Source organism: Devosia sp. Root635 (genome assembly GCF_001427605.1).
In the GTDB taxonomy this organism is placed as follows: Bacteria; Pseudomonadota; Alphaproteobacteria; order Rhizobiales; family Devosiaceae; genus Devosia.
Genome location: NZ_LMGZ01000022.1, coordinates 1 through 225,669, shown reverse-complemented (window position 1 = coordinate 225,669; position 225,669 = coordinate 1). Strand labels below are relative to the sequence as shown.

Annotated in this window: 222 protein-coding genes, 5 tRNA genes, 3 pseudogenes and 1 riboswitch (1 of these 231 only partly in view); of the genes and pseudogenes, 136 read left to right on the top strand and 94 right to left on the bottom strand. The window is 62.8% G+C overall.

Going from position 1 to position 225,669, the window contains the following annotated elements:
* Nucleotides 1-182: the beginning of an ABC transporter substrate-binding protein gene (locus ASD80_RS16215; protein WP_056235086.1), read on the bottom strand. Its footprint begins 1,117 nt before the window's first position; the window shows 182 of its 1,299 coding nt (coding positions 1-182); its start codon is at nt 180-182; its stop codon lies off the left edge, out of view.
* A gap of 58 nt (nt 183-240) precedes the next feature.
* Entirely contained in the window at nt 241-2,559 is a 2,319-nt protein-coding gene (locus ASD80_RS16210; RefSeq protein WP_056235083.1) for an alpha-L-rhamnosidase, read from the bottom strand.
* Between the two features lie 229 nt (nt 2,560-2,788).
* Between ASD80_RS16210 and ASD80_RS16205 the strand changes: the two genes are divergently transcribed.
* From ASD80_RS16205 to ASD80_RS16175, 7 genes are all read left to right on the top strand, one after another.
* The gene (locus ASD80_RS16205) at nt 2,789-3,832 is read left to right on the top strand and encodes a LacI family DNA-binding transcriptional regulator (RefSeq protein WP_082555365.1); all 1,044 of its coding nucleotides are present in this window, start codon (nt 2,789-2,791) and stop codon (nt 3,830-3,832) included.
* Nucleotides 3,833-3,903: 71 nt separating this feature from the next.
* Nucleotides 3,904-4,521 (top strand): class I SAM-dependent methyltransferase, encoded by a 618-nt coding sequence (locus ASD80_RS16200; protein ID WP_056235076.1) that lies wholly within the window; start codon nt 3,904-3,906, stop codon nt 4,519-4,521.
* A 166-nt stretch (nt 4,522-4,687) separates the two neighbouring features.
* Nucleotides 4,688-5,662: a galactofuranose ABC transporter, galactofuranose-binding protein YtfQ gene (gene ytfQ / locus ASD80_RS16195; RefSeq protein WP_082555364.1), complete on the top strand. Its 975-nt coding sequence runs from the start codon at nt 4,688-4,690 to the stop codon at nt 5,660-5,662.
* Between the two features lie 147 nt (nt 5,663-5,809).
* The gene (locus tag ASD80_RS16190; RefSeq protein ID WP_056235072.1) at nt 5,810-7,327 is read left to right on the top strand and encodes a sugar ABC transporter ATP-binding protein; all 1,518 of its coding nucleotides are present in this window, start codon (nt 5,810-5,812) and stop codon (nt 7,325-7,327) included.
* Nucleotides 7,324-8,328, top strand: coding sequence for an ABC transporter permease (locus ASD80_RS16185; RefSeq protein WP_056235069.1), 1,005 nt, complete (start codon nt 7,324-7,326; stop codon nt 8,326-8,328). Before ASD80_RS16190 ends, ASD80_RS16185 begins: the two co-directional genes overlap by 4 nt.
* Entirely contained in the window at nt 8,325-9,302 is a 978-nt protein-coding gene (gene yjfF / locus ASD80_RS16180) for a galactofuranose ABC transporter, permease protein YjfF (RefSeq protein WP_056235066.1), read from the top strand. Before ASD80_RS16185 ends, yjfF begins: the two co-directional genes overlap by 4 nt.
* A 1-nt stretch (nt 9,303) precedes the next feature.
* A complete protein-coding gene (locus tag ASD80_RS16175; protein ID WP_056235063.1) occupies nt 9,304-10,041 on the top strand; it encodes a FadR/GntR family transcriptional regulator in 738 nt (245 codons plus the stop codon).
* A gap of 95 nt (nt 10,042-10,136) precedes the next feature.
* On the opposite strand, the gene ASD80_RS16170 is transcribed toward ASD80_RS16175, so the two are convergent.
* Nucleotides 10,137-10,210, bottom strand: a tRNA-Gly gene (locus ASD80_RS16170).
* A gap of 104 nt (nt 10,211-10,314) precedes the next feature.
* Here ASD80_RS16170 and ASD80_RS16165 point away from each other — a divergent pair.
* The 12 genes and pseudogenes from ASD80_RS16165 (at nt 10,315) to ASD80_RS16115 (ending at nt 23,770) form a co-directional block, all read left to right on the top strand.
* Complete coding sequence (locus ASD80_RS16165; protein WP_056235059.1) at nt 10,315-11,361, top strand: HD domain-containing phosphohydrolase; 1,047 nt, start codon at nt 10,315-10,317, stop codon at nt 11,359-11,361.
* Nucleotides 11,362-12,010: 649 nt separating this feature from the next.
* On the top strand, nt 12,011-12,358 hold the full coding sequence (locus ASD80_RS16160) for a lipid asymmetry maintenance protein MlaB (protein ID WP_156460506.1): 348 nt from the start codon (nt 12,011-12,013) through the stop codon (nt 12,356-12,358).
* Entirely contained in the window at nt 12,355-12,723 is a 369-nt protein-coding gene (locus ASD80_RS16155; protein ID WP_056235049.1) for a response regulator, read from the top strand. The genes ASD80_RS16160 and ASD80_RS16155 overlap by 4 nt, the downstream gene beginning before the upstream one ends.
* The gene (locus ASD80_RS16150) at nt 12,720-14,747 is read left to right on the top strand and encodes a chemotaxis protein CheA (RefSeq protein WP_056235042.1); all 2,028 of its coding nucleotides are present in this window, start codon (nt 12,720-12,722) and stop codon (nt 14,745-14,747) included. Before ASD80_RS16155 ends, ASD80_RS16150 begins: the two co-directional genes overlap by 4 nt.
* On the top strand, nt 14,744-15,244 hold the full coding sequence (locus ASD80_RS16145; protein WP_056235039.1) for a chemotaxis protein CheW: 501 nt from the start codon (nt 14,744-14,746) through the stop codon (nt 15,242-15,244). Before ASD80_RS16150 ends, ASD80_RS16145 begins: the two co-directional genes overlap by 4 nt.
* Nucleotides 15,241-15,723 (top strand): annotated as a pseudogene (locus ASD80_RS19310) (MCP four helix bundle domain-containing protein); the annotation flags it as partial. The gene ASD80_RS16145 and the pseudogene ASD80_RS19310, both read left to right, overlap by 4 nt.
* 468 nt (nt 15,724-16,191) lie before the next feature.
* A pseudogene (locus ASD80_RS19305) lies at nt 16,192-17,103 on the top strand (methyl-accepting chemotaxis protein); the annotation flags it as partial.
* 458 nt (nt 17,104-17,561) lie between these two features.
* Nucleotides 17,562-19,139: pseudogene (locus ASD80_RS16135) on the top strand (methyl-accepting chemotaxis protein); the annotation flags it as partial.
* Between the two features lie 340 nt (nt 19,140-19,479).
* Nucleotides 19,480-19,941: a chemotaxis protein CheW gene (locus ASD80_RS16130; RefSeq protein ID WP_056235030.1), complete on the top strand. Its 462-nt coding sequence runs from the start codon at nt 19,480-19,482 to the stop codon at nt 19,939-19,941.
* Nucleotides 19,942-19,999: 58 nt separating this feature from the next.
* The gene (locus tag ASD80_RS16125; protein ID WP_244489027.1) at nt 20,000-20,884 is read left to right on the top strand and encodes a CheR family methyltransferase; all 885 of its coding nucleotides are present in this window, start codon (nt 20,000-20,002) and stop codon (nt 20,882-20,884) included.
* Between the two features lie 10 nt (nt 20,885-20,894).
* Nucleotides 20,895-22,019, top strand: a complete 1,125-nt coding sequence (locus ASD80_RS16120; RefSeq protein WP_056235024.1) for a protein-glutamate methylesterase/protein-glutamine glutaminase — start codon at nt 20,895-20,897, stop codon at nt 22,017-22,019.
* A complete protein-coding gene (locus ASD80_RS16115; protein WP_056235021.1) occupies nt 22,016-23,770 on the top strand; it encodes a hypothetical protein in 1,755 nt (584 codons plus the stop codon). Before ASD80_RS16120 ends, ASD80_RS16115 begins: the two co-directional genes overlap by 4 nt.
* Here the strand turns inward: ASD80_RS16115 and ASD80_RS16110 are convergent.
* A complete protein-coding gene (locus ASD80_RS16110; RefSeq protein ID WP_056235018.1) occupies nt 23,767-24,879 on the bottom strand; it encodes a 2'-deoxycytidine 5'-triphosphate deaminase in 1,113 nt (370 codons plus the stop codon). The two genes, ASD80_RS16115 and ASD80_RS16110, sit on opposite strands and share 4 nt — an antisense overlap.
* A 76-nt stretch (nt 24,880-24,955) precedes the next feature.
* Nucleotides 24,956-25,031: riboswitch (SAM riboswitch) on the top strand.
* A gap of 40 nt (nt 25,032-25,071) precedes the next feature.
* Between ASD80_RS16110 and metZ the strand changes: the two genes are divergently transcribed.
* Nucleotides 25,072-26,280, top strand: a complete 1,209-nt coding sequence (gene metZ, locus ASD80_RS16105) for an O-succinylhomoserine sulfhydrylase (protein WP_056235015.1) — start codon at nt 25,072-25,074, stop codon at nt 26,278-26,280.
* Between the two features lie 140 nt (nt 26,281-26,420).
* Nucleotides 26,421-27,209: a transporter substrate-binding domain-containing protein gene (locus tag ASD80_RS16100; RefSeq protein ID WP_056235012.1), complete on the top strand. Its 789-nt coding sequence runs from the start codon at nt 26,421-26,423 to the stop codon at nt 27,207-27,209.
* Here the strand turns inward: ASD80_RS16100 and ASD80_RS16095 are convergent.
* The gene (locus ASD80_RS16095) at nt 27,206-27,619 is read right to left on the bottom strand and encodes a tellurite resistance TerB family protein (protein ID WP_056235010.1); all 414 of its coding nucleotides are present in this window, start codon (nt 27,617-27,619) and stop codon (nt 27,206-27,208) included. The two genes, ASD80_RS16100 and ASD80_RS16095, sit on opposite strands and share 4 nt — an antisense overlap.
* Nucleotides 27,620-27,756: 137 nt before the next feature.
* On the opposite strand from ASD80_RS16095, the gene ASD80_RS16090 reads away from it, so the two are divergent.
* Both ASD80_RS16090 and ASD80_RS16085 read left to right on the top strand, forming a co-directional pair.
* On the top strand, nt 27,757-29,406 hold the full coding sequence (locus ASD80_RS16090) for a lysine--tRNA ligase (RefSeq protein ID WP_056235007.1): 1,650 nt from the start codon (nt 27,757-27,759) through the stop codon (nt 29,404-29,406).
* 16 nt (nt 29,407-29,422) lie between these two features.
* Nucleotides 29,423-30,088 carry a DUF4087 domain-containing protein gene (locus tag ASD80_RS16085; RefSeq protein WP_162247383.1) on the top strand — a complete coding sequence of 222 codons (666 nt, stop codon included), beginning with the start codon at nt 29,423-29,425 and terminating at the stop codon, nt 30,086-30,088.
* On the opposite strand, the gene ASD80_RS16080 is transcribed toward ASD80_RS16085, so the two are convergent.
* Complete coding sequence (locus tag ASD80_RS16080; RefSeq protein WP_056235003.1) at nt 30,089-30,730, bottom strand: helix-turn-helix transcriptional regulator; 642 nt, start codon at nt 30,728-30,730, stop codon at nt 30,089-30,091. It lies immediately after the preceding gene.
* A 129-nt stretch (nt 30,731-30,859) separates the two neighbouring features.
* Here ASD80_RS16080 and ASD80_RS16075 point away from each other — a divergent pair, with 129 nt between their 5' ends.
* Complete coding sequence (locus tag ASD80_RS16075; RefSeq protein ID WP_056235000.1) at nt 30,860-31,216, top strand: DUF952 domain-containing protein; 357 nt, start codon at nt 30,860-30,862, stop codon at nt 31,214-31,216.
* Nucleotides 31,213-32,328: a quinone-dependent dihydroorotate dehydrogenase gene (locus tag ASD80_RS16070; RefSeq protein WP_082555361.1), complete on the top strand. Its 1,116-nt coding sequence runs from the start codon at nt 31,213-31,215 to the stop codon at nt 32,326-32,328. Before ASD80_RS16075 ends, ASD80_RS16070 begins: the two co-directional genes overlap by 4 nt.
* A 136-nt stretch (nt 32,329-32,464) precedes the next feature.
* On the opposite strand, the gene ASD80_RS16065 is transcribed toward ASD80_RS16070, so the two are convergent.
* Nucleotides 32,465-33,136, bottom strand: coding sequence for a response regulator (locus tag ASD80_RS16065; RefSeq protein ID WP_056234999.1), 672 nt, complete (start codon nt 33,134-33,136; stop codon nt 32,465-32,467).
* A 198-nt stretch (nt 33,137-33,334) separates the two neighbouring features.
* Between ASD80_RS16065 and ASD80_RS16060 the strand changes: the two genes are divergently transcribed.
* The 3 genes from ASD80_RS16060 (at nt 33,335) to ASD80_RS16050 (ending at nt 38,713) form a co-directional block, all read left to right on the top strand.
* Nucleotides 33,335-36,880 (top strand): SEL1-like repeat protein, encoded by a 3,546-nt coding sequence (locus ASD80_RS16060; RefSeq protein ID WP_056234996.1) that lies wholly within the window; start codon nt 33,335-33,337, stop codon nt 36,878-36,880.
* A 148-nt stretch (nt 36,881-37,028) separates the two neighbouring features.
* Nucleotides 37,029-37,955, top strand: a complete 927-nt coding sequence (locus tag ASD80_RS16055; protein WP_056235417.1) for a sulfite exporter TauE/SafE family protein — start codon at nt 37,029-37,031, stop codon at nt 37,953-37,955.
* On the top strand, nt 37,952-38,713 hold the full coding sequence (locus tag ASD80_RS16050; RefSeq protein WP_056234993.1) for a TIGR02186 family protein: 762 nt from the start codon (nt 37,952-37,954) through the stop codon (nt 38,711-38,713). The genes ASD80_RS16055 and ASD80_RS16050 overlap by 4 nt, the downstream gene beginning before the upstream one ends.
* Here ASD80_RS16050 and pdeM read toward each other — a convergent pair whose 3' ends face one another.
* Together pdeM and ASD80_RS16040 are read right to left on the bottom strand one after the other, a co-directional pair.
* Nucleotides 38,714-39,421, bottom strand: coding sequence for a ligase-associated DNA damage response endonuclease PdeM (gene pdeM / locus ASD80_RS16045; protein ID WP_056234992.1), 708 nt, complete (start codon nt 39,419-39,421; stop codon nt 38,714-38,716). It abuts the gene before it with no gap.
* Nucleotides 39,422-39,608: 187 nt separating this feature from the next.
* Nucleotides 39,609-42,089 (bottom strand): ligase-associated DNA damage response DEXH box helicase, encoded by a 2,481-nt coding sequence (locus tag ASD80_RS16040; protein ID WP_056234989.1) that lies wholly within the window; start codon nt 42,087-42,089, stop codon nt 39,609-39,611.
* Nucleotides 42,090-42,339: 250 nt separating this feature from the next.
* Here ASD80_RS16040 and ASD80_RS16035 point away from each other — a divergent pair, with 250 nt between their 5' ends.
* Both ASD80_RS16035 and ASD80_RS16030 read left to right on the top strand, forming a co-directional pair.
* Complete coding sequence (locus ASD80_RS16035) at nt 42,340-42,630, top strand: DUF6460 domain-containing protein (RefSeq protein WP_056234986.1); 291 nt, start codon at nt 42,340-42,342, stop codon at nt 42,628-42,630.
* Nucleotides 42,630-43,301 carry a hypothetical protein gene (locus tag ASD80_RS16030; protein WP_056234982.1) on the top strand — a complete coding sequence of 224 codons (672 nt, stop codon included), beginning with the start codon at nt 42,630-42,632 and terminating at the stop codon, nt 43,299-43,301. Before ASD80_RS16035 ends, ASD80_RS16030 begins: the two co-directional genes overlap by 1 nt.
* Before the next feature lie 345 nt (nt 43,302-43,646).
* Here ASD80_RS16030 and ASD80_RS16025 read toward each other — a convergent pair whose 3' ends face one another.
* Nucleotides 43,647-45,269, bottom strand: a complete 1,623-nt coding sequence (locus ASD80_RS16025) for a hybrid sensor histidine kinase/response regulator (protein WP_056234981.1) — start codon at nt 45,267-45,269, stop codon at nt 43,647-43,649.
* A 170-nt stretch (nt 45,270-45,439) separates the two neighbouring features.
* Here ASD80_RS16025 and mscL point away from each other — a divergent pair, with 170 nt between their 5' ends.
* The 3 genes from mscL to ASD80_RS16010 all read left to right on the top strand — a co-directional run bounded on the left by mscL (nt 45,440) and on the right by ASD80_RS16010 (nt 47,789).
* Nucleotides 45,440-45,874 (top strand): large conductance mechanosensitive channel protein MscL, encoded by a 435-nt coding sequence (gene mscL, locus ASD80_RS16020; RefSeq protein ID WP_056234979.1) that lies wholly within the window; start codon nt 45,440-45,442, stop codon nt 45,872-45,874.
* Between the two features lie 276 nt (nt 45,875-46,150).
* Nucleotides 46,151-46,786, top strand: coding sequence for a response regulator transcription factor (locus ASD80_RS16015; protein ID WP_056234976.1), 636 nt, complete (start codon nt 46,151-46,153; stop codon nt 46,784-46,786).
* Nucleotides 46,787-47,093: 307 nt separating this feature from the next.
* Nucleotides 47,094-47,789 (top strand): glyoxalase superfamily protein, encoded by a 696-nt coding sequence (locus ASD80_RS16010; protein WP_082555358.1) that lies wholly within the window; start codon nt 47,094-47,096, stop codon nt 47,787-47,789.
* 41 nt (nt 47,790-47,830) lie between these two features.
* Here ASD80_RS16010 and ASD80_RS16005 read toward each other — a convergent pair whose 3' ends face one another.
* From ASD80_RS16005 to hemA, 3 genes are all read right to left on the bottom strand, one after another.
* Nucleotides 47,831-48,292 carry a hypothetical protein gene (locus ASD80_RS16005; protein WP_056234973.1) on the bottom strand — a complete coding sequence of 154 codons (462 nt, stop codon included), beginning with the start codon at nt 48,290-48,292 and terminating at the stop codon, nt 47,831-47,833.
* Nucleotides 48,293-48,300: 8 nt separating this feature from the next.
* The gene (locus tag ASD80_RS16000; RefSeq protein ID WP_056234971.1) at nt 48,301-48,675 is read right to left on the bottom strand and encodes a VOC family protein; all 375 of its coding nucleotides are present in this window, start codon (nt 48,673-48,675) and stop codon (nt 48,301-48,303) included.
* A gap of 69 nt (nt 48,676-48,744) precedes the next feature.
* Nucleotides 48,745-50,025 carry a 5-aminolevulinate synthase gene (hemA, locus tag ASD80_RS15995; protein WP_056234967.1) on the bottom strand — a complete coding sequence of 427 codons (1,281 nt, stop codon included), beginning with the start codon at nt 50,023-50,025 and terminating at the stop codon, nt 48,745-48,747.
* A gap of 352 nt (nt 50,026-50,377) precedes the next feature.
* On the opposite strand from hemA, the gene ASD80_RS15990 reads away from it, so the two are divergent.
* From ASD80_RS15990 to ASD80_RS15980, 3 genes are all read left to right on the top strand, one after another.
* A complete protein-coding gene (locus ASD80_RS15990; protein WP_056234965.1) occupies nt 50,378-51,718 on the top strand; it encodes a hypothetical protein in 1,341 nt (446 codons plus the stop codon).
* Between the two features lie 207 nt (nt 51,719-51,925).
* Nucleotides 51,926-52,696, top strand: coding sequence for an SDR family NAD(P)-dependent oxidoreductase (locus tag ASD80_RS15985; protein ID WP_056234963.1), 771 nt, complete (start codon nt 51,926-51,928; stop codon nt 52,694-52,696).
* A 109-nt stretch (nt 52,697-52,805) separates the two neighbouring features.
* Nucleotides 52,806-53,468: an OmpA family protein gene (locus ASD80_RS15980; protein ID WP_056234960.1), complete on the top strand. Its 663-nt coding sequence runs from the start codon at nt 52,806-52,808 to the stop codon at nt 53,466-53,468.
* A 231-nt stretch (nt 53,469-53,699) separates the two neighbouring features.
* Here the strand turns inward: ASD80_RS15980 and ASD80_RS15975 are convergent, their stop codons facing one another.
* Nucleotides 53,700-54,029 carry a hypothetical protein gene (locus ASD80_RS15975; RefSeq protein ID WP_056234957.1) on the bottom strand — a complete coding sequence of 110 codons (330 nt, stop codon included), beginning with the start codon at nt 54,027-54,029 and terminating at the stop codon, nt 53,700-53,702.
* Nucleotides 54,029-54,286 carry a hypothetical protein gene (locus ASD80_RS15970; RefSeq protein WP_056234954.1) on the bottom strand — a complete coding sequence of 86 codons (258 nt, stop codon included), beginning with the start codon at nt 54,284-54,286 and terminating at the stop codon, nt 54,029-54,031. Before ASD80_RS15970 ends, ASD80_RS15975 begins: the two co-directional genes overlap by 1 nt.
* A gap of 193 nt (nt 54,287-54,479) precedes the next feature.
* On the opposite strand from ASD80_RS15970, the gene ASD80_RS15965 reads away from it, so the two are divergent.
* The 7 genes from ASD80_RS15965 (at nt 54,480) to ASD80_RS15935 (ending at nt 62,137) form a co-directional block, all read left to right on the top strand.
* Nucleotides 54,480-56,048: an EAL domain-containing protein gene (locus ASD80_RS15965; RefSeq protein ID WP_162247382.1), complete on the top strand. Its 1,569-nt coding sequence runs from the start codon at nt 54,480-54,482 to the stop codon at nt 56,046-56,048.
* Nucleotides 56,049-56,152: 104 nt separating this feature from the next.
* Entirely contained in the window at nt 56,153-56,539 is a 387-nt protein-coding gene (locus ASD80_RS15960) for a PRC-barrel domain-containing protein (protein WP_056234948.1), read from the top strand.
* A 174-nt stretch (nt 56,540-56,713) separates the two neighbouring features.
* Nucleotides 56,714-57,583 (top strand): LysR family transcriptional regulator, encoded by an 870-nt coding sequence (locus ASD80_RS15955; RefSeq protein WP_056234945.1) that lies wholly within the window; start codon nt 56,714-56,716, stop codon nt 57,581-57,583.
* Between the two features lie 96 nt (nt 57,584-57,679).
* Nucleotides 57,680-58,648, top strand: coding sequence for a Bug family tripartite tricarboxylate transporter substrate binding protein (locus ASD80_RS15950; RefSeq protein WP_056234941.1), 969 nt, complete (start codon nt 57,680-57,682; stop codon nt 58,646-58,648).
* Between the two features lie 100 nt (nt 58,649-58,748).
* Nucleotides 58,749-59,264, top strand: a complete 516-nt coding sequence (locus tag ASD80_RS15945) for a tripartite tricarboxylate transporter TctB family protein (protein ID WP_056234938.1) — start codon at nt 58,749-58,751, stop codon at nt 59,262-59,264.
* Nucleotides 59,265-59,267: 3 nt separating this feature from the next.
* The gene (locus ASD80_RS15940; RefSeq protein WP_056234935.1) at nt 59,268-60,767 is read left to right on the top strand and encodes a tripartite tricarboxylate transporter permease; all 1,500 of its coding nucleotides are present in this window, start codon (nt 59,268-59,270) and stop codon (nt 60,765-60,767) included.
* Nucleotides 60,768-60,772: 5 nt separating this feature from the next.
* Entirely contained in the window at nt 60,773-62,137 is a 1,365-nt protein-coding gene (locus ASD80_RS15935; protein WP_056234933.1) for an adenylosuccinate lyase family protein, read from the top strand.
* 149 nt (nt 62,138-62,286) lie between these two features.
* Here ASD80_RS15935 and ASD80_RS15930 read toward each other — a convergent pair.
* A tRNA-Thr gene (locus ASD80_RS15930) sits at nt 62,287-62,361 on the bottom strand.
* Nucleotides 62,362-62,549: 188 nt separating this feature from the next.
* Between ASD80_RS15930 and ASD80_RS19220 the strand changes: the two genes are divergently transcribed.
* Both ASD80_RS19220 and murA read left to right on the top strand, forming a co-directional pair.
* Nucleotides 62,550-62,675, top strand: a complete 126-nt coding sequence (locus ASD80_RS19220) for a hypothetical protein (protein WP_274532323.1) — start codon at nt 62,550-62,552, stop codon at nt 62,673-62,675.
* A gap of 130 nt (nt 62,676-62,805) precedes the next feature.
* Complete coding sequence (murA, locus tag ASD80_RS15925; RefSeq protein ID WP_056234930.1) at nt 62,806-64,095, top strand: UDP-N-acetylglucosamine 1-carboxyvinyltransferase; 1,290 nt, start codon at nt 62,806-62,808, stop codon at nt 64,093-64,095.
* 45 nt (nt 64,096-64,140) lie between these two features.
* Here murA and ASD80_RS15920 read toward each other — a convergent pair whose 3' ends face one another.
* From ASD80_RS15920 to ASD80_RS15905, 4 genes are read right to left on the bottom strand one after another with little or no spacing between them, the layout of a single operon-like run.
* Nucleotides 64,141-65,271, bottom strand: coding sequence for an ABC transporter permease (locus ASD80_RS15920; protein WP_056234927.1), 1,131 nt, complete (start codon nt 65,269-65,271; stop codon nt 64,141-64,143).
* Nucleotides 65,268-66,206, bottom strand: a complete 939-nt coding sequence (locus tag ASD80_RS15915) for an ABC transporter ATP-binding protein (protein ID WP_056234924.1) — start codon at nt 66,204-66,206, stop codon at nt 65,268-65,270. The genes ASD80_RS15920 and ASD80_RS15915 overlap by 4 nt, the downstream gene beginning before the upstream one ends.
* Nucleotides 66,203-67,141 (bottom strand): HlyD family secretion protein, encoded by a 939-nt coding sequence (locus tag ASD80_RS15910; RefSeq protein ID WP_056234921.1) that lies wholly within the window; start codon nt 67,139-67,141, stop codon nt 66,203-66,205. Before ASD80_RS15910 ends, ASD80_RS15915 begins: the two co-directional genes overlap by 4 nt.
* Nucleotides 67,138-67,782 (bottom strand): TetR/AcrR family transcriptional regulator, encoded by a 645-nt coding sequence (locus tag ASD80_RS15905; RefSeq protein ID WP_056234918.1) that lies wholly within the window; start codon nt 67,780-67,782, stop codon nt 67,138-67,140. The genes ASD80_RS15910 and ASD80_RS15905 overlap by 4 nt, the downstream gene beginning before the upstream one ends.
* A gap of 340 nt (nt 67,783-68,122) precedes the next feature.
* Between ASD80_RS15905 and ASD80_RS15900 the strand changes: the two genes are divergently transcribed.
* The 8 genes from ASD80_RS15900 (at nt 68,123) to ASD80_RS15860 (ending at nt 73,207) form a co-directional block, all read left to right on the top strand.
* Complete coding sequence (locus ASD80_RS15900) at nt 68,123-68,557, top strand: DUF2948 family protein (RefSeq protein WP_056234915.1); 435 nt, start codon at nt 68,123-68,125, stop codon at nt 68,555-68,557.
* A 9-nt stretch (nt 68,558-68,566) separates the two neighbouring features.
* Nucleotides 68,567-69,859 carry a histidinol dehydrogenase gene (gene hisD / locus ASD80_RS15895; protein ID WP_056234911.1) on the top strand — a complete coding sequence of 431 codons (1,293 nt, stop codon included), beginning with the start codon at nt 68,567-68,569 and terminating at the stop codon, nt 69,857-69,859.
* A gap of 8 nt (nt 69,860-69,867) precedes the next feature.
* Nucleotides 69,868-70,827: a UPF0262 family protein gene (locus tag ASD80_RS19250; RefSeq protein ID WP_082555355.1), complete on the top strand. Its 960-nt coding sequence runs from the start codon at nt 69,868-69,870 to the stop codon at nt 70,825-70,827.
* Between the two features lie 74 nt (nt 70,828-70,901).
* Nucleotides 70,902-71,120 (top strand): translation initiation factor IF-1, encoded by a 219-nt coding sequence (gene infA, locus ASD80_RS15885; RefSeq protein ID WP_035082742.1) that lies wholly within the window; start codon nt 70,902-70,904, stop codon nt 71,118-71,120.
* Nucleotides 71,121-71,130: 10 nt separating this feature from the next.
* Nucleotides 71,131-71,769 carry a Maf-like protein gene (locus tag ASD80_RS15880; RefSeq protein WP_056234908.1) on the top strand — a complete coding sequence of 213 codons (639 nt, stop codon included), beginning with the start codon at nt 71,131-71,133 and terminating at the stop codon, nt 71,767-71,769.
* Nucleotides 71,769-71,966, top strand: a complete 198-nt coding sequence (gene yacG, locus ASD80_RS15875) for a DNA gyrase inhibitor YacG (RefSeq protein ID WP_056234906.1) — start codon at nt 71,769-71,771, stop codon at nt 71,964-71,966. Before ASD80_RS15880 ends, yacG begins: the two co-directional genes overlap by 1 nt.
* A gap of 286 nt (nt 71,967-72,252) precedes the next feature.
* Nucleotides 72,253-72,328, top strand: a tRNA-Phe gene (locus ASD80_RS15870).
* A 576-nt stretch (nt 72,329-72,904) separates the two neighbouring features.
* Complete coding sequence (locus tag ASD80_RS15860) at nt 72,905-73,207, top strand: hypothetical protein (RefSeq protein ID WP_156460505.1); 303 nt, start codon at nt 72,905-72,907, stop codon at nt 73,205-73,207.
* A 5-nt stretch (nt 73,208-73,212) separates the two neighbouring features.
* Here ASD80_RS15860 and ASD80_RS15855 read toward each other — a convergent pair whose 3' ends face one another.
* The 3 genes from ASD80_RS15855 to ASD80_RS15845 all read right to left on the bottom strand — a co-directional run bounded on the left by ASD80_RS15855 (nt 73,213) and on the right by ASD80_RS15845 (nt 76,253).
* Entirely contained in the window at nt 73,213-74,445 is a 1,233-nt protein-coding gene (locus ASD80_RS15855; RefSeq protein ID WP_056234898.1) for a tyrosine-type recombinase/integrase, read from the bottom strand.
* A 365-nt stretch (nt 74,446-74,810) separates the two neighbouring features.
* Nucleotides 74,811-75,335 carry a hypothetical protein gene (locus ASD80_RS15850; RefSeq protein ID WP_156460504.1) on the bottom strand — a complete coding sequence of 175 codons (525 nt, stop codon included), beginning with the start codon at nt 75,333-75,335 and terminating at the stop codon, nt 74,811-74,813.
* 225 nt (nt 75,336-75,560) lie between these two features.
* A complete protein-coding gene (locus ASD80_RS15845; RefSeq protein ID WP_082555386.1) occupies nt 75,561-76,253 on the bottom strand; it encodes an Arc family DNA-binding protein in 693 nt (230 codons plus the stop codon).
* A 122-nt stretch (nt 76,254-76,375) separates the two neighbouring features.
* Between ASD80_RS15845 and ASD80_RS15840 the strand changes: the two genes are divergently transcribed.
* The 10 genes from ASD80_RS15840 (at nt 76,376) to ASD80_RS15795 (ending at nt 81,758) form a co-directional block, all read left to right on the top strand.
* The gene (locus ASD80_RS15840) at nt 76,376-76,555 is read left to right on the top strand and encodes a hypothetical protein (protein WP_056234889.1); all 180 of its coding nucleotides are present in this window, start codon (nt 76,376-76,378) and stop codon (nt 76,553-76,555) included.
* A gap of 55 nt (nt 76,556-76,610) precedes the next feature.
* Complete coding sequence (locus ASD80_RS15835) at nt 76,611-77,408, top strand: hypothetical protein (RefSeq protein ID WP_156460503.1); 798 nt, start codon at nt 76,611-76,613, stop codon at nt 77,406-77,408.
* Nucleotides 77,405-77,668, top strand: coding sequence for a hypothetical protein (locus ASD80_RS15830; RefSeq protein WP_056234879.1), 264 nt, complete (start codon nt 77,405-77,407; stop codon nt 77,666-77,668). Before ASD80_RS15835 ends, ASD80_RS15830 begins: the two co-directional genes overlap by 4 nt.
* The gene (locus ASD80_RS18985) at nt 77,661-77,996 is read left to right on the top strand and encodes a hypothetical protein (RefSeq protein ID WP_056234877.1); all 336 of its coding nucleotides are present in this window, start codon (nt 77,661-77,663) and stop codon (nt 77,994-77,996) included. Before ASD80_RS15830 ends, ASD80_RS18985 begins: the two co-directional genes overlap by 8 nt.
* An 88-nt stretch (nt 77,997-78,084) precedes the next feature.
* Nucleotides 78,085-78,327, top strand: coding sequence for a helix-turn-helix domain-containing protein (locus ASD80_RS15820; RefSeq protein ID WP_056234874.1), 243 nt, complete (start codon nt 78,085-78,087; stop codon nt 78,325-78,327).
* Nucleotides 78,328-78,330: 3 nt separating this feature from the next.
* Nucleotides 78,331-78,918: a hypothetical protein gene (locus ASD80_RS15815; RefSeq protein ID WP_056234872.1), complete on the top strand. Its 588-nt coding sequence runs from the start codon at nt 78,331-78,333 to the stop codon at nt 78,916-78,918.
* Nucleotides 78,915-80,357 (top strand): DEAD/DEAH box helicase, encoded by a 1,443-nt coding sequence (locus ASD80_RS15810; protein WP_056234870.1) that lies wholly within the window; start codon nt 78,915-78,917, stop codon nt 80,355-80,357. Before ASD80_RS15815 ends, ASD80_RS15810 begins: the two co-directional genes overlap by 4 nt.
* Nucleotides 80,354-80,677: a hypothetical protein gene (locus ASD80_RS15805; protein ID WP_056234868.1), complete on the top strand. Its 324-nt coding sequence runs from the start codon at nt 80,354-80,356 to the stop codon at nt 80,675-80,677. Before ASD80_RS15810 ends, ASD80_RS15805 begins: the two co-directional genes overlap by 4 nt.
* Nucleotides 80,674-81,171, top strand: a complete 498-nt coding sequence (locus tag ASD80_RS15800; protein ID WP_056234866.1) for a hypothetical protein — start codon at nt 80,674-80,676, stop codon at nt 81,169-81,171. The genes ASD80_RS15805 and ASD80_RS15800 overlap by 4 nt, the downstream gene beginning before the upstream one ends.
* Before the next feature lie 314 nt (nt 81,172-81,485).
* Nucleotides 81,486-81,758 carry a hypothetical protein gene (locus ASD80_RS15795; protein WP_056234863.1) on the top strand — a complete coding sequence of 91 codons (273 nt, stop codon included), beginning with the start codon at nt 81,486-81,488 and terminating at the stop codon, nt 81,756-81,758.
* Between the two features lie 92 nt (nt 81,759-81,850).
* On the opposite strand, the gene ASD80_RS15790 is transcribed toward ASD80_RS15795, so the two are convergent.
* Together ASD80_RS15790 and ASD80_RS15785 are read right to left on the bottom strand one after the other, a co-directional pair.
* The gene (locus ASD80_RS15790; RefSeq protein ID WP_056234860.1) at nt 81,851-82,204 is read right to left on the bottom strand and encodes a hypothetical protein; all 354 of its coding nucleotides are present in this window, start codon (nt 82,202-82,204) and stop codon (nt 81,851-81,853) included.
* Entirely contained in the window at nt 82,201-82,491 is a 291-nt protein-coding gene (locus ASD80_RS15785) for a hypothetical protein (RefSeq protein ID WP_056234858.1), read from the bottom strand. Before ASD80_RS15785 ends, ASD80_RS15790 begins: the two co-directional genes overlap by 4 nt.
* Nucleotides 82,492-82,608: 117 nt before the next feature.
* Between ASD80_RS15785 and ASD80_RS15780 the strand changes: the two genes are divergently transcribed.
* The 26 genes from ASD80_RS15780 to ASD80_RS15655 all read left to right on the top strand — a co-directional run bounded on the left by ASD80_RS15780 (nt 82,609) and on the right by ASD80_RS15655 (nt 107,169).
* On the top strand, nt 82,609-82,902 hold the full coding sequence (locus ASD80_RS15780; protein WP_244489025.1) for an HNH endonuclease signature motif containing protein: 294 nt from the start codon (nt 82,609-82,611) through the stop codon (nt 82,900-82,902).
* Nucleotides 82,903-82,994: 92 nt separating this feature from the next.
* Complete coding sequence (locus tag ASD80_RS15775; protein ID WP_056234852.1) at nt 82,995-83,408, top strand: hypothetical protein; 414 nt, start codon at nt 82,995-82,997, stop codon at nt 83,406-83,408.
* Nucleotides 83,408-85,183 carry a terminase large subunit gene (locus ASD80_RS15770; protein ID WP_082555354.1) on the top strand — a complete coding sequence of 592 codons (1,776 nt, stop codon included), beginning with the start codon at nt 83,408-83,410 and terminating at the stop codon, nt 85,181-85,183. The genes ASD80_RS15775 and ASD80_RS15770 overlap by 1 nt, the downstream gene beginning before the upstream one ends.
* 14 nt (nt 85,184-85,197) lie before the next feature.
* On the top strand, nt 85,198-87,093 hold the full coding sequence (locus ASD80_RS15765) for a phage major capsid protein (protein WP_056234849.1): 1,896 nt from the start codon (nt 85,198-85,200) through the stop codon (nt 87,091-87,093).
* Nucleotides 87,094-87,183: 90 nt separating this feature from the next.
* On the top strand, nt 87,184-87,555 hold the full coding sequence (locus tag ASD80_RS15760; RefSeq protein ID WP_244489024.1) for a hypothetical protein: 372 nt from the start codon (nt 87,184-87,186) through the stop codon (nt 87,553-87,555).
* Nucleotides 87,556-87,561: 6 nt separating this feature from the next.
* Nucleotides 87,562-87,939, top strand: a complete 378-nt coding sequence (locus tag ASD80_RS15755) for a hypothetical protein (RefSeq protein ID WP_056234846.1) — start codon at nt 87,562-87,564, stop codon at nt 87,937-87,939.
* Between the two features lie 26 nt (nt 87,940-87,965).
* Nucleotides 87,966-88,241 carry a hypothetical protein gene (locus tag ASD80_RS15750; RefSeq protein ID WP_056234843.1) on the top strand — a complete coding sequence of 92 codons (276 nt, stop codon included), beginning with the start codon at nt 87,966-87,968 and terminating at the stop codon, nt 88,239-88,241.
* A 3-nt stretch (nt 88,242-88,244) separates the two neighbouring features.
* Nucleotides 88,245-89,645, top strand: a complete 1,401-nt coding sequence (locus ASD80_RS15745) for a phage portal protein (RefSeq protein WP_056234840.1) — start codon at nt 88,245-88,247, stop codon at nt 89,643-89,645.
* A gap of 2 nt (nt 89,646-89,647) precedes the next feature.
* On the top strand, nt 89,648-89,923 hold the full coding sequence (locus tag ASD80_RS15740) for a hypothetical protein (protein WP_056234837.1): 276 nt from the start codon (nt 89,648-89,650) through the stop codon (nt 89,921-89,923).
* An 82-nt stretch (nt 89,924-90,005) separates the two neighbouring features.
* Entirely contained in the window at nt 90,006-91,259 is a 1,254-nt protein-coding gene (locus ASD80_RS15735; protein ID WP_156460502.1) for an SGNH/GDSL hydrolase family protein, read from the top strand.
* A 111-nt stretch (nt 91,260-91,370) separates the two neighbouring features.
* The gene (locus ASD80_RS15730) at nt 91,371-92,555 is read left to right on the top strand and encodes a hypothetical protein (protein WP_056234832.1); all 1,185 of its coding nucleotides are present in this window, start codon (nt 91,371-91,373) and stop codon (nt 92,553-92,555) included.
* A gap of 2 nt (nt 92,556-92,557) precedes the next feature.
* On the top strand, nt 92,558-93,160 hold the full coding sequence (locus ASD80_RS15725) for a hypothetical protein (protein WP_056234829.1): 603 nt from the start codon (nt 92,558-92,560) through the stop codon (nt 93,158-93,160).
* Nucleotides 93,157-93,471 (top strand): hypothetical protein, encoded by a 315-nt coding sequence (locus tag ASD80_RS15720; RefSeq protein WP_056234826.1) that lies wholly within the window; start codon nt 93,157-93,159, stop codon nt 93,469-93,471. Before ASD80_RS15725 ends, ASD80_RS15720 begins: the two co-directional genes overlap by 4 nt.
* Nucleotides 93,471-94,070, top strand: a complete 600-nt coding sequence (locus ASD80_RS15715; protein WP_056234824.1) for a hypothetical protein — start codon at nt 93,471-93,473, stop codon at nt 94,068-94,070. The genes ASD80_RS15720 and ASD80_RS15715 overlap by 1 nt, the downstream gene beginning before the upstream one ends.
* A gap of 2 nt (nt 94,071-94,072) precedes the next feature.
* Nucleotides 94,073-94,564 carry a phage tail terminator-like protein gene (locus ASD80_RS15710; RefSeq protein WP_056234821.1) on the top strand — a complete coding sequence of 164 codons (492 nt, stop codon included), beginning with the start codon at nt 94,073-94,075 and terminating at the stop codon, nt 94,562-94,564.
* 43 nt (nt 94,565-94,607) lie between these two features.
* Nucleotides 94,608-95,795, top strand: coding sequence for a phage tail tube protein (locus tag ASD80_RS15705; RefSeq protein ID WP_056234819.1), 1,188 nt, complete (start codon nt 94,608-94,610; stop codon nt 95,793-95,795).
* A 95-nt stretch (nt 95,796-95,890) separates the two neighbouring features.
* Complete coding sequence (locus ASD80_RS15700) at nt 95,891-96,343, top strand: hypothetical protein (protein WP_056234816.1); 453 nt, start codon at nt 95,891-95,893, stop codon at nt 96,341-96,343.
* A gap of 86 nt (nt 96,344-96,429) precedes the next feature.
* Nucleotides 96,430-96,708 carry a hypothetical protein gene (locus ASD80_RS15695; RefSeq protein WP_056234813.1) on the top strand — a complete coding sequence of 93 codons (279 nt, stop codon included), beginning with the start codon at nt 96,430-96,432 and terminating at the stop codon, nt 96,706-96,708.
* Nucleotides 96,705-99,101, top strand: coding sequence for a phage tail length tape measure family protein (locus ASD80_RS15690; RefSeq protein WP_056234810.1), 2,397 nt, complete (start codon nt 96,705-96,707; stop codon nt 99,099-99,101). Before ASD80_RS15695 ends, ASD80_RS15690 begins: the two co-directional genes overlap by 4 nt.
* Complete coding sequence (locus tag ASD80_RS15685; RefSeq protein ID WP_056234806.1) at nt 99,102-100,637, top strand: phage head spike fiber domain-containing protein; 1,536 nt, start codon at nt 99,102-99,104, stop codon at nt 100,635-100,637.
* Between the two features lie 6 nt (nt 100,638-100,643).
* A complete protein-coding gene (locus ASD80_RS15680; RefSeq protein WP_056234803.1) occupies nt 100,644-101,270 on the top strand; it encodes a hypothetical protein in 627 nt (208 codons plus the stop codon).
* Entirely contained in the window at nt 101,270-103,807 is a 2,538-nt protein-coding gene (locus tag ASD80_RS15675; RefSeq protein ID WP_056234801.1) for a phage tail protein, read from the top strand. Before ASD80_RS15680 ends, ASD80_RS15675 begins: the two co-directional genes overlap by 1 nt.
* Nucleotides 103,807-104,583, top strand: coding sequence for a hypothetical protein (locus tag ASD80_RS15670; RefSeq protein ID WP_056234798.1), 777 nt, complete (start codon nt 103,807-103,809; stop codon nt 104,581-104,583). The genes ASD80_RS15675 and ASD80_RS15670 overlap by 1 nt, the downstream gene beginning before the upstream one ends.
* A gap of 4 nt (nt 104,584-104,587) precedes the next feature.
* On the top strand, nt 104,588-105,415 hold the full coding sequence (locus ASD80_RS15665; RefSeq protein ID WP_056234795.1) for a hypothetical protein: 828 nt from the start codon (nt 104,588-104,590) through the stop codon (nt 105,413-105,415).
* Between the two features lie 18 nt (nt 105,416-105,433).
* Nucleotides 105,434-106,582 carry a hypothetical protein gene (locus ASD80_RS15660; protein WP_056234791.1) on the top strand — a complete coding sequence of 383 codons (1,149 nt, stop codon included), beginning with the start codon at nt 105,434-105,436 and terminating at the stop codon, nt 106,580-106,582.
* A complete protein-coding gene (locus ASD80_RS15655; RefSeq protein ID WP_056234788.1) occupies nt 106,579-107,169 on the top strand; it encodes an SGNH/GDSL hydrolase family protein in 591 nt (196 codons plus the stop codon). Before ASD80_RS15660 ends, ASD80_RS15655 begins: the two co-directional genes overlap by 4 nt.
* On the opposite strand, the gene ASD80_RS18845 is transcribed toward ASD80_RS15655, so the two are convergent.
* Nucleotides 107,162-107,299, bottom strand: coding sequence for a hypothetical protein (locus ASD80_RS18845; protein WP_156460501.1), 138 nt, complete (start codon nt 107,297-107,299; stop codon nt 107,162-107,164). The genes ASD80_RS15655 and ASD80_RS18845 overlap by 8 nt on opposite strands.
* Before the next feature lie 67 nt (nt 107,300-107,366).
* Between ASD80_RS18845 and ASD80_RS15650 the strand changes: the two genes are divergently transcribed.
* From ASD80_RS15650 to ASD80_RS15640, 3 genes are all read left to right on the top strand, one after another.
* The gene (locus ASD80_RS15650; protein WP_056234784.1) at nt 107,367-108,050 is read left to right on the top strand and encodes a lysozyme; all 684 of its coding nucleotides are present in this window, start codon (nt 107,367-107,369) and stop codon (nt 108,048-108,050) included.
* Nucleotides 108,050-108,298, top strand: a complete 249-nt coding sequence (locus ASD80_RS15645; RefSeq protein ID WP_056234780.1) for a hypothetical protein — start codon at nt 108,050-108,052, stop codon at nt 108,296-108,298. Before ASD80_RS15650 ends, ASD80_RS15645 begins: the two co-directional genes overlap by 1 nt.
* A gap of 162 nt (nt 108,299-108,460) precedes the next feature.
* Complete coding sequence (locus tag ASD80_RS15640) at nt 108,461-108,826, top strand: hypothetical protein (protein WP_056234777.1); 366 nt, start codon at nt 108,461-108,463, stop codon at nt 108,824-108,826.
* A 47-nt stretch (nt 108,827-108,873) separates the two neighbouring features.
* Here ASD80_RS15640 and ASD80_RS15635 read toward each other — a convergent pair whose 3' ends face one another.
* The 16 genes from ASD80_RS15635 to ASD80_RS15565 form a co-directional block, all read right to left on the bottom strand.
* Entirely contained in the window at nt 108,874-110,259 is a 1,386-nt protein-coding gene (locus tag ASD80_RS15635; RefSeq protein WP_056234775.1) for a hypothetical protein, read from the bottom strand.
* Complete coding sequence (locus ASD80_RS15630) at nt 110,256-111,356, bottom strand: hypothetical protein (protein ID WP_156460499.1); 1,101 nt, start codon at nt 111,354-111,356, stop codon at nt 110,256-110,258. The genes ASD80_RS15635 and ASD80_RS15630 overlap by 4 nt, the downstream gene beginning before the upstream one ends.
* Nucleotides 111,357-111,649: 293 nt before the next feature.
* Nucleotides 111,650-112,534 (bottom strand): glycosyltransferase family 2 protein, encoded by an 885-nt coding sequence (locus ASD80_RS15625; RefSeq protein ID WP_082555353.1) that lies wholly within the window; start codon nt 112,532-112,534, stop codon nt 111,650-111,652.
* Nucleotides 112,531-113,130, bottom strand: coding sequence for an acyltransferase (locus ASD80_RS18600; protein WP_082555352.1), 600 nt, complete (start codon nt 113,128-113,130; stop codon nt 112,531-112,533). The genes ASD80_RS15625 and ASD80_RS18600 overlap by 4 nt, the downstream gene beginning before the upstream one ends.
* Nucleotides 113,131-113,841, bottom strand: a complete 711-nt coding sequence (locus ASD80_RS15620; protein ID WP_056234766.1) for a WecB/TagA/CpsF family glycosyltransferase — start codon at nt 113,839-113,841, stop codon at nt 113,131-113,133.
* An 84-nt stretch (nt 113,842-113,925) separates the two neighbouring features.
* Entirely contained in the window at nt 113,926-115,278 is a 1,353-nt protein-coding gene (locus ASD80_RS15615) for a nucleotide sugar dehydrogenase (RefSeq protein WP_413813382.1), read from the bottom strand.
* The gene (locus tag ASD80_RS15610) at nt 115,271-116,413 is read right to left on the bottom strand and encodes a glycosyltransferase family 4 protein (RefSeq protein WP_082555349.1); all 1,143 of its coding nucleotides are present in this window, start codon (nt 116,411-116,413) and stop codon (nt 115,271-115,273) included. Before ASD80_RS15610 ends, ASD80_RS15615 begins: the two co-directional genes overlap by 8 nt.
* Nucleotides 116,414-116,416: 3 nt before the next feature.
* A complete protein-coding gene (locus ASD80_RS19215) occupies nt 116,417-117,034 on the bottom strand; it encodes a DapH/DapD/GlmU-related protein (RefSeq protein ID WP_056234758.1) in 618 nt (205 codons plus the stop codon).
* Nucleotides 117,022-117,345, bottom strand: a complete 324-nt coding sequence (locus ASD80_RS15600; protein WP_056234756.1) for a hypothetical protein — start codon at nt 117,343-117,345, stop codon at nt 117,022-117,024. Before ASD80_RS15600 ends, ASD80_RS19215 begins: the two co-directional genes overlap by 13 nt.
* Before the next feature lie 416 nt (nt 117,346-117,761).
* Complete coding sequence (locus ASD80_RS18840; protein WP_156460497.1) at nt 117,762-117,917, bottom strand: hypothetical protein; 156 nt, start codon at nt 117,915-117,917, stop codon at nt 117,762-117,764.
* A gap of 90 nt (nt 117,918-118,007) precedes the next feature.
* Entirely contained in the window at nt 118,008-118,208 is a 201-nt protein-coding gene (locus ASD80_RS15590) for a hypothetical protein (RefSeq protein WP_056234750.1), read from the bottom strand.
* On the bottom strand, nt 118,208-118,489 hold the full coding sequence (locus ASD80_RS15585) for a hypothetical protein (RefSeq protein ID WP_056234748.1): 282 nt from the start codon (nt 118,487-118,489) through the stop codon (nt 118,208-118,210). The genes ASD80_RS15590 and ASD80_RS15585 overlap by 1 nt, the downstream gene beginning before the upstream one ends.
* A gap of 380 nt (nt 118,490-118,869) precedes the next feature.
* Nucleotides 118,870-119,430 carry a hypothetical protein gene (locus ASD80_RS15580; RefSeq protein ID WP_056234745.1) on the bottom strand — a complete coding sequence of 187 codons (561 nt, stop codon included), beginning with the start codon at nt 119,428-119,430 and terminating at the stop codon, nt 118,870-118,872.
* Complete coding sequence (locus ASD80_RS15575) at nt 119,423-119,749, bottom strand: hypothetical protein (protein WP_056234742.1); 327 nt, start codon at nt 119,747-119,749, stop codon at nt 119,423-119,425. The genes ASD80_RS15580 and ASD80_RS15575 overlap by 8 nt, the downstream gene beginning before the upstream one ends.
* Nucleotides 119,750-119,846: 97 nt before the next feature.
* Nucleotides 119,847-120,086, bottom strand: coding sequence for a hypothetical protein (locus tag ASD80_RS15570; protein ID WP_056234741.1), 240 nt, complete (start codon nt 120,084-120,086; stop codon nt 119,847-119,849).
* 73 nt (nt 120,087-120,159) lie between these two features.
* Nucleotides 120,160-120,528: a hypothetical protein gene (locus tag ASD80_RS15565; RefSeq protein ID WP_056234738.1), complete on the bottom strand. Its 369-nt coding sequence runs from the start codon at nt 120,526-120,528 to the stop codon at nt 120,160-120,162.
* 747 nt (nt 120,529-121,275) lie between these two features.
* Between ASD80_RS15565 and ASD80_RS15555 the strand changes: the two genes are divergently transcribed.
* The 3 genes from ASD80_RS15555 (at nt 121,276) to ASD80_RS18835 (ending at nt 122,738) form a co-directional block, all read left to right on the top strand.
* Nucleotides 121,276-121,914 carry a hypothetical protein gene (locus ASD80_RS15555; protein ID WP_056234734.1) on the top strand — a complete coding sequence of 213 codons (639 nt, stop codon included), beginning with the start codon at nt 121,276-121,278 and terminating at the stop codon, nt 121,912-121,914.
* Nucleotides 121,915-122,215: 301 nt separating this feature from the next.
* Entirely contained in the window at nt 122,216-122,503 is a 288-nt protein-coding gene (locus ASD80_RS15550; protein ID WP_056234731.1) for a hypothetical protein, read from the top strand.
* A 61-nt stretch (nt 122,504-122,564) separates the two neighbouring features.
* Nucleotides 122,565-122,738: a hypothetical protein gene (locus ASD80_RS18835; RefSeq protein ID WP_156460496.1), complete on the top strand. Its 174-nt coding sequence runs from the start codon at nt 122,565-122,567 to the stop codon at nt 122,736-122,738.
* Nucleotides 122,739-123,009: 271 nt separating this feature from the next.
* Here ASD80_RS18835 and ASD80_RS15545 read toward each other — a convergent pair whose 3' ends face one another.
* From ASD80_RS15545 to ASD80_RS19300, 13 genes are all read right to left on the bottom strand, one after another.
* Entirely contained in the window at nt 123,010-123,678 is a 669-nt protein-coding gene (locus ASD80_RS15545; RefSeq protein WP_056234728.1) for a hypothetical protein, read from the bottom strand.
* Nucleotides 123,675-123,914, bottom strand: a complete 240-nt coding sequence (locus ASD80_RS18830; RefSeq protein ID WP_156460495.1) for a hypothetical protein — start codon at nt 123,912-123,914, stop codon at nt 123,675-123,677. The genes ASD80_RS15545 and ASD80_RS18830 overlap by 4 nt, the downstream gene beginning before the upstream one ends.
* Complete coding sequence (locus tag ASD80_RS15540; RefSeq protein ID WP_056234724.1) at nt 123,914-124,348, bottom strand: P27 family phage terminase small subunit; 435 nt, start codon at nt 124,346-124,348, stop codon at nt 123,914-123,916. The genes ASD80_RS18830 and ASD80_RS15540 overlap by 1 nt, the downstream gene beginning before the upstream one ends.
* A 103-nt stretch (nt 124,349-124,451) precedes the next feature.
* The gene (locus tag ASD80_RS15535; RefSeq protein ID WP_056234721.1) at nt 124,452-124,664 is read right to left on the bottom strand and encodes a hypothetical protein; all 213 of its coding nucleotides are present in this window, start codon (nt 124,662-124,664) and stop codon (nt 124,452-124,454) included.
* Entirely contained in the window at nt 124,661-124,924 is a 264-nt protein-coding gene (locus tag ASD80_RS15530) for a hypothetical protein (RefSeq protein ID WP_056234718.1), read from the bottom strand. Before ASD80_RS15530 ends, ASD80_RS15535 begins: the two co-directional genes overlap by 4 nt.
* A gap of 129 nt (nt 124,925-125,053) precedes the next feature.
* Nucleotides 125,054-126,097: a phage major capsid protein gene (locus ASD80_RS15525; RefSeq protein WP_156460493.1), complete on the bottom strand. Its 1,044-nt coding sequence runs from the start codon at nt 126,095-126,097 to the stop codon at nt 125,054-125,056.
* Nucleotides 126,098-126,155: 58 nt separating this feature from the next.
* The gene (locus ASD80_RS15520; protein WP_056234712.1) at nt 126,156-126,365 is read right to left on the bottom strand and encodes a hypothetical protein; all 210 of its coding nucleotides are present in this window, start codon (nt 126,363-126,365) and stop codon (nt 126,156-126,158) included.
* A gap of 118 nt (nt 126,366-126,483) precedes the next feature.
* Nucleotides 126,484-127,290 (bottom strand): DUF1376 domain-containing protein, encoded by an 807-nt coding sequence (locus ASD80_RS15515; RefSeq protein WP_056234710.1) that lies wholly within the window; start codon nt 127,288-127,290, stop codon nt 126,484-126,486.
* Nucleotides 127,291-127,543: 253 nt separating this feature from the next.
* Nucleotides 127,544-127,852: a hypothetical protein gene (locus ASD80_RS15510; protein WP_056234706.1), complete on the bottom strand. Its 309-nt coding sequence runs from the start codon at nt 127,850-127,852 to the stop codon at nt 127,544-127,546.
* Nucleotides 127,849-128,049, bottom strand: coding sequence for a hypothetical protein (locus tag ASD80_RS15505; RefSeq protein ID WP_056234704.1), 201 nt, complete (start codon nt 128,047-128,049; stop codon nt 127,849-127,851). The genes ASD80_RS15510 and ASD80_RS15505 overlap by 4 nt, the downstream gene beginning before the upstream one ends.
* Nucleotides 128,039-128,215, bottom strand: coding sequence for a hypothetical protein (locus tag ASD80_RS18825; RefSeq protein ID WP_156460492.1), 177 nt, complete (start codon nt 128,213-128,215; stop codon nt 128,039-128,041). The genes ASD80_RS15505 and ASD80_RS18825 overlap by 11 nt, the downstream gene beginning before the upstream one ends.
* On the bottom strand, nt 128,212-128,589 hold the full coding sequence (locus tag ASD80_RS15500; protein ID WP_156460491.1) for a hypothetical protein: 378 nt from the start codon (nt 128,587-128,589) through the stop codon (nt 128,212-128,214). The genes ASD80_RS18825 and ASD80_RS15500 overlap by 4 nt, the downstream gene beginning before the upstream one ends.
* A 12-nt stretch (nt 128,590-128,601) precedes the next feature.
* Nucleotides 128,602-128,799 (bottom strand): Arc family DNA-binding protein, encoded by a 198-nt coding sequence (locus ASD80_RS19300; protein ID WP_082555348.1) that lies wholly within the window; start codon nt 128,797-128,799, stop codon nt 128,602-128,604.
* Between the two features lie 49 nt (nt 128,800-128,848).
* On the opposite strand from ASD80_RS19300, the gene ASD80_RS15495 reads away from it, so the two are divergent.
* The 5 genes from ASD80_RS15495 (at nt 128,849) to ASD80_RS18820 (ending at nt 132,444) form a co-directional block, all read left to right on the top strand.
* Nucleotides 128,849-129,370, top strand: coding sequence for an Arc family DNA-binding protein (locus ASD80_RS15495; protein ID WP_082555347.1), 522 nt, complete (start codon nt 128,849-128,851; stop codon nt 129,368-129,370).
* A gap of 79 nt (nt 129,371-129,449) precedes the next feature.
* Nucleotides 129,450-130,412 carry a DUF2971 domain-containing protein gene (locus ASD80_RS15490; RefSeq protein WP_056234695.1) on the top strand — a complete coding sequence of 321 codons (963 nt, stop codon included), beginning with the start codon at nt 129,450-129,452 and terminating at the stop codon, nt 130,410-130,412.
* A 4-nt stretch (nt 130,413-130,416) separates the two neighbouring features.
* Nucleotides 130,417-131,649 (top strand): tyrosine-type recombinase/integrase, encoded by a 1,233-nt coding sequence (locus tag ASD80_RS15485; RefSeq protein WP_056234693.1) that lies wholly within the window; start codon nt 130,417-130,419, stop codon nt 131,647-131,649.
* 116 nt (nt 131,650-131,765) lie between these two features.
* Entirely contained in the window at nt 131,766-132,350 is a 585-nt protein-coding gene (locus ASD80_RS19295) for a DUF2971 domain-containing protein (RefSeq protein ID WP_413813384.1), read from the top strand.
* Between the two features lie 20 nt (nt 132,351-132,370).
* A tRNA-Ser gene (locus ASD80_RS18820) sits at nt 132,371-132,444 on the top strand.
* A gap of 239 nt (nt 132,445-132,683) precedes the next feature.
* Here the strand turns inward: ASD80_RS18820 and xerC are convergent.
* The 5 genes from xerC to ASD80_RS15450 form a co-directional block, all read right to left on the bottom strand.
* Nucleotides 132,684-133,766 (bottom strand): tyrosine recombinase XerC, encoded by a 1,083-nt coding sequence (gene xerC / locus ASD80_RS15475; RefSeq protein ID WP_056234687.1) that lies wholly within the window; start codon nt 133,764-133,766, stop codon nt 132,684-132,686.
* Nucleotides 133,766-133,993 carry a helix-turn-helix transcriptional regulator gene (locus ASD80_RS19125; protein WP_162247387.1) on the bottom strand — a complete coding sequence of 76 codons (228 nt, stop codon included), beginning with the start codon at nt 133,991-133,993 and terminating at the stop codon, nt 133,766-133,768. The genes xerC and ASD80_RS19125 overlap by 1 nt, the downstream gene beginning before the upstream one ends.
* Before the next feature lie 891 nt (nt 133,994-134,884).
* Nucleotides 134,885-136,333 carry a hypothetical protein gene (locus ASD80_RS15465; protein ID WP_156460489.1) on the bottom strand — a complete coding sequence of 483 codons (1,449 nt, stop codon included), beginning with the start codon at nt 136,331-136,333 and terminating at the stop codon, nt 134,885-134,887.
* A 44-nt stretch (nt 136,334-136,377) separates the two neighbouring features.
* Nucleotides 136,378-137,418 (bottom strand): AAA family ATPase, encoded by a 1,041-nt coding sequence (locus tag ASD80_RS15460; protein WP_082555344.1) that lies wholly within the window; start codon nt 137,416-137,418, stop codon nt 136,378-136,380.
* Nucleotides 137,419-138,069: 651 nt separating this feature from the next.
* Entirely contained in the window at nt 138,070-140,214 is a 2,145-nt protein-coding gene (locus tag ASD80_RS15450) for a DUF262 domain-containing protein (RefSeq protein WP_056234671.1), read from the bottom strand.
* 212 nt (nt 140,215-140,426) lie between these two features.
* On the opposite strand from ASD80_RS15450, the gene ASD80_RS19290 reads away from it, so the two are divergent.
* Nucleotides 140,427-141,359 carry a DUF4238 domain-containing protein gene (locus ASD80_RS19290; RefSeq protein WP_082555343.1) on the top strand — a complete coding sequence of 311 codons (933 nt, stop codon included), beginning with the start codon at nt 140,427-140,429 and terminating at the stop codon, nt 141,357-141,359.
* A gap of 74 nt (nt 141,360-141,433) precedes the next feature.
* On the opposite strand, the gene ASD80_RS15435 is transcribed toward ASD80_RS19290, so the two are convergent.
* Nucleotides 141,434-142,738 (bottom strand): plasmid recombination protein, encoded by a 1,305-nt coding sequence (locus tag ASD80_RS15435; protein ID WP_056234663.1) that lies wholly within the window; start codon nt 142,736-142,738, stop codon nt 141,434-141,436.
* A gap of 332 nt (nt 142,739-143,070) precedes the next feature.
* Here ASD80_RS15435 and ASD80_RS15430 point away from each other — a divergent pair, with 332 nt between their 5' ends.
* The 8 genes from ASD80_RS15430 (at nt 143,071) to ASD80_RS15395 (ending at nt 156,000) form a co-directional block, all read left to right on the top strand.
* On the top strand, nt 143,071-145,065 hold the full coding sequence (locus ASD80_RS15430) for an N-6 DNA methylase (protein WP_056234661.1): 1,995 nt from the start codon (nt 143,071-143,073) through the stop codon (nt 145,063-145,065).
* The gene (locus ASD80_RS15425; protein WP_056234659.1) at nt 145,062-146,261 is read left to right on the top strand and encodes a restriction endonuclease subunit S; all 1,200 of its coding nucleotides are present in this window, start codon (nt 145,062-145,064) and stop codon (nt 146,259-146,261) included. Before ASD80_RS15430 ends, ASD80_RS15425 begins: the two co-directional genes overlap by 4 nt.
* Complete coding sequence (locus tag ASD80_RS15420) at nt 146,258-149,458, top strand: type I restriction endonuclease subunit R (protein ID WP_056234656.1); 3,201 nt, start codon at nt 146,258-146,260, stop codon at nt 149,456-149,458. The genes ASD80_RS15425 and ASD80_RS15420 overlap by 4 nt, the downstream gene beginning before the upstream one ends.
* Nucleotides 149,459-150,062: 604 nt before the next feature.
* A complete protein-coding gene (locus ASD80_RS15415) occupies nt 150,063-151,958 on the top strand; it encodes a ribonuclease H-like domain-containing protein (protein WP_082555342.1) in 1,896 nt (631 codons plus the stop codon).
* A complete protein-coding gene (locus ASD80_RS15410) occupies nt 151,940-153,001 on the top strand; it encodes an adenylosuccinate synthetase (protein WP_082555341.1) in 1,062 nt (353 codons plus the stop codon). The genes ASD80_RS15415 and ASD80_RS15410 overlap by 19 nt, the downstream gene beginning before the upstream one ends.
* On the top strand, nt 152,994-154,142 hold the full coding sequence (locus tag ASD80_RS15405; RefSeq protein WP_156460488.1) for a hypothetical protein: 1,149 nt from the start codon (nt 152,994-152,996) through the stop codon (nt 154,140-154,142). Before ASD80_RS15410 ends, ASD80_RS15405 begins: the two co-directional genes overlap by 8 nt.
* Nucleotides 154,132-154,842 (top strand): hypothetical protein, encoded by a 711-nt coding sequence (locus ASD80_RS15400; RefSeq protein ID WP_156460487.1) that lies wholly within the window; start codon nt 154,132-154,134, stop codon nt 154,840-154,842. The genes ASD80_RS15405 and ASD80_RS15400 overlap by 11 nt, the downstream gene beginning before the upstream one ends.
* Nucleotides 154,843-155,121: 279 nt before the next feature.
* Complete coding sequence (locus ASD80_RS15395; protein ID WP_056234642.1) at nt 155,122-156,000, top strand: hypothetical protein; 879 nt, start codon at nt 155,122-155,124, stop codon at nt 155,998-156,000.
* A gap of 755 nt (nt 156,001-156,755) precedes the next feature.
* Here ASD80_RS15395 and ASD80_RS15390 read toward each other — a convergent pair.
* The gene (locus ASD80_RS15390) at nt 156,756-157,085 is read right to left on the bottom strand and encodes a hypothetical protein (protein ID WP_156460486.1); all 330 of its coding nucleotides are present in this window, start codon (nt 157,083-157,085) and stop codon (nt 156,756-156,758) included.
* Between the two features lie 421 nt (nt 157,086-157,506).
* On the opposite strand from ASD80_RS15390, the gene ASD80_RS15385 reads away from it, so the two are divergent.
* From ASD80_RS15385 to ASD80_RS15365, 5 genes are all read left to right on the top strand, one after another.
* Nucleotides 157,507-162,984 carry a fibronectin type III domain-containing protein gene (locus ASD80_RS15385; RefSeq protein ID WP_162247378.1) on the top strand — a complete coding sequence of 1,826 codons (5,478 nt, stop codon included), beginning with the start codon at nt 157,507-157,509 and terminating at the stop codon, nt 162,982-162,984.
* A gap of 157 nt (nt 162,985-163,141) precedes the next feature.
* A complete protein-coding gene (locus ASD80_RS15380; protein WP_056234636.1) occupies nt 163,142-164,986 on the top strand; it encodes a putative bifunctional diguanylate cyclase/phosphodiesterase in 1,845 nt (614 codons plus the stop codon).
* A gap of 167 nt (nt 164,987-165,153) precedes the next feature.
* Nucleotides 165,154-166,092 (top strand): Bug family tripartite tricarboxylate transporter substrate binding protein, encoded by a 939-nt coding sequence (locus ASD80_RS15375; RefSeq protein WP_056234633.1) that lies wholly within the window; start codon nt 165,154-165,156, stop codon nt 166,090-166,092.
* Entirely contained in the window at nt 166,089-166,571 is a 483-nt protein-coding gene (locus tag ASD80_RS15370; RefSeq protein ID WP_056234629.1) for a tripartite tricarboxylate transporter TctB family protein, read from the top strand. The genes ASD80_RS15375 and ASD80_RS15370 overlap by 4 nt, the downstream gene beginning before the upstream one ends.
* Nucleotides 166,572-166,586: 15 nt before the next feature.
* Nucleotides 166,587-168,134 (top strand): tripartite tricarboxylate transporter permease, encoded by a 1,548-nt coding sequence (locus ASD80_RS15365; RefSeq protein WP_056234628.1) that lies wholly within the window; start codon nt 166,587-166,589, stop codon nt 168,132-168,134.
* Between the two features lie 128 nt (nt 168,135-168,262).
* On the opposite strand, the gene ASD80_RS18975 is transcribed toward ASD80_RS15365, so the two are convergent.
* The 4 genes from ASD80_RS18975 to ASD80_RS18815 all read right to left on the bottom strand — a co-directional run bounded on the left by ASD80_RS18975 (nt 168,263) and on the right by ASD80_RS18815 (nt 172,380).
* Complete coding sequence (locus ASD80_RS18975) at nt 168,263-168,433, bottom strand: hypothetical protein (protein WP_200950347.1); 171 nt, start codon at nt 168,431-168,433, stop codon at nt 168,263-168,265.
* Nucleotides 168,434-168,863: 430 nt separating this feature from the next.
* Nucleotides 168,864-171,335: an extracellular solute-binding protein gene (locus ASD80_RS19210; RefSeq protein WP_056234622.1), complete on the bottom strand. Its 2,472-nt coding sequence runs from the start codon at nt 171,333-171,335 to the stop codon at nt 168,864-168,866.
* 155 nt (nt 171,336-171,490) lie between these two features.
* On the bottom strand, nt 171,491-172,162 hold the full coding sequence (locus ASD80_RS15350; protein WP_056234619.1) for a response regulator transcription factor: 672 nt from the start codon (nt 172,160-172,162) through the stop codon (nt 171,491-171,493).
* Between the two features lie 50 nt (nt 172,163-172,212).
* Entirely contained in the window at nt 172,213-172,380 is a 168-nt protein-coding gene (locus tag ASD80_RS18815; protein ID WP_156460485.1) for a hypothetical protein, read from the bottom strand.
* A 216-nt stretch (nt 172,381-172,596) separates the two neighbouring features.
* Between ASD80_RS18815 and uxaC the strand changes: the two genes are divergently transcribed.
* Entirely contained in the window at nt 172,597-174,003 is a 1,407-nt protein-coding gene (gene uxaC, locus ASD80_RS15345) for a glucuronate isomerase (RefSeq protein ID WP_056234617.1), read from the top strand.
* Nucleotides 174,004-174,232: 229 nt separating this feature from the next.
* On the opposite strand, the gene ASD80_RS18810 is transcribed toward uxaC, so the two are convergent.
* The gene (locus ASD80_RS18810; RefSeq protein ID WP_156460484.1) at nt 174,233-174,409 is read right to left on the bottom strand and encodes a hypothetical protein; all 177 of its coding nucleotides are present in this window, start codon (nt 174,407-174,409) and stop codon (nt 174,233-174,235) included.
* 218 nt (nt 174,410-174,627) lie between these two features.
* Here ASD80_RS18810 and ASD80_RS15340 point away from each other — a divergent pair, with 218 nt between their 5' ends.
* Both ASD80_RS15340 and ASD80_RS15335 read left to right on the top strand, forming a co-directional pair.
* The gene (locus ASD80_RS15340) at nt 174,628-175,476 is read left to right on the top strand and encodes an aminoglycoside phosphotransferase family protein (protein WP_056234615.1); all 849 of its coding nucleotides are present in this window, start codon (nt 174,628-174,630) and stop codon (nt 175,474-175,476) included.
* A gap of 18 nt (nt 175,477-175,494) precedes the next feature.
* Complete coding sequence (locus ASD80_RS15335; protein WP_056234612.1) at nt 175,495-175,998, top strand: CAP domain-containing protein; 504 nt, start codon at nt 175,495-175,497, stop codon at nt 175,996-175,998.
* A gap of 202 nt (nt 175,999-176,200) precedes the next feature.
* Here the strand turns inward: ASD80_RS15335 and glpK are convergent, their stop codons facing one another.
* Nucleotides 176,201-177,688 (bottom strand): glycerol kinase GlpK, encoded by a 1,488-nt coding sequence (gene glpK / locus ASD80_RS15330; RefSeq protein ID WP_056234610.1) that lies wholly within the window; start codon nt 177,686-177,688, stop codon nt 176,201-176,203.
* Between the two features lie 224 nt (nt 177,689-177,912).
* Entirely contained in the window at nt 177,913-179,403 is a 1,491-nt protein-coding gene (glpD, locus tag ASD80_RS15325; protein WP_056234607.1) for a glycerol-3-phosphate dehydrogenase, read from the bottom strand.
* Nucleotides 179,404-179,580: 177 nt separating this feature from the next.
* Here glpD and ASD80_RS15320 point away from each other — a divergent pair, with 177 nt between their 5' ends.
* Nucleotides 179,581-180,516 (top strand): AEC family transporter, encoded by a 936-nt coding sequence (locus tag ASD80_RS15320; RefSeq protein ID WP_056234604.1) that lies wholly within the window; start codon nt 179,581-179,583, stop codon nt 180,514-180,516.
* A 35-nt stretch (nt 180,517-180,551) separates the two neighbouring features.
* On the opposite strand, the gene ASD80_RS15315 is transcribed toward ASD80_RS15320, so the two are convergent.
* From ASD80_RS15315 to ASD80_RS15295, 5 genes are all read right to left on the bottom strand, one after another.
* On the bottom strand, nt 180,552-181,175 hold the full coding sequence (locus ASD80_RS15315) for a dihydrofolate reductase family protein (protein WP_082555338.1): 624 nt from the start codon (nt 181,173-181,175) through the stop codon (nt 180,552-180,554).
* A 181-nt stretch (nt 181,176-181,356) separates the two neighbouring features.
* On the bottom strand, nt 181,357-181,821 hold the full coding sequence (locus ASD80_RS15310) for an SRPBCC family protein (RefSeq protein WP_056234599.1): 465 nt from the start codon (nt 181,819-181,821) through the stop codon (nt 181,357-181,359).
* A complete protein-coding gene (locus ASD80_RS15305) occupies nt 181,818-182,156 on the bottom strand; it encodes an ArsR/SmtB family transcription factor (RefSeq protein WP_056234596.1) in 339 nt (112 codons plus the stop codon). The genes ASD80_RS15310 and ASD80_RS15305 overlap by 4 nt, the downstream gene beginning before the upstream one ends.
* Before the next feature lie 47 nt (nt 182,157-182,203).
* Nucleotides 182,204-183,154 (bottom strand): alpha-E domain-containing protein, encoded by a 951-nt coding sequence (locus tag ASD80_RS15300; protein ID WP_244489023.1) that lies wholly within the window; start codon nt 183,152-183,154, stop codon nt 182,204-182,206.
* Between the two features lie 217 nt (nt 183,155-183,371).
* Nucleotides 183,372-184,793, bottom strand: a complete 1,422-nt coding sequence (locus tag ASD80_RS15295) for a circularly permuted type 2 ATP-grasp protein (protein WP_056235405.1) — start codon at nt 184,791-184,793, stop codon at nt 183,372-183,374.
* A 139-nt stretch (nt 184,794-184,932) separates the two neighbouring features.
* On the opposite strand from ASD80_RS15295, the gene ASD80_RS15290 reads away from it, so the two are divergent.
* Nucleotides 184,933-185,862 (top strand): 2-hydroxyacid dehydrogenase, encoded by a 930-nt coding sequence (locus ASD80_RS15290; protein ID WP_056234591.1) that lies wholly within the window; start codon nt 184,933-184,935, stop codon nt 185,860-185,862.
* Between the two features lie 4 nt (nt 185,863-185,866).
* On the opposite strand, the gene ASD80_RS18580 is transcribed toward ASD80_RS15290, so the two are convergent.
* Together ASD80_RS18580 and ASD80_RS15285 are read right to left on the bottom strand one after the other, a co-directional pair.
* A complete protein-coding gene (locus tag ASD80_RS18580) occupies nt 185,867-186,499 on the bottom strand; it encodes a DUF4136 domain-containing protein (protein WP_162247377.1) in 633 nt (210 codons plus the stop codon).
* 76 nt (nt 186,500-186,575) lie between these two features.
* The gene (locus ASD80_RS15285; RefSeq protein ID WP_056234588.1) at nt 186,576-186,914 is read right to left on the bottom strand and encodes a cupin domain-containing protein; all 339 of its coding nucleotides are present in this window, start codon (nt 186,912-186,914) and stop codon (nt 186,576-186,578) included.
* A gap of 141 nt (nt 186,915-187,055) precedes the next feature.
* Between ASD80_RS15285 and ASD80_RS15280 the strand changes: the two genes are divergently transcribed.
* The gene (locus ASD80_RS15280) at nt 187,056-188,687 is read left to right on the top strand and encodes an alpha-glucosidase family protein (RefSeq protein WP_056234585.1); all 1,632 of its coding nucleotides are present in this window, start codon (nt 187,056-187,058) and stop codon (nt 188,685-188,687) included.
* Between the two features lie 141 nt (nt 188,688-188,828).
* Here ASD80_RS15280 and ASD80_RS15275 read toward each other — a convergent pair whose 3' ends face one another.
* The 4 genes from ASD80_RS15275 to ASD80_RS15260 form a co-directional block, all read right to left on the bottom strand.
* Nucleotides 188,829-189,104 (bottom strand): PepSY domain-containing protein, encoded by a 276-nt coding sequence (locus ASD80_RS15275; protein ID WP_056234582.1) that lies wholly within the window; start codon nt 189,102-189,104, stop codon nt 188,829-188,831.
* A 155-nt stretch (nt 189,105-189,259) separates the two neighbouring features.
* Nucleotides 189,260-189,535, bottom strand: coding sequence for a hypothetical protein (locus ASD80_RS15270; RefSeq protein ID WP_156460483.1), 276 nt, complete (start codon nt 189,533-189,535; stop codon nt 189,260-189,262).
* 19 nt (nt 189,536-189,554) lie between these two features.
* Nucleotides 189,555-190,637, bottom strand: a complete 1,083-nt coding sequence (locus ASD80_RS15265; RefSeq protein ID WP_244489022.1) for an AbrB family transcriptional regulator — start codon at nt 190,635-190,637, stop codon at nt 189,555-189,557.
* Between the two features lie 109 nt (nt 190,638-190,746).
* The gene (locus tag ASD80_RS15260; RefSeq protein ID WP_056235403.1) at nt 190,747-191,922 is read right to left on the bottom strand and encodes a M20 aminoacylase family protein; all 1,176 of its coding nucleotides are present in this window, start codon (nt 191,920-191,922) and stop codon (nt 190,747-190,749) included.
* Nucleotides 191,923-192,256: 334 nt separating this feature from the next.
* Between ASD80_RS15260 and ASD80_RS15255 the strand changes: the two genes are divergently transcribed.
* From ASD80_RS15255 to ASD80_RS15225, 7 genes are all read left to right on the top strand, one after another.
* Complete coding sequence (locus ASD80_RS15255) at nt 192,257-193,015, top strand: electron transfer flavoprotein subunit beta/FixA family protein (protein WP_056234574.1); 759 nt, start codon at nt 192,257-192,259, stop codon at nt 193,013-193,015.
* On the top strand, nt 193,015-193,944 hold the full coding sequence (locus tag ASD80_RS15250) for an electron transfer flavoprotein subunit alpha/FixB family protein (protein WP_056234570.1): 930 nt from the start codon (nt 193,015-193,017) through the stop codon (nt 193,942-193,944). The genes ASD80_RS15255 and ASD80_RS15250 overlap by 1 nt, the downstream gene beginning before the upstream one ends.
* A 108-nt stretch (nt 193,945-194,052) precedes the next feature.
* Nucleotides 194,053-195,237: an aromatic amino acid transaminase gene (locus tag ASD80_RS15245; protein ID WP_056234567.1), complete on the top strand. Its 1,185-nt coding sequence runs from the start codon at nt 194,053-194,055 to the stop codon at nt 195,235-195,237.
* A gap of 71 nt (nt 195,238-195,308) precedes the next feature.
* On the top strand, nt 195,309-195,962 hold the full coding sequence (fsa, locus tag ASD80_RS15240; RefSeq protein WP_056234565.1) for a fructose-6-phosphate aldolase: 654 nt from the start codon (nt 195,309-195,311) through the stop codon (nt 195,960-195,962).
* 147 nt (nt 195,963-196,109) lie between these two features.
* Nucleotides 196,110-197,189: an Mrp/NBP35 family ATP-binding protein gene (locus tag ASD80_RS15235; RefSeq protein WP_056234562.1), complete on the top strand. Its 1,080-nt coding sequence runs from the start codon at nt 196,110-196,112 to the stop codon at nt 197,187-197,189.
* 89 nt (nt 197,190-197,278) lie between these two features.
* Entirely contained in the window at nt 197,279-198,592 is a 1,314-nt protein-coding gene (locus tag ASD80_RS15230) for a GH1 family beta-glucosidase (protein WP_056234560.1), read from the top strand.
* Nucleotides 198,593-198,864: 272 nt separating this feature from the next.
* Nucleotides 198,865-200,535 (top strand): alpha-glucosidase family protein, encoded by a 1,671-nt coding sequence (locus ASD80_RS15225; RefSeq protein WP_244489021.1) that lies wholly within the window; start codon nt 198,865-198,867, stop codon nt 200,533-200,535.
* A 131-nt stretch (nt 200,536-200,666) separates the two neighbouring features.
* Here the strand turns inward: ASD80_RS15225 and ASD80_RS15220 are convergent, their stop codons facing one another.
* The 7 genes from ASD80_RS15220 to ASD80_RS15190 all read right to left on the bottom strand — a co-directional run bounded on the left by ASD80_RS15220 (nt 200,667) and on the right by ASD80_RS15190 (nt 211,182).
* The gene (locus ASD80_RS15220; RefSeq protein WP_056234557.1) at nt 200,667-202,226 is read right to left on the bottom strand and encodes a dipeptide ABC transporter ATP-binding protein; all 1,560 of its coding nucleotides are present in this window, start codon (nt 202,224-202,226) and stop codon (nt 200,667-200,669) included.
* A complete protein-coding gene (locus tag ASD80_RS15215; protein ID WP_056234554.1) occupies nt 202,213-203,052 on the bottom strand; it encodes an ABC transporter permease in 840 nt (279 codons plus the stop codon). Before ASD80_RS15215 ends, ASD80_RS15220 begins: the two co-directional genes overlap by 14 nt.
* Nucleotides 203,049-204,002: an ABC transporter permease gene (locus tag ASD80_RS15210; RefSeq protein ID WP_056234552.1), complete on the bottom strand. Its 954-nt coding sequence runs from the start codon at nt 204,000-204,002 to the stop codon at nt 203,049-203,051. Before ASD80_RS15210 ends, ASD80_RS15215 begins: the two co-directional genes overlap by 4 nt.
* A 210-nt stretch (nt 204,003-204,212) precedes the next feature.
* Nucleotides 204,213-205,694, bottom strand: coding sequence for an ABC transporter substrate-binding protein (locus tag ASD80_RS15205; RefSeq protein ID WP_056234549.1), 1,482 nt, complete (start codon nt 205,692-205,694; stop codon nt 204,213-204,215).
* Nucleotides 205,695-205,841: 147 nt separating this feature from the next.
* Complete coding sequence (locus tag ASD80_RS15200; protein WP_056234547.1) at nt 205,842-207,497, bottom strand: ABC transporter permease; 1,656 nt, start codon at nt 207,495-207,497, stop codon at nt 205,842-205,844.
* A gap of 10 nt (nt 207,498-207,507) precedes the next feature.
* A complete protein-coding gene (locus ASD80_RS15195) occupies nt 207,508-208,545 on the bottom strand; it encodes an extracellular solute-binding protein (protein WP_056234544.1) in 1,038 nt (345 codons plus the stop codon).
* Between the two features lie 78 nt (nt 208,546-208,623).
* Nucleotides 208,624-211,182: a sensor histidine kinase gene (locus ASD80_RS15190; protein ID WP_056234540.1), complete on the bottom strand. Its 2,559-nt coding sequence runs from the start codon at nt 211,180-211,182 to the stop codon at nt 208,624-208,626.
* Nucleotides 211,183-211,462: 280 nt separating this feature from the next.
* On the opposite strand from ASD80_RS15190, the gene ASD80_RS15185 reads away from it, so the two are divergent.
* A tRNA-His gene (locus tag ASD80_RS15185) sits at nt 211,463-211,539 on the top strand.
* A 22-nt stretch (nt 211,540-211,561) separates the two neighbouring features.
* Here the strand turns inward: ASD80_RS15185 and ASD80_RS15180 are convergent.
* The 3 genes from ASD80_RS15180 to ASD80_RS15170 form a co-directional block, all read right to left on the bottom strand.
* Nucleotides 211,562-213,391 carry a vWA domain-containing protein gene (locus ASD80_RS15180; protein WP_082555336.1) on the bottom strand — a complete coding sequence of 610 codons (1,830 nt, stop codon included), beginning with the start codon at nt 213,389-213,391 and terminating at the stop codon, nt 211,562-211,564.
* Nucleotides 213,392-213,456: 65 nt separating this feature from the next.
* On the bottom strand, nt 213,457-214,080 hold the full coding sequence (locus tag ASD80_RS15175) for a L,D-transpeptidase (RefSeq protein ID WP_320410361.1): 624 nt from the start codon (nt 214,078-214,080) through the stop codon (nt 213,457-213,459).
* A gap of 141 nt (nt 214,081-214,221) precedes the next feature.
* Nucleotides 214,222-214,647: a response regulator gene (locus ASD80_RS15170; RefSeq protein ID WP_056234532.1), complete on the bottom strand. Its 426-nt coding sequence runs from the start codon at nt 214,645-214,647 to the stop codon at nt 214,222-214,224.
* A gap of 147 nt (nt 214,648-214,794) precedes the next feature.
* Here ASD80_RS15170 and ASD80_RS15165 point away from each other — a divergent pair, with 147 nt between their 5' ends.
* The 7 genes from ASD80_RS15165 to ASD80_RS15135 all read left to right on the top strand — a co-directional run bounded on the left by ASD80_RS15165 (nt 214,795) and on the right by ASD80_RS15135 (nt 221,657).
* Nucleotides 214,795-215,418, top strand: coding sequence for a DNA-3-methyladenine glycosylase I (locus ASD80_RS15165; RefSeq protein WP_056235396.1), 624 nt, complete (start codon nt 214,795-214,797; stop codon nt 215,416-215,418).
* 338 nt (nt 215,419-215,756) lie between these two features.
* The gene (locus tag ASD80_RS15160) at nt 215,757-216,017 is read left to right on the top strand and encodes a hypothetical protein (protein ID WP_056234528.1); all 261 of its coding nucleotides are present in this window, start codon (nt 215,757-215,759) and stop codon (nt 216,015-216,017) included.
* Between the two features lie 109 nt (nt 216,018-216,126).
* Nucleotides 216,127-217,623, top strand: a complete 1,497-nt coding sequence (hisS, locus tag ASD80_RS15155) for a histidine--tRNA ligase (RefSeq protein ID WP_056234526.1) — start codon at nt 216,127-216,129, stop codon at nt 217,621-217,623.
* Nucleotides 217,624-217,801: 178 nt separating this feature from the next.
* Entirely contained in the window at nt 217,802-218,866 is a 1,065-nt protein-coding gene (locus ASD80_RS15150; protein WP_162247376.1) for an ATP phosphoribosyltransferase regulatory subunit, read from the top strand.
* Nucleotides 218,867-218,918: 52 nt separating this feature from the next.
* The gene (hisG, locus tag ASD80_RS15145; protein WP_056234523.1) at nt 218,919-219,626 is read left to right on the top strand and encodes an ATP phosphoribosyltransferase; all 708 of its coding nucleotides are present in this window, start codon (nt 218,919-218,921) and stop codon (nt 219,624-219,626) included.
* A 63-nt stretch (nt 219,627-219,689) separates the two neighbouring features.
* The gene (locus tag ASD80_RS15140; protein WP_200950345.1) at nt 219,690-220,889 is read left to right on the top strand and encodes a glycosyltransferase family 2 protein; all 1,200 of its coding nucleotides are present in this window, start codon (nt 219,690-219,692) and stop codon (nt 220,887-220,889) included.
* A gap of 15 nt (nt 220,890-220,904) precedes the next feature.
* Nucleotides 220,905-221,657 (top strand): TSUP family transporter, encoded by a 753-nt coding sequence (locus ASD80_RS15135; RefSeq protein WP_056234521.1) that lies wholly within the window; start codon nt 220,905-220,907, stop codon nt 221,655-221,657.
* On the opposite strand, the gene ASD80_RS15130 is transcribed toward ASD80_RS15135, so the two are convergent.
* From ASD80_RS15130 to ASD80_RS15115, 4 genes are all read right to left on the bottom strand, one after another.
* Nucleotides 221,654-222,526 carry an SEL1-like repeat protein gene (locus ASD80_RS15130; protein WP_056234520.1) on the bottom strand — a complete coding sequence of 291 codons (873 nt, stop codon included), beginning with the start codon at nt 222,524-222,526 and terminating at the stop codon, nt 221,654-221,656. The two genes, ASD80_RS15135 and ASD80_RS15130, sit on opposite strands and share 4 nt — an antisense overlap.
* An 87-nt stretch (nt 222,527-222,613) precedes the next feature.
* Nucleotides 222,614-222,850, bottom strand: coding sequence for a BrnA antitoxin family protein (locus ASD80_RS15125; RefSeq protein ID WP_056234517.1), 237 nt, complete (start codon nt 222,848-222,850; stop codon nt 222,614-222,616).
* 136 nt (nt 222,851-222,986) lie between these two features.
* Nucleotides 222,987-224,627 (bottom strand): chaperonin GroEL, encoded by a 1,641-nt coding sequence (gene groL, locus ASD80_RS15120; RefSeq protein ID WP_056234514.1) that lies wholly within the window; start codon nt 224,625-224,627, stop codon nt 222,987-222,989.
* A 52-nt stretch (nt 224,628-224,679) separates the two neighbouring features.
* Nucleotides 224,680-224,970, bottom strand: a complete 291-nt coding sequence (locus ASD80_RS15115; RefSeq protein WP_056234513.1) for a co-chaperone GroES — start codon at nt 224,968-224,970, stop codon at nt 224,680-224,682.
* Between the two features lie 180 nt (nt 224,971-225,150).
* Between ASD80_RS15115 and ASD80_RS15110 the strand changes: the two genes are divergently transcribed.
* Nucleotides 225,151-225,513 carry a DUF427 domain-containing protein gene (locus ASD80_RS15110; RefSeq protein ID WP_082555382.1) on the top strand — a complete coding sequence of 121 codons (363 nt, stop codon included), beginning with the start codon at nt 225,151-225,153 and terminating at the stop codon, nt 225,511-225,513.
* Nucleotides 225,514-225,669 lie beyond the last annotated feature (156 nt).

Below are 225,669 nucleotides of genomic sequence, written 5' to 3'. Positions count from 1 at the left end.
TCCGGGTTGGCTGCCTCGAACGACTTCACCAACTCTTCGGCCACCGCCACGCCATCGGCGCCGCTGGGGATGAGATAGGTGAGGTTGATGCTCTGCGCATAGGCTGCGCCCGTCAGCGCCGTCATTGCCATGAGGCCTGCGGACAGGCCGGCCAGGGCAATCCTGCGGGAAGTCTTGGTCATTGGTCTCTCTCCCATTGCGCCCGCACCATGCGGGCAGTCCAAGCCGCCGCCTGTTCGATCAGGGCGTGCGGGCATTGATGCTGTGTTCGGCGCGCGCTTTCCGCGCGACCGGTGTGTAGGTGAAGCTGATCGTGTGCGTGCCAGACGCGAGGGTGTAGTCGCCCTTGCCGTCCCAGGCGGCACCATCGACCTGTCCATTGCGATAGTCGGGATTGAGACGCAGCAGGCCGCGCGAGCCGGCGGGCACCTCGACCTCGTAGCGCACCTTGTCGCCCTCGGTGGTCCACTCGGCGCGGATTTCACCCCGCGGACTGGCATGGCTCGCCTTGACCGGCGACAGGTCGCCGATGATGGTCGGCTCGAAGATGATGGTGGTGAAACCGGGCTCGGTCTCGTCCGGCCGGAAGCCGGCGACGCCTTCGAGCAGCCACTGGCACACGGCGCCATAGGCGTAGTGATTGTAGGAATTCATCTGCGGATTATAGATGGAGCCATCGGCCTGGATGGCGTCCCAGCGCTCCCAGATCGTGGTAGCGCCCATCTTGACCTGATAGAGCCAGCCGGGGACTTCCTCCTGCAGGAACACATCGGCGGCAAGGCCGATTTCCCCGATCTTGACCAGGGCCGGCAGCAGAGCCGGGGTGCCGATAAAGCCGGTGCCGATGCGGCCGTCGGCGCGGGCGATAGTCGCCTTGAAATAGCGCTTGGCCGCCTCGCGCCTGTCCTCGGGAATGAGGTCATGCAGGAACGCCAGCGCATAGGAGGTCTGGTCGTCATAGGCCAGCCGTCCGGAAGGCGTGATGAATTCGCGGGCGAAGGCCGCCTTGACCTCGGCGGCCATCTTTTCGAGGCGGGTGGCGATCTCGGTATTGCCGGTGACGCGGGCGATGCGGGCGACCAGGGTGGACGTGATGAAGAGATAGATGGTGGCGGCGGCATCGTCGCCGATGGTGGGCAGCGGCTTGGCCGAAGGGCCTCCCGGCTGCAACCAGTCACCGAAGGAAAAGCCGCGCCCGCCCCATTCGCGCGGTGGCGACACCACCGGGCCATCGCTGATCGACCAGACGAAGTCGACCCATTTGACCATGGCCGGCAGCGCTTCGCCGAGGACCGCCGTGTCGCCATAGTGCAGGTAGAGCTGCCACGGGATGACGGCCACCGCGTCGCCCCAGCCGGTGCTGCCGTAGAAGCCCGGATAATCCCTGGGGTTGAGCTTGGTCGGGTCGGGCACGACGTGGGGCACGGCGCCATCCGGACGCTGGTCGGCCATCAGGTCGCGCATCCATTTGTGGAAGAAGCCCTGCACCTCGCCGAAATAGGCGGCGGTGCCGGCAAAGACCTGCGCATCGCCGGTCCAGCCCAGCCGCTCATCGCGCTGCGGGCAATCGGTGGGCACTTCGATGAAATTGGCGCGCTGCGACCAGACGGTGTTGAGCACCAGCCGGTTGACCAGGTCATTGCCCGAGGTGAAGGCGGCCTTGACCGCGGTAACCGAGCTGATCGGCACCGAAACGATGCTGTCGAGCTTTGCCGCGCCGGTGATGGTCACGCGGGCATAGCGGAAACCCTGGAAGGTGAAATAGGGCCGGTAGTGTTCGGTGCCATTGCCGGCCAGCGTATATTCCAGCCGCGCCGCGGCGGTGCGGAAATTGACGTTGTAGAATTCGCCATGCTCGTTGAGCACTTCGGCATGTTCCACGATGACCGTGGCGCCAGCCTCGCCGATCACATCGAAGGCGACATAGCCGCCGCTGTTCTGGCCGAAATCATAGACCGTGCGGCCCTCGGCATCGGCCCGGCTCTTGACCACGGGGAGGGGGGTAAGCTCGCGGACCGGCGTCGTCTCATGAGCAACGAGCTTGCTTGTGTCGAAGGGCAGGATGGCGCTGCCGGCCGAGACTTTCGGCGTCACACGGGCATCGTAGATTTCGCCGAAATAGATGCCCGACTTGCGTACCGGCAGTTCGCCGCTTTCCCAGCTTGCATCGGTCACCAGCAAGGGCGCGCCATCGTCCTTACCAGAGCGCAATTCGGCAATGGCGGCGATTTCGCTGCCCCAGGTGTTGAAGATCGGGGCCTTGCCCCACATCATCTGCGAGCGCAGCCAGCCATCGGCCAGCCAGATTTCGATCCGGTTCTCGCCCGGCACCAAGAGGTCGCCCACGGCATAGGTCTGGTAGCTCAGCCGGACATCATAGCTGGTCCAGCCCGGCGTCAGCAGATCGTTGCCCACGCGCTTGCCATTGATAAAGCAGCGATAGAGCCCGAGCGCGGAGATGTAGAGCACTTCGCTGCCGCCGACGCTGTCGAGCGTGAACGACTTGGCGAGAAAACTGGCCGGCGTTTCGACGCCGTTGTCGGCCAGCGGCCGCACCATCTGGGCGGACCAGTTGCGCCCGGAAATAGTGCCCTGCGCCGATGCAGACGGTGCCAATGCGTCGTTCACGCCGATCCTCCCTATCAAAAAGCCGCGAGCTGCACGCTCGTCTGTAGAATGTTCTACGTGTATCGTTCTACAAATTAATCGGCTTGGCAATGGTCTTTTTGAAACGCCGTGTGATAAGGCTGGCGACAGGCCGAATCCCGGCATCTGGGGACAGCAGCGCATGGACAGGACGGCGTCAGGCCGCGCGAGTGGACGCGTCACCATCAGGGAGGTGGCCGAGGATGCCGGCGTGTCCGTGGCCGCCGTGTCCAAGGTGCTGCGCGACGCCTATGGCGTCAGCGACATCATGCAGGCCAAGGTGCGCGCATCGATGGCCAAACTGGGCTATCGCCCGCATACGGCGGCCCGCGGCATGCGCGGCCAGACCTATACGATCGGCGTGCTGCTGGCCGATGTGCGGAACCCGTTCTTCCCCCAGCTCATCGACGGCATCGACGATGGCCTGGCGGGCACGCAATATGTGCCCCTGTTCGGCATCGGCCATGGCTCCACCACCACCGAGGAAGCCATCGTGCATGCCATGGTCGATCGCCGCATGGACGGGCTGATCATGATCGGCCAGCGCCTGACCAATGCCGAGGTGGAAGCGACGGCCCGCGAGGCGGCCATCGCCGTGATCGGCCATCATGCGCCGCAGGCGACGCTGTTCGATTCGGCCAATAATGATGACGAGCGCGGCGGCGCCCTTGTGGTCGAGCACCTGCTGGCCCAGGGCTACAAGCGGCCGGCCATGATCACCCTGCGCCGGGCCGATCTGGGCCAGGCCGACGTGTCCCAGCGCCGCGAAGCCGGCTTCATCGCGGCCATGCGCGCGGCCGGTTTCGATGACGATGCCATTCGCATCGCGCCCGCGGCGGACGATATCGACAATGTCACGGCCACGGTGCGCCGGTTGCTCGAAGGGCCCAATCCGCCCGACGCCATTTTCGGCTGGGCCGATTATTATGCGCTCGAAGTGCTGAGCGCGGTGCGCCTGCTCGGCCTGCGCGTGCCCGAGGATGTCGGCGTCATCGGCTACGACAATTCCCCGCCCTGCGGCTATACGCAGAATGATCTCACCAGCATCGACCAGTCGGGCAGGGAGATCGGCCGCAATGCGGCGCGCCTGCTGCTGGAGCGCATCGCCGGCCGCAAGACCGCCGAGCATTTCGTGGTGCAGCCGCGTGTGGTTGCCCGCAGGAGCACCGCCCGCCGACCGATTTAGCCAGGCGGATTTCTGCGATTTCGTTGTGAGTGGCGACTTGCTAATTTGCCGCGAAACCATGAGGCAGCGCGATGGGCGAAGACAGATTCTGGGACAGGCTGGCCGACAGCTATGCGCGGCAGCCGATTGCCGACGAGGCTGCCTACCAGACCAAGCTGGAGGTAACGCGGGGCTACCTGCGGCCGGATATGGACCTGCTGGAATTCGGCTGCGGCACCGGCGGCACGGCCATTCTCCATGCGCCCTATGTGCGGCATATTAGGGCCATCGATTTTTCCGAGTCCATGCTGGCTATTGCGCGTGCCAAGGCCGCGGCGGCGGGCGTCGAGAACGTGAGTTTCGAGCGCGCTGATATCACCAGCTTCAATGCGCCCGACGGCAGTTTCGATGTGATCCTGGGGATGAGCATATTGCATCTGCTGGCCGACAAGGATGCGGTCATCGCCAAAGTGTTTCGGATGCTCAAGCCCGGCGGACTTTTCGTCAGCAGCACGACCTGTCTTGGCGACACGATGGGCGCATTCAAGCTCATCGCGCCCATCGGCAAGGCACTGGGCCTGCTGCCGCAGCTCGATGTGATGACCACAACCGACCTGGTCCGGAGCCTGACCAGCGCCGGATTCTCCATCGAGCACCAATGGCAGCCGGGCAAGGGCAAGGCAGTGTTCATCGTCGCGCGGGCCGGTTAGCACACGGCCAATTGGCGGGTAATCAACTGAAAGATCAGCGATTTTTGTCCGCAACGGACCGCTGGCTCAGTCATACATTTTGCTATTTACATATAATAGTACTTTATATAGCGTCCTCTCATCGTCGCAGGTGAACACGCCGCGACGGCCACATTGGGAGGACATCGTGAACATCATTTCCAAGCTCGCCATCGCGGCGAGCCTCGCTACCGCTTTGACGTCTGTCACCATTGCCCAGGACAACCTGCAGGGTCTGGTCGTCGGCTTCAGCCAGATCGGCTCGGAATCCGGCTGGCGCGCCGCCGAGACCTCGGTGACCAAGCAGCAGGCCGAAGCCCTCGGCGTCGATCTCAAATTTGCCGATGCGCAGCAGAAGCAGGAAAATCAGATCAAGGCGATCCGCGGCTTCATCGCCCAGGGCGTCGATGCCATTCTGGTCGCGCCCGTCGTCGCCACCGGCTGGGACGACGTGCTGGCCGAAGCCAAGGAAGCCGAAATCCCCGTGCTCCTGCTCGACCGCGGCGTCGATGCGCCCGAAGATCTCTACCTGACCATGGTAGCCTCGGACCAGGTTCTGGAGGGCCGCGTTGCCGGCGACTGGCTGGTGGCCGATGTCGGCGATGCCGACTGCAAGGTGGTCGAACTCCAGGGCACCGTCGGCTCCACTCCGGCCATCAACCGCAAGCAGGGCTTTGAAGAGGCCATTGCCGGCCATGACAACATCAGCATCATTCGCAGCCAGACGGGCGATTTCACCCGCGCCAAGGGCAAGGAAGTGATGGAAGGCTTCATCAAGGCCGAAAATGGCGGCGCCGATATCTGTGCGGTCTATGCCCACAATGACGACATGGCCGTGGGCGCCATCCAGGCCATCAAGGATGCCGGCCTCAAGCCCGGCACCGACATCAAGGTGGTTTCGATCGATGGCGTGCCGGACATCTTCTCGGCCATGGTTGCCGGCGAAGCCAATGCCACCGTGGAACTGACCCCGAACATGGCCGGCCCGGCCTTCGAAGCCCTGGCCGCCTATCTCAAGGACGGCACCGTGCCCCCGAAGACCATCATCACGGAATCCAAGCTCTACACCCCGGCGGATGATCCGCAGGGCGAGTATGACACGCGCAAGAGCCTGGGTTACTAATCGGGCTTGCCCAAACCGCTTGTTCAAACCACGGTGTCATCCCGGCGAAAGCCGGGATCCATCCTGAGATTATCAAGATGGATCCCGGGTCGAGCCCGGGATGACACCGTGCGTGTGGCTGGAACGGTGAACATGGGGGAACGGCACATGGCAGACGGCGAATACGTGCTCGAAGCGCGCGGCGTCCTCAAGATTTTCGGCAACCATGTTGCCCTCGACAATGTCGATTTCGGACTGCGGTCCGGCGAGGTCCATGCCCTGCTGGGGGAAAACGGCGCCGGCAAGTCCACCCTCATCAAGATATTGACCGGCGCCTATCAGCCCGATGGCGGCGGCATCTATGTCGATGGTGCCGAGGTGTCGCTCGACAATCCGCTCCACGCCCAGACCTTCGGCATCGGCACGGTCTACCAGGAGGTCAATCTCCTGCCCAACCGTTCCGTCGCCGAAAACCTGTTCCTGGGGCACCAGCCGCGCCGCTTCGGCTTCGTCGATTTCCGCAGGATGGAAGCCGACGCCCGCGCGCTCCTGGCCAATTATGACCTGCATATCGATCCGTCGAGCGAGTTGGGCACGCACTCGGTCGCGGTGCAGCAGATCGTGGCCATCGCCCGCGCCGTACAACTATCCGGCAAGGTGCTGATCCTCGATGAACCCACGGCCAGCCTCGATCGCAACGAGGTGGAACGCCTGTTCGAAGTGGTGCGGGGGCTCAAGGCCAGGGGCCTGGCCATCATTTTCATCACCCATTTCCTCGATCAGGTCTTTGCCATCGCCGACCGGGTTACCGTGCTGCGCAACGGCACGCTGATCGACACGCGGCAGCTTGATGCTCTCAGCCGCACCGACGTTGTCCGCCTCATGCTGGGCAAGGATATCGCCTTTTCCGGCGCTACCGACGTCGAGCCCAGCGAGACGCCCGACGAGGTGCTGCTCGAATTCAAGGCCTATGGCCGCAGGCGTAGCGTGCTGCCTTTCGATCTCACCATCCACAAGGGCGAGGTGATCGGTGTCGCCGGCCTGCTCGGCTCGGGCCGCACGGAAGTCGCGCGCATCATGTTCGGCGCCGATCCCGCCGACCAGGGCGAGGCCATGGTCAATGGCAAACCGACCAGCCTGCGCCGTACCACCGACGCGATCAGGCATGGCTTCGGCTTCTGCCCCGAGGATCGCAAGGCCGAAGGCATTCTCGGCGATCTCAGCGTACGCGAAAATATCGTCATCGCCTTGCAGGGCAAGCTCGGCTGGTTCAAGGCGCTCAATCGCGACGAGCAGCTCGAAATCGCCGGCCGCTTCGGCGAGGCCATGGATATCCGTGCCGCCTCGCTCGACATGCCGGTCAAGCTCCTGTCGGGCGGCAACCAGCAGAAGGTGATCCTGTCGCGCTGGCTGGCCACCGATCCAGCCTTCCTCATTCTCGACGAACCGACCCGCGGTATCGACGTGGGCGCCCATGCCGAAATCGTCCGCACCATCAACCGCCTGCGCGAGGACGGCATGGCCATGCTGGTCATCTCCTCCGAACTCGACGAGGTCGTGGCCTACAGCTCCCGCATCGTGGTGATGCGCGACCGCGAAATGGTCGCCGAACTGCGCGGCAAGAACATCAATCCCGGAGTCATCGTGCAGGCCATCGCCAACCATACCGACGAGGCCGTCGCATGAAGCGCCTTCAGCTCGAACGCCTCGCCAATCCGCAATTGCTCGCGCTTGTGGCGGTGCTGCTGATCAACTGGCTGCTGTTTCCCAATTTCTTCCGCATCACCTGGCAGGACGGGCGGCTGTTCGGCAGCGTCATCGACGTGCTCAATCGCGGCGCGCCGGTGGCGATCCTGGCCGTCGGCATGACGGCGGTGATCGCCACCAAGGGCGTCGACCTGTCGGTCGGCGCCATCATGGCGGTTTGCGGCGCCGTTGCGGCGACCATGGTGGTGGCGGGCTACCCCACGCCGGTCGCCGTGCTTGCCGCACTCTGCGTCGGCCTTGTCTGCGGCCTGTGGAACGGGTTCCTCGTGGCGGTGCTGGATATCCAGCCCATCGTGGCCACGCTGGTCCTCATGGTGGCCGGCCGCGGCATCGCCCAGCTCATCACCGAAGGCTCCATCGTCACCTTCAACGAACCCAGCCTGATCTTCATCGGCACCGGCTCCTTCCTGGGCTTCCCGATGGCCGCCGTGATCGCCGTGGTACTGATGATCCTGGTGACCCTTTTGGTGCGGCGCACGGCAATCGGACTCTTCATCCAGGCCATCGGCGTCAACCGGGCGGCAGCCTCGCTGGCCGGCATCCACAGCCGCATGCTGCTGGTGCTGGTCTATGCCCTCAGCGGCTTCTGCGCCGCCATTGCCGGCGTCATCGTCGCCGCCGATATCCGTGGCGCCGATGCCAACAATTCCGGCCTCTGGCTCGAACTTGACGCCATCCTCGCCGTGGTCATCGGCGGCACCTCTCTGCTGGGCGGCAAGTTCTCCATCCCGCTGGCGGTGGTCGGCGCGCTTATCATCCAGGCCATGAATACCGGCATCCTGGTCTCCGGCTTCCGGCCGGAATTCAACCTCATCGTCAAGGCCGGGATGATCATCCTCATCCTGATGCTGCAATCGCCGCTGGTCGGCACGGCGCTGGGCTTTTTCAAACGCGACAGCAGGCAGGCGACACCGAAATGAAACGCAGTCTCCGCCCGCTCGCCGCCACCGCCGCCATCTTCCTCATCGCCTATGCCGTGAGTGTATTGCAGTTTCCCGGCATGCTTTCGACACGAGTGCTGGGCAATTTCCTCACCGACAATGCCTTTCTGGGCATTACAGCGGTGGGGATGACCTTCGTCATCATCTCCGGCGGCATCGACCTGTCGGTGGGCGCCGTCATCGGCTTCACCGGCGTCCTCATCGCCGTGCTGATCTCCTGGCTGGGCTTCCATCCCCTCGTGGCCTTCGCCATCGCGCTGGGGGTCGCGGCCCTGTTCGGCGCCGCCATGGGCGTCACCATCCACTATCTGCAGGTGCCCAGCTTCATCGTCACCCTGGCCGGCATGTTCCTGGCGCGCGGCGGCGCCTCGGTCATCACCCAGGATTCGGTGCCGGTTAACCACGACTTCTACAGCGCCATTTCCGACCTCATCATCCGCCTGCCGGGCGGTGGCCGCCTGAGCTTTATCGGCCTGCTGATGGTTGCGGTGTTCCTGCTCGGCGCGCTGCTGGCCCACCGCACGCGGTTCGGCTCCTATGTCTATGCCCTGGGCGGCAACCCGGTCTCGGCCTCGCTGATGGGCGTGCCGGTCGCCCGCACCACCATCCAGATCTACATGCTGTCCAGCGTCCTGGCGGCCTTGGCGGGAATCGTCTTTTCGCTCTACACCTCGGCCGGCTATCCGCTGGCGGCAGTGGGCGTCGAACTCGACGCCATCAGCGCGGTGGTCATCGGCGGCACCCTGCTGACCGGCGGCTATGGCTTCGTGCTGGGCACCTTCGTCGGCGTCATGCTGCTGGGTCTGGTCCAGACCTACATCATCTTCGACGGAACGCTGTCGAGCTGGTGGACCAAGATCGTGATCGGCGTGCTGCTGTTCTTGTTCATTGTGCTGCAGCGCATCATATTTGCGGCCTCCGCTCCCGGAGAAGAGTCGCCCGAGAAAGTGTAGCATGATCGAAGCAGGCAGCCTTATTCGCTCGCTGTCCGGGCGACCCGCTGCACGAAATTTCCATACCTTCGTCATCAACGAAATCGGCCACGGTATCGTCACGGGCAAGTTTCCGGTCGGTTCCATCCTCGCCAGCGACGCGGTGATGATGGAGACCTATGGCGTGTCGCGCACCGTGCTGCGCGAAGCGCTCAAGACCCTCGAAGCCAAGGGGCTGGTCGAAGCGCGCCCCAAGGTTGGCACGCGTGTCTCGCCAACCAGCCGCTGGAGCTTCTTCGATCCGCAGGTGCTGTCCTGGCACTTCTATGCCAAGCCCGATCGGCAGTTTTACCAGAGCCTGTTCGATGTGCGCCGCGCGCTCGAAAGCCGCGCCGCAGCGCTTGCCGCCGAGCGGCGCACCGCGGAAAATATCCGCGTCATGAAATACTGGCTGCACCAGATGGAATCGGCGGGGAATGATCTGGAAAACCACGGCATTGCGGCCCTTGAAATCCATCGCACGGTGGCTGAAACGTCCGGTAACGCCCTGTTGCGTTCGGTGACAGGCATCGTTGAGCTGACCCTGGCGCTGGCGCTCAGGCAATGCCAGCAGGGCGGCGCCGAGGACTACCTTGCGGCGACACACGAGGCGCTGACCCGGCTGGTCACCGCCATTGGCAATGCGGACGTGGCCGAAGCCACCGCCGCCGTGGCAGCCGTCATCGACCTCGACGAGGCACGGGTCATGGCATTGCTGTAAGGAGAATCTGGAGCGGGTGAAGGGAATCGAACCCTGGAGGAACCGCTTGCCGGTTTCGACCACAGGGACTCGAGGGTTCCTGCCCCCGGAATTGCTGGAGCGGGTGAAGGGAATCGAACCCTCGTCGTAAGCTTGGGAAGCTTCTGCTCTACCATTGAGCTACACCCGCGGCGCGCCGATAGATGCGGGAATTGGCGTCTCGCGTCAAGGGATGGCGATTAACAGTCGCATAACGGCTGTTGCCCTATGCTTGCGCCAAATCCGGGGGCGGATATGCGCGTATTGATTGTTGACGACAGCCGGTCGAGCCTTGCGATGATCGCTACGATCGTCAAGGCGGCGACCAATGCCGACATTGACGCGTGCCTCCACCCCTTCGAGGCGTTGGAGCGGACCGAGGCCACGCAATACGATCTCGTGCTCGTCGATCACATCATGCCCGAAATGGATGGTGTGCAGTTTACCAGCGCTTTGCGCGCGCGCGATGCCTATCGCCTGGTGCCCATCATCATGGTCACCTCCGACATGGATAGGAACACCCGCATCGAGGCTATCCGCGCCGGCGCCACCGACTTCGTCAACAAGCCGTTCGACCCTACCGAATTGCAGGCGCGCGTCGCCAATCTGCTGACCTTGCGCGCGGCCCAGGTCGAACTGGCCGACCGCGCCAATTGGCTGTCGCGCGAGGTGGAACTGGCCACGGCGCACCTGTTGGCGCGCGAGGAAGAAATCATCTGGCGGCTGGCCCGCGCCATCGAGTATCGCGACGGCGATACCGGGGAACATGTGTCGCGCGTCGCCCGCATCAGCCAACTCATTGCCGGCGGCATCGGCCTCAGCGCCCAGCGCTGCCGCATGATCTACCTGGCGGCGCCACTGCACGACATCGGCAAGATCGGCATTGCCGACGCGATCCTCGGCAAGCCGGGCAAGCTGACGCCGGATGAGTTCAAGATCATGCGCGAGCATGTGACCATCGGCGCCCGCATCCTCGAAAACGGTTCCTCCGAACTGATCCGCACCGCCGAACTGATCGCCCAGAGCCATCACGAGCGCTGGGATGGCGCTGGCTATCCCGACAAGCTGTCGGGCACCGATATTCCGATCGAAGCGCGTGTCGTCGCCCTTGCCGACGTGTTCGATGCCCTGTGCTCGGAGCGTCCCTATAAAGCCGCCTGGCCCATCGACAAGGCCTATGCCGAGATCGTGGCCTGCAGCGGCACCCATTTCGATCCGGCCTGCGTCGCTGCCTTCTGCGCCAGGTGGGGCGAGATCGAGGCCGTCATGGGCGGCGCCCAGGCCGAGGCCATCGGCTTCTAGCCGGCTTCTCTCCTATGTCGGTGCAGGCAGCTCTGCCCCGCTCCGAGCAGCATGGCCGGCCTCGGCCGCCTCATTCCATCCAACGCTCCGGCATCGTTGTCGGGCTTCGGGCACTCTGGGTTTGCGCGGGCCGAGCGATGATGCCGGGGCGCCGCCCTGGCGAGGATTCTGACCAACTGCCAGCTCCAAATTTTTCGGGCGTCGCGGACCTCCCATACAAGAACAGCGCGCCGCCCTCCTGGGCAATTGGCAGAACAATGCGCCGCGATACTGGAAGTAATACTTGCCCCGTGACTCGTGCCTGACTCGCTGCGGTGAATCGAAGATTCGCTGGGGCAGAGTCAAGATTCACAACAGCCCTTGCATCGGCTGTAATGACTCTGGTTGTGACTCGTAATAGTTACTGACATCATCAAGGAAAGAATTGATCGATGAAAGTAAATTCTAGTAAGACTGCCTTAATCAACTTCGTTCATCCTCTGTAATGCATCGGATGGGAATACGATGCGCGTAGTCGAAGTTAACGAAGCGCCAGGTCGCGTCTTAAGAAACCGCTAATAAAAGCTGGTTCTGACGACAAAGACTGTGCCCATCCTACGGTAGTCAAAGCTATGTTTTACGTCTTGTGCTTCACGGCTCGGTCATTGCCATGACCAGAGATAGCGTTCACGTCGTCAAAATTTCCGGCGATGCCGGCCTGCGCGCCGCGCAGGATATTGCCGGATCGCTGCGCAAGGCGCTGACCGGCCATGACCAGGTCGCCGTCGCCACCGAGGCGATATCGGGCGCCGACATTACCACCATCCAGTTGTTGCTGGCCGCCCGCAAGCAGGCCCAGGCCTCCGGAAAATCGCTGACACTCGCTGCCCCGCCCAGCGGCGTGCTGCGTGATCTGCTGGTTCAGGTCGGATGCCTCGATGCCGAAGGCCAGCCTTTGCTTCCGGATGGTGATTTCTGGACACCACCAATTCGACAAGGCGAGGGCAAGACAGCATGAGCAAGACGATCCTGACCATCGACGATTCAGCATCCATCCGACAGATGGTCGTGATGACGCTGTCCGCCGCAGGCCTCGATGTCATCGAGGCCATCAACGGCGCCGATGGCTACACCAAGGCCACCGGTCAGACCGTCCATGCCGTCATTACCGACCTCAACATGCCGGTCATGAACGGCATCGAATTCATTCGCAAATATCGCCAGCATCCTTCCAGCAAGGGCGTGCCGATCATCCTGCTGACCACCGAGTCCGATGAGGAACTCAAGCGCCAGGCCAAGGAAGCCGGCGCCACCGGCTGGATCGTCAAGCCGTTCAAGCAGGACCAGTTGCTCGCGGTCATCAAGAAGGTCACCGGCGCATGAGCTTCCCCGACCCCACCGAGACATTTCGCCAGGAAGCCCGCGAGCTGCTCGAACAGCTCGAATTGGGCCTGCTCGATCTCGAGCAGAACCCGGCCAATGACGACCTGATCAACTCCACTTTCCGGGCCCTGCACACTATCAAGGGTTCGGGCGCCATGTTCGGCTTCACGGCTGTCGCCGCCTTCGTGCATGAATTCGAGACCGCCTTCGACCAGGTGCGCAAGGGCAACAGCCCGGCGACATCGGAGCTGATCGCGGTGGCGCTCGACGCCAAGGACCATATCCACAAGCTGATCGAACAGCCCGACGCGCCCCAGGCCGGCGGCGAAGCCATTCTCGATGCGCTGCGTATTGCTATCGCGGGCACCGACGTCGTCGATGCGCCGACCGAGGTTGAAACGCCGGAGCCGGTCGCCGCGCCGGCCAAGGGCAATCGCTGGCGCATCCGCTTCCGCCTGCCGCCCGACGCTTTGGTCTATGGCACCAATCCGCTGCTATTGCTCGACGAGATCAAGGCCATCGGTCCCTGTACCATCCTGGCGCTGACCGATACTATTCCGCCGCTCGACACCATCGATCCCGAAGTGCCTTATATGGGCTGGCAGGTCGATCTCACCGCCGACGACCCGCGCGCCGCCATCGACGATGTCTTCCTGTTCCTCAAGGATGGCATGGAACTGTCGGTAGAGCCGCTGAGCGAGGTCGAAATCGCGGCGCCGGCCCCGGCCGAGGCTCAGCCTGAACCCGTAGCCGCGCCCGAGCCCAAGCCCGTGGCAGCTCCCGCCAAGGCGACCAAGGCCCCCAAGGCCCCCAAGCCCGTTGTCGAAAAGGAACCGCCGGCCAGTGCGGCCGCCTCGTCCTCCATGCGCGTCGACGCCGAACGGCTCGACGAGCTGATGGATCGGGTCGGCGAACTGGTCATCGCTCAGGCTCGCCTGACCCAGATCGCCGCCATGAGCAGCGACGGCAATCTCAAGACCATTGCCGAGGAACTTGAGCGGCTGAGCTCGGGCCTGCGCGACACCACCATGGGCATCCGCATGGTGCCGATCGGCACCCTGTTCAGCCGCTTCCGCCGGCTGGTCCACGACCTCAGCCGCGACCTGGACAAGGATATCGATTTCATCACCTCAGGCGAGGATACCGAGCTCGACAAGACCATGATCGAGCGCCTGGCCGATCCACTGGTCCACCTGATCCGCAATTCGGTCGATCACGGCCTCGAACCCGCCGAAAAGCGCCTCGCCGCCGGCAAGTCGGCCAAGGGCACGGTTCGGCTCTCTGCGGTCTATGCCGGAGCCGAAGTCGCCATTTCGGTGACCGATGACGGCGCCGGGCTCAACGCCGAGCGCATCCGCGCCAAGGCCGAGGAGGCGGGCCTGCTCGCCCCCGACGCCAAGATCGCCGACCAGGACCTCTGGCAGATGATCTTCGCGCCCGGCTTCTCCACCGCCAAGGAAGTCACGTCGCTGTCGGGCCGCGGCGTCGGCATGGACGTAGTCAAGCGCACCATCGACGGGTTGCGCGGCAGCATCGATGTCGCCACCACGCCGGGCAGCGGCTCGACCATGACTTTGCGCCTGCCACTGACGCTGGCCATCATCGATGGCATGCTCGTGCGGGTCGGCAATGGCCGCTACACCATCCCGCTGGCGGCCGTGGAAGAATGCGTCGAACTACCCGAGGGCATCGAAGCCAATGCCCGCGGCCGCAACTTCCTCGATATCCGCGGCAGCCTCGTGCCCTTCCTGCGCCTGCGCGAAGTGTTCGGCACCAGGGCGCCGGCCGATCCGCACCAGAAAGTGGTGATCGTCTCTTCCGGCGAGGGTCGCGTCGGCCTCGTGGTCGATCAGATCATCGGCAACAACCAGACGGTCATCAAGCAACTGAGCAAACTGCATTCGTCCATCAAGTCGTTCTCCGGCGCGACCATATTGGGTGACGGCACCGTGGCGCTCATCCTCGATACCGCCCACCTGGTCCAGTTCGGCCAGGGCTATGTCGACCAGGGGAGGGCAGCATGACCGCCACCGAAACCAGTTCCATGAAGGCGCTGACCCTGCGCCTGCAGGACGAACTCTTCGCCGTCGAGGCGGGCAGCGTGCGCGAAATACTCGATCTCGTGCCGATCACCGAGGTTCCCAATGCCTCCCCCTTCGTCAGCGGGCTGATCAACGTGCGCGGCCGCGTCGTGCCGCTCGCCGATCTGCGCGTGATGTTCGGCATGGACCGCCCCGAGCCCGACGAGGACACCCGCATCGTGGTGATGGAGGTTGATATCGACGGCGAGCCGACGGTCGCCGGCATTCTCGCCGACAAGGTCCACGACGTCACCGACATCGAGGCAGCCTCCATCGAGGAAGCTCCCAGGGTCGGCATGCGCTGGCGCCCCGAATTCATCCGCGGCATCGGCAAGCGCAATGGTGGCTTCATCATCATCCCCGATCTGGGGCGTATTTTCGAAACACAGGGCGCCAGAACGGCGTCCCCCGCAGCATCAGAAGAAAGGTCTGCATCGTGAGACTGACAATCAAAACCAAGCTGGCTGCGGTCTTCACCGTGGTCGTCGCCCTCTCCGGCGCCAGCATGTTCATCGCCCTGCAGAACCTCGGTTCGCTCAATGACAACCTCGAGCATATCGTGACCGGGCCGGCGGCCCGCTCGATTGCGCTCAAGGAAATGCAGGACGACCTCACGGGGCTGAGCAACGACCTGCGCGCCATGATGTTGACCTCCAACTCCGAAGAGCTGGTCGCCGACGAGCAGATGCTGGGCGCCCTCTACGAAGAGCTGCGCTCCGACGCTACGGGCATGGCGGGCTCGTTCACGGCCGAAGAATCCAACCGCGACATCCAGAGCTTCATCGAAGCCCTTGACGCCTATTGGGCGGTCTCCCTGCAGGTACAGCAATACGCACTGCAGAACAGCGATACCGTGGCCTTCAACATCACGACCAGCGACGGCAGCGCCTCCATCACCGCCCTGGAGCAGACCATGGGCAGCCTGATCCAGGCTCTCGGTCGCAGGCTGGCTGCGGGTGATCTGTCCGCAGTGCCGGCCTACGATACCGCCAACGCCATGTTCCTCAAGGCAAGCGACGCGTTCCGGCAGCAGCGCAATATCCTGCTGGCCGACCAGCACCCCGCCAAGCAGGACGAATGGCTCAACGACTACCACACGGCCATCACCGATCTGGAAGACGGCTTCGCCCACCTGGTCCGCGTCGTCGGCCCTGCCGAATCCGGTCTCGCCACCCAGGCCGAGGCCGACTATCAGGCCATGATCGTCGCCATGAACAAGGCCGTCGATGTCTCGATCCAGCGCTCGCAGTATCATGCGGCGGAACTGGCCGATGGCGAGGGCGCTACGCTGCGCACGGCCGCCTCGGACCTGCTGGAAACCATCGTCGAGCGCAACGACGCCCTGCTGGACCAGTCCACCATTGACGCCGAGGCGCTCTACCAGTCCAGCCGCATGCTGCTGATCGGCATCCTGGTTGGTTCGGCGCTGATCGCGCTCGTCGCTGCGCTCTGGATCGTCATCTCGATCTCCCGGGCACTGTCCAGTGCCGTCCGGCTCGCCAACGACGTTGCCGAGGGCGATCTGAGCGCCACGGCCGCGGTCAAGGCCGACGATGAAGTGGGTGACCTGATCAAGGCACTCAATGCCATGACGCAGAAGCTGCGCGAAGTGGTGAGCGAAGTGACGGCCGCCACCCGCAATGTCGCGGCGGGTAGCCAGGAAATGTCGGCCACGGCCGAACAGCTCAGCCAGGGCGCCACCGAACAGGCATCGTCGACCGAAGAGGCTTCGGCCTCGATGGAAGAAATGGCTTCCACGATCAAGCAGTCTGCCGACAATGCCAGCCAGACCGAGAAGATCGCCCGCCAGTCCGCTGCCGATGCGATCGCCTCGGGTGAGGCGGTGAACAACGCGGTGACCGCGATGCAGACCATCGCCGAAAAGATCATGGTGGTGCAGGAAATCGCCCGCCAGACCGACCTGCTGGCCCTCAACGCGGCGGTGGAAGCCGCCCGTGCCGGCGAGCATGGCCGGGGCTTCGCGGTGGTGGCCTCCGAAGTGCGCAAGCTGGCCGAACGCAGCCAGGCCGCGGCAGCGGAGATCTCGACCCTCTCCGGCACCACGGTCAAGGCGGCCCAGTCGGCCGGCGAAATGCTTGGCAAGCTGGTGCCGGACATCCAGCGCACGGCCGAACTGGTGGAAGAAATCTCCGCCGGCAGCCGCGAGCAGAATGCCGGCGCGGCGCAAATCAACACCGCCATCCAGCAGCTCGACAAGGTAACCCAGCAGAACACCTCGGCCGCCGAGGAAATGTCGGCGACATCGGAGGAACTGGCCAGCCAGGCCGAGCAGCTCCAGNTCCAGCAGCTCGACAAGGTAACCCAGCAGAACACCTCGGCCGCCGAGGAAATGTCGGCGACATCGGAGGAACTGGCCAGCCAGGCCGAGCAGCTCCAGGCCGCCATCAGCTACTTCCGCATCGACGCCAGCTCGGTGCCGATGGCCGCCAACCGGAGCGAGTCCAAGCCGGACCTTAAGCAGGCCATCCTGGCCAAGGCGCCGCATATGGCGCCGCGCAAGCCGGGCGGCAAGGCCAAGGCCAAGCCCGCCAATTCGGGTGGCTTCGACCTCGACCTGGATGACGGTCACGACGATCTTGACGCCGACTTCACCCGTCGCAGCGCCTGATCCAGTCGTCATCATTGCATCGGGACCGGATTGGTTCCGGCCCCGATGCGACTAAGCCAGACTATATGCGTCGGTACATCGATAGAGGACCGCAGAAGCGTGCCCTCCAGCCAAGAAGGGCACGTCCTATGCGTTTGACCATTAAAGTAAAACTCGCTGCCACATTCGCGGTCGTCATCATTCTGTCGGCGATCAGCATGGTTGTCGCCCTGCAGAATCTCGGTTCGCTCAACAATTCGTTCGGCATCGCCATGAACGAAAACGTCAAGCGCATCCAGCTGGCCGCCGACCTTGAAGTCGCGACCCTGGAAGTCGCGCGCGACGAGAAAAATCTCATTCTGACGCACGATCCCGCCGGGCGGTCCACCTTGGTCGATAGCCTCGACGAAGAGATCGCCCTGGTCCATGCCGACGCCTCGGCGCTCCGCGATGTTTCCGACGAGGCCGGCAAGGCGCTGATCGACCGCTTCGTCTCCAGCTATGACGAATATCTTGCCCAGCATGCCGAAATCCGACGGCTGGCCCAGGCCAATCGTGAGGAGGAGGCCTTTGCGCTTGCCGGCGGCCGTGCCGCAGAGGCGCGCAGCGAGGCCGTCGTTGCGCTCGATGAGCTGACGGCCCTGGACAATGAAGAACTGGCGCAAGCCACCGTGGACGCCGAGCAGCTCTATGCGTCGAGCAGCACCCTGCTGATCGGGCTGCTGATCGGCTCTACATTGCTGGCGATTGGCGCCGCCGTGTGGATCGTTCTCGGTATCAGCCGCGGTCTGCATCGCATCCGCCAGGTGGTCGACGCCGTCGCTATCGGCGATCTCGATCAACGGGTCGAGGTGACGTCCAACGACGAGATCAAGGATCTCGTGACCACCGTCAACGCCATGACCGACAACCTGCGCGCCACGGCCGCCGCCGCCGACCAGATCGCCGATGGCGACCTGACCACCGACGTCAAGCCGCTGTCCGACAAGGACGCTCTCGGGCTGGCGCTGGAACGCATGGTCGCCAAGCTGCGCGACGTCATTTCCGAAGCCATCACCTCGGCCAACAATGTCGCGGCGGGCAGCCAGGAAATGTCGGCCACGGCCGAACAGCTCAGCCAGGGCGCCACCGAACAGGCCTCGTCGACCGAAGAGGCTTCGGCCTCGATGGAAGAAATGGCCTCGACCATCAAGCAGTCGGCCGACAATGCCACCCAGACCGAGAAGATCGCCCGCCAGTCGGCAGCGAACGCCATCGCCTCGGGTGAGGCGGTGAACAATGCCGTGGCGGCGATGCAGACCATCGCCGAAAAGATCATGGTGGTGCAGGAAATTGCCCGCCAGACCGACCTGCTGGCCCTCAACGCGGCGGTGGAAGCCGCCCGTGCCGGTGAGCATGGCCGGGGCTTCGCGGTGGTGGCCTCCGAAGTGCGCAAGCTCGCCGAACGCAGCCAGGCTGCGGCAGCTGAGATCTCGACCCTCTCCGGCACCACCGTCAAGGCGGCCCAGTCGGCCGGTGAGATGCTTGGCAAGCTGGTGCCAGACATCCAGCGCACGGCTGAGCTGGTGGAAGAAATCTCCGCCGGCAGCCGCGAGCAGAATGCCGGCGCAGCCCAGATCAACACCGCCATCCAGCAGCTCGACAAGGTAACCCAGCAGAACACCTCGGCCGCCGAGGAAATGTCGGCGACATCGGAGGAACTGGCCAGCCAGGCCGAGCAGCTCCAGNTCCAGCAGCTCGACAAGGTAACCCAGCAGAACACCTCGGCCGCCGAGGAAATGTCGGCGACATCGGAGGAACTGGCCAGCCAGGCCGAGCAGCTCCAGACCGCCATCAGCTACTTCCGCATCCATGCCAGCCAGGCCGGTCAGGCGCCGACCCCGACCAAGGCCAAGCCGGCCCGCGCCGGCCTGCGCGACGCGATCATGGCTCACGCCCCCCAGATGGGTGAGAGCAAGCAGGCGATGCGTGGCGGCAAGGGTGGCGGTTTCGACCTCGACCTCGATGATGGCCGCGACGAGCTCGACGGTGAATTCACCCGCCGTGGCGCGGCATAAGGAGGCAGCAATGGCCGAACGGGCTCAATACGTTACCCTTGGCGTTGCCGACGAACTCTTCGCCGCGCCCGTCGAAAAGGTGCAGGAAATCCTGGACATGCGGCCTATCGCCCGGCTGCCCCAGGCACCGCAAACCCTGCTCGGCATGATCGATGTGCGCGGGCAGGGCATTCCGGTGGTCGACCTGCGGCTGACCCTTGGTCTGCCGCCGGCGCCGGACAATGCGAATACCCGCATCATCGTGTTGGCCATTGCCGGCCATGATGGCGAGTTGCGGCTCGGCCTGCGGGCCGACCGGGTGTTCGAAGTGACCATCCTCGACGAGGACGCGCTCGATCCGCCCCCGGCGGTCAGCGGTTCCTGGTCCGGGCACTGCATCGCCGGCATCGGCCGTCGCAACGGGAATTTTGTCACCGTGCTCGATCTCGAACGCCTGCTCGGATCGTTCGCGGACGCCGCCCGCGCGGCCTGACCTCAAGCAGCATGCGATCATTGCCGATCGCATACCCTCGTTGCCCGGAGACTGACCCTTGCCCCCATCCGCCCACCAGGCCGCCGTGCGGCCGGAAAACACCGACGACGACCATCTGTCGCTGCGCGATTTCAAGCGCATCTCCGACCTGATCGGCGCCGAAGTCGGCATCAAGCTACCGCCGACCAAGCGCCTGATGGTGGAGGGTCGCCTGCGCAAGCGCGTCCGCGCCTTGGGGCTTCATAGTCTCGACGACTATGGCGACTACCTGTTCCATCGCGATGGTCTTGCCGTCGAGCGTCCATTCCTGATCAATGCGGTCACCACCAACAAGACCGACTTCTTTCGCGAGCCGGAGCATTTCGACCTGCTTGAGGAGAGGCTGGTGCCCGATCTGCTGGCGCTGCGCCGCGGCGAGCGCAAGCCATTGCTCAAGATATGGAGCGCCGCCAGTTCGACCGGCGCCGAGGCCTATACCCTGGCCATGGTGCTGGCCGATCTCGCGGCCGAGCGCCAGGACTTCAAGTTCGCCATTCTGGGTACCGATATTTCGACGTCCGTGCTCGAGCAGGGCATTCGGGCCGTCTACCCGACCGAGCTGATCGCGCCGGTGCCGCCCGGCAAGCAGCAGCGCTATCTGATGCACGCGCGCAAGCCCGGCCAGCGCCCCGAAGTGCGGATCGTGCCCGAACTCCGGCGTTTGGTCCGCCTGGCGCGGCTGAACCTGATGGATACCAGCTATCCCTTCGACCGCGACGTCGACGTCATCTTCCTGCGCAATGTGCTGATCTATTTCGACAAGGTCGACCAGGAGAAAGTGATCCTGCGCCTGGTCGATCACTTGCGGCCGGGCGGTTATCTGATTCTTGGTCATTCCGAATCCATGATCGGTACCGCGGTGACCATGCGTCAGGTCGCACCCGCGGTATTCCAGAAGACCTGAAGGTACGACTATGGCTGCGACCCGCCGGAAGATCCGAGTACTCATCGTCGATGACAGCGCTTCGGTGCGCATGACGCTCAGTGAGATCATCGATAGCGATCCCGACCTCGAAGTCATGGCGACGGCGGCCGACCCCTATGTGGCGGTGGAACGCATCCGCCAGGAAGTGCCCGATGTCATGTTTCTCGACATCGAGCTGCCGCGCATGGATGGACTGACCTTCCTGCGCAAGATCATGAGCCAGCGGCCTATTCCGGTGGTCATCTGTTCGAGCCTGGCCGAGGCGGGTTCGGAAACGCTGATGCAGGCGCTCGAAGCCGGGGCGATCGATGTGGTGGCCAAGCCGCGCGTCGACACCACCCAATTCCTCCAGGAATCGCGCATGCGCATCTGCGATGCCGCCAAGGCGGCCGCCCATGCCAAGCTCCGCGGTGTCCACAAGCCGGCCCCCGCGCTCACGGTCGAGGCCAAGCTCACCGCCGACGCGATCATCCCGCCCCATTCTGAAGCCCGCGCCGCCTCGGTCCGCGCCAAGCAGCCCCAGACCGACCCGATCATCTGCATCGGCGCCTCCACCGGCGGCACCGAGGCCCTGCGCGAAGTGCTCGAAAAACTGCCCGCCGCCAGCCCCGCCATCATCATCGTCCAGCACATGCCCGAAAAGTTCACCGGCGCCTTTGCTCGCCGCCTCAACGGTCTCTGTGCCATCGAGGTGAAGGAGGCTGAAGACGGGGACGTGGTGCAGGCAGGTCGTGCCCTCATCGCGCCCGGCAACCAGCACATGGTGCTGCATCGCGCCGGCAGCCGCTATACCGTCAACATCGTGGATGGTCCGCATGTGTCGCGCCACCGCCCCTCGGTCGATGTGATGTTCCGCTCGGCCTCCCAAGTTGCCGGCCGCAACGCCATGGGCGTCATCCTCACCGGCATGGGCGACGACGGCGCCCGCGGCCTGCTCGAAATGCGCCAGGCCGGCAGCTACACCATTGCCCAGGATGAGGAGAGTTGCGTGGTCTTCGGCATGCCCAAGGAGGCTATCCAGCGCGGCGCTGCCGCCAAGATTGTGCCGCTGCACCGCGTCGCTGCCGAAATCGAAACCTATGGTCGGGCGCCGCGCACGGGGGCAGCACCATGACCGCACTGGCCCACCAGCTTCCACCGACTTCCGCCGATGCCGCGGCGCTCCGCGCCGTTGGTGAGGCGCTGGCCGCACCGCGCCAGGAGATCGAAAGCACCTTCGTCGCGGTCGGCGCCCGCCTGACCGAGGGCGCGGCCATGATCAACCGCATTACCAAGGTGTTCGAGGCCCTGCCGGCGCAGTTGCAGAGCCCGGAGCTTGCCGAGGCCTCGACGCGGCTGGCCGATATCGGCCGGCAGGCCGAAACCATCTCGGCGCTGTTTGCCACCGAACAGGCGGACCTGACGCGCCTGGTCGAGGTGGTGGCCGCCGCCGAACACCCCATTTCCGAACTGCGCCGCACGGTCAAGATGATGGGCATCGTCGCCATCAATGCCCGCGTCGTCGCCGCCGGGGTGGTCGGCGACAGCGATGATTTCGACGTCTTCACCACCGATATCGCCAAGCTCTCTGAAAGCGCCACCTCTACTATCCAGCATTTCACCGCCGCCTATCGGCAACTCACCGATGAAGTCGGCCATGCGGCCCGCCAGCGCGGCCAGTTCGAGAATGCCCATGCCGATACGCTGAGCGCACTCGCCGCCGACATGGACCGGGCCCTGGCCGAGCTGGCGCGTCAGCGCGCCGTATCGGTCGATGGCACCGCCGAGACCGGCCGCGTTTCGCGCCAGATTGTCACCCGCATCGCCAGCGCCGTCATGGCCCTCCAGGTCGGCGACGCCACGCGGCAGCGCATCGAGCATGTCGAAAGCGGCTTGGCGGCACTTGCCGACATGCTAGACGGCGGCAGCATGCAGGAAAACGACAGGCAAGTGGCGCGCAATCTTTTCGGTAGCTTGCAGGTTGCCCAGCTGTCCGGCGCCACCGATGCCTTCGAGGGCGACGTTGCCGAAGCGGGTGACGCCCTGCGCGATCTGGCCGCCGACGCCCGCTCCATCATGGATCAAAGCCGCGCCATTTATGGCCAGGGCGACGAAGCCGGCGCCTCCTCGCTGGCCGCATTGAGCAAGGCCGTGCGCCACGCCGCGCTGGTTCTGCGCGATTGCGAAACCGAGCGGGGAAAGCTGGAAAGCGTTGCCACGGCGGTCCTTGGCACTGTCGGCACTCTGCTCAGCCATGTCGAGGCAGTGCAGGAAATCGAGGCCAATATGCGCCTCGTCAGCCTCAACGCAGCAGTCAAATGCGCGCAGCTCGGCCCCCGCGGCGCCGCCCTCAACGTCATCGCCCGGCAGTTGCGCGAACTGACCGGCGAAACCGTCACCGCCGCCGAAGCCTCCATGGCCGGCCTGCACCAGGCAGCCGGCCTCGCGCAGTCGTTCGGCGCCGCCGCCAACGGCGACGCCGCCGGCCGCGTCGGCCAGCTCGAACAGGAAGCCACCGCTGCGCTGGTGCTGCTGCAGGGGGTCGACGCGACGCTGGCCGAGGCCCTGGCTACGCTCAACCGGGATGGCCCCAATGTCATTGCCCTGCTCGGCAATGCGGCCGAAACCTTTGTCAGCCAGGCTGCGATTTCCGAAACCATGCGCGATCTCGAAATGCGGCTGGTGGCGGCATGCCCGCCCGCGACCGCGGCGGCGCAAACCCCGGCCATCGCCGCCATGCTTTCGGCCCACCGCGCCCGCTACACGATGGATGCCGAACGCCGGATTCACGAACAGCTCTTTGGCCCTGATGCAGCACCGGCTGTGGAAGCCGAGCCGGCCAGCCAGGATGGGGAAGAGACCGATCTCGACGCGCTGTTCTTCTAGCCCGAATACGGCTTGAAGTGCTTGGAAAGCTTGAGCGTTTGCGCTTGGTAGTTCGATCCCAAAGCCGAGCCGTAGAGCCGGTCCGGCGCTTCGGCCAACCGCTCATAGATCAGCCGGCCGATGGTCTGCCCATGCCCGAGCAGGAACGGCACTTCGCGGCTGCGCACTTCCAGCACGGCACGGCTCCCGGCGCCGCCCGCCGACGTATGGCCGAAGCCAGGGTCGAAAAAGCCGGCATAGTGGACGCGGAATTCACCCACCAGCGGATCGAACGGCACCATTTCGGCGGCATGGGTCGGCGGCACATGCACCGCCTCGTCGCTGACCAGGATGTAGAATTCGTCGGGATCGAGGATCAGTTCCTCGCGGCCACGATTGGTCAGCGGATCCCAGAAGTCGAGTACGTCGAGCGCTGCCTTCTTGTCCACATCGACCACCGCCGTATGGCGCCTGGACCGGAAACCGATCAGCCCGCTGCGCCCCTCGCCCTTAAGGTCGATCGACAGCGCCACCCCTTCGCCGACGGGGGCATTATTGTTGAACACCAGCGTATCGGACGCATGCAATGCCTGATGCTCGGCCACGGTCAGCCGGTTGTCGCCGGAGCGGAAGCGCATCTGGCTGAGCCGTGAGCCGGTGCGCACCAGCACCGGGAACGTGCGGGGGCTCACTTCGAGATAGAGCGGGCCCCTGTAGCCGTCAGGCATCTGGTCGAAGCCACGCGCCCGGTCGCCGATGACGCGGGTGAAGACGTCGAGCCGACCGGTGGAACTTTTGGGATTGGCCGAGGCGCTGACCGTTTCGGGCAGGTCGAGGCTTTCCTGCAGTGGCACCAGATAGACGCAGCCCCGTTCCAGCACGGCGCCGCGCGTCAGGTCGATCTCATGCAGTTTGAGAGCCTCGATACGTTCGGCCACCGAATGGCTGGGGCCGGGCAGGAAGCTGGAGCGCACCCGATAGGCCACGTCGCCGAGCCGCAGATCGAGGCTGGCTGGCTGCACCTGGTCGGCATCGAACGGGCGGGCCGCCATGATGCTGCCCTGCTTGTGCAGGGTCTCGATCAGCCGCGCCGGAAAGACGCCCTGCGGCCAGGCCTGTTGCTTGTCCATGCTGTCGCGCCTCGCGGAACCCGTGGCTACCCCTACCAATCCACGCAATTGACGCCAACAGGCAATTGGCCTTACATCACAGTCCAGTGGTGATTTGGCCGGTCGCTTGCAGCCACTTAAAACAAGTTGCTAAAGACCGTTTGGGAACCGGCCGCCCTTTGGGTGCCGGTTTTTTGTTTTGAAGGCGTGACCATGTCCCGAGATAAGAACCCCCTCCTCGATCCGAAACGGCGCAGCGCCGCGACCCAGATGGTCCATGGCGGCGACAAGCGCACCGATTTCAACGAGACGAGCGAAGCCATTTTTCTCAACTCGGGCTATTCCTATCCCAGCTCGGAATATGCCGAGCTTCTGTTCCAGAACAAGATCCCCGGCGGCCACAACTATTCCCGCTTCGCCAATCCGACCGTGGATGTGTTCCAGGAGCGCATGGCGCTGATCGAGGGCGCCGAAGCCGGCCGCGCCTTCGCCTCCGGCATGGCCGCGGTCACCAATGCGGTGATGAGCCAGGTCCGGGCCGGCGACCATATCGTGGCCGCCCAGGCTTTGTTCGGCGGCTGTCGCTATGTCGTGGAAGATTACGCGCCACGCTTCGGCGTGGAGTCTACGCTGGTCGATGGCCGCGATCCCGAGAATTTCGCCCGCGCCATGCGCCCCAATACCAAGGTCGTCTTCATCGAGACGCCGACCAATCCGACGCTGGAGCTGGTCGATATCAGGGCCGTCGCCGATATTGCCCATGCCCATGGCGCAAAACTGATCGTCGACAATGTCTTTTCCACCGCGCTCTACCAGAAGCCGCTGCAGCTCGGCGCCGATCTCGTCACCTATTCGGCCACCAAGCATATCGATGGGCAGGGCAGGGTACTCGGCGGCATCGTGCTGGGGTCACGGGGACTGATTGAAGGCGACGTCCACACCTTCCTGCGCCAGACCGGCGCGACCCTCAGCGCCTTCAACGCCTGGGTGCTGCTCAAGGGGCTGGAAACCTACGAACTGCGCATTAGGCAGATGACTGACAGCGCCGAGAAGATCGTGGCGGCCCTGGCCAGCCATCCCAAGATGAACCGGGTGATCTATCCGCATCATCCGAGCCACCCGCAATATGAACTGGCCAAACGGCAGATGCAGCGCGGCTCCACCATCATCGCCCTCGATGTCAAGGGCGGCCAGGAAGGGGCCTTCACTCTGTCCGATAGCCTTGCCGTGATCCTGATTTCCAACAATCTGGGTGACGCCAAGTCGCTCATCACCCATCCGCGCACCACCACCCATGCCCGCTTCACCGAGGACGTCCGCCTCGAAACCGGCGTCACGCCGGGCCTGCTGCGCCTGTCGGTCGGGCTGGAAAGCCCCGAGGATCTGATTGCCGACCTGATGTATGGGCTGGATCAGGTTTAATGCTGCGTCTTGGCCTCATTGCCAGTTGGATGGCTACCCTCCCCCTTGAGGGGAAGGGTAGCGTCGCCTGGCCCGCAGGGCCTGGCGGCCCAGCTTCGCCACCCTCCCCTCAAGGGGGAGGGTGGCGACGACTGCCGGCATTGCTTCTGGCCCTCCTCGCCACCCCGGCCTTCGCCCAGTCTCTCCCCTATCATTCCGACCCCAGCGCGCGCGAAATCCTGCCCAGCCTGACGCCGGTCCCAGCCATCCGCTTTCTGACCACCGCCGATTTTCCCCCGTTCAATTTTCGTGATGCCGGGGGCGAGTTGATCGGCTTCAACATCGATCTGGCCAAGCGCATCTGCGTCGAGGTCAATGTCGCCTGCACCATCCAGGCCTGGCCCTGGGACCAGGCGGCCAACGCCCTGAGCGACAGCCAGGGCGACGCATTGATCGCCGGGCTCGCCATGAGCAAGGAAAATGGCCTGCTGTTCGATTTTTCGTCGATCTACCTGGCGCTCCCAGGCCGCTTCGTCACCCGCGCACCCGATATCGGCGCGTTCGATCCCGCCGGTCTCGCCGGCAAGACCGTCGCCGTGCGGCGGGGCAGCGCGCATGAGGCCTTCCTCACGCGCTACCTGCCCGAGGTGGCGCTGGTTGGCTTCGACAGCGAGATCAAGGCGCTGGAGGCACTCGAAAACGGCGACGCCGATGCTTTCTTTGGCGACGCCATGCGCGCCTCGTTCTGGCTCAACGATAACCTGACGTGCTGCGGCTTTGCCGGGCAACCCTACTTCCGTCCAAACCTGTTCGGCGAAGGTCTCGCCATTGCCGTTCCCGCTGGGCAGGACGCGGTGCGCCACGCCATCGACTGGGCCCTGGTCAGGCTCAAGGACAATGGCGCGCTGGACGAACTCTACCTGCGCTGGTTCCCGGTGGGATTTTACTAGCTCGGCATCCGCCGATGCCGCGCCCGCGCCGCCGTTTCGATGGCGGCCGTGGTCAGCCGGTCCAGGTCGAGCTTGTCGCGCAGCAATTCGAGGAAGCGCAATTCCTCCTGCTCGAGGTAGAGATCGACCGATGCCACCTCCACCGCCACGGCATAGGCGGTGTCCTGCAGCTTGGCCGGTAGCACGGCGATCGCATCGTCCATCACCTGGTCCAGGCCGCCCGGCCCGTTGAGCTTGTCCGCACAGGCATTGGCGACGGCGGCCAGCCGGTTCTTGTCGAAGCCCTCGAAGACGGGCAGCCGCCCGATCAGGGTCTGGATGCGGACCAGTTCCTTGTCCGTCATGGCGCTGTCGGACGAGGCGGCGACGATCATCAGGTGAATGAGGGCGTCATGGGCGGCATTGGACATCAGGCATTCCCAGGCTGGTCTGTGCCCCGATAGCTAGGCGCGTCGGGCGGCCTTGGCAAGCGCCGGCCCCCGAAAACGTTGACGTTGGCGCGCCGGGATGCAACACACCCAGACCCCTGTTCCCGAAAGGCCTCACCTTGTCGCCCGCTCCGTTGCCCCCGCTCGATCCCGCGTTCTTCGACGCCGCCCAGACTGCCCGCGCCTGGCCGTTCGAGGAAGCTCGGAAACTGGTCAAGCGCCTGGAGAAATCGGGCAAGGGCGAGGCCCTGTTCGAGACCGGCTATGGCCCCTCGGGCCTGCCTCATATCGGCACCTTCGGCGAGGTGGCGCGCACCACCATGGTCCGCACCGCCTTCCGCTTGCTGACGCGCGACGAGATTCCCACGCGGTTGATCTGCTTTTCCGACGACCTCGATGGCATGCGCAAGATTCCGGACAATGTGCCCTCCAAGGCGGCCATGGAGCCGCATCTGCAGAAGCCGCTGACCGCGGTGCCCGATCCGTGGACCAATGAATATGCCAGCTTCGGCGACCATAACAACGCCATGCTGCGCCGGTTCCTGGACACGTTCGGCTTCAGCTACGAATTCGCCAGCGCCACCGATTACTATCGCTCGGGCAAGTTCGACCCGGTGCTGATGCGCGCCGCCGAGCGCTATGACGATATCATGAAGGTGATGCTGCCCACGCTCGGCGCCGAACGCCAGGCCACCTACAGCCCCTTCCTGCCGATCTCGCCGATATCGGGGCGTGTGCTCTATGTGCCGATGAAGGAAGTCGATGCCAAAAACGGCACGGTGACCTTCGCCGACGAAGATGGCCGCGATACCACGGTTCCCGTCACCGGCGGCCATGTGAAGATGCAGTGGAAGCCCGATTTCGGTATGCGCTGGGCGGCTCTCGGCGTCGATTTCGAAATGTTCGGCAAGGACCACCAGACCAACGCGCCGATCTATGATCGCATCTGCGAAATCCTCGGCGGCAAGACGCCAGAGCACTATGTCTACGAGCTGTTCCTCGATGCCGAAGGCCAGAAGATTTCCAAGTCCAAGGGCAACGGCCTGACCATCGACGAATGGCTGACCTATGCGGGCAATGAAAGCCTGGGGCTCTACATGTTCCAGAAGCCGCGCACGGCCAAGCGCCTGCATTTCGACGTCATCCCGCGCGCGGTGGACGAATATTTCGCCCATGTCGCATCCTACCAGAAGCAGGACACTGCCGCGCGCCTGGAGAATCCGGCCTTCCATGTCCACTACGGCAAGGTGCCCGAAGTCGACATGCCGGTGACTTTTGCGCTGTTGCTGAACCTGGCGACGGCTTCCAATCCGGAAACGCCTGATGTGATGTGGGGCTATATTTCCGCATACGCGCCCGGCGTGTCGCCGCAGACGCATCCGCATCTGGATGCGCTTGTCGGCTATGCCATTCGCTATTTCCGCGACTTCGTGCAGAAGAGCTATCGCGCGCCCGACGACGTGGAACGCGGCGCGCTCGAAGCCCTCTCGGAGGCCTTCGCAGCCCTGCCTGACGACGCCACCAATGAAACCATCCAGAACGCGGCGCTCGATGTGGCGCGCACCATCGAGCGGTATCAGGACCACACCAAAAAGAGCCCCACCGGCGGCCCTGGTGTCTCCGTCGAGTTCTTCCAGATGCTCTATTCTGTGCTGATCGGGCAGGAGCGCGGCCCGCGCTTCGGGTCTTTCGCCGCGCTTTACGGCATCGACAATACGCGCAAGCTGATCGAGGATGCGCTGGCCGGGACGTTCGTCAAGGCCGGTTGAAACGAGGGAGATTGCCTTGCGGTTTCTTGCTGTTTTCCTGCTTCTGGCTTTGAGCATGCCGGCCTATGCCGCCGCCGATGACATCCCCGAATCCATCCAGGGCAAATGGGTGGGCGGGGGCCAGGCCTGCGACACGTTGGGGGCGCCCATGGTGATCTCGGCCACCACGCTGGTCTATGCCGACGGCCGGATCGACGACGTGTTCTTCTCACCTGAGGACGGCGCCGACGGCACCGTGCATTTCCGCGCGGAAGGCGAAGTCTCCAACTACGAATATATCGCGGCGCGCGACCTGCTGGTCTACCACCCCGAAGGCTTCGGCATGGGGTCGGCGCTTCCCATGGTCCGTTGCGCCGAACCGGCCGGTGCGTTCGAGCGTCGCTGCGGCTGGCTGGCCAATCCGACGCCGGGCAATTGGTGGCTGATCGACCGGGATCGCAGCTGGACCCTGTCGAGTCAGGGCGACGACAATCCGGCCGCCACTGCGGTCATGGATCGGGTGCCCGCTTTCGATGCGGATGAGTTCGTCTCGACCGGCAGCTATTACGGCCATGGCTGCGCCTGCCTGACCGTCACCACCGACCCCGATGAAGGCCGGGTGCTGGCCATCGGCACCAGCAAGCGCCTGCCGCTTGCCACCTGTGAAGCCGACACGAGCCTGCCGCTGCCAGCCGACTGGTAACTATTGGCTGGCCCAGATGATGCGGGCGATCCATTCGATATCGCTGAGTTCAAACAGCCGCGGCTCATAGGCCGGGTTGATGGAGTGGAGCTCGATCTGCCTGCCGGTCTGGCGGGCGAGGATCTTGGCCATAACCTCGCCATCGCGGGTTCTGACCACAACCCGGTCGCCGCGCCGCACCTGCTCGGTGGGCGACACCACGATGCGGTCCCCCTCCCGGTAAAGCGGTTCCATCGAGTCGCCCTGCACTTCGAGCGCATAGATGCCGCCTTCGCCGGGCGAGGGCAGGGCGATCTCGTCCCAGCCCTGGCCGGCCGGAAAGCCGGCGCTGTCGAAGAAGCCGCCCGAGCCGGCCTGTGCCAGGCCCAGCAGCGGCACGGTGCGGTTGGGCAGGTTGTCGTTCAGTTGCAGGAATGCGCCGGTGCCGCTGAGGAAGGAATCGAAGCTCTCCCCCGTGGCCTCCAAAATCTTGGAAATGCTCTCGGTCGAGGGCCAGCGCTCGCGCCCATCCTTGCTGATGCGCTTGGAGACGTTGAAGGCGGTCGCGTCGAGCCCGGCGAGCTTGGCCAGCGCCGAGACCGAGTGGCCATGGCGGCGCGCGAGGGCGTCGATCCCGTCCCAGATAGCTCTGTGTGACAGCATGGCAAATGACCAATCGAGGAAATATATCTTATCGGTGGAATTAAGTCCTATTCTTAGCGGTCCAACTTTGTCTTGTAAAGAGCCGCCCTCCGCTTGCGGCCCCTTGCCGGCGCCATTAGGTTCGCGCCCATGAGCAATCCTGAATTCGTCTACAAGATCGCTACCGAAGCGGCCTTTGCGCCTGCTCGCGCTGCCTCCACCTTTGCCGGCATGCCCATCGATGCCGCGGACGGCTACATGCACTTTTCGACGGCTGGGCAGTTGGCGGAAACGCTCCGCCTGCACTTTGCGGGCCAGAGCGGACTGGTACTGCTGGCGGTCCGCAGCCGTGACCTTGGCACCGATCTGGTGTGGGAGCCCTCGCGTGGCGGGGCGCTCTTCCCCCATCTTTATGGCGGGCCGCTTTCGACAGCGGCTATTGCCTGGGAAGCGCCGCTGAGCGTTGCGGCAGACGGTTCCTGTACCTTGCCCGAGGCCGTCCGATGATCCTCTCGGCATTTTCGCCGCTGCTGCGCATACCGGCTCTCGCGGGCTTGACCCGTGAAACCCTGCTCAAGATGGATCCCGAGACCGCCCATGGCGCGACGCTCACCGCGCTGCGACTGGGTCTGGCGCCCGAACAGAGCCATCCCGATGGCGCCGAGCTGCGCACCAGCCTCTGCGGCCTGGACCTGAGCAATCCGGTGGGCATGGCCGCCGGTTTCGACAAGAATGCCGAAGTTGCCCGTCCGCTGGCGCTGATGGGTTTCGGCATGGTGGAGATCGGCACCGTCACGCCATACCCGCAGGTCGGCAACCCCAAGCCCCGGCTGTTCCGGGTGGGGTCGGCCGAGGGCGTGATCAATCGCATGGGTTTCAATAACGAAGGGCACGATGCTGCCCTTGCTCGCCTCAGGGGGCTGCGCGTACCGGCGGCCCTGGGTGTCAATATCGGGGCCAACAAGGACAGCGCGGACTTCGTCGCCGATTTTGTGCTGGGGGTGAAGCGCTTCGCCGATCTGGCCGATTACCTGACGGTCAACGTGTCTTCGCCCAATACGCCCGGCCTGCGGAACCTGCAGGCCGACGAAGCCCTGCGCCGCCTGCTTGGCGAGGTGCTGTCCGCGCGCGCCAAGGCGAAGACCCGCGTGCCGGTTTTTCTCAAGATCGCCCCCGATCTCGACGAGGCGGCGCTCGACGCCGTCGCTGCCGTCGTGCTGGCGACCGATCTCGATGGGCTGATCGTCTCCAACACCACCACCACCCGCGACGCGGTGGCAGGCCTCGAAAATGCCGCCGAGGCCGGTGGCCTGTCCGGCAAGCCGCTGTTCGAACTCTCGACCCGCCGCCTGGCCCAGACGCGCCAGCGTGTGGGCGCGCTCCCCATCATTGGCGTCGGTGGCATCCATTCGCCGCAAACGGCCCTGGCCAAGATCGAGGCCGGCGCCAACGCCATCCAGCTCTATTCGGCCATGGTATTCAGCGGACTCGACCTGCTCGACCGCCTCAAGCGCGGGCTTGTCGCCGCCGTGCGGGCGGAGGGCAAGGCCAATATCGGGCAGTTGGTCGGGAGCAAGACGGATGACTGGGCCAAGGGCCGGGGCGTGGTTTCTGGATAGGTGCCACGCCCTCGTGGTTCGAGGCGCTGAAGAAGCGCACCTCACCATGAGGGCTACTGGAATACCGGGCTAGAAGTAGCCCTCATGGTGAGGCGGGAGCGCAGCGACCCTCGAACCACGAGGGCGTGGCGTGATGCTACGGCTTTTCCCCACCAATCGAGAACAGTGCCTCGAACTGGCCGTCTTCGATGCGTGCCGCGGCGATCACAGCCTGGGTGCGGCTGTCGACGTCCAGCTTCTGCAGGATGGCCGAGACATGCGCCTTGACCGTGGCTTCCGAGATGGAAAGCTCATAGGCGATCTGCTTGTTCATCAGCCCGTCGCTGAGCATCATCAGCACGCGCACCTGTTGCGGGGTCAGCGTCGAGAGCCGGCGCATCAGTGCGGTATGATCGTCGTCGCTGCCCAAAGCCGTCCCCTCGGGGACGAAGACCTCGCCTGACAGCACCGTCTCGATGGCGCGGCGGATTTCGGTCGGTCCCACGGATTTGTGAAGATAGCCCGCGGCGCCCAGCTCGAACGCGCGGCGAACCACGGTGCCGTCCTCGACCGCCGAGATGATCATCACCGGAATATCGGGATATTGTGCCCGCAGCAGCAGCAGCCCGGAAAAGCCCCGCACGCCCGGCATGTTGAGGTCGAGCAGCACGAGATCGCAATCGCGATCGGCGTCGAGCGCCGCGCTCAGCCCGTTGAGATCGCCCGCTTCCTCCACGCTGACGGTGGCGTCACCCCCCGACAGGGTCTGCCGCAGCGCCGCCCGGAACAGCGGGTGGTCGTCGACGATGATGATGCGGCGGCGGGTCATGTGGCTCCCCAGATTGAACGATATACGCAAAGCTCCGAATCGCCGGCTTCGTATCACTACGAAATCAGGTCTTTCAGCCTGTGGCTCTTGCATATTGCGACAATACTTAACGGGTTCTTTACCATGTTTTCCCAAGAGTGACCGTCATACCTTCGTGTTGAATCGCGAGGGGTCCGCCTTTCATGACAGGGACTAGCCATGGCCCGCGCCTACCAATTCACGGATATGTCCGAGCCGGCAGCGGAGCCGCAGGCCGGGGAATGGCAGGCGTTGCGCGGCGAGCTCGTCGCCTTGCTCGATCAGGTCGAAGGCCACTATGTCCAGGAGCAGCGCGCCGAGCCGGCGCTGACCGGCCTGACCCGGCGTGTCCGCAACCTGCGCGATCAGGTCGTCGGGCCCGAGCCGGCGATGCGCCGCCGCGAGGCGCTGCGGACCGTCAAGCGCGCCGTGGACCGCTTTACCGAACGCGACGATCTGGGCACTGTCGATCATGAACAGGATGACCTGAGCAACGCCATAGCCGAAATTCGCGGCCGCCAGATGTCGGCCCCGGCCGCCGCCCTGGGCCGTCGCGCCGTGGACACGCCCGAATTCCGTGAACTGAGCTCGCTGGTCGGCGGCCTCACAGGAAGGCTGGAGCATCTCGAGGGGGAACTCAGGTCGCAGCGCGCCGGCAATGGCAGCGTGCGCGAGGTCGCCGCCCAGGTCGAGCAACTGACCCATGTCGTCGAATTGCTGGCCGGCGCGGTCGGCGAGACCGGGCAGGTCAAGCGCCTCGAAGCGCAGATCGGCGCCCTGGCTGCCCTGATCGAAGGCGGTCCGCGCGTCGATCTGTCGGCCATCAACAGCCGGCTCGACGACGTTTCGGTGACCGTGGGCAAGCTGGCCGAACTGCAGGCCCAGCAGATGGAACGCGAGATCGCGCGCGAGGATCGCAAGGCCGCCGAAAAGCCGGCCAAGACCGAAACGCTCGCCCCGACGATGCACGCCATCGAAAAAAGCGTCCGCAACGTCTATGACCGCATCGACTCCATCGAAAAGAATGTTGCGCTGTCCTCGGCCGACTTCGAACGCCTGACCAGCGAAATGGCGGCCTTCACCCAGGCGATGAAGGACCGCGCGTCCGCTCCGGACAAGCTTGTGGCCCAGGTGGATGCCCTGGCTTCCCGCATCGGTACCCTCGACACCGCCAATGGCGACGTCGCCGGCCTCAAGCAGGACATTGCCTCGCTGCGCGATGCTGTAATGGCCGGCATGGAGCCGCGTTTCCTGCGCATCGAAAGCCAGATCGAGGCCCTGTCGGACCGCATGGCGCCGGCCGCCGATTCGGGCCAGGTGGAAAGCCAGCTCAAGCTGCTGATGGCCCGCATGGACGAAACGGGCGCGCAGCTCAATGGCCTGGCCAAGCTCTATTCCAGCCACTCCGACGCCACCGATATCGAAGCCATGGCTACCCTGGTTGCCGAACGCACCAGCGAGGCGGTGACCCGCAAGGCGCCGGCGCCCGTCGCCATGTTCGGCCCCGACAGTCTCAAGAGCATCGAGGACCGGCTGACCGGCCTGATCAAGTCTGCCGGCAAGACGCCTGATTATGAAACGCTCGCCGCCATGGTGGCCGAACGCACCTCCGAGGCGGTCGCCAAATCGGCTCCCGGCACCGGCGGCGGCATGAGCGAGGACGGCATGGCCGCGCTGGAAAAGCGCATGGCCGCACTATTCAACACCGCCGGCAAGGATACGGCCGAGCGGCTGACCCGGCTCGAAGCCGTATTGGGCAACCGCGACGAGCGGCCCGCCGCCGCCGCGCCTGCTGCGGCCCCGCCGGCTCCGCAGCCCAAGGTCGAGCAGCCCGATGAAGAGCGCAGCCGGCTCGAGGTCATGCTGACTGCCCTGTCGGGCCCGAAATCTGCCGCCAAGAGCGATCTGATGCCGGCCAATCCGGTCGACGAAGCGCCATTGGTCGATCCCGGCTTCAAGGATACCGGGCCTGTCCGTGCCGCCCTCGATGCCAAGGTCGGCGTCCGCCCACCAGTGCCTGCCGGCGAGGCGCCGGTTTCTGGGCGCCCGGCATTCGATCCCGCCAGCGTCGAGCGGCCGCCGCGGCCCCAGTCGAGCTTTGCCAAGGCCGACCTCGATCCGTTCACCCCGCCGGCCGCGGCCGCGGCTCCACAGGTCGAAGCCCCGGTCAGCCAGAGCAGCACCAGCACCTTCGTCGCGGCTGCCCGTCGCGCCCAGCGTGCCCGCCAGGAGGCGACGGCCCCCGCCGTTGCGTCCAGCAATTCGCTTATCAGCCGCGCCCTTGCGCGGGTAAGGCCGGGTTCCGCCGCCGCGACACCGACCGACGACGCGGCAGCGGCGCCCGTGGCCAAGGCCGAAAAGCCGGCCAGGCCGGTCAAGGAAAAGAAGGCCAAGGCCGAAAAGGCTCCGCCGGTCGCGCCGGCCTTCGGTATGGACGCCGAAGCCGACGCGCCTGTTGAAAAGCAGAGTTTCCTGACGCGCCATCGCCGCCCGCTGCTGCTGGCCGCCACGCTGGTCGCCGTCTCGATGCTGGCCCTGAACCTGGTCATGCAACGCATGACGCCCGCCCGCACGGCGGCATCGCCGGCGGCCCAGACCGCGATAGAGCAGCCCTCGGCAACGCCCTCGGCCACTGACGACGTGTCGCTGGTGCGCCCCGAGCCGCGTGTCATCGACATGATCGACGCCACCGCGACCGCGTCGATCAACCCCAACCAGCCGATGAGTTTCACCAAGCCGGTGGCCACGACCCCGATGCCGCCATCGCTCATGGCGCTGACCGGTGGCGCCGCCGCAGCGCCGCTCGACATTCCGGTCGAGACGGCGCCCGAGGTTACGGGCAGCATTCCCGATGTTGCAGCCACCGAGAGTTTCGAACTGCCGCCTGAAGGCGTGGGTCCGCTCGAATTGCGCCAGGCCGCCGCCGATGGCGATGCCCGCGCCCAGTTCGAGATCGGCGCCATCTATACCGAGGGCCGCGTTGTTCCCCAGGATCAGGTCGAGGCGGCGAAGTGGTATGAGCGTGCCGCCGCGCAGGGCTTCGTGCCGGCGCAGTATCGCATCGGCAATCTCTATGAAGCCGGGCAGGGCGTGGACAGGGATTTCGAAGTGGCCAAGCTGTGGTACCAGCGCGGCGCCGAAGCCGGCAATCGCATGGCCATGCACAACCTGGCGGCGCTCTATGCCGGCGGACAACTGGGCGACCAGCAGTTCGAAACCGCCGCCGAGTGGTTCGCCCAGGCGGCAGCGCGCGGCATGACCGACAGCCAGTTCAACCTGGGCATGCTCTATGCCCGCGGCCTGGGCGTCGAGCAGGATTTCGAACAGTCCTACAAGTGGTTCGCCCTCGCCGCCCGCAATGGTGACGCCGATGCCGCCAAGGCCCGCGACGACATTGCCAAGTCGCTGACCGCCGAGGCAGTGAGCCGCGTGAGCGATGAACTGGACCTGTGGAAGGCCGAGCCGGTCGACCTGGCGGCCAACTTTGCCCCGCTGGGCACCTGGTCTCCCAGCTTCGATCCGGGTGAACCCATCCTCACCAGGGATGTGGTGTCCAAGGTGCAGACGGTGCTGGGCAAGCTCGGCTTCGATGTCGGCACGCCCGATGGGCTGACCGGACCCAAGACCGCCGAGGCCATCAAGGCTTTCGAGCGTGGCACCGGCATGACCGAGATTGGCGTCGTCAATCCCCGCCTGCTCGCAGTACTGGGCAGCCAGCCGGTCTGACACCGAACTGTCGTTTGACACGGTCGGGTCAGCATCCTAACCCCAAACATCGAGGGTTTCCTGCGGTTCGTGGGAAGCCCTTGACCTATTGTTGACGTACGGTCCTGTAAACTCGTGCGGCGTAGTGATTTTCAAACGGATCAGGGTCTTGCAGGTCTATCTGCCGATCGCCGAATTGTCCGTGAACCTCTTCTTTCTCGTGGGGATCGGAGGGGCGGTCGGTTTCCTGTCGGGGCTCTTCGGGGTTGGCGGCGGTTTCCTGTTGACGCCACTGCTGATTTTCTCGGGTGTGCCGGCCCCCGTGGCGGTGGCTTCGGTCACCGGCCAGGTTGTGGCGGCATCGACCTCGGGCGCGCTGGCGCATTATCGGCGCGGCGCCGTGGACCTGCATCTGGCGCTTTACCTGGTGCTGTCCGGCGTGTTGGGCGCCTTTGGCGGCGTCGCGACCTTTGCCTTGCTGCGCGATGCCGGCCAGCTCGATCTCGTCATCTCGGTGGGCTTCCTTGTCCTGCTTGGTTCGGTGGGCGTACTGATGCTGATCGAATCCACCCGCGCCATCCTCAAGCAGCGCAAGGGCATCGTGGTGCGCGAGCGCCTGCCCAACCAGCATAACTGGATTCACGGCCTGCCCATGCGGGTGCGGTTCAAGAAATCGCGCCTTTATATCAGTGTGTTGCCGGTGCTGATCATCGGGCTGTTCATCGGTTTCGTCGGTTCGCTCCTGGGTGTCGGAGGCGGCTTCATCATGGTGCCGGCTCTGGTCTACCTGCTGCGCGTGCCCGGCAATGTCGTCATCGGCACCTCGCTGGCGCAGGTGGTGGCGATGATGGCGGCCACGACGATCCTGCATGCCGTGCAGAGCCAGAGCGTCGATATCCTGCTGGCCTTCTGCCTGATGGTCGGCGGTACGGCCGGCGCCCAGTTCGGGGCCTCGGCCGGCAAGTATCTGCGCGGCGAACAGTTGCGCGGACTGCTGGCTTTGCTGGTGCTGGCCGTGGCCATCCGCTTCGGCCTGTCTCTGGTGCTGGCGCCCGCCAATGTGTTCAGCATGGCCGTGACGGGAGTGGTCCAATGAGCCGGCTGCTGCTCCTGCTGGCGGCGCTTGTCCTGGCCGTTGCCCCCGCCCGGGCCGAGCGGCTGGTGTCGCAGGTTTCCAACGAGACGATCGAGATCACGTCCAGCTTTTCGGGCGAGCGCATGAATTTTTTCGGCACCATCATTCCCGATGCCGGCTCCGAGGATAAATTCGTCACCGGCCCCTTCCATGTCGTGGTGGTCGTGCTCGGCCCCACGCAGAACCGCGTTGCCCGCCAGATGTCCAACGTCTTCGGCGTCTGGCTCAACACCGACCAGGTCGAATTCAGTAATTTTCCCAGTTACTTCCATGTGCTGTCGAGCGGGCGGCTGACCGACATCACCGATATTACGACACTCACCACCAACCTCATCCTGCCCGAATCCCACACCCTGCCGGCCAGCACCACCGACTGGTGGAAAAGCGCCATCTTCGGCCGCGAACTGGTGCGGCTGATGACCGAGCAGGGCCTGTTCGGCGTGCAGGAAAACGGCGTCAACTTCCCGGCGGATAACTTTTATTCGGCGCGGCTGACCCTCCCCAGCAATGCCCCGCCCGGCCCTTATATCGCCCTGACCTATGTGTTCAAGAATGGCGAGATCATCGCCCGCAAGTCGGAAGGTTTCGCGGTGCGCAAGATCGGCTTCGAGCGGTTCCTGGCGCTGTCGGCGGTGCAGCAACCGTTCCTCTATGGCCTGGTCTGCGTCATCCTGGCGCTGTTCACCGGCTGGCTGGGCGGCGTGCTGTTCAAGCGCTAGCTACCCCCGCACGAGGCGCTTCGGGCTGACGGGATAAGTGCGGTCTTTCCCCAACATGGTGACCTCGACCGTCGGCCAGTTTAGCAGGCCGAAAAACGCCGGGGACAAGATGTTGAGCGAACCCGTGGATGCCCCATAGGCCGGCAGGATCAGCAGGCGGTTGTCGTGGACGAAGCAGGGGCGGCGGGTCGAGCGGCCCTGGAACCAGACATGCGCCGCCGGGTGCAGATGGCCGGCCACAAGGCCGGTCATGCCGCGTTCCGGCTCATGGGTGAAGGTCAATCCGGCCAGTTCCAGCCGCGGCAGGCAGGTGCCGCCGATGGCATGCGGGGCCGGGTCGTGATTGCCGGATAGCCAGATGCAATCGACCATTTCGGTGAGTGAATCGAGTCTCATTCGGTCCGAATTCGTTAACAGACTGCTAGCATCGACGCGATGGAACGTGTCACCGAGCGAGAGCAGCCGCGTGGCGCCGGTGCGGCGCAGATCGGCCTCGAGACGGGCCAGGGTGAGCCCGGTATCATAGGGTGGCAGCATCTGCCCGCGACGCGCGAAGCTCGCCATTTTTTCGAAATGCAGGTCGGCAACCAGCAGGGTCTGTTGGTTGTGCCAATAGAGCGCGCCCGAGGGCAGGGGTTCGAAATTGTGGCCGGCAAAGCGCAGGATCGGCGTCTCCGTGACCTCGGCTGTTAATGTTAGACTGCTCAATCGTCGGCTCTCTCCGGCCTCGGCTCCTTCGCCTCCCTCCCCCTTGAGGGGAGGGACTGAGGGTGGGGGTCCTTCAGTAGACCACGGCGTTACCCCCTCCCCAGCTTTGCTACGGCCCGTTGGGCCTAGCGGCGCTACCCTCCCCTCAAGGGGGAGGGTGGGCAGGAGCCGGACCGCCTGTTGACCGCTAACCTCCGAGCGCCTCTTTCATCAATTCATCTGCTGCGTCAGCCATAGCCGATTCGCGGCCTTCGCCGAAAATCGGCTCCTTGCCGATATCGAGCATGACCGGCACGGCGAGGGGCGAGATTTGCGCCAGCGGCTGGTGGACGATGTGGTTGCGGATGCGGGCCAGCATGTCGCCGAGGCGCTCGATATCGAGCAGGCCCCTTGCGGCGTCGCGGCGGGTGGCCTGGATCAGGATGTGGTCGGGCTCGTGCTGGTAGAGCACGTCATAGATGAGGTCAGAACTCATGGTGATCTGGCGCCCGGACTTTTCCTTGCCGGGATGGCGGCGCTCGATGAGGCCGGAAATGATGGCGCAGTTGCGGAAGGTGCGCTTCATCAGGGCCGATTCATCGAGCCAGGCTTCGAGATCGTCGCCCAGCATGTCCTCGGAGAAGAGGTCATCGAGCGACAGGCGGTCGGTGCGGATCAGCGCGGAGAGATCGCCCAGCCCCCAGATGGCCAGGGCATATTCCGATGCGACGAAGCCGAGGGGACGGGCGCGGGCGCGTTCGAGGCGGCGGGTGAGCAACATGCCGAGCGTCTGGTGGGCCAGCCGGCCTTCGAAGGGGTAGCAGACCAGATAGTTGTGGGCGCCGCGCGGGAAGGTCTCCACGAGCAGGCTGTCGCGTTTGGGCAGGACCGAAACGTCGCGCTGCAGGCGGAGCCACATTTCCACCTGCTCGGGCAGCTTCGTCCACTCCGAGGGACTGTCCATGATGCGGCGGACGCGCTCGGCCAGATAGGTCGAGAGCGGAAACTTGCCGCCCATATAGGAAGGGATTTTCGGATTGCTGGCCTGGGCGCGGGAGACGAAAGCCTCGTTGTCGCGCATACCTTCGAAGGCGACGATTTCGCCGCCGAATATGAAGGTGTCGCCGGGCAGCAGCGTGCCGAAGAAATATTCCTCCATCTCGCCCAGCACGCGCCCGCCCGCCCCGATAGGGCTGTTGCTCTGGCCTTTCTTGAGGCCGCGCTGGCGGATGAGGCGCACCCGCACCATGGGTTCCTCGATGATGGTGCCGATATTGAGCCGATATTGCTGGACCACCTGCGGATTGGCGACGCGCCACTTGCCGTCATCGGTGGGCTTGAGGCGGGCATAGCGCTCATAGGCGCGCAGGGCATAGCCGCCGGTGGCGACGAAATCGAGCACGCGATCGAATTGCCCTCGTGGCAAGTCGCGATAGGGCCAGGCATGGCGGATTTCGTCATAGAGGTCGTCGGCGGCGAAGGGGCCGGCACAGGCCATGCCGAGCAGGTGCTGGGCGAGGACATCGTAGCCGCCTGACACGGGGTCTTCGCTGTCCTGATGGTTCTCGGCGACGGCTTCGAGCGCAGCTTCGCATTCGAGCACTTCGAAGCGGTTGGAGGGGACCAGCACGGCCTTTGAGGGTTCATCGAGCCGGTGATTGGCGCGGCCGATGCGTTGCAGCATGCGCGAGGACCCTTTGGGCGCGCCGACCTGCACGACCAGATCGACATCGCCCCAGTCGATGCCGAGATCGAGCGTCGAGGTGCAGACCACGGCCTTGAGATTGCCTGCGACCATGGCGCTCTCCACCTTGCGCCGCTGCTCCACCGAGAGCGAGCCGTGATGTAAAGCGATGGGCAGCATGTCGTCATTGACGGCCCACAGGCCCTGGAACAGCATTTCGGCCTGGGATCGCGTGTTGACGAACAGCAGGGTGGTCCTATGGCGCTTGATGGTCTCGTAGAGGTCGCGATGGGCGTAGTTGGCCGAGTGCCCGGCCCAGGGCAGCACCTGTTCGGTATCGAGGATTTCGAGCACCGGCGGGGCGCCGCCCGAGGCGGTGAGGAGATGGGTGGGCTTGTCCGGCACCGGCTTTGCGATCCAGTCGCGCAGCAGGTCGGGCCGGGCAACGGTGGCGCTGAGGGCGGTGATCTGGAGGTTTGGGGCAAGGCGGGCGATACGGGCCAGGGCGAGGGACAAAAGTTCACCGCGCTTGGAGGTGACCAAAGCATGCAACTCATCGAGCACGATGCGGCGGAGTGAGCCGAAGAACAGGTCGGCATGGGGGTGGCTGATGAGGAGGCATAGCTGCTCGGGCGTGGTGAGCAGGATATGGGGCGGCTTGCTGCGCTGGCGGGCGCGCTTGGAGGCAGGCGTATCGCCGGTGCGGGTTTCGGCTGATATCTTGAGGCCCATTTCGAGGATAGGGGCATTGAGATTGCGCTGCACGTCCACGGCCAGCGCCTTGAGCGGGGAAATGTAGAGCGTGTGGAGGCCATCGAACTTGCCGTCGGCGAGGTCGGTGAGGGTGGGCAGGAACCCGGCCAGCGTCTTGCCGGCGCCGGTGGGGGCGATGAGCAGGGCCGAGGCGCCGGCATGCCAGGAGGCGAGCACGTCGAGCTGGTGCTGGCGGGGCGACCACGCCTTGCGGGCGAACCAGTCGGCGATGACGGGGGGGAGGAAGGTCACGCGCGCCTCGCAAGGTCACAAGAGGCAAGGGTCGTCGCCTCCCTCCCCCTTGAGGGGAGGGACCTAGGGTGGCGGCCTATTAGTGGACCACGAAACGACCCCCCACCCCAACCCTCCCCCTCAAGGGGGGAGGGAGCAGTCACGGCAGCTTCCGCGCGGGAAAAGGAGAGGCAGGAAACTGGCAAGTCACACCTTCTGCAAATCACATTCCAGCCTATATGATCCCTCAGGACCACAACAGGAGGCCTGCATGACCGATCAACACGGGACCGAAACACGGCGTTCGCCCGTCGAACGCTTCTTTGGCGGTCACCCGATCAATGTCATCCTCAAGCTGGCTTTCGTGTCGCTGCTGGTTGGCTTTGTCATGAGCGTGTTCGGCGTCAATGTGCAGGGCGTCATCCGCGGCGCGCTGGAACTGCTGCGCGAGACCCTGCGCGACGGCTTCGGGCTATTCCGCAATATCTGGGGCTATATCCTGACCGGGGCCATGCTGGTCGTGCCGGTCTGGCTGCTGATCCGCCTCGGCAAGGGGCGTTGATGGCGCCCGAACGTCTGAAGCTCACGCCGCAACAGGCGCTGGCGCGGCTGGTGCCGCATATTCTCGAGCTGGAAAGCCGGGCGCAGCGGCGCATCGCCATCGGGCTGGCCGGCGGGCCGGGGTCAGGCAAATCGACACTGGCGGGTGAGCTGGTGACCATGCTCGATGCCGTTCATCCCGGCAGCGCCGCGCTGGTGCCGATGGATGGCTTCCATATGAAGCACGCCAAGCTCGAAGCCATGGGGCAGGTGGACTACAAGGGCGCACCGCATACTTTCGAGGGGGCGGATTTCGTCAGCTTTCTCCACCATCTGAAGACGGCGAAAGACGCGGTCAGCGGGCCGGGCTATTCGCGCAAGATCGAGGACACGGTGGACGATGCCTTTACCGTGCAGCCTGAGGTGCGGGTGCTGGTGGTCGAGGGTAATTACCTGTTGCTGACCGAGGGGCCGTGGGCGGGGGTGAAGCCGTTGCTGGATTATGCGGTGTTTATCGATGTGAAGCGGGAGGTGGTCAAGGCGCGGCTGCTGAAGCGGCATGGTGAGGAGGGGTTGTTCAGCGAGGACCGCAACCGGGCGCATATCGAGCGGAACGATTTGCCGAATTATGATCTGGTGTGTTTGTCGCAGGATCGGGCGGATGTGGTGTTTGCCATGGATGTGGAGGGGTAGGGGAGCCGCTACACGATCTCCTTCTCTCCTTGAGGGAGTGCCCCTCCGGGTCGCGTAGTGCCCGATATTGAAGCATGGGCGAGCGCAGGACCCCTCACTCGGTTTTTCCGGCTGAACGCCGCAAAAATCACCCTCTCCCACAAGGGGCGAGGGGTGGTCGGGTGGGTGGGCCCGCTGCGGGATTTACTGGCGGGCGCTGGAGCGGCGCAGGGCGGGGTTGTTCGCGGCGGCGGGCCGGTCACCTGTGCGTCATCTCGAACACCATGGCCTCCCGTTACCCCCCCCCACCCTCAGCGCCTCCCCACAAGGGGGTGGGGGCGAGTCACACGTGCCAGCTTTTCGAACCTACCCCACGCGCTTGGCTGGGCTCCGGCTCTGGTTGGCGAGGCCGCTGATGGCGGCGCGGAGGGCGGCGGGCTTGACCGGCTTGGTGACGACGGCGATGCCGCGTTCCTCGGCCAAAGCGCGCACGGCCGGGCTGCGGTCGGCGGTGACCAAAGCCGCCGGCAGGTGGCCGCCCAGATTGTGCCGCAGCCACTCGATGGCATCGAGGCCGGAGGTCTGGTCGAGGTGGTAATCCATCAGCACCAGGTCGGGATACCAGCCTTCGAGCAGGCGTTCGCGGTCGATCTGCTTGAGGGACAGGGCGGAGCGCACGTCGCAGCCCCAATGGCGCAACAATCCCTCCATGGCCTCGATAATGGCCCGTTCATTGTCGACGCACAGCACCTTGAGGCCGAGGGTGCCGAAGCTGGTTTCGGTCGGCGCAACACTGGCTTCGGGCGTGGCGCGGATGGTGCGGGTGGCCGGCAGGAACAGCGAGAAGCGCGAGCCGCGGGCTTCCATGCTGTCGAGTTCGAGCGTGAGGCCCAGCGCCGTCACCAGGCGCTGCACGATGGAGAGGCCCAGCCCCAGCCCCTGCGCCATGCGGGCGCCGCGTTCCAGCCGGGAAAATTCGGCGAATAGCAGCCGGTGCTGGTCGCGGTTGAAGCCGATGCCGGTATCGATCACGTCGAGCCGCATGCGATTGCCGCGGCGGCGCAGACCCACCAGCACCTTGCCGCCGGGCTGGGTATACTTGATGGCATTGGAGACCAGATTCTGCACGATGCGGCCCACCAGCATGCGGTCGACCATCACGGTGGCGTCGCTATCCACGATGCGCAGCGAGATACTGCGCTCGCGCGCCAGGGGACCGAATTCCACCTCGATCTTCTTGAGCAGGTCGCGCCCTGCCACCGGCGCGGGCGCCGGCTTGAGCGCGCCGCTGTCGATGCGCGAGATATCGAGCAGGGCGCCCATGATGTCCTCGACGGCGGTCAGCGAAGCCTCGATGGAATTGGCCAGGTCGGCCAGTCCGGTCGATTTGGCGCGCTCGATCAGCGTCGAGGTATAGAGGCGGGCGGCATTGAGCGGCTGCAGCAGGTCATGGCTGGCGGCGGCGAGAAACCGCGTCTTGTCGTGGTTGGCGGCATCGGCCTTGGCGCGGGCGCTTTCGAGTTCGGAATTGACCCTGGTCAGCGCGGCGGTACGCTCGTCCACGCGCTCTTCCAGCGACTGGTTCATGCCTTCGAGCTCGCTTTCGGCCCGCACCCGCGCCGTCACGTCGGAAAAGCTGATGACGAGGCCCCCATCTGGCAGCCGGCTCGAATGAAATTCCAGCACCTGCCCGGCATTGCCCAGCCGCTGAGTGACCGTGGTCGGCGAAGCGGTGAGCAGGTTGATGCGCTCGATGGCCAGCCGCGCCGCGTCGCCGGATCCGAAATCGCCGCGGTCGCCCAGGAAAAGCGCGATATCGAACAGCGGCGTGCCCGGCTTGATCAGGGCGGTCGGCAGCGCCAGCAGCATATTGTAGCGGCTGTTCGACGTCACCAGATGCAGGCCGGCATCGAACACGGCGATGCCCTGCGGAATGTGGTCGAGCGCCTGCCTCAGGCTGGTGTCGGCGATGTGTTTGTGGGCGGCCATCGGGCTTGCGGTCCTGGGTTCTCCGGCGCGTGGGGACTATCGGTCGGCCGCCAACCCTGCGCAAGACCTACTCTGGCCCCATTGCTTTTCCCCGCCGGTTCATGAATCCTCGTTCACCGCCAATCGCGCGGCCGTCTAGGAAGGGCGGGTCACCACAGAGGGTTAGAGCCATGTTCAAGGAATTCCGTGACTTCGCCATCAAGGGCAACATGATCGATCTCGCCATCGGCGTGATCATCGGTGCCGCCTTCGGCGCCATCGTCTCCTCCATCGTCGACGACATCTTCATGCCGCTCATCGGCCTCATCATCGGCGGCATCGATTTTTCCAATCTGTTCATCGTGCTGTCCAATCCCGGCGACGTGCCGGTGCCGTCCTTGGCCGCGGCCAAGGATGCGGGCATTGCCACCCTCAATATCGGCTTGTTCATCAATGCCGTGGTCAAGTTCACCATCATCGCCTTCGTGCTGTTCCTGGTGGTCAAGGGCATCAACAGCATGAAGCGCAAGGCCGCAGCCGAGCCGGTCGCCGAAACGCCGGCACCCAGCAAGGAAGAAGTCCTGCTCACCGAAATCCGCGACGCGCTGCGCGCCAATCCGCGCTGATCGAAACCACAGCCGGTCCTGCGGGGCCGGTTTTTCTTGTCACGGAAATAGGAAAAATGTCCGTTGACAAACCCATAATAGGCAAATAGACCCAATACCTAGGTGCTTCATCCTACGTGTTGTCCTTGTCGGACGGCACGAACACTTAGCGCAAACTACCGCTGCGATTCACACGGGGGGCCGGTGTCGCAGGCTGCCACAGGCAAGCCGGCGATGGTGAAGCCTGCTGCCCGGATGGTCGCGTCGAAGCGAAACTTGCCAAGGGCAGAGGGCAATATGAGCGACCAGATCTACTATCACTCCTTTCTCAATCGGGACCGGTTGATCCATATCGTGGACGGCGATCCGGCGACCTGCGAGGCGCTGAGCGTATTGTTCCGCCTCGAAGGCTTCCAGACCACCTTCTCGCTGGAGGCGGCCCATTTCATTGTCGGCCTCGAACGGCGGCGGCCCGACATCGTGGTGCTCAACCTGCGCATGGGGGAGGAAAGCGGGCTGGGCCTGCTGCGCCGGGTCAAGGCCATGCGGACCGGTACGCCCGTCTTCATGCTGGCCGATGTGCCCCAGGTCGAGGCCGCGGTGACGGCCATGAAGCTGGGAGCATCCGACGTCATCTCCAAGCCGATCGACACCGAGCACCTGCTGACCGTCATCCGCGACGCCCTGCGCCGCGACGTGCATCTGGGCGCCATGCAGGGCGGGCGCCGCCCGGTGGAAGTGCGCGGCTTCTCCCAGCTCACCCCGCGCGAGCGCGAAGTGCTGCAACTCATCACCAATGGCCAATCCAACAAGGAAGCCGGCCGCGAACTGGGCATTTCCCCGCGCACGATAGAGGTTCATCGGGCCAGGGTGATGGAGAAGCTGGGCGCGCGCAATACGGCGGACCTGATGCGGATCGTGCTGACGAGTTGAGGGGCGCCCAGGCTGTCAGGAGCGTGTGTGGAGCGTTGCGCCGTCCATGAAGGTTCGCTGCGGCCACCGTGTCATCCCATGGCGTCAGTCTGGCGAAAGCGGGAATCTCCGTTTTTCTGGTGTCGGTGCGCCAGGTTGACAGTGCGACGGTCGCCTGCCAGCATTCCCCCTGGTTGATGCAGCCGGCCGCTTGCGCCCGTTTGGGGATGGTGAATGCATCTTGCGGAAATGGTGGTTTTTCCTTTTTGGGCAAGCCGTCGGCAATGCGAGCACTGACCTTCGATCTTGCCCGATCAGAGGACGAACCATGCAGACCTATCTCGACGCCAAGACCATGGCCAAGGCCCTGCGGCAGGGGCTGGCTCAACGGGGCATCGCCCTGTCGCATAGCGACTGTCTCGAACTCGTCGCCCGGCAATTCGGCCTTGCCAACTGGAACATGCTGGCGGCCCGCATCGAAGCGGCCAGTCTGCCGCTGTTGCCGCTGCCGGAGGGTTGGTTCGTGTCCCACCCCTCGCCCGAGTATTACCGGATCGGGCTCGATCCGGCCCAGCCTGGTGTCGTTCTGGTGGCATCGCAGCCCAATGTGGAAATTCCGGGCGGCCAGACCGGTGTCATCATGCAGTCCATCGATGCCATCAGCTTTCGCGGGCTGAAGCTGCGGTTTTCGGCGGAGCTGCGGACCGAGGAGGCCGGCAGCGGCTCGATCTGGATGCGGGTCGACCCGGCAGCGGGGCGCTTCCTGCGCTTCGACAACATGCTGCAGCGTGGCGACGATGCGGCTTTGCACGGCACGCTGGACTGGAAGGCGGCTGAAGTCGTGCTCGATGTGCCCGACGCGGCCGCGAGCATCCACTATGGTTTGCTGCTGGTGGGCGAGGGCCGGCTCTGGGCCCGCAACCTGCGGATCGAGCCGGTCGACGGCGATAGTCCGGTGACGTCGGTGCGACCATTCCCGCTGGCCCCGACCAATCTGGGCTTTTCGGTCGGGCTGAACGGATAGCCACGCTTGGCGCCGGGCTCACGTCGCAGTGGCGCGCCCGCCTACAAGCGCTCGAAGGTCTGTGACAGGTCGGGCTCCCAGGCGGCGCCCTCGCGCGACATCTCGCCCTTGCTGACCATTCTTGCGTCGCCGGCCTCCAGGCTGAAGGTCATGCGCTGCGAGAATTTGGGGTCCAGGCGCTGCATGGCAAAGCCGTGCTCGTGGAGCGTGACGTCATACTTGCGGGAGACGCCGCGCTCGTCGAAATAGCTGATGAAGAGGGTGCCGGCGGCGGCGTCGCTGCCGATGATGGCGATGCCGTCGGGAAACAGCGGGTGCTCGACCTCGGATCGCCAGATGAGAAATGCGCCACCGTCCTGCCACGCGAACGAAACCCGGCCCCGCAGGGTGACGCCGGGCATTGCGGGATGGGTTCCCACGGTGCGCCATTCTCCGACGATCCGCTCGAAGAATTTCAACTGGGGATTGGCGATACTGGCGTTGGCGCCGATTGCACGTGCCATGATGGGTCCTACTCGGCAGGGATGCGGCCGAGACCGATCTCGTTGCCGTCGGGGTCGTAATACATGACCTTGCGCACGCCTTCGCCGGGGATTTCCTCCTGGCCGAAGTCGAGGCCGCGCCCGGAAATCTGCGCGATCATGCCTTCGAGGTCGGCGCTCATGATGGTCTGGATTGCGCCGCCGGCACGTTTCGCATCCACGATGATGTAAATCCAGCGACGATCGCCGATGGCCCAGACGGCCTCGGTTTCGTTGGGAAAGAAAGCCGGCCTGGTGCCGAACAGGCGCTGGTACCAGTCGAGGGACGCCTGAAAATTGCTGACGGGAATGCCGGAGAATACGTCCGTGCCCGTGCCGCCAAGGATGAATTGATCGTCCGCCATCGTCACACTCCGTCTGCTGTCATGGCAAATGACGGACGAGCCTGACCTGTTCCGACAGCTAGGGCGCGATCAGCCCCCGATGGTGGGCAGGGTCAGGTCGCCCGAGGTCAGCTTGCTGGCCGTGATCTTGGCATCGGCGGCCTCGCGCGGCAGTTCGAGGCTGGTCCAGACGCTGACCAGCGCATGGCGCAGGGCGAAGATCATTTCGTCGGTATGCAAAGGCGTCGGGGTGATGCGCAGGCGCTCGGTGCCCTTGGGCACGGTGGGGTAGTTGATGGGCTGGATATAGATATTGTGCTTGTCGAGCAGCATGTCGCTGGCCGCCTTGACGGCGCGCGCATCGCCCACGATCAGCGGCACGATATGGGTCTCGGTCTCCATCACCGGCAGGCCCGCATCGGCCAGGATCGCCTTGGTCAGCCGCGCCTGGCGCTGGTGCATCAGGCGCTCATGGTCGGAAACCTTGAGATGCTCGATCGAGGCGCGAGCCGCGGCGCAGAGAGCCGGGGGCAGCGAGGTGGTGAAGATGAATTCGGGCGCATAGGAGCGCACGGCGTCGATGATGGCCTTGTTGGCGGTGATATAGCCACCCATCGTGCCAAAGCCCTTGGCCAGCGTACCCTCGATGACGTCGATGCGGTCCATCAGCCCGTCGCGCTCGGCAATGCCACCGCCACGCGCGCCATACATGCCCACGGCATGGACTTCGTCGATATAGGTCAGCGCGCCGAATTCCTCGGCCAGGTCGCAGATCTCCTTGATGGGGGCGACGTCGCCATCCATCGAATAGACCGATTCAAAGCAGATGAGCTTGGGGCGCTTGCGGTCGGTCGCGGCCAACAGGTCGCGGAGATGGGCCACGTCATTGTGGCGGAAGATGACCTTCTGCATGCCCGACTGGCGCACGCCCTGGATCATCGAGGCATGGTTGAGCTGGTCCGAGAAGATCACGCAATCGGGCAGCAGCCGCGCAATGGTGGCGATGGCCGCCTCGTTGGAGACGAAGCCCGACGTGAAAACGAGGGCTCCTTCCTTTCGGTGCAGGTCGGCCAGCGAACGCTCAAGCTCGACCAGCGGACGGTTGGTGCCCGAAATATTGCGGGTGCCGCCCGAGCCGACGCCGAGCCTGCCGGCGGTGTCCTGCATGGCTGATATCACCTTGGGATGCTGGCCCATGCCCAGGTAGTCGTTGGAGCACCAGATGGTGATGTCGCGCATATTGTCGGCATCGTCGCGGTAGACGGCGCGGGGGAACTGGCCCGCCACCCGCTCGATATCGGCGAAAACCCGATAGCGCTTTTCCGACCGCAGCGTATCCACTGCGTCTTCGAATATGCCGCGATAGTCCATCGAAACGTCCTTTGTGTCCTGCCGTCGGCGGGTCGTGTCGCGCCGGCGAACAAGCCATAACTAGGGTGGCGCAATCGGCATTGACATAGGTCAATTCGCCGCGCGCCGCGCCCTGCCAAACCGCTCTGGCACAAGGCGCCGACCGGTGAACATGAGAGTCATTCTAAAGTGTGGCGCGCCTCCTGCCAATGCGGCAATCGCGCCTGAGGGCGATGAATCTGCTGTGCATCGCTGCTTCGTGACCGGGCCGATCTTCACGAATTAACAGTCGTTGCGGCGTAGTGTTGAAGCAAGACTACTCTCAGACTACCATCACAAAAAAGCCCGAATGGGCTCGCGAGGGGTGAGTTCAGTGAAGAGTTTTTCGTCTTCGAGTTTTGCCGGCCAGCGCGCTGAAGTGCTTGACCTGGCGCAGGCGGCGGTGAGCCGCAATCCGCAGGCCCTGTTCACCGATTTCCAGTGGTTTCTCTACCAGGGCCAGGACACGGTTTTCTTCACCGCCTTTTCCACCACCAGCTTCGATGCCGATGGCCTGGGCAACCTGGTGGCCGAAATGGTGGCGCTGGCGCCCCAGCTGACCCACGGCTTCATCGGCGCAAGGCCGGGCCAGCCGTTTCCCAAGCATATCCTGGATGCAATTACTTCAGTCGAACTGGTCGACGACCTGGACGGCTATCCCGACAAGTGGATCGGCAAGTCGACCGACATTTTCGATGCGCCCGACCTGCCATTGTTCCGCGTCATGGCCGCGGTGCGTCGGGGTGGCCCCGATGGCGAGGGCCGCGCCTCGGTCATCCAAGTGCGGTCGAGCCATGCCCTGTTGGAGGGCTCCGATTCGGCGCTGCTGACGCGCTCGCAATCGGCCAGCCACGGCACCATGTCCGACCACGCCAACAAGGTCGGTTGGCGCTCCCGGTTCAATGGCGTGCTGCGTGGCGGCTTTACCGCCATGCTCTATATCGCCATCGCCAACATCCTGGCGCCGGCAGAAAAGCCCTGGGGCTTCAGGACACTGGCGCTCAAGCGTCACCGCCTGCGCCAGCTTGCCAACAAGCTCGGCGTGCGCCAGCGCTCGCTGCTTTTCGCGCTCGTCACCCACGCTCTCAATGGCGAGGGTGAGGACAAGGCGATGAGCAAGAAGGTGATCGGCGCCGCCTATACCATGCTCGATACCAAGCGGAACGACGCGGATGACGACTTTTTCCGCGTGCGGGCGCTGGAAGCCAAATTCGCCGTGCTGGAGGATTTCGTCGATTATGTCCGGGCGGTCGACGACACCGTGGCGGCTATCGAGCAGAAGGATATCACCAGGTTCCAGGTGATGATGAATGCCATGTTCAAGGCCTTGCGCGGCATCAACCGCGCGCTGCCCTTCCTGCCCGGCAAGCGCTTCTGGCGCTTCAATGGTGGCATCCACGTGGTGCTGACGCTGGTGCCGCCGCACCGCACCTATGGGCCGATGACCCATGGCATGGTGGAACCGATCTATTGCGGCGCCTGGCACCCGGCCACCAATATCGTCACCTTCTGCCCCGGCCGCGAATATGTGACGCTGAACTTCTCGATGGAAACGCGGCACCTGGCCAATGTGGGGAAGGTCGAGGCCCTGCTCGAAGAGATGGAGCGGCGCGAGGTGACGCCGCGTCCTTCACCTCTCCCTTTGGGGGAGAGGTCGGCGCAAAGCGCCGGGTGAGGGGGCCTTTACTGGGTGAGGTGTGTGGGGAAGGCCCCTCACCCGCCTTGCTTCGCAAGTCGACCTCTCCCCCAAGGGAGAGGTGCAGAGACGTCGCCAATGCGCGTGTGGCAGTGATTTGATGTACGTACCTCAAATCTACTTGCGCGGCGAATGCCGGGGCGGTATTTTCAGGTGGATCAGTCCTATATCTCCCCCGGATTTCCGATGAGCCAGTTCGCCACCTATCCCAGCCTTGCCGGTGTGCCGGTGGTGATTTCCGGCGGAGCCTCGGGTATCGGGGAGAGCATGGTGCGCCATTTTGCCGGGCAGGGCAGCAAGGTGGGCTTTGTCGACATCGCCGACGAGGCCGGCGGCAGGCTGGCGGCCGAGTTGACCGCTGCGGGGCAGGTGGTCCGCTTCACGCGCTGCGACATTACCGACGTGGACGCCTACCGGGCCGCGATTGCCGGCTTTGCCGCAACCCATGGCAATGCGCTGGTGCTGGTCAACAACGCCGCCCACGACCAGCGGCATGACTGGCGTACGGTTACGCCCGCCTATTGGGACGACCGCATGGCGGTCAATCTCAAGCATGCCTTCTTTGCCATGCAGGCCGTGGCGCCGGGCATGATCGAGGCCAGACGCGGCTCGATCATCAATCTGGGCTCGATCAGCTGGATGATCATGACTCCGCAAATCCCGCTCTATGAAACAGCCAAGGCCGCGATGCATGGCCTGACCCGCTCCATGGCGCGCGAGCTGGGCAAGTCCGGCATCCGCGTCAACTCGCTGGTGCCCGGCGCCATCATCACCCAGCGGCAACTCGATCTGTGGATCGACGATGCGGCGCTCAAGGGCATCGAGGCCGAACAGGCGCTGGCCGGACTGGTCTATCCCGACGATGTGGCACGGATGGCGCTGTTCCTCGCGGCCGAGGACAGCGCCATGATTTCGGCCCAGCAATTCCTCGTCGATGGCGGCTGGGCCAGCGCCTGACCGGCCTGGCACCGTTCATTCCCGGTTCAGGGCCTTTGCTTCACCACCATCCTGCCGTATTCAGTGGTCACCAACGGGCCACTGTCATGATCCTTCAGGGGGATAGTCTATGAAGTCGAAAATTCTGGTCGCCATTGCCGCGACCCTGGCGCTCACCGCCTGCACCACCAACGCCTATACCGGCCAGCAGCAGCTTTCCAATACTGCCGGCGGCGCGATGATCGGTGTTGGCGGCGGCGCCGTTGCCGGCGCGCTTGTGGGCGCTGCCGTGGGCGGGGACCCGCGCGTCGGCGCGCTGATCGGCGCTGGTGTCGGCGGCCTGACCGGAGCGGCCATCGGCAATTACATGGACCAGCAGGAAGCCGAGCTGCGCGCCCAGCTCCAGGGCACCGGCGTTTCGGTGACCCGTGTCGGCCAGAACATCATCCTCAACATGCCGTCCAACATCACCTTCGCCACCGATCAGGCGACAGTGAATCCGGGCTTCAACTCGACGCTGGTCTCGGTCGCGCTGGTGCTCAAGAAGTTCGACAAGTCGATCGTGGACGTCTACGGCCACACCGACAGCCAGGGCGACGACTCCTACAATCTGAGCCTCAGCCAGCGCCGCGCCGTTTCGGTCGCCACCATCCTGGCCAACCAGGGCATCGACCAGCGCCGCTTCTATATCGAAGGCAAGGGCGAAACCTCGCCGATCGCCAGCAACGCCACCGAGCAGGGCCGCGCCCAGAACCGCCGCGTGGAAATCCAGATCGCGCCGATCAACGGCTGATTTGGCGGTATAGATATGTGGAAGGCGCGTCCCGCGGGGCGCGCCTTTTGTTTTGGGGCGTTGAGCGGAATGTTCACTTAGGGGCTTCCGCAGCCTGCCAGACCATCCATCCATCGTCATTGCCTGGTTCGTCCGGGCAATCCATGGCTCCGCATGCGCTGAAAGGTGGATCACCCGGACAAGCCAGGTGATGACGATGGGCCGACAGTCTCCGATGTGAACCGCAAGAGCCTACTGTGCCGGCACTACCGGCTCCTGCACCGGCACGTCATCGGCCGCCGGAGCGACCACGCTTTCCGATGTCGGCGTACCCGGCTGCACATCGGTCGCCGGCGCACCCTGGAACATCTGCATCAGGAACAGCACGGCGATGACGATGGCCAGCCCGATAAGGCCATAGAGCCACCAATTGGTGGGGCCGGTCGCGCCGACCGTGGCCTCATGCTCGCCGGCGACCTTGATGGGCGAGCCATCGGGTACGTCGACGCGCGACCCGTTCTCGTCGATCAGCACATCCACTTCCGCCACGGTGGGCGTCGGCTTTTTGGGGGCGGTCGCCATCAGAAATCTCCCTTGACCACGGTTTGGCCGCCTATGCCGGCCTGCACGCCCGCGCGCACCTCGGCTATGGCCTGGTCGATCTCGTCGGCGTCAAAGCCGAGCTCGGTGCCTTCCTGGGTGGCGCCGGTCACATCGGCCTTGAGCTGGTTGAGCAGGGTGATCTTCTCCTTGGCGGTGAACAGCGTGTTGTGGGCGATCCGCATCGGGGTGAGATTGTCGTCTCCCCCCATGCGCTCGCGGAGGCTGTCAAAAACCATGGCGCGTCTCCTTTGGCAGCGGAAAATCCGGCTTTGCCACGTCAATGCGTATCGCTCGCCCGCGGTTCCGATTCCGGCTGCGGGGCGGTGCTTAACTTCAATTTGATGAATTGTTGGCCAGATGGACCTCTGGCGGGGGCCGTCCATGGGCAGGTTTGCGGGTTTACTGATAGCCGACACGCATCGGCGACTGGTGTTTTTTGTTCTCTGGGCCGTGCTGTTCACGGCATTGCTGGCCGGATCGGGCTGGTTCCTGGCCGATCAGGTGCATGCCAACCTGCGTGCCGAGGTGGATCGCGCCATGACGAGCTACACCCGCGTCCGGAGCGCGGTGCTCAACACGTTCGACGCCATGGACGAGCAGTTGACTGCCGTGCCCTGCTCGCGGGAATACACGATGCAGCAGCGGCGCATCGCCTTCCTTCCCGATGGCATAAACGAGCTGTTCTACGCACGAAACGGCGCCATCGTCTGCAGCGGCAATGGCGGCATGCTGGCGGCGCCGGTGGGGCTCGGCGAGCCGGACCTGGCTTCCAACAACCCGTTCGGCATCTCCTTCTGGTTCAACAAAGACCTCGATTTCATGGGGCTGGACAACGCCAAGGGCACCATCGCGCTGCGCGGCGAGCATGGCATGGTCGTGCCCCGCACTCCGCTTCCCGATACGATCCCGCGCTGGCTCAGCGTCGAGGTCGTGCTGCGCGCGCCCGACGGCAAATGGTGGCACATGTCGGGCGAGCCGGGCCTCTATGCAGCCTCGCTTGCCGCGCCGCCGGCCGGACCCTTCGGCCTGCGCGGCGGGGCGTTCCTGCAGACCGCCTGCGACGAAATCGGTCTGCATTGCCTGTCGGCGCGGGCCACGCTGGCCAACCTGTTCGCCCTGGGCGGCATGGTCCTCGGCCTGACGCTGCTGGTCTGCGTGGTCCTGGCGGCCTGGCTGGCGCGATACCTGCGGGCCATGCTGGCGCGCTACTGGTCGTTCGAAGCGCGCTTCCTGCGCAATTTCCGCGCCGAGCGCGTGGTCTGTGCCTATCAGCCGCTGCTGGATTTGCATCGCGACCGCATCACCGGCTGCGAGGTGCTGGCCCGCTGGCGCGATGTCGACGGGACCATCGTGTTTCCCGACCAGTTCCTCCCCATCGTGGAGAAAAACGGCCTGACCGCCGCTTTTACCCGCATGGTCATCGACAGGGCGCTGGCCGAGCTTTCGCGCCTGCCGCCATCGGGCCGGGTGCTGCAGGTCAATCTCAACATCTTCCCGCGCGATCTCGACGGCGCGCTGCTGGTGCATATGCTGGACGGCTTCCTGGCCCTCGCCGATCGCTTCGCCGTGGTGATCGAGCTGGTCGAGACCAGTGAGGTCGAGCTCGGCAGTGCCCTGGCCGCCATCGAGACGCTGTCGCATGCGGGCGTGGCCACCTATATCGACGATTTCGGCTCGGGCTATTCGTCCATCCACACGCTGGCCGAATTGCCAGTGGCCGGGGTGAAGCTCGACCGCTCCTTCGCCATGGCGCCCGATGGCTCGGTGCTGGGGCAGATGCTGGGCCACGCCATCGACATGGCGCATGCCGCCGGGCGCACGCTGGTCGTCGAGGGCGTCGAGACCGCGGGGCGGCTCGATATGCTGCGCCAGGGCGGCCGGGTCGATCTCGTCCAGGGCTATCATATTGCCCGGCCATTGGATTTCGACCATTTCGCGCGCTTTATCGCCGAGCGCGGGCCGACACCCCAGCGCAGCCGCCCGACCCTGGTCGCCTGATCGATTCCCTGACGGCCGCCGGCTCCGATCACTTTTCAGGATCGGGGAACCGGTCGGTTTGCGGTGGCGTTTCCCCACCACACGCAACGCAAGAGGAGTAAGAAATGGCTTACGAAGACATTCGCAACCGCGATGCCAACGTCAAGGAAACCCATGACCTCATCGCTTCGGACAAGGTCGAAGGCACCAAGGTCTACGATCCGCGCGGCGAGCATATCGGCTCGATCGAGCGCATCCTGGTCGAAAAACGCAGCGGCAAGGTCTCCTATGCCGTGCTGAGCTTCGGCGGCTTCCTCGGCATGGGGCACGACCACTACCCGCTGCCGTGGTCCAAGCTCAACTATGACGAAAGCCTGGGCGGCTATCGCGTCGACGTGACCAAGGACCAGCTCGAAGGCGCGCCGAAATACGACAATGAAGACGACTTCTGGACCGCCGAGAACGGCCGTCGCGTCTATGACTATTACGGTGTGGCGCCTTACTGGATCTAGCCACGCGACCGGTATTTCAGCACCAGATGATACTGTCGCCGGCGTCCCCCTGAAGGGGCGCCGGCTTTTCGTGGCGGGACAAGCGGCGATAAGAGCTTGCGGCCTTCGCCATCCGGAAAGAGACTGCTCGAACATGGTTCGGGCCTCGCTTGGGGGCAATTGCGGCGGGGGGTCATGCGGGATATCAGGCTTTCGAGTTTGCGGATTTGCCTTGAGGTTCTGCGCCGCCAGAACCTCACGGCAGCGGCCCAGGCCCTCAACATGACGCAGAGCGCCGTCAGCAAGAACGTCCAGCAGGTCGAGGCGCAACTGGGTGTGCCCTTGTTCGAGCGGAGCAAGGACGGCGTCGTCCCGCATGACAATGCCCGCATTTTCCTGTCGCGCATTGCCGAGGGCATCGGCACCATAGATGCCGCGGTCGAGGCCTTTGTGAGTTCGCAAGGCTCGGGCACGCTGCGGATCGTGGCGCCCCCCATCATTGCCCAGCGCTTTCTCATTCCGTTTCATCACGACCTGGTGGCCCGGCACCCCGACCAGGAACTGGTCTTTCGGGTCCGGACGGCACCCGGCCAGCGCTATGCCGATACCGATGCCGAGATATTCTTCAATGGCGGGGGCAGTCCGCCGCCCACCGCGCAGTGGCTCATCGGCGATCGCTTCTGGGTGGTCGCGCATCCTTCAATCGCCACCGCCCGCCTGACGCTGAAGGATGTCGTCCACTATCCGCTGCTGCAACATGTGAAGGTGGAAGCCGCCTGGTTCCAACTGGCCGAGCGGCAGGGCATCAGCCTCGCCGCGACGCGGTTTCACTATTATGAGCAATATGGCCTCATCATCGATGCCGCCCTGCAAAAGCTCGGCATTGCCATCGTGCCGCGCTTTCTCGTTCGCGACGCCGTGCAATCGGGCCAGTTGCAGCGGATCGGCGCGGAAATCGCCTTTCCGGAAATGGGCTATTACTATCAGCTCGTGCGGCACGAAAAGCTCTCGGTATCCCGCAAATTCTTTACCTGGCTGAAGGAGATAGCGGACGCGCAGGCCTGACTATTCCGGATTGGAATGGATGGTCCCCCAGTTTTCGCTGCCCTGCCCGGAGGCAGGATTGCTAAGGGTGGCTGGATTACCAAGGGAGGAAAATCAATGTTTCGCTTGCACTCCGCGCTCGGCACCGCGCTGGCTGTCCTGATGCTCAGCCAGCCGGCAATGGCGGCCGAATGGCCGACCGGCACGGTCACCATCATCGTCCCCTACACGCCGGGCAACATCACCGACATCGCCGCCCGCATCGTCGCCCAGAAACTCTCCGAGAGCACCGGGCAATCCTTCATCGTCGAGAACAAGCCGGGCGCGAGCACGCAGATCGGCACCGCCGAGGTGGCACGGGCCGAACCGGACGGGCGCACCCTGCTGATCACCGGGGCGGGCTTCGCCACCAATCCGGCGCTGTTCGCCGAGCTGCCCTATGATACCGACAAGGATCTGGTGCCGGTGGGCCTGGTCGTTTCCAACCCGCTCGTGCTGGTGACGGCGGCCGACAAGCCATATCCCGACTTCGCCGCCCTGGTGGACTTCGCCAAGGCCAATCCCGGCCAGCTCACCATGGCGTCGGGCGGCAATGGCACGCTGTCGCATATGGCCGAAGCGCTGACCGCGCTCGTCACCGGCACCGAACTCATCCACGTCCCCTACAAGGGCGGCAGCGCCGCGGCCACCGATACACTGTCGGGCCACGTGGATTCGATGTGGGACAATCCCAGCTCGGCCATGCCGCAGATCGAGGCCGGCCGCATTCGCCCGTTGGCCGTGTCGAGCGCCCATCGCAGCGACGCCTTCCCCGACGTGCCCACGGTGGGTGAACTCGGTCACGGCAATTTCGAGGTGATCAACTGGTTCGCCATGTTCGCGCCGGGTGAGACCGACCCCGAACTGCTCGACACCATTCACGACCAGGTGCAGGCGGCGCTTGAGCTGCCCGACGTCCAGGAACGCTTCGCCAAGGATGGCGTCACCGCCGGCGGTCCCTCGCGGTCCGACTTCACCGCCTTCGTGGCGGCTGAAACCGCCAAGTGGGGCGAGATCATCCGCGCCAACGGCATCCACGCCGACTGATCCTGCCCCGCGCGAGGCGGATGGGATTGCCCGTCTGCCTCGCCCGTTTCGCGCCGGCCTCCGCCGGTGAGCCAATGTCCCCTCTGGAAGGCCATCCGCTATGTCCGGTAGAGCAGAATACAAGCCAGGTGGCAGCGCATTCGCCCATGAAATCCTGCATCGCAAGGACTTCTGGTCGGCGGTGCTCTACGTCACGCTCGGCCTCGGCACGATCATCGCTTCGCTGGGCTACGAGTTTGGCGGTCCATCCAATATGGGGCCGGGCTTCTTTCCCATCGTTCTCGGCGCCATGCTGGCCCTTATCGGGTGCATCATCGCTGTCCGCGTCTTCACCACCGCCGACGGAAATCCGGATTTGCGGCTGGGATTCATCAACTGGAAGGCGCTGGCGCTGGTCTCCGGTTCGACCGTGCTGTTCGGCTTGCTGCTGCCCTATGCCGGGGTGCTGATCGCCCTTCCCGTATTGATGCTGGTGGGGGCGGCGGCCAGCCGCCATTTCCGGATCGAGCTGCGTGCCGTCGTCGGCATGCTGGTCCTCAGTGTGGCCTGTACGCTGGTCTTCGTCGTGGGGCTCGGCGTGCCGATGCCCCTGCTCGGCTCGCTGTTCGGAGGCTGACCCATGGACATTTTCGCCAACCTCCTGATCGGCCTGCAGACGGCCGGCAGCCTCACCAATCTGTTTTATTGCTTCGTCGGGGTATTCCTCGGCACGGCCATCGGTGTGCTGCCCGGCCTGGGGCCGACCGCAACCATCGCCATCCTGCTGCCGATCACCTTCACCATGGGGCCGGAAAACGCCCTGATCATGCTGGCCGGCATCTACTATGGCGCCCAATATGGCGGCTCGACCACGGCCATCCTGGTCAACCTGCCGGGCGAACCCTCCTCGGTCGTCACCGCGATCGATGGCTATCAGATGGCGCGCAAGGGCCGTGCGGGCGTGGCGCTGTCGACCGCCGCCATAAGTTCCTTCGTCGCCGGCACCATCGCCACGCTGCTCATCGCACTGTTTGCGCCCATCCTGGGCGAGGTGGCGCTGAAATTCGGCCCGGCCGAGTATTTTTCGCTGCTGAGCCTCGGTCTGGTGGCGGCGCTCGTGCTCGCCCATGGCTCGCTGCTGCAGGCCTTCGGCACCGTCATCGTCGGTCTGCTGCTCGGCCTGATCGGGCCGGATGTGAATTCGGGCGTGCAGCGCTTCACCTTCGGCATAACCGGAATGCAGGACGGCATCAGCTTCGTCATCGTCGCCATGGGCGTCTTCGGCCTCGGAGAAATCGTCGCCAATCTCGGTGACGAGAGCGGACGCTCGGTATCCGGCACGATCAGCAAGATGCTGCCCAGCCGCGAGGATGTCCGCCGCATGGCGGCGCCGGTGATGCGGGGCACGGCCTTGGGCTCGCTGCTCGGCATTCTGCCCGGCGGCGGGGCGATGCTGGCCTCCTTTGCTTCCTATACGGTCGAAAAGAAACTGTCGAAAAGGCCCGATGAATTCGGCAAGGGCGCCATCGAGGGCGTGGCCGGTCCCGAGGCGGCAAACAATGCTGGCGCGCAAACCGCCTTTATCCCCATGCTCACCCTGGGCGTGCCGTCCAACTCCATCATGGCGCTGATCATCGGCGCGATGATCATCCAGGGCATCCAGCCCGGACCATCGGTGATGATCGAGCAGCCGGCGCTGTTCTGGGGCGTGATCGTGTCGATGTGGATCGGCAACCTGATGCTGCTGGTGCTCAACCTGCCGATGATCGGACTATGGGTGCGCATGATCGGCATTCCCTATCATTTCCTGTTCCCCGCCATCCTGGTGTTCTGCGCCATCGGTGCCTTCAGCCTGAGCAATTCGACCTTCGACGTCTTCCTGCTCGCTCTCTTCGGGGTGGTTGGCTACGTGCTGCGCAAACTCGATTGCGAGCCGGCCCCGCTGCTGCTGGGTTTCATTCTCGGTCCGATGATGGAGGAAAACCTGCGCCGGGCCCTGATGATCAACCGGGGTGATGCCACCGTGCTGTTCACGCGGCCGATCAGTTGCGCGCTGCTGATGGGCGCCGTCGCCCTGCTCGTCATGGTGCTGTTGCCCAGCATCCGGGCCAAGCGCGACGTGGCGTTCCAGGAAGAGTAAATGCCATGAGCCTCGCATCGACTGCTCCCGGCCTGTTGACCCAGACCACCGGCTACCGGCGCGCGTCCAGCATCTTTGGCGAAGCCGGAACGATCGACGCCTATCTGTGCGTCGAGGCTGCCCTGGCCGAGGTGGAGGGCGAACTCGGGGTGATCCCGCGGGAGGCGGTCGCGCCCATCGTTGCGGCCTGCCGCCGCGAGAACCTCGACCTCGATGCGCTGCGCGAAGCCGCCGCCATCGTCGGCTATCCGATCGTGCCGCTGGTCGCCATGCTGGCCGGACGGGCAGGCGAGAGCGGGCAATGGGTGCATTTCGGCACCACCACGCAGGATGTCATGGACACCGCCCAGGTGCTACAATTGCGCGAGGTTCTGACCATCACGCTGGCCGATACGGCCCGGATCGAACGCCTGCTGGCCAAGCTGTGCGATCTGCACCGGCGAACCCCGATGGTGGGACGCTCCAAGCTGCAGCACGGCGTGCCGATCTCGTTCGGCTACAAGATCGCGGTCTGGCTCGACCAGATATTCCGGACGCGCATCGGTCTCACCCGCGCCCTGGAGGAGGCGTCGGTGCTGCAATTCGGCGGGGCGGTGGGAACGCTGGCGTCATTGCGGGCCGACGGCATGGCGGTGCGCCGCCGGCTGGCCGAGCGGCTGTCCCTGGTGGAGCCCGACATTTCCTGGCATGCCAGCCGCGACCGGATGGTTGCCCTGGCCGGCGCCGTTGCGGCGCTGCTGGCCGCATTGGCCAAGGTTGCGGTCGATGTGGCCCATCTCATGTCCACGGAAGTAGGAGAAGTCCGTGAGCCCGCCGCGGCGGGGCGCGGCAGTTCCTCGACCATGCCGCAGAAGCGCAATCCAGTGATCTGCGAGGCGATCATCGAAGCCGCGCGCAGCGTCCAGCATGTGCCTGGCGTGCTGTTCGGCACAATGCTTCAGGAGCATGAGCGCGGCATCGGGCATGGCTATCGCGAGCGTGCCGCGCTCAGCGACGCCGTCCAGCATTTGTCCGGCGCCGTATCGCTTGCCGAGGAAATGCTGGCGGGGCTGGAGGTCGATGCAGGACGCATGGATCAAAACCTGAAGCTGACCAACGGACTGATCCATACCGAGGCGATGATGATCCATCTGTCGGACCGGATCGGCCGCATCGAGGCGCATCGCGTGCTCCACGAAGTGTCGCACCGGGTCAGCCAGACCGGCACGGACCTTGGCACCGCCTTCCGGGAGGTCGCGGGAGCCGAGCTGCCGGACCGGGTCCTGGACTTCCACTCCCAGGTGGAAGCGGCCCAGCAGATGATCGACCGCGTACTCGAAACGGTTTCCTTCCGCGGACCGAAGGCCGAACCCGCCCTGGCTCTGGACTAACCACGGCCACAGGCCTGCAATGGGTCGCCGCCGCGCCGGCATGGCGTGCAATGTCGCGCGCTCCGCAAAATCCTTCTTCGGTGGTATGGAGATCGCGCAGGGCCGCAGGCGGTCGCACCGGGCGGCCTGGCTGTGATTTTCTGCGAAAATGGTGCTGCCGGACAGGATTGAACTGTCGGCCTCCCCCTTACCAAGGGGGTGCTCTACCACTGAGCTACGGCAGCATCGGGGTCGCGGCGGCGCGACTGGCATGGCGCCGCGGGGCAAGCAAGCCCGGCGCGACGGGGGCTCCTTTGCCATAGGCCCAACCTCGACGCAAGGCTAAAAAACGCCTATCAACCGACGCGAGGGCAATGCGATTCCCCGTGACACCATGAGCAAATCCGAACAAGCGGCCTTGCGTGAGCAAAGATTGGCCGCAAAGCTGCGTGAGAACCTCAAGCGCCGCAAGGGGCAGGCCAAGGCGCGCGCCGATTCGGAGCGCCAGGCGCCCGATCCCCAACAGGGCCCCGGAACCGATACGGTCAATAAACCGTAAACCAGTTTCGGGCGACTATCGAATTGTCTAGCACCGAGTGCGGCGAGTCTGGCTTACGTGGCAACTAGGACTTGGCCTGGCTCCTTCCCCAGGTAGAAGGGCGGCGACGCCCGCCATATAGGACAAGACTATGGACCGTATCCGTTTGATCGGCGGCAACGAACTCAATGGCGAAATCCCGATTTCGGGCGCCAAGAATGCTGCCCTGCCGCTGATGATCGCCTCCCTGCTGTCGGACGAGCCGCTGGTGCTGCAGAATGTGCCGCGCCTGGCCGACGTCAAGCAACTCGAACGCATCCTCGAAAATCACGGCGTCGATATCGCCGTGCATGGCCGCCGCCGTGGCGAGGAAGGGGAAGGCCAGCGCATGACCTTCCACGCCGCCGATATCGTCGACACCACCGCGCCCTATGATCTCGTCTCCAAGATGCGCGCCAGCTTCTGGGTCATCGGGCCGCTGCTGGCCCGCTGCCACGAGGCCCGCGTTTCGCTACCCGGCGGCTGCGCCATCGGCACAAGGCCGGTCGACCTGTTCCTCTTCGGCCTCAAGGAACTGGGCGCCGAAATCGACATCGATGAAGGCTACGTCGTCGCCAAGGCGCCCAAGGGAGGCCTCGTCGGCGCCCATATCAAATTCCCCAAGGTCTCGGTGGGCGCCACCCACACTATCCTGATGGCCGCCACGCTCGCCCGCGGCACCACCGTCATCGACAATGCCGCCCAGGAACCCGAAATCACCAATGTCGCCGAATGCCTCGTCGCCATGGGTGCGAAAATCACCGGCATCGGCACGCGCACGCTGACCATCGAGGGTGTGGAGCGGCTGCATGGCGCCACCGTGGACGTGATCCCCGATCGCATCGAGACCGGCACTTTCGCCATGGCCGCGGCCATGACCGGGGGCAATGTTCTGCTCAAGGGCGCGCGCGCGGAACACCTGCAGGCGGCGCTGGATATCCTGGCCCGCACCGGCACCGCGCTCAGCGTCGAGCCCGAGGGGCTGCGCGTGCATCGCAATGGCAACGGCATCCAGCCGGTCGATGTCGAGACCGATCCGTTCCCCGGTTTTCCCACCGATCTGCAGGCCCAGTTCATGGCGCTGATGACCATGGCCTCGGGCACCAGCCAGATTCGCGAGACCATCTTTGAGAACCGCTACATGCACGTTGCCGAACTCGCCCGCTTTGGCGCCGATATCTCGGTCGACGGGCAATTGGCCACCGTGCGCGGCAAGGCCCAGCTCAAGGGTGCCCAGGTGATGGCGACCGACCTGCGCGCCTCTGTATCGCTGGTCATTGCCGGCCTCGCCGCCAGGGGCGAAACCATCGTCAACCGCATCTATCACCTCGACCGCGGCTTCGAGCGGCTGGAAGACAAGCTCGGCCGCTGCGGCGCCGAGATCGAGCGCATCGCGGGCTGAACGCACCGTACTGCCCTCGGGCCTGACCCGAGGGCAGATCCCAACTTAATCCAGCGTCTGCCGGTAACGCAGCATCGCGACCACCGAAATCACGATCAGGATCGCGACGAGCGCCCACATCTCGCCGGCGACGTCCCCGATATCGCCGCCCTTGAGCATCACCGTGCGCACCACGCGCAGGAAATGCGTGGCCGGCACGGCGCTGCCGATGATCTGGGCCCAGCCCGGCATGGCGGCAAATGGGAACAGGAAGCCCGACAGCAGCACCGAGGGCAGGATGGTGAACATCGACAATTGCATGGCCTGCATCTGCGAGCGGGCCGCGGCCGAGATGAGGAAGCCCAGCGCCAGATTGACCACGATGAAGAGGTTGAAGCCGACAAAGAAGGCCCACCACGAGCCTTCGAACGGCACGCCGAACAGGGTGAGGCCAGCCAGCAGGAACACGACGGTCTGCACGTAACCCACGAAGACATAGGGCACGATCTTGCCCAGCATCACTTCGAGCGGCCGCACCGGCGTCGCGATCAGCATCTCCATGGTGCCGCGCTCGGTTTCCTTGACGATGGCGACCGCGGTCATCATCACCAGGGTCATCGAGAGGATGATGGCCAGCAGCCCCGGCACGATATTGGTCGAAGTGCTCCCCTCCGGGTTGTAGAGCTTGTGCACCGCCACCTCGAAGGGCGGCGGCGATGGCGCCAGCCGGGCCAGCGGCCCGGAAAAGATCTCGGCCATGGCCCGGCTCACAATGCCGTTCAGCGCCCCGACCGCCCCGCCGACGGCGGACGGGTCCGAGGCATCGGCCGTCACGAGCAGCGTCGGCTTGAGCCCGCGCACGATATCGCGTTCGAAATCGCGCGGAAACACCACCACGAATGACGCGCTGCCGTCGCGCAGCGCCTGTTCCCCGCTGTCCACACCGGCCGCCGTCCCCTGGATGTCGAAATATTCCGAGATCTGCATGCCCGAAATGATGGAGCGGACCAGGGGGCCACTATCGTTGAGCTCGATCAGCGTCGGCAGGTGCCGCGCATCGGAATTGATGATGTAGCCGAACAACAGCAACTGGGCGATGGGCAGGCCGATCATCATGCCGAAAGTGATGCGGTCGCGGCGCATCTGGATAAATTCCTTGGCCAGCACGGCGAATAAGCGCGCGAATGAGAATTTCATGCCGCATCGCGGGCGAAATTGTCCCGCGCTCCCGCCATCAGGTAGATAAAGGCTTCTTCCAGCTCCGACTTCTTTTCCGCCCATTCATGAGTGCCGCGCGCCCGGTAGCGCTCGACCACGCTTTCCAGCCTGGCCCGGTCCGTGCCCGATACGTGCAGCACCGCGCCGAACCGCGCCACCTGCTCGACACCATCTTCCTTCTGCAACTCGGCTTCGAGCTTGGAAATGTCGGGCCCCGAAACGCGATAGGTCACCAGCCCCACCATGGCCGGAATTTCGGCCGACGGCCCGTCGATCAGCTTCCTGCCGTAAGCGATATAGGTGATGAAATCGCACTGGATGGCTTCATCCATGTAGTGGGTGGAAACCAGCACCGTGACGCCCCTGGCCGACAGGCGCCGGATTTCGTCCCAGAAATCGCGGCGCGCCTTGGGGTCGACGCCGGCGGTCGGCTCGTCGAGCAGCAGCAGGTCCGGCTCGTGCAACAGGCACGCCGCCAGCGCCAGCCGCTGCTTCCAGCCGCCTGAAAGCGAACCCGCGAGCTGCTTCTGCCGGTCGGCCAGTCCCAGGTCGTCGAGTGCCGCATCGACCCGCTGCCGCCGCCGGTCGAGGCGGTACATGCGGGCCACGAAGTCGAGGTTTTCGCGGATGGAGAGATCTTCGTAGTAGGAGAATTTCTGGGTCATGTAGCCAACCCGTTCCTTGATCCGGGCGGCGTCGCGCCGCACGTCGAACCCCAGGCATGTGCCTTCCCCCTCGTCGGGCGTCAGCAGCCCACAGATCATGCGGATCGTCGTGGTCTTGCCCGACCCATTGGGGCCGAGGAAGCCATAGATTGCCCCACGCGGCACCGCGATGTCGAAATGGTCGACCACCGTCTTGTCGCCGAACCGCTTGGTCAGCCCGCGCACGTCGATGACCGGAGCGTCGGTCATGGCGTCACCGTCACCGGTTGCCCCGGCCGCAATGTGCCGGGGGTGTCGAGCCTGGCTTCGACCATATAGACCAGTCGGTCGCGCTCCTCGCGCGAATAGATCACCGGCGGCGTCATCTGCGGCTCGCTGGCCAGGTAGGTTACCGTCGCCGTCGTCGCCGCGCAGCCATCGCAGCCGACGCGCACCGCCTGGCCCACCGCCAGCGCCGAGCGTTCTACTTCCGGCACGAAGAACCGGGCCTTGAGCGCCCCCTCGGGCAGGATGGAGGCGACGGGCGCACCCGCGACGGCGATCTCTCCCATGGTATAAAACAGCCGATCCACCACGCCGCCCACCGGAGCGACGGTCTGCCGGTCCTTGAGGTCCAGCGCGGCCCGGTCGGCATCGGCCACCGCGGCGGCAAGGTTCGCCTCCGCCGCCACCTGCTGGGCGTCGCGCGCCGGCAGTTCGGCCACGTTGACCTGCGCCGTCAGTTGCGCCACCTGCGCTTCGGCCGCCGCGAGCGCCGCCCGATCCTGTTCCACCCGCACCGAAGCGACCGTGCCCGCGGCCAGCAGCTTTTCGCTGCGGGACAGGTTGGATTGCGCCAGCACCAGGTCGGCCCGCGCCTTGCTGAGATTGGCGCGGATGACGTCGATTTCCTCGACGCGGCTGCCGGTTTCGAGGTTTTCCAGCGTGGCCCGCGCCGCTTCGACCCGCGCCTGCGCCGCCGTCAGCAGCGCCTGTTGCTGGGCGTCATCGAGCACGAACAGCACGTCGCCAGCGCCAATCGCCTGCCCCTCGGCCACGGCAATGCCGGCGATCCGCCCGGCGCTGACCGGCGCGGCATAGACATAATCGGCTTCGAGATAACCGGCATAGCCTGCCGGCTCGCTGGCCCCGCCCGGCAGCAGCGACATGACGGCCGCGATCACTCCGGCAAAGAATTCGTTCATGGCCGCGCCTCCTGCGGATCGGCGCAGATGCCGCGAAACAGGATGTCGATATGGTTTTCCACCAGCCGTTCCATGGCCAGCCCGTCGATCGGCCTGATGTCGAAGATTTCGCTGAGCGCGATATGAGCGATGATCGGCCCCACCACGGAGCGGATGGTGAGTTCGGGGTCCACCGGCCGCAGGTAACCCTGCGCAATGCCGCGGGCGATCAGCCCCGTCAGCACCGGCACCACCTTGTCGAGCACGTTGCGCCGGTACATTTCGGCGATGGCGGGAAAGTTCATCACCTCGCGCAGGATCAGCTTGGGTATGGCGATGGTGTCCGCCTGCGTCAGCACCCCGCACAGCATGTGCAGCAGCCGGGTGATCGGCACCCGCGGATCGCCCTCGAACTGGGCCATGTCAGGCGCCGCGCGATCGGCAATCGGCGACACGGCGCGCTGCACGATGCCTTCCAGCAACGCCTCCTTGGAGGGGAAATAGAGATAGACCGTGCCTTTGGACACGCCTGCCTGCCGGGCGATGTCGTCGACCTTGGCGGCGGCGAAACCCTTGGCCACGAACACCGACAGCGCCGCATCCAGCACCTCGTCTGGCCGCGCCTCGGCCCGGCGTCGAAATTTCTTGGTGGTCTCGGTCATGGTCAGTCTCCAGTGACGAAGATAATAACTGACTGGTCAGTTATTTACAAGAGAGTCTTTTGGGGAAGGGGCATGGCGTTGGGAAACCGGCGCCATCTCCGCACCCACGGAGCGGCACCTCCCCCTTGACGGGGGAGGCTGGGAGGGGGTGGCGGTTGGTCCGTATATCGGGGCCAAACACCCCGCCACCCTTGATCCCTCCCACCGGCTTTCCACAACCCGCATTGCCCAGGCGCCCTCAAACTTGTAGATCGGGTTCGGCATGACCAGATAGGATCGTTTCATGCCACCAGCGTTGGTCGGTTCCGGCCGACGCGACAGAAAAACGGGGCCGCCGCCTATGACCGACCTCAAGCTGCTTGCGCTTGATACCGAAGACCTCGAAGTCATTTCTGCCCATGCGCAGGACGCCGTTTTGCGCGTCGCCGACATGGGCTATGCGCGCGGCGACCGCCGCTTTGCGCTGCTGATGAACCGCTTCGATTGGGAATCGGGCAAGGGCCGCCGCGACAAGGGGCTGCGCAAGCGTGCGGCCCTGCATTTCGACGCGGTGCAGTCCGTCGTCACCAATGGCTTCGACCCCGCCGCGCCCGAGGGCGTGCTGGAACTGCTGGCCATCACCTTCAAGCCCATCGACGGACCCGCCGGCATCGTCGAGCTCAGCTTTGCCGGCGGCGGCACGGTTCGGCTGGGCGTCGAATGCCTCGAAGCACGCCTGTCCGATCTCGGCGCCGTCTGGGCCGCCTCGGCCAAGCCTGCCCACGCGCTGGACTAAGGACCTCTGATGCCCATTCGCCTCGACAGCGCCGACGCCGATTTCGAGATGCGTTTCCAGCAATTGCTGGACGGCAAGCACGAGTCCAGCCAGGACGTCAGCAACATCGTCGCCGGCATCATTGCCGATATGCGCCAGCGCGGCGATGCGGCGCTCGTGGAACTGACAAACCGCTTCGACCGCACCCATTTCACGGCAGCCGACCTGCGCATTTCCGAAGTCGAGATCGACAAGGCCGCCGCCCGCGTCACCTCGGAGGTCCGCGCGGCTTTGCAGACCGCGCACGACCGCATCCGGGCGCATCACGAAAAGCAGAAGCCCGCCGATCACATCTATACCGACCCCCTGGGCGTCACCCTGGGCACCCGCTGGACCCCGGTCGATGCCGTGGGCATCTATGTGCCCGGCGGCCTCGCCAACTATCCCTCCTCGGTGCTGATGAATGCGGTGCCAGCCAAGGTGGCCGGCGTCGAGCGTATCGCCATGGTGGTGCCCACGCCCGGCGGGCAGATCGCCGCCCCCATCCTGCTCGCCGCCAAGATTGCCGGCGTCACCGAGATTTACCGCGTCGGCGGCGCCCAGGCCGTTGCGGCCCTGGCCTATGGTACATCAACCATTGCCCCGGTCGACAAGATCGTCGGCCCCGGCAACGCCTTCGTCGCCACAGCCAAGCGCCAGGTCTTCGGCAAGGTCGGCATCGACATGATCGCCGGCCCCTCCGAAGTGCTGGTCATTGCCGATGGCTCGGCCAACCCGGCCTGGGTGGCCGCCGATCTCATCGCCCAGGCCGAGCATGGGGCAGGGGCCCGCTCCATTCTCGTCACCACCGAAAAGGGGCTGGCCGACACGGTTGCCGCCGAGGTGGACCGGCAGATCGACATGCTGCCCAACCCGGCCAATGCCCGCGAGGGCTGGGATGTCCACAGCGCCATCATCACCGTTTTCTCCCTCACCGAAGCCGTCGCCCTTGCCAACCGCATCGCCTCCGAACATGTCGAACTGGCGCTCGACGACCCCCAGTCCATCCTGCCCTCGATCCGCCATGCCGGCGCGATCTTCCTCGGCCACCATACGCCCGAGGCCATTGGCGACTATGTCGGCGGCTCCAACCATGTGCTGCCCACCGCGGGCACGGCGCGCTTTGCCTCCGGCCTCGGCGTGCTCGATTTCATGAAGCGCACCTCCATCCTGGGCTGCGATCCGACCACGCTGTCCGCCCTCAGCGAGGCAGCGGTCACCCTGGCAGAGGTCGAAGGCCTCGACGGCCACGGACGCTCGGTCTCCATAAGGCTCAACCGTTGAGCATTTCGATGGAAAGCCAGGCGAAGCCCACCAATACGGATCGCCTGGTCACCGTGACGCTGGACCCCAATACCATCACCTCGATCAATCCAGACGAAGTGCATGAATGGCGCATCGCCATCTACGACCTGCTGGAAGACAATTCCTTCCGCCCCGCCCGCGTCACGGCCAAGGGGCCCTTCGCGCTGCATATGTCGATCATTGGCAATTCCATCGTGCTCGACGTGCGCCACCCCGAGACCTTCCAGCCCATCGCCGCCCACTATCTGTCGCTGACCCCGTTCCGTCGGCTGATCCGCGACTATTTCCGCATCCGGGACGCCTATTACGAAGCCATCCGTTCGGCCCAGCCGTTCCAGATCGAAACCGTCGATATGGCGCGCCGCGGCATGCACAACGAGGCGGCCGAACTGCTGCGCACGCGCCTCGACAACAAGATCATCGTCGATCTCAACACCGCCCGACGCCTTTTCACCCTCATCTGCGCCGTGCAGCCCTACGCCTCCAGGATCGACGAGGCGACGAGCAAATTGCCCTCGGTGCTCTTCGTCTGCTCGATGAATTCGGTACGCTCGCCCATCGCCGCTGCTTTGGCCCGCCAGGCCTTTCCCGGCCGCATCATCGCCCGGTCGGTGGGCGTCGATGGCGGCAAGGCCGACCAGTTCGTGCATGAGGTGATGGAAGAGATCGGCATTGATATGAGCGTGCATACGCCCCATATCCTGGATGAACTGGTTGCCAACCACTTCGATCTGGTCATCACCCTTTCCGAAGACGCGCCTGAAGCGGTAACCCGCAAGGGCCTGGAAGCCGGCGCGGTTGAACATTGGAAGACGCCCGATCCATCCCTGGTGGAGGGCAGTCGCGAACTGGTGCTCAATGCCTATCGCGAATTGCGCGACAGCCTGCGCAAGCGCGTGCGCGAGCGGCTTGAACCTCTGGTTTCCGGTGGTTCACAAATCCGTTGAATTGAAGTAGGTAATGGCCACTTTCCGACCCGTGGCCGGCAAGCAATGCCCCTATGGGTCCATCAGGAGACAGTATGGCGAAGGAAGAAGTGCTCGAATTTCCGGGCGTGGTGACTGAATTGCTCCCCAATGCGACGTTCCGCGTCAAGTTGGAGAACGAGCATGAAATCATCGCCCACACCGCTGGCCGCATGCGCAAGAACCGCATCCGCGTGCTGGCTGGCGACAAGGTCCTGTGCGAAATGACGCCCTACGACCTCACCAAGGGCCGTATCACCTATCGTTTCAAGTAAAGGCCGAGAGATGGCCAGCCGTCCGGACCTGATCCTGGCCTCCGCCTCGCCGCGCCGGCTCGCTTTGCTCAACCAGATCGGCATCGAGCCCGAGCATCTGGTGCCGGCCCATGTCGACGAAACGCCCGAAAAGGGCGAATTGCCGCGCAAGCTCGCCATCCGCCTGGCCGACCTCAAGGCATTGACGGCCCAGCACAAGGCCCGTTCCGCCGGCTTCGGCCAGGGCGCGCTGGTGCTCGCCGCCGATACCGTGGTCGCCGTCGGTCGCCGCATCCTGCCCAAGGCCGAGACCATGGAAGAGGCCACCGAGTGCCTTCGCCTGCTGTCGGGCCGCGCCCATCGCGTCTATACCGCGCTGACCGTGCTCACGCCCTCCGGCGCCAAGCGCCAGCGCCTGGTCGAAACCCGCCTGCGCTTCAAGCGCCTCTCCACCCGCGAAATGGAATCCTATCTTGCCAGCGCCGAATGGCGCGACAAGGCCGGCGGCTATGCCATCCAGGGCATTGCCGGCGCTTTCATCGTCAAGCTGTCCGGCTCCTATACCGCCGTGGTCGGCCTGCCGCTGATGGAAACCGCCCAGCTCCTCGCCGGCGAGGGCTACCCGGTCCATTTCAACTGGCTCAACCAGTCCACCCTGTCAGGCGTCTGATGCCCACGGCAAAAAAATGCCCGATCTGCGGCAAGCCCCCGGTGGAAGCGTTCAGGCCCTTCTGCTCCAAGCGCTGCGCCGATGTCGACCTCAACCGCTGGCTCACCGGCGGCTACGCCATCCCGGCAAGAGAAGATGAGCCGGTGCCCGAAGGCGATGACGCCGTGCCCGACTACAATGAAGACGACAATATCTAGGCCGTCCGAGGCTGGCCGCCGGGCTTTGATCCGAGGGGGCGCTCTCGCGGTGGCACAAGCGGCGAATGGTCCTCGGGTCAGGCCCGAGGAAAGCGCGGGCAGGGCGCAGGAGAGTGCCGCGGCGGGCTCGCCCGGCCCGGCCGGGCGGCATATCGCGCCTCCCGGCACGGGGAGTCGCGCCATCGCGCCAAACTCCTTTTCCACATACCCTTTTCCCGCTTGCGCGGCCAAAACCCATCCCCTATAAGGCCGATGGCTTGCAGCCGAGGCGGACTTTCCGCCCATTGCCCGGGTAGCTCAGTTGGTAGAGCAGCGGATTGAAAATCCGCGTGTCACTGGTTCGATTCCGGTCCCGGGCACCATCAAATTCCTGAATGATTTCAGCAGTTTGGCCGATCCAAGGATCGGCCTTTTTGCTTTTCATGTGCCGTCCATGTGTCACGCGCAATTCCGAGCAAATCCGGGCCTTTCCTTGTGGCCACGGAAATTCCATGGCACATGAGATGGCACATGGAGCGGCGCGATGGGCACGATTTGCGAAGGGGAGTAGTCCGCAATGCCGAGGCGTGACATCATCGCCGATGTCGCGAGTATTTAAGGGGGGCAAGGCAGTACATGGCCAAACGTCCGGCAGGCGATAATGAAAAGCGTGGTCTCCGTGTGGGGCCGAGTAGTGGTGAGACGCCGGCTGGGGCGTCGACTACGAGCCAGTCTGTCGGAACGGATAGTTTGGGCCGCAAGTATGACTATACCCTAGTGGCGTTGGCAGTGTCGTTCTGTCTGTTCGACGTCGCATTCGTGGAGCGCTTGACGGGAGTTATAGGCATCTCGGTCGTGGGGATGCAGTGGTTCATCCTAATCGTCCTGACCGGAACCTGGGGACTCCAAAGCAGGATCAACCATGGGTTGAAGGTATTTCCAAAGCTGTGGGGTGAAAAGTGAGCATCCTGGCATCATCCGGAATGGCGCTGCTTGTTGGTCTGTTCGCGGCCGCAGGGATAAGTGTTTGGAATCGCCGTTTCCTTGGCCCCTTGTTTCTGAACGTTATGCTCCTTGCGGCAACAGGGTACTCGTTCCTTGTCGTGGCGGCCGCGGTCCTTATCTTCAGATCCTCGCTTGCCGACATCATTTCAGAATACGGTCAAGGCCCCTTCGCGTGGCTATTGTTGTTTGGCGGCATGTCTTCGTTGCTGTCATTGCTCGGTTACATCGCTCGCAACCGCACCAAGGGCGGCCATTAACCACATTAGCCCAGCAGCGCCGCGGCCGCTGCGCTCATCTCGCTGCCATCGTCCAGGCGCTCGAACAGGTGGCTATAGGTGTTCATCGTGATGACGATGGACGAGTGCCCCAGGCGCTCCTGAACCTCTTTCGGGGATAGTCCGAGACCGCCTGCCTTCACCGAGTTGATCAGCCAACTCGCGTTGAAGTGCCGCAAGGCGTGCATGCCCGTATACTTCGCGGCCAGCACCGGCTTCCCATCCTCGTCGATCTCTGCAGTCTCAACCGTCACGCCGGCGCGCATCTGCGTCGGAACCAGTCCGCGGTTGATGATGTTGCCCAGGCTCTCGACTTTCCCCTGACCATTGGGAAACACCAGATCGAGCACCTTCACCGGCTCGCCATTGGCGTCCCGCTTGCCGGTATCCTTCTTCGGGCACACCAAACGCCATTCCCTCAAAACATTGACCAGGGGCGCCGGCAACGGCACCACGCGGTCCCCGGCTTCCGACTTCGGTCGGCCGATCGCATTGTATCGGTCGGCCCGCTGTCGCACGTGCGCCTGCCCCTTGGCGAAATCGACATCGGCCCACGCCAGGCCGCGCAACTCGCTGGCCCGCATCCCGGTGAAGATCGCCGTCATGAGCAGCGGGCGCCAGTGGCCACGCAGAGCCCCCAGGATGGCCTTCACCTCGTCTGGGGTGGGTATGTCCGTCCCGACCCGCAACTTGCCCCTGGCGCGCTTCTCTGCGCGCGCATCGGCGCCATTCCCCAGCCCCCTCATGTCCCGCACCACGTTCCGCACTGCGTGGCCGCGCTTTTGCGCGTTTGCGATGATGCTGCCGAGGCTGACCATCACCTTCTTGATCATAGCGGTGGATCGGCCGGCGTCATGCAGTTCGTCCTCGAACTTGCTCAGCAGCACGGGTGTCAGGGCAGGGAGCTTCACATGCCCAATGGCAGGGTTGATGTGCAGATCCAGGTGCTGGCGGTATTGAGCGATCGTCGCCTGCTCCCGGCCGGCGCGCTGCTTGGCCTTGATCCAATCCTCGCCCGCCTGCTGGACGGTTATGCTGTCCCCTGCGGCGATGTGGACTCCGTCGGCGACTTCCGTCGCGGCGCGTTTCTCGAAGGCCATGGCATCGCGCTTCAGCTTGAATTGCTTCCGTTGCCGGTTGCCATTGCCGTCCACATAGTCGGCTACCCACCCGTGGTGCTCGACACCTTTTGTGGTCCATGTGCGAGGGCGGACGCTCATTTTGGCGACCTCCGTCCCCGGGGCTTGCGTTCTTCTGCTGTACTTCGTGAGCTACGAAAACTGGCGTCCCACATCGCGCCCATACCTACCCGCTCCGGCCGGGCGCCGCCTTGATCCAGGCTCAAAAGCCACTCATCGAGACGAATGCGGAGATACCTGGCTCCCCGTTTCGACGAAGTGATCACGATTGGTGACACCGGGCACACAGAGGCGAACGTTGCTACAGACAAGCCGCAGTATGCAGCCGCGAGCTGTTGGTTCATCGCGGCGGGCCAGCCTGGCAATTCGTTGGGAGCCATCTTCGGCATCAGGTCATTTCCTGGCCGCCGGCCGTGTGCCCAGTATTGGGATCGCGCCGTGGGCGCTTACAGACGAACATCGTTCACCCCGAAGCGGCCTCGACCGATCCCGATGAGCGTCGCCCTCGCTGTGCGAAGCGCAGTATCAGTCGATGTGAGGTCATCAATGTAGTCCTCAAAGGGGCGCGACAGACTGGCGTTCAACTTACCAAGCGCCTCCTCTGCCTTTGGAGATAATACGACACTTGCAACCGCGCTCACGCCGTCGAGCCGGCGCTTCGCGTCCCGCCACCTAGAGAGCAATGCAGCATCGCGCTCAGCTTCCACGCCTGCATCAGCGTTGATCATCTCTTCGGCGTTCTGATCTCGCAGGAGTTGATTCAGCCATTCGGAGTTGACGTCCTTCATGTCGGCAATTGCTCCTAGAACATCGAACATCGCCGCGGCCTCTCGTTCCCACATCTTCTCAGATTTGTATCGACCCAGAGCCCACCGCACAGTCAGCCATGCAATTAGAAGTGCTCCGCCAAGTTGCGCGATCAGCTTGGCCGTCTCAGCCCAGAATTGGGCAGTGCAAAGGAAACTCAGCACGGATTGCACCAAATGCGCTTGTCGACACTCATCAGTTTCCCCGATACTCAGCTGTGCTGCGCCACAGCGTTACCGCTGATCTGGACGAACCGTTCTGAACGGTGATGCTTTCTCCCATGTAATCCCCACTTGCGACCCACACTGATTTTGACTTCTGGTAGACCGAAACCTTCACAGCCTCACCCCAGACCAAGACACTCACCTCCCGCTCGCTTCCATAGGCGCTCATTTCTCCTCCTTGTGCGGCTTTTGCCCGCGAGCGGCTGCCTTCGCCGGTCGGGTGGCCCCATCGCCTTCAGCGGCCTCCGCTGGGGTCGCAACCGGTGATCTAGGCACGCCGCCTCGGGTGCTGGGGAACGGATCATCATTGGCAACGCGAGATGACTGCTCGCGCTTGGACTTCGGGCGGACACTCGCAGGCGTAGGCTCCCCGAGTGTTGGCGGCAAAGGGGCCGCCTCTTGCCGCTCGCGGATGAACTGTTCGCGCAATTCCTCAATGACCTTCACCTGCTCAGGATCGGCCTTGGTCTGCTGCACACTGTCCATGGCGGCCAGCATCCACCGTCGGAACTGATCGTCCTGCCTATCGACCCAATCGGCCATCAGGCTTTTGATGAAGTCATTCTGAATTTGGGCGGTCTCTAGCTGCCGCTCCAGGACGTCTCTCATGTCTTCCGCGCGTCTAGCTTGGTCCCGCGCCAGTGTCTTCACTTCCTCGCGCAACTGAGCCAACTCGGCCAGATCCAATTGCTCCGACCGCGGAACGTCTCGCAGGGAGACGTCGAGCCGGGCGATAATTTCGGCGTTCATCGAACGTCCGTTCTTTTCCGCCAGGCCCTTCAATTGATCGCGCATACCGTCGGGAAAGCGGACCATATACTGATCCTGCTTTGCGCTTGGATAATCCCCTCTTGCCATGCCTTGCACCATTCTCCCGAGACCCCTAGCAACTAACTACAAAACTTGCTTGACGCAACCCTAGTTAGTTGCTAGGTCTGTGAACGCAGTAAATGACTACGTTGCAACTTTAAGGAGATTGCATGCGCGACGAGATGAAAACCGAACGCCTCCAAGTGGTGGTCGAACCGAGCGTACTGAGGCGCATCGACGACTTCCGTTTTGGTAGTCGCATCGGCAGTCGCTCCGAGGCGACGAGGATCCTGATAGAGAAGGGCCTGCAAAACGAAAAGGCCGAGGCAGCTCCCGCTACCCCGGCCTAACTGAAGCGCTGCCTGGCAGGGCAGCACAATCACCACAACATCGTTGGAGTCGATGATGACGACCGAAGATATCACTTCGGGCAGCGTGATGTCACGCGCCCTTGAGCATCCCATCACCATGTCGCGGCGTGCTGCACTGAGGGGTATGGGCACGTCCCTGACTGCCGCCGCCCTTGGCACCGCCGCTGCGCCGGCGTTGTCCGCCGAACTTGAATCCTGCACCGAATTGACTGCGCTGATCGATGCGCATCGGGCTGCAGCTGCCGCCTATGACCTTGCGCTCGACGCCGAAAGCGAGGCCAACGAACGCGTCAACACCATCACCGGCACCGAACGTCGTTTGACCCCCGTATCGGTTGCAGCGGACGGGTCACCGGCGCGGGGCGGGAAGGTGGAGGTGCGCTACTACGACAAGGGCGCTTCCGCTCGGGAACATATCGCCGCTTTTCATGAGAACCTGCGGCGCTCGTACTGCACCGGTACCAGCTGGGCAGAGTCGGCGTTCCCGGGGCACGACGAAACGATGGCCCAGGCCATCTATGCTGCCGAATGCCGCGCCCTCGACGCCTTGGCGAAGGCGGTCTCCGACTACGAGCAGTTGCTCATCGACATGGGCTTGACCGCTGCCGAGGCTGAAACGCACCGCGCTAGCCATGCAGAGGCCGACGCCCTTGCGGCGGTATGGGTATTCCGTCCGCGCTCTGAAGAGGAACTGGTCACAAAGCGCGACTATCTCGCCGCGCACGAGGCAGCCCACGGAGACATCGGCACGGACGACATGACCGTCGAAGCGATCATGCGCCTGCTCCGCAACGAATTGGCGCCTTCGGCGAACGCATCGGGTGAAGCATGAACTCGAAGCAACTCGCGGCCTTCCAGGCCCTCGAAACTGCAGTTCACGAACTCCAATATCTGTCAGCCTTGCTGATCAGGTTTGAGGAAGCATGGACCGCCGGCAATCGGAACGCCGACGGCTCTTACTCCTGCCACTTCCAGTCGTACGACGATGCTAATATCCACTCGTTTCTCAGCCATGAGATCGAGCGTCGTGCCTCCCGACTGCGGCTGGACTTTCTCGCCTGTTTCGAAGTGCGGGAGGGCAAAGATGTCTGAGCCCGACACCCTCGCCAACGATTTGATCTGGGGGGTGGCGTCCATCGCCGCCTTCATCAACCGCACGCCGCGCCAGTGCTGGGAAGCGCTCGACAAAGAAGAACTGCCCGCCAAGCGCGTGAACGGTCGCTGGTGCGCCAGCCGAAGCCGCCTGCGGGCGTTCTTCACCGGCACGGACGAGGGGGAGGCGCAGCGCGCTTCCCCGGCTCTGGAGGCTCCAAAAGAGCCTGTCGCGCCTGTCAGGTCGTCATCTAGGCTCAAGTCGCGCAGCACCACGGCGACGGTCCATCGCCTGCAACCACGGCCTGGCCGGGGAAGGGCAGCATGATGGCTCGCCTCGTCAATCTCGGATGGGCGCTGGCTGCGGCCATCGCCATCGACGCAACAGCGATCCTAATCATCTTCGGGAGGGGCGTATGATCCGGCCCTTCCAGATTCGCGCCGGCCGGGCTCTGCTCGGCTGGTCGGCAGCTGACCTGGCCAAGGCCGCCGGCATATCGGTCTCGTCCATCACCCGCGCCGAGACCGCTGAAGGGCCGGTACCGCTGAAGGCCGACATCCTGGTGCTGGTGATCCGCGCGCTGCGCGGTGCCGGCGTCGACTTCGTCAAGCAGGGATCGAAGATCGGCGTGGTGCTCGACACCGCGAAGGAAGGGTGATCCGTGCATGCGCCCTACAAACCGCCAGACTTCGAGAGGGTCGAGCAGGGGACGGTCGAGGAGCGGCGCGCTGGCTTCTCGAGCCGAAAGTTTGACGTGATAGACGCTCTCCTCATCGACCCCCGCCTCAAGCCGGCCGAGAAGAACGTCGGCATTGCCGTGTTGCAATTCATGAGTGGCAAGACCGGTCGGATATTCCCGTCCCTGCAAGCGATCGCCGACAACACGCGTTTGTCGCCGCGCTACGTCCAGACTTGCCTTACCAGGCTTAGAGAGACCAACTGGTTGCAGTGGGAGCGCGGCAATCGCCAGCTCGCAAACGAGTACAAGTTTGACCTCACCAACCTCGACGCCATGCTCGACTACAAGCAGAGCATGGAGGACGGCAGAAAGGAGCGGCGCGCTGAGAGGCGCCGCCTTGGCGCTCGTTCTGACACGATCAGTAGATCGTCTCGGAAAACCTCTGACACGATCAGTAGATCGTCTCCCGACACGATCCCCAGTTCCGACCAACACCTTGAGGGATCACCTGAAGGTTGGGGTATAGAAGAACAGGACTCTCAGTATGGCACTGGGGAGGGCGACGCATGAAGCGCCCCCTCCGACCCTATCAGACCACCGCCATTGATCGGCTGCGCGCATCCCTGCGCGCGGGCCACCGTCGTCCCATGCTGATGCTGCCCACCGGTGGTGGCAAGACCATGATCGCGGCTGCCATCGTCGAGATGGCTAGAGCTAAGGGCAACCGCATCGTGTTTGCAGTGCCAGCCCTCGAGCTGATCGACCAGACCGTTTCGGCATTCGAGGCCGAAGGCATCACCGATATCGGAGTTATGCAGGCCATGCACCCTCGCACCGATCCTGAAGCGCCTGTGCAGGTCGTCAGCATCCCCACATTGGCGCGCCGGGAGCTTCCCGACACCGACATCGTGCTGGTCGACGAGGCCCACGTCCTTGCCGAGGTCATCAAGCGATGGATGAAGGCTAAGCCGCGGCTGATCTTCATCGGCCTCAGCGCTACGCCCTGGACGAAGAACCTGGGCAAGCACTTCGACGACCTGGTCATTGCTGCGACGATCGGCAGCCTGATCGAACAGCGTTTCCTTTCGATGTACTGGGCCTTCGCACCCAAACGCCCGGACCTTACTGGCGTCCGCGTCATCGCCGGTGACTACGATGTCCACGATCTGTCGGTGGCCATGAACCAGCCCCACCTGACGGACTTGGTTGTCAGGGAGTGGGTGGAGCGCGCCAAGGGCCTGCCGACTTTATGCTTCGGCGTCGATCGTGCCCACGCGCAGGCGCTGGCCGCCGAATTCAAGCGGGCCGGGGTCAGGACCGCGTATGTCGATGGCGACACGCCGCGCAAAGAGCGCGACCGCATCAAGGCGGGCTTCCATTCCGGTAAGATCGAGGTGGTCTGCAACATCGGCGTGCTCACCACCGGAATCGACTGGGACGTCCGCTGCATTGTCCTGGCCCGCCCGACCAAGAGCGACGCGCTGCTGGCCCAGATCGTCGGTCGCGCTCTGCGCACCGCCGAGGGTAAGCACCACGCCCTCCTGATCGACCTTTCGGGTTCGTTCGAGGATCTCGGGCTACCGGAGCACTTGGGCACGGCCGAACTGCACGGCACACCGGGCCGAGAACCAAAGGCGAAGGTCCGCAACCTTCCAATCCCATGCCCAGACTGTTCGCGGCTGCGCGGTCAGAAGTCGCGGAAGTGCGGCAGTTGCGGCCACGTGTACCCCGTGCCCACACCGGCGGACCGGCTCAAGCTCGCCGAGTATCGCTTGATGCAGTCGGAGCGTTCGCCGCGTCGGCGCGTGTGGACCGGCCTGCTCTGGTGGGCCGACCAGCATCGCCTTTCCCGTCGGTGGGCGCTGGCCAACTTCCATGGCCTGTTCAACGACTGGCCGACCGGCCTGGGCGACAGGCCAGCGGCGCCAGACAGCGATGTTCGGGAATGGATCGAAGCTGAGCGCGCCGCGTGGCAGTGGCAAAAGCGAAAAGAGGAGACGGCAGCATGACGCTCTATCCATCCAAGACGTCGGCCGGCCACTGGCTGGTCATGGAATCGGCCTTCAGCGTTCCGACGCCAGACGACAAGGTCCGCGGCACCCATCGTAGCCAGCGAGCCGCGCTCAATGCCTGTGGCCGGAGTTGGTTCACGATGAGCCTCGTCGGCGTCGGCAGTGGCCGGGAAAGCTGGACCATCGAAGAGAACCGCGTCGGCGAGGACGGCGCGATCACTACCAAACACGAGGGCCTGACGGGCGGCGAGGCGCACCAGCTCAAGCGCAAACTCGTCGGCGACGGCCTGGTCTATGTCGAAGGAGTTGTGCCTTGAGCCTGAAGATTACCCCAAAGCTCAATATCGACGTGGTCGAGGTCGATAATCCCTATTTCAGCGCCGACCACGCCGAGGGGCCATCGAACCTCAAGCGCATCAAGGCCGTGAAGAATTTGCGCGAAAGCGCGGTAGAGACGCTTTATGCCCGCGGCAAGCTGGATGACGCGCAGAAGAAGGCCGCGGATCGCTTCAGGGCTACATGGGAAGCGGCCGGCGGTGCCGGTGCCGGTGCAATGGATTATGCCCAGATTCGAGTTGATGGCGGTGGTGCCAAAGAGCCCATCAGCGACAGGCAAGTCGATGCAGGGAAGGCGCTACGAGATTGCCGGGTTCTTCTTGGCAGGCGAAACTATGAACTGGTCGTCAAGGTGGCCGGTCAAGGTCTATCGTTTTCCGACATTACTGTCGTGGACCGGACGCGCAACACGATGGCCGACAATCTTAGGGACGCGCTCGATGATCTTGGGAAGATGTGGGGCATAGTAAAATAGAACGGATGGAAGGCCCCGCTAAATAACGGACTCTCCCCCCTTTTTGACGCCCGCTAAGCGAGTAGGTTACCTATTGCCCATCATCCAAACTCGCGTAAAGCGCCACGCCACAACGGTCTGCAATCGGCCGTTCGACCTCGGCTCAGCGAGTAAGGTATGACTTTTGCATTGTCCGGAGTTGCGCAAAGCGATCCGGACGGCGGCGGGCAAGCGCTGGACAACGCTCAAGGGGCCGAAAGGCACCAGCACCCATAGCGGTGTGGAACAGGGCGCCAGGGGCCCGCCATCACCTCCCACATCGAAAGGACTGCCCCATGGCCCGCTTCACGCGCCTGTTCTTCAGTCTCGCCCATGCCTTCGCCCTCGCGCCGCTGCTGTTCATTGGCGAGACCGTCAGCTTCGTCGGCCGCACCATCGTCGACCTCTACCAGCCCACCGCCCGCGAAAGCCTCGCGCTGGACCGCCTGGTCGAGCCGGTGGCCATCCTTCCGGCGAGGCACAGTCGCTTCATGGCTTTCATCGACAGCGCCCGTACCCACGCCGACTTCAGCGCCGGCCACTTCGACCCGGGCCGCATGGCGGCGTAGCCGGTGTAGAACTGAAATCGGTCGGCTGCCTCGCGGCAGTCGGCCTGTTGCTCCGGACCGCTGAGGCGGTCTCGACCAGCGGGCATTTGTCCTCAATCGGCAAGGGAAGTCTTCAGCTTCATTGTGCGCCCCTTGCGCTTCAGTAGCGTCCTCTTGCTGTAGACCATGACGAGGCCAGCGAGGGTCAACACGCCGATGAGCACAGTCATCCAGAACATGGCGCCAGTAGTAGGGTCTGCCGTCGAATTGGCTTGGATGTAGGCCACGAGAAAGCCGACAAACGCGCTCGATAGTAGCGACGAGATGAACACCCAGACCTCGTAGTCGGCCAACGATGATGCGTCGACCATGCGGATGGTAATCTCGTCTGGGACCAAGACGGAGATATTGAAGGCGTCGTGAACGGGGTTTGGAACTGCAGGGCCGACTTTTGCCTCGTCGGTCATAGCGTCCTCTTGTTGATTTTGTCCCAACTCGTTTGGGGCAGGAAGCCCAAGTACGCGCCTTGCATCACCGGAGAGACCACAAAATTGATCCGATCAGGGTTGGCTTCTGCCACGGTGAGCAACGCTTCGTATATTTCCAGCCGAGCCGCCTCATCCGCTTTGATCACATAGTAGGTCGTGAGCGGACGAAACCAGGAATGCCCAGCGAAGGCCTCCTTCAAGCTCTCACTCAGTTCTGAGCGCGGCGGCGCTCCGTCGGTAATGTCCCAAGAAACGACAATGTGCATAGATGCCCGTTCTCCCAAACCCTCGTCATGAGAGCTTCGCCTATGGCAGGCGGTAAGCGCAAGTCACTCCATACCCTGAAGCCTAGGTTATCACCGATACGGCCCAGGCTAAGGTCAATGGCAGAGATGAGGGACACGGCCGGCGCGCCAGATGCAACGATCCGAGCCTGGTACAAGTCCAAACGCTGGCAGGATCTGCGCATAGCGGTCCTGACCCGCGACCTGTTCACCTGCCAGAAGACGGGCGTGACGGTCATGGGCAAGGCCCCGGCGCCGAACAGCCCCGTCGTCCATCATCGTATCCCACACAAGGGCGATGAGGGCCTGTTCTGGGACATCGGCAACCTGATCACCGTCAGCAAGGCCTGGCACGATGCTGAGGGCCAGCGAGAGGACCGCAGAGCCCTATAGGGGGGGCGGTCGAAAAGTCTGCAAGGTCATCGGGGGCCGGACCACGTGGGGGCTCATTCGCATAATTTTTTCTCTCACCGAGATTTTGGACGATGGCCGGAAACAAAAACAGCGGCCGGCATGAGTTCCAGCCCACGGACGAGCAGCGCGAGAAGGTGCTGGTTCTCAAGGCTGGTGGGATGAGCCAGGAAGCGATTGCCGAGGCAGTGGGTATTTCGGTGCCGACGCTGACGAAGCATTTTCCTTCGGAACTGGATCGAGCGACCGCCAAGGTGCGCGCCGACGTGCTGATGGCGCGGTATCGCAGCGCCATGGGCGGCAATGTGTCGGCCCAGAACAAGATGCTCGAGCTGGTCGGCGCCTCGGCTGCCGACGAGAAGGTCAAGGGTCGGGAGCGCAAGGAACCGGCTCTTGGCAAGAAGGAACAGCGCCAGCAGGCGGCCGAGAATGTGGGCGGCAAATTCGCTCCGCCGTCCGGTCCCAAGCTGATCGTGCGCAATAGTTGATGCTGCGCTGGAGCACGGCCTGTCTTGACTGGCGGGAACGAATTGTTGAGCGGCAGACGCTGATCGCTTGCGAACCGCTGTTCCCCGATGAGGCCGATGCGGCCCTGGCTGTATTCAAGTCCCTCCGCATGGTGGACGTGGCTGGCTCACCAACCTTTGGTGAGGTGTGCGAGCCATTCGTCTTCGACTTCGTGCGAGCTGTCTTCGGCGCCTATGACAAGGAGACTGGTCAGCGGCTGATCGAAGAATTCTTCCTGCTGGTGAGCAAGAAGAACGGCAAATCTACCATCGTCGCCGGCATCATGGTCACGGCGCTGATCCGCAATTGGCGCGGTGAGCAGGAGTTGCTGATCCTGGCGCCGACCCGGGAAGTGGCAGACAACGCCTTCAAGCCTGCCGCGGCAATGATCGATGCAGACCCCGAACTGTCGGACCTGCTGCACGTCAAGCGCAACGTCAAGGAGATCGAGCACCGGCTGAACAAGGCTGTGCTGAAGGTGATCTCGGCGGATTCGTCGACTGCGGCCGGCAAGAAGGCGGCCTTCGTTCTGATCGACGAGCTCTGGCATTTCGGCAAGAAGGCCGGGGCCAGCCCAATGCTGCAGGAAGCCACTGGTGGGCTGATCTCGCGGCCGGAGGGCTTCGTGATCTACATCTCGACGCAGAGCGATACGCCGCCGGCCGGGGTGTTCAAGGAAAAACTGGAATATGCCCGCAAGGTGCGGGACGGCCAGATCGACGACCCGAAATTCCTGCCGGTGATTTACGAATTTCCGGAGGCAATGGTCGAGGCTAGGGCATACCTGGACCCGGCCAATTTCTACATCACGAACCCGAATATCGGGAAGTCGGTGCGCCGCGAATGGCTGGAACGCAAGTTCGGCCAGGTGCAGTCCGGCGAGGACGAAGAGGGCGATACCGTCCAGACTTTCCTGGCCAAGCATCTAAACGTGGAGATCGGCGGCAACCTGCGGGCGAACCGTTGGACCGGCGCGGACCATTGGGCAGCAGCCGAGGATGAGGAACTGGCCAGCCTGCCGCAATGGCAGGCGCTGGACCGGCTGCTGAAGCGTTCAGAGGTGGTTGTGGTTGGGGCGGACGGTGGTGGCCTCGACGATCTCTTCGGCCTCTCCGTTCTCGGGCGCGAGCCTGGCGAGGTCGAGGTTGAGATAGAAATGGACGTGGAGGAAGACGGCGTCTTCCGGACAGCCAAGGTCAGCCGGCGGATGAAGCGCTGGCTCGCATGGTCCCATGCGTGGTGCCATCGCGGGGTATTGACCCGCCGCAAGAGCATCGCGCCCGTGCTGCAGGATATCGCCAAGGCCAAGCAATTGACGATCCTGGATCAGCCGCTGGGCGATGTCGCCGGGATTGTGCGGCAAATCGAGCGGATCAAGGACATGGGCCTTCTCGGCGGGGTGGCGGTTGACGCCTCTGGCCTGGGCGAAATGGAAGATGCGCTCGATGAGATCGGCGTCACCCAGGAGGCCGGCTTGCTGGTCGCTGCGCCGCAGGGCGGCTGGATGATGAGCAGTATCAAGGGCGCGGAGCGAAGGCTGGCCAGCGGGCTTCTGAAGCACTCTGGCGGGCCCTTGATGCAGTGGTGCGTGCCGAACCTGAAGATTGAGCCGACGGCGACTGGCATCAGGGCGACGAAACAGACGGCCGGTGATGCGAAGATCGACCCGGCAATGGCGATGTTCAATGCGGTGACGCTGATGTCGCGCAATCCGATGGCGCAACTACGGGCCGATGTGGCCGCGATGATCGGCTGATCAGGAGAAAACGAATGGAACCGATTTTCAAGGTTCTCGCCAGCAAGGGCGAGGGCATGGACTTCATTTTGTCCGATGGAACGGTCGATCGATACGGCGATATCGTCGAACCGTCCGGCTGGGACCTCACCAACTTCAAGAACAACCCAATCGCGTTGTTCGGCCACTCCAGTTCGTTCCCCATCGGTAGTTGGGAGAACGTTAGGGTCGAGGGCGGCAAGCTGATTGGCCGACTGAAACTGGCGGCGCGCGGCACCAGCGCGAGAATCGATGAACTGATCGGGCTGCTTGAGCAGGGCATCCTGCGCGCAGTTTCCGTCGGATTTGCCCCCGTCGAGTGGGAGGCAATCGACCCGAAAGACCCATGGGGCGGCTCGCGCTACACCAAGCAGCAGTTGCTCGAATGCTCCCTCGTTTCCATTCCGGCGAACCCGTCCGCCCTGGCTAAGGCCAAGGCGCTGGGTCTGTCCGACGAAATCATGTCCCTGGCCTTCGGCGAGCAAGCCGATGTGAGGCGGCGGGATGTGTCTACCCCCGGCAAGCACGCCGTCTCCACATCGAAACCACCCAAATCGAAAGGCTCGAACATGAGCACGCTCGCAAAGCGCATCGAAGATGCGGAAAATGAACTCGTCGCCAAGCGCGACAAGCTGGTGGAGCTCACCAGCTCCGATGACATCGACAACGATGCCGTCGAATCCCTCAATGGGGAAATCGAAACCCTGGAACGCACCGTGACCAACTTGAAGGCGTCCGAGGCCAAGATTGGTGTCAATGCCGTCAAGGGCGCCGTCGCCGCCCCGAATGTCGCCCGCCGGCCGCTGGGCTTCCCTCAGAAGGAAATTGCTCCGCTCGATCTGCTGGTTCGCAAGGCTGTGGTGCGCGGCATCTCCCATTTCGGCGAAAAGGACATGGATAAGGTTCTCGAAGAGCGCTATCCGGGCCACGAAGCGACTGCGGCGATCGCCAAGGCGGCGGCGCCGCTGGGCACCACGACCGGTAGCCACTTCGTCGATGACCTGCAGCAGACCAGCTACCAGGGTTTCATCGACGCACTCGACGGTAAGTCCATCTTCCCGGGCCTTCGCGCACGCGGCATGGGCATGAACTTCGACCAGGCCGGCACCGCCTACATTCCCGGCGTCAGTGCCGGCGGCGCGAACGGCTCCTTCTTCGCCGAAGGCTCCCCGATGCGCGTCGGTCGGATCACGACCACATCCACCACGATGACCAATCGCAAGATGGGCGTGATCATTCCGTTCTCCCGCGAAGCTGCCAAGCGCAGCACGCCGAACCTCGAGCAGCTGGTCCGGCGCCGCATCATCGCCGATACGGCCGCGATCCTGGACTCGCATCTGCTCGATGCTGTGGCCGGGGATTCGGTCCGTCCTGCCGGCTTGCTCTACGGCGTTGCCGCCACGGCATCCGGCTACGGCGGTGGCGACTATGAGGCGGTGATCAACGACTTCAAGACGCTGCTGGCACCATTCATCGCTGCCAATGCCGCCGACGGCATCACGGTCATCATGAACCCGACGCAGGGCCTCAGCCTTGACCTGATGGTCGGGCCGGACGGGAAACTTGGTGACTGGTTTGGCAAGATCGGCGCCCGCGTGTCGCTGATGGAGTCGACGCACGCCACGGCTGCCCGGCTTGTAGCTGTGCGGACCGAGGACCTGGCCACCGCCCTTGGCGATGCGCCGGACTTCGAGATCAGCACGCAGGCCACCATCCACATGGAAGACAGCACACCGCTGCCGATCAGCGCCGCCGGCTCGCCCAATACCGTGGCTGCGCCGGTCCGTTCGTTCTTCCAGACCGACTCCATGGGCGTCCGCATGGTCATGGACACCAACTGGAAGATGGTCCGCGACGGAATGGTGTCCTGGATCGACGGCACTACCTGGTAGTTCCCTGGAGCCAATTTCTGACGCGGGGCCAATGACGGCCCCGCGCTTTCTTTTGAACCATGTGCAGGCAAGTCTGCGGGAGAAAACATCATGGCAATTCGCCGCTTCGTCGTGCCGGTCACCCTTTCGTCTGGTGGCGCGGCCGAAGTCTATAGCCCGGTCCTTTCGGGTAAGCTCGTCTCGATCCGCTACGTGAAGGACGACTTCGCCGATACGGTCGACTTCGTTCTGACTGCCGAAGATACCGGCGAAACCCTGTGGTCGGAAGAAAACGTCACGGCATCGGCTACGCGCCATCCGCGCGCCGCGACCCATTCCACAGCCGGCGCCGCTGCGCTCTATGCCGCTGCCGGCACGGCGGTCAATGACAAGATCGCCCTCGGCCAGGATCGCGTGAAGATCGTGATCGCCAATGGCGGCAATGCCACCTCCGGCACCTTCCACATCACGATCGACGGGTGATCGAACATGGCCAAGACCCGCAAGCACACCGTTCCGGCCATCACCGCCTCCGATGGCTCGGCGACCGTCTACAGCCCCTATATCTCGGGCTACATCGAATCCGTCCAGTACGTGAAGGACGACTTCACCGATGGTGTCGATTTTACCATCACGGCCGAGGCGACCGGCGAAAATATCTGGACCGATACGAACATCAATGCGTCGGAGACGGTGCGCCCCCGCGCCCCGACCCATTCGACGGCAGGCGTTGCTGCTCTCTATGCGGGCAGCGGCACGGCGGTCAATGACCGTATCGCCCTCGGACGCGACCGCGTGAAGATCGTGATCGCGGCTGGCGGCGACACGCATTCCGGCACCTTCGTCATCACGACTTCGGATCGCTGACCCGATGCAACGGCAGGAGAGACATCATGGCCACTGAAACCTGGTACGTCATGGAAGACGGCTCGATGGGTGACCCCCGCGATGTCTCGTCCGGCGATGATGGTATTCTCCGCCACGAGGATGGCCGTGTGGTGGCGTATGCCCCGCATGGCCCTCGCTCGCGCGCAGTGGAGGTCGATACGCACCGCAAACGGACGCCGCCCGCGACCGCCAATGCCACGCCGCCCGCGAAGCCGAAGGACATGCAGGCTGAAAAGCCAAGGCAGGGCTACAAGACCCGCCAGACCAAGACCCGGCGCTGATCCATGGGCATCTGGAGCCGCATCTTCGGCGGCAGCAAGGCAAAGGCTGCCGAAGGCGAGTACCGCCCCGGCCCCTATGCGCTGGATGGTGGGTGGCTGTCGGCATCAGCGGGCAAGTTCCTCAACTGGTGGCAGATGGGGTCAGGTCTGAGCCAATATGGCCAAAGCGGCGCGATGGTGGAGGCATGTGTCTCCGCATATTCGCAGACAGTCGCGATGTGCCCCGGCGGCCATTGGAAAATGCTGCCAGATGGCGGGCGCGAGTTGATCTCCACGTCGGCATTGTCGCGTGTTCTGAAGCGGCCGAACGACTACGAGTCAATGTCGGACTTTCTATTGAACCTGACCGATCGCCTGTATCGGGCCGGTGAGGGTTTTGCCTATGCCGTGCGCAATGATCGCAATGAGATCATCGAGTTGCACCGGATGCGGAACGGCTATCCCTATGTCGGGACCGACGGGTCGATCTTCTACTCGCTGAGCGGCAACGAGATTGCCGAAAGCCGGTTTGACCTATCGGCTCCGGTGCCCGCTCGCGACGTGCTGCACGTGCGCCTCACCTCGCGCCGGCACCCGTTGAAAGGCGAAAGCCCGATATTGGCGGTCGCCCTCGACCAGGCGCTGAGCGGCGCTGCTATGAACCAGCAGGTGGCGTTCTACCTGAACCAGGCCCGTCCGTCGTTCATGCTGGAAACCGATCAGACGCTCACCAAGGAGCAAACGGACCAGCTTCGCGCACGTTGGGATGAGCAGACGCAGGGCGAAAATGCCGGCGGCACGCCAATCTTGGCCTGGGGGCTCAAGGCGAAGCCGGTAAACACGTCGCCCAAAGACAACACGCTGGCCGACATGCTCAAGATGAGCGACCAGAACATCGCCTTGGCCTTCCGCATGCCGCTGCAAATTCTCGGCATCGGCGGCACGCCGTTTGCGTCGACCGAAGCCCTTATGTCTGCATGGAAGTCGACCGGCCTTGGGTTTGCGCTGAACCACATCGAAGAGGCATTCGGGCTTCTGTTCAGGCTCAAGGGCATGCCCGACGAGTATCTGGAATTCGACACCAATGCTCTCCTGCGGTCCTCGTTCAAGGAAATGATGGATGCGCTGGCGGCCGGCGCAGGCAAAGTGCTGACCACCAATGAGGCTCGAGCCATGGTCGGGCAGGGAAAGAAGACTGGTGGCGACGAGCTCTATGTCCAAATGCAGGACATCCCGCTGAGCATGGCTGGGAAACTTCGCGCGGAAGAGGCGGCAAAGCCCTCAGCGGAAATCCCGGCGCCGGCCAATGACGACGAGGCGCCGGACATGTCGGATGAGGAGAAGGGCGCTGCTGCCAAGGCGTTCCTCTATGCCGAGTTTGCCGAAATGGAGCCGCCCCTCATGATCGAACATATGGAGCGCTGAGCATGGCGACCGAGATTCTTGCTGTGGGCACAACGGCGGCCAATTCTTCCGATGTGACGGTGACTGCCGACGGCCTCACCGTTGCTCTTAAGGATGCGGCGGGTACTCGCGTGTCTGATCGGGCACGCGTTGAGATCCAACTGAAAGATGACGCGGGCGAATATTTTCTGGTCGATACTTTGAACGGCAGCAGGAAGCCCGGCGTCTTTATAGCGGCTCCCGGCACCTATCGCTTCGCGCGCGAAGCAGGCGCCTCCTGCGGTGTCTTCAGTGCCTAGCATCGTCCAGCCCATTACCAGGCCTGTTACATGGCCTGTAGCTGAAGGACTGGATGCACTCGCCCTAAGAAGGGGTGGGGGGGTGGCCGCTAAGACAATCGTTGTGCTTGGATCGAGCAATGGCGGGGGGCAGGGGGCCTCTACGTATACCGGCGACCCTACCGGACCTGATTGGGCATCCCCGGCGACGAGCTGGGCAGGACTGCTCAGCGCGGCGCTGAAGGCCGAGGACGCGGACTGGACCGTTATCAACCGGTCTATCGCAGGAACGGGCACCGCGAATGCACTAGCTCGCTTCGATACCGATGTTACGCCGCACCGGCCCTCTCATGTCATCATCTGCAACCACGTCAAGAACGACAGTTACAACACGACAACCACCTACAACAACACCCTGGCACTGATCGCGAAGTGCCAGGCCATCGGCGCGGTCCCGGTATTGCGTGGCGGCTACGTTGCTGATGCGCCGACCGCCCAGCAATACGCTGATATGCTGCAACTGAACCGCGACCTTGACGCTCTCGGACACCATCGTGTCGATCATATGAGCACGCTGGATGATGGCACCGGCAACTTCATCAGCCCTGGCACCTATGACGTTGATGGTCTACACCCCAACGATGCGGGGTATGCGGCAATGTTCGCTGCAATCGACCTTGGAATATTCCTCGGTGGGCAAGCTCTTGGGCCGGAAGCTGACGTTGCCGCAGGCGCTTGGCGCGTCGTAGACAATCTCGGCGGGGCTATCCTCGTTGCGCCACACAACGCCCAGAAGTCATATACTTTTTCGTTCAAATTGAAGGGTGTTGCGAGCGGCGGGGCTACGTCTCGCGCTTTCATGGCCCTGGCTCCGTCCGCCCAGCAGGGGCGTGTCCGCAACCCCAGCGGCGTGTTGCAGTTCACCGAAGGCACGACCAACACCAATCTTGTGACCACGGGCTACACGCCTTCAGCAGACGACACTGCCCGCCGTCTGACGGTGACATACAACCGCCTGACCAATGAAGCCGCGCTCTATTTGGACGGGGCGTTGATTGGCTCTGGTTCGTTCACCACCCCTGCGGACGTGACGCAGTTCGTATTCGGGAGCGCCCTCGTTGGCACCACGCTCGCGGCGGTTGGATATTCCTTCGCTGATCTGGCCCTGTGGAACGTACCACTTTCGATTGACGCAGTCGAAAGGCTCGACGCTGGCGAATTTCAGGGGGGCGGAATGCTCTTCCGTAGCAAGATGGCCGATCCTCCGCAGTCCATTGGCGGCACGGCCCCGAATGCTGTTCGCAATGGTATCGTGCCGACAATTGGCCTGACGTGGGAGTCGGTCGCCGCTTTCTGACCCCCACACCCTCACATCCACTGCCACCCCAACTCGATCTGACAACCAACACGCCCGGCCACTGAGCCGGGCTTTTCTATGCCGCCGACCATTGAAAAAGGGCAATGACGCATGAACCATAGCGACATCGCCGCCCTGATGAGGGGCGCGGCGCCTGCCATTCGCGATTACGTCGCGTCGGCCATGCGGCCCCTTGCCCTGCGCATTGCCGATCTGGAACGCGAACTGGAAGCCGCGCGATCGGTGGATCACGGCGCGACGATCAAGGTTGCTGTGGATGCGGCATTCGCTCAGATGCGGGTGCCGGCTGACGGCAAGGATGCCGACCCGGCCGAGATCGCTCGCCTCATCAACGATGCTGTGGGCCGCATTCCGGCCCCAGAGAACGGCAAGGACGCCGATCCTGAGCAAATACGAGCCATGGTGGCCGAAGCAGTGGGAGCACTGCCACCGGCTTCGCCTGGCAAGGATGCAGACATGGACGCTATTGCTCGCATGGTCGAAGAGACCGTGACCCGGGCTGTGGCCGATATTGAGCCTCGGGGGCCGGATGCTGATGTGCTTCGCGGCATGGTGGCGGATGAAGTTTCCAAGCTTCCGCCCGCAGAGCCCGGCAAGGATGCGCTGCCGCCGACCGTTGACGAACTGCGCGCCATCATGGGGCCGCTGGTTGCCGGCGCCGTACAGGCCCTGCCGAAGGCGCTGGACGGCAAGAGCGTAACTGCCGAGGACGTTGCCCCTCTGGTGCAGGAACAGGTCTCCAAGGCCGTCTCTGCGCTGCCGGTCCCGAAGGATGGCGCGCCGGGGAAATTGCCCGTCGCCAAGGCTTGGTCCGATGGAGTTCACTATGAGGGCGATGTCCGGACACACAAGGGCGCCCTCTGGCAGGCGACGAAAGACACTGGCCGCGAACCGGGTCATGAGGACTGGATTTGCCTCGCTGCTGCAGGCTCCCCTGGCGTCGATGCCGACCAGATTGAGATCTGCGGCACCTTCGATCCCGGCAAGACCTATCGCCGTCTCAACATCGTGGCGCTGAATGGCGGTGCCTTCATCGCCAAGGTCAACGATCCCGGCGACTGCCCCGGTGACGGCTGGCAGGTGATCGCAATGCGCGGGAAGCCCGGCCAGCCGGGACAATCCGTCAAAGGCGATCCCGGGAAGAGCATCAAGGGCGAGCCCGGTCCCGCCGTGGCGTCGATCACCGCCGACGATCAGGGCCTGTTGACGCTGGTCAATGGCGATGGCTCGACCGTCGAATGTGATCTCTATCCGCTGCTGGCCAAGGTGACGTGAGCATGAAGACCGTTGTCATCGCGGGTCCGGAACCTATCGTCTATCCGGGAGACGTGCCCGGCGATCACGACCCCGAAGACCAGACCATTGCCGCCCTCATTGCGGCAGTGCAGGCGGAAATTGACGGCCCTCGGGGCTGGCTTGGTCACAGCCTCGGCTTCCAGACCCTTTCAATGGCCACCGATGCTTTCTGTCACCGCATGAAACTGCCCTATGGGCCCGTTTCGACGGTTCTCAATGTCTTCTACCGCGACGGTGCCGGCGAGCAGCACACGGTTGATGGGGCGTACTATCGACTGGCTGCCAACGACACGCTGGTATTCGCGCCCGGCTTCAGCTTTCCAGGCGTCGAGTGTGCGCCTGACGCTGTGACAGTGGAATATGACGCTGGATATAGCGCCGAGGCGATGCCGGCCAATGCCAAGCACGCAGTCATCATCGGCGTGCAGCAGTTGAAGCCGCTGGCCGACCAGAGCGTGATGGTGCGCGAGGAGGATGTTGAAGGGGTGGGGTCCACGACCTATGCCGTCTCCGAGGCATCTTCGGCGCTGATCAGGAGCGCTACGGAACGCCTTCTGCGGCCGTTGTGGGTGCCTGTGGCATGACGCCGGCACAGGCCATTGCTCAACTCGACCGGCAACTTGCGAAAGCCGGTCAGGACATCGCCTTTCGCCGCGGCGCCACAGAGCAAGGGGCATGGGGCAAGGTGGACGGTTACAAGCCCGAGCAGCTTGTTGGATTGCTCACTCAGGCCGACCAGGAGGTCATCGTGTCGCCGACCAGCCTTGGCAGCTACGAGCCGAAGCAGGACGACGACTTCACCACTGGTGGTAAGCTTGGCAAGGTCATGTCGGCGCAACCCCGTCGGATGCAGAATGTCATCGTCCGCTGGAACATCGTCGTGAGGATGGCCTGATGGCCGGGTCCAATCAGCGGCTGTTCGTGCAGGCGGCATTGGAAACGCGCGAGGAAACGCAGGCGGCGCTGGTGGCTCTGGCCAAGCGAGAGCACCGCAGGGTCATGCAGGACGATCCCCGGCCGAGCCGGTTCGTTCGCACCGTCGACGGTGCGCGTGGTGCACGGGAGGAACAGGTCAGGCCCGATGGCACGATCATCTACGTCTATCCCCGACTCGATGAAGTCGTGCAGGCGGCAATGGATTTGCTGTTCGAGCTGTCACCGGTTCTCTCAGGCGCCTACCGGATGGGCCACACGCTGTTCGTGGATGGGGTGGAAGCCCGAAACCTTGAGGCGTGGAGCGGGCAGGGGCAAATCCTGATCAGCAATGTCCTGCCGTATTCGCGGAAGATCGAGTTGGGCAAGATGACCATGCGCGTGCCCGGCAGCGAGCATGTTTACGAGCAGGCGGAATTCACCTTGCAGCAGCGGTTCGGCAATCAGGCGCGCATCTTCTTCACCTATCGCGGGCTGATGGGCGGATCAGTTCTCACCAGCAAGCAGGGCGGGAACAAGAGCGAATATCGCTACCCAGCCCTCGAAATCAGGGAGCGCTGAGCATGGGCAGCTATGGCGCCGCAAAGGCCGCGGTGAAAGATACCCTTGAGACCGGCTGGACGACGACACGAAAGCTCTATCAGAACGAAACGCCAGCCGAGCCTTGGCCACCCAAGGCTGTGGTTCCCGGTTCGTCGTTCCCGCAGTTGCAGCCTTGGGTCTATTTGGAAATGGCGACGATGCCGGGCCAGACGATCCGCGGCGTCGGCGTGCCGGGCGACCAGCTCAGCCAGACCAATGGCATGATATTCGTCCACGTCTTCGTGGAGGATGGCGCGGGCGAGGATCTTGCCACCCAATATGCCGAGCAGATCGGCGAACTGTTCCGCAGCAAGAAGCTCTACGAGGCCGATGGCTGCTACCTGCGCACCTGGGTTCCTCGCGTCGATGAGGGCGGCGATGCAGCGGCGCAAAGCGAGATTGCGGACGTGAATGCCGGCAATTGGTTCCGGGTCACCATGTCGGTGCCCTTCCAGTATTTCCACCAGGGCTAGGCCCTAACTCGCCCGCTTGGGCCATCATCGAAAGGACTAGGTCATGGCTTATCAGTCAGGGCGCAATATCCGCGTTGCCTACAAGGCGGAATCGGCATTCGGCGTTTTGCCGGGCGCTACCGATGCGCAGGTTTTCCGCATCAACTCCGGCGGGCTCAACCTTGCCAAGGAACCGATCAACAGCAACGAATTGCGCGCCGACGGCATGTCCACGCGCGGCCGGCATGGTTCGCGCTCGGTCACCGGCAGCTATGTGGCTGATCTTTCGGTCGGCACGTTCGATGATCTGATCGAGGCGGTATTTCGGGGCACGTTCAGCGCCGCGCTGGAACTGGACGAGACCGACTTCACCTCGATCACCACCACGGCAAATACCATCGTTCTGGCATCCGGCTCGCCCAGTACCCTTGGGCTGCGCATTGGCGAGATCATCCGCCTGACCGATCACGCCACGACCGGCAACAACAATCGCAACCTGCGCATCACCGACCTCAACGCCACCACGATTACGGTAGCCGAAACGCTCATTGTCGATGCCGTTGCTGATACTGCGGTGACCATCACCCGGCCGAAGTCGCTGATCCAGGGGGTGACGCCCCGCAGTTTCACGTTCGAGGAATACGAGGCCGATATCGACGGCACCGAAATCTTCACCGGCTGCCGTGTCGGCTCCATGCAGCTGCAGCTTCAGCCGAACGGCATGGCCATGCTGACCTTCGGCATTGTCGGTCAGGACATGGACGCACTGGACGACAGCAGCGCCCCGTACTTCACCAGCCCGACCAAGACCACGACCATCGGCCTGACGGCAGTCGAAGCCAAGATCATGCTGGGTGGCGTGGATGTGCTGGATGTGTCGAGCATCGACATGACGTTGCAGCTCAATGCCTCGGGCGTTCCGGTGGTGGGGTCGGTGCTGACCCCGGAAGTGTTCACCAACTCGGCCCAGATCACCCTCTCGGTGACGGCGCTCAAGAAGGATATCGACCGGGTGCAGCAATACCTCAATGAGGATGAATTGAGCCTGCATCTGCTGTTCGAGGAAAACGAGACGGGCGCCGCCGACTTCTGCGCCTTCTATCTGCCGAACATCACACTGGCGAGCGCGAGCAAGTCCGAGCTGGGGCAGGACAATGGCCGCACGACAACTTTTACTGCGCTTGTCGGGGTAGATGAGCGCGGGTCTGGCCACCCGCTCACTATGATCGGTTTCCAGACCTCGGCGGCCTAATTCCATCGGCCCGACAGCCGAACCAACGTCGCCCCGGCGACCAGCGGGCAGTATGTCGGTGCTGCCCGCGACCCTTCCGACAAAGGATAGATGATATGACCAATACCGCCGAAAAGGCCGTCCCTTCCTTCGACCTCGCCGCCTTCGAGGCGTCCGACACCGGCAAGATGCAGGTGCTGGACGCCGCAGGCAATCCGACCGGCTGGTTCTGGGAATTCGCCGGACCCGGTCACCCCAAGACCGAAGCGCTGAACAACCGTTTTGCCCGCGAGCGGCTGCACAAGCAGGCGCAGATGGAGCAGGCCCAGGTCAATGGCCGCAAGTGGAAGGCCGACGAGGAAGACCCCGCCGAGGTCCGCGCGAAGAACATCCGCGACCTGGTGGACCGGCTGGTCGGCTGGTCGCCTGTCGAAATCGGCGGCAGGGATTTCCCCTTCACGTCGGAAAACGCCATTGAATTCCTCTCCCATCCCAAGCGGGTTGGCGTGCTGACCCAGGCTATGGAGTTCCTGGCGGCCGAGAAATCTTTTTCGCCGCGCTCCGAATAGACCTGCTGGACTATGCGGAGCGCGAATTCGCGCTGTCGGCCACCGACAAAGATGGCCATTCCTACCGGGAACACCTGCAGGGCCAGTTGAAGCGAGCGCGGACGCTGGAGCGGCAAGCCGAGCTCGAAGCCGAATTGGCCCTTCCGACATTTCCCGAAGCTGTCCAGTATCTCTGGACCACCTTCGTCCGCATCCGTCGCCGTAATGCCGGCAATGGGTTCGGCGCTACACCCATCACCTGGGCAGACCTTGATGCGTATTCTCGACTGTCGGGGATGCGCCTTCTGCCATGGGAAATCGAGATCATCGAACAACTCGATGATGCCTACCTGACTTCAACCCGCGAACAAGAGGACACCCCGTGACCGATGTTGTGACCCGCCTTGTTGTTCGGGCTGATGGCTCGCTGGCCACTCTCGACAGGTTCGAGAAGGGCATGAGTGATGCCGGCAAGGCCACGGATTATACCAGCGGGGCGGTCGCGTCGTTCGAGGCGCGCATGGAGGCTGCACGACAGGCAATTGAGCGCGGCAATGCCGTTGCAACCCAGACCGTGGCGCGAAAATCGCAAGAAGAACGGGCGTGGGAGAAGTGGTCGGCAACGGTCGATCGCACCGCGGCCCTGCGCATTCGGCTTGAACGGGAATCGACGCAGGCGGCAGCAGCGGCGGCTAATGCCGTCAATATGGGCTATGCCAGCCAGGAACAGGCGCTCAACACGCTGATGGCATTGGAGCGCCGGCATGCGGCGCAGTTGTCTGCGCATATCGCAGCCGAGAACAATGTCGCCCTCGCCTATAATCGAACGGCGCAGGCCGCAGATCAGGCGGCCTTGTCGACGCAACGGCTGAGCGCGGCAAACCAGAATGGCCAATACCGTGGCGCGCAGAGCTTCAACACGGCCAACGTGGCGGCCCAATTCCAGGACATCGGGGTGACGGCCGCTATGGGCATGTCGCCGCTGCAGATCGCATTGCAGCAGGGCACCCAGCTTTCGGCGGTGCTGGGCGGGCAGGGGCTGACTGGCGTGGTCAAGACGCTGGGCGCGGCCTTCGCCTCCATCCTGTCTCCGGTATCGCTACTGACCATTGGGGTGGTGGCGCTGGTCGCTTGGGGGATTCAGGCTTTCTCCGGCATCGGGAAAGAAGCCGATGATGCCACCACGGCCGTCGAAAGGCACAATGCTACACTGGATAACCTTTTGTCCGGTTACGATAGGGTGCGTGATGCTGCACATGGTGCGTTCGATGCGGCGATGAAGCTGCCGGAAGGGGTGATTGCATCCGACTTGCGGGCAACCCTGCGCGAGCAGGAAGATGCTCAAATCGAGATGCAGAGGCGCATCGAGGCGAATCGATCGGCTCTGGCTGAGACCGCTGATTTCCTGCGGCAAATCCAGGACATCGGACGGGCGGGCGGTGACGACCCGACTGGCATGGACGCAGCAGTTCGCCAAATCGATCTCATGCGCCAACTGGCGATCGATACCGGATCGACAAGGGATGAGCTTGAAGCGGCCATGGTCGCCGCCCGCGAGATGTACAATACCGCCGATGACCCGGCGCTGAAGGACATGGCTGACCAGGCATACCAGCTGGCGCTGCAGTTGATGGCCATCCAGGCGCAAGCGGACAGCGCATCGGCCGCCCTTAACGCCATCCCCCGCAGCATTCAGGTCAGGCTGGAATTCAATAATGCCATGGGGGAAATGCGCGACCTCTACATGGATCCTCGCAGTCGCTTCGATATCGCGCGCGAGAACCTTGATAATTGGTCATCGCAGGCGACAGCAACGGCACAGACCTATTCCGAACTTAAGGGCGTTGGTGACGAATATGTGCGTGTGCTGGACAGCATCAACGCGGCCGAGGCGAAAGCCAATGAGAAGGCGGGGCGCGGCGCGGCCAGCAAGCCCTTTGACCAGTGGAAGGGCAACGTAGAATCTTTCCAGCAGCGCATCGCCTCCCAGCGGATGGAAATCGAGCTGCTGGGCCAATCCACCTATGAGGCGGAGCGCCAAAAGGCTGCGTTCGATCTTTTGAACCAGGCGAAGCAAGCCGGGATACCGATCACGTCAGAAGTGACGGACCAGATCAACCTGATGTCGTCGGAATATGCGGCGGCAACGGTTGAACTGGAACGCCAAGCCGAAGCCCAGCGCGCTGCCGAAGAGCAGATGAACTTCTATCGCAGCACGTTCGTCGGCTTTTTCGGTGACCTTAAGAGCGGGCTCAAAGACGGACAGTCGTTCTGGGAAGCGCTGGGCAATGCCGGCGTCAACGCGCTTGATCGCATCGCTGACCGCGCTCTTTCGATGGCCGCCAATGGCATCTTCGACATGATCTTCGGCTCTATCATGGGCGGGATCACCGGCGGGTTTGGCTCGCTTGGAAACGGCATCGGCGCTGGTGCTGGATCGTTCAGCAATTTCACCTCGCTCATGGGAGTAGGCCACAACGCGAACGGCACCGACAACTGGCGAGGCGGCCTGTCCTGGGTCGGCGAGCGCGGGCCCGAACTGCTCAATTTGCCGCGTGGCGCGCAGGTGATCCCGCATCGGCAGTCGATGGCAATGGCGGCGAACCAGAATGGTCCCACCTATGGTGACCTGATTATCCAGAACACCATGCAGGTCATGCCTGGCGCCACTGAGGAAGATGGCGCCGCATTCGCTCGCGGCTTTACGCGAGAGATGAAGCGCCAGGGCCCGGACTTCTTCAAGCAGTGGCAGAAGAATGATCTGCGGAGGACTGGCTAAATGGCCCTCGCCACCACTCTTTCCGTCGCGGACTTCTACGACCAGTTTCGCGTGCAGGACGTCCAGTTCGTGCAGGGCTTCCAGCAGCAGCGCTCGGCAACGGGTGGCGGAGAAACCCGCTACGCCGACCGGGCACCGTCGCTCTGGAAGGCAGAGATCACCACCATCCCGATGCTGAACGCCGAAGCCGAAGGGATTATGGCGCTGATCAACTCGCGCGCCGGCGGGCTCAAGACGGTGCTGATGTACAACAGCCGGCTTCCTTATCCGGCCAGCGACCCGACCGGAAGCTGGCTCTCGTCCGGCTCCAACCTGCCCGTCGGCGCGGAATCGTTCGACTATGACTTCGTCAGTGACCTGTACAACATCGAGGGGCGCAGCGTTGCGGAGGCGGACGTCGTATCGTGCAATCGCGCGACGATTGCCCTGGCGTCGGATGTGGCCGGCAACCTGGTGTCGTTCGGTGAAAATGTGCCCCGCATCACCAATCGCGGCCTGCTCATCGAGCCGGCCCGAACGAACCTGTGCATCCGCTCTTGCGATTTCGACAATGCGGTCGTCTGGGTCGGCTCGGTCATCGTTCGCACGCCGAACGCGGCTCTCGCTCCCGACGGCACGATGACCGCCGACTTGTTCGCCTATCCATCTGGAGCGGCTGCATACACGACCTACCAGTTGGTCGATGTTGCCGAGCTCACCCAGTACACCTGGAGTTATTTTGTGAAGTTGGGCACCAAGCTCAACAATCGCTATGCGATCTACAATCACACGGCCAGCAGCTTCATCGTCAGCGAGACGATCGCTGCTGGCGCCAATGCGAGCACCTGGACGCGTGTAGCCGTCACCTTCACGACGCCTGCGGGCTGCACGCAGATTCGGGTTTATCCCGATCGTCACGTAGCCAATGTGAGCGGTGCCGATGGAAATACGATCTATCTTTGGGGTGCGCAAATCGAGGCGGGCGCGGTGGCAACCTCGCCCATCGTCACGGCCGGTGCTGCGGTTACACGGGCCGCTGATGTCATCACGCTTGCCTTGCCGCCTGGAACGCATGATCTTTCGCTGGACTATCTGAGCGGACCCCAGGCCGTCGCAGGAAGAAGCGGAGCTTATGTGGTGCCTAACGCCGCAGCCTCCACGCTGGAGGGCGTGACGGCCGTCAAGACAAGCCCGGCGCCGGCCAGCCCGGCCGGCCCAGCGTTAGGGACTATCACCGATCGGCTGCATGTGGCCTTCACTGGCTTCCCCGCGGGCTATGTGATCCCGCTCGGCACCTACTTCAGCATCATCTTCGACACCAGCCGGTACTATCTTGGCCAGTTCGCCGAAGCCCGGACCGCCAACCCGATCACCGGGACGGTTGCTATGACTGAGATCTGGCCGCCGCTGCCGGCTTCGATCGCTGGCACTCCTGACATCACCATCATCAAGCCACCTGCCAAGTTCCGTATCGAACCAGGCTCGGCGTATCCCGCCAAAGAGGGTGGGCTGCACTCCACCATCAAGTTCAGCGCCGAACAGACCTACAGCCGGTAACCGCACATGCCCTATGATGTCGATACCGTCACGGCCTTGGCCAGTGGCGCCATAGTCGTGCGCGACATCCTGACCGTCGCTGGCAAGACGCTCGGCGGCTCGCCCGCAGAATGGGCCTTCTGGACCGGCGAAGACAATGTGGCGGTCAACCTCCTGCCGCTGGGCGAAACGACGCCGGTGAGCCGCAATGTGGTCGGGGGAGGCACTCTGCTCAACGTCCCGGCTATTGTCGACGCCATCGGCATCGAGGCTCGATCCGTTGCCTTCGGCCTGGACCACATCACCGATGCCGCTGGCGGGCCGATGGACATGGTCTACGGCAACAACGTGCGCGTTGCTCGGGTCGAAATGCACCGGGCTCTATTCGACCCGGCAACATGGAACCTGGTCGCAACGCCAGTCCTGATCTTCGCTGGCCGCGTCGATGGCGCTGCAGTCGATGATGCCGCGGCCGGTGGGGAAGGCGGGCTGTCGCTCGACGCCATCAGTAGCGCGATCGACCTGACGCGCACCAACCCGGCAATGGAATCGGATGAGCAGCAGCGGCGCCGGGATGGCGACCGCTTCCGCAAAGATAGCGATACCGCCGGCCAGATTGAACGGTGGTGGGGCCAGGCAAAGGGCAATACCTGATGGACCCCATTACCGGCTTCCTCATCAACCTGATCATTGGGATTGTCCTCTCGGCCGCATCGACGCTGCTGAAGCAGGCCTTCGCGCCCAAGGAGCAGAAGAGCACCGGAACGCGCGGGAGCGCTCAGGTGGGTGGGAAGGTGCCGCAATACTTCCTCGTCGGCACGGTCGGCGAGCCCGGCAAGTTTGAAGATGGCGGCGAATGGGGCAATGACGGCGAAGTGCCGAACGCCTTCACCACCGACGTCCATTCGTTCGGCGATCTGCCGATCACCGGCCTCTCCGGCCTCTTCGTCAACGGGGTGAAGGTTGCGATCCCGGCCACTGGAGCGGTTGATCAAGGCTATCCCGTTGCCGACCTAAGCGGCAAGTTCTGGTGGAAGTTCTACGACGGCAACCAGACCACAGCCGACGCCTTTCTGGTCAGCAAGTTCGGGGCCAAGGCAGATCGCCCGTGGACCAGCGACAAGATTGGCCGCGGCCTGCCGTATCTCGTTACCACCTCGCTTTGGGATGAAACCCTGTGGACCGCCTTCCCGAAGATCATGGGCGAGTTTCAGGGCATCAAGCTCTATGACCCCCGGCTGGACACCACGGCAGGCGGCAGCGGCTCGCAGCGCTGGGATAACCCGTCGACATGGGCGTTCTCCGACAACAACGCGGTCATCATCTACAACATCGAGCGCGGCATCTACTACGACGGCGCCAAGGTGTGGGGTGGGTCGGCCACCGAAGCGCAGTTGCCCTATGACGTCTGGGCCGCGGCGATGGACGCCTGCGACGAGCCCGTCACTCTAGAAGCGGGCGGGACTGAGAAGCGCTTCCGCGCCGGCCGCCGCATCAATCTCAATGAGCGCCCGGCCGATGTCATCAAGGAACTGCTGATCGGTGCGAATGCCCGTATCAGCCACGCCAGCGACGGGACGATCTATGTCCTGGTAGGCGTGCCGGACGAACCCGACGGCGCATTCTCGGACGCCGACGTGTTGGCCAGCGAGCCGCTGGGCTCGATTCCGTTCCCGAACCTCGACAGCATCATCAACGGCGCCACGGCGACCTATCGCGAGCCACTGCAGGCCTGGGAAGACAAGGAGACCGCGCCGTACTATCGCAGCGATCTGGAGACAGAGGATGATGGCCGCCGCCAGGTGGAGGGGCTTGACCTGGGCACGACGTTCTCCGGCACCCAGGCGCAGCGCATCATCAAGGCCGTTGTTGAAGAGGGCCGCCGGTTCAAGACGCATGTTGTGGCCCTGCCACCAGAGTACGCGCAGTTCCGGCCGTTGCAGGTGCTGGCGTGGACTTCGGAGCGCTTCGACTATTCGGCCAAGCTGTTCCTGATCACGGCCCGCACGCGCACGCCTTGGGGGCAGGTGGTGTTTGGCCTGCAGGAGATAGACCCTGCGGACCATGACTGGACGCCAGGCACCGACGAGCAGCCGCTGAGCTTTGCACCAGTCGTGACCAATCGCCCGGCGCCGCAAGAGGTGTCGGGACCGAGCGTCGCCCCGGTGCCCGGCGAGCTGGCTTATGACGTGTTCTGGTCCGCTCCATCCGTTGCGGTGGATGTTGATTTCGTCCGCATCTCGCACCGGGTGCCACCTGAGACAGATTCACAGTATACGGTTGTTGTTCCCAAGCCGGACCTTCTGACTGGTTCAGCCCGAATCCCGGTGCCCCTGAGCCTGTCGGGTGAGACGATCGAGGTGCAGATCGAATACATCGCGCTCTCGGGCCGTGAAATGGTCGCCAGTGCATGGATGGAAGTGACAATCGGCGTCGTGGGTATCGGGCCTGGAGACCTGACAGACGAAGTCAACAACTCGCGCGCCTGGGCGTCGAGGACCATCGAGCAGATCATGGCCGACAGCGATGCCATGCTGGCACTGCTGGGCGATGCCATGATGGGCAATGCCGTCGATCGTCAGACGTTGCGCACCGAGATCACGGCACGGTTTGAAACGACCACAGCTGCGTATGTCCTTGCAATCGAGGTGGTGGCCACGGACCTTGGCGCACTGGCGCAGGTGACCGAGACGCTGAGCGCCGAGTATCAGACCAGCAAGGCGACATTCGAGGGTCAGATCACGACGCTCTCCACTGGTCAGGGCGCCTTGGTAACGCGCACAGAGAACCTTGAAGCGACCGTCAATGATCCCACGACAGGCGTCGACGCGACGGCGGCGGCTCTATCATCGCTGTCGTCAACCGTCACTACGCAGGGCAGTGCCATTACCGCCAACGCTGCCGCGGTCATCGCTGTAGAAGCAGACGTGGACGGCAGGTTTGCTGGTGGGTTGTTCACCATTGAGGCTGTGTCGGCGCCAGGCGGCTGGGATGCTCGCGCCGCGCTGGCAGTAAGGGCGACGACAGGCGTCAGCTTCACGATCGCGGGCATCTACCTTGACGCCAAGTCGGACGGCACGTCGCGCATCGTTCTTGACGCAGACGAACTGGTGACCGTGGGGAAACAGCGTTCCGTCAGTGGGCTGTCTTTTATCGACTGGGACACTGGTGCCATGAGGCTCGCAGGCTGATGGCCTATGTGTTCATGAATGACCCGGCCACAGGCAATGTCGCTGTGTTCGAAGAGAACGGGACCTCCGGCGACCCGGAAGACCCCAACAGCACGCGCAATGCGCCGCTGAACGATCCGGTGACGCATCTGGCAAAGGTGCGCTTCCACAATGCCTTCGACTACTACCAGGTAGACTCCGACACATCGGGCATCGTCGTGAACCACGCCCTGGTGGCGAGCGCATCGACGGCTGTGTCATCGCAGCCCGTGATCACGAGGGTCGGCCAGGTCGTCAAAACCAACATCAATCTGTTGGCGCACGGCCTGCCATATGCTCCCGCCTACATGATCGTCAGCAATGATGGCCTGATCGGGCAGTCCTCTTTGATCCAGGTGGCATCCGGCCGCAGCCGGCGCGTCAGCCCCTGGGCCAATTCTACGCATATCGGGCTACTCGATGTCGGCATTTCATCGGCCTCATCTCTGGCGGCGTTGAGCAAAACCTATCGGGTGATCGTGTTCAAGCAACCAGTGGAGACCGACTCCTACATGGCCGACATCGATCTTGATGCTGGTGTACTCAGCATGGGCTACGGAAAGTGGCGCGGTGACCTGAAGCAGCTGCGCCAAGCCGTCCTGGCCGACGCCAGTCCCTTTGATGTGCCGCTGGGCCGCACGTCAGATATCAGGAATGGCACGAGTCGGACCGTGCTGGCTGACGGCACGGTGTTCACCTCATCGGGCTATGACGGATCGTTTGCCGGTTCGGCCTCCATCCAGTGCAGCGTGGAGTAGGCGGATGGCTGACTATTTCGAATACAGCGCCGGTCACATCATCGCCGAAATGGGCGGGCGGAAGGCGCTCGATACCTCGGTGCCGATGCTGAACCTCGTACCCTCTGCCGCGATCACGCTGACCGATTACGCGATCAGTTGGCCCGATCTGTTCAGCGGTACAATCTTTGAGCAGGTGCGCCAGACCATCGAGTCGCCGCCGAGCGTGTTCAACGATTACTTCGGCTGCTCGACATGGATAGGGCTGGTCGAGCAGGAGTGGGGGCCGTCCGAGCCTTCGCCGCGCACATTGGCCGATATCTCCCTGGGCACCGTGCCGGCGGGGACGGACTACCTGGAGATATGGGTCAATCTGTCCCGGACGGTCAATCCGGCCAAGATCCTCGACCTGGCGCTGGCCTCCAACTTTCCGGAAGGGGAGTGGGTGAAGCTCGATGGCTATTCCTGCGTCGTGGAAGAGTTTGGCGGTGTAGCGCGTCAGTTTGAATTCGTCCTCGATGGCACCAGTGTCAAACTTCGCCGGTACCAATCCGTGAACAAGGATGGCGGCCTCCTGCCCGGCACAACGCGGGTCAATCCATCGGAAGACATAGGAAACGCGACCTTCTTCTATGCCGGCACGAACGCGCCGGAAGATGGGTCCAAGTATGCAATCTACGGCCAGATGATCCAGCAACTCGGGCCGGACAGGAACATTCCGACCCACAGGCCATCGGGCAAGGAAGCCGGCTCGGCCAGCAATGTGCCGTGTTCAATGAGCCATGCCGGCATCAGCTACGCCTCCACCTGGACCGGCGACATCATCATCAAGCCGGGCTTCATCGATGCCTGATCAAACTATGAGCGGCCAATGAGCATTTTCGAGCCCAACAATTCCGGCACCGTCGCCTTCACCAACGGTTCGACGGCCATTGCCGGCGTCGGCACGACCTTCACCAGCTACCGCGCCGGCAGCATCATCAACATCCCCGGCTTGGGCAGCATGCAACTCGCAGCCGACCCCGTCAGCGACACGGCCGCCGTTGGTCAGGTGGCATGGCAGGGTGCCAACACCGGGGCCAAGCCATTCGTCTACGAGCCGCGCAATGAGCAGGCGACGTTTAGCCAGAAGCTGACGGCGCTGTTGACGGAGCTGGCCAACGGCAACCTGCAGGCGGTTGCGGGCTTGGCTGGATCGGCGAACCGGCTCCTAATGTTCAGTGGCCCAGGAGCACTGACCACGGTCCCCAAGACGGAGATGGTCAGCGCGATAGGTCGAGCCATCAACGGGCTTTTGATTTCCAACAGCCCAACTACGCCGAACACCGTGATCCACATCAGCCCTGGGTCATGCCGATCTACGGATCAAACGATGGACATGGTCCTCCCGACTGGCTGGACCAAGAACTTCCTTGCGTGGTCAGTTGGCACCGGAAACGGTATGGTCGATGTGGGGTCGCAAACCGTCGCTAATGCAGGATACCATCTCTTTCTGATCTACAATCCCACCTCTGGAGCATATGATTTCTTGTGCTCCTTGAGCGCGACCTCCCCCGTCATGCCATCAGGCTTTACGAAGCGCAGGCGGATAGGGGCGTTCGCAACGGGGGCGTCTGGGGTCATCAAAAAAGGCACCTGGTATGCGAACGGCGAGTTCCGTTTTCTGGACGCTTTTGCGGTCGTTGAAGCTGCCGCGGGTGACAACCTCACTCTCAAGGCCCTGCCTGTTCCGTTGGGCGTGAAGCTCAATGTCTTCGGTCAGGCGTTCGGCGCCGCCTCTCCCGACGTGGGCTTCTGGATCATCATCCGAGATCCAGATGTAGGGCCGATCGCCAATGTTTCGACCCAATGGTACGATGCGCAGGTCTACAAAAAGATCGGCTCGAACGATGGGAGCCGGTTCGACGCATGGACCGACACCTCGGGCCAAATCTATCACGTCGCTTATCCTCGGACCGCCACCAACCTGATCTATATCTACCTGCAAGGGTGGGTTGATCTGCGAGAGGAGTTCGCGTGACCCAGACCGTCTACACCGTTGGTCTGCTCGGCTCCAGCGACGTGCAAAGCTATAACTGCCGCGACTGGCCGCTGCGCATGTGCCGCAACCTCCAGGCGGGCCGCAGATCCTTCATCCGCCGCATTGGCTTTGGCACGTCGCTCGGCTCATCACTCGACATATCAAGTGGGGTAGTCGCGAAACTGGCGGCTATGCGTTGCGATGCCGTGATGCTGTCGTTCTACAAGGACGCGGCGCCGTCATTGGGGATTTCGGCGGCACAGTCGCTGACGAACATGTACACAACGATTGATGCCGTTCGCGCAGCGCGTTCCGACACCGCCATTTTCCTGCTCAAAACGTGGCGGTTGGAGGCCGCGACGGAAGCGTCGACGTTCCCCTCGCTAGCGAGCTATTGGGCGTCCTATGCAACTGCGGCAGCCAATCGGTCGAATGTCGGTATCATCGACGCCTACACGGCCTGGGGCGATCCCGCACTGCACCCGGAGGAGTTTGACCCCGCAGAGCCGGTGCATCCGCTCTTGGCCGGCATTCAACGAGTTACACTTCCTCAGGCGCAGGCCGCCATCGGACCGCTGATTACTTGAGCGGTGCCGTGACCTTCTGACCCGGCACGTCCACCGTCACTACCTGTTCCTCTAGAGCGTTCGCGGCAACCCGCGTCACGTCGAGCCAGACCAGTATTCGGTCGCCCTCGCGCACTTCTCGCTTCGCCATCTGATCCACCTCGCCAGCAATCCTGCCGGCGAGCGTAACTCACTTCCAACATCGATAGGAGACCACCATGGCTCGCGCGGTAAACGCGGAGACGCTTTCGCTCGTCAAACAGTGGGAGGGGTTTCGCCCCAATGCTTATCCCGATCCGGGCTCCCGCGACGGGACGCCATGGACCATTGGCTATGGCCAGACCCGCATCAAGGGCAGGGCGGTGCGCAAGGGCGACACGATCACGGAGGGCGAGGCCGCCGCGCTGCTGACCGCGCGCCTGGCCGAGACGGCGGCGCAGGTGGAGCGGCTGGTCAAGGTGGACCTGAGCGACAACCAGTTCGGCGCGCTGGTAGCCTTTGCCGATAATATCGGCATGGGCGGCGGGTCGAAGCCGGGCTTCTCGAACTCCACCCTGCTCAAGAAGCTCAACGCTGGCGACTACAACGCCGTGCCGGGCCAACTGGCACGCTGGAAATACAATGACGGCAAGGTCATGCAGGGGCTCATCAACCGCCGCGCTGCCGAGGCGGGGCTTTGGGCGCGTGGCGCATTCGTCTCGACCAGCACCGTCGAGGCCAAGCCCGGCAATCCGATCAAGGATTTGGTGACGCCCGAGAATATGGCGGCCGGTGGCGGGCTGCTGGGCGGCGCAGCGGCTGTCGCCTCGGGCAATGGTCCGGTTCAGTACGCCATTGCCGCCCTTATGGTCATTGCGGCCGTCACCATTGCCTTCCTCGTGATCCGGAAGGCGACACGCTGATGACCTGGCTCACGGCATTCTTCGGTAAGACCAAGTTCTACCTGCTGGCGGCCGGTGCGTTCATCGCTACCATCTTCGCCGCCTATTGGCGCATCCGCGAGGACGGCAAGAACGCCGCCCGCCTTGAGCAGGCCAAGGCCCGCGACAACCTTCAGGAGCATTATGATGAAATCGACCGCCAGGCTATTGATCCTGATCGCAGCTATGACCGGCTTAGGGGCCTGTCAGACGACGCGCATAGTCGGTAGCTGCCCAGCACTGGCCCCGCCGCCCGTGGCCGCTGTGGACGCCCTGCAAGCTGCTGACGATAGCGCCGTCGATGCTTGGGCGGTCGAATTGGATCGGCACTATCAAAAGCTCACCGCCTGCCGCGCGGCCTGATCTCACTTCCGCTCAAGACTGGAGCACCAATGTCCAACCCCGATACCCTGGGCCGTGCCCGCATGACCCTGGCAAAGCGCGTAGATCTGCTCGAAAAGGACCGCGAGGATCAGTCGCGCGTTCTCACGGCTTTGGTCGAATCCAGCAAGAGCTTCACCGACGAGCAAATGAAACAGATGCGTTCCGCCATGGCCGATGTTCTGGCCGATGCCGGGCTGAGGGTCGAAAGTGATCAGCAGCAGGACGAGGCCCGGAAGGACTTCATGTTTCTGCGCTGGCTCCGGACAGGCGTGAATGGCCTCGCGGCCGCCATTGGCTGGCTGGTGATTGCCGCCTTTGTGGGGGGTACCATCTGGCTGGTCAACGCTGGGTTGAACGCATGGCGCGCAATGTAGCCCCGCGTTTACATCTTGGAGGCGGATATGAACTGCAGTCGTGCTGATTACTCTTCTTCGACCTGTATTGGGGTTGGTTGCTGATAAGGATTCGGCGCGAAGAGTAGCCGAGGAGCGAAAACACGCGACAGAAGGAAAACACCCACTACCGCGTATGTCAGGGTAACAAATGCCCCCAACACCGACGTGGTCTGGCCCATAATCGACATTGAGAAGGTAGCAAACATCGCCAGCCAGTATACATAGCCGAGCACGCTCTTAGCTTTCCGGATGCGCCGAACAATGAACGCTAGGAGGAAACCGAGAATAGCGGTAGCGGCAAATACGAAATACCCAAAGGCGTAGTACATCTCGGAGACGATGCCGGTTCGAATGCCAAGGGTAATTCCGTATGCGCGCATCCATGCCCTTGCGCTGTCCATTTGTACCCAGGCGTCTTTGTCAACACCGAAGACGCCTAAGAGGCTCCGATTCAATAAGCTCGCGACAGATGATTTCCACCAATCGTAGCCGATAGATTGCATTTTCTCGATAGAAAGGTAGTTTATGCTATGGACGAAATCCTTGTACTCAACGCCTAGCGCGGTAATGATATAGAGGATTGCTGGCTCATTGCCCGAGACACGAGCCGCTCGAACATCCGAAATTATTGAATAAGCAATTGCCGTGGCTAGTACGGCAACGATATGAAAAAATCTAACGTTGCCGTTCCGTACGATGAGGAAGTGCGCTCCCATGCCGATTACGGCAGCTAGCGCCAGATCGCGCTTTCCGTCCAAAATGCTCAGCAGGAGAAGAGCGACAACAACAGCTACCAAGAAAAAGGTGTGCTCAAGGCGAGCGAGCCTCTTAGTGGACGCCACAATTGCGATAGTTGTCATTATTAGGACGGTGCGCAATGCATAAACTGGACCCCTATCAACCTCGTACATCAAATCAACGATGTTCTCGCCGGATAGGATTGTGGGCACCCGCCACACCACCAACGAGAGGGCGTACACGACGGGAAAGGCGTACAAGGCCAGCGCAGCCGGAGTTGCTAATTTCGAGAGTTCTCTTGGTTTTCCCTCTACTTGCGGCCTTCGAAGAAATTCAAAGGCGACAATTCCGCCGCAAAAGCACGCTGTTGCAATCAGGAACAACGTGTTCGCGTCTTGAACGTAGAGTGGCGCGGCGAGCCTGCGTCGAAAGTGGCTCCCAAAGATGAATAGATTGCCGACCACGAGCCACAGCGCCCACCCGGCCGCTACAATGCGTGACAGGGGGTCGCGAATGAAGCACACCAGCACGATGCACAAGAAAAAAAGCGTGTAGTTGAGAGGAGAGGGCAGGTACCGTGCGGCCACGAAGTCGTCCGAGACAGCCTGTGGCCCGACAACAGCGAGCAGCAAGCATGCCAGCAGTACCCAAAAGAGTAATCGGTTTACCTTCATTGGGTTCGGTCGGACTTTCTTATGAAGGCGAGGGCAAGGTACCCGAAGAGGGGCACCATGAGAACATTGGCAACTGCTATCCTCGCGGACGCTGCATACCACCCGTCGCCGGGTAGAATGATTGTCAGTCCAGACACCACCAATATGCACATTGCCGTTGCAATTGCATAGGTTAGCCAGGGGTAGGAGAGCGGGAGAGATCGCAGTGTGAGCAACGCGAATGCAAAGACGTAGGTGGCTAAACCCATCATTCGGCCCCATGCTGCGCCCAACAGGCCAAAGCTAGCGCCCAGCACAAAACTGGCAAACATGCCTACGGAAATTGCGATCAGAGCAACGATCACGGCCTGATAGGTGTGTCCGGCTCGCAGAGTTCCGATGCTTAGGGGATTTCCCATGGCAAACAATGCAGTGCCGGCCAAATGCACCGCGAGCAGCTGTTGGTTGAACATTACCTGCGGAAACAGCAACGACCAAGCCGGTGGGGCAACCAGAAAAAGGTTGGCGCAAACTATCAGGAGAGCAAGCAAAAATACCGAGGTGCTGTTCACCAACAAGGCGCTTGATCCGCGGACATCGTCGTTTACGAGGCGAATGGCGACTGGGCCGAACCAAGTGAAATAGGCGGTTGCGACAAGTGCGACCAGCTGTGCCAGCTTCATATGGGCGACATACGTGGAAATCGCTTCTGGCTCGTAAAACGCCACCGCGTATCGGTCAGCCCCAATCAATAGCGCAGACAAGGCTGACGCCAGCACAATAGGTACGCCGTAGCAGGAGGCAGACCACGCCGCCGACATGTTTGGACTCAGATGCGGCCGTACGACGGCAACGGCTGCTAGCAGGGCTAGCAGTGCCATGCCCACGCGCAACTCGAAATAAGTGCCAACGGTGCTCAAATGTGCCCCGAACAACAATATGCAGGTCAGGACAGCGACTAGGATCGCCGCTCGCCCTCCCTCCACCATTGCAAATCGACTTGGTCTTCCTTGGGCTCGCCACAAGCTGCTGAAGAACGAGATTGTTCCTTCCAGAGCGACGGCCGCGCCCAGAAGAGCGCACACATAGGCGTCGAAACCTAGGAACCAGGTCACCATAGCGGCCGCCGATCCAACACACAGAGCCAATGCGGCATGGACTGGTAGTAGAGCGGCTACAGTAGCTTGATCGCTACCGCCTCCATTGATCAGCCGTAACAGTCCGATCTGTATACCGAGCCCCGCCAATGGAATTGAGGCTAGGAGTGCAGGCTCGAGCAGCGCCCATATGCCGAACTCAGTTTCGCCCAGCAGCGCGAGGAGGATAGGTACGCTTGCGAAATTTGAAGCGCTCACCAGCGCGATGGACGAACCATACAAGAGAACGCTGCGCACGGCGCTGTGGCCAGAGCTCACGAAGCTTCGCCCCCCTTCTTCGGGAGCAGGCTCTGCGCGAACCACTTGGCGTAGCTAAGTGTCAGGAGAGCGGCCCCCAGAGGTCCACCAAAGCGCCACATGAAATGCAGCCAAGGACGGATGGGGAGCCCGTGGGGCGTATTGAGGATACGCAGTCGCTCGCCAAATGTTAGCGACGGATTTGACCAACGAAGACGCCTGTTGTTTGATACACAGCTTCCGACCCACCGCCGGGCGACCCAGAGCATGGCCCCCTCTTCGATGCATCGATAGCCATAGTCAGCATCGCCAATCTGCTGTGAGTAGGCACGATCGATCTCGCCCACTTTGCTGACAATCGAGGCGGGAAAGAGCACGCAGTTTCCGTTCATCGTGTCGCACTGCTGAAGAGTGCCAGAAGGCGCCACGCGCTCAAGTTTGGCGGGATGTACGCGTGACGTCCTGCGAAAGCCTGAATACGTTATTTCCCTGCTTACCGGGTCTACCACCGGGCCGACAATCACATGGGGGCCAGGCCCGTGGCTTTGGAGTGCCTCGGCGTGGGAGTTGAGGAGAATATCTAGGAAATCGGGTGCCAGTTCCACGTCGTCATTTAGCCAAAGCAGGTAATCGTACCCGGCGGCCTCAGCGGCCGCCATCGCCTGTCGCATGCCGCCACACCAGAACTGTTCGCCGTCACCAGCCATGATGTTGGTTGATGGGAAATTCTCGCGCACTGCGTCCGACGTGCCGTCGCTGCTAGCATCGTCAAACAAGTAGACCACCAAGCGTGCCCGGTCGGATCCTGCCGACTCTATTGACGCAAGGCATCGAAGGGTTAAGGCTCTTCGATTGTAGCACGCAAGGACAACAGCGATGGTAGGGAGGGTTTCGGTAATCATGCCGGGATCGGGCCTAACTTACGGATAAACTTTGCAGGAGAGCCAGCATAAACGCTATTCTCCGGCACCGATCGCGTGACGACACTGCCTGCACCGATGACAGAATTTTGCCCAATCGTCACTCCTTTGCAGATTATCGATCGAGCTCCGATGAAGACGTTGCTTTCAATGACCACCGGAGCAAACTGCGATGCGTCATCTTGGGTGGAATATCTGCGTGCCGGATGATCTACAGGATGAAAGTCGTTGTCGAAGATCATGACATCGGCACCAATGAGGCACCCATTCCCAATTACCACGGCGAGCGCTGCGCAAACGACCGCGCCGCTTAGGCCTACGTCTTCGCCAATACGCAGGTGGGCGCCGCGCATTAATGTTCGAAGGATGGTGGGACTGCGTACACCGAGGGCGGTGTATCTACTGTCCGAAATAAGAACCGAGCGGGCGCCGACCGATATAGTTGAATGCTCAACGCGCGTCACGATGGGGGAGCCATGAAACCTGACGCGTGTTCCCAAAGACACCCCTGCAGCCCGACAAATAGCCAAGCCCATCACCTGATCCCTGGCGCTAAGCACTTTCTGCAGGATCTGCATTCACGAGTTCCTGGATCGGAGCAAAAGCCAGACAAACCGGGGCGCAAGAAGCAAGTACCGCCGCCATAGGCGCCTAGGCTCACTAAGCAAACGATGTAGCCATTCCAACCCGCTATTTCTCATGAATGCTGGCGCGCGTTTGACTGTGCCCGCGTGGAAATCGAAGGCAGCACCCACGCCGGCGAAGACCCCGCGACCAATTAGTGGCGCGGCCTTCATCATCCAGTAGTCCTGCTTTGGGCTAGAGATTCCTATCCAGACGAAGTCTGGGTGTGCGTCACGTATCGTAGCCAGTTCGGCGAGTTGGCTTTCGTCGAAGGTCGTTGTCGCGTCGATGTCGCGCATGGGCGGGGTCAGTGTCCCGGCTATTTTGAGGCCGGGGTATTTCGCGCGAAGTTTGTCCGCCGCTTTTTCCGCAACCCCGGGCTTGCCTCCATAGAAGAAGTGGGTCAGGTCTGTTCGGCTCGTAGCCGAACAGACCGCGTCTACAAAATCCGCACCAGCGACCCGGCCGATTGCACTGTGGCTGCTAATTTTGCCCAGCCACACAAGCGGCTGTCCGTCTGGCACTACCAGCGAAGCTTCACCGTGCAAAGCACAGAATTTCGGTTGATCAACCGCCAGCATGAGGCTCGCCACATCGCGCACAAAAATAGTACGCGGACTGTTTTCTCTTGCCCATGCAACGGCGACGTCAACGGCGCGCCGCATGTTTACGACACTCACCGGCACCCCCAGCACGCGAAATCGAGCGATTTCGCTTTGAGGTTCTACCAAATTTGAGGTCATCGACACTTAGGCCTTTACTACGTTATCGCCGGAAAGGTTCCGTCGCGCCATCGCGTTCCTGGTGTCGATGATCAAGCGGGCTCCGCTAATCACGCTATAGTCGATGCTATCATGATCCGTAGCGATGAGTATTGCATCGTACCTGGAGATCGTTTCCGGAGTGATCGGTATTGCCTCCTTTCCCGCCAAATTTGCATGTTCCCGGCTCATGCCGATGATCGGTACATGAGGATCTGCGAAGTCTACGTGACTCCCGCGGTCCTCGATGAGTTCCATCAGCTTTAGGCTGGGGCTCTCGCGAATGTCGCTTACGTTCTTCTTGTAAGCGAGTCCGATGATCAAGATCGAGGCACCGTGCAGTGACTTTTTGAACCTGTCTCCGAGTGCTTCCTCCACCTTGCCAATGACGTACCGAGGCATCGCCACATTGATCTCGCCTGCGAGTTCGATAAACTTGGTAGGAAGATCGTATGCCCTTGATGCCCAAGTAAGATAGAACGGGTCAATCGGGATGCAGTGCCCGCCAAGTCCCGGCCCTGGATAGAACGGCATGAATCCAAAGGGCTTTGTTGCTGCTGCGTCGATAACTTCCCAGATGTCAATTCCCATGGCGTCGTAGACAACCTTGAGCTCATTTACCAAGGCAATGTTCACTGCCCTGAATATGTTTTCAGTAAGTTTTGTGGCCTCGGCGGTGTCTGGCGAACTTACCGACACAACCTTGTCCACAATGCTTGCATAGAAGTCATGGATCGCCGCGCTAGCTTCGTCCCCGTCGCCAGAGACAATCTTCGGAATGGTAGCGGTTCGGTGCGTAGCGTTACCTGGATCCTCGCGCTCAGGTGAGAATCCTAGGAAGAAGTCCCTTCCTGATTGCAGCCCTCCGGATTCTAGGATTGGTCGTAGAAGTTGCGTCGTTGTACCGGGATAGGTCGTGGACTCAAGCACGACTACTTGCCCCGGGCGCAGGATGGACGCGATCTGCGCGCCAGTCTTCTCGATATAGGAAGTGTCCGGCTCTCGATGCTTCGTTAGCGGCGTCGGCACACAGATAACAATGAGGTCAACCTCGGTTAGCCTTGTCATGGCCGATGTTGCCGCGAGCCGTCCTGTTTCGACCAGTTGGGTCAGCTCGTCGTCGGTTACTGCCCCGATGTACGATCGCCCAGCGGCAATCTCGTCAATCTTCGCGGGATCTACGTCGAAACCCAATGTCGGGAAGCCGGCGCGCGCCGCCGCGGCAGCTAAGGGAAGCCCGACGTAACCCAGGCCAATTACACCCACCTTTGCTGTCCGATTGCTTATGGTGCTCTGAAGAGATGCCAATAAGTCGCTTTTGACAAACTGCATATTAATCATGGGTCTTTCCATCGTGAGAGAGGGCGGCCAGGATGCCATTGCAAAAGGCTTTGGCCATGTTCTCGATGTTATAAATTTGCAAACAGCTCGCCGCATTTTCCGCGAGCCTCATTCGTTCATCCGAGTTTTTTAGCAAATGAACTACGGCCGCAGGATAGTCGGTGTCATTCTCGACAATCACGCCGTTTTCTCCGTCGACCAGATATGCAATCTCTGGTCCGTGTTTGGCGCTGCGGGTGGTAACGAGCGGCAACCCGTATGCAAAAGCATCCAAAACGACGAGCCCAACCGCTCCGGGCATGAGAACGACGTCCCCCAAGGCCACAAGTTCGGTTTTAGCGAGACCGAACTTCGGTCCAACATAATGCAGCCATGGCCGCGATAGTGCAGCCCGTTCAACGAGTGCCGTTTCTGGCCCGCCACCGATCACAATCAGGTGGAAGTCGGGTATGGCCTCTCTGATTTTGTCAGCCGAGTCCAGCAGAAGCTGGATGCGTTTACCGGCATAGAGACTTCCGACATAAACGCCGATGTTTTGCGATCCATGAAAGTCGGCATCCCTCCGTTTGGAGAGATGTTCCTTGCTGAGACTAGCCATCTCAGCGGAAATTGAAGACACATCGATGGCGTTGTTGAACACCGTTATTTTGTCGGCGGGGAATCCCATATGTTGGACGACGCGGGCGCATTCCACTGTGTATGCAAACCACCAATCTACTCGCCGTGACCACCAGCGCTTAAACGTCTCAGCCAACCCATTGGGACTCGAGGACTGGAAGTTTTTGCCATGCCCAAAAAGTGCAACCTTCTTTCCTTGTACGCGCCGGCTCAAGAGGATGGGGTAGTTTCCGAGCAGATTGTTCTGCTGCTGCAGGATCACCAAGTCGTCATTTTTGGTGGCAGCCATCGCGCGTTGGAACGATATGCGACGCCGCCCCCACCGCCAGGTGATCAACGGGACCGAAATTGCCCCTAGCGGTGCTTGTACGTCTCCCTTACCGTCATTAGTGTCGTTTTCCGAATAGATGTATTTGTAATCTATACCGCGCGCGTCTAGCTCCTCACGAAGTCGCTCGTGAAAGGGCACACGAAACTTGTGCGATGTAGGAAACACGTAGGAAACGCTTGGTCGCATAATTTATTGTGCCACTCCGTAGCGGTAATTCAGCATTGCCAAGTGTTTTTCGATGTCGGCGGCGTTGCCATCGAAACGTTTTGCTACTTCCCGAGCGGGAACACCCGCTGCGATGGCGAAAGCAGGAACGCTCTTCGTCACAACTGAGCCTGCCGCGATAATGGCGCCTGTCCCGATGGAAACGCCGGAGAGCACGATGGCTCCAAAGCCGATCCAGACATCGTCGCCTACCTCTACCCGATTTTCTGGCAGTTGCGCGAGGTGCGTATCCGTCCCAACCCAGCGCCCGTCTCGTACAGGTACCCCGGGTTCACGATATTCATGGTCGATCCGACCAACGATACCCACGTTGTTGGCTATGACTACCCCTCGACCAATCCGCCCATTTACCTGAATGGTACAGTGCTTTCCGATATAAGTTTGGTCTCCCACCTCCAAGCGCGTTGGCGCCCACAGGAGGGACAGAATGCCAATATGAACGTTCTTACCCACGTGCACATTGCCACGAATGCTGTAGAGCCTAGAGAGCGCCTGGAAGGCTTTTGCTGCAAACCGCTTCAACGCGACACCATGGTATTTTGATTGAAGAACTATGCCTAACAACTCAGCTAAAAGCGCCAAACCGTCTTTTTCGCCAATCCGAAACGTCCCCTGCTTATAACCTCGACATCAAAGGCGTATACCTTGAAGCCAAGCTTGCCTGAGTAGGTGAGTTGTTGCCGCCGCTCCGCCAGCTTTCCTCCTATCGGGTCGACTTCCTCGACAATCACGTCAGCCACCCCATCGCTGTAGCCTACGGTTACCATTTTGAGGCCGCCATCCGGTCGGTGCAGTTCGAAAACCCGGCGTTGCATTTGTTGCATCAGGTGCGCTCGCGACGTATTGAACCAAAATAGGATCGTGCTCTGCCAGAATGCGCGACGGACGTCCATTGCTAGATCAATCGTTACTTAATTGCGCAATCCACAACGCTGACGATTTCTCGGTTTCAGTTAAAAGTAATGGTTTGGAGGAGTTTGGACATGAGCGGGACGAGACAGGATATCTATGTAGTGCTGGTAACCGCGATAATCCTGGCGTTGATGGTTCTTTCCTATGGATATGATCTGATAGTGCCGTACAGCGTCATAATGATGACGCTCCTTCTTATCGGTTTGGTCCTGTTTCTATTCCTTCGGCGAGCCGGAGAGCAAGACGCGGAGATCGACGACGAGTTATCCGACGACAGCTTCTGAGCGGCCAACCAACACCGCCCGCCAAATGAGCAGGAATCGACCTATCAAGGTGCGGGGGCTTGTAGCCCATAAGACGCGCCAATGTCGCTTTCGCGGCTTAGCGTTGGCCGCCATCAGGTGAGATAGGCAGTGCCTACCATCGCCAGCGGTATGCCAGCTGCAGCAAACAGCAAGGCGATGTCACCTGCCGCTCCAAGTCTCCAGCATGCGAATACAAGGCAGCAGCCTACGGCAAAAAAGCTAGCTCCGGCGAATTCTAAGATGTTCATGCTCGCAGATCCTCCTGGTGCAGTCTCAGGCCATGGACAACATCAAGGCCAAGCGTAAGGCCAAGCGCGACCGAGAGGCCGGGCGAGACCCTATCGGCCCGCCGAATCCTTGGGCGCATCGCAAGCATGGCCGGTGGCTTTAGCCTCAAGCTCCGCTACCTGCCGCTCGAAGCTGTCGAGGAACGCGCGCTGTTCGGTCAGGATGGCCTCGCGCTCGATCCTCTCCCGCCGGCGCTCGTCGGATTCGGTGTTGGGGACGCGGGCAGGGCGGCTGGGCACCTTATTGGTCATCAGTTCGCATCCACCAGGCCATCGGCGATGGCCATGTCGATTTGCTCCTCGATCTCGTCGAACACCACGACGATTAGCAGCTCTCGCTCTTCGGCAGTTTGGCCCGCGTCCGCTTCGACTTTGACGGTGAACGACCGGAGTTGATGGTCTCGGCGCAAGGAAAAGCCGGCGCGAAACTCCACGAAGCCGGCCTCGCTCCACAGGTCGACCATTAATGTTTCCAGATATTGGATGTACTTGGTCGAGAGCTCGGCACTCAGCCGGTCCACCAGTGCTTTCATGGCCACCTCCGCTAGCTGAGCTTATCCCCATAATCCCCGCTCATGCCAGAGGATGTATCCTTGCGACATCAGCAAGGAGAAGAGCGATGAGGCTTAATCGGGAGACGAGACGAACTGCGGCCCAGTTCCTGAACGGCGTAGCTGTGTCCGTGGTCGCAACGCTTGTGTTGGCGCCCCTGGCGGGCGGTCAGGCGCGACCCGTCGTCACTGCTATCGCAATCGCGGGCGCTATGATGTTGCATGCAGCGGCGGTCGTCATTGGTGGACGACCGGGCGCCGATAATCACTGAACTCAGAGCCTATTCAGAGATTGGTATTGAGTAATACGCGCGTGAGCGATCATGGAAAACGAAAGCTCCGCCGCGGCGGAGCTTTCTCGGCTAGGCTGTAGCCAACGTGCCGCCGAAGTGTGGATCGTCGTGGTTCTTGTTCGATCTGACACTACGTACCACAACGGCATTCGAGATTTCGCGCTGCCGCTCAGACTCGATGGCGGCCTCGAAGGCAGCCCGCTCAAATACGTCCGCAGTCTCCGGCCAGCGCAGAAGCATCGCCGCCATGCCGCTGGAGATAATCGTTCTGAACCGATCGTAGGCTGGACGGTTGGTAAGCCGGAATGCCTCGACGTCCTTGTCGAATTGCACCATGGCATCGGTAGGTTCAATCTCCGCGTCAGAGCAGACGAAGTTCGCAATCTCCAAGGCCACACCCCGGTCCGTCACGGACTTGTGAAAGGCATAGGCAGCAGATTTCAGATTTTCCGGCACATCGTCGTCGTCGAGAAGCTCGTAAAGGGCATCGTAGTGCGCCTTGATTGCTTCAGCCGCTGCGGCGAGGTCGTGCTGTCGGCGGTGCGACGCGCGATTGATGGTGTGGGTGGCGTACATGATCGCAAGAGTTGCCAGCACCGCGACAGGGTAGAGGAACCAGAGATCAGTCATTGTCTTTGCCTCCTTCCGGCAAGCGTTTCAGGTACTTTTCGGCCAAATCGGTGATACGCTTGTCGCCGGCAGCCTGGACAGCTTCAATCTTCATCTCCGCTATCCGTTCTTTGTGGCGCTCGGCCATCACCGACCGTCCGCAGTAGATGATATAAACACCAATTGGGGCAATCATAGCCATCCATTGGTTAACACCCATTGGAATAAGCAAGGCAGGGGCCAGTATGGCGATACCGGCCAGCGCTGCCTCCGGCCGACTCTTGATTGAAGCGGCCAGTGTCTCGATTGCTTTCAATAGGCCGCTTGGCTCGCCAGCCATCAGCGCTCCTCCGGCCTCAAATGCTGCTCGATCAGCTCACGCGCCGTGGCCACCACCTGGCCATATGCCGGGTTCTCATCGGGCTTGGCCTGCTGCACTAAACGCGAGCCCGTCGCCAACCGGCCTGCCGCGCTTCCGCCTCGGTGCAGAACCAGCGCTCGCCATGCGAAGCGCTGATCCTGGTCTCGTCGTAATACTTGTCGCCGGGCATATGATAGATTCGCTCGCCCTGGGTGCTGACGTTGCCCTTGATGTTGCACTCACCGTTCTGAGCCGAGGCGGGTGAGATGGTAAGGGCCAAGGTTGCAACGGCCACCGCGGCGGCACGGCTAAACATGAGATTCGTTCCTACATCTCGGCACCATGAGGGCTTCTGGCAGAGAACACCTCTGGCCAGAAGCCAAACGGCGCTACATCGCTGCGAACTGGATCCCGCAGTTCTTGATGCGGTTGACCTGTTCGATAGCCTGCATTTCACCCTTGATGCGGGCGACCTCGGCGGCCGCGGCGCCGTCACCCTTCATGAAGAAGGCGGCCGGCCAGAACAGCACCAGGCTCACTGTGGTCATGGCCACGTCGCTGTTGCGATTCTGCTCCTGCTTGCCATAGGCGGCTGCTGCCCGAGCGGAAACGCCTTCGGCTTCGGTTCGGAGCTGCGCACAGGTCAGGTTCTCATATAGGCCAGTAGAAACGTAGGTCGGCGCAATATCCTTCGGCGGCGTAGCACACGCGGCAAGGGTCGAAACCGCGGCGAGCGCGACGATAGTTTTCTTGATCATGATTAGTCCCCCAATGGGCTCAGTGAACACTAGGAAGTCCTCGAGGTAAATACCGCTGTTATCCTTTCGTTAATGACCCGGCGACGAGCGCGTGTGAATGATGGGGGAACTTCTCTCCGCCGATCTTGTCGACTGGCCCGGTCGGGTGTCCGATTAGGTGTCAGGAGGGACCAATGGCACTTTCATGGATCGCCAGAGGCGCCGCGAGTGCTGAGCGCGGGCGCCGTCTCATGGCGCTGCGCGGCATCACGCCGAACGGGCACCCACTTTGGGAAGATCGGGAGGTGGGGCCGCTTGTCGATCTCCACCCCAGGTACGGTGCAGTGTTTCCCGTGCTCCCCAGACGCACGAAGCCAGCAGTGTACAGCAAGGCTGCTAGGCTTGGCCTCACGAAGTCCCGCGCGCCATGGAGCGACAACGAAATCCTACGGCTGCGCATTTATCGCAGCGGCACGCGTGAGGAAGTTTTGGCCGCCTTCCCTGGCCGCAGCTGGCGTGCAATCGGCTTGGCGGCGAACAAGCGTGGTCATCGTCGACAGAAGCCGCCCGCCCAGACCTCCGGCATCGATCTGATCGACCAGATCTATAGTCGCGCTCAGTTACTTGGGGTGTCCCTGACTAACTTAGACGCAATTGTCCGGCGAAAGGGCTACTTCGCTCGGCGCAAGTGGCGTCGGAAGCAGGACCACGGCGCTCACGGTCGCGCAATCGCCGCCCTAGGTGGACATCTACGTGCGAGATTTGCCGATGGGCAAGCGTGAAAACCGCTATCAGCCCTGGGAGGATGATCTGATCCGCAAGCACTGGCGATCAGCATCTGGGCGCAAGCTACTATTGGAATTGCTCCCCCACCGCGAACCAAAGTCGCTGCGCAACCGAGCACCACGCTTGGGGGTGCGGGCAAAGGGCGCGGAGTGGACTCTTGCTGAGGACAAGATATTGCGCAGGTGCCATCCAGACCTGGCAAAAGCCGAGCTGCGCCTGCCCGGTCGCTCCAGGTGCTCCATCTACAATCGCTCCTGCAAGTTGGGGCTTCGGACGATGAGGCGGTGGTCGAAGGCCGAAGACCACGTCGTCGATCGGCTCGCTCCCACCCACACAGATCGGCAGGTCGCGTTGATGCTTGGTCGGACGGTGGCGGCGGTGGAGGGCCGTCGCGAACATCTCGGCATCGTAAAGAGGCCTCACAGGGTCGCTGCCACGCCAGTCGTCGCCGACGTGATAGCCGAGGCAAGCGTCCGCGGTGTGAAATTGCAGACGCTGACCCGCGCACTCGGCTGCCAGCGCATCATCTCCGGACAGAACGACCGACACGTCAGCCATGAGGCCATCGCCAAAGTGGTATCCGTGTTCGGCGGACACCTTTACGCCGAGTGGGATGATTGAAACTCAAGCCTCAGTGACGATTGGTCGCCTCCATCCATGACACATGGATGGCACATGGACGGCCGGAAGCCCCGAAATATATGGCATGAAGCCGGATTGAAAATCCGCGTGTCACTGGTTCGATTCCGGTCCCGGGCACCATTTTTTCCTTAATAAAATCAATGGTTTGCGAGAGTGCTGACTACGGCGCTCATCGTTTCCATGTCGCGCTTGTTGCGTCCAGCTAAGTCATTGAGGAATCAGGGACGTCCGCTATCGTACGGCTGCGCCACGCGACACAGGCGCGACATGGGAGGGGCTAATGTCATACGTCTTTTCGCTGCTCGGGTGGGTGACGATCATTGCTGGCGGTGCATGGGTAGGGCTGACCGTCAGAGCGATGCGGTCGATAGATCAAACAGCGCCCTATAGTGGGGCTGCATCACTTGGCGCGGTGATGGCGGTGGCGCCAGGCTTTGGCCTGATGTTTTCCGGTCTGCTGTTGCTTGCTATCGGCGCAGTTGTTTACCGCCTGGCGAGGATCGACCGGAACACGGCCGATACTGCGGACCTGCTCGAGCGACTGATCCCGAAGAAGCCCCAGGCCTAACCCTGAGACTTGCCGTCCCGAACAGCGATGGTCGACAAGCACGATATTGGAGGGTGGGCCGTTGAGCAGACGACTTGAAGAAATGATGCGGTCCGATCCACCTGATGGATCACCGGAGCGGACCAACAAGCTGCTGGGAATTGCGCAGGAACAGCGCGCGACAATGATGGGCTTGCTGCTAGCCATCTGCCTGCTGCTCGTGGCGATCGCCGTCATCTTGCTCTGGAGGCTCTAGGTGGGCCGGCCCACGTGGTTCGCACCTTGGTTCGCACTGCGAACCTGCTGCGTACTTTTCGTGCAAGCCACTGCGAACTGCGAACCACCATATTGCGCTAAATCAATGGCTTAGAGTGTTTCGCAGAAGTGGTTCGCACTTGCGAACTTCCACCAGAGGAAAAAACCTCTACGTGAGCCCCCACGTGGTCCGGCCCCCGGCTGCCTTGCAGACTTCTGACCGCCCCCCCTACAGGGCTCTGCGGTCTCCACCGCATAGCCTTGGCAATAAGTTAGGTGCTCGGCGTTGTGATCAAAGGAACATGGTCTGGCTTGACGCTATCGCCGACCCGATCGGGCCATGCCGTGAGTACAGTGCTGTTGATGCTGTCAGGTCTGAGGGTGGTGAGGATCGCCGCACCTGACGCCACCCGGCCCATAGCCCCGCCCGGTAGCTCTGCCGGCGTGTCGCGTTGCTTGGTGATCAGGTCGAGCGCGCTGGCCATGAAGTCTGCATCGTAGGCAGAGACAGGCGGGAGTTGCGGCATAGGGGGAAGGGCGAAGTCGCCTGCGAATATCGCCACCTGCGCGCCGCCGGCCAGGTCAGAGACTACACATGTCGTGCCAAATGGGCGGCCATCGTCGCAGCCCGCGATCATCAGGACGAATTCACCGAGAGGATCAATGCCGGCACTGCCCCGCCGCTCTATCGCCTCCTCCAAGTATGTCCGCATCCCATACTCGGCATCGCCAGGCGTCTCCGGAGGGCGGGAGTAAAAATAGCCGCGCATGTATTCGCTGGCATTGACGCCGCCGGAGATTGCAAGGGCAGCGTTGATCCGAGGCAGCCAGATCACCTTGTGAGCTAGGCCCACGATGATGCCGGTGGCGTAGTCGACCACGCCCATGTCGGTGACGATATGGGCTGCATCCGCCCCAATGTGCAGGTTGATGACCGTCATTTCGGAGTCGCCTTCCGCATCAGCTTGCCAAGGAGGCTACGAGGTAGGAAAGCCCCCACTGCAATGCCTGCGCCCATTGCCCCCGTTGCCAGTGATACGCCGGCCAAGGTGGCACCGCCACCGGTTATTCCAAGGCCGATGCCGGTGAAGAACAAAGTCAATGGCTCGGCATGCGCGGGGCCCGCTAAAGCCAAAAGAAACGCGGCAATCAAGAGTGGTCGAGCTGCGCTATTCATCAGATCTGATCCTTTCGTCCCAGGTATTTGTCGGATGGTTTCGCCGCGGCGCGCTTCATGGCCTTGCCGGCCTTGCTGCGGCGAAGGGGCGATATGCCGAGATCGGCCTCGAGCGCGCGCATCGTGTCGCTCGCCTGGCGCGCCACAATCCAGTGCGGCGAATACTGCAGCACGCCGCTTTTCTTAGCCTTGATGACCGCGCCCTGTTCGGCGGCCGTCCGTGCTGCCCGCTCATAGATGATGCGGAAATTGACCAGGCGCTGAATGGCATGGCCATTGACCACCGCCAGAGTGCCAGCTTCCTTCATCTCACGGGTCACCTGGCCCCATGTTTCATGGGCCAGCGCCAGATCAAATACGTCGGTGTAGGTTGTCGACCAGTCCGGTTCAGGTGGCATTCCATCGCCGCCGTCGATCGCTGTGATTTTGGTCATGGGCTCAAACCCTCCCCTCTATTTTTCGTCGGACCGCGAACGCTTGACCCAGACCGGTGTACCCTCCCCGCCGGCTGGATTTCCTGTATGCCCCCCCCGGTCATCAATGCAGCACCCGGCCGGCAGCGGCATGCGCGATGCGGTTCATCGCAGCGTCTCGCCAGCCCTTGAGCGTGTGGGCATAGACATCGACCTTCGTGACGGTCTCGGGGTCGCCAGATGCCTCCAAGCGCTGCGCATAGGCGATCAGCGCATCAGCAGCGGCAACGTTCAATTCAAGCTCGGCCTCGGCCAGCACGCGATCCAGCGCGCTCATTTGTAGATCACCCTTGCCGGCACCCGAATGCGGGGCTTGAGGCTCCTACCCTCGATCCCAGCGATCCTGGCTTCAAGTGAGGCGATGCGCTGCATTGCTTCAGCATTTAGGGCCTTCGCAAAGACCAGGCTTTCGGCGAGCGCATGGATTACGCCCGAATGGGTGCCTTGCGTGTAAGCCACCACCTGCGGGGCCTTAGCCTGGCGCTCGACCAACACCCCTCGAACCAAGTCCAAGGCAGCAGGCGTGAGCTTTTCCATCAGCTCTCCAAATCCATCCGCTTCTTTAGTTGCCGACATTATCGTCGTCTCCGTTCTCCGGGTCGGCGGCGCCGTGAGCAACCAGCGCCGCCATCCCCCGAAAGGCCCGCGTGAGCGGGATCTCTGAAACTACCAGGTGACGCCTTCGACCACGGCCACGGCGTTCGGCTTGCGGGCGCCAAAGGCCACATCGCCCAAGATGCGCAGGGCCACGCAATCGGTCTGGAAAACCGAACGGGTCGGGTCGGCAACCGCGCCATTGTCTGCCACGATCTCCAGCGGATCGTCGTTCATATGCACCACCGCGTCGGTCGAGGCATCAACGTCGAAGTCGCCGAAGGAATGCACCAGGCTGCCGGCGTCGATACCGATCAGCGTGGCGTCGGCCACGGCCGGCGAACCGATCACGGCGCCCTTGAAGTCGGGGAACTTGAGGCTGATGCGCTCGGCCGCGTAATGACCAGTCACATAGACGATACGCCCGGAATTTCGCGGGCCGATCACAGCCAGTATTGCGCCAACGTCCTCTTGGAAAGCGCTCAGGTCACCACCGGCATATCCATCGATCGGTGTCACGCCGTTGAGCAATCCGGCGTGGGTCACATTGTCCTCGGCTGCATCGCTGAAATAGGCGCTGTCGAGCGCGAGCTCAGCGTCCTCATGCAGCATCTGGCGCACCGCGGACTGACCGCCGGCACGCTTGGCAAGCTCGCGGCTGATGACGCTGATGGCACCCATCTTTTTCGGCTTCAGAAGCAGGCCCTGGAAGTCGAAGGCCCGAACCGGGATCGGCGCGGATTCGCCAACCCAGGGCAGCGTTGCTGGTGCGGTGTTGCGTGTCGGGGCGATGTATTGGTTCGCGGCGATGAAGGGGACGGTCATGCCCAGCGCCATGATCTGGGATGCGGCCGAACCGGCCAGGCTGCCCAAATAGTCGCCGAAGGCAGTATGGGCCAGTTGCGCGGCCCAGCCGCTGGTGGCGGTATTACCCGGCGCAACCGTGGCCCTGGTCAGCAGCGCGAGGGCGTCATCGCCACCGCGAATGGCTTTCAGCATCGGCTCGATGTCCTGACGGAGAACTGTCGAGCGATACTTGGCAACGGCCAGCGCCATAATTGCCGAAGGCTTAGCGGATGGGTGAGAAACGATTGCTCGCACGATGATGGTCTCCAAATCAGTTTCGCCGAATCTAGCAAAGTCGATTTGGCCGAAGCGTCACGGCGTGACAGGTCTATTCCTCGCCACCATCGACGCGCATCTCGTCCACAAGCCGCTGGACCGCCGCCGCCACCGCTTCCGGGCTGTCCTCGTCCCATTCCCGAATCCACCGGGCGGATGTGAATACCTCCCGCGCTCTGGGCTTGATCTCGACCGTTACCAGGATTGCGCCATCCCGCTGCCGGCGCCGACGCTCCCGCTGCCGTTCCGCTGCCGACTTCATGGCCACCGCCAATTGCAGATTGGACCTCTCAGAACATCAATCTGCAAAAACGGATGATTTAGACCCCAGCCGGTGGAGCGGCCCGTCGCTGGCGAGTTCCTGATGGCCCCGCCCCTGGTCATGCTGCACCTGCCAGCGCCTTGGCGGCTTCCAGTTCGGCTGTTGTGGCGGTCACGGTGCCACGAGTGCCGAAGATGATCTCCCTGCCCCTGACCTTGGCCAAGAACGGCACGAGCGGGTCGCCCTCTCGCACTATCGGCAGGGTGGCGGTTTCGGACTTCGCCGCTTCCCGCAGCTTGGCGACGAGCTGGTAGCGTTCGATGTGTGGTGCATCCCTGCCTTGGCCTCGAACGCCGGCACATCCTGCCCCAGCCTCGGCGCCGCATTGCTGGCACTGCACGGCCAGCGCGGCATCCCGGCTGATTCCCATGGCGGCATAGTCTCGGATGTTGCGGGACATTCCAGCCAGGTCAATCGCATGCTCATGGCCCTCAGGGCCTATAGGGGTTATATTCTGGTTCTGGTTTGCAATGCTGTCGCTATGCGCTTGCATTGCCACAGCATCATCTCCAGCATTGATTTTCTTACCTTTTCCAGTCCACCGCGTGTTTGCCTTTTCGCGTGCTGCGTTCGTGATTTTGTGTCGGTGACTTAGCTCAGTTTCAACCTCGCCGGACCATAGATTGTCGCCGTCCGCGCTGACCATTTCCTCAGCGATTAGAGACGCCAGGATGCGCTTAAAGGTGCCTGCCGGCATGCCACAAAGCCGCGCATGGCGGGCATCGTCCCTTGGTATCGGGCCCTGGCGCTCAAACATCATGCACCGCAGCGTGATGAGCACCCCGGTCTCCGCAGCCGTCATCCCCCGCGTGGTGGCAAGCCACTCGCCGGGAAAGAGCCGAACCCACGGCTGAGAGCTGGTCATTGGCGCCCCGGCATATGGGGTGGGCAGCGCCAGGATAGGGCGAAGGGCTGGGCCGGGTCAGGGATATGGGCCTCGACGCCTTCCACCGCCTGACAGACCTCGCAGGGGCCGCGCTCAAGCCTGCCATCGCGGATGGCGACTGCCACCACCAATTGGGCGCGGTGAGGATCTGGAGGGGTGCGCACATTGTGCGCGCCCCTTGTGGGCCATAGGGTGCGCCAGCGGCGGCGGCCGTGGGCAAAGTTACTCCGCATCATGCTGCACCGCCCGGCGCCAGGCGCGCATTGAGATCAGCCCAGCGCCGGTCGAAAGCCTCCATTGCCATCGATAACAGCATGCGGTCTATCTTCACGTCGGCGGGCACCCTTCGGCGCCGGGCGATGACAAGCACCATCTCGCTCATGGTGGTGACCGCTGTCCCATAAACGTCTTCATAGGCTTCAGAAGGGGAGCCTTCCGGCAGCGCCAACTGGATGCCGAAGCATTCATCGGCAGTCGCGGCTCCACCGGATTTCATCAGGTCGAAAAGTGCGTCGGCGTATTCCTGAACGGGGTCGCTCATTGGGTGCTGACCTCCGCCTCAAAGTGCTTCCGGAGTTTGGTCAGAGACGCGACCCAGCGCCCCTGAATTTTTCGGGCCGGGATCTGCCCATTGGCCATCATGTGTTTGGCCTGCCGCTCACTGCGGCCGATGGCCTTGCCGATGGCATCGGCGCCCCATACGAGGTCGAGGGGCTGGGCTTGATGGTCAGGCTGCATGGTCTGGCTCCTCAAGGTCGAGGCGGTTGCCGATGGCGCCTTGGCGCGTCCAGCCAAGCCAGGGTTCTGCCGTGCCGTCATCCTCGCGGTCGCAGTCACCGTCGAGCTCATCGAGCAGGGCGATGGCATCTTCGATAAGGGCTTCAAGGCGCTCGCGGTGCGTCATGGCGTCTCTCCGAGAGAGACCATGCGGTCGATCAGGAAGGGCCGCTTCAGTCGTTGCTCGATTTCGGGATCAGGGAGACGAAAGATTGCGTGACGCTTGCTCCAGGCCCGGCCCGTGCCATCGCCTCCTATCGTTGCGCCCCAGGAATGGGCGTCTGCCGGCTTGAGCTCATCCATCGCCCTGGCGAACTCTGCCAAGTGGAAGTCGGCCCGCTCCTTGGCTGTCATAGGAGCCTGGGGGAGCTCCTGCATGAGGCTGCTGGCCATCGCCGGCGGGATGATGAGGGTGGCGAGGGAGCCCACCAGCGCAGCGCGCCTGGTCAATCCGCGACTTGCTTCACCGGTCGTGCCGGTGCTATTCTCATTGCTGAGCATTGATCTATCCTTTCAGGGGGTGGTTGGCTCCTGGTCCGGAAGCGCTCGAACGCTTGCCGGGCCATTTTCATTTTCGGCCGCGAGTGCGCGGTCGAGGTAGTGGACGATTTCTGCGGTCACCGATCGGCGGTTTGCTTCCGCACTTTCACGGAGTCGGTCACGCAAAAGCGCTGGTATCCGGATGTTCAATTGTGGGTCAGAACGGGACAAATGTTGTCTCCATGGACGCGATGTTAAGCACCGTGCTTAACCTTGTTTCATGGGCGGCATTGATTGTCAACAAGCACCGTGCTTAAACAGCGCCATGGCACGCACAGACCCCCAAGTGAACATTCGTCTCCCGGCGAAACTCAAGGAAATCCTTGAGGCAGAAGCCCTGCAGGCTGGGCGATCCTTCAAGGCCGAGATCGTCGCGCGACTTGAAGAATCCATCACTCTGGGTGAGGTCGGGCGGGATGTTACGGCGATCGTCGGCAAATTGTCCGAAGCCAACAAGATGCTCGAAACGGAAGTTGAGGCACTGAGGCTGGCGTTGAACATGGCCTACGACGAACGCAGGAAGCTCGATGCTGACCTGGCTCAAATTGACGAACTTCGAGCGATCCAGCGCAGCATCGCCGAATCGGAACAGGCAGCCCTGAGCCATCTGGTTGAGAAGTTCGGGGACGGCTTTGAGTTTATGGCCCGCTTCTATGCCGCCAGCGTCTCCGATCGAAAAGGGCGCGACCAGTTGGGTGACCTGCTTCGAGCAACGGGGAAGCACCCCCGGAGCGACCAATGACCACCGCCTTCCTCATGCGTATGCGCGTGCACGCACGCGAGGCCCAACGAACCACGGTTCAAGAATGGGGAGCGCCTCGATGGACGTCCTAGCAAGCGGTACACCGGAGCAGCATGCAGTCATCAAACTATTCTATCCTCACCACTGGGAGCGGATGAACGCAGTTGGTGTTGAGGGCAGCCTCGCTCATTACTCAAGCGCCGAGGCGGCTCTGGCCATTCTTCAGAACCAAGAAATCTGGCTCCGCAATACGACGGTGATGAATGACTACACCGAAGTGCAGCATGGTCTTGACGCCCTCTTTGCGGCTTACTCTTCAGAGAATGGGCAGGCCTTCCAGGGCGCCGTGAACGGTGTTTTCGATGGTCTCTGCAAGGAGGTGGAAGACTTGTTCAATGGCTGGCAAGACGCCCTGAAGTTTGAGACCTATATCACCTGCATGTCGGAGCACCGGCCGGGGGAGGACAAGGTTGGCCGGCTATCGATGTGGCGAGCCTATGGATCGACGACTGGTGTTGCCCTCGTTGTCAAAGCCGCGCCTTTCCGCAGCGATAGCCAGGTTCTTAAGGCCTACTCCACGCCAGTCCGGTACGCGTCAAGTGCAGGGCTGGAAGCGGACTTCCTGCAATTATCCGCGAGCTTTGGAGCTAGCCCCCAACTGCTTGCGGGCTTGGGTCGAGAGGCAGTCAAAGGCCACTTGTTCAACATGTACAAGTGGGCCGCCTTGGCCGTGAAGCATCCCGGTTTTGAAGAGGAGCGTGAATGGCGCATTGCCTACACACCAAAGATGGGAGGGTCGGATGTAATAGAATCTGCAGTAAAAGTTGTCCGAGGTGTGCCGCAGATAGTCCATAAGTTGCCGCTGCGCCGCTTTGAGGGTGAAGACTTCAGCACCGACGTTAGAGACATTCTGAGCCACATTATCATTGGTCCGTCAGAGAGCGGCTTGGCTCTATACGACGCTTTTCGTCAGGTCCTGACGGACTTGGGCGTAGAAGACGCGGCGTCGAAGGTGGTTGTTTCCGACATTCCTGTGAGGTGACCCAATGTCCGTTCGTAAGCGCACCTGGACCAGCAAAGGCGTCGAGAAAACCGCTTGGGTGGTCGACTACATCGACAGCCAGGACCGGCGCCGGCTGAAGACCTTCAAGCTCAAGAAGGACGCCGACCAGTTCGCCGCCACCGCCACGATCGAGGTGCGGGAAGGGGTGCACGTTGCTGATGCCGCCAGCGCCACTGTGCTGCAGGCCGGTCGCCTCTGGATTGCTGCCAAGGACAGGGCAGGGCGGGAGCGCTCGACCATTGACCAATACCGGCAGCACCTCGAGCTACACATCGCGCCCTTCATCGGCACCACTCGGCTCAACGCCCTGACGCTGCCGGCGCTGCGCCAATTCGAGGAACGCTTGCTGGACGAGGGCCGCTCGCCGGCTATGGTCCGCAAGGTGGTGGTCAGCCTCGGCTCGCTCATTGCCGACGCTCAGGAACGCGGCCTGGTGGCGCGTAACGTGGTGCGGGAGATGAGGGGCCGCCGCGGATCGTCCGACAGACGGGCTGAGAAGCGAGCCAAGGGCAGGCTACGGGTTGGGGTGGACATTCCCGCGCCGGGAGAGGTCAAAGCCATTGTAGGGGCTCTACGGGGCCGCTGGCGTCCGGTTCTGCTTACGGCGATCTTCACCGGTCTGCGCGCGTCCGAGCTGCGGGGCCTTCGCTGGGCAGATGTGGATCTGGATCGGAAGGTCCTGCACGTCCGCCAGCGCGCCGATCGCTTCAACGATATTGGCCAGCCGAAGTCGGAGGCAGGCGAACGCGAGGTGCCCTTGCCGCCGATCGTGGTCAACACGCTGCGCGAATGGCGCCTGATCTGCCCCCGGCGCGATACCGGCCGCAAGGACGGCCAGGGCGAGCCGATCAAGGAACTGGACCTGGTATTCCCGAACGGCCGGGGAAAGGTCGAGAGCCTGGCCAACATGATCAACCGCGGCCTGCTGCCGGTCCAAGTCAGGGCAGGGGTGACGGTGGAGACCGGCGGGATCGACCCCGAAGGCCAGCCGATCCTTGCCGCCCGCTATACCGGCATGCATGCCCTTCGCCACTTCTATGCGTCCTGGTGCATCAACCGCCCCCAGGATGGCGGGCTGGGTCTGCCGCCTAAGGTCGTCCAAGAGCGCCTTGGCCATGCCACCATCAACCTGACGATGGACACCTATTCGCACCTGTTCCCCAGGGGCGAAGATCAGGATGAACTGGCGGCGGCTGAAGGCCGCCTGTTGAGCTAGTGCGCCTGTATCACTTCACGACGACCCCTCACGGCTTGGCCGCGATTAGGGACCGGCGTCTCAAACTGGCGCGCATTACGCAGTTGAACGATCCCTTTGAGTTTGCCGGCGCCATCATGGACAGAGGCGTTCGGCGGTATGCTCGCCACTGGAAGGACTATCTGAATAAAAGGGTCGGACTGCTTTGCTTCAGCGAAACTTGGCGAGAGCCTCTCCTTTGGGCCCACTACGCCAAATCTCATGAAGGCATTTGCTTGGGCTTTGATATTGAACATTCCGGCCTGACGAAGGTGCAGTATGTCGAGACCAGGCCAAACGCCCAAGATCTCAACCTCGTGGACCCGCTCGTGGTCTCAGATCAGGACGATACGCGCCAATTCTCTGCTCCTTACGTGAAGCTGATGGCCTTGAAGTTCCGAGCTTGGGAGTATGAGAGGGAGTGGAGGCTATTTTGCCCGCTCGACGGCAATCTAGACCATGTCTCTCAGCTCTATTTCGATGAATTCAGAGCGACGTTGACACTTAGTGAGGTGATTGTAGGCCACCGGTCCACGCTGACGCCAGATCGCTTGTCCGCGCTTCTAAAAGGTCATCCGGGTGTCACAGTCCGGAAGGCTAGGCCAGCGCATCGGACCTTCGATGTCGTGGAGGATCGCAGCGCGCGAAAGTGGCGACAGGTGTCCACCGCGAGCGCGACATAGACGCAACATACAAGCGAAGTGCCCAGGAGATACGGCCCCCTTATGCGGATTGAAAATCCGCGTGTCACTGGTTCGATTCCGGTCCCGGGCACCACCACTTTCCCATAGCGTTGATTTCGTTGTGGTTTCTTGGTGCAGATGTCCAGCCTATGTCAGATGGCGTTTTGGCTGGACACAATTGTCAAATTGTTCGTTGGCCGGGGCGGTTAGCTTAGAATTTTATTCTAATCTTTTTTCTGTGCGCTTCCCCACAATCAATGGCGCTGGATGAAGTGCGTCAGGCCCTGTGACAACCTGTTCTGCGGCTTGTCTCTGATGGCCTATGTGAGCCATTTATTCATCCTCGTCCGGCGAATCCATCAAGGCAGTAGTGCTCTTGGCTAGTCGCTTCTGGTTTGCCGCCTTAGTATAGCGATCAACTTCTTTCAGTGTCTGATGGCCGGTAATTGACATTATCTGGTGTCCCGTCGCGCCGCGGTCGGCCATGCGAGCGGACCGCGCTTTGCGCAAACCATGGGAAGTGCATGCTGGCAGACCAGCCTCATTGCACCAGTCTCGCATTTTATTGCCGAAGCCATTCGCCGTGAAGGGTCTGCTAAGATCGTTGATTAGGTAGGTGGTCTCTCCACTGGGAGTGGCATCCAGAATGGTGGCAAGGTCCCGTGGGATAGGCAGTTGCAGTGTGACCGGACTTTTGTTTCTGCCTTTAAACTGAGTGAATGTAAGCAAGTGACCGGTGCGGTGCTGCGGTCCAAGTCGGACTATGTCACTCCTGCGTTGTGCGAGGAAAAACAGAAGCCCGAAAGCGAGGCGAGCTTTCGTGCCAACTGGGTGCTGGGTCTCGTATTTCTTGACTTCCTCGATGGTCCAAGAATGAAAACCTCCTCCTTTTGAAGGGAAGTAGGCGACATCGCGTGCAGGGTTCGTAGCAGCCAACTCCACGGTATCATCCACCGCCCAACTGAAAACCTGTCGGAGCGCCTTGACGCGACTGTTAGCTGCTTCAGGATATTCTGCCTTGCGATCGCGCAGTACCCTTACCGATTTGGATGTGAATGCAGAAAGCGGCATGTCTTCGAAGGTGCGATCGGAGTTTGGTTTGGTGGGCTCCGCCCAGCATTTCTCTAGGATAGACCGACGAACAGTGCGGGTTTTCGTATCGAGCATTTTGTATTCGGCTGATCCGAAATATTGCTCGCAGAGCCAACGGAGAGTTCCGCGCAGCGCCAGTTTGGGACCGATGGTCTTGGGAACTTCGACCCCATTCAGAGCCCGATAGTACTCCGCATTAAACTCGTCAGTGCCTGGCATGCCATAGAGACGGATTTTTCGTTGCCCGCGTTTCCGAAAATAGAACCGCAACACACCATCGGTCCGGTCTTCAACAATGTACTTTTTTGAAAATTTCTTAGGCATCAGGTTTCCACCGCCCATTCATCGGCAGTATCAGTGGCGCCTCCTGGCAAGCGATCGAATGCGCGGTCAACGGCCCGAATATCCCAAACTGTCCGACTATTGATGCGCTTTGGCTGGGGCATACGACCGTCTTTTACCATCAGGTCGAATAGCGATGCGGATACGCCGATATAAGCGGCTGCGCCTTCGCGACTGAGGCCCCTGGTGGTTGGGGGTGAGCAGTCCATGATCCGCGGTGACCCGCTCATGGCTGTATTTCCATCGCAAAGAGGTCAGCAGCCCCAATGTCGCTGTCGGCATTCAGTTGTGTACCGTCTGCAAATCGGCGCGGTGGGATCAGCGTTTCCGCAAAGTGCACGCCGTGCGGCAAGTCTGATTTCGGGAGTCGCTTTTGTGTCTCTTCGGACGCTATGAACTCCCTCATTCGATCTCTTTCCCAACTGATACAGTTCGTGCGCGCGCCTCTTGACAGCCGGTGCCCGGGTTCGCCGTGAATTACATGGGACAAAAACGCTCAATAAAAATCGGGAAAACGCAGATCTCGAGCGATATTTAGGTTGCGACTTTTGCCCTTGTGGATTTTTCACAAATTGAGTGCAAGCCTTTGTTATAACATTGGTATTTTAGGTGGGGTTTGGAAAAAGTATTTCCTTTCCAAGAGCCCCGCCTCTTTGAAATCGCCACTCAGTCCGGCCACCTTGTCCCGTCTCAAATGCCGCTGACTTTGCTCCCGACCCGCTAGTGCTGGGTCGGTAAAACCAAAACTGCGATCGCTGCGCTGCGCGCGCATTGGAGAAGGGAGCCTGGCGGTGGCCTTGACCCAGAAGCAGGCCGCGGACGCCTTCGGCGTTGCCCCAGTGCCGGTGGCACTGGGGGATGTGATGATGGGCGGCCTGTTTCTGCGTCAACGTCGGGCTCGGTTGTCTGAGCCTGGGGACATAAGGTGCTCCCGGACCGTCCAACGAACCCCTCTTTCTTCTTTTCCTTTCTTTTGTCATTGAGATTGGACGCCCTTGGGCGGCCACTTGGCGGAGCACTTACCCCGAGCTCTTGCGAGTGGAGTAAGTGGACGCCGGCATGGATGGACCTCGCAGGGTCCATCCATGCCTCGCTTTCGACTAAGCGCGGCTCGCCGGCAGGCGCATCTTCGGGCCGAACTTGGGGGCTTTCATCAAGAGCCGGCGCCCGAGCCAGGGATAAAGCGCCGCAATCATCCCGGCATGCAGGCGGAGCAGGGGGCGCACCGTCTCCGTGCTGGTGAGGAGGGTGTTGAGGCGGGTCATGGTGGCGGGGTCTACCGCCGCCTTGATCGAGGGCAGGGTGCTGAACACCATCAGCACCAGCGGCGCCCAGTGCAGAGCATGGCGGCTGGCGAGCAGCGTGCCGAGCCGGCGCTGCAGCTCGCGTTCGATGCTGGGACGCGAGCCGGACTGGTGGGTAACGAAGACCTCTACCTGCGCCAGGAACGCCAGCACCTTGCCGACATCGCTGGCGATGGCAGCGTCGACACGGGGTCCACAGATGAAGCGCGCCAGGCGCGTCCACTGCAGCCCGACAGGTGCTAGCCCCTGGTTCATCGTCGCCGCCCGGCAAATGGCCTGGCGCTCCACGCTCAGGCTGGCACTGACCTGGGCCGCAAGCTCGCGGCGATAGCGGCGCTCCCCTTCGGCCGTGCGCAGATTGGGGGCCATCATGATAACGTCCGTCCCGACCAGCGACGTCTCCCAGATGTTGTGGATCGGCCGGTCTTCGACCAGACGCGGCAAGATGCTGAGCTCCTGCAACTGGAACTGCCCATCCCGGAGGGAGCGCCCGATCGACGTGTCATCGATGGCGAAGATCCGTCCCGCCATGTTGAGGTGCAGATCGCAAAAAGCCTGATGGGACAAGCGCGACAGGTCGGCGGCGTCGGTGAGCCAGACGTGATGTGCGTCATTGGACGGATAGAATGTGTCCCGCTCCCGGATGGTGGCAATGGGCAGGGTGGCGAGCTGCAGATCGTAGGCGATGCGCTTGCCCTCGAACATCGCGCTCACGTCCGGCACGCGCCAGCTGCCTTCGGCGCTGGTGATGCGCTTTTCCACCTGCACGTCGGAAAAGCGCGGGTCGTGGACCAGGCAGTCAGCCAGGGCAAGCTTGAGGGTGTGGTGATCAAGACCCTCCTGCAAACCAGCAAACTGGACCGCCCCGACATTGTGCACACCGGGCACGGTGCGGCAGGGGCAGGGCGGTGCATCCGCAGCGGCAACATGGCGGAAGAAGGCCGCCAGACCATTGCGGGTGACGCCGGGACCGGCAGGGCGCTGGGCCAGATGGACGGGGCGCTGGCACGCGGCGCAGAGAAAGAGCGGGGTTCCGGCTGCCTTGGCAGTGTGCACCTCGGCGCGCAGTTCGGCCAGCCCCACTGGCGTCAGCGGATCGAGCACGCTCTGCGTGGTGCGCAGCTGCTCACCCGCAGGGAAACGGGTGTCGATGACCATGGCGATGGCACGGTAATCGCCACTGCCGTCAGTCTGGCCATCAGCTGCGGGCGACATTGGGGCGGGGGGATTGGTGATGTCAGTCATCAGAGAAGCGTCCTTTTTTGCGTTTTTGGAATTGTTGAGAAAAATCAGTTGAGGATGGACCGCGCGGACGCTGCCGAGGCAGCGTCGAGCAGTTTGTGCAAAGTGCGCAGGCTTTTGATCCTGCCCTTGCGCACGCCCGTGGTAATGGCGTCCACAAGTGCAGGTTCGAGGCCCCTCCGCTCGATCTCGAGAGAAGCGATATGCGCGATCTCGCTGGGCGAGGGCGGCGCCATGCGGATGACCTGGCAGCGATCCAACAAGGGCTGCGAGATCCGGCTGAGGTCGTTGACCAAAATGACCCAGTTGATGAAGCTCAGGTCCACAGTCAGCTGGAGATAGTTGTCGAGGTGGCTTGCGGCGCTCCGCTTCTCCAACAGCCCAACCAGCGCCTGGCTGGGCTGTGGGCTGCTGTGGCGGCTATAATCCCGGATCTTGTCGAGCTCATCGAGGCACACGAGCAGGTTTGCCGAGGTCGAGTTCGCCAGGCCCTCGATGATCTCGCTGTGACGCGCACCCGACCAGGTCGCATCCTGGCTCACGATCGGGCTCATATTGGTCATGGTCGCGCAGTCGAGATAGACCAGTTTGAGGCCACTGAGCGCCGCCAGCCGATGCACGAACCGGGTTTTGCCTGCGCCGGCGGCAGACTCGATGACCAATGGGCGGAATTGCAACCACTGCGCACCACCACGGATGATTACCTGCGCTGACCGGCGAATAGCCTCTATGGCGGGAGCAAAGTTGCGCGCTTCTTCAAACAGGGCAGCGGCGAGCTCGTCCACAGCGTGGGTGTTCGCGGGCCCGGTCAGCGATTTGATTTCGCCCACCCGGCCGATCAACCGATTGACCGCCATTCCGTCGCGCCGGTCACTGGCGCCGCGCCGGGCGTCTTGCTCGTCGCGACCAACGCTCTGCGCCAGACGCACGAATGGCCGATCGAAGCCTTCCAGCATTAAAGAGCGGGGTTTTCCCACGGCTGCGCGATCATGGGCTTCGAGCACGAAGTCACTGCGCATGAGGTCACGCAAAGCCTCGTCGTCGTCAGGTTCCGGGCCCAGCCCGGACGTCATTTTCCAGTTTTTCATGATTTCCACATTCTGAGGGCGAGCGGGTCCGTGGCACGGTCAGGTGCAGCGGCAAGCTCGGACAAAGGATCAATCGCGCAGGGGCTCAGGCTCGCGCTGTCAGCGCGAGGTCAAAGTCCGGTGGCCATCGGGATGGGGCAGGGGCGCTAAATCGCCCGCGCTATACCAGGCAGGCGTCGCACGAGGCGGCGACGCCCAACCATCCGATTATCCCAAGCGGGTCAGAAATGTGGAGGAAATTGTTGCGACGAATCCGGTCGCGGCAATAGAAGTGATCAGCCATGTAGCCTCTCCTGTGTGAGCAGGATGATGGCTGCCTGGTCAGGTCGCTGGCGTTGTTGAAGCAACGCTGGCGGCCGCCTTGATAGGCAACCAAAGATTCCAGGGTGGAATCCTGCGTTTAGTCTGACAGGTGCTCTCAAAAAGTCACGCTGCGATGTGAACAATGGTTAACGGTGTCCCTGAATCTGCTCCCAGAAATTGGCGCAGGGGGCACCTCGTTCCGCATCGAGGGCCCCTGCAGCATCCCCTTCCAAGTTTCTTAGCTCGCCAAGATTGTATGGCTATCTAGCTAGCTAGCTAAAACAGAACCTAACTCCGAAATGCGGCCGTCAGCCGACATGCTGGTCTTAGGGCTGGAGGACAGGCGTATCACCCCTTTGTAAAACGGGACTGGATATAGGCAGAGATTTCACTGGCATTCTCGATCGGCGAGGAAAGATTGCCGGACCGGACAAAGAAACGCTCCTGCTTGGCGCCGTTCTTGTCGGGGATTTTCATAAAGAGCGGCTTTGTGCCTCGGGTGACATCGACAATGCAGATGTCCTGCCCATCAATCTCATGGAAAGTCACAGTGACATTGGCAGCAGCATACTCTGCTCCCCATTCCGCCTTGATGAGATTCCGCAGATGCAGCTGAAACCCATCGCGGTCATTGCCATCCAGGGTGCCATAGTCGTTTTCGAGCCCCAGTATGTTTTGGCGATCATCAACGCCGATGATGAGACGGCCGCCATCGCCGTAGCCGTTATTGAAGGCGGCAAGGGTCTTGAGAACCACCTTCTCCAGATCCTTGTTCGGCACGCTTTCCTTGGTGTCCCATCGAAGACTCGATTTGAACTCGAGGCCGTCATGCTCGCCTTCGGCGATAATGTCTTCGATGCTGACAGTGCCGTGTTTGGCCTCCATGGCCGTTATATCACGAAGGAACCCATTCAGCCCTTGCGCCAGCATGGCGCGGCGGGCAGCAAGAAACTCTTCGAAACGCGAAAGATCCCAAAGGGCTTCATCACTTGGGATGCATTGCTTTTTGAGGGAGCTGGGAAATTTCTGCTTCGCGTCGAGAAGGTACTCCTTCGCGGCCGTGTCCGATTTGCCGCGATTTTCCACCTGCGTCAGGATCGCACGATTGGTGATCTCCTGGGCAAGCGCATACTTGAATCGGTCGTCAACGTTGTAGCCGTTGGCCTTGAGGGCGGCGTAAGGGAAGATATGGTCCTTCTCCAGCGTGTACTTCTTGCCCATGTTCTGCCGGATGGAGACGCCTGTACCTAGGCACACGGCACCCTGGCTCTTGAAGTACCATCTCATCAAACTAAACAATGGATGCCGGATGTCGCGGCCGACGAATTCCCCTTCTGAGATTTCCAGTGAGCGCTCTTGTTCGATCAGCCCGAGCAGCTCATCGAAAGGCTCCGCGGAATTGCGTATCACGCCCAGATCTTTGTCGAGCTTCTGCGGTGTCTGGCTAACATAGCGCTGCCTGAGCTGTGAGTAGTAGAACCACTTCACCGCCTTCTTGATCTCGATCTCGGTCAGCTTCGCCTTGGGAGCCTTAAAGACGTAAGCGATGATCGGGATCAGAGCGAACACGGAATTGATCTCGTCGCTGTGGTCGACGAAGGCATGAGTCCGCATGATGTTGATGACATAGTCCAGCACTTGCTCGTCCAGCTGGCGCCAGGCGTCTTTAATCGCCTGCGCGTTGTCGCTGCTGTGCAAGCGCTTCATCTCCGAACCGATTCCATAGGTGACTGCGAGCAGGGCAAATATCAGGAAGTCGAGCTTGAACACGAAGCCGTGTTTCTCCATGGCGAATAGCTTCGCCTTGAACAGATCTCTGGCTTCCGGCCAGTAGCCGCTGATTTGGGCTAAAGCGAGCTCTGCATCAGTCAAATTCACGCCGCTGGCGTTGACGATGTAGAAAATGTCGATCGCTTCCTTGATCGCCGCTGTGACGGGAATGATCTGCTCTGGAAACTCACGCTCTTTGATGGATTTCACCGCTTCGAAATTTTCGTCGATCAGGTTTTCCAACTCGTCCGAGAGCGCCTCTTTTGCTTTCAGACTTTTGCGTACGTCGGAGCTTTTGACGTTGCCCTGAAATATATCGGTCAGATCAACCCATAGAGGATTGTTCTGCATCGCTTGTTTCCTGAAATACTCCAGGTCGAGAGTCTCAAGGTTTACGTAAAGGCCGGTTATGTCGTTGGTGATTTCCATCTGCTCGTAGTAGGGCGGCAGCTTTCCCTCCAGGAGCATGTAGATCGTGGTGATGCGCTGCTGGCCATCGAGGATTAGCTTCACGGCGCCCATTTCCGGCGTATACTTGGTTTTCCCTTTCAGCTCCGGAGGCTTCGTAGTTTCCCAGGTCAACAGCGTGCCGGTCGGGTATTTCCGGATAAGTGAGGTGAATAGGGCCTTCGCGTCCGCGCGTTTCCAGACATATTCGCGCTGAAACGCCGGAACGAATAGTTGGCTGTCGTTGATTTTGTCGATGATCTGCCGGATTTGCATGGTGGCCCCTCTTTCCCATACCCTAGAGAAGGCTAATGGCTTTCCCAAATGTATTGAATGGCTTACCCACAGGGCGGACTACCTGGTTTGGGTGAAGTATTCGGGCATTGCGATTTCAGTAGTGTCGGAAGCCATTGGGCGTGTGCAAGAGGCGAGTATGACTTCCGAAAAAGGCGACATCGTACTTGATGCGAAGTTCATGGTGACGGCCGGTGCCTAAGTCAGGCACTCACAAATCGCAGCATTATGTCCCGAAGAGCTACCTTTCAGCTTGGTGCGATCCGAATACGCCGGCTGGAATGCAGCCATATGTTTGGACATTTGATCCCCGCGGCGGTCCGGGCCGAAAGCGGGCCCCCAAAAAGCTCTTCACAGAGACAGATATCTACACTGTCTTCATGCCTGACGGTTCTCGAGATCTGCGACTTGAGCTCGAACTATCGAAATTGGAAAAAGGCCTGATCACACTGGTTAAGGACTTTGTGGCAAAGCACCGCCAGCTGCCTGGGCCTAGGCAATCGAGGTTAGTAGAATTCATCGCCGCGATGCACGGGCGTACGCCCCAGGCGCGAGAGATCCAACGAACTCTCTGGCAGGGCACCTTGGATGATGCCGAGCGTCAAGAACGAGAGCTTTTAGCATCGCACGCCGCTGACGGGGAGGGAGCCGCCGTAGGCTTAGGTTCACGTTCAGTCTCTGAGATGGAGCTTGATATCCTTCGACGAGCGTTAGAGTCGCCCATGCAGTTCTTGCTGCCCGGTGCCACGGTCGATGGGCTCCCGATGATGAGCCAAATGACAATGACCATAATGTGCTCCGATGAGCCCGGCTTCATCACCTCAGACAGCCCGGTGACCTGGTTGGACCCCACCGTGCCAAGGGACAAGTTTCTAACGCACAAGAGCTCGCTTTTAGACCGAGGCATCGAGGTGGTAATGCCACTTTCGCCGCGCCACACGATCATGTTGCACCATCCGGTGACACCACTCGACAAGCCGGCGAGATACATAAGGGCGAGTGCCGCCACTGTAGCGGCACTTAACAGACGCACTGCCTACTATGCCGACCAAGCCTTGGTGTCATGGAGAGACGGCTTTGATCCCAATTGGCGCATAATGCCACCCGACCGCCCAGCTGGCGCCTGAGACCGCGCGCGAGCGTGATTTACCAGCAATCCATTGGCTAATTCTGTTCATCCAAAGACGATTTCGGCTTGCGCTCAGAATGGCGTAAGCCCGTCATCACCAACTGCGGCGTTCAACCGTTGGAGCTGTTCCGTAGTCATTTCATGCCGCAACCCCATGAGATCGGAAACAGCGTCTTTGAATGCATTCAGCTGGACAGACGTCTCCGCCGTCAGCGCCTCAAATTCGGTTGCCATAGCCGCGTTCTCCAACTTGATCCGCTCACGTTCAGCCGCGAGTCTCTCCCTTTCGCTCTGCGCCGCTTTGCGTTCGGCATCCAATTTTTCAAGGAGGCTTTGGGCCGACTTGAGCATTGGCTGCACCATTTTCCAAATCGGAGTGAGCGCGGCTTGATCTTGCTCAGACCCATTCACTCGATATGTGGACGACCTGTCAGGCTTAATATGACGAGTGATTTGGCCGTTGGCGATCAGCTCAACCGCTCGTGAAAGGCCGGCGACCATCTTCTGGAAGGTCGTCTCGTGGGCGATCTTCTGCTGATCCAAGGCTGACTGTTCGGCCTTGAGCTGCTGCAGCTTCTGCTCGAGGTCCGACTTCTCTTTGTTGAGGGCGTCCAGCCCACTCTGCAGCTGCAGGACGAACAGCAGTGCAGCAAGTGACGCGCGTTCGGCACTGGCTGCTTCAGCCTCAGCCTTTTCCTTGGCCAACTGGGTCTCTGCAGACTTTTTCGCTTCTATCTGGCGGTACGTGTTGTGGTGGGTATGAACCGCGCCAGTGACCTCCTTCGGTTCGCCCCTGTGCAAGCCGAAACAGGCCATTTCAGCGGCATACCAATCCTGCAGCGCAATACACTTCTCTGAGGCTTCAATTTTCTTGCCACCAAACACTTTGCGATACGACACCCATAGTGCCTCACCGCGCTTGGTCGTTTTCACGTATGTGGGGACAACAAAGACTGCCAGATGCGGAGTCTTCTCATCCATATCCAAACGGACCTGGGCGACCTGGCCAGGAAATTTCCGCTTGAACACTTGGATGTTGTGGTCGGTCCAGCGCTGAATCTTGTCGGGATCAAAACCATCGCGTCCGTCGTCGTAGAGGAAGAACTCAGGCGTTGCCCCCACGTGAAATTCTGCGAGCAGACCGGCATTGTCCGAACGCCGCCGGGCGCCGAGCACTTCAGTGACGCGATCAACAGCTGCAACCAGATTTTTCGGGTCCTCGAGCCCGAGGCTCGGCACCCAGAACTGGTTGAGGTGGGAGCGGGTGCGATCGACGTGAGCGCTGACGTCCGAGCGGTTGCCATGCGCATTGGCCTGGCCAATGGCGGTACGACTGCAGCGTGAGGCAATGCGGATGATGGCGTAGTGTTTTTCCATAGCCGATGGTCAGGCAACTGGATGAAAATTCAAAATCGTCCAAATCCAGATTCCCGCTTCGGTAGAAAAGCGGGAACTCACTTTGCACTTTTTGGGCCCCGGCTGCGCCACCCCAAAAGTGCGTGAGCTCTCCGAGGGCCCGGCGGGGCCTTTTTGCGGATACTGGCGGTGCGGTTTTTTGTTGATCCGACCCCCCTTCGCCTCTGGCAGGGGGGTAGAGCCTGCGGCTCGGATCAGGTTGGTTTGCCGATGTTCTGAAGTAAGCCTGCCCTTGTCCCAAAGGGCACCCGGCTGCTACTCCTCCCACCTGACTTGGGGAGCATGCCAGCCTGATGGAATCCAATATCGAAGCCGTCGAGAAGCGCCTCTGGACGGCGGCGGACCAGCTCCGCGCCAATAGTGACTTTGCCAGCAACGAATATTTCCTGCCCGTCATGGGCCTGATCTTCCTGCGCCATGCCTATAGCCGGTATCTGATGGTGAAGCCGGAAATCGAAGCAGGGCTGCCGAGCCGGGGCGGCATGGTCCGGCCGTTGAAGAAGGAGGACTTCACCAGCCGCGGCGCCATTTTCCTGCAGCCGCAGGCTCAGTTCGACCATCTCGCCAGCCTGCCTGGCGGTGCCGATCGCGCGGCGGCGATCATTGCGGCCATGGAGGCGGTGGAGGCTGACTATCCCGCGCTCAAGGGCGTCTTGCCCAAGAGCGAATATCAGAGCCTGGAAAACGATGTGCTCGGCGACGTGCTGCGCATCTTCAATGACCCGGCGCTGCAAAGCGCCAAGGGCGACGTTTTCGGCCGCATCTACGAATATTTCCTCACCCAGTTTGCCGATCAGAGCGCCCATGATGGCGGCGAGTTCTTCACCCCGCCCTCCATCGTGCAGATGATCGTCAATGCCATCGAGCCCGATCATGGCAGCGTGCTGGACCCGGCCTGCGGCTCTGGCGGCATGTTCGTGCAGAGCGCCCACTTCATTGAAAAGATGCAGCAGGACCCCACCAAGGTCGCCACCTTCTATGGCCAGGAAAAGAACGCCACCACCATTCGCCTCGCCAAGATGAACTTGGCCGTGCATGGGCTCGAAGGGAGGATCGAGCCCGGCATCACCTATTATACCGATGCCCATGAGCTGGTCGGCAAGGCCGATTTCGTCATGGCCAATCCGCCCTTCAACGTCGATGAGGTCGATGCCGAAAAGATCCGCAAAGACCCGCGGCTGCCCTTCGGCTTGCCCGGCGTCAACAAGGCCAAGAAGGTCTCGAACGGCAATTATCTCTGGATCAGCTATTTCTACAGCTATCTGTCTGATACCGGCCGCGCCGGCTTCGTCATGTCCTCACAGGCTTCCAGCGCCGGTGGTGAGGAGGCCAAGGTGCGCCAGAAGCTGGTCGAGACCGGCCATGTCGATGCCATGATCGCGATCCGAGGCAACTTCTTCTATACCCGCAGCGTGCCCTGCGAACTGTGGATGTTTGACAAGGCCAAGGCGCCCGAACATGCCGACAAGGTGCTGATGCTCGATGCGCGCCAGGTTTTCCGCAAGGTCACGCGCAAGGTTTTTGATTTTTCGCCCGAGCAGTTGGCCAGCCTGACGGCCATCTTCTGGCTCTATCGCGGCCAGGGCGAGCGATTCCGGGCGCTGGTCCAGTCCTGGCTGCGGCAGTCAGCCGATGAGGCGCTGGCCAGCCTCGCGCTGGGGCCAGTGCTTCTGGCGGCCCTGGAAGCAGTAATAAACGACATTGAGCCCGACGCCGATCTTTCCGATGCCATCGCCACCTTCAAGGCCGACTGGGATGCCTTTGCGGTTGTAGCCAAGACGTTCGAGGGCGCTTTCGGTGCTGATATCACCGCGCTGCATCAGCACCACGATGCCCTGCAGCCACTGGCCGAGCAATCGCGCGATCTGATCCGCCAGATCGACCAGCTCTATAAGCTGGCCAACAAGGCGCATCGCGACGCGGGGGGCAAGCGCGGCAAGGCCAATCCGGTCAAGGCACTCGAAGAGGCGCGGGCAGGGGCCGTCAACCAGCTCAAACTGGCGCGCTATTTCCACCGCCAGGCCCATTGGCTGCTGTCCCGCTTCCCCGATGCACAACTGGTCGCGGTGCCGGGCCTGGTCAAGCTGGTGGACCATGTCGAACTGGCCGCCAACGACTGGTCCCTCACCCCCGGCCGCTATGTCGGCGTGGCGCCGGAAGAGGAAGATGAGGATTTCGACTTCGAGGGCGTCATGCGCGATATTCATGTCGAGCTGGCCGGATTGAACGAGGAGGCGGCGGCGCTGGCCAAACAGGTTCAGGCGCATTTCGAGGGAATGGGGTTGTGAGCTGGGAGGTCCGCAAGCTGGCAGATATTGCTGACTTCAATCTCGGCAAGATGCTGGATCAGAAGAAAAATAAGGGCGAACTGCGTCCTTACTTGGCGAACGTCAACGTTCGGTGGGGCGAATTTGAATTGGATGATCTGCGCGAGATGCGGTTCGAAGATCATGAAGTCGATCGCTATGGACTGCGAGCTGGCGACATCCTCATGTGCGAAGGTGGAGAGCCCGGCCGTTGCGCCATCTGGAGGGACGAAAGGCCTGGCATGATGTTCCAGAAGGCGCTGCATCGCATTCGCCCACATGACGGTCTGGATAGCCGATTTCTCTATTACAGCTTCCTTCAAAAAGGACGAACTGGCGGCTTTGGCGGCTTGTTCACCGGCTCGACCATCAAACACCTTCCCAAGGAAAAGCTGGCGAAAATTGAAGTCGCCTTTCCTCCGCAAAAAGAGCAGGAGCGCATCGCATCCATCCTCTCCGCCTACGACGACCTGATCGAAAACAACCGGCGGCGGATGGCCTTGTTGGAGCAGGCCGCGCGACAGCTTTACAAGGAATGGTTCGTTAGCTTTCGCTTTCCCGGACACGAACATGTCAGGATCATCGACGGTGCGCCGGAGGGGTGGGAGCGCATGCCTGCCTCTGCAGCGATATCCATAAACCCCACAACACGTTGGCTTAGCGACGGTGAAATCCGCTCTGTTCCCATGGCTGCAGTTTCAGAAATCGGCATGTGCTGCGACGAAAAGGCGTTCGAGCTGAGGTTGAAATCTACTTCAGTGCGATTTGTAGACGGCGACACTCTGTTTGCTCGGATTACGCCATGCCTTGAAAATGGCAAGACGGCATTCGTCAATTTTCTCGCTGAGGGCGAGGTTGCGTGCGGTTCGAGTGAATTCATTGTACTTCGAGAACGCGCCATAAGCCGCTTTGCAATTTACCTGCTGGCAAGAGAAGATAGCTTCAGGGCGAATGCGATAAAGAGCATGATCGGCTCGTCCGGCCGTCAACGCGTACAACCGAGTTGCTTTGACAAATACATGATTGCCATTCCGCCGAAGAGCATTGGCGAAGGTTTCGATGAGGAGGTCCGCCCAATGTTCAAGCTTATAGGGTCTCTCGACCGCCAAAACACCCAGCTCGCCAGAGCCCGTGATCTCCTCCTCCCCAGGCTGATGAGCGGGGCCATCGCGGTATGACCCCGATGAACGAGGACACGCTGGTTCAGCAGACCATGGCCGACTATCTGGCCACGGCGCTTGGCTGGAATAGTGTTCTGGCGTTCAACTCTGAAACCTTTGGTCCCGAGGGCACGCTGGGCCGGGCGTCCGAAAGCGATGTCATCCTCACCCGCCACCTGGGTGAGGCACTGATCCGCCTCAATCCCGGCCTGCCAGACACCGCCTATGCCGATGCCTTGCGCCAAGCCACCGATGCGCCGCTGGGTTCGGACCTGCTGACGATCAACCGCGATGCTTATAGCCTGGTCAAGCACGGCGTGCTCGCCAGCTTCCGCGACGCCAAGGGCGATCTGGTCCGGCAGCGTCTTCGCCTCGTCGATTTCGATAATCCTGAAAATAACCATTTCCTCTGCGTGCGAGAACTCTGGGTCAGGGGCGACCTTTATCGGCGGCGACCCGACATCATCGGCTATGTCAACGGCCTGCCGCTGCTGTTCGTCGAATGCAAGGCGCTGCACAAGGACATTCGCCACGCCTTCGAGCAGAACCTGTCCGACTATAAAGACACTATCCCACATCTCTTTCACCACAACGCCTTCATCATCCTGACCAATGGCCACGCTGCCAAGATCGGTTCGCTGTCGAGCCGCTACGAGCATTTCAACGACTGGACCCGGCTGGAGGAAGACGAGCCTGGCGTGGTCGACCTGGAGACCATGCTCAAGGGCGTCTGCAGCAAGGCCAATTTCATCGACATCCTCGAGAACTTCATCCTGTTCGATGACGGCGGCGAGCGCATGGTCAAGGTCGTGGCGCGCAACCACCAGTTCCTCGGCGTCAACCGGGCCATTGCCGCAGTTCGCGGCCGGGAAGCGCGGGACGGCAAGTTGGGCGTGTTCTGGCACACCCAGGGCTCGGGCAAGAGCTATTCCATCGCCTTCCTGACGCAAAAGGTGCACCGAAAGATCGGCGCCAATTTCACCTTCCTGATCTGCACCGATCGCGTCGATCTCGATGGCCAGATCTACGGCACTTTCGCCGGCTGTGGCCTCGTCAACAACGACAAGTCGCAGGTCAGGGCAGGGACAGGCGCCGAGTTGAAATCTCTGCTGGCGCTGCAGAAGCCTTATGTCTTCACCCTGATCCATCGCTTCAACCAGGACGTGAACCCCGACGAGCCCTATTCGGGGCGCAGCGACATCATCGTCATCACCGACGAGGCGCACCGCACCCAGAACGGCCTACTATCGCTTAACATGCGCAATGCCCTGCCCAATGCCAGTTTCCTGGGCTTTACCGGCACCCCGCTGATGAGTGGCGACGAGACCACTAAGCGCACCTTCGGCGACTATGTTTCTACCTATGATTTCCAGCGCGCCGTGCAGGACAAGGCGACGGTGCCGCTCTACTACGATGCGCGCGGCGACATGCTGGGCATTTCCACCACCGACCTCAACGAGCAGATCGCTGCCAAGCTCGAAGAGCTGGACCTCGACGATCCCAACGTCACCGAGCGGCTGGAAAAAGAACTCAAGCGCGAATACCACATCATCACCGCCGAGACCCGGCTCGATGCGGTGGCTGCCGATTTCGTCGAGCACTACACCACTGCCTGGCAGAGCGGCAAAGCCATGCTGGTCTGCATCGACAAGGTGACCTGCGTCCGCATGCACGCACTGATCGCCAAGCACTGGACCGCCCGCATCGGCACGCTGGAAAAACAACTGGCCAGGGCGACCGACGAGCAGGACATCGCCGACCGCAGCCGGCAACTCGCCTGGGTCAAGGCAACCAAGGCAGCCGTCGTGGTCTCAGAGGAGCAGGGCGAGGTCGACCGCTTCCGCAAATGGGGCCTCGACATCAATCCGCACCGGGCGCTGATAAAGCACGGTTTTGATACCGAGGACGGCAAGCGCCTCGACCTGGAATCGGCCTTCAAAAAGGAAGATCACCCCTTCCGCATCGCCATTGTCTGCGCCATGTGGCTCACCGGCTTTGACGTGCCGAGCCTGTCCACCCTGTATCTCGACAAGCCTTTGAAAGCGCACACGCTGATGCAGGCCATCGCCCGCGCCAACCGCGTATATGCCGGCAAGAATAACGGGCTGATCGTCGACTATTGCGGCATCTTGAAAAACCTGCGCCAGGCCCTGGCCACCTATGCCGGCACCCCCGGGGGCGCACTGGGCGGCGAGGAAGACCTGCCCCCCGAAGTCGATCCCGTCCGCCCGCCCGAGGAACTGCTCGGCGATCTGGAGGAGGCCATCACCGCCGCCGAAGCGTTCCTGGCCGACCGCGACTTTCGCCTGCTCGACATCCTCGACAAGACCGGCTTCGAGCGCAATCGGGCCATCATCGACGCCAAGGAAGCCGTCAATGGGAACGACGAAAGCCGCAAGCGCTTCCAGATCATGGCGCGCGAGGTGTTCAAGAAGTTCACCGCCTGCGTCAACTTCCGCGCCGTCAATGCCTATCGCCAGCGCTTCGCCGCCATCCGCGTTATATACAATAGCCTCGAAGACGATGTCCGCCAGGCCGACATCACCGACATCATGCTGCAGCTGCACGAACTGGTCGATGCCAGCATCGAAACCCGGGGTATGGGCGAGCGCGACCCGCGCCCCTACGACATCAGCCAGATCGATTTCATCAAGCTGCGCAAGGAATTCGAGCGCAGCCCGGCCAAAAACACCACAGTGCAAAGCCTCAAGGACGCGATCCAGAAGAAGCTGGAACTGATGCTGCGCCAGAACCCCCTGAGAACCAATTTCCAGCAGCATTACGAGGACCTGGTAGCCAGCTACAACAGCGAGAAGGATGCGGTGAACATCGAACGCACCTTTGCCGCCCTGCTGATCCTGGTGGAGGAACTGGATCACGAACAAAAGCGCGCCATGCGCGAGGGCCTCGACGAGGAGACGCTGGCGCTGTTCGACCTTCTGATAAAGCCGGACCTGGAAAAGTCCGACATCGCCAAGCTCAAGAAGGTGGCGGCCGAGCTCTATCAGACCCTCAAGCTACAGCTCGGCACAATGCAGGACTTTGCCGGCAAACAAGCCACCCGCGACGCCATCCGCGTCGCCATTGCTGATTTCCTATACGATGATCGGACCGGGCTGCCACCCAGTTACCAGGCCGACGAAGTGGACCTCAAGGCCCAAGCCGTTTTTGCTCATATCCTGAGCCGTGGGCGTAGCGATTTTCACGTACCTTGACCAGGCGCAGTAAGTCTGTGACTGCGCACTTTGCTAGCTAGCTGGCTTTCTTTCTAGATGCTCGACCTCGAACGGGCCGCGATCATCGACGGTGCGCGGTTCGCACCGCGGCTGCAGATGATCCGGCAGGGCGCCACACAGCACCAAGCTTATGCTGGCCTCTTGGTGCAACGAGAGAAAGTTCGGGTGAGACTGATTGACGCCGGTTTGCATGACCGCAACTTTGCAGGACGGAAACGACGATATCACCGTCGCGGGTGTGGCAAGAAGATCAAGGTTCAACCTCCAAATCGCAGATTTCCATGCGAGCACCCGCAGAGCCCCCGTCCAATTGCCCGTCCGGAAGCGCCGTTTTCAGGCACCAAGGGATGCTTACGTGCCTCGCCATCGGTGTTACAACCAGAGCACTTCAGGAATCGGCTCATGGGTACCCGCTTGGGCTGACGGGAGAAAGATGCCCTTTGGAGAAAGTAGTGCCGTTAGTTCCTCGGATCCATAACCCTGCGATGACCAATTTGGGTGGTGACGCAATATCTTGCGTCATCGTATCGTTAAACGGTTGTGTCATGGACCGGCGTTCCGGCAGATTAACTGGGCCCATTTGATGCCGGCGCTGCGTAAATCTGAACTTCCGACCTGGCTGGCAAACGGCCGGTTGCTATCGCCCATTTTGCGAGAGCAGCTTGCGTTATGTGCTGCCTTTCCGGATCGCATCATGTTCCTGGATATCGAGACAACTGGCCTTAGCCACTATTATGACGAAATTACTACCGTTGGTTGGTCCATCGACGGTCGGGCCGAAACCTTCATAAAAGGCGGCGATCCACGCCATCTCCTGAGAGATGCGGGCCACGCTAAGGTTTTGGTGACTTTTAACGGCATTCGATTTGATGCTCGTTTTTTGCGGCAGGAGTTTCCCGAAATTGCGCTGCCGAGCGTGCATATTGACCTCATGTACCTTTGCAGGCGCCTCGGCCTAAAGGGAGGTCAAAAGTCCATTGAAACTGAGCTTGGTCTCAATTTCCGACAAGAGCTTGAGGACGTCGACGGCTTTGCCGCCGTGCTTCTCTGGCACAGGTATCTTCGCGGAGACGTCGAGGCGCTCTCCAGGCTGATCAGATATAATCGTGCAGACATCGCGGCAATGGGCGCGATCTTCGACAAGGCGATGACTGGATTTTCGGTTGAGGCAGATCTGTTTTCCAATCCGGTCCGTTTCGTTGATTGGTCAGCGCCGCTCGGCTGGAACGTGCCGCCCTCTGGGCTGCAACCCGCACCGAGCCATCTTTTGCACGCCCCGCACTTTGACGAACTATTTGCGTCGACGTCGGCCAAACAAGCACGCATCGTCGGCATTGATCTCACTGGCTCAGAAAAGCGACCCACTGGCTGGTGCCTGCTGGACGGCTCTGTGGCGCAGACGAGGTCGATTTCCAGCGATGAAGACATCATCGCCGCCACGTTGGATGCGAACCCCGATCTGGTCTCCATAGACTCGCCACTTTGCCTGCCAGCAGGGCGCATTACCGTTGAAGACACCGACCCAGGGCGCGATCTGTTCGGCATTATGCGGCAATCCGAGCGGGAGCTGAAACGGCGCGGCATTAACGTATACCCATGCCTGCTGCCCAGCATGCAGAAGCTCACCGCCCGTGGGATGCGGCTTGCGGCGATCTTCAGACAGAAGGGTGTTCCCGTTATCGAAAGTTATCCGGGAGCAGCTCAAGACATTATGCGCATTCCCCGTAAGGGTGCCGGTGTTGAGTGGCTGCATCTGGGTCTCCGTGACTTTGGAATTTCCGGAAACTTCCAAACGGAAAAAGTGACCCATGATGAGCTTGACGCGATCACGTCGGCCCTCGTTGGGACATTCCATCTGGCCGGCCTGTCTGAGGCCTTGGGAACAGAGGCGGAGGCACCATTGGTGATTCCGAAGCTTGATGCCTTACCTGGACCATTTGTTGTCGGCGTGAGCGGCCCGATCGCAGCGGGAAAGACAACCTTTGCCGAGGCGCTCGCCGCCAAAGGCTTCGCCTATACCCGCTTTAGCTTGGCAATTGATGACTTGCTCACCAGAGACGGTCTGGAGCTCAATCGTGCCAATCGACAGGCGCTCGGCACAGAGATCAATGTAACAGGACGACAGCGCTGGCTTGCCGAGCAAACGATCAAGCGGGTTGCAGGCTGTTCTCGTGTCGTGGTCGACGGCTTGCGATTTCCAGAGGACCACGCATTTCTTGTCGAAACTTTTGGCAACCGCTTCGTCCATGTGTACGTGGACGCCGAAGAGCATATCAGACGCCTGCGCTATCTTAAACGTACGGCGGACAGTGGTTTCGACCAGGCCATTGCGTCAGTGGTTGAAAGGCGTGTCACGGAACTCATTCCGCTTGCGCATCAGCACTTCCTGAATCATGCTGACTTTAGTGCTGTTCAAGTGCGTGTTGACGAGTTATTCGGCGACATTCGCGGAGAGGGAATATGCCAGTATCCATCGTAGTCGGCGGCCAGTTTGGGTCCGAAGGCAAAGGGAAAGTATCTCTTGAACTTGCCCGGCGCGCTCGCCGCGCCGATATTCCGACAACCGTCGTTCGCGTCGGCGGACCGAACTCTGGGCATACGGGTTACAACAAGTCCGGCAAAAAATTCGCACTTCGTCAGCTTCCCGCGGGATGTATTGATTGTGACGTCGACGTGGTGTTCCCGGCCGGATCCTACATTGACGTCGATCTTTTGTTCCAGGAAGTCTCCGAACTCAACTTCCCGCAAGATCGTATCAAAATTAGCCACCACGCACGGCTGATCACCCAAGAGCATAAGGATTGGGAGCGCAACGGCGAGTTGGTCCAGTCGATCGGCTCGACAGGTTCAGGCGTTGGTGCGGCTGTCATGGCCGCAGTCGCCAGACAGTCAACGAACTTTTCTCTGGATTCCTTGGTAGCCCAAGACAACGCGTCGCTTCAGCCCTTCATTGCGAACTCAACAGAACTTCTGCGTGGAAAACTCGATCGAGATCACCGTGTGATTATCGAGGGGACGCAGGGGTTTGGCCTGTCTCTGCTCGATGGCGGTTATTGGCCTAAAGCGACGGCGCGTTCAACCACGGCGGCTGCCGCGCTGGCTGAGGCAGGGTTGAGCCCCATGGACGTTGATGACGTCACTTTGGTGATCCGGTCATTTCCAATAAGGGTGGCCGGAGATTCAGGCCCTCTGCCGAATGAAGTCTCTTGGGAGTACGTGGCTTCGCTCACCGCACGTAAGGCAATTGATATTCAAGAGTACACCACGGTCACTAAAAAACTGCGGCGTGTTGGTAAATTCGACCCCGCACTGGTCCGTGCCGCAATTGCGGCTAATCGACCGAACCGAATTGTAATGAATCATTTGGATTACGTCGGTGGAAAAGAACAGCTAAAATGCCCTGAAAGCGATGTGCAAAAATTTCTGTATTTTGCGGAAGAAGCGATTGGACGAGTAGTCGACTGCGTCGCCTTTAGTGAGTTGGATGTTGTTGAAGTTAGAAAAGCTCTTCTAAGTGATTAGTGATGATGATGTAGAAGTCTGTAAGCTTCAGCGTCACGAAGCTGAAGCTCTTGCCATTGATTACTCTCGCTACAACGGGCGTCCCGCTAAGGTCGATCCCAGACCGAGTATTCCATACTCACTTCTTTCTGCGGAACACATTCTCGATTATGTCGAAACGACAGGTTTAATCGCGCCCTTCTATATAAAGGGGGGGAAAACTTCGCGACTAAAGGATGCTGCCTATGAAGGCAGAATAGGCAACGTAGCCTACCAGTATATGGCTGGAGAGAACTTCCCCAAAATCATATTCACTAGCCTCGACGAATTCCTCGTAATACCGAAGAATTCAATAGTTTTTGTCGAGTGTGATTTGGATTTTAGGCTTCCAGAGTTTATTGCCCTGCGTTTCAACTTGCAAATCAAACACGTTCATCGTGGACTCCTCCTTGGGACGGGCCCGCTAGTTGATCCGGGGTACTGGGGTAAGCTCTGTATTCCACTCCACAATCTAACTGATGAAGACTACCTGATTAAGAAGTCTGAAGGATCGATTTGGCTTGAATTCACTAAGACCACGTCCAAGGTAGATTTGGACACTGAGCGACTGGGGCGTCCTCCACTCTCAAAGCCCTTTTGGGATGTCAAAGAATTTTTGATTAAGGCTACAACGTCCGTCGATGCGTCAAGTCACCCCGTCGGGATACGCAGTGCAATCCCTTCTGTGTTCCGATCTGTTGAGAAATCTGCCGAGGAGGCGAAGATTGCTGCAGAGCGATCCGCGTTCGCGGCAGCGAGATCGAAACAGCGGGTCGTTCGTCAAACGTTTTGGGGAATGGTTGGTGGCGGCTTGGCAGTAGCTGCATTGCTGCTCGGTCTGGTTTCGCTGTCATGGAATTACTACAGCGACATGGACCAACAGTATTCTGAGATGAGACCAGAGATAGCGGAGCTGAAAGACAGTTTGCGTCAAGCGCAAGATTTGCTTTCTAGCACATTGAATACCACCGCGATAAATACAACGCAGCTCAATCTAGCACGGGAGCAGCTTGAGGACGCGAATAGCCGCATCGACGCGCTTGAAAGTCAGATTTTTGGCTTATCGACGGTGACTCTAGTTCCCCCAGGTGAAGTTGGGGCAGAGCCAGTCCTTGCAGAATAGGTATGCGGCCGACATAGGCGACTATGTAAAGCTCGCGTTGCTTCGCCATCTCGCTGTTGGTCGCCAGTTGGGCATCGCTTGGTATCTCTACCCTGACGAGGGTCACAACGGCGACGGCAAGCACATAAAGTATCTTTCGGATCCGGAAAGATGGCGTGACCTCGACCCATTCCTCTTTGATGCGTTGCAGGCCGTAGCCAATGAAGGGAGGTCCGTTGCTGCGCTCCAGGCATCCGGCGCGATTTCAGCAGCGGCAGCCTTTAGCATTCCCATAGTCGAAGGTACACTCTCCAAGGGCCGCAGTCTGGCGAGAGCCGCTTGGTTCGCGCAAAACCTGGAAGCGCTTGCAACCTGCGACCTTGTCTTCGCAGATCCTGACAACGGCATCATTGATGATTCCGAGCATCGAAGAAAACAGCCGTCATTTGGAAAGCAGATGCCTCTATCGGAGGTTCTTTCCCTGGCGGCCGGCCGTCCGGCGGTCATTTACCACCACAATACGCGCTTCAAAGGTGGACATCATAAGGAAGTCGATCACTGGCTCGCCCAGCTCGGTCCCAAAGCTCTGGCAATCAGGGCAAACGCATACAGTTGTCGGACATTCTTCATCGTAAATCCCGATCAGTCGCTCGCTGATCGCGCCGCCGAGTTTTGTGCTCGTTGGTCCAATCACAATGTCTGGCTACACGGTGCAACTTGAGAATTCTGGCTCGAGCATTTGGAACTGGCTGCGCTAGTCAATAGGGCTGAGCTTTCTAAGCGAGGCAACCGCGGTCCGCATTTTGAGCGGCGACACGATGAACAGTTCCCAGTGTTTCCGGGCCATTCTCGGCCCGCTCGGAGAATCCACCCGAAATCGGGCGAACATTGCGCAGAATTCATATATTCGGTCTGAAACGGCTATTTGCTTTGTTCCTGCGCCAGGACGGCGCTGTTAAGCTAGCGTTGGAAAAACGGCCCCACTAAGTTGAGCGGATAAATGGATGAACTAGAAAAAGTGCGTGCTGCGGGGCGTTACTTTCAAGATTACACGGAAGCTAACATACCTCGATTTGGCGGCATTGCGAGGGCGGTGAATCCTGCGGAGGGTTATGGTAACGGTGAGGCCGCTGCAGGCGCACATAACGCGGCTCTTTTCCTTTACCACTACCTTTCGGACCAATTCTCGAGTTGTCGTATCCCCCAAGATTTTGCGTCACCCGCGCATTTCGAGGAGTCTCTCAAGACTTTGGATTTGGCGCTAACGCGCGACATCACCAAGCTAGGGATATTCTTAACAGACGATTATGAGGGAGTTGTACCGGGAACGGTGCAAATGGTTCTTCCGCATCTAGAAAGCTGTCGTTCAGCCGTTTCCGCAACTCTCGCACAAATCGACCAGTCAGGTGCTAGCCATGATCGCGATACCGCCAGCCATCGCATCCAGCAGATAGCGGCGCGTTTCCCGTCCGTAGTTGCAAGATTGGCGAAGTCGCGTAAGGCAAAGTCCCCGATCAAGATTGATGACGAATACGATGTGCAGCACCTTTTTCAAGGTCTATTGGAATTGTACTTTGATGACATTCGACCGGAAGAAGGCGGAAAGAGCGTGGCTGGAGGCGGATCTAGAGCAGACACGTTCTTGCCCATTGAGAATGTCGTCATAGAGTACAAAATGACGAGGACCGGCACTAAGAATGCGGGTTTGCGAAAGCAAATCGCAGACGACTTCCTCCTTTATGAGGATAAGGCCGAGACGCTAATTTTCTTTGTTTATGATCCCGGCAAATTCATTCAGAATCCTCGTGGCTTTGAGCGGGATCTTTCCAAGCCTCGCACTCCATTCAAATCGGTGATCATTATTGTACAGCAGCATTGACCATCGAGGCGCACTGGTATCGGCTGTCTCGACACCCGCATGCTAAAATCGGCGTGGACGAGGTGAGCCTGCGCCCGGTACGCTCGAGGTCCTGTGGTCAACTTCGTCGAGGTATTTCTTCACCCGGAGCCGAAATTGAATCGGATGTATTCGCCATTCCCGACTGAGGCGGCTAGATCGATCCTGTTGGCCGATCCTAGTGTTTCGCTACCATCCCCCAAGTTGGCAATAATCCCGGCCACGATGCCCACGGAGTAGACGGTGATCGAGCTGGATCGCGCCTCAGCCCCTTGCGTTGGCGTAGGAGGTAGCCGGGATCGAATTACTGGGCTTGAGGAGACCGGCGGTGGGCGTATCCAGATTGGTGGCTCCAGCCACATCGACATAGGTCAACGCTATCGGCGATGCGTTGGTGTTGTCTGCGTAGTTGGCGTTCTCCTGGTGAGGCCACGCTGAAGCGGCGTGACTTGGCTGTGCGACGTTCAAGACGAAGGTATCCGACTTTTCCAGGGCTGGACACAGTGGCGAAAAGCCTAGTGATTGCGTGGAACGCTATATGGTCCAGCCAGAACTCAACTAATTGAAATCGCTCAATTTAGGTTTCCCGGTCCCGGGCACCATTCTTTCACAGTAAAATCAATAGACTACGCAGATCGGTGGCGCGGCCGCTATGCTGAGGTCGCATGTCCGTGATTGACGCGCCGGCACGACGCCTTCGGCATCGTGCCGCGCCCTGCTCGATCCGAAACGGCAGGCTACTTCAGCACAACAAAGTTGCCGGCGATCTCAAGCTGCTTGCCGAATTCGCCGACACATTTGGAGGAAGCCGTGGGCAGGTCGGGGAGGCCGCAGACATGGGCGATCCCGCGCAGCGAGGTTTTCCAGGTATAGTAGGAGACGCCGTCGATCACCGTTGCGGTATTCACCAGCTTCGTCTTGGGCAATCCGCCAGAGGTCATCACATACTGGAAGGCCGCGGCCGGGGCATTGCCGGCCTTCACCGCGAAGGTCACGTCCGCCGCCAGGGCACTTCCCGCCACCAACAGAGTTCCGGCAATTGCGAGCAGCAGCGATCGCCTCTTCATTGTTATTTCTCCTCCTTTGATGAGTAATTATAAAGAGTATTTTCTAGAATCGGCCGATACCGCAGTCAGTTGTTTTTCGATGTTACGCATATCTGGCTGCTTCGCCAGAACTTTCGGAAGCCTGGGCCAGAACAATCCGACGTCATATTGAAATCACTGGTAAAATACGCCCGGTCAATATTTTGTCCGGCTCCGAACCGAAGTTTTTCTGTAGCTTGGAAGAAATCCTCATGTCACCGCGGCGCAACGAATTTTGGCGAAATGCGGTGCAGGGATAGAACGACGCCGAAGGGCCTGATAGCGTCGCTCGCGAACAATTTGTTAATTCTTTGATTCTGGCGGGTTCATGGGTATCTGGGGGGAAGCCCTTTTGGGGGCGATCGGCAGGCGCGTGCGTTGGGCTGCGCCCCGGATACAGAATTTGCTCAAGGTCGCGGCGGTGCTGCTGCTGTGGGCCGGCGCTTCCGGCCTGGCCCAGGCCGATGTGACCGGAACGACGGTGTCGGTCCCCTTGGCAAGCATTTCTGACATTCCGGTCGGCACCCAGATCGACCTCGGCGGCGGTGCCGGGACCAAACTGATCGACATCGATCCGGTCAACAAAATCATCACGCTAAGCACCAATTTTTCCAACGCGTGGGGTGTCACCCAGTTCGAGGTGGTCTTTTCGGGCGGCAATCTGGGCGCGATAACAGGTGTTACCCGCATAGGCGGAACGGCAGCCAACCTGAGCAGCTATTCGGCAAGCGCGTCGGGCAAGACGATCACATTCTTCGTGTCGGATGTCGATCAGGACAATGGGACGGCGATCTTCAGTTTCACCAGCACCAGCACCGCCGCGCCGACCGTAACCTCGGTTGAGGTGCCGGCGAATGGAACATACACGGCCGCCGACAATCTGGATTTCAAGGTCAATTTCGATAACCCCGTGACCGTGACCGGGACTCCCTATATCCGCCTGACGGTGGGCTCGACGACGCGGTATGCGGACTATGTCTCGGGAAGCGGGACCAGCGCTCTGACGTTCCGCTATGATGTGAGCGCGGGAGACCTGGATACCGATGGCATTGTCGTCGGGACGATGAGCGCCAATGGTGGCACGATGCGCAGCGGGAGCGGCGTCAATGCCACGCTGACGCTGAACAGCGTCGGATCGACGACGGCGGTTCTGGTCGATGCGGTGGACGTGCCGGACGCGCCCACCATCGGCACGGCGACGGCCGGTGACGCGCAGGCCTCGGTCAGCTTCACGGCCAATGGCAACGGCGGCTCGGCGATCACCAGCTATACGGTGACGTCCAGTCCCGGGTCGTTCCCCGCGACAGGCTCGGCCAGCCCGCTCACGGTGACCGGCCTCACCAATGGTACGGCCTATACGTTCACTGTCGTTGCCACCAATGCGGAGGGTAGCAGCACGCCGTCGGCGGCGTCGAACAGCGTGACACCCAAGGGCAACCAGACCATCACCTTCAATAATCCCGGCGCCCAGAACTTCGGCACGACGCCGACATTGACGGCGACGGCGACGTCAGCGCTCCCGGTGAGCTTCACCTCGTCCACAACAGGGGTCTGCACCATCACCTCGGGCGGAGTGCTGACCTTCGTGACGGCGGGGAGTTGCACCATCGATGCCGACCGGGCGGGCAACAGCGCGTATAATGCCGCCGCCACAGTGTCGCAGACTTTTACCGTCAATGCCGGCGTGCCCGGCGCGCCGACCATAGGCACGGCAACTGCCGGCGACAATCAGGCTAGCGTGACCTTCACGGCGCCGGCCAGCAGCGGCGGTTCGGCGATTACCCAGTATGTCGTGACGGCCAATCCCGGCGGTCAGGTAGCCGTCGGCCCGGCCAGCCCGATCACCGTGACCGGCCTCACCAACGGCGTGTCCTACACATTCACGGTTGCGGCTGAGAATGTTGTCGGCACAGGCGGGGATTCCAGCGCGTCCAACAGCGTGACGCCGGCCGCGCCGCAGACGATTACCTTCGCCAATCCCGGCACGCAGAATTTCGGTACAACGCCGACTTTGTCGGCAACGGCGACGTCCGCCTCCCCGGTGAGCTTCACCTCGTCCACAACAGGCGTGTGTACGATTACCACAGGCGGCACGCTGACCTTCGTGTCGGCGGGGACCTGCACTATCGATGCCAACCAGGTCGGGGATTTGAGCTTCCTGCCGGCGCCCCAGGTGAGCCAGTCGTTCACCGTTGCGGCCGTCGTGCCGGGCGCGCCGACCATGGCGACCGCCACGCCCGGCGACATGCAGGCATCGGTGGCCTTCGTCGCGCCCGCCTCTACCGGCGGCGCGGCGATCACCAGCTATACCGTAACCACCAGCCCGGCTGATGTGGCGCCGGTGAATGGTGCCGGCAGTCCCATCCTTGTCACCGGGCTGACCAATGGGCAGGCCTATACATTCACGGTCACGGCCGGCAATACGGCAGGCACGGGATCGGCCTCGGCTGCATCCAACAGCGTGACCCCGGCCGCGGCGCAGACGATCACCTTCGCCAATCCGGGCAGCCAGAATTTCGGCACCACACCGACGCTGACGGCTACGTCGAGTTCCCTGCTGACGCCGACATTCACCTCGAGCACAACGGGCGTGTGTACGATTACCGCGGGCGGCGCATTGACTTTTATCACGGCCGGCTCGTGCAGTATCAACGCCGACCAGGTGGGCAATGGCAGCTACCTGCCGGCGTCGCAGGTCACGCAGACCTTCACCGTGCTGGCCGTGGCGCCCGGTGTGCCGGCCGGCGCAACGGCGGTGGCCGGCCCGAACTCCGCCACGGTGAGCTTCACCGCACCAGCGCATAATGGCGGCGCCGCCATCACCAGCTATCAGGTGACGTCCAGTCCGGGGGGCTTCACCGCCACGGGCGCCGCGAGTCCGATAACGGTGTCGGGCCTTGCCAATGGCACGGCCTACAGCTTCACAGTCACGGCCAGCAACAGCGCCGGCGCGGGATCGCCATCGGCGGCCAGCGGCGCGGTGACGCCACAGGGCGCGCAAACGATCACGTTCGCCAATCCGGGCACCCAGAATTTTGGCACGACGCCGACATTGACGGCCACGGCCACGTCGGCGCTGACGGTCAGCTTTTCCTCTGCCACGGCGGGCGTCTGCACCATCACCGCCGGGGGCGTGCTCACCACAGTTTCGACGGGCACCTGCACCATTCTCGCCGACCAGGCGGGCGACGGTTCGGTGCTGCCGGCGGCACAGGTCAGCCAGAGTTTCACGGTGGCGGCCGTGGTGCCGGGCGCACCCACGGGCGTCAGCGCGACGGGCGGGGCCAGCACGGCCTCCGTCGCCTTCACCGCTCCGGCCTTCGACGGCGGCAGCGCCATTACCCTCTATACGGTGACCGCCGCGCCGGGCGGCGCAACGGCGAGCGGGGCGAGCAGCCCCATCGCCGTGCCGGGACTGAGCAATGGCACCGCCTATACCTTTACGGTGGCGGCCAGCAATGCGGTGGGAGAAGGATCGGCTTCGACAGCGTCGGCCGCCGTCATACCGGGCACGACGCAGACCATCGCCTTCACCAATCCGGGCGACCAGATGTTCTCGGCGCAGCCGACGCTGGTGGCGACGGCGACGTCCGGGCTGACCGCGACATTCACCTCCACCACGCCGGCCGTCTGCACCATCACCGCGACAGGCGTGTTGACGCCGCAGGCGGTGGGCACCTGCACCATCGCGGCCGATCAGCCGGGCGATCCGACCTATCAGCCGGCCCCAACGGCGACGGAGAGCTTTGCCATCCTGGCCGACGCCATCACGCTGGCGCCGGCAGCAGGGGCGCTGCCGGCGGCCATTGCCGGCACCGCCTATAGCCAGGCGTTCACCGCAGCCGGCGGCACCGCGCCCTACAGCTATGCGATCACCGTGGGCGCACTGCCCGGCGATCTCACCCTGGCGGGCGGCACGCTGTCAGGCACGCCTGCGGCGACCGGGGCCTTCTCCTTCACCGTAACGGCAACCGATGACAATGGCTTTACCGCCAGCGCGGCCTATACGCTCGACATCGGGGCGCCGGCCATTGCGCTGGCGCCGGTGGCCGGCGCATTGCCCAAGGGCACGGCCGGGACTGTCTATGGCCAGACCTTCGGCGCCACCGGCGGCGTGGCGCCCTATGGTTTCGCCATCACCGCCGGCTCGCTGCCGGCCGGCCTCAGCCTTTCGGGCGGATCGCTCGCCGGCACGCCGACCACGGCGGGATCGTCGAGCTTCACCGTGACGGCGACCGATGACAACGGCTTCACTGCCAGCGCAGCCTATACGCTGCAGGTCGATGCGGCCGGGACGATCACCCTGACCCCGGCAGGCGGCGCCTTGCCATCCGCCATGGCCGGCGAGGCCTATTCGAGCGCCATCGCGGCCGGCGGCCATCCCGGCCCGCTCACTTTCGCACTGACGGCGGGAGCCCTGCCCGATGGCATGGTCCTCAACATAACGACAGGTGAACTGACCGGGCCGCTGAATCCGGGAACCGAGGGCGATTATGCCTTCACCATCACCGCATCGAGCGGGGACGGGGCCAGTGAGTTCGGCAGCTATACGCTCGCTGTGGGCGCGCGCGCCGTGACGGCGACCGACCAGGCCGTGGTCGTGCCGCCGGGGGCGACGCCGGTTCCCGTCGACCTGACGGTTGGGGCAACGGGCGGGCCGTTCACCTCGGCCAATGTCGTGGGCGTCGAGCCGCCCTATGCCGGCACGGCCAGCATTGTGGGCGCTGCGGTTGCCGCCGCGGGGCCGGTGCCGCCGCCGGCCAGCACGCTCTATCTCAAGTTCATTCCCAACCCGCAATTCAGCGGCACGGCTGTTGTCACCTTCACGCTCGCCAGCGCGCTGGGCACGTCCCAGCCTGCCAAGGTGTCCTATACGACCACCATCGATCCGGTCGGAGTGGAAGCGGTGTTCGGCGATCTGTCGAATGGCTTTGTGTCCGCGCGGGCGGGCCTGCTGGCTGGCGCGGTCGATGCGCCCGGATTGCGGGATCGCCGCAATGCGGCCTCGGCCAATATGCCCGGCATGGTCCAGGTCACGCCATCGGGCAATTCGGTGACCATGAACTTTGCCGCCAGCACCCTGGCCGCCACCGCGGCCAGCGCCGCGGCGCAGTCGCTGGCCCTGCAGCCGGTGGATGACAGCGCGGTCAATTTCTGGATCGACGGCACCGCCACATTGCATATGCGCGCCGATGGCGGCACCGACCACTGGGGCAGCATGGCACTGCTGTCAGGAGGCGCCGATCTGCTGGTGAACGACCAACTGCTGGTGGGCGTGGCGCTGCATGCCGACTGGATGGACGATATCACCGGCACCAGCCGCGCTACCGGCAATGGCGTGCTGGCGGGGCCCTATGTGTCGGCCGAGCTGGGCGAAGGCGTATTCCTCGATGCCAGCTTGTTCTACGGCCGAAGCTGGAACGAGGTCTCGACCGCCCTGTTCCGCGGCACGTTCGAGACCGACCGGCTGCTGGCCAAGATGCGGCTCGAAGGCCAGTGGGCGCTGGGCGAGGACTTGGTGCTGCGGCCATCGGCCAACGCCTTCTATCTGCATGAAGCGGCCGGCGCCTACACCGTCTCGGACGGGTTGGGCACCACGATCGCCGTGGATGCCTTCACGCTCAACCAGTTGCGCCTGTCGGCCGGCGCCGTGCTGCAATATACGCTCGACTACGAGACCTTCGTGGTGCGGCCGTTCATCGGCGCCGAACTGGGGTTGAGCTTCGACGGCACCAGCCAATCGGCGTTCAGCAATGTCTCGGCCGGCTTCGATGTCGCCGGAGACGGCAACTGGACGCTGGGCATCAGCGCCAAGGCCACGTTCGAAGGCAGCACCTTCCGCGCCTTGTCCGCGACCGGACAGATCGGGGTGAATTTCTGAGGCGATGGATGGCGGTACCTCTCGCGGTGCCGCCATCCCGCTCGCCACCCCATCCTTAACGCCGTCTTTCGGCGTTTCCGGCAATCCGACCCATCTTCGGAACGCCGCTTTCATTTGCCCCGCGTAGCCTGCAGGCCGGGGGTTTGAGGCGTCCACGATGATTCCAGACGATACCGGTCTGTTGTTGCGTCTCCAGACAGAAGTGCTGGAGGCGGTCGCCTGCGGTGAACCGCTCGTGGCCGTGGCGGATCTGCTCTGCCGCCGCGCCGAGAATCTGGCGCCCGGCATTGTCTGCTCGATCCTGACCGTCGATAGCCAGGGCCTGCTGCATCCACTGGCGGCGCCCAGCCTGCCGCTGGCCTATTCCAGCGCCATAGACGGCGCGGCGACAGGCTCGCGGGCCGGCTCCTGCGGCACGGCCGCGTTTCGCAACGAGCCCGTCATCGTCACCGACATCAGCCGGAACCCGCTCTGGGATGACTATCGGGCGCTGGTCGAACCGCTTGGCCTGCGCGCCTGCTGGTCCAGCCCCATTCGCGACCGCGACGGTCGGGTGGTGGCCACCTTTGCCTTCTACTATCGCACCCGCCGCGGCCCCAACGACATGGAGCGCCGCATTGTCCAGACCTGCCTGCATGTCTGCGCCATTGCCATCGATCACGAGCAGGTGCGCCAGCGCAATCATCGCCTCGCCTATTTCGATACGCTGACCGGCCTGCCCAATCGCGGTCATTTCAATGACATGCTGGGCCGGTCCATCGCCATGGACGAGCCCTTCGGCCTGCTGCTGGCCGATATCGACCATCTCAAGCTGATCAACGACACGCTCGGCCATGTCTTCGGCGACATGCTGATCTGCACCGTGGCCGAGCGCATCGCCGATTGCCATCCCTCGCTCACTGCCTGCCGTCTGGGCGGCGACGAGTTTGCCGTGCTGGTTGCAGATTGCCATGATGACATCGCCCTGCACGATGCCGCCACCCGCATGATCGCGGCAATTCGCGGCCTGATCCAGGTCGGCGACCAGACCATCGATCCCCATATCACCATCGGCGGGGCCCTGTTCGGACCCGACGGCACCGATGGCGCTTCGCTCAGCCAGAATGCCGATTTCGCCCTCTATCACGCCAAGGAAACCCGGCGCGGCGGCTATGTCCGCTTCGTGCCCGGCCTGCGCACCACCATGCTGGAGCGCGCCAACATGGTCCGCGCCGTCGACCAGGCCATGACCGAAGGACGCATGCTCGCCCACTACCAGCCCATCGTCCGGCTCGACACTGCCGAGATCGTCGGGCTGGAGGCTTTGGCGCGCATGCGCATGCCCGATGGCCGCATCGCCGCCGCCGGCGAGTTCCACGCCGCCATGGCCGATCCGCGCATCGCCTGGCAATTGACCGGCCAGATGCTGACCCAGATCGCATCAGATATCCGCCACTGGCTCGATCTCGGCATTGTCTTCCAGCATGTCGGCGTCAATGTCACCACCGGCGACTTCCAGCGCGGCGACCTCGAAACCCGCATCGTCGAGACCTTTGAGCGCGCCGGCGTGCCGTTGGAGCATATCGTCCTCGAGGTCAATGAATCGGTCTATATGGGCGGCAACGACCAGATGGTGCCGCGCGCCGTCAGCGCCCTGCGCCAGCGCGGGCTGCTGGTGGCGCTCGACGATTTCGGCACCGGCTTTGCCTCGCTCACCCACCTGCTGAGCTTCCCCGTCGATATCATCAAGATCGACCGCTCCTTCGTGTCCCGCCTGGGCAGCGATGGCGCCAGCGATGTCGTGGTCGGCTCCATCATCGATATTGCCCGCAAGCTCGATATGAAGCTGGTGGCCGAAGGCATCGAGACGCCCGAGCAGGCGCGCATTCTCGCCGAGCTCGGCTGCACCATGGGGCAGGGCTATCTCTATGCCCGCCCGGGCTCGGTGGAAGATACAACCCGCCTGCTCGGCCTCTTCGCCCAGAAGCGCGATGCCGATGCGGATGAACGCCGCACCGCCTGAGCCGGCGTTGCAATTGTCGGCCCGCTGGCGCAATCTGGCTGAGAAGTATCCGACTGGACCAAAGTCGCAAGGCGCCCGCGCCGTGCTGACAGGACGGTGACAGGGACGCCGCCTATTCTCCCCGTCACGAACGCAATGACGTTCTGGATATTCACATGGGAGGACTTATGAACAAGCTGCTCTTGGCCGCGCTCGTCTCTGGCGCAATGGCTGTTCCCGCTTTCGCCGCCGACTACACCATCATGGCCCCCGCCGCTCCCGGCGGCGGCTGGGACCAGACGGCCCGTTCCATCCAGGAAGCACTCACCGCCGAAGGTATTTCGGGCAATGTGCAGGTCACCAACGTTCCGGGCGCCGGCGGCACGATCGGCCTCGCCCAGTTCGCCACCCAGGATTCGGGCAATGCCAATGCCCTGATCGTCGGCGGCTATGTGATGGTCGGTGCCATTCTCACCAATGCTTCGCCCGTCACGCTGGACAACATCACCCCGATCGCCCGCCTGATCGGCGAATCCGACGTCATCGTCGTGCCGGCCAATTCCGAGCTGCAGTCCATGGATGACCTGGTTGCCAAGCTCAAGGCCGATCCGGGGTCGGTGTCCTGGGCCGGCGGTTCGGCCGGCGGTGTCGACCACATCATTGCCGGCCTTGTGGCCAAGGCAGTTGGCGTCGATCCCACCCAGGTCAACTACATCGCCTATTCGGGCGGTGGCGAGGCGCTTGCCGCCGTGCTGGGTGGCCAGGTGACCGTGGGCATTTCCGGCTATGGCGAATTTGAATCGCAGATCGCCGCCGGTGAGCTGCGGGCGCTGGCCATGTCCGGTGAGAACGAGATGGATGGCATCCCCACCCTCTCTGAAACCGGTGTGGATGTGACTGTCGAAAACTGGCGCATGATTGCCGCTGCCCCCGATATCACCGACGAGCAGAAGGCCGCCATCACCGCCGACATCAAGAAGATGGCGGAATCGGCAACCTGGAAGTCGATCCTCGAGACCAAGGGTTGGGTGGATATGTATCTCGATGGCGATGCCTTCGACACCCAGCTCGACGCCGACATCGCGTCGACCACCACGGTTCTCAAAGATATCGGCCTCGTCCAATGACGACTGGGTCCAACCCGCAACGCCGCCCCGATGGGGCGGCGTTTGTCATTGCCCTCATCCTGGCGGGCATTGCCGTGGTCATCTTCTGGCAGACCAGCATCATGCGCCTGCCGGTTCACCAGGCGCGCGTCGGGCCCCAGGTTTTCCCCTATGCCATAGCCGCCGGCCTGCTGCTGCTGGCCATTGGCACCGCGGTCTCGGCCTGGCGCGGCAGCTTTCCTGCCCGTCCACCCGAGAACTACGGACCGGCCCTGTGGATCGTGGGCGGACTGCTGGGCCAGATCCTGCTGGTTTCGAGCCTGGGCTTCTCCCTGGCTTCTGGTGTCCTGGTTGCCTGCACCGCCAGGGCCTTCGGCAAGGGACCGATGTGGTTCACCTTCCTGTGCGGCGCTGTTTTCGCTTTCATCGTATGGTTCATTTTTGCCCGCGGTTTGCAGCTTTCCCTGCCTGCCGGGCCACTTGAGCGCCTGATTCCCTGATCGGGAAGGACGATTATGGACACTTTCGGACTTCTGGCAGCCGGCTTTGCCGCCGCCCTGCAATGGCAGAACCTCATCTACGCCTTTATCGGCGTTACCCTGGGGACCGCCGTGGGCGTTCTCCCCGGCATCGGCCCGGCGCTGACGGTGGCCCTGTTGCTGCCCGTTACCTATCGCCTCGATCCGGCCGGCTCGCTCATCATGTTCGCCGGCATCTACTACGGTGGCATGTATGGCGGCTCGACCACCTCCATCCTGCTCAACACGCCCGGTGAATCCGCCTCGATCGTCACCGCGCTCGAGGGCAACAAGATGGCCCGCAAAGGCAGGGGCGGTCCGGCTCTGGCCACCGCCGCCATCGGCTCCTTCGTGGCAGGCCTGATCGCGACGCTGGCCATGGCCTTCGTTGCCCCCTGGTTGGTCAGGATCGCCATTTCCTTTGGCCCGGCCGACTATTTCGCGCTGATGGTGCTGGCCTTTGTCACCGTCTCGGCGGCCTTCGGCGATAGCGCGCTTCGCGGCGTCACTGCGCTCTTTATCGGGCTTGGACTGGGCGTTATCGGCATCGACCTGCAGACTGGGCAGGCGCGCCTGGCCTTCGGCATCCCCGACCTGCTCGACGGGATCGAGGTGACGACCCTGGCCGTGGCCCTGTTCGCCATCGGTGAAACCCTCGTCGTTGCCGCAGCCCGCGGCAGTCTCGATGATGAAGTCGTGGCCGTCAAAGGCTCGGTCTGGATGACGTTGGAGGATTGGAAGCGCTCCTGGCCGGCCTGGCTGCGCGGCACCCTCATCGGCTTCCCCATCGGCGCCATGCCGGCCGGTGGCGCCGAGATCGGCACGTTCTTTTCCTATGCGGCCGAACGGCGTCTGACCAAGCACCCCGAAGAATTCGGCAATGGCGCCATCGAAGGCGTCGCCGGTCCCGAAGCCGCCAACAATGCCTCGGCCGCCGGCACCTTGATGCCCTTGCTCACGCTGGGGCTGCCCACCACGGCCACCGCCGCCATCATGCTGGCGGGCTTCCAGCAATTCGGCCTGCAGCCGGGGCCCTTGCTGTTCACCAACAATGCCCCGCTGGTCTGGGCGCTTATTGCCAGCCTGCTGGTCGCCAATTTCATGCTGCTGGTGCTCAACCTGCCGCTGATCGGCCTCTGGGTCCGGCTCCTCACAGTGCCCAAGCCCTGGCTCTATGCCGGCATCCTGCTCTTTGCCACGCTGGGCACGCTGGGGGCCAATGGCGCCATGTCCGGCAACCTGTTCGGCATCCGCTTCTCGTTCGAGCTGATGATGCTGCTGGGGTTCGGCATCCTGGGGTTTGTGCTGCGCCGCTTCGGATACCCCATCGCCCCGGTGGTGATCGGGCTCATCCTGGGTCCGCTGTCCGAGCAGCAGCTGCGCCGGGCACTGGCCATCAGCCAGGGCGATCCGCTGGTGCTGATACAGTCGCCGCTGGCCATCAGCCTTTATGTCATTGCGGCGGCGGCAGTGCTGATTCCGCTCTGGTTCCGCCTGCGCGGCAAAGGCGAGGTCTTCAGCCAGCTCGCGGCCGACGAGGACTGACACCGCCATTTCTGTGGACGCAGGAAAGCAAAAGCCCGGATGCCTTGTTCAGGCATCCGGGCTTTCCGACATTCAATCGACGGCTCGGCGCAGGCCGCACAGGGAGGGAAGCGACGCGCCAGGGAGACTTAGAGCTTGCCGATCGAACGGAAAGCGCCGGGATCGATACCCAGGGTCCTGAGGTGCTTGGCCTTGGGCGCCCGCCCGGCCTCGACCGCGTTCGAGACGGCAGCAGCGCTGCCGAACACGTCGGCGAAAGTGCCAAGGGTCGCAAAGAAAGTCTTGCGCGGGGTGCTCATTTGCCAGTTCCTCCAAAAGACCGGGCCGAATTGCCGGGTCGCTTTCATGAGTTGACAGATGGGCGCATCGGGCCGCTTGCGGTAGGGCCGAAAGGTCAGGTCAGCCATGCGTTGTGTGCAATTAAGGGGCCGATAGACATGAAATGGCGCGAAATTCAGCTGAATCACTCGGACAAAGGTCTCATCCATGTGACCGGCGCATGGCTGGCATGGTTTGGAGGCCCCCTCCCAACCTTCTCCTGATAGGGGGGCCGTCCCGTGGTCGGGGCAACATGGTGTCACAAGCGCGATCTGTTCCCCAATCACCGGCGCCTCCGCGGACTTGATCCGCGGGTCTCTCGCCGCTTTTGTCGTGTTGAGAGTGACCCGCGGATCAAGTCCGCGGGAGGCGACTGTGCGCGTGGTAGAGTAGACAGCTTATCTCCCATCCTCACGGCTTGGGCGAAACGATCTCGCCCCAGCTATCGAGGAAGCGCTTGCGCCGCTGCTGGTCCAGCGACACCATCAGCGCCGGTCCCAGCGGAATGGGCTGGATCACCCCGCGCCCACGCGCCGCGATGGCTTCGCTGGTCCATTCGCCATTCGCCCCCGCCACCACCGAGCCCAAAGCCGTCTGCCCGGCGGCAATGGCCTGCCCCGCCGGCGACAGCGCGAAATCGACAAAGGCGCGGCCCAGGTCGGGGTAGGGGGCATCGCGCGGGATCAGCATCGAGCGCGTCAGCACCAGCACATAATCGTCGGGCACCACGATTTCGATATTGGCCCCATCGGCCTTGCGCGCGAAGGCATAGGAACCCAGCACATTGTAGCCCAGCGCCAGCGACCCGTCGGCCACCCCGTTGAGAATGGCCGGGCTCGACCCTGAAAACACTGCGCCAACGCGCCCGAATGCCGCCGCCAGCCGCCAGAAGTTCGACGAGATCACCTGGTCCTGCGATGCCAGCAGATACCCCACCCCGCTGACCGCAATGTCATAGGTGGCGATGGCCCCGCGGAACCGCTCGGTCTCTGTTTCCAGCAGTTCCGCCAGCGTCAGATGCGTCCGCGGCACTTCGTCGGCGCTGATGCGATCGGGATTGTAGATGATGACTGCCGGCTCGAACGTGAAGCCGAACACCTCGTTGCGCCAGTGCGCCCATTCGGGCAGGGCGCCGAGAAACGGGCTGTCATAGGCCATGGCATGGCCGTCATTGGCCAGCTTGATCATCAGGTCCGACGCCGAGCTGATCAAGAGGTCCGGCTTCGGCGCCATCTTGCCCGCGAGGAACTGCTGATACATCGGCAAGGAATCCTGCTCGTCGTAATGCACCGTCACATCCGGCCGCAGCGCCTGGAAGCCGGCGATGAAATCGGCAAACAGCGGCGTATCGGTGGTGCCCACGATGGTCAGCACCGTGGCCGCGCTGCCATCGGGCGCCGGATAGCTGGAGGATATGGCACTTGCGGGGTGGATATCCACCAGCAGCAGGCAGAGCACCAGCGCCGACAGGCTCCCCAGCGCCCGCCGCAACTGCTCCACCTTGGGATTCCGCCCCACCAGCGGCAGGTCGATCTCAACCACGAGGCCGCCCCCATCGCGGTCCTTGAGCCGCAACGCCCCGCGATGCGCCTCGACCACCCGCCGAACGATGGAGAGCCCCAGCCCCGAGCCAGCCCGCGCCCCACTCGCCGCGCCGCGCTTGAAACGCTCCAGCACCAGCGGCTTTTCCGCCGCGGCAATGCCGGGGCCCCGGTCGCGCACCGCCATGGTCATCATGCCCTCGCCGATACTGCCGCCGATTTCCACCATGCCGGCCGAATAGACCAGCGCATTGTCGACCACATTGCGCACCATTTCGCGCAACGCCACCCGGTCGCCGCGGATTTGGGCCGCCGCCACGGCCTCGGGCAGCGCCACCACCAGCCGCCCCGCCTGGTCGGGGTCCAGCCGTTGCCGCACATCCTCCACCACCGTCCCGAAGGCTGTGGTGTCCGTCTCCTGGTTTTCCAGCCGGTGCGAAATCGTCGCTTCCATCAGCAATTGGCTCACGAGCTGACTTGCCTGTACCGCCCCCTGGTGAATGCGCCCCACCCGCGCCCGCAGGGCCTCGGGGTCCTGCTCATCCATCGCCACCTCGGCCTGCGCCCGCAGCGAGGCCAGCGGCGTACGCACTTCATGCGCCGCCTCGGCCACCAGCCCGGTCACCCGTTCCATGGCGCTGCCCAGCCGCGCCATGAAGGCATTGAGGCCGCTGACGAGATGGCTCACCTCCACCGGCACCGGCACATCCACGGGCGAGAGGTCATCGGGGGCCCGCCCGCGCAATTCCTGTTCGAGCTGATAAAGCGGCGCAAACATGCGCCCGATGCCGAACCACACCAGCGCAATGGCCAGCAGCGTCAGCGCCACTACCGGCACGATGGCGTTGGAGAGGATTTCCGAGGCCAATGCCTCGCGTTCGCTCTGCGTCTCGGCCACATGGATGGTCACCCAGTCCGCGTCGCCCCCCGACGAGGTCAGCCGCCCGACGCTGGCCACCCGCACCAGTTCGCCATGATAGGTCGCATCGGCAAAGACCGGCCCGGCCGAGGTCATTTCCGGCAGGCTCTCCGACAGGTCGGCATAGCCGGTCACCGCCCGCCCGCCGGGGTCTTCCACCGCATAGAACACCCGGTCTCGTCCCGAAAACATGCCGAAGGAGGCAAAGGGCAGCTCGACGATGACCGTATCGTCCTCGACCTGTACCGCCCCGGCAATGGTCAGCGCCGACGCCGCCAGCAACCGGTCGAACGCCCGATCCGCCGCCCGTTCGGCATAGTCGCGAATGAACACGATCAGCACCACCGCCGCCCCCAGCAACAGCGCCAGCGCCAGAGCAACGATGCGCCGACGGATGGAGAAGGATTTAGGGGGCGCCACCATTGCCTCCGCAAACGCGATCGGCTCCCTCCCCCTTGCGGGGAGGGTTGGGGTGGGGGGCGGCTGGCCACGATGAAATGGGGGCTCCCAGCACCCCCTCCCAACCTCCCCCGTCAAGGGGGAGGAGCCGCGCGGTGGTTGAGGCGCAATGGAGCGAATTATCCATGCGGCGTCCGCACCACATAGCCCACCCCGCGCACCGTGCCGATTTCGATATTGGCCGCTTCCAGCTTCTTGCGCAGCCGCGAGATATGCAGCTCCAGCGCATTGACCGAAACCGCCTCGTCGAAATTGAACAACTGGTTCATCAGCCGTTCCTTGGGCACCACCTTGCCGGCATTGGTGACGAGAATTTCCAGCAGCCGGAATTCGCGCCGCCCCAGCTCAAGCGACCGCCCCTCGACGCTGGCATTGAGTCCCGCCATGTCCATTTCGAGATTGCCTACGCCCAGCATGCTCGTCGTCTGCCCGCCCGTCCGCCTTATCAGCGCGCGCAGCCGCGCTTCGAGTTCGCGCAGATCGAAGGGCTTGACCAGGTAGTCGTCCGCCCCGAGGTCGAGCAGGCTCACCTTGTCGTCGATTTCCGAGCGCGCCGTGATCACCAGGATGGGCGCATTGAACTTGTGTTTCCGCAGCTCGGCGATGAGGCTGATCCCATCGCGATTGGGCAGCATCAGGTCGAGCGCTACCGCGTCGAAATCATCGCCCTCGGCAGCATGCACCACCTCGGCGCCGTCCTTGACCCACTCCACCGAATGGCCGGCGCTGCGCAGGCGTTTCTCGATCGCCTCGCCCAGGTCTTCATTGTCTTCAACAAGCAGGATTCGCATCGGCGCCGGATTTCCCCTGGCGCCACACTAAGGGCTGTGGCCCGTCCTGTCTAAAGGAGAGTGGTCATCATGGTGGCCGCCACCGCCACGATGCCGAAAGCCGCGATTCCCGCGGCCATCAGCATTACCTGTGCGCGTTGCACATAGCCGCTGGCCCGCGCCTGCCGCCGCGCCGCCATCAGCACGCTTTCCGCTTCGTCGCTGTCGATATTTGCCATCGGATCAACCCCTCAGCCGCCGGTCGAGCCGACCGGATTTGTGCCTTGGGCAGCCGCGTTCGCGCTGTTTCTCACCCGCGACGAGAAGGGTAGTCCCGCGCCTCTTTCCGGCGAACGTGATCCTGGCAATGGGGTTAATTTACATAAAATGCCACAGGCGTTGATCTTGTATGGAAGTCCGTTGATCTGCCGCGAGGTTCATGGCAAAACCCCACCATGACCCATTTGCATCCAGACCGCCTGTTTCCCGCTTCCGAGCCGGCCCAGTCCATCGCGCGCGAGCTCTATCCCGAAGTCCGCGACCTGCCGCTGATCTGCCCGCATGGGCATACCGATCCGTCCTGGTTCGCCGACAATGGCCGTTTTTCCGATCCGGCGGCGCTGTTCCTCACGCCCGATCACTATGTGCTCCGCATGCTGCGCAGCCGCGGCCTCAGCTATGATGACCTGGGCGTGCCGCGCAAGGATGGCAAGCCGGTTGCCAAGGGCCGCGATGCCTGGCGCCTCTTTGCCGCCAATTACCACCTGTTCGCCGGTACGCCATCCAAGACCTGGATCGACCATTCGCTCGATTGGGCCTTCGGCATCACCCAGGAACTCTCCCCTGCCACGGCCGACGCCATCTACGACACGATCGACAAGGCCCTGGCCACGCCTGACCTGCTGCCGCATGCCCTGCTCGACCGCGCCCGCGTGGAAGTCATCGCCACCACCGAATTCGCCCTCGACCCGCTGATCCACCACCAGAAGATGGAGCAGAACGGCACTATCGGCCGCGTCCGCACCACCTATCGCCCCGATGACGTGACCGACCCCAGCCGCGCCGCCATCGTCGAAAACCTGCAGAAATTCGGCGAGATTACCGGCGAGAACATCGCCACCTGGTCGGGCCTCATCAATGCCCACCGCAACCGCCGCGAATATTTCCGCCGCTTCGGCGCCGTCGCCACCGACCACGGCGTGCCCACGGCCAATACGGCCGACCTGTCGGCGCCTGAAAAGCAGGCTCTGCTCGACAAGGTGCTGTCCGGAAAGCACGACGCCAATGATGCCGAGCTGTTCCGCGCCCAGATGATGACCGAAATGGCCCTGCTGTCGGTCGAAGACGGCATGGTCATGCAGCTTCACGCCGGCTCGCGCCGCAACACCGATCCGCTGCTCTTTGCCGAGCGGGGGGCCGATCTGGGCGCCGATATTCCCGGCACCACCGATTACGTCAACGGCCTCAAGGCCCTGCTCAGCCGTTGCGGCAACGAGCCCAACCTGCGGCTCATCATGTTCGTGCTCGATGAAACCACCTATGCCCGCGAACTGGCGCCGATGGCCGGCTATTGGCCTTCGCTGATGATCGGCCCGCCCTGGTGGTTCCACGATAGCCCGCAGGGCATCCGCCGCTATCTCGACCAGGTGGTGGAAAGTGCCGGCTTCTACAATCTCGCCGGCTTCAACGACGATACCCGTGCTTTGCTCTCCATCCCCGCCCGCCACGACGTCTGGCGCCGCGAAGTTTGCGGCTTCCTGGGCAGATGGGTGGGTGAGAACCGCATCACCAAGTCGACCGCGCGGGATGTGGCCAGGCACCTGAGCTATCAGGCCGCCAAGGATGCCTATCGGATCAAGTGAGACTGTTGGCGCTGTCTCGCCCATCCACTGGGCCCACCCTCCCCCTTGAGGGGAGGGAAGCGAGATAGGACTTAGCGTTGCTAAGTCCGTTGAATCGAGCAGGAAGGGGTGTCGGAGGTCCCACATATTCGGCGTCTGCAGAACCTCCGACACCCCCTCCCTAGCTCTGCTAGGGCCTTCGGCCCAGCGACGCTACCCTCCCCTCAAGGGGGAGGGTGAATATCGAGTTCTAAGGCGACTTCCACAGCACCAGCGCCACGACGACCACCCCGGTCACCAGCAGCACCAGCAATCCGCCGAGCCCGTTGAGCACCTGCCGGCCCAGCGTTGGATGCACTTCGTCGGCGGCGATGATGTCGGCGAGCCGGGTCGGCTCACGACGGTCTTCATAAGGTTGATGCGTCATTCCAAGTTCCCCCCTGATGGACTTGTTTTCGCGTTCCCTGACCTTGCGCCCGCTACCGGTAAAGAAGCCTTGCCGCGCCAGCCCTTCCTCGCTTTAGGGTTGCCACTGTGCCAATCGGCAGGCTTACCCAGTGGTTATCGTCATGATTTCATCAAGTTTTCCGGCAATCAGCACCCACCTGTCGAAATAGTCCACCATCTGCTCTAATAGCGGCAATGATGAATCAGTCGCCTGTAGAAACCGCGCTCAGCCGCGCCATGATCCGCTGGTCCCTGACCAAATCGACCCCGGTAGCCGACACGCCGCGGAGCTGGATTTTTCGCGTCGAGCAGAATGGCCGCAATTTTGGCGCCCTCAAGATATTGAAGCCCGTCGTCGCCGAGGAGGAGGGCAGGGGCGCCCGCCTGCTGCAATGGTATGAAGGCGATGGCGCCGCCACGGTTTTCGATATCCATGGCGACACCATCTTCATGGAATGGCTCGATGGCGGCCCTCTATCCGATCCGGTGCGTGCCGGCCGCGATGACGAAAGCACCATCGCCGTCGCCACGGTGGTCGCTAATCTCCATAGGGCCCGTCCCGGCGCCCCCCAGGATTTGCAGCCGCTGCGCACCCGCTTCCAGACTCTGTTCGATACCGATGTAAGGGCCTGGCCACACACGGCCCGCGATCTCTATGCCCGCTCCAGCGGCATTGCCCTCAAGCTGTTCGATCGCCCTAGCGCGCAGCTTCCGCTGCATGGCGACCTGCACCACGATAATATCCTGTCCTCCGATCGCGGCTGGCTGGCCATCGATCCCAAGGGCCTCGTCGGCGATCCGGCCTATGATTTGGCCAATGTCTTCATCAATCCCAAGCATGCCGACAATATCGCCGCCGATCCGCGTCGCATTGCCGCCCGCGCCGATATCCTGTCCCAGCGCCTGAACTTTTCCCGCAAGCGCATGCTGGGCTGGGCCGCCGCCCACGCCGCCCTTTCGGCCTGCTGGGATCTTGCCGACGGCAATCCCATTACCGGCCTGCTCGCCTGCCTGCCGAACCTGCTCAGCGCCTACGACCAGGCCTGATCCTTCATGGAGCCATCGATGCTCACTTCGACCCGCCGCGGCTTCCTCCTGCTCACCGCGGCCACGGCGCTTACCGCCTGCTCTACCACCATCCCGATGCTGCCCAAGGGCGACAGCACGCCCGAAACGCTCACCGACGATGAAATCCTCGCCGCCATCAATGCCGTGCGCAAGGCCAATGGCGCGCCGCCCTGGACCTACAATACCCGCCTTGAAGACGCCGCCCGTTCCCAGGCCCGCCTGATGGCGCAGAAAAACACCATGAGCCACGATCTGGGCGTCACCCTGCGCGAGCGCGTCACCGCCGCCGGCTATCTCGGCGCCGTGGGTGAGAATGTCGGCAAGGGTTACAAGGATCTGCAGGGCATCATCGGCGGCTGGATGGACTCCTCGGGCCACCGCTCCACCCTGCTCAGCCACCGCTTCGTCGAATTCGGCCTCGCCGCCGCCCGCGGCCCCGGCGGCAAGCTCTATTGGGCCATGATCGCGGGCGGCAGCTTCCAGGCGTGGGCTACGCCATAGGGCCATGGCCTGATCTGCTGGTTTCCCCGGCGGGCTGCAATGTTTCAGTCGTCTCCCTCCCCCCCTTGCGGGGAGGGATCAAGGGTGGGGGATGTTCAGCCCCCATATCCGGGCCCCACACCCCCTGCCAACCTCCCGCGCGGTGGTCGTGGCGAGGCCGTGCCAGCCTTGTATGCGATTGTCCTGCCTGTCAGGACCCTTCCTAAACACTCAACGTCCGCCGCACGGCCACGTCCCAGCCCTTGATCTTCCGCTTGCGCTCCGCCGCTTCCATCTTCGGCTCGAACCGCATATCCCGCGCCCAGCTCGCGGCAAATTCCGCCATTCCTGGCCATACGCCGGCCTTCGATCCCGCCAGCCAGGCCGCCCCCAAAGCGGTGGTTTCGAGGATCACCGGCCGGTCCACCGGGGCGTCCAGCACATCGGCGAGAAACTGCATGGTCCAGTCCGATGCCACCATGCCGCCATCGACGCGCAGCACCGTATCGCCGCCGCCTTTCCAGTCCTTGCGCATGGCCTCCAGCAGGTCGCGCGTCTGGTAACACACCGATTCCAAGGCCGCCTTGGCGATCTCGGCGGGGCCCGAATTGCGCGTCAAACCATAGATGGCGCCCCGCGCCTCGGCGTCCCACCACGGCGCGCCGAGCCCCACAAAGGCGGGCACCATATAGACATTCTGGCTTGGATCGGCGCTTTCGGCCAGCGGTCCGGTCTCGCTGGCCTGCTTGACCAGTTTCAGTCCGTCGCGGATCCACTGCACCGCAGCGCCGGCAATAAAGATAGAGCCTTCAAGCGCATAGCTGGTCTTGCCGTCGAGCCGATAGGCGATGGTGGTCAGCAGCCGGTTTTTGCTGCGCACCATGTCGGCTCCGGTATTGAGTAGCGCAAAACATCCCGTGCCATAGGTCGATTTCAGCATGCCGGGCTGAAAACAGGCCTGCCCGATAGTCGCCGCATGCTGGTCGCCCGCCACCCCCAGGATCGGGATTGCGGCCCCGAACAAGGCCGGGTCCGTCACCCCGAAATCGTCGGCGCAATCCCTGACCTCGGGCAGCAGCGCCGCCGGCACCTCGAACAGCTCCAGCAGCCCCTTGTCCCATTGGTTCTTGCCGATATCGAACAGCAGCGTCCGCCCCGCATTGGTCGCGTCCGTCGCATGCACCTTGCCCCCGGTCAGCCGCCAGATCAGGAAACTATCCACCGTGCCGAAGGCCAGTTCGCCCTTTTCCGCCCGCTTGCGCGCGCCCTTCACATTGTCCAGCAGCCACTTGACCTTGGTGCCCGAAAAATACGGGTCGAGCAGCAACCCCGTTTTCTTCGTAACCGCCTTTTCATGCCCGGCCTTCTTGAGCTTGGCGCAATAGGCGGCCGTGCGCCGGTCCTGCCAGACCACGGCATTGTGGACGGCCTTGCCGGTCGCCCGGTCCCAGATCAGCGTGGTCTCGCGCTGGTTGGTGATGCCGATGGCGGCGATATCCTTGGCTGCGATCCCGGCCTGCTTGATTGCCGTCCGGATCGCCCAGGCCACCGACTCCCAGATTTCCTCGGGGTCATGCTCCACCCAGCCGTCCTGCGGGAAGATCTGGGTGAATTCCTTCTGGCCAACGCCCTTGATCGTCCGGTCCCCGCCGAACACGATCGCCCGGCTGGATGTCGTGCCCTGGTCGATCGCCAGAATATAGCCGCTCATAAAATTCTCCTCCGAGGCACGATCTTGCCAAACCCACCGGACCCACCCTCCCCCTTGAGGGGAGGGAAGCGAGATAGGACTTAGCTTCAGCTAAGTCCGTGATCGAGCAGGTGGGGGGTGTCGCGGCCACCACAAGCTCGATGCCCGCGGCACCTCCGACACCCCCACCCTCGATCCCTCCCCTCAAGGGGGAGGGAGTCGACTGCGAACGTGGTTCGCAAGCTTCACCTCGCCATATACGCCCCCAGCGCCGCCACCTCATCGGCGCTCACCCGCAGCCCGACCTTCGTCCGCCGCCACAATACATCCTGCGCCGTCCGTGCCCACTCATGGGCCACCAGATAATCCACCTCCGCCGCATAAAGATCCCAGCCGAAATGCCGCCCCAGCCCGCCGGTATCGCTGGCGCTGCCCAGCACGTCCCGCGCCTTGCTGCCATATTGCCTGAGCAGCCGCCGCAACAGGCCCGCCGGCATTCCGGCATAGTCCATGCCCAGTCGCCGCAGTTCGGCGTCGAAGGCCAATGGCTCGAACGTGCCACCCGGCAGCCGGCTCGTCCTGGTCCAGGCCGGGCCCTTCTTGCCCAGCACGCCTTCGATCTTTTCCAGCACCGATTCCGCCAGCCGCCGCGACGTGGTCAGCTTGCCGCCGAACACATTGATCGCCGCGCCCGTCGCCGCGTCGCCATCGAGCTTGAGCACATAGTCGCGCGTCGCCTCCTGCGCCGCGCTGGCCCCGTCGTCGAACAGCGGCCGTACGCCCGAATAGGTCCAGTGGATTTGCGTGCGCGTTACGGGCTTGGCGAAATATTCGCTCGCCGCGCTCAGCAGGTAGTCGGTCTCCTTCTCGGAAATCCGCACATCCTTGGGGTCGCCGTGATAGTCTTCGTCGGTGGTGCCGATCAGGGTGAAATCATCCTCATAGGGGATGGCGAAGATGATCCGGCCATCGCCATTCTGGAAGATATAGCAACGGTCGTGGTCGTAGAGCTTGCGCACCACGATATGGCTGCCCTTGACCAGCCGCACGTTATGCGCGCCGTTCCGGCCCATCGCCCCCGCTATGACCTCGTCCACCCACGGCCCCGCGGCATTGACGACCAGCCTGGCCCGCACGCTTTGCCGTCCGGCCTCGCCATCCAGTTCCACCAGCCACCCGCCACTGTCCCGGCGTACGCTGGTCACCTTCGTCCGCACATGGATCGCCGCGCCCTTGTCGGCCGCGTCGCGGGCGTTGAGCACCACGAAGCGCGCATCGTCGACCCAGCAATCGGAATATTCAAAGCCCAGCCGATAGCCTGGCTTCAGCGGCTTGCCGGTCTCGTGCCGGGTCAGATCCAGCGTCTTGGTCGGCGGCAGCAGGCGCCGTCCGCCCATATAGTCGTACATGGCGAGCCCCGCCCGCAGCACCGCCGCCGGCCGCAGCCCCTTGTGATGCGGCAGCACGAAGCGCAGCGGCTTGATGATATGGGGCGCCTCCGCCCACAGCACCTCGCGCTCGGCCAGCGCCTCATGCACCAGGCGAAATTCGTAATGTTCGAGATAGCGCAGCCCGCCATGTACCAGCTTGGTCGCCGCCGAAGAGGTGCCGCTGGCCAGGTCGTTCATCTCGGCCAGCGCCACCGAATAGCCGCGTCCCACCGCATCGCGCGCCACGCTGGCGCCATTGATGCCCCCGCCGATAACGAAGATGTCGACGTTGTCGCTGCCGCCCATGAACCAGTCCTTGCTGCTATCTTTCGTTTATACGCGGTTTTGTTTCGTTTTGAAAGACTAGCGTTTCGTTTGCGCGGATCACGGCCTCTGCCCCAATCTTCCATACAAGATGCAAGTTGACCCTGCGCCGCCAGAAGGCTAGGGCAGGGTATCCCTCCGGTTCGGGAATCCCCGGTCATGCTCGCCATTCTCATCGTCATTGCGCCCATCTTCGCGCTGATGGCGCTCGGCTATTCGGCCGTTCGCCTCCGCCTGTTCCCGGCCGACGGCATCAAGAGCCTGATCGCTTTCGTGAACAATTTCGCGACGCCCTGCCTGCTGTTCCACTCGCTGCTGACCAGCGATTTCCGCGCCGCCTTCAATATTTCCATCATCGGCCCCTATTATCTGGGGGCGCTGATCTGCTTCGTGCTCGGCATCGTCGTGGCGCTGAAGCTCTTCGGCAACCGGCCGGGCGAGGCAGTGTCGGTGGGCTTTTCCGGCATGTTCACCAATACCGTGCTGGTTGGCCTGCCCATCATGACCCGCGCCTATGGCGCCGATTCTCTGCCAGTCACGCTGTCTATCATCGGCCTGCATGGCGCCATCCTGCTGACGGTGGGCATGGTGACCATGGAACTGATGCGCCGCGACGGCCAGGCCCTCGGCAAGACCCTGCTGACCGCCGGCAAGCGCGTCGGCTCCAATCCACTCATCTGGGGCATTGCCGCCGGCATGGCCGGCTATTTCTCCGGCCTCAAGCTCATCGAGCCGGCCGAGGCCTTTTTCACCATGATGAGCCAGGCCGTGGTCCCCGCCGCCTTGTTCGGCATTGGCGGGGCGCTCAACGAATTCAAGCTCAGCGATAACTGGAAGCAGGCGCTGGTCGCCGCCATCATCAAGCTGATCGTCCACCCCGCCATCGCCTATGTGCTGATGATCTGGGTGCTGCATGTACCGATGGAGGTGGCCCGCTACGGCATCCTGCTCTCGGCCATGCCGGCCGGTGTCAATGTCTACGTCTTCGCCACCTACTACAATCGTGGCGTCAGCGTCGCCGCCAACGCCATCCTCATCGCCACCATAGCCTCGGCCGTGACCATTTCGGGCTGGCTGTATATTCTCAGTTTGTAGCCCTTCCACCTCTCCCCCAAGGGAGAGGTGAAGGTTCAGCTCAGCAATTCGGTGAAGCGCTGCGGCGCGCCCATATCCAGCGGCGCACGGGGCTCCAGCGTCAGTCCGACCACGCCCTTGTCGAACGTCTCGACACCCATCACCGTCATGTCCCGCTTTTCCGCGACCTCCCCGAACCAGGCCGCGCCGGGCGATACCGTCGGGAACACGTAGAAGGTGAACCGGTCGACCAGCCCGAGCCGGACCATCGACTGTACCAGGCTCGCTCCGCCCGAAAGGTGGATGTTGCCGCCGGGCTTCGCCTTGAGCTCGGTGATGAACGCCACCAGCGCCGCATCGTCCGCCGTCGTCACCATCCGCGCCTTGTGCCAGGGCTCCAGCGGCCGCGATCCGCTGCGCGAGATCACCAGCTTTTCGACCTCGTTCATGTGCCGGGCCATGGTCTGGTTGCTGCCAGTGCCCTCGCCCGACGCCAGCGTGCCCGGCCAATAGGCCACCATCTCGTCATAGGTGGTGCGGCCGACCAGCATCGTGTCCGATGTCTTGGCATTCTCGTTGATCCGCCGATAGACATCGTCGCCCACCGCATCCACCCACTCGAACGGGCTGTCCAGCCGGCCATTGAGCGTGGTCATCATACCCAACATAACGTTTCGCATTATCTGTCTCCATAAGTTAGCCAAAAAGATAAGTATTTAGGCGCTCGTCGTCACCTCTCCCTTCGGGGGAGAGAGCTTGCCCCGGACTTGATCCGGGGTCGGCGCGTAGCGCCGGGTGAGGGGGCCTTCCCCACCCCCCGACCCTAGGAAGAACCGAGCCCCGAGGGGGCCGCGAGGAGGCCTACCCCTCCACCAGCGCCGCCAATTGTGCCGTCACCGAGCCCCAGCCGTCGTAAAAGCCCAGGTCGCGATGCAGGGTCTGGTCGGCATTGTCCTTATGCATCACCACCGCGCGATAGGCGGTGCCCAGGTCATGGTCGTCCAGCGTGATGACCGCGGTCATCATCGGTTGCTCGGCCGGCCGCCAGCCGCCCACCAGCGCATTGGTGAAAACGATCCGCCGGCCTTCGTCGAGCGCCAGGTAGCAGGCCGACAGATGCGGCCCGAAATCGCCGCCATCCTGGCTCATCAGCGTGGTCAGCGCGCCGCCCGGCCGCAGGTCCATCTCCGCCACCCGGCACAGAGCGGGCGCCGGGATCCACCATTTGGCAAAGCTCTGCGGCGTCGTCCATGCCGCCCAGATGGCCGAGCGCGGCGCCTTGATGATGCGGCTGATTTCGAGATCGCGTTCCGGGTCCAGGGTCATTTCTTCGCTTCCTTGTCTTGCGTGACGAACTGCTCCAGCCGGTCCGTCCGGCCTTCCCAGATCGTCCTTTGTTCGTTGAGCCAGCTATCGATGGCCGCCAGTCGCGCCCGCTCGATCGTACAGGTGCGCACCCGCCCGGCTTTGCTGGTGCGGATCAGCCCGGCCCCTTCCAGCATGTGGATATGCTTCATGAACGAGGGCAGGGCCATGTCGAATGGCGCCGCCAGCTCGCCCACGCTGGCCGGCCCCCGCCCCAGCCGCCCCACCACCGCCCGGCGGGTCGGGTCGGCCAGCGCCTGGAATATGCCATCGAGCTGAGTTTGATACTGTTCCATAAGGCTAAGTATCACTCGGCGATGCTTAGCGCAAGGGCTAAGTTTGGTCAGTAGAAGTTGTAGCTTTCCGCCAGTGCGTTTGCCACGTCGTTGTTCTGCGCGATGAACTCGGTCAGGAATTCGTGCAGCCCGTGGGCAAAGATGGTGTCCATCGTCGTGCCCTCGACCATGGCGCGCAATCGCCCCGCCACGTCGTCGCAGACCTGCTTGCGGCCATAGAATGCGCCCAGCGTCTCGATATTCTGCTCGATGAATCGCGCGCAGTAGATCAGCGAGCGTGGCATTTCCGGCCGCAGGATCAGGAAGTCGGCGATATTCTGGGGCTGGTAGCGGTCATGATAGACATGCCGATAGCTGCGATGCGCCGAGGCTGCCCGCAGGATCAGCGACCATTGCTGGGTATCGAGATCGCTGCCCACCATTTCGCTCTGCGGCAGCAGCACGAAATATTTCATGTCGAGAATGCGCGCCGTATTGTCGGCCCGCTCGATGAAGCTGCCCGCCTGCAGGAAGGCGAAGCCGTCATCCCGCAATATGGTGCCCAGCAGCGCCCCACGGAACTGATGGCTGGAATTCTTGACCCATTCGAGCAGGCCCATCAGCTTGGCGCCGCGCACATCGCGCGGCTTGATCTGCGAAAATTCGAGCCAGGCCGAATTGATGGCGCCCCACATGTCGCTGGTAATGGCCGTACGCACCGAGCGCGCATTGGTCCGCGCCGCTTGCAGGCAAGAATAGACCGAGCTGGGATTGTCCGGATCGAACATCATGAAATGGGCGACCGTATCGACATCGGCCGGCCGCTCTTTCCGGGCGAAGTCCTCGTCCACCTCCGCCGCCTGCATCATGCTCATCAGATGCTCGCTGGCCCCACCCTCGCGCCGGCTGGTGAGGCTCATGCGATAGCCCACCTCCAGCAGCCGGGCCATGTTCTCGGCCCGCTCGACATAGCGGGAGAGCCAGAACAGGTTCTGCGCGGTTCGTCCGAGCATGGTCATGGCTGGGGCTCCACGCCGCCGAGAAGGCTTCGGTTCCTGCCCTCTCGCCCCCTTGAGGGGAGGGTAGCGGCGCTTGGCCCGAAGGGCCGTAGCCAAGCTGGGGTGGGGGTAATCCTGTGGGCCACCGAAGGACCCCCACCCTCGGTCCCTCCCCTCAGGGGGGAGGGAGGCGACAGAGCTGATAATTCGAGCGAAAGGACGTGAGTGCCGGCCACCATCACTCCTCCAGCACCCACGTATCCTTGGTGCCGCCGCCCTGCGACGAATTCACCACCAGCGAGCCCTTTTTCAGCGCCACGCGGGTCAGCCCGCCGGGCGTGATCCGCACTTCGTCTCCGACAAGCACATAGGGCCGCAAATCCACGTGGCGCGGCACGATGCCGGCATTGACATAGGTGGGGCAGGTGGAAAGCGCCAAGGTCGGCTGCACGATGTAATTGTCGGGCCGCGCCTCGATCTTGCGGCGGAATTCGGCATGCATGGCCTTGCTCGATGTCGGCCCCACCATCATGCCATAGCCGCCAGAGCCGTGAACCTCCTTCACCACCAGGTCGCCGATATTGGCCAGCACCCAGTTGCGCTGTTCGTCGTCGGTGCAGTTATAGGTCGGCACGTTCTGGAGCAGCGCCTTCTCGCCGAGGTAGAATTCGACGATGTCAGGCACATAGGTATAGACCGCCTTGTCGTCGGCTATGCCGGTGCCCGGCGCGTTGACCAGCGTCACATTGCCCGCCCGATAGGCGCTGAACAGGCCAGGCACGCCCAGCATGGAATCGGGGCGGAAGGTGAGGGGGTCGAGATAATCATCGTCGATCCGGCGATAGATCACGTCCACCCGTTCCGGCCCCGTCGTGGTCCGCATATAGACCTTGCCGCCATCGACGAAGAGGTCCGGCCCCTCGCATAGGGTGGCGCCCATCTGGTCGGCCAGGAACGAATGTTCGAAATAGGCCGAATTATAGATGCCCGGCGTCAGCACCACGATATTGGGCGCGCCGCTCGCTCCCGCCGGCGCCACGCTTTCCAGCGTCCGCCGCAGGTTTTCCGGATAATTCTCCACCGGGGCGACCTTCTGGCGCTGGAACAGGTCCGGCGCCAGGATCATCATCGCCTCGCGGTCTTCCAGCATGTAGGAAACGCCCGACGGCGTGCGCAGATTGTCTTCCAGCACGTAGAATTCGTCCGGCCCCACCCGCACGATATCGACGCCGATAATATGGGCATAGACCTGCCTGGCCGGCTCCAGCCCCATCATCTGCGGGCAGAAGGCCGAATTGTCGAGGATCAGCTTTTCCGGAACCCGCCCCGCCTTCAGGATGTCCTGGCCGTGATAGATGTCGTGGAGAAAGGCATTGAGCGCCCGCACGCGCTGGTCGATCCCCTGGCTGAGCCTGCGCCATTCCTGCGCCGCGATGATGCGGGGGATGACATCGAAGGGAATGACCTTCTCGGTGCCTTCCTCCGAGCCATAGACGGCGAAGGTGATGCCGAGCTTGCGAAAGATGGCCTCGGCATCCGACTGCATCAGCGTCAGCGCCTTGTCCGGTTGTTCATCGAGCCACTGGGCCAGCGCCCGATAGGGTTCGCGGACGCTGCCATCCGCATTGTGCATTTCGTCGAACGGCGCTGTGTCGCCCATCATGCTCCGAGTGGTCTACGGCTCATCCCATCGCCTTCACATTGCTGCACATCTGGCTGGCGGCGTCCAGCGGTCTTGCAATGGTAGGGCTTGCGATGGCGGGACTTGCCGCTAAGCTGTGGGCAACAAGAGGAATCCCATGACCATCGAGATCCTGCAGACCGGCAAGCTACTCGCCAGTTGCGAAGCCGCTCTGGCCGAGCGCTACACCGTCCACAAGCTGCACGAACAGCCCGACCCCCGGGCCTGGCTGGCCGCCAATGGCAGCCGTATTCGCGCCCATGCCGGCTCGGGCGTGCAGGCCGATCTGATGGACGCCCTGCCCAATCTCGAAATCATCGCCAGCTTCGGCGTCGGCTACGACAATATCGACACCAAATCGGCCAGGGCGCGCAATATCCGCGTCACCAATACGCCCAACGTGCTCAACGACGCCGTGGCCGAGCTCACCATCGGCCTGATGATCGCCCTGGCCCGCCGCATCCCGCAGGCCGACCAATATGTCCGCCAGGGCAAGTGGCTGGGCGGGTCCATGCCGCTGCTCTCCGAACTCACCGGCAAGACCGTGGGCATTCTCGGCCTCGGCCGCATCGGCAAGGAAATCGCCGCCCGCGCCCAGGCCATGAAGATGCGCGTCGTCTATCACGGCCGCAAACGCCAGCCGTCCGAGCCGCATATCTTCTACGACAGCCTCGTGGACATGGCGCGCGACAGCGACTGGCTGGTCATCATCGCCCCCGGCGGCAAGGGCACCGAGCGCATCGTCTCCCGCGAAGTCCTCACCGCGCTCGGCCCCAGGGGCATGCTGGTCAACATCGCCCGCGGCACGCTGGTCGATGAACCCGCCATGCTCGACCTGCTGCAGAATGGCGGCCTGGGCGGCGCCGCCCTCGACGTCTTCGAAAACGAACCCAACGTCCCCGCCGGCTTCCTTGCCCTCGACAACGTCGTGCTCAGCCCCCACCAGGGCAGCGCCACCGTACAGACCCGCGACGCCATGGGCGCCCTATTGGTCGCCAATCTCGAAGCCCATTTCGCCGGCGAACCGCTCATCAGCGCGGTGGTGTAGCAAGCTAAGTCCCGCAATCACTCATACTGACTTCGACGGCGCGCGCTTTGCCGCTCGTTCCAGGGAAATCCTCGAACAGAGCGTCAATTAAGCAACCAGCGACTTCCGCAAAGGTCCCGCTAGACCCAGAACTCACAACCTTGGCTTCGTATATCTTTTTGCCTGTGTTTGTGTTGGTCATCTCAACGGAGAGCACGCGCTGATATGTTGTATGAGAGACGGGAGCGGCGCCCACCACGCCGTAAGTGGTCGGTGTGTAACTGGTGCCCGAATAGGAGCCAAAGCCCCCGGAGCCGTATATGTTGCCAGTTGTGTAGGTTGTCCCTCCACCAGTTTGTCCATAGATTGGGACCGAACTGATCGACGTTCTGCCGCCATCAATCGCGTACGCAAACCGCACGTCTACATCGGGGCTCGAAGATGCGCTCCAGCCATGCTGCTCCAGCCGTGCACTAATTAAGCCAGCATAGGTGGTGGCCTCCAAGCTATCCTGCTGGATGTTCGAGGCGCGAACTGAAAATGTTTCGGGGGTGTTGGGCTGCAATGTATGAAATGCAGTCACATTGGACTGAACCGACTGGCACGCCGCTAGACCCACGGATAGCAATGCCACGGCTAAGATGGCGAATTTTGTCATCGTTCCCCCAAAGCTTCTAGTTCCTTGTTGTGGTACCTGAAGGCGTCCTGTTGTCCAAGCCATCTTTGCAGCCCGATTACTCCAGATTCTCCTGCTCCATCGTCCCGGCGTCATGCACGCAGAACACCACCAGTCGGCCTTCGCCGACATTGGTGAATTTGTGCTTCACGCCGCCCGGCACCACCACGATGTCGCCCGGTCCCGCTTCGATCACCGCGTCACCCGCCACGATCCGCGCCAGGCCCGAATGCACGATCCACGTTTCGGGATAGGGATGGGTATGCAGTCCCGGCCCCTGTCCGGGGTCGTTATCCACGGCAAAGAACGAAATATCCGTGCCATAGGCCGCGCCCTCGAATCGCACGGTCCGGCTCTTGCTCGGCGCCCGGTCTGCCGCGCGCAATACGTGCACCATGATGTCCTCCTGTTATCTGCTTCTGCCATAACGACGAACGGAGCCGCAGCTTTTCGACACGCGCATTGCCCGCCTGCGCAACGCCACGATTCCCTTCTGCGTTGCGACCCGGTAGCCTCATGGCAAACAGTGGAGACTGACATGACCGAGTGGTGGCGCGGCGGAGTGATCTATCAGGTCTATCCGCGCTCGTTTCAGGACAGCAATGGCGACGGCATCGGCGATCTGCCCGGCATTATCCGCCGGCTCGATCACATTGCCGGGCTCGGCGTCGATTGCATCTGGCTATCGCCCATCACCCAGTCGCCCCAGGCCGATATGGGCTATGACGTCTCCGACTATCGCGAGGTCGATCGCCTGTTCGGCTCGCTGCATGATTTCGATAGCCTGGTGGAACAGGCCCATGCCCGCGGCCTCAAGGTCATCATGGATCAGGTGGTGAGCCACACCTCGGACCTGCACCCCTGGTTCCAGGAAAGCCGGCTCAACCGCACCAATGCCAAGGCCGATTGGTATGTCTGGGCCGACCCGCTGCCCGATGGCTCCCCGCCCAACAACTGGCCGGCGGTGTTCGGCGGCCGCGCTTGGGAGTGGAACCCCACGCGCGGCCAATATTATCTGCACAATTTCCTCGCCAGCCAGCCCGATCTCAATTTCCACAATGCCGAAGTGCAGCAGGCCGTGCTCGATATCATGCGCTTCTGGCTCGAGCGCGGCATCGACGGCTTCCGCCTCGATACGGTCAATTACTATTTCCACGACAGCAAGCTGCGCTCCAATCCGCCCAACAAGCGCGACGAGCATCTGCCCTATGCTGTCAATCCCTATGACATGCAGGAGCACCGCTATTCCAAGAGCCAGCCGGAAAACCTGGCCTTCCTCAAGCGCGTCCGCGCCCTGCTCGACGAGTATCCCGGCGCCACGTCGGTCGGCGAAGTGGGTGACAGCCACAAATCGGTGCAGCTCATGGCCCAATACACGTCCGGCGGCGACGCGCTGCACATGTGCTACGGCTTCGATTTTCTCGGGCCCCACTTCACTGCCGCCCATTTCCGCAAATGTATCGAGACCTTCTTCAAGGCCGGGCCCGATGGCTGGCCCTGCTGGAGTTTTTCCAACCACGACGTGCCGCGCCACATCACGCGCTGGGCGCCGTTCAGCCGCTCGCCCGCCGATCTCGCCCGCCAGGCCGCCGCCTTGGTGCTGTCGCTCAGAGGGTCGGTCTGCCTCTACCAGGGCGAGGAACTCGGCCTGCCCGAAACCGATCTGCTGTTCGAGGAACTGACCGATCCGCGCGGCATCCGCTTCTGGCCCGAAGACAAGGGCCGCGACGGCTGCCGCACCCCCATGCCCTGGGACGAGGGCGACGCGCCCAACGGCTTCACCTCGGGCACGCCCTGGCTGCCGCTCAAGCCGGCGCAATCAGCGCTTAATGTCGCCGGCCAGGATGCCGACGCCAATTCGACGCTGGCTTTCTACCGCGCCATCCTCGCCTGGCGCAAAACCCATCCGGCCTTGCGCGAGGGTGATATCAGCTTCTTCAAGACCGCTGAGCCGATCCTCGCCTTCCGCCGCACCTTGGGCGAGCAGAGCCTGCTCTGCGTCTTCAACCTCTCGGCCGAGCCGCAGACCTTGCAACTCACCGGGGTCACCGGCGAAGTCGAGCCCATCTCGCAACACGCGGTCCTCGCCGGCAAAAGCCTGCAACTGGGCGCCAACGGCTACGCGTTTATCGCGCTGCCCGCCGGCAGGCGAGTGAGCCTTCGAGGCTAGGATACATCACCGTGTCAAGGGCTTGTGCCCACCCTCCCCCTTGAGGGGAGGGTAGCGTCGCTCGGCCCAAAGGGCTGTAGCAGAGGGGGTGGGGGTGGCTTTGTGCCCGATGTAGAGAGAGGGCCGCCACCGCGGCGCCGCCTACGCCTCGCCCACGAGCTTCAACGTGCCGGGCTCGAAGAACACCATGCCCAGCGAGCCATCCGTCTTCACCACGAAGGCGCGCACGCAATTGTTCCATTCCTCGATGCCGTCGACGGTGTAGCCCATCGCGGTCAGCTCCTGGCTGATCACGTCCTCCGAGCCGGCAATGGCGGCTCCGGTATCGCAGGTAATGCCCCCGGTTGCCGCCTGCGCCGGCAGGGCGACCACGGCAAGGCCGGCTGCGGCGACGGCAGTGGCGATGATCTTGAACATATCTCTTATCCTTGTCTCGGGAGGTTCGTTTACCCCCCGACCATCGGTCCGGAATGTCCTGATCGCCAGTTAAACTGCTGCAATCAATATGAAATCTCGGAAAGCAGCCGGCAATCAAATGCCCATCTTCCCGTCATGTCGCGGCAATAAGGGGCCTATTCGACCCGGCGCAGGTTACTCGGCTCGTAAAACTGCATTTCCTCGCGGCCATCGGCTCTCCGCACCCACACGCGGATGCAGCCGCCCCACATTTCGGCCCGCGTCACGTCCACGCCGATGCTGCGCAGCAGGTCGAGATTGTAGGCGTTGATCTCCGCTTCGCTGTAGCGGTCGCGGTCCATGCCGAAGCTGCCCGAACAGGCCGGCGCGGCCAGAGCGGGTGCCGCAGCGGCGGCCAGGATGGCAAAGGCCAGGGGCAAAACAGGGCGCATGGTCAAAATCTCCTTGGCTTCAAGGCTGCCGCGCGATTGCGGCAGCCTCGCGGCGGCGGATCAGCACCACCACCGTCGGAATGGCAAAACTCAGCAGCAGCAGCCGGATCACATGATGCGCCGCAATGAAGGCCGTATCATAGCCCAGCGCAATCCCCAGCGCCCCCATGCCTTCCAGCGCCCCCGGCGACAGCCCCAGCCAGATTTGCCCGAATGGCATGTCGACGAACAGGCTCACCCCATAGGCAATCACCGTCACGATCGCGACGGTCATCGCGGTGGCGATGATGCCGCCCTTGGCTGCCGCCAGAAACTCTCCCCGCGTGATCCCGGCAAAGCGCGAGCCGATCAACGCCCCGGTGAGGATGAAGGTCACCGTCACCAGTGGGGCCGGCATGGCCTCCACATAGAGCCCGCCCAGCTTGGCCGCCGTCGCCGCCGCCATTGATCCCAGCACGAAGCCGGCCGGAATCCTGAGCCGCACGAAGACCAGCCCCACCACGACGCAACCCGCGCCCAGCGCCAGCAATTGCCAGATGCTGAGAAAGCTGGTCGGCGTTGGCGGCGTGAAGTGGTCGATCGGCAGGAACACTGCCCCGATTGGCACGGCAATGGTCAGCATCAGGATGCGGATTACCTGGATGATGACGATCTGCCGCGCCTGTCCCACGCCCGCTGCCGCAATTCCCATGACGAAGCTGAGGTGGCCCGGAAACGAGCTGAGATAGGCCGTGCCCGGATCGAGCTTGAACACCCTGACCAGCATCCAGCCGGTCAGCGCGATGATCAGCACCAGTTCCAGCACCAGTCCCGCGAGGCTCACCGGCCAACTGGCAATCAGGCTCAAACTGTCCCGCGCCACATTGGCGCCCATCGACATGCCGATCAGCACGAAAGCCACGTCCCGCAGCCGGTCGGGCATGCGCACCGGCAGCCCCGCCATCGCCGCCGCCGTTACCGCCAGCGCACCCCCCATCAACCACCCCGCCGGCAATTGCAGCAGCGTGGCAACCAAGCCGCCAACGGCGGAGACGGCGATGGTGAGCAGGACGGGGAGAGTTTGTCGCCAGAGGCGCGATGGCTTTGATGGGATGAGAGTCACGTCAGGGTGAGCCGAAAATAGTGGATTTTGAGAACCGGAACGAAGCGTACTCCAGTACGTGAGCACCGGAAGCGCAGAAATTCGCTATTTGCAGGCCGCCTTGGCGTGACTATCGCCCATCAACCGGAAGCGCCCGTTCCGCCAGCCGCACCCAATAGCTCGCCCCTACCGGAATGACCGCGTCATTGAAATCGTAGCTATCGGTGTGCAGTTCCGAGCTGTCGCCATTGCCGAGGAAGATATAGGCCCCCGGTCGCGCCTCCAGCATGAAGGAAAAATCCTCCCCGCCCATCGAGGGCGGAACCTCGGCGTCCACGCGCTCGTCCCCGGCCACCTCGCGCGCCACCTGCGCGGCGAAAGCCGTCTGCTCGGGCGCGTTGACGGTCACCGGATAGCCCCGTGCATAACGTATTGCCGCCGCAGCGCCGAAGCTCGCGGCAAATTGCGGCACGAACTGGTCCAGCCGCGCCTCGATCTGGTCCTGCACGCCGCCATCGAGCGTGCGCACTGTGCCGGTGATCTTGGCCGTGCGCGAAATCACATTGTCGGCCTCGCCGGCCTCAACCATGGTCACCGACAGCACCGCGCTATGCAGCGGATCGACATTGCGCGACACGATCGATTGCAGGGCCACGATCATGTTGGCCGCTACCACGATCGGGTCGATCGTTGTCTGCGGCCGCGCCGCATGGCCGCCCTGGCCGGTAATGTCGATATAGAACCGATCCGTCGCCGCCATGATGCCGCCGGCGCGAATGCCGAAATGCCCGGCGGGCATGCCCGGCCAATTATGCATGCCGTAGAATTCGGCGATGGCGAAACGCTCCACCAGCCCATCATCCAGCATGGCCTTGCCACCCGCGCCGCCCTCTTCCGCCGGCTGGAAAATCAGTGCGATGCGCCCATCGAAATTGCGCGTCTCGGCCAGATATTTCGCCGCGCCCAGCAACATCGCCGTATGCCCGTCATGCCCGCAGGCATGCATCTTGCCGGGCGTAGTCGAGGCATAGTCCTTGCCGGTCTTTTCGGTCATCGGCAGCGCATCCATATCGGCCCGCAGCCCGATCGTGCGCCCGCTGCCCCCCTTGCGTCCATTGATGATGCCGACGACCCCGCTGCGCCCGATGCCAACAACCACCTCGTCGCAGCCGAATTCGCGCAGCTTCCGCTCCACCACGCCGGCCGTCCGCACCACGTCATACAGCAATTCGGGATGCGCATGAAAATCCCGCCGCCAGCCGGCGATCTCCTCGTGAAATTCGGCAATACGGTTGAGAACAGGCATGAAAAAGTCCGAAACAGTCATTCTGGGTCAGTGTCGCTGTCCCAATCCAAGGCGTCAACACTAGCATGACATTGCTGCTTTTGTGCCACGCCCTCGTGGTTCGAGGCGCTGAAGAAGCGCACCTCACCATGAGGGCTACTGGTGCACCGAGTTCAAAGTAGCCCTCATGGTGAGGTGCGAGCCCTTCGCGAGCCTCGAACCACGAGGGCGTGGCACTGCCCACCCCCAGCACCCTTTTCCAACAATCCCGCGCCACCTAGCCCAAATTTCCCCCGGCGCGGCTTGCCCGCATCCCCCATTTTTGCAATGACACCGGCAACTTGCCGGAGAGCCCATGAAAATCCTGGTCGCCATCAAGCGTGTCGTCGATCACAATGTCCGCATCCGGGTGCGTCCCGACGGAACTGGCGTCGAAACGTCAGGCGTCCGCCTGTCGATGAACCCCTTCTGCAAGCATGCTGTCGAAGCTGCCGTCCAGCTCTCCGAAGCCGGTCATGGCGATGAGGTGGTCGTCGTCTCCATCGGCCCGAAAACCGCCAATGACGTCATCCTCACCGCCCTCGCCATGGGCGCCCATCGCGGCATCCTGATCGAGACCGATGCCGCGCTCGAAACGCTTGCCATCGCCAAGCTGCTGGCCAAGGTGGTCGCCGAGGAAAATCCCGATATCGTCCTGCTGGGCAAGCAGGCCGTGGACGATGACAGCAATCACGTCGGCCAGATGCTCGCCGCCCTCACCAACCGCCCCCAGGCCACCTTCGCCTCCGAGATCAAGGTCGTGGGGCAGGGGGTGGAGGTCACTCGCGAAGTCGATTCCGGCCGCGAAACCCTGTCGCTGCCGCTGCCTGCCATCGTCACAGCGGACCTGCGCCTCAACACCCCGCGCAACGCCGCCCTGCCCATGGTGATGAAGGCCCGCTCCAAGCCCTTGGCCGCGCGCCCTGCCGCCGAATTCGGCGTCGACCTCGCCCCGCGCCTGGTGGTCGAAAAGATATCCCCGCCCCCGGAACGTGTGGCAGGAAAGACTGTCGACTCGGTCGCCGAACTGGCCGCCTTCATCGCCGCCGATGTCTCCAATATGGAGGCGCTGTGATGAGCGTTCTGGTTCTCGCCGATCACGACCGCGGCGCCCTCTCGCCCGCCACCGCCCGCGTCGTCGGCGCGGTCAGTGAACTGGGCCCGGTCGATGTCCTCGTCGTCGCCGACGACCCCTCCGCAATCGCACAATCCGCATCCACGCTGTCCGGCGTGGCTAAAGTATTGACCGCAAAGGGCAGTTCTTTAGCCGATGGCCTCGAAACGCTACTCTCAACGCTAACAGTCCGTTATCATTATGTGGTCGCAAGCGCCGGCAGCGTGGGCAAGGATGTCATGCCCCGGCTGGCCGCCAAACTCGACCTGATGCCGGTCACCGACATCATCGCTATCCGCGGCCCCAACAGCTTCGACCGCCCCATCTATGCCGGCAATGCCATCCAGACCGTCACGGACAACCAGCTCCGTCACGTCCTCACCATCCGCGCCTCGGCCTTCCGCCCCGCCGCATCAGGCAATGCCGCCCCCATCGAAGCCCTTGATAATCCAGTCGCTTCCGCCGCCAACCTGATCGCCACGCACCGCACCGAAAGCGACACACCCGATCTCGCCACCGCCCAGATCGTGGTCGGCGGCGGCGTCGCCCTTGGTTCGGCCGAGAACTTCCAACTGATTGAAAAACTTGCCAAAAAGCTCGGCGCCGCCATCGGCGCCACCCGCGCTGCCGTCGATGCGGGCTATGCCCCCAATGACTGGCAGGTCGGCCAGACCGGCAAGATCATCGCCCCCGACCTCTATATCGCCATTGGCATATCGGGCGCTTTGCAACATCTCGCCGGCATCCAGGGCGCCAAAAAGATCGTCGCCATCAACACCGACCCCGAAGCCCCCCTGGTCAAGCTAGCCGACGTAGCGCTGATCGGCGATCTCTTTGAAATCATTCCGCAATTGATCGCAGAACTCGATCGGTTGGGGCTGAAACGTTGATTTGCTCCCACGCCGTGGGCAAAGGGTTTCTGCGCCACTTCCCCGCATTGCAAAAATCCCACCGCCGCCTATAACAACCCCGCCTTCCCACCGGAACGACTCTTCATCATGTTCGAGACCCTGACCAAGGCCCCCGGCGACAAGATCCTGGCGCTCATGGGCGAATACGCGGCCGACCCGCGTCCCACCAAGATCGACCTCGGCGTCGGCGTCTACAAAGACGAGCAGGGCGCCACCCCGATCATGACCTCGGTGAAAAAGGCCGAGCAGAAAATCCTTTCGGCTGGAAAGACAAAGACTTACCTCGGCATTGCCGGCAACAAGGGCTATGGCGCCGCCGTGCTCGACCTGGTCCTGGCCGACAGCGTCGACCGCTCCCGCGTCCGCATCGCCCAGGCCCCCGGCGGCACCGGCTCGCTCTGGGTACTGATGCAACTGGTCAACCGCGCCCGGCCCGGCGCCACCGTCTGGGTCTCCGATCCGACCTGGCCCAACCACAACCCGATCGCCGAAAATTCCGGGCTCCAGGTCAAGACTTATCCCTATTTCGACACCGAGACCCGCGGCGTCAAATTCGCCGCCATGCTCGCGGCGCTCGACGCGCTGGGCAAGGAAGATGTCGTGCTGCTGCATGGCTGCTGCCACAACCCGACCGGCGCAAATCTCACGCCCGATCAATGGGATAAGGTCGCCGCCAGCCTGGCCCGTACCGGCGCGCTGCCGTTCATCGACCTGGCCTATCTCGGCTTCGGCGACGGCATCGAGGCCGATGCCTATGGCATGCGCAAGATTTTGTCCTCGGTGCCCGAAGCTCTGGTAGCATTCTCGGGGTCGAAGAATTTCGGCCTCTACCGCGAACGCGTCGGGGCGGCCATTCTCGTCGCGCGCGACGCCGCCCAGGCCGATATTGCGCAGTCCCAACTGCTCAACATCATCCGCGGCGCCTATAGCCAGCCCCCCGATCATGGCGCGGAAATCATCCGCACCATCCTCGAGGATGCCGAGTTGCGCGCCGAGTGGGAAACCGAACTCAACGCCATGCGCGCCCGCATGATCCGCCTGCGCGAAAAGCTGAGCGAAGCGATTCGCCAGCGGTCGAACTCCAAGGATTTCGACTTCATCGCCGCCCATCGCGGCATGTTTTCGCTGCTGGGGCTGGAAAATTCGGTGGTCGAACACCTTAAGGCCAATAACGGCGTCTATATGATTGGAGACAGCCGCATCAACGTTGCCGGCATCCCCGAAGACCGCGTTGGCGAACTGGCCGACGCCATGCTGGCCGCCATCAAATAACGCCAGCGAATGCCCTTGCGGCAAGGCTTTGCCGTGCTACATCTGCCTGTAAAAGGATTTAGGAGGGAACCATGAAGTTCTTTGTCGATACTGCGGAAATCAAGGACATCAAGGAGCTCTACGACACTGGCCTGCTCGACGGCGTGACCACCAACCCGTCGCTGATCGCCAAGTCCGGCCGCGACTTCAAGGAAGTCGTCAAGGAAATTTGCTCGGTCGTGCCCGGCCCGGTTTCGGCCGAAGTGGCGAGCCTCGAATATGACGGCATGATCGCCGAAGGCACCGTGCTGGCCGCCCTGGCCGACAATGTCGTGGTCAAGCTGCCGCTGACCCTCAACGGCCTCAAGGCCACCAAGACCTTCAAGGAGCGCGGCGTCAAGACCAACGTCACGCTCTGCTTCTCGGCCAATCAGGCCCTGCTGGCGGCCAAGTGCGGCGCCACCTACATCTCGCCCTTCCTGGGGCGCCTCGATGACATCAACCTCGATGGCGTCGAGCTGATCGAGAATATCCGCCAGATCTACGACAACTACGCCTTCGACACTGAAATCCTGGCCGCCTCGATCCGTTCGCCCAACCACGTGACCCAGGTCGCTTTGGCCGGTGCCGATGTCGCCACCATCCCGCCCGCTGTGATCCGCAAGCTGGCGGACCACCCGCTGACCAATGCGGGCATCGACGGCTTCCTCAAGGACTGGAAGGCCACGGGTCAGTCGATCCTCTAGGTCGAGTACCTCCACACACGCGATGTCACCCCGGCGCAGGCCGGGGTCCATCCTGAGATGCGTGTGTTGGGGTAAATCTCAGGATGGATTCCGGCCTGCGCCGGAATGACATTGGAGTTGTGGCGCCCATTGCCGCCCGCGCCGCCCATGGCCGATACAGAACTCGCCGCCGCCATCAAATCCGCTCTGTCAGCTGTGGAAATCCCCGGCGGCGGGGATCTGGCTGGCTATGCCGGCCTCTCCGACATCATCGTCACATCTGGCGCCGTGGCCTTCGCCATTGCCGTTGCACCGGGCATGGAGGCGGCCTTCGGCCCCGCCCGCGAGCAGGCGGCGGCGGCGGCGCAAAAGCTCGCCGGCAGCCGCAAGATCATGGTCTCGCTCACCGGCAGCAAGCCGCCGCCCAAATCCGGCCCCACCTTCTCGCATGGCAAGCCGGTTCCGGCGGGCAAGACACCGGTTCCCGGCATCAAGCACATCATCGCCGTCGGCTCCGGCAAGGGCGGCGTCGGCAAATCCACCACGGCGGTCAATATTGCCCTGGCGCTCGCCGCCGAGGGTCTGCGCACCGGCATTCTCGATGCCGACCTCTACGGCCCCTCCATTCCCAAGCTGCTGGGCATAGAGGGCCAGCCGGCCGTGCGCGACGACGGCATTTTCTCGCCGCATGAGGCCTTTGGCCTCAAGGTCATGTCCATCGGCTCCATGCTGACCAAGGACCAGGCCGTGGTCTGGCGTGGCCCCATGGCCACCTCCGCTTTGCGCCAGCTATTGCGCGAAACCGATTGGGGCCAGCTCGATATCCTGGTTATCGACCTGCCGCCCGGCACCGGCGATATCCATATCTCGCTGTTCCAGCAGGCCGAGGTCGACGGCGTCGTCGTGGTCTCCACCCCGCAGGATTTGGCGCTGATCGACGCCAAGAAGGCCATCGACATGCTGCCCCGCTTCGGCGTGCCCATCCTCGGCCTTGTCGAGAACATGAGCTATTTCATCGCCCCCGATACCGGCGCCCGCTACGATATTTTCGGCAGTGGCGGCGCCGAACGGGCCGCTGCGGAAATGAACATGGCTTTCCTCGGCGCCGTCCCGCTGGTCATGTCCATCCGCGAAGGCTCCGATACCGGCCACCCCCCGGTCGCTGCCGCGCCCGATGGGCCCGAAGCAGTGGCCTACCGAGCCATTGCCCGGCGAATTCTGGAAAACACACCGCGCTTGCGATCCTAGGCAACTCTCCTGCAATCGATTGCATAAATCCTCTGCTTCGGCTATTCGGCTAGCCCAATCACGGCGAATTGCCGGCCAGAGGAGCCTTCATGTTCTCAATCGACCGCAAGGACTTCGGTCCGGGTTTCACCTTTGGCGTCGCCACGGCGGCCTACCAGATCGAAGGTGGTCAGCATGATGGCCGCGGCTCCTCCATCTGGGACACGTTCTCGGCCACCCCCGGCAATGTCCATAATGGCGATACCGGCCGCGATGCCTGCAATCACTACGAGCTCTGGCCGCAGGACCTCGACCTGATCCGCGACGGTGGCTTCGATGGCTACCGTTTCTCCTTCGCCTGGCCGCGCCTGATCCCTGAAGGGACCGGCGCCGTCAACCAGGCCGGCATCGACTTCTACGATCGCCTGATCGACGGCATGCTCGAACGCGGCATCAAGCCCTATGCCACGCTCTATCATTGGGATTTGCCGTCGCCCCTGCAGGACAAGGGCGGCTGGATGAACCGCGATATTGCGGGCTGGTTCGGCGACTATGCGGCGCTCGTTGCGCAGAAATACGGTGATCGCCTGACGGCCACCGCCACCATCAACGAGCCCTGGTGTGTCGCCTTCCTCAGCCATTATCTGGGCATCCACGCCCCCGGTTACCGCGATATCCGCGCCGCCGCCCGCGCCATGCACCATGTGCTGTTCGCCCACGGCACCGCCATCGATGCGCTGCGCGCCAATGGTGCGAAAAACCTCGGCATCGTGCTCAACCTCGAAAAGTCCGAGGCCGCCAGCGACAAGCCGGAAGACCTGGCCGCCATGAGTATGGGCGATGCCCTGTTCAACCGCTGGTATCTCGGCGGTGTGCTCAAGGGCCAATACCCCCAGGAAGTCACCGCCTGGCTCGGCGACAACCTGCCCAGCGACTACCAGAAGGACATGGAAGTCGTGTCGCGGCCGCTCGACTGGCTGGGCATCAACTATTACACCCGCGGCATCTACAGGGCCGGCACTGATGGGGGCAACCCGATCGAGCAGGTCAAGGGGCCGCTGGAAAAGACCGATATCGGCTGGGAAATCTACCCCAAGGGGCTGAGCGACCTGCTGGTCCGCGTCTCCAACGAATATACCAAGATTCCGCTTTACGTGACCGAGAACGGCATGGCCGAGGTCGAGGGCGACGACGATCCGCGTCGCGTGACCTATTACGACGACCACCTCAAGGCCGTGCTGACTGCCCGCGAGCAGGGCGCTGACGTGCGCGGCTATTTCGCCTGGTCGCTGCTCGACAATTACGAATGGGCCGAGGGCTACAACAAGCGCTTCGGCATCGTCCATGTCGACTACGAGACCCAGCAGCGCACGCCCAAATCGTCCTACCGCGCCTTCCAGGGCATGCTGCACAACACACGGTGAGCCGGCCAACTCCCAGATCCTCAGTATTCCCTCCCTCGCTACGGGATCGGCTCCTGCGCCTCCCTCCCCCTTGAGGGGAGGGAATGAGGGTGGGGGTCCATCGGTGGTCCACAGAACTACCCCCTCCCCAGCTCTGCTGCGGCCCTACGGGCCGAGCGACGCTACCCTCCCCTCAAGGGGGAGGGAGGCGAAGGCCGGGATTTCGCTGCCTGCTTACCTTGCTTCCATCTCATCCCGCGCGTTAACTGGCTCCCACTTCACGGGAGCCAATCATGACCGCCACGTCGCTGATGACCGAAGCCAAGACACCGGACGAAACCACGGTGGATCAGGATTGGTGGCGCGGCGCGGTGATCTACCAGATCTATCCGCGCTCCTTTCAGGATCAGAATGGCGACGGCGTCGGCGATCTTGTCGGCATTACCAGCCGGCTCGACTATGTCGCCGATCTGGGGGTGGACGCCATCTGGCTATCGCCGGTTTTCACCTCGCCGATGAAGGATTTCGGCTACGACGTTTCCAACTACCGCGACATCGATCCCAGCTTCGGCACGCTGGAAGATTTCGACAATCTGGTGCGCAAGGCCCACTCGCTGGGCCTCAAGGTCATTATCGACCAGGTGATTTCCCACTCGTCCGACAAGCATGCCTGGTTCTCGGAAAGCCGGCAGTCGCGCACCAATGCCAAGGCCGACTGGTATGTCTGGGCCGATCCCAGGCCCGATGGCACCCCGCCCAATAACTGGCTCTCCATCTTTGGCGGCTCCGCCTGGCAGTGGGACTCCCGGCGCATGCAGTATTACCAGCACAATTTCCTGGTCTCCCAGCCCGACCTCAACTTCCACAGCGCCGAAGTGCAGGATGCCCTGCTGGCCGAAATGCGCTTCTGGCTGGAGCGTGGCGTCGATGGCTTCCGGCTCGATACCGTCAATTTCTACTTCTGTTCGCTCGGCTTCGAGGACAATCCGGTGGTGCGCCCCGATGACTTCAACGCCTCGACCGCCCCGGCAGTGAACCCCTATAATTTCCAGGAACATATCTACGACAAGTCGCGCCCGGAAAACCTGGCCTTCCTCAAGCGCCTGCGCGCGCTGATGGATGAATATCCCGGCCGCACCACTGTCGGCGAAATTGGCGACAGCCAGCACCAGCTCGAAATCATGGCGCAATACACCTCGGGCAATGACCACCTGCACATGGCCTATACCTTCGATTATCTCGGCGGCGAATTTTCCGCCGAGCATTTCCGCAAGTCCATTGCCGCCACCGAGGCCAAGGCCCCCGACGGCTGGATTTGCCTCGCCTTTTCCAACCATGATGTGGTGCGCCATGTCAGCCGCTGGGCGGTGCATGGGCAGGAGGCCGCCTTTACCCGCCTCGCTGCCACGCTGATCCTGTGCATGCGCGGCTCGGTCTGCCTCTATCAGGGGGAGGAACTGGGCCTCAAGGAGGCCGAGCTGTCCTTCTCGGACCTGGTCGATCCCTACGGCATCGAATTCTGGCCCGAATTCAAGGGCCGCGACGGTTGCCGCACGCCGATGGTCTGGCAGTCCCACGCCACCAATGGCGCCTTCTCCACCGCCAGCCGCACCTGGCTGCCGGTGCCGGCCGAACACCTGACCCATGCCGTCGATACCCAGGACAATGTCCTGGGCTCAGTGCTGGAATTCTACCGCGCGATGCTGGTGTTCCGTCGCGCCCATCCGGCTTTGGCCAAGGGCACCATCCGCCTGCTCGATGCGCCCGGCAATATCCTGGCTTTCATCCGCGAGGACGGCGCCCAGCGCCTGCTCTGCGTCTTCAACATGGGCGGCACCGCCGCCGAATATGCGCTGCCGGCCGATCTGGTGCCGCACGATGCCGGCTGCCCCGGCGTCACCGCGGCGCCCATCGAGGGCGAACTCGATCTGGAGCCGTTCGGGAGTTATGTGGGATTGCTTTAGGTGCCACGCCCTCGTGGTTCGAGGCTCGCGAAGGGCTCGCACCTCACCATGAGGCTACTGGTACATAGAGCCAAGTAGCCCTCATGGTGAGGTGCGCTTCTTCAGCGCCTCGAACCACGAGGGCGTGCCCCTCATCCCACATCCGGCAACCTTGCCGCCATCAGATCCCGCGTCAGCCTGTGCTGCGGCTCGGCGAAGATTTGCGCCGGCTTGCCCTCTTCGACGATCCTGCCGGCATCCATCACCAGCACCCGGTCGGCCATGGCCCGCACCATGTCGAGGTCGTGGCTGATGATGAGATAGGTCAGTCCGAAATCGGCCTGCAGCCGCGCCAGCAGCGCCAACACCTCGCCGCGCACCGACACGTCCAGCGCCGATACCGGCTCGTCCAGCACCAGCAGCTTGGGTCGCGTCACCAGCGCCCGCGCGATAGCCAGCCGCTGCCGCTGTCCGCCCGAGAATTCGTGGGGGTAGCGCGCCAGCATGGCGGTATCGAGCCCCACGGCCTCCACCGACTCGACCAGCCTGGCGCGCGCTGCCTCCGCGCTCAATTCCGGCTCCAGGCGCAGCGGTTCGGCCAGGGAGGCGGCAATGGTCAGCCGGGGATTGAAGCTGCCGAACGGGTCCTGGAACACCAGCGACACATCGCGCCGCAAGCCATTGGGCAGGTCCGAACCGTGATAGGCCGCGCCCGCCAGCCGGACTTCGCCCGCCGTCGCCCGGTCCAGCCCGACGACGATCTTGGCCAGGGTGGTCTTGCCGCAGCCCGAGGGGCCGACCAGCGCCAGGCATTCGGCGCTGGCAATGGAGAAGTGCACGTCGTCCACCGCCCGCAGGGGCTTGTCGGCCCAGAACAGCATGCCGCCCTGCCGATAGTCTCGCGTGATGCCGTCGACCTCCAGCAGCGTGCTGCCGATCGGCGGGCGCGACAATGGCCGCACATCGAAACGCGAAGCGGCAACCAGCTTTTGCGTATAGGGCTGTTTTGGCGCCGAAAAAACGCTCATCGCCGGCCCGGTTTCGACCAGCTTCCCCCGATGCATCACCGCAACCCGGTTGCACAAAGCGCCGACCGCCTTGAGGTCGTGGCTGATGAACAGCAAAGCCATCTGCCGCCGCGTGCAGATATCGGCGATCAGGTCGAGCACCTTGCGCTGGGTGATGAGGTCGAGCGCCGAGGTCGGTTCGTCCGCGATCAGTATGTCAGGCCGGCTGGCCAGCGCCATGGCGATCATCACGCGCTGCCGCTGTCCGCCCGATAGCTGGTGCGGAAAGCGGTCGCCATGCTTGAGCTCCAGCCCCACCTCCTTGAGCAGGTAAGGCACCTCGATCTGTGTCGCGCCATGCGCGGCATCGAGGCGGATGCTCTCCTCGATCTGGTCGTTGACCCGCATCAGCGGGTTGAGCGCCGTCATCGGCTCCTGGAACACCATGCCGACGCGCTTGCCGCGCAGCCGCGCCATGGCGCGCTCCGAACCGGGCAGGGGGGCGCCGTCGAGGCTGATGGTGCCGCCCATGGCCGCGCCTTCCGGCAGCAGGCCGGTAATGGCGAGCGCCGTCAGCGTCTTGCCCGAGCCGCTTTCTCCGATAATGCCGAAGCGCTCGCCGCGCTGCAGCGAGAAGCTCACGTCGCTGACCACCTTGGCATCGCCGAAGCGTATGGAGAGCCCGGAAACCTCAAGCAAGGACATTGGGATTTCCCTGCCGCAGGCGTGGATCGATGGCGTCGCGCAGCCCGTCGCCGGCAATATTGAGTGCGATGACGATCAGCACGATGGCTAGCCCCGGCACCAGCGTCAGCCACGGATGGATCAGGAACACGCCCTGCGCATCCTTCAGCATCAGCCCCAGGCTCGTTTCGGGCGGCTGCGTGCCCAGCCCGATATAGCTGAGCCCCGCTTCCGACAGGATGCCCAGCGACATCTGGATCGTGCCCTGCACGATGATGAGGCTCATCACATTGGGCAACAGGTGCCGCCAGGCGATCAGCGTATTGCCAAGCCCCGCCAGCCGTCCCGCCGCCACGAAGTCGAGCGTGGCGATGCTGAGGGCGCCGCCGCGCGCCACCCGCGCAAACACCGGAATGTTGAAGATGCCGATAGCCACGATGGCATTCACCGCGCCCGGCCCGACCAGCGTGGTGATGAGAATGGCGGCGATCACCGCCGGGAAGGCGAAGACGAAATCGGTGAGCCGCAGCACCACCCACTCGACCGCGCCGCCCCAGGCCGCGGCCGCCAGCCCCAGCGGCACCCCGACCCCGACGCCGATGGCCACGGCCACCGCCGCCACGAGAAAACTCGTCCAGGTGCCGGCCATGACCAGGCTCATCATGTCGCGCCCCAGATTATCGGTGCCCAGCCAGTGGGCAGCGCTGGGCGCGAGGAAGCGACGCGGAATATCGATCTGCGCGATGGGGTAGGGGGTCCATACCAGCGACAGCAGCCCGAGGGCGAGGAAGAGCAGCGTCGCGACAAGCCCGATCACCAGGCTGGGATGGCTGAGCAGGCGCTTCATGGCGCGCTCCTTTCCCGCAGGCGCGGATCGACCAGCGCATAGGCGATATCGGTCAGCAGCATCGTCGCCGTCACGGTGACGATGAGGATGATGGTCGCCCCCCGCACCAGGATCAGGTCGCGCTCGGAAATGGCGGTGAAGATCAGCCGCCCCAGCCCCGGCAGGTAGAACACGTTCTCGACGATGATCGTGCCCGCGACCAGGTAGGCGAATTGCAGCCCCAGAATGGTCAGCACCGGCAGCAGCGCGTTGCGCACGCCATGCCGCCACACCGCCTCGCCCATGGTGAGGCCCTTGGCCCGCGCGGTGCGGATATAGTCCTGCCCGGTCACGTCCACCAAAGCCGTCCGCATCACGCGCGCCAGGATGGACGCCTGCGGCAGAGCCAGCGCCAGACTGGGCAGGATCAGTCCGCGAAAGGCCGCGCCGCCATCCTCGTTCCACGGCGTGAAGCCGCCCGGGGGCAGCCAGCGCAAAGTCACCGCAAACAGCAGCGTCAGCAGCATGCCGAACCAGAAATTGGGAATGGCCACCCCGGTCTGCGCCGTGACCATGATGGCCGTATCGAGCAGCTTGCCCCGCCGCCGCGCCGCCAGTATCCCCAGCGGCAGCCCGACGACGATGGAAATGACCATGGCAAAGATGCTGAGCGGCAGCGTCACCGCCAGCCGGGCCCAGATCAGCTCGGCCACCGGCGCGCGCTGGGTGTAGCTCATGCCGAAATCGCCCTGCAGCATGCCCCAGATCCAGGCCAGGAACCGTTCATGCGCCGGTGCATCGAGCCCCATCTGCACCCGCAGCCGCGCCACCGATTCAGGCGTGGCATTGATGCCGAGGATAAACTGCGCCGGATCGCCCGGCAGCAGATCGAGCAGCCAGAAGATGACGAGCGCCGCCACCAGCAGCGTCGCAGCAAACCCCAGGAAACGGCGGAGGGTGAAGGCGATCATGCGGGCGTTCTCGACCAACTGCCCGTATGGACAGGCTCCTGCCTACCCTCCCCCTTGAGGGGAGGGTAGCGCCGCTCGGCCCGAGGGGCCGTAGCAGAGCTGGGGAGGGGGTGGCCTTGTGGACCACTGATGGACCGCCACCCTCGATCCCTCCCCTCAAGGGGGAGGGAGACGAAGGAACCACGGGCCCTCAGCCTGGAAAGCGAACCCTTACTCAGTCCAGGCGATATCCCGCAGCACCAGGCCTTCGATCGGCGAATTCTGCCACATGCCGGTGAGCTTGGCATTCCACACCCCGGTCTGCGCCAGCTCGAACAGGTATCCGTTGACCGCATCCTTGGCGAGAATGGTCTGCGCCTCGACGGCCAGCGCCTTGCGCTTGGTTTCGTCCACCGTGCCGTTGAGGGTTTCGATAAGCGCCTGGAATTCGGGATTGTCATAGCCGAAGTAGTAATCGGGGTTGGCATAATTGCCAATGTCGAACGGTTCCACATGGCTGATGATGGACAGGTCGAAGTCCTTGTTGGCATAGACGTCTTCCAGCCACTGCGCCCATTCCACGTTGATCAGTTCCAGCTTGATGCCGACCGCGGCAAACTGGCTGGCGATGATCTGGCCCGAGGTGCGGGCATAGGGCACCGGCGGCAGCTTCAGCGTGGCGCTGAACCCGTCGGGATAGCCGGCCTCCGCCAGCAGCGCCCTGGCCGCCTCCGGATCGTAGGGATAGGTGCCCGTCAGGTCGACATAATATGGATTATGCGGCGCGAAAGGCGCGCCGATCGGCGTGCCATAGCCATTGGTCGTGCCATCGATGATCGCCTGGCGATCCAGCGCATGGGCCATGGCCTGGCGCACCTTGAGATTGTCGAAGGGCGGCCGCTTGTTGTTGGTGGAGAGGATGGTCTCGCCTTCGGTCGTGCCGACCAGCACCTTGAACTGCGGATTGTTCTCGAACACCGCCAGCGCATCGGTGGAGAAATTGTTGGTGCCGTCGATATCGCCGGCCAGCAGGGCATTGGTCAGCGTCGCGGTGTCGCCGATGAACACGTAGCTGGCCTTGGTCAGGTGGACCGGTTCGCCCCAATAGGGGCCATAAGCCTCCAGCACCACGCGGCTGCCCTTGTCCCACTGCACGAAGGCGAATGGGCCGGTACCGATCGGGTCATTGGCATTGTTGTCGGCGCTTTCCGGCGCCACGATCACCGCATCGCCGCGGCCCAGATCGAACAGGAAGCGCCCGATCTGCCGGTCGAGCTTGAGTTCGATGGTCAGCGGATCGATGACCGTGATGCTGGTGATCGGCTCGTAGAATTCGCGATGCGCGTTGACGCTGTCGGCACCCAGGATGCGGTCGAAGGTGAACTTGACGTCTTCGGCGTCGAACGTGGTGCCGTCATGGAAGGTCACCCCGTCATGCAGCTTGAACGTATATGTCAGCCCGTCGTCCGAAATGGTCCAGCTATCGGCCAGGCCCGGTTGAACGGCGCCATTCTGGTCGATGCGGGTCAGTCCCTCGAACACGTTCTGATAGACCACGATGTCGATGGCCTCGGCGGCCCCGGCCGTGGGGTCGAGCGCGGGGGGCTCCAGCGCCACGCCGATCCGCACTTCGGTCGGCTGCGCCATGGCCATGCCGGCCAATGCCGTGCTCAGCGCCAGTGCCAGCCCGAAAGCCTTCAACGTCTTGTTCATAGGATAACTCCCAATTGTAGCGGCAGCACCGCCAGTCGGTCCGCGGCCGGTCATGCGGCATCGTCGAACCCCGCCGGCGCATGAGGCTCCGGCTCCCATGGCGCGAGATATATGGGATCGCCACTAACATGGCAGCATGCCGCTTTGTTATACTTTCCTACGATCGCCCAGCCGCGTAGCAAGAATGACCGGGATCAGCCCCGCCAGCACGATAAACAGGGCAGGCAGCGCTGCCTGGGCAAAAAGTCCGACATTGGCCCGCGCATAGACCACTGTCGCCAGTGTATCGATTCCGAGCGGCCGCAGCAGCAGCGTCGCCGGCAATTCCTTGACGATCTCGACAAAGACCAGTGTCGCCGCGCTCAGCAGCGCCGGCATCAGCGTCGGCAAATCCACCCGCAGCAGCAGCCCCACCCCGCGCGCCCCCAGCACTCGCCCGGCCTGCAGCATGGAGTCGCCGCGTTTCTTCATCGCCGCATCGATGGTCGAATGACTGACGGCGAGGAACCGGATGGCGTAGACATAGAGCAGGGCCGCCATCGATCCTGAAAGCACGAGGCCCGGCCGCCAGTCCCACAGCGCCATCGTCATGCGGTTGAACCACAGGTCGGCCTGTCCGAGCGGTTGCAGCAGCCCCAGCGCCAGCACCGTGCCGGGAATGGCATAGCCCAGCGTCGCCAGCCGGATCGCCCCGCGGGCGCCCGCCCCGGAGTGATGCGCCAGCTTGGCCGCCGCCAGGCCGACAAGCACGGTAGTCAGCGCGCCCAGCCCGGCCAGCGTCAGCGTCGGCACCAGCGCCGCGACGGTCATGGTGATGGTTTCCGGCAACACGACGCGGAACGCCGAATAGGTCAACTGCCCCACCGGAGTGCCGAAACCCAGACCCAGCAGCACGAGGCAGAAGCCGAATGCGGCCCAGCGCCGCGCGCCCTGCAATGGTTCGCGCGCCGGTGGCACGCGGCTGTCGCGATGCGCCAGATAGACCCGGTCGCGCCGCGCCCGCTGCTCGGCCGCGATCAGCAGGCCGATGACCAGCACGACCATTACCGCCAGTTGTGCCGCACCGCCGAAATCGGAGCGGTTGATCCAGGTCGAATAGATGATGGCGGTGATGGCGTTGATGCCGAAATACTGCACCGCCCCCAGATCGTTGACCACCTCCATCATCGCCAGCGTCACCCCCACCACCAGAGCTGGCCGCGACAGCGGCAGCGTCACGGCGAAAAAGGTCCGCATGCCGCCGGCCCCCAGCGTGCGCGCCGCGATATTGAGGCTGGCCGACTGCATCAGGAAAAACGCCCGGCAGGCGACATAGACGTAGGGATAGAGCACGCTGGACAGCACGATCACCGCGCCCCAGTCGCTGCGGATATCGGGAAACCAGTAATCCTTGATCGACGTCGCCCCGTTGACCGCCCGCAAGGCGGTTTGCAGCGGGCCGGTGAAATCGAGGAATTCCACATAGGTATAGGCCGCCAGATAGGTCGGCACGGCCAGCGGCATCACCAGCGCCCAGTCGAACACCCGGCGCAGCGGGAAGTCGTAATGTGTCACCAGCCAGGCGGCCACCAGCCCCGCCGCGCCGGTGACCATGCCGACCAGAACCATGAGTTGGATGGTGTCGCGCAACGCCGTCGGCAACATCGTCGCCGCCAGCCCGTTGCTGCCCGAGCCCAGCGCCGCCGCAGCCGACCACAGCAACCAGCCGATCGGCAGGCCCATCACGGCCACCAGCAGCAAGGGCACCACCGGCAGGCCGAATGTCCTTCCGTTGGCGCGCTGCGATTGCGTCAGGTCCGTCATGATCGGACTGTCAGTTCTGCGGGCCTTCGTCGAACCGGCCTTCGTCGACCAGCGCCGCCGCTTCCTTGCGATGCGCAGCGATCTCGACCATCGGCGTGGTGTCGGCCGTCAGGGCGCCCCAGCTCGCCACCAGCTCCGATGGCTCGACGCCGTCGACGACCGGGAATTCGTAATTGCCGCTGGCATAGAGATGCTGGGCCTCGTCCGACAGCAGGAAAGCCACCAGCTTGTCGGCATTGGCCTTGTTGGGCGCATATTTGGCAACTACGGCGCCGGACAGATTGACCTGCGTGCCATCCCCGTCGGCGTCCGGATAGATGATCCGCGCCGAGGCGGCCCATTCCTTCTGCTCGGGCTCGGCGTCGTTGGTCAGCATCAAGCCCATGTAATAGGTATTGCCGATGGCCAGGTCGCAGGAGCCGTCGAAAATCTGCTTCACCTGGTCGCGGTCGGCGCCGGTCGGTGCATGATTGAGATTGTCCCGCACGCCGGCCAGCCAGCCGCGCGTCCGCTCGACGCCCCAATGGGCGATGCGGGTGGCGATCAGCCCGATATTGTAGGCATGCAGGCCCGACCGGGTGCAGAGACGCCCCTGCCATTCAGGGCCGGCGATGTCCTCATAGGTCAGTGCCGTTTCCGTCACCCGCTCGACCGAGGCGTAGAATACCCGGGCCCGCAGCGACAGCGCCACCCATTGCCCATCCGGGTCGTGATACTGGTCGGGCACGCGCGCCAGCGTCTCGCCAGCAATCGCCTGGGTGATGCCGAGCTCCTTGGCGTTGGCCAGGTTGCCGATATCGACCGTGACGATCACGTCGGCCGGCGACAGCTCGCCCTCGGCGGCCACGCGCTCGATCAGCCCGTCGGCGGCGAACAGGACATTGGTGCGTATGCCGGTTTCTTCGGTGAAGCGGTCGAGCAGCGGCTGGATCAGTCCGGGCTCGCGATAGGTGTAGACGTTGACCGCGTCACCCTGCGCCAGCGCCGGGCCGCTGCCCGCCAGCGCCAGCATCACCGCCGCACCAAGGATGCCTCGCCGACCTGCCATGACCGTTTTCTCCTGCTCGTCCGCGCGTTGTGGCGCTGGTCGCAGGCCCTGTCAATAAAATCGACGCTCGCTGTCAGCTTATTCGCTGCTCTCGGATGGCAGCGCCGGGCGCTCCACCAGGTCGGCCGGAATAATCAGCGTGAACAGCATGCCCTGCTCCCCGGCCGGATCGACCGACAGCGAGAAGGCGTTGACCGCCAGCAGCGATCGCGTCAGCGCCAGCCCGACGCTCGACCGCACCGGGGTCATGAGCTGTCCGTTCTTGCCGACACCATCGCGGAACACCACGAAGCGTTCGGCCATGTCCACCGCATGGGTGGAACTGTCGCGTACATGCACGGCAATGCCGCCATCGTCCTCGCGCTGCGCCGAGATCACCACGGCACCCCCTGTCGGGGTCTGGTCGATAGCGCTGGCCAACAGGTTCAGCACCGCCTGTGCCAGTGAAGCCCGGTCGGCGGTGATGCGCGGCAGGCTTTCGGAAATGGCGTTGCGCACGATGACGCGGGCGCCACTCGCTTGATGGCGGATGCGGACCACGCAGCTTTCGAGCAGGCCGGTCAGTTCTATGCTGGCGCGCTGCGGCAGGTAGCGTCCGTCGCGCAGCCGCGCATAGTCGTCCAGCTCATCCACCAGCGCGGCAATCTCGTGGCCGGCGGTGGTGATGTCCTGCGCATAGCTTTCGTAGCGCTCGTTCTGCAACGCGCCGAAAGCCTCCGAGCGGATCAGGTCCGAAAAGCCGATAATTGTATTGAGCGGCCGGCGCACGCCGCGGCTGATGCGGGCCAGCAGGGCCGGGTCGACATCCGAATAGCCGCTGAGGCGCAGCGGCGCCGGCTCGCGGGCTCGGATGAAGCCGAAATAGCCGGTCACTACCCCGGCCTGGCCCTGGGCGAAGAGAATGATCTCTGCCGAGCCGGATTGCGAGCGCAGGGTCAGGCAGGGGCGGGCGGTTTCGGCAAACCGCGCCGGCCGCTCCAGGAATTCGCGCAAAGCCTCGACTTCGCCGCTGGCCACCAGCGACGACAGCGCCTTGCCTTCCAGCGCGCCGTCGGCCCGCAGTAATCCGGCGCTGCGCGGAGTGATGGCGCTGACGACGCCGGCGCGCGTGGCTTCGAAAAAGCCGTCGCCGCGCACATCGGCGAAGGTCTGGGCAAAGGCGCTGACGGCCGCTTCATGGCCGGTGCGGACCTCGGTCGTGCTCGCCGACAGCATCAGCGCCGGGCGGCCCTGCCAGGAAATCGACTGCAGGCGCGCCGTGACCGGCACCAGCGTTCCATCGCGCTGCGTCAGGTGGTTGACCGGGCCGGCATCCTGCCCCTCGGCGCCCGCCACGGGGAACACCGCCGCCAGGCCCGCCGCGCGCAGGCTCTCCACCGAGTCATAACCCACCATCTCGGTGATGGCGCGGTTGGCGAACAGCACCTGCTGGTCGCGGAACACCAATATGCCCAGCGGCAGCCGGTTGAGAACCAGCGTCTCCCCGCCCAGGTTGATCAGCGCGCCGCTGCGCGGCTGTTCCGCCACCGGCTTGGGTGGCTGCGAATTGTCGCCGACCCGATCGTTGAGAATGCGCGACAACTCGTCGAAATTGTAGCGCGACACGCGCTCTACCGCCTCTGCATCGGCCTCGACCACCGGCTGGGGCGCCAACTCGGCCATTTCGCGGGCCAGTCGCTCGATGCCATCGGACTCGGCAACAGCTTCGGCCGCCGGCGTCTCCGGCGCGGCATCGAGCGCCGCCAGATCGGCAAGGTCCGCCTCGGCCTCGTCCTGCTCCGCTTCGGCACCCGCCAATTCGGTCTCCGCCGCCACGAAGCCACGCCCGGTGACCGTGAACAGGGCTTCCGTTGCCCCCGCGTCAGGCGCGTCCGGTTCCGGCGCCGCCACTACCGGGGGCGGGGCGTCGTCGGCCTCGGTCAGCGGCGTGAACAGTGCCTCGTCGGCGGCAAGCCGGTCGACCAGCCGGCTCAGCCGGCTCGCTGGCGGTTCCGCGTTGTCGGGCTCCGCCGCCGGTGTCGCCTCGGCCATCGGCTCGTCGTCGGCCACCGACTTAGGGGCCAGGCCGTTGTCATGCTCGGCGTCGTGCCAGTTTTCCAGCTCGCGCGCATAGGCATTTTCGTCGGCGCTGATCAGCGCGCCCACGCTGTTCGGCGGCGGCTCGGGCATGTCCACATTCGGCTCGGCCAGGGCGTCCTGTGCCGCGGCAAGATCGTCCGCCGGGGCAGGGGGCTCGGCGTCGGCTTCGGCTGGCGCCGCTGCGGCAGCCAGGATCTCGGGCGCGATCGGGTCTACGCCGACGATCAGCAGCACGGTCTGCCCGTCCTGCCAGGTCAGCGGCGTCGTCGCGCAGGTGCTGGAAGCGGGCTTGTCGCCGGCGATGAACTGGATGCGGGCCAGGCTGGTGCGTCCGATCGAGCCAAGGCGGATATTGCGGGCGGCCTGGCCCTTGATCGGCACGGCGGCCGGCGCCAGCTTCAGCCCATGCTTCTTGAGCTTGGCCAGGAACAGCGGCGCGGCAGCGTTATGCCACAGCAGCACCTGGCCATCCTGCGACCACAGCCAGGCCGGACGCGGATCCTCGGCATGCTGCTGCACGCGGCGGGCGCTCGGCGATGTGATCCAGTCAGCATCCATCTGAAATCAAGTCTCTCCGTTCCGGATGCGGGCCGGGGTTTCCGTCCCATTCCGGTACAAATTGCGCCCGGACGCTCAAGGTTTCTTCAATATAGGGTGCGTTCCCCAGGGTCCAGTGCGGCGCTGCGGCGGGCTTGGCACTTCGGGCCGGATGGTTAAACCGGAGCCGCGAAGTGGCCTGTCATCCATGGGCAAAATCGGTGCTTGTCATCACGGGATTCTCGACCTATGTTCCGCCCGCTTTCGGGACGGGCCTTTTGTCCTCCCTCGCAGAGCCTTTGCCGCCTTAGCTCAGTTGGTTAGAGCGCTAGATTGTGGATCTAGAGGTCCCCCGTTCAATCCGGGGAGGCGGTACCATTCCCAACAATATCAGCTCCCCCTAAAGGGCCAGCCGCAATTGCGCCAACTGGTTGGCGATCTGCGTGAACACGTCAACCAGGTCGCTCGGATCCTCGGGGAAGAAATAGTAGCCGTCACCCGACGAGCAGGATTCAAGCATGTCGCGCGTGGCCTGGCTGGGGGGATTGAGGCCGATCGTATAGACGCGAATACCCTCGGCCTTGGCATTGTTGCAGGTGGCGACGGTCTTTTCGTCCATCGTTGCGGACATGTCCGCCTTGCTGTTATGGGCGTTGTATTCGTTCTCGTTGCCGATGATGCCGTCGGTGTCCGGCAGGCGCCCGTCCTTGCGGAAGCCCCATGAGTAATAGACACCGGTGCCGTTCCAGGTGTCGCTGTAGCGCTGATAGTCCGGCTCGTTGAAGCCGTCGGTCATCAGGATCATGACCTTCGACACGGCCCCCGATGAATAGGGCGCGGCCTGCGTCAGGGGCTCGGTGTTGGAAAGGGCATGAAACCCCCACATTGCCCCTTGCTGGATGTTGGTCCCGCCATCGGCATTCATGGCATTGATGCGGGCCAGCACGTTATCGACATTGTCGGTCAGCGGCAGGACCGAGATGGAGGGGCAATAGGCGTTGGGGCCCGAATTCTTGCTGTCGGCGACAGTCGTGCCGTTATATTTGCACAGGCGTTCCTGCAATTCCCGTTCACTCAACAGGCTGTAGGTGGTTGTGGTCGTCAGCGTGGTGCCGTTCTGGTCGGTGCTGGGGCCGCTCAGGACGACGGCATTCGCCGGGACGCAGGACGCTGCGGGGTTCGTCGTGGTCGATCCGACCTTCTTGGTATAGGTGTTCGTGGTGCTCCCCGAACAGGTCCAGCCACTCCACCAGGAATAGCTGCAATTCTTGCGCACGACCTTTTCGGTGCAGGTTTTGACCTGGCACGTGCCGCCCGTGTCGCTCATGTAGCTGTTGTAGTTTCCGCTCGCGGTGTCCGGCGAGAACATCGGGGTGAACAAGGCGGCGGTGGTGCTGGGTGCCGTATCATCCGTATCGTAGGGCGCCCGCCTGGCCTCGACGCATCCCCGCCACGACGTTCCCGTCTGCGCGAACAGCGTCTTGCGATTGACCGGGCCGGCAAATGGCGTGGACGCATTGTCGTCGCTGTCGAAATTCAACTGCGAGATACTGTTCTGCCCGGTCCAGTCGAGCCAGGTGGCATTGGAGAATTGCGTGCCGATATTCACCATCATGGTGAAGGGCACGATGCCGATCTTCACATTGTCCTGGGCTTCGGCGTCGTCTGCTTCGTCGCAATCGTCGTCGACCTCGCCATAGAACATGATCCGCGTCGCGCAGCGCGCCGCCTCCTTGAGGTAGGTCATGCGGTTGTAGTTGGCCATGGAGCCCGAATTGTCGAGAACCATGGCCACTTCGAGCTCGAGCATCTTGCGCGTCGCCTTGGCCTGCACGGCCGCGCCCAGGGTAGGCACCCCCACCAGCGACACGAACATGGTCGGCATGGTGAACTCGGCATGGAGATAGAGGGAGCCATCGGGGATGCTGGTCTCGATCCCATCGACACGGGCATTGATACGGGCATCGCCGATGCGATCGAGCACGATGGCCTCGGCCTGCGCGCGCACCGTCTCCTCATCATAGCTAGCCTTGAAGATTTGCGGTTGAAGCGCCAGCGCCGCAGCATCGAGGGCAACCTGCGCCCGGCTCCTGGCCTGCTGCAGCGCCACGTAATCCACGCCGGCGCCGCCCAGTGCGATCAGCACGATGGCCATCAGCCCGAACAACACTGCGAACACGCCACTTTCATCGCGTCCGAAACGGCCGACCAATGCAAGGAATCGATACATGACGCTGGGCACTCACGAGTTCTCCGCCCCTTGCGAGGCAGCCCGACTCTCGTGGAAAATCCTTATTAAAGGACCACCACCTTCGTATAAAGTTGGACGCGTTCGTAGAGATCGATCACATCTGCGTTGGTCATGCGGATGCAGCCCGACGACACATTCTGCCCGATGCTCCATGGCTCGGTCGTGCCGTGAATGCGGTAGAGCGTCGAGCCGATATAGAGCGCCCGCGCGCCCAGCGGGTTGTTCGGCCCGCCTTCCATGTGGCGCGGCAGCTCCGGCCTGCGCTTCAGCATTTCGGCCGGCGGCGTCCAGCCCGGCCATTCGGCCTTGCGGGTGATCTGATGCGTGCCGCTCCATTCGAACCCGTCCTTGGCGACGCCGATGCCGTAGCGCAGCGCCCGCCCGTCGCCGAGCACGAAATAGAGGAAATGCGCGCCCGTATCGACGACAAGCGTGCCGCTGCGCTCGCTGGTCGGATACTGTACCACCTGCCGCAGATAGATCGGGTTGACCTGCATATTGGCCTGCAGTGCCAAGGCGTGGCGCGGCGTGCCTTGGGTGATGGTGATGCCCGGCGGCGGCGCGAAGCGCCAGCCCGGCTGCAGCCCGGCCGCCTGGACCGGCAGCAGCGTCGACAACGAAACCAGCAATGCCAGCAAGCCCTTGCCGGCCGTCTTCATCCCGATCATGGCAGCATCCCACATTCCACCGGCGAGATGCCGGCTTTGGGCTGTGACACTGGCGCGAAATGGCCAATATGCCGTGAAGCGGCATGGTTAAGCCATTGATCTAACTATTGGTTAGCGGAAGGCTAAGAGGGCTGCCGCGTGCTAGAGGAACACCGAATCGCCGCTGGCGGCCCGCGAGCCCCCGCCCAGCACCCGCCCCAGGGCCGTTCCCAACTGTTCGGTCGAAAACGGCTTCACCAGCACTTCATTGACGCCCAGTTGCCGGGCGCGGGCGATATTCTCCCGGCTGGCATAGGCCGTCATCAGAATCACCGGCGTCTGCGCCGCGGCGCCGAACCTTGGGTCGCGCAGCATGGTCATCACGCCGGCGCCGCTGACATCGGGCATGTACCAGTCCATCAGCACAAGATCGAACGGCTCGCTCATCAAGGCGAGGATCGCCGCCGCGCCGCCATCGGCCTCGACCACCGCGCCGACGCCCAGCTTCTTGAGGCCCGCTGCCGAAATGGCGCGCGCATAGGCATTGTCGTCCGTCACCAGAGCTCGCAGGCGTCCCGGAATGATCACGGCAGGCGTCCCTTGAAATTTCGCCGCTTCAAGCCGCGGCGGCTGGTCGTCTCAAAGTCTTTCGTCAAATATGTATTGCCGCGATTCCAATCGGATGAGCGGCGGAATAAGCATTTCTACGCCCTCGATAGTGAAAGTGTGTTGTTCATGTCAATTGAGTCGGTTGCCGATGGCCTGCCGCGCTGCCCCTGGGCCGGCGACGACGCCCTCTACCGCCACTATCACGACCGCGAATGGGGCCGCCCGGTCACCTCGGACACACGGCTGTTCGAGAAGATTTGTCTCGAAGGCTTCCAGTCCGGCCTGTCCTGGATCACCATCCTGCGCAAGCGGGAGCGTTTCCGCGAGGTCTTCCACGGCTTCGACATCGCCAGGGTCGCGGCCATGACCGAGGCCGATATCGAAACCCTGCTGCTCGATCCCGGCATTATCCGCCATCGCGGCAAGATCGCCGCCACCATCAACAACGCCCGCCGCACTCTCGAAATCCAGCGCGAATTCGGCTCGCTCGCCGCCTATGTCTGGCGCTTCGAGACCCGCCCCGAACATCGCCCCGATGACCTGAGCTGGGAAAACCTGCGCCGCCTCGCCCAGACGGAGGCGTCCGTCCGCCTCAGCAAGGATTTGCGCAAGCGCGGCTTCAATTTCGTCGGCCCCACCACCTGCTACGCCTTCATGCAGGCCATGGGGCTGGTCAACGACCATATCGAAGGCTGTTTCTGCCGCGCCGACGTCGAAGCCGAACGCGATGCCCTGGTGCGCCCCCGATAAGCTGTTGCTTCCGCGCAACAATCCAGCCGATGTGCGACAAGCCGCCACATCATCGCTTGCGGATCACGGAATCGAGAGCTAGAAGCGCATCGTCCATCAACGCCAACCCGAGGGAGGCAACTACATGACAGCAGTATTTGAACTCCGCCAGGGTCCCACTACGCGACATTGCCACTGGGCCTGAGGGCCAGCCGCATAGCCGCCTCGGCGCTCCTGCCGTGGACACTTTCCTAACTGCCAGAGTTGAAGTGCCGGGTCGCGCCGCGTCCTGATTGCGCTTCATCCATACCCAACCCCACAGAGGCCGGTCCCGCGTCCCGACGCGCCCGGAAACCGTCATGTCCTACAATACCCTGCCCGAGGGCAGCATCGTTTTGCGCCTTGAATTCTCCATTGAAGACGCCGTGCATCAGCGCGGCCTGCTCGCCGTCCTCGCCACGGCGGTCAGTGCCTGGTGGAACCGCCCGCGGCTGCCCGACAACCTGCCGGCCCATCTGCGGGCCGATCTCGGCCTGCCGCCCGACTCGATCGGTGCCCATTGGCTGGACGTGTCGCCCAATCCCCGCTTTCCAGACCCGTTGCGGAGACCTGGAATGTAAGGGCAGGGGAGGCCGGGAAAATCCCGGTCTCCCCACCGGGCCGCCGCCCTGCCTGTTGTCTCAACCACCCCGATCCGCTAACAACGGCGCAACTTCCGAGGCTGCCTAGATGACCGAAAAGACCAGACTGATTGCCCCGCGTCTGCCGCGCGGCTTCGAGGATCGCACGCCCGGCGAAATCGCCGCGGTGGGCGCCATGATCGACAAGATCAGGAAAGTCTACGAGCGCTATGGCTTCGACCCGGTCGAAACCCCGCTGTTGGAATATACCGAGACCCTCGGCAAATTCCTGCCCGATACCGACCGGCCCAATGCCGGCGTGTTTTCGCTGCAGGACGACGACGAGCAGTGGATGAGCCTGCGCTACGATCTCACCGCGCCGCTCGCCCGCTATTTCGCCGAGAATTTCGAAAGCCTGCCCAAGCCCTACCGTTCCTATCGGCAGGGCTACGTGTTCCGCAACGAAAAGCCCGGCCCCGGCCGCTTCCGCCAGTTCATGCAGTTCGACGCCGACACCGTCGGGGCAGGGGGCCCGGAAGCCGACGCCGAAATGTGCATGATGATGGCCGACGTCATGGACGCGCTAGGGCTGGCTGGGAAATATGTCGTGCGGGTGAACAACCGCAAGGTGCTGGACGGCGTGCTCGCCACGGCGGGCGTCACCACTGACGAGCAGAAGCTCACCGTTCTCCGCGCCATCGACAAGCTCGACAAGTTCGGCACCGAAGGTGTCAAGCTCCTGCTCGGCGCCGGCCGCAAGGACGAAAGCGGCGATTTCACCAAGGGCGCTGGTCTCACCGAAGCACAGATCGAGCCGATCCTTGCCTATGTAGATAGCGGTATTCCGGCAGATGGTGTCGAAAGGGGCAGCAATGCCCATGTCGTCGCCACCATCAATACGCTGGCCGGCCTCATCGGCGGTTCCGAAACCGGCCTTGCCGGTGTGCAGGAACTGGCCGCCATTTTCGGCCTCGTCAGCGCTGCCGGCTTTGGTGGCCGCGTCATTCTCGACCCCTCCGTCGTCCGCGGCCTCGAATATTATACCGGCCCGGTCTTCGAGATCGAACTGACCTTCAAGGTGCAGAACGAAAAAGGCCAGGACGTGGTCTTCGGTTCGGTCGGCGGCGGCGGCCGCTATGATGGCCTCGTCTCCCGCTTCCGCCGCGAACCCGTGCCCGCCACCGGCTTTTCCATCGGCGTCTCGCGCCTTGCCAATGCGCTCAAACTCACAGGCAATCTCGGCGCCACCGAACCGGCGGGCCCGGTCGTCGTCCTCGTCATGGACAAGGAACAGATGGCCGGCTACCAGGCCATGGTCGCCGAACTGCGCAATGCCGGCATCCGCGCCGAAATGTTCCTGGGCAACACCAAGAATTTCGGCAAGCAGGTCGCCTATGCCGACAAGCGCAATTCGCCCATCGTCGTGATCGAAGGCAGCCAGGAGCGCGAACAGGGCATCCTCCAGATCAAGGATTTGATCGCCGGCAAGCAGGCCGCCGCCGCCATATCGGACAATGCCGAATGGAAAGCCGCCCGGCCGGGCCAGTTCGAGATCAAGCGCAGCGAGTTGGTTTCGGCAGTTCAGAAATTGCTGAGCGAGCAATGATGCTCAGTCCTCGCAACACACGCGATGTCATCCCGGCGCAGGCCGGGATCCATCTCGAGATAGCCCCACGGCCGCAAGGTGGTGCAGTCAAGTCTTGCGATCTGGCGGCGTTGGGACGCATCTCAGGATGGATCCCGGCCTGCGCCGGGATGACACCGTGTTTGTGGGGGTCATGGAAGTGACCAACCCCGCCCTCCGCCGCGCCAATCTCGAATCCCTGGTCGAAGCCCAGGGCGCATGCCGCGCCACCCCGCCGCTATTGCTCTCGGCCGATCCCTATTTCGATCTCGCCGGCGAGGAATTCGGCCGCCGCCTGCTGCTGACCACCGACACCACCGGCGCCGAATATTGCCTGCGCCCCGATTTCACCCTGCCCATCGTCAAATCCTACATCGATGACGGCGTCGGCGAGCCGGCCGCCTTTTCCTATATGGGCCCCATCTTCCGCCAGCGCGAAAACGGCCCGGCCGAATTCGACCAGGCCGGCATCGAACTGCTGGCCCAGCCCGATGGCGACGTGGCGCTCGATCAGGTACTGACCTTCGCCCGCGCTGCCCTCTCCATCTTCGGCGTCGCCCCCGATATCCGCCTCGGCGGTGTCGGCCTGTTCGAGGCTTTGCTGGTCCAGGCCGACATGCCCGACGCCTGGCGCCCGCGCATCCGCAACCGCTTCGGCCATCCCGAGGCGATGAACCGCCTGCTGACCCGCCTCGAAGCCGCCCCTGACGCCCCGCGCGGCAAACAGCCCAGCCGCAAGGCCCTGGTCGCCGATATCACCGAACAGATGGTGGCCGCCGGCCTCAGCCTCTCGGAAAGCCGCTCGCCCGACGAGATCGCCGACCGTTACCTCGAGCAACAGGCCCTCGACGCCGCGCAAGTGCCGCCGGCCACGCTGAAACTCCTGCGCGACTATCTCGCCATTTCCGGCCCGGTACTGCAGGCGCTGACCCAGGTCGAAGCCTTGGCGGCGCAGCACAAGCTGATGCTCGGCGCGCCCATTCGCACGATCAGGCGCCATCTCGATGGCCTGGGTGAAGCCCGCGTCGCCTTCGACGCCGGCTTCTCGCCGCGCCTCGATTACTATACCGGCATCGTCTTCGAAATGACCGGCCCCCGCGGCGATATCCTCGCCTCGGGCGGCCAGTATGATCGCCTGCTCGAACGCCTCGGTGCCACCGCGCCCATCGCCGCCTCCGGCTGTTCGGTCTGGGTGGACCGGCTCGAAGCGGAGGTTTCGGCATGAGCCCGAAAAGTGGTTCCCGGTTTTCGGACAAGCTCATGCGGGGAAAAGTCCCATGACCGGCATTACCCTCGCTGTGCCCTCCAAGGGGCGCCTCGAAGAACTCACCCGCGAATGGTTCGCCGCCAACGGCCTCGTAATCACCCGCCCCGGCGGCGCGCGCTCCTATCTGGGCGCCATCGAGGGCCTGCCCGATGTCACGGTGCGCTTCTTCCCGGCCTCCGAGATCGCCCGCGAGCTCATTCGCGGCACCATCGATTTCGGCGTCACCGGGCGCGACCTGATCCACGAGACCAGCGAGAGCGGCCCGGCGTCAGTGTCCATCGCCAAGCCCCTCGGCTTCGGCAATGCCGATGTCGTCGTGGCCGTGCCCGATGCCTGGATCGACGTCACCCACATGCACGACCTGGCCGATGTCGCCTCCGATTTCCGCAGCCGCCACGGCCGCTGGCTGCGCATCGCCACCAAATACATCACCATCACCCGCCAGCATTTCGCCAGGGCCGGCATTGCCGAATACCGCACCGTCGAAAGCCTGGGCGCTACCGAGGCTGCGCCAGCCTCGGGCGTGGCCGATATCGTGGTCGATATCACCAGCACCGGCTCGACCCTTGCGGCCAATGGCCTGCGCGTGCTCGAAGATGGTGTGATGCTGCAGAGCGAGGCGTGCCTCGTCGTCTCGCGTACGGCCGGCTGGTCAGCCAGGCGCAAGGCTCGGCTCGATGCGGTGCTGCAACGCCTCGGCACCAGCGCCGGCTTCTGACCCAGCCCATTGCCCGCCACCGCGATTCACGACACAAATGCTTGAGGCTCGGGGGGGCCAGACTTGGCCGACGAATTCGAACTCACCATCCTGATGCCCTGCCTCAATGAAGCAGAGACGCTGGGTGCCTGCATTGGCAAGGCGCACAGCTTCCTGGACCGCACCGGTATTGCCGGGGAGATCGTCATTGCCGACAACGGCTCCACCGACGGTTCGCGCGAGCTTGCCGAAAGTCTCGGCGCCCGCGTGGTCATTGTCCCCGAACGCGGCTATGGCGCCGCGCTCGCCGGCGGCATCCAGGCAGCGCGTGGCCGCTTCGTCATTATGGGCGATGCCGACGACAGCTATGATTTCGCCAATCTCGATGCCTTTGTCGCCCAGCTCCGCGCCGGCGCCGAGCTGGTCATGGGCAACCGCTTCCGGGGCGGCATCGCCCCTGGAGCCATGCCCTGGCATCACCGCTATATCGGCAATCCCCTGCTGAGCGCAGTCGGCCGCCTGTTCTTCCACACGCCGATCGGCGATTTCCATTGCGGGTTGCGCGGCTTTTCGCGCGCCGCGATCCTGGCGCTCAACCTGCGCACGTCAGGCATGGAATTCGCCTCCGAAATGGTGGTCAAGGCCACATTGGCGCAACTCGACCTGCGCGAGGTGCCGACCACACTGGCCAAGGACGGCCGCTCGCGAAAACCCCATCTGCGGTCCATCCGCGATGGCTGGCGCCATCTGCGGTTCCTGCTGCTGTTTTCCCCGCGCTGGCTGTTCCTCTATCCGGGCATTGCCCTGCTGGCCATGGGCCTGCTGGTGGGCGCCATCCTGTTGCCGGGACCGGCGCGTTTCGGCCGCGTCTCGTTCGATGTCCACACTTTCCTTGTCGCCGCGCTCTGCATCATCGTCGGGCTGCAGTCGATTTCCTTCGCCGTCATCGGTCGCCGCTTTGCCTCGCGCTATGGCTTCATCCCGCGATCCAGCAGCTATGATCGCCTGCTCGAAGCCCTGACGCTCGAGCGTATCCTGCTGGTCGCCACCGCCCTGATGCTGATCGGTATCGTCGCGCTGCTCTGGGGCGTGGCGGAATGGGCCGAGCGCGATTTCGGGCATCTCAATCCCAGTAGCACCATGCGCCCGGTCATCCTGGCCATGACCGCGCTGGTTTCGGGCTTCCAGCTCATGATGAGCGGCTTCATGTCCTCGATGATCAACATCCCGATCTACGAGCGGCGGCTTGCCGAAACCGCGCGGCCCGACGACACCACACCCTGAACCCCACTGGACCCTATGCTCCTCGATCCCCTCGTTCTCCTGGCGCTTGCCGCTGTCGGCATGCTGGCCGGCTTTGTTGATGCCATTGCTGGCGGCGGCGGCATGATCGCCCTGCCGGCTCTGCTCTCGGCCGGCCTGCCGCCGGTCGCCGCGCTCGCCACCAACAAGCTGCAATCGGTGTTCGGCACCGGCATGGCGGCGCTGACCTATTGGCGGCGCGGCTTCGTCTCGCTCAAGGCGCTGGTTCCCGCCATCGCGCTGACCTATGCCGGCAGCCTCTGCGGCGCCCTGGTGGTCAAGCAGATCGATATCAGCCTGCTCGATATCGCCGTGCCCGTGGCGCTGATCGGCATTGCGCTCTATTTCCTGTTCGCGCCCAACCTTTCGGATGCCGACAAGGCCGCCCGGCTGCCCTTCGGGCTGTTCGTGCCGTTCATGGGCATGGCCATCGGCTTTTATGACGGCATTTTCGGACCGGGCACCGGCTCGTTCCTCACCATCGGATTCGTCATGCTGTTCGGCCTGGGTCTCACGCGCGCCTCGGGCAATACCAAGATCCTCAATCTGGTGTCGAACCTGGCGGCGCTGACCATCTTCATCCCGGCCGGCGACGTGGTCTGGCCTGCCGCCATCGCCATGGCCATCGGGCAGATCGTCGGCGGCTATATCGGCGCCCGTACCGGCATCCGCTACGGCGCCCGCATCATTCGGCCACTGGTAGTCGTGGTGTCGATCGCGCTGGCCCTGCGGCTGCTGTTCTTCCGCTAAAGCGCCGAACCGAAAGCCGCCTCGATGGCCCGCTGGGTCGCCGGCCCGAAGCTGCCGTCGATCGTGCCGGTGTAGAAACCATCGCGCTTCAGCATGTCCTGGATGGCGCGACGGTAGTTCGGCGAGGTATCGGCATTGCGGATATCCTTGAACTCGTCCCAAGCCACCTGCAGCCCGTTGGTCAGCGCCAGATAGGCCAGCTCGGCAGCTCGCTGCGTATCCTTGCCCACGCCGTCGCCATAGAGATAGCGCAGCGACAGTGACCAATGTCCGTTTGCGTCGCCGGCATCGGACGCCTTCTGATACCAGGCGGTTGCTTCCTCGGCATCCTTGGCCACGCCATTGCCGGCCATGTACATGTCGCCCAGCGCATACATGGCATAGCCATAGCCATTGTCCGCGGCGAGGCGGAACCAGTGCAGCGCCTCGGCATAGTTCTGCCGCACGCCGTCGCCGGCATTGTACATGCTGCCGACATTGCTCTGGCCTGCCGGCAACCCGGCCTCGGCGGCCTTGAGATACCAGTCGAACGCCTTGCCATAGTCCTGCGCCACGAACTCACCGCGATCATACATCAGCGCCACGCGGTTCATCGCATAGCCATCGCCGGCCCCCGCCGCGAGCGAATACATTTCGAAGGCATATTGATAGTCGGGCGTCTGTCCTTCGGCGACGAAATAGGCCGCGTCACCCTCGTCGAGGATTTCCTCCAGATCGTCCGGATCATAAGGATCGAGCGTATTGTCCTGCGACTGGGTGACCTGGGGCGTCGTGCCCTTGGTCTTGGTCTTTTGCGCAAAGGCATCGCCCGTCGCCGCCAGATTGAGCGCCAACAACAGCACCGCCGCCAGAACGACACGCTTGGACATGATATCCCCTCGCTCCACTTCCTCCGGGAAAATGAAACTTCGACACGGTGCTGTCAAACCCCACAACAGGGGGGAGGACCGACGAAATCAGGCCGGATCGAGCCCGGCCGCAGCCCGCAAAGCGGCATTGATCCGGTCCTGCCAGCCCGGACCGTCATCCTGGAAATGTTCCAGTACGGCGCGATCGAGCCGCAAGGTCACCATCTCCTTACCCTCGGGCGGGGCAATAGGCTTGGGCGGCGCGGCCTCCACGGGCTTGCTGGTCGCAGTCTTGAAAGCCGCCTCCGCCTGATCAAAGGCGCTGCCGCGTCGGGGTGTCCGCATCGAATCCTCGCTAATTGTTCCGGTATTCTACTGCGACGCGCCGCCACGCATAAGAAAAAGGCGCAGTGTTTCCACTGCGCCTTCCACGAAGTTCGTGACTGGGAAGAAACGAACCTCGAAGCTCTGCTGGGCTGGACTAGAAGTCCATGCCACCCATGCCGCCCATGCCGCCGCCGCCCGGCATTGCCGGCGCTGCTTCCTTGGGGGCTTCGACGATGAGGGCTTCGGTGGTGATCAGCAGCGAAGCGACCGAGGCCGCATCCTGGAGGGCCGTGCGAACCACCTTCACCGGGTCGATGACGCCGAGCGAGACGAGATCGCCATATTCACCGGTCGCGGCATTGTAGCCGAAGGTGATCGACGAGTTCTCGAGGATGCGGGCAACCACGACGGAGCCTTCGGCGCCGGCATTGTTGGCGATCTGACGCACCGGTTCCTGCAGGGCGCGGCGCACGATGGCGATACCGGCGGCCTGGTCGGCATTGGCGCCCTTGACCGTGATGGCGTTCGAAGCGCGCAGCAGCGCGACGCCGCCACCAGCCACGATGCCTTCTTCAACGGCGGCGCGGGTGGCGTTCAGCGCGTCGTCGACGCGGTCCTTGCGCTCCTTGACTTCGACTTCCGTCGAGCCGCCGACCTTGATCACGGCAACACCACCGGCGAGCTTGGCCAGGCGTTCCTGCAGCTTCTCGCGGTCATAGTCCGAAGAGGTCTCTTCGATCTGCGCCTTGATCTGGCCAACGCGGCCCTGGATGTCGTCCTGGGTGCCGGCGCCATCGACGATCGTGGTGGTTTCCTTGGTGATCTCGACGCGCTTGGCCGTGCCGAGCATGTCCATGGTCACGTTCTCGAGCTTGATGCCGAGGTCTTCGGAAATCACCGAACCACCGGTCAGGATGGCGATGTCTTCGAGCATGGCCTTGCGGCGATCGCCGAACCCCGGAGCCTTGACGGCAGCGACCTTGAGGCCGGCGCGCAGGCGGTTGACGACCAGGGTCGGCAGGGCCTCGCCATCGACGTCTTCAGCGATGATCAGCAGCGGGCGCTGCGACTGCACCACGGCTTCCAGCAGCGGCAGCAGCGACTGCAGGTTGGAGAGCTTCTTCTCGTGCAGCAGGATCACCGGGTCCTCGAGGACGGCGGTCATCTTCTCTGCATTGGTGACGAAGTAGGGGCTGAGGTAGCCGCGGTCGAACTGCATGCCTTCGACGACATCGAGCTCGGTCTCGGCGGTCTTGGCTTCCTCGACGGTGATGACACCCTCATTGCCGACCTTCTGCATCGCCTCGGCGATCATATCGCCGATAGAGGCTTCGCCATTGGCCGAAATGGTGCCGACCTGGGCAACCTCGGACGACGACTTGATCTTGGACGAAGCGGCCTGCAGCGAGCCGACGACTTCTTCCACGGCGAGGTCGATGCCGCGCTTCAGATCCATCGGGTTGAAGCCGGCGGCGACGGCCTTGACGCCTTCGACGACGATAGCCTGGCCGAGCACGGTGGCGGTAGTGGTGCCGTCACCGGCAATGTCGTTGGTCTTGGAGGCGACCGAACGCAGCAGCTGCGCGCCCAGGTTCTCGAACTTGTCTTCCAGCTCGATTTCCTTGGCGACGGTCACGCCGTCCTTGGTGATGCGCGGGGCGCCAAACGACTTTTCGATGACCACGTTGCGGCCCTTGGGGCCGAGGGTCACCTTCACCGCATTGGCGAGGATATTGACGCCGCGTAGCATCTTGTCGCGGGCTTCGGTGGAGAACTTTACTTCTTTAGCGGCCATGTGGGGCGCTCCTTAAAGTGTGAATTGGGACCGACGGACAGGAGGAAGTCCCTTAGACTTCGACGATGCCCATGATGTCGGATTCCTTCATGATCAGCAGGTCTTCGCCGTTGAGCTTGACCTCGGTGCCGCTCCACTTGCCGAACAGCACGCGGTCGCCGGCCTTGACGTCCAGCGCGTTGATCTTGCCGGCGTCATCGCGGGCGCCGGGGCCCACGGAGACGATCACGCCCTCGGAGGGCTTTTCCTTGGCGGTATCGGGGATGATGATCCCGCCTTTGGTCTTTTCTTCGCTGTCGAGGCGACGGACGACCACGCGGTCGTGCAGAGGACGGAAGCCCATGTTTTGCTCCTATGGCAGCATGTTCAAAATGCAATTTCTGACGCTGTTAGCACTCGCCATTGTAGAGTGCTAACAGGGTGACGGGGATATATGGCTGCCCCCCTTGTGAGTCAAGGTCGGGTGAACCGGCTTTCGTCTCGCGCGTTGATCGAGATCGTTCACTCCTCATGGCAGGACATCATGACGCGTCAATGTCTGGACAAGGATATCAAGATCAGGCCCGCCAAGGGCCGGGTGCATGTAATGTTCGACGATGCCGAGATCGGCAGTTCGCTCAATGCGCTCGAACTCGACGAACCGGGCGCGCCCCTGCGCATCTACTTGCCGCGCGAGGATATCCGCGAGGACGTGCTGGAGCGCTCCGAAACCCGCACCACCTGTCCCTACAAGGGCGAGGCCCACTACTACACGCTCAAGACCCTCACCGCCGATGGCCCCGACCAGGTCTGGTACTATCCCGATCCATGCCCCCTGGTCGAACCCATCCGCGACTACCTCGCCTTCTGGGGCGACAAGATCGAATATCGCTATTCGGAGGTTTAGGGGCAGGGCAGCACGGCCTGGACTTGCGCGCTGCGCGATCCCACACTCGATGTCATCCGGCCTTGAGCCGGCAACTGTAGTTTAGGGGTGGAAGGGGGTTCTTGATTTCATCATGGCGTTGAGAGTGACGATGATCTTTCTGGCCAATGCGATGAG

Coding starts and splice junctions, on each gene's coding strand:
- ASD80_RS16210 (WP_056235083.1), bottom strand. CDS start 2,559: ATGGTGCGGCCGCTGGCCGACAACGGCGTCGAAACGCCGGCCAGTTTT.
- ASD80_RS16205 (WP_082555365.1), top strand. CDS start 2,789: ATGGACAGGACGGCGTCAGGCCGCGCGAGTGGACGCGTCACCATCAGG.
- ASD80_RS16200 (WP_056235076.1), top strand. CDS start 3,904: ATGGGCGAAGACAGATTCTGGGACAGGCTGGCCGACAGCTATGCGCGG.
- ASD80_RS16190 (WP_056235072.1), top strand. CDS start 5,810: ATGGCAGACGGCGAATACGTGCTCGAAGCGCGCGGCGTCCTCAAGATT.
- ASD80_RS16185 (WP_056235069.1), top strand. CDS start 7,324: ATGAAGCGCCTTCAGCTCGAACGCCTCGCCAATCCGCAATTGCTCGCG.
- yjfF (WP_056235066.1), top strand. CDS start 8,325: ATGAAACGCAGTCTCCGCCCGCTCGCCGCCACCGCCGCCATCTTCCTC.
- ASD80_RS16175 (WP_056235063.1), top strand. CDS start 9,304: ATGATCGAAGCAGGCAGCCTTATTCGCTCGCTGTCCGGGCGACCCGCT.
- ASD80_RS16165 (WP_056235059.1), top strand. CDS start 10,315: ATGCGCGTATTGATTGTTGACGACAGCCGGTCGAGCCTTGCGATGATC.
- ASD80_RS16160 (WP_156460506.1), top strand. CDS start 12,011: ATGACCAGAGATAGCGTTCACGTCGTCAAAATTTCCGGCGATGCCGGC.
- ASD80_RS16155 (WP_056235049.1), top strand. CDS start 12,355: ATGAGCAAGACGATCCTGACCATCGACGATTCAGCATCCATCCGACAG.
- ASD80_RS16150 (WP_056235042.1), top strand. CDS start 12,720: ATGAGCTTCCCCGACCCCACCGAGACATTTCGCCAGGAAGCCCGCGAG.
- ASD80_RS16145 (WP_056235039.1), top strand. CDS start 14,744: ATGACCGCCACCGAAACCAGTTCCATGAAGGCGCTGACCCTGCGCCTG.
- ASD80_RS16130 (WP_056235030.1), top strand. CDS start 19,480: ATGGCCGAACGGGCTCAATACGTTACCCTTGGCGTTGCCGACGAACTC.
- ASD80_RS16120 (WP_056235024.1), top strand. CDS start 20,895: ATGGCTGCGACCCGCCGGAAGATCCGAGTACTCATCGTCGATGACAGC.
- ASD80_RS16115 (WP_056235021.1), top strand. CDS start 22,016: ATGACCGCACTGGCCCACCAGCTTCCACCGACTTCCGCCGATGCCGCG.
- ASD80_RS16110 (WP_056235018.1), bottom strand. CDS start 24,879: ATGGACAAGCAACAGGCCTGGCCGCAGGGCGTCTTTCCGGCGCGGCTG.
- metZ (WP_056235015.1), top strand. CDS start 25,072: ATGTCCCGAGATAAGAACCCCCTCCTCGATCCGAAACGGCGCAGCGCC.
- ASD80_RS16095 (WP_056235010.1), bottom strand. CDS start 27,619: ATGTCCAATGCCGCCCATGACGCCCTCATTCACCTGATGATCGTCGCC.
- ASD80_RS16080 (WP_056235003.1), bottom strand. CDS start 30,730: ATGCTGTCACACAGAGCTATCTGGGACGGGATCGACGCCCTCGCGCGC.
- ASD80_RS16075 (WP_056235000.1), top strand. CDS start 30,860: ATGAGCAATCCTGAATTCGTCTACAAGATCGCTACCGAAGCGGCCTTT.
- ASD80_RS16070 (WP_082555361.1), top strand. CDS start 31,213: ATGATCCTCTCGGCATTTTCGCCGCTGCTGCGCATACCGGCTCTCGCG.
- ASD80_RS16065 (WP_056234999.1), bottom strand. CDS start 33,136: ATGACCCGCCGCCGCATCATCATCGTCGACGACCACCCGCTGTTCCGG.
- ASD80_RS16060 (WP_056234996.1), top strand. CDS start 33,335: ATGGCCCGCGCCTACCAATTCACGGATATGTCCGAGCCGGCAGCGGAG.
- ASD80_RS16050 (WP_056234993.1), top strand. CDS start 37,952: ATGAGCCGGCTGCTGCTCCTGCTGGCGGCGCTTGTCCTGGCCGTTGCC.
- ASD80_RS16035 (WP_056234986.1), top strand. CDS start 42,340: ATGACCGATCAACACGGGACCGAAACACGGCGTTCGCCCGTCGAACGC.
- ASD80_RS16030 (WP_056234982.1), top strand. CDS start 42,630: ATGGCGCCCGAACGTCTGAAGCTCACGCCGCAACAGGCGCTGGCGCGG.
- ASD80_RS16025 (WP_056234981.1), bottom strand. CDS start 45,269: ATGGCCGCCCACAAACACATCGCCGACACCAGCCTGAGGCAGGCGCTC.
- mscL (WP_056234979.1), top strand. CDS start 45,440: ATGTTCAAGGAATTCCGTGACTTCGCCATCAAGGGCAACATGATCGAT.
- ASD80_RS16015 (WP_056234976.1), top strand. CDS start 46,151: ATGAGCGACCAGATCTACTATCACTCCTTTCTCAATCGGGACCGGTTG.
- ASD80_RS16010 (WP_082555358.1), top strand. CDS start 47,094: ATGCAGACCTATCTCGACGCCAAGACCATGGCCAAGGCCCTGCGGCAG.
- ASD80_RS16005 (WP_056234973.1), bottom strand. CDS start 48,292: ATGGCACGTGCAATCGGCGCCAACGCCAGTATCGCCAATCCCCAGTTG.
- ASD80_RS16000 (WP_056234971.1), bottom strand. CDS start 48,675: ATGGCGGACGATCAATTCATCCTTGGCGGCACGGGCACGGACGTATTC.
- hemA (WP_056234967.1), bottom strand. CDS start 50,025: ATGGACTATCGCGGCATATTCGAAGACGCAGTGGATACGCTGCGGTCG.
- ASD80_RS15985 (WP_056234963.1), top strand. CDS start 51,926: ATGAGCCAGTTCGCCACCTATCCCAGCCTTGCCGGTGTGCCGGTGGTG.
- ASD80_RS15980 (WP_056234960.1), top strand. CDS start 52,806: ATGAAGTCGAAAATTCTGGTCGCCATTGCCGCGACCCTGGCGCTCACC.
- ASD80_RS15975 (WP_056234957.1), bottom strand. CDS start 54,029: ATGGCGACCGCCCCCAAAAAGCCGACGCCCACCGTGGCGGAAGTGGAT.
- ASD80_RS15970 (WP_056234954.1), bottom strand. CDS start 54,286: ATGGTTTTTGACAGCCTCCGCGAGCGCATGGGGGGAGACGACAATCTC.
- ASD80_RS15960 (WP_056234948.1), top strand. CDS start 56,153: ATGGCTTACGAAGACATTCGCAACCGCGATGCCAACGTCAAGGAAACC.
- ASD80_RS15955 (WP_056234945.1), top strand. CDS start 56,714: ATGCGGGATATCAGGCTTTCGAGTTTGCGGATTTGCCTTGAGGTTCTG.
- ASD80_RS15950 (WP_056234941.1), top strand. CDS start 57,680: ATGTTTCGCTTGCACTCCGCGCTCGGCACCGCGCTGGCTGTCCTGATG.
- ASD80_RS15945 (WP_056234938.1), top strand. CDS start 58,749: ATGTCCGGTAGAGCAGAATACAAGCCAGGTGGCAGCGCATTCGCCCAT.
- ASD80_RS15940 (WP_056234935.1), top strand. CDS start 59,268: ATGGACATTTTCGCCAACCTCCTGATCGGCCTGCAGACGGCCGGCAGC.
- ASD80_RS15935 (WP_056234933.1), top strand. CDS start 60,773: ATGAGCCTCGCATCGACTGCTCCCGGCCTGTTGACCCAGACCACCGGC.
- murA (WP_056234930.1), top strand. CDS start 62,806: ATGGACCGTATCCGTTTGATCGGCGGCAACGAACTCAATGGCGAAATC.
- ASD80_RS15920 (WP_056234927.1), bottom strand. CDS start 65,271: ATGAAATTCTCATTCGCGCGCTTATTCGCCGTGCTGGCCAAGGAATTT.
- ASD80_RS15915 (WP_056234924.1), bottom strand. CDS start 66,206: ATGACCGACGCTCCGGTCATCGACGTGCGCGGGCTGACCAAGCGGTTC.
- ASD80_RS15910 (WP_056234921.1), bottom strand. CDS start 67,141: ATGAACGAATTCTTTGCCGGAGTGATCGCGGCCGTCATGTCGCTGCTG.
- ASD80_RS15905 (WP_056234918.1), bottom strand. CDS start 67,782: ATGACCGAGACCACCAAGAAATTTCGACGCCGGGCCGAGGCGCGGCCA.
- ASD80_RS15900 (WP_056234915.1), top strand. CDS start 68,123: ATGACCGACCTCAAGCTGCTTGCGCTTGATACCGAAGACCTCGAAGTC.
- hisD (WP_056234911.1), top strand. CDS start 68,567: ATGCCCATTCGCCTCGACAGCGCCGACGCCGATTTCGAGATGCGTTTC.
- ASD80_RS19250 (WP_082555355.1), top strand. CDS start 69,868: ATGGAAAGCCAGGCGAAGCCCACCAATACGGATCGCCTGGTCACCGTG.
- infA (WP_035082742.1), top strand. CDS start 70,902: ATGGCGAAGGAAGAAGTGCTCGAATTTCCGGGCGTGGTGACTGAATTG.
- ASD80_RS15880 (WP_056234908.1), top strand. CDS start 71,131: ATGGCCAGCCGTCCGGACCTGATCCTGGCCTCCGCCTCGCCGCGCCGG.
- yacG (WP_056234906.1), top strand. CDS start 71,769: ATGCCCACGGCAAAAAAATGCCCGATCTGCGGCAAGCCCCCGGTGGAA.
- ASD80_RS15855 (WP_056234898.1), bottom strand. CDS start 74,445: ATGAGCGTCCGCCCTCGCACATGGACCACAAAAGGTGTCGAGCACCAC.
- ASD80_RS15845 (WP_082555386.1), bottom strand. CDS start 76,253: ATGGCAAGAGGGGATTATCCAAGCGCAAAGCAGGATCAGTATATGGTC.
- ASD80_RS15840 (WP_056234889.1), top strand. CDS start 76,376: ATGCGCGACGAGATGAAAACCGAACGCCTCCAAGTGGTGGTCGAACCG.
- ASD80_RS15835 (WP_156460503.1), top strand. CDS start 76,611: ATGACGACCGAAGATATCACTTCGGGCAGCGTGATGTCACGCGCCCTT.
- ASD80_RS15830 (WP_056234879.1), top strand. CDS start 77,405: ATGAACTCGAAGCAACTCGCGGCCTTCCAGGCCCTCGAAACTGCAGTT.
- ASD80_RS18985 (WP_056234877.1), top strand. CDS start 77,661: ATGTCTGAGCCCGACACCCTCGCCAACGATTTGATCTGGGGGGTGGCG.
- ASD80_RS15820 (WP_056234874.1), top strand. CDS start 78,085: ATGATCCGGCCCTTCCAGATTCGCGCCGGCCGGGCTCTGCTCGGCTGG.
- ASD80_RS15810 (WP_056234870.1), top strand. CDS start 78,915: ATGAAGCGCCCCCTCCGACCCTATCAGACCACCGCCATTGATCGGCTG.
- ASD80_RS15805 (WP_056234868.1), top strand. CDS start 80,354: ATGACGCTCTATCCATCCAAGACGTCGGCCGGCCACTGGCTGGTCATG.
- ASD80_RS15795 (WP_056234863.1), top strand. CDS start 81,486: ATGGCCCGCTTCACGCGCCTGTTCTTCAGTCTCGCCCATGCCTTCGCC.
- ASD80_RS15790 (WP_056234860.1), bottom strand. CDS start 82,204: ATGACCGACGAGGCAAAAGTCGGCCCTGCAGTTCCAAACCCCGTTCAC.
- ASD80_RS15785 (WP_056234858.1), bottom strand. CDS start 82,491: ATGCACATTGTCGTTTCTTGGGACATTACCGACGGAGCGCCGCCGCGC.
- ASD80_RS15780 (WP_244489025.1), top strand. CDS start 82,609: ATGGCAGAGATGAGGGACACGGCCGGCGCGCCAGATGCAACGATCCGA.
- ASD80_RS15775 (WP_056234852.1), top strand. CDS start 82,995: ATGGCCGGAAACAAAAACAGCGGCCGGCATGAGTTCCAGCCCACGGAC.
- ASD80_RS15770 (WP_082555354.1), top strand. CDS start 83,408: ATGCTGCGCTGGAGCACGGCCTGTCTTGACTGGCGGGAACGAATTGTT.
- ASD80_RS15765 (WP_056234849.1), top strand. CDS start 85,198: ATGGAACCGATTTTCAAGGTTCTCGCCAGCAAGGGCGAGGGCATGGAC.
- ASD80_RS15760 (WP_244489024.1), top strand. CDS start 87,184: ATGGCAATTCGCCGCTTCGTCGTGCCGGTCACCCTTTCGTCTGGTGGC.
- ASD80_RS15755 (WP_056234846.1), top strand. CDS start 87,562: ATGGCCAAGACCCGCAAGCACACCGTTCCGGCCATCACCGCCTCCGAT.
- ASD80_RS15750 (WP_056234843.1), top strand. CDS start 87,966: ATGGCCACTGAAACCTGGTACGTCATGGAAGACGGCTCGATGGGTGAC.
- ASD80_RS15745 (WP_056234840.1), top strand. CDS start 88,245: ATGGGCATCTGGAGCCGCATCTTCGGCGGCAGCAAGGCAAAGGCTGCC.
- ASD80_RS15740 (WP_056234837.1), top strand. CDS start 89,648: ATGGCGACCGAGATTCTTGCTGTGGGCACAACGGCGGCCAATTCTTCC.
- ASD80_RS15730 (WP_056234832.1), top strand. CDS start 91,371: ATGAACCATAGCGACATCGCCGCCCTGATGAGGGGCGCGGCGCCTGCC.
- ASD80_RS15725 (WP_056234829.1), top strand. CDS start 92,558: ATGAAGACCGTTGTCATCGCGGGTCCGGAACCTATCGTCTATCCGGGA.
- ASD80_RS15720 (WP_056234826.1), top strand. CDS start 93,157: ATGACGCCGGCACAGGCCATTGCTCAACTCGACCGGCAACTTGCGAAA.
- ASD80_RS15715 (WP_056234824.1), top strand. CDS start 93,471: ATGGCCGGGTCCAATCAGCGGCTGTTCGTGCAGGCGGCATTGGAAACG.
- ASD80_RS15710 (WP_056234821.1), top strand. CDS start 94,073: ATGGGCAGCTATGGCGCCGCAAAGGCCGCGGTGAAAGATACCCTTGAG.
- ASD80_RS15705 (WP_056234819.1), top strand. CDS start 94,608: ATGGCTTATCAGTCAGGGCGCAATATCCGCGTTGCCTACAAGGCGGAA.
- ASD80_RS15700 (WP_056234816.1), top strand. CDS start 95,891: ATGACCAATACCGCCGAAAAGGCCGTCCCTTCCTTCGACCTCGCCGCC.
- ASD80_RS15685 (WP_056234806.1), top strand. CDS start 99,102: ATGGCCCTCGCCACCACTCTTTCCGTCGCGGACTTCTACGACCAGTTT.
- ASD80_RS15680 (WP_056234803.1), top strand. CDS start 100,644: ATGCCCTATGATGTCGATACCGTCACGGCCTTGGCCAGTGGCGCCATA.
- ASD80_RS15675 (WP_056234801.1), top strand. CDS start 101,270: ATGGACCCCATTACCGGCTTCCTCATCAACCTGATCATTGGGATTGTC.
- ASD80_RS15670 (WP_056234798.1), top strand. CDS start 103,807: ATGGCCTATGTGTTCATGAATGACCCGGCCACAGGCAATGTCGCTGTG.
- ASD80_RS15665 (WP_056234795.1), top strand. CDS start 104,588: ATGGCTGACTATTTCGAATACAGCGCCGGTCACATCATCGCCGAAATG.
- ASD80_RS15660 (WP_056234791.1), top strand. CDS start 105,434: ATGAGCATTTTCGAGCCCAACAATTCCGGCACCGTCGCCTTCACCAAC.
- ASD80_RS18845 (WP_156460501.1), bottom strand. CDS start 107,299: ATGGCGAAGCGAGAAGTGCGCGAGGGCGACCGAATACTGGTCTGGCTC.
- ASD80_RS15650 (WP_056234784.1), top strand. CDS start 107,367: ATGGCTCGCGCGGTAAACGCGGAGACGCTTTCGCTCGTCAAACAGTGG.
- ASD80_RS15645 (WP_056234780.1), top strand. CDS start 108,050: ATGACCTGGCTCACGGCATTCTTCGGTAAGACCAAGTTCTACCTGCTG.
- ASD80_RS15640 (WP_056234777.1), top strand. CDS start 108,461: ATGTCCAACCCCGATACCCTGGGCCGTGCCCGCATGACCCTGGCAAAG.
- ASD80_RS15635 (WP_056234775.1), bottom strand. CDS start 110,259: ATGAAGGTAAACCGATTACTCTTTTGGGTACTGCTGGCATGCTTGCTG.
- ASD80_RS15630 (WP_156460499.1), bottom strand. CDS start 111,356: ATGGTGACCTGGTTCCTAGGTTTCGACGCCTATGTGTGCGCTCTTCTG.
- ASD80_RS15625 (WP_082555353.1), bottom strand. CDS start 112,534: ATGATTACCGAAACCCTCCCTACCATCGCTGTTGTCCTTGCGTGCTAC.
- ASD80_RS18600 (WP_082555352.1), bottom strand. CDS start 113,130: ATGCAGATCCTGCAGAAAGTGCTTAGCGCCAGGGATCAGGTGATGGGC.
- ASD80_RS15620 (WP_056234766.1), bottom strand. CDS start 113,841: ATGCGGCGCGCCGTTGACGTCGCCGTTGCATGGGCAAGAGAAAACAGT.
- ASD80_RS15615 (WP_413813382.1), bottom strand. CDS start 115,278: ATGATTAATATGCAGTTTGTCAAAAGCGACTTATTGGCATCTCTTCAG.
- ASD80_RS15610 (WP_082555349.1), bottom strand. CDS start 116,413: ATGCGACCAAGCGTTTCCTACGTGTTTCCTACATCGCACAAGTTTCGT.
- ASD80_RS15600 (WP_056234756.1), bottom strand. CDS start 117,345: ATGGACGTCCGTCGCGCATTCTGGCAGAGCACGATCCTATTTTGGTTC.
- ASD80_RS18840 (WP_156460497.1), bottom strand. CDS start 117,917: ATGAACATCTTAGAATTCGCCGGAGCTAGCTTTTTTGCCGTAGGCTGC.
- ASD80_RS15590 (WP_056234750.1), bottom strand. CDS start 118,208: ATGACCAATAAGGTGCCCAGCCGCCCTGCCCGCGTCCCCAACACCGAA.
- ASD80_RS15585 (WP_056234748.1), bottom strand. CDS start 118,489: ATGAAAGCACTGGTGGACCGGCTGAGTGCCGAGCTCTCGACCAAGTAC.
- ASD80_RS15580 (WP_056234745.1), bottom strand. CDS start 119,430: ATGACTGATCTCTGGTTCCTCTACCCTGTCGCGGTGCTGGCAACTCTT.
- ASD80_RS15575 (WP_056234742.1), bottom strand. CDS start 119,749: ATGGCTGGCGAGCCAAGCGGCCTATTGAAAGCAATCGAGACACTGGCC.
- ASD80_RS15570 (WP_056234741.1), bottom strand. CDS start 120,086: ATGTTTAGCCGTGCCGCCGCGGTGGCCGTTGCAACCTTGGCCCTTACC.
- ASD80_RS15565 (WP_056234738.1), bottom strand. CDS start 120,528: ATGATCAAGAAAACTATCGTCGCGCTCGCCGCGGTTTCGACCCTTGCC.
- ASD80_RS15555 (WP_056234734.1), top strand. CDS start 121,276: ATGGGCAAGCGTGAAAACCGCTATCAGCCCTGGGAGGATGATCTGATC.
- ASD80_RS15550 (WP_056234731.1), top strand. CDS start 122,216: ATGTCATACGTCTTTTCGCTGCTCGGGTGGGTGACGATCATTGCTGGC.
- ASD80_RS15545 (WP_056234728.1), bottom strand. CDS start 123,678: ATGACGGTCATCAACCTGCACATTGGGGCGGATGCAGCCCATATCGTC.
- ASD80_RS18830 (WP_156460495.1), bottom strand. CDS start 123,914: ATGAATAGCGCAGCTCGACCACTCTTGATTGCCGCGTTTCTTTTGGCT.
- ASD80_RS15540 (WP_056234724.1), bottom strand. CDS start 124,348: ATGACCAAAATCACAGCGATCGACGGCGGCGATGGAATGCCACCTGAA.
- ASD80_RS15535 (WP_056234721.1), bottom strand. CDS start 124,664: ATGAGCGCGCTGGATCGCGTGCTGGCCGAGGCCGAGCTTGAATTGAAC.
- ASD80_RS15530 (WP_056234718.1), bottom strand. CDS start 124,924: ATGGAAAAGCTCACGCCTGCTGCCTTGGACTTGGTTCGAGGGGTGTTG.
- ASD80_RS15520 (WP_056234712.1), bottom strand. CDS start 126,365: ATGAAGTCGGCAGCGGAACGGCAGCGGGAGCGTCGGCGCCGGCAGCGG.
- ASD80_RS15515 (WP_056234710.1), bottom strand. CDS start 127,290: ATGACCAGCTCTCAGCCGTGGGTTCGGCTCTTTCCCGGCGAGTGGCTT.
- ASD80_RS15510 (WP_056234706.1), bottom strand. CDS start 127,852: ATGAGCGACCCCGTTCAGGAATACGCCGACGCACTTTTCGACCTGATG.
- ASD80_RS15505 (WP_056234704.1), bottom strand. CDS start 128,049: ATGCAGCCTGACCATCAAGCCCAGCCCCTCGACCTCGTATGGGGCGCC.
- ASD80_RS18825 (WP_156460492.1), bottom strand. CDS start 128,215: ATGACGCACCGCGAGCGCCTTGAAGCCCTTATCGAAGATGCCATCGCC.
- ASD80_RS15500 (WP_156460491.1), bottom strand. CDS start 128,589: ATGCTCAGCAATGAGAATAGCACCGGCACGACCGGTGAAGCAAGTCGC.
- ASD80_RS15495 (WP_082555347.1), top strand. CDS start 128,849: ATGGGCGGCATTGATTGTCAACAAGCACCGTGCTTAAACAGCGCCATG.
- ASD80_RS15490 (WP_056234695.1), top strand. CDS start 129,450: ATGGACGTCCTAGCAAGCGGTACACCGGAGCAGCATGCAGTCATCAAA.
- ASD80_RS15485 (WP_056234693.1), top strand. CDS start 130,417: ATGTCCGTTCGTAAGCGCACCTGGACCAGCAAAGGCGTCGAGAAAACC.
- ASD80_RS19295 (WP_413813384.1), top strand. CDS start 131,766: ATGGACAGAGGCGTTCGGCGGTATGCTCGCCACTGGAAGGACTATCTG.
- xerC (WP_056234687.1), bottom strand. CDS start 133,766: ATGCCTAAGAAATTTTCAAAAAAGTACATTGTTGAAGACCGGACCGAT.
- ASD80_RS19125 (WP_162247387.1), bottom strand. CDS start 133,993: ATGGACTGCTCACCCCCAACCACCAGGGGCCTCAGTCGCGAAGGCGCA.
- ASD80_RS15465 (WP_156460489.1), bottom strand. CDS start 136,333: ATGACTGACATCACCAATCCCCCCGCCCCAATGTCGCCCGCAGCTGAT.
- ASD80_RS15460 (WP_082555344.1), bottom strand. CDS start 137,418: ATGAAAAACTGGAAAATGACGTCCGGGCTGGGCCCGGAACCTGACGAC.
- ASD80_RS15450 (WP_056234671.1), bottom strand. CDS start 140,214: ATGCAAATCCGGCAGATCATCGACAAAATCAACGACAGCCAACTATTC.
- ASD80_RS15435 (WP_056234663.1), bottom strand. CDS start 142,738: ATGGAAAAACACTACGCCATCATCCGCATTGCCTCACGCTGCAGTCGT.
- ASD80_RS15430 (WP_056234661.1), top strand. CDS start 143,071: ATGGAATCCAATATCGAAGCCGTCGAGAAGCGCCTCTGGACGGCGGCG.
- ASD80_RS15420 (WP_056234656.1), top strand. CDS start 146,258: ATGACCCCGATGAACGAGGACACGCTGGTTCAGCAGACCATGGCCGAC.
- ASD80_RS15415 (WP_082555342.1), top strand. CDS start 150,063: ATGCCGGCGCTGCGTAAATCTGAACTTCCGACCTGGCTGGCAAACGGC.
- ASD80_RS15410 (WP_082555341.1), top strand. CDS start 151,940: ATGCCAGTATCCATCGTAGTCGGCGGCCAGTTTGGGTCCGAAGGCAAA.
- ASD80_RS15395 (WP_056234642.1), top strand. CDS start 155,122: ATGGATGAACTAGAAAAAGTGCGTGCTGCGGGGCGTTACTTTCAAGAT.
- ASD80_RS15390 (WP_156460486.1), bottom strand. CDS start 157,085: ATGAAGAGGCGATCGCTGCTGCTCGCAATTGCCGGAACTCTGTTGGTG.
- ASD80_RS15380 (WP_056234636.1), top strand. CDS start 163,142: ATGATTCCAGACGATACCGGTCTGTTGTTGCGTCTCCAGACAGAAGTG.
- ASD80_RS15375 (WP_056234633.1), top strand. CDS start 165,154: ATGAACAAGCTGCTCTTGGCCGCGCTCGTCTCTGGCGCAATGGCTGTT.
- ASD80_RS15370 (WP_056234629.1), top strand. CDS start 166,089: ATGACGACTGGGTCCAACCCGCAACGCCGCCCCGATGGGGCGGCGTTT.
- ASD80_RS15365 (WP_056234628.1), top strand. CDS start 166,587: ATGGACACTTTCGGACTTCTGGCAGCCGGCTTTGCCGCCGCCCTGCAA.
- ASD80_RS18975 (WP_200950347.1), bottom strand. CDS start 168,433: ATGAGCACCCCGCGCAAGACTTTCTTTGCGACCCTTGGCACTTTCGCC.
- ASD80_RS19210 (WP_056234622.1), bottom strand. CDS start 171,335: ATGGTGGCGCCCCCTAAATCCTTCTCCATCCGTCGGCGCATCGTTGCT.
- ASD80_RS15350 (WP_056234619.1), bottom strand. CDS start 172,162: ATGCGAATCCTGCTTGTTGAAGACAATGAAGACCTGGGCGAGGCGATC.
- ASD80_RS18815 (WP_156460485.1), bottom strand. CDS start 172,380: ATGGCAAATATCGACAGCGACGAAGCGGAAAGCGTGCTGATGGCGGCG.
- uxaC (WP_056234617.1), top strand. CDS start 172,597: ATGACCCATTTGCATCCAGACCGCCTGTTTCCCGCTTCCGAGCCGGCC.
- ASD80_RS18810 (WP_156460484.1), bottom strand. CDS start 174,409: ATGACGCATCAACCTTATGAAGACCGTCGTGAGCCGACCCGGCTCGCC.
- ASD80_RS15340 (WP_056234615.1), top strand. CDS start 174,628: ATGAATCAGTCGCCTGTAGAAACCGCGCTCAGCCGCGCCATGATCCGC.
- ASD80_RS15335 (WP_056234612.1), top strand. CDS start 175,495: ATGCTCACTTCGACCCGCCGCGGCTTCCTCCTGCTCACCGCGGCCACG.
- glpK (WP_056234610.1), bottom strand. CDS start 177,688: ATGAGCGGCTATATTCTGGCGATCGACCAGGGCACGACATCCAGCCGG.
- glpD (WP_056234607.1), bottom strand. CDS start 179,403: ATGGGCGGCAGCGACAACGTCGACATCTTCGTTATCGGCGGGGGCATC.
- ASD80_RS15320 (WP_056234604.1), top strand. CDS start 179,581: ATGCTCGCCATTCTCATCGTCATTGCGCCCATCTTCGCGCTGATGGCG.
- ASD80_RS15315 (WP_082555338.1), bottom strand. CDS start 181,175: ATGCGAAACGTTATGTTGGGTATGATGACCACGCTCAATGGCCGGCTG.
- ASD80_RS15310 (WP_056234599.1), bottom strand. CDS start 181,821: ATGACCCTGGACCCGGAACGCGATCTCGAAATCAGCCGCATCATCAAG.
- ASD80_RS15305 (WP_056234596.1), bottom strand. CDS start 182,156: ATGGAACAGTATCAAACTCAGCTCGATGGCATATTCCAGGCGCTGGCC.
- ASD80_RS15300 (WP_244489023.1), bottom strand. CDS start 183,154: ATGACCATGCTCGGACGAACCGCGCAGAACCTGTTCTGGCTCTCCCGC.
- ASD80_RS15295 (WP_056235405.1), bottom strand. CDS start 184,793: ATGGGCGACACAGCGCCGTTCGACGAAATGCACAATGCGGATGGCAGC.
- ASD80_RS15290 (WP_056234591.1), top strand. CDS start 184,933: ATGACCATCGAGATCCTGCAGACCGGCAAGCTACTCGCCAGTTGCGAA.
- ASD80_RS18580 (WP_162247377.1), bottom strand. CDS start 186,499: ATGACAAAATTCGCCATCTTAGCCGTGGCATTGCTATCCGTGGGTCTA.
- ASD80_RS15285 (WP_056234588.1), bottom strand. CDS start 186,914: ATGGTGCACGTATTGCGCGCGGCAGACCGGGCGCCGAGCAAGAGCCGG.
- ASD80_RS15280 (WP_056234585.1), top strand. CDS start 187,056: ATGACCGAGTGGTGGCGCGGCGGAGTGATCTATCAGGTCTATCCGCGC.
- ASD80_RS15275 (WP_056234582.1), bottom strand. CDS start 189,104: ATGTTCAAGATCATCGCCACTGCCGTCGCCGCAGCCGGCCTTGCCGTG.
- ASD80_RS15270 (WP_156460483.1), bottom strand. CDS start 189,535: ATGCGCCCTGTTTTGCCCCTGGCCTTTGCCATCCTGGCCGCCGCTGCG.
- ASD80_RS15260 (WP_056235403.1), bottom strand. CDS start 191,922: ATGCCTGTTCTCAACCGTATTGCCGAATTTCACGAGGAGATCGCCGGC.
- ASD80_RS15255 (WP_056234574.1), top strand. CDS start 192,257: ATGAAAATCCTGGTCGCCATCAAGCGTGTCGTCGATCACAATGTCCGC.
- ASD80_RS15250 (WP_056234570.1), top strand. CDS start 193,015: ATGAGCGTTCTGGTTCTCGCCGATCACGACCGCGGCGCCCTCTCGCCC.
- ASD80_RS15245 (WP_056234567.1), top strand. CDS start 194,053: ATGTTCGAGACCCTGACCAAGGCCCCCGGCGACAAGATCCTGGCGCTC.
- fsa (WP_056234565.1), top strand. CDS start 195,309: ATGAAGTTCTTTGTCGATACTGCGGAAATCAAGGACATCAAGGAGCTC.
- ASD80_RS15235 (WP_056234562.1), top strand. CDS start 196,110: ATGGCCGATACAGAACTCGCCGCCGCCATCAAATCCGCTCTGTCAGCT.
- ASD80_RS15230 (WP_056234560.1), top strand. CDS start 197,279: ATGTTCTCAATCGACCGCAAGGACTTCGGTCCGGGTTTCACCTTTGGC.
- ASD80_RS15225 (WP_244489021.1), top strand. CDS start 198,865: ATGACCGCCACGTCGCTGATGACCGAAGCCAAGACACCGGACGAAACC.
- ASD80_RS15220 (WP_056234557.1), bottom strand. CDS start 202,226: ATGTCCTTGCTTGAGGTTTCCGGGCTCTCCATACGCTTCGGCGATGCC.
- ASD80_RS15215 (WP_056234554.1), bottom strand. CDS start 203,052: ATGAAGCGCCTGCTCAGCCATCCCAGCCTGGTGATCGGGCTTGTCGCG.
- ASD80_RS15210 (WP_056234552.1), bottom strand. CDS start 204,002: ATGATCGCCTTCACCCTCCGCCGTTTCCTGGGGTTTGCTGCGACGCTG.
- ASD80_RS15205 (WP_056234549.1), bottom strand. CDS start 205,694: ATGAACAAGACGTTGAAGGCTTTCGGGCTGGCACTGGCGCTGAGCACG.
- ASD80_RS15200 (WP_056234547.1), bottom strand. CDS start 207,497: ATGACGGACCTGACGCAATCGCAGCGCGCCAACGGAAGGACATTCGGC.
- ASD80_RS15195 (WP_056234544.1), bottom strand. CDS start 208,545: ATGGCAGGTCGGCGAGGCATCCTTGGTGCGGCGGTGATGCTGGCGCTG.
- ASD80_RS15190 (WP_056234540.1), bottom strand. CDS start 211,182: ATGGATGCTGACTGGATCACATCGCCGAGCGCCCGCCGCGTGCAGCAG.
- ASD80_RS15180 (WP_082555336.1), bottom strand. CDS start 213,391: ATGTATCGATTCCTTGCATTGGTCGGCCGTTTCGGACGCGATGAAAGT.
- ASD80_RS15175 (WP_320410361.1), bottom strand. CDS start 214,080: ATGATCGGGATGAAGACGGCCGGCAAGGGCTTGCTGGCATTGCTGGTT.
- ASD80_RS15165 (WP_056235396.1), top strand. CDS start 214,795: ATGTCAATTGAGTCGGTTGCCGATGGCCTGCCGCGCTGCCCCTGGGCC.
- ASD80_RS15160 (WP_056234528.1), top strand. CDS start 215,757: ATGTCCTACAATACCCTGCCCGAGGGCAGCATCGTTTTGCGCCTTGAA.
- hisS (WP_056234526.1), top strand. CDS start 216,127: ATGACCGAAAAGACCAGACTGATTGCCCCGCGTCTGCCGCGCGGCTTC.
- hisG (WP_056234523.1), top strand. CDS start 218,919: ATGACCGGCATTACCCTCGCTGTGCCCTCCAAGGGGCGCCTCGAAGAA.
- ASD80_RS15135 (WP_056234521.1), top strand. CDS start 220,905: ATGCTCCTCGATCCCCTCGTTCTCCTGGCGCTTGCCGCTGTCGGCATG.
- ASD80_RS15130 (WP_056234520.1), bottom strand. CDS start 222,526: ATGTCCAAGCGTGTCGTTCTGGCGGCGGTGCTGTTGTTGGCGCTCAAT.
- ASD80_RS15125 (WP_056234517.1), bottom strand. CDS start 222,850: ATGCGGACACCCCGACGCGGCAGCGCCTTTGATCAGGCGGAGGCGGCT.
- groL (WP_056234514.1), bottom strand. CDS start 224,627: ATGGCCGCTAAAGAAGTAAAGTTCTCCACCGAAGCCCGCGACAAGATG.
- ASD80_RS15115 (WP_056234513.1), bottom strand. CDS start 224,970: ATGGGCTTCCGTCCTCTGCACGACCGCGTGGTCGTCCGTCGCCTCGAC.
- ASD80_RS15110 (WP_082555382.1), top strand. CDS start 225,151: ATGACGCGTCAATGTCTGGACAAGGATATCAAGATCAGGCCCGCCAAG.